The sequence below is a fragment of the Dehalococcoidia bacterium genome (assembly GCA_041653995.1).
In the GTDB taxonomy this organism is placed as follows: domain Bacteria; phylum Chloroflexota; class Dehalococcoidia; order GIF9; family UBA5629; genus CAIMUM01.
On record JBAZEK010000001.1, the window covers coordinates 403701 to 634386 of the forward strand.

The window sequence follows — 230686 nt, forward strand, 5'->3', positions numbered from 1 at the left end:
TTAATGGGCGACCAGCTGAAGCGGATGGGGGGAAGACAGTTGCTGCACACACCATCTACGGGCGTCAACAATGTGGGACCTAAATACTCGGACGTGACCATGAACCCCGGCCGTACCGAGAAAAAGAGAGTTGGTGACCAGGGGCTATGTATCGGGGTGCCCTGCCAAGATCTTGCTCCGCGAACCCTCCAGTAGTAGGATCGCCCTACCTCCAACTGACCTGGCGCAATCCAGCATGACGGATCTTCCTGGTCGGCCGAGGTGACGATCCAGGAGCCCGTAACGTCATCGACCGGGGTCATCTGCAGTTGCTGGGTGAGAGGCAATGTAAAATTGACGTCCTTGGCTATAAGTAAATCGTAACTATAGATGTCCCTGAGAGGACGCCATTTGAAATCGATCTGCTGAGACCGTCCGGTCGCGGGATCGGCGCCGATCAGGCTGCCGGGAGCCGGTGAAGTGGGCCATGGTCCCAGCTTGGCTACCGAATCAATGAACTGCCATAGGCACCCCCGTCTGGTTGTAAAATTGTACGGCGTATCATCGATGGCCCAAAGGGTGTTATTGGCGTTGGAAGAGATGTGGAGTGATGTGGGCTCACGTGTGAATTCTACCTGATTGGGACTTCCGGGTTGTGGTAGTCCGTCTATAAGCTGGTCCCATTCAGGTGCCGGGGGTACCTCGATTCTGGCCTCCAGAGTCCGGTCAGCTCCGCTGCTGTTGATGGGCGGAACGATATCCGTGTTCCATGCGCCGTAAAGAACGCTGTTAAGCATGCAAAGACCGTAGAAGCCTCTGTCAGGAGGATCGAGAGGATCCCAGCTAGTGCTGGAATCCATTGTCCAGCGGTAGATGATCCCCTCGGTATTAGTTATGACATCGTTGATGCCGACATAGAGATTCTTGTGTCTCTCGAAGAAATCGTCCGTTATTAGGTGAACGTTGCCCTGCTCCGGCAATTCTTTAAGCACGCTAAACCTGGGTATCATAGCCGAGAAATCAATCCATGCTACAGAGGTATCGGTATTCCCCTCGGTGCCGACAAAAACGAATTCTTTATCGCCGTTTTTATTGACAGGATTGCAGATTGTATGTGCAGGCGCCACCAATCCAGTATCGATTTTTTTCACGGTCTGCCATGCTGTACCGCTCAGTGCAATCTTACGTACATAGTAGTCGGCTAGAATGTACATCGTGGAATCGTTACGTAACGAGACGTCTTTAACAGGGGTTGCGGCCAGCACGTTCATCCATATATCCCCAGTATTGGCGGAATAGGTGATATTCTCCGTGCCCAGGTCGGCAAAGACCACAACTTGACTGATTGCTGATGATTCCGGATCTGGGGGAGCGAGACGCAGTATGGTGCCGTTATTGCTAGACGGGAGAGTGAAGATACGTTCCCAATAACGGCCCAGAGGATCGCTCGTGCTGCGCCATATACTATCGATATCGGGCACAACTCCGGAGGTGTTCAGTGATGCGAGGTAGAGCGTGTTGTGCCCTGCAACATTTGAACCTTCTTGTATCTCCACCGCAGCCACATCGGATAATTGGTTGAGCACTGTATTAATAATACCAATCTGATTCCAGGCGAATCCGTAATCCTTGCTGTACTGGAAGGCTGATTCGTCTGAAGGAGACTTGAATAGTCTGGAGAAAGGCCATTGGCCCGGCAGCAATCCGGTTCCGCCCGCCGTTGAATTCTCTGAACTGGTGCCGCAGAAGGCCGTACTGCCATCCGAATTCCATTTCAGCAGCGCGTTGGCACGCCCGGTCCCGCCGCCTCCTGTGGCGGATTTAAGGGTATCGGATTTCAGCCATGTCACACATCCCGCGCAGGTTGCCTGCGGATTAGAACTCTGCCATACATTGGCCAGCGCCCTGGCGCTGGAGGCGGTGGCTTCGCCCGCCAGAAGAATACCGGTCGCGTTGGTGCCTGTGTAGGATATGGATGATATGCGCTGCCCCGCCACAGGCTGGATAGGTGGCGTGATAGTGAACCTGGTGGGGGTCGGGCTGATATAAAACACAGCCGAAGCAACAGAAGTGTCGAACACATTGACAAAGCATCCGCGCAGGCTTAAATCGGTACCAATATAGTCAGAAGGCAATTCGATTCCGGTTCTTATGATGGAGGCCGCTGTGTATGCGCCAAGCATGACTGGGTAGCCTGCGTATCCTGCCGTACCGTCCCATTGCGTGGTGTTGACTATCGTGTCATGTTTGCCCAGGTGCAGATCTGCTCCCGCGGCCGTGAATGAAACGACTGACATGGTCTGGTCGGGATTATAGCCGGGGGAGAATCTTACGGAAGTTACCGCTGTCCATGTACCTGGATCTTGAGCCAACCACGCACCGGAAAAGGTCGTGCCGTACGGCCTGGTCAGCAGCCTGCCCTGTCCGGGCGGTGTTGTGCTGCGGGTACCGATGGCGATATCCCTTAACTGATCGGACGAATCGTATCTGGCTATATCCAGACAGCTGATATACTCGTTTGGATTGAGAGTAAGGCCGGTATTGTACCAGTTGGAGCCACCATCGTTGGAGTAGTAGGCCATGCGGGGTCCGCCGGCCGGTGCCACAGATCCGTCCGTAACGGCAATGATGAATTTTTCATCATCTGGCGCAACAGCTATATCCCATACGGGAAACAAAGCACCTGCATTAGCAAGGTTGGTTCCCATATTAGGGAGCCAGGTATATCCAGCATCGATGGACTTGAATAACCCGATATTGGGGGAACTATTGTCGGTGCTTACCGCATAGAACGTACGATTGTCCGGACCGATTGCCAGGGCATCGATGCCGCACGTGCGAATGACCATGCCGTTGAAACCGTCAGCCGGTGTATCCACCACGCTCCAGGACAGCGTCCTTTGCGTGGCGGCGCTGCTTTGGCTAAAAGGAACGAACAGGATGGTCATTGCCAGGATAAAGATAACCAGAAAATACGGGTATGACCGGCGTACAATTCTCATTAAATATCTATTACCCGTAGTCCGTTACCTAGTGCTGTGCTGCAAGCAGGAGTAAAGCAGATTTATCTGAAATCTACCATAAACAGCATTCTATTTGCAAAATGGCAATTCGCATGTTAGATTAAGCTGAAGGGCATATAAGGTTGACCGGCCGGTCGAAGCTGAATAGTATGCACAACAGGCGCGTTGATCTATTTTGACAACGGTCTATTTATACATACAATTTAGGAGGGTCTACTTTCCGGAGGCGGAAATGTAGGCCTGGAAAGACTATTTAATTGATGAATACGACGGACCCAATATAATATTCAAATGTATTTGAGGTACTCATAGAAATGAATCCGGAAAATCCAAAAGCTAAAGGTGGCGCCCAGGGTGGGGCTGCCCAGCCGGGAATCGCCAAGCTGAACGTCCAGTATGCAGCGCCCATGCCGCAAGCTCTGGGATTGATCCCGGAAGATGTGGCGAAAAGATACAAAGTGCTTCCGCTGGCGCTGGAAAACAATACTCTGCGAATTTTCATGGCCAATCCCGGCGATGTACTGACAGTTGAAAATCTGTCTATTTATACCAGGAGGCGCATAGAGCCGGTCGCCGCCTCGGAAGCTGATATCAAGGAGGGGATCGAGTACAATTATCGTGCTCTTAAGGAGGCTTCTAAACTGGTTGGCGGTCCCGGCTCGATTACTGCGCCGGAAAGCACACCGCCTCCACGTACTACGGGTGTAAATAAAACTCCGGCTGCTCCTAAATCTGCCGGTCAGGCACAGGTCAGCGGTGTTGCCCCGCTCCCCCAGTATGACGACAGGGTGCTTCCTCCCGAGATAACCAGCGATTCACCCATCGCGCATCAGCTCGATAAAATGCTGGATGACGCCATCAGGGCGAGAGCCTCGGATATACACATCGAGCCGGATGAGAATAAGCTGCGCGTCCGCTTCAGAATAGACGGCATATTGCACGAGGTGGCCTCTTTGCCGCTGACAGTACACAATGGTCTTATCTCTCGTATCAAGATACTGTCAGACATGAATATCGCTGATCACAGGCGACCGCAGGACGGCCAGTTCTCCTTCGATTCAGACAACAAATATATTGACGTGCGCGTGGCGACTGTCAACACGGTTAATGGCGAAATGGCTGTATTACGTCTGCTGGATAAATCGGTGGCAGCGCTGGCCTTGCCTCAGGTAGGTTTCCTGCGGGAGAGCCAGGAGATGTTTGAGCAGATGCTGATGATGCCCTATGGTATGGTGCTTATCAGCGGTCCCACAGGAGCAGGCAAGACGACCACTCTCTATGCCGCAGTTAATTCACTGGACCAGGTGGGCAAGAACATAATTACCGTGGAGGACCCGGTAGAATACCGATTTTCAAATATCAACCAGATACAGGTAAATATCAAAGCGGGCCTGACATTTGCCAGCGGGCTGCGTGCTATCGTAAGGCTCGATCCCGATGTTATCCTGGTGGGCGAAATTCGCGACAGCGAGACTGCCCTGATAGCCGTACAATCAGCGCTGACCGGCCACCTTGTGTTGTCTTCGGTTCACGCCAACGATACGGTGGGAGCAGTCTTTCGACTGATCGACCTGGGAGTTGAACCCTTCCTGATCAGTTCAGCGCTTATTGGCATTTTAGCGCAACGCATGGTGCGGCGTGTTTGCCCGCATTGTGCTCGCAAGGTGACGGCGCCGCTGGTTGAGCAGATAGCCTATGAAAAAGAGATGGGCGAGGCCAGGTCGGAGTTCATGTATGGAGAAGGCTGTAAAGTGTGCGTTTACACCGGCTATCTCGGCCGCACCGCCATATTTGAGATACTGACGATATCGGATAATATCCGCAGAATGATTGTTGGAGGCTCCGGCAACACCGATATCAGGGCTGCGGCGCTCAGCGAGGGGCTGGTGCCTATCGCGCGCTACGGTATGATGCAGGCCAAGGCCGGCATTACAACCCCCTACGAAGTACTGCGGAATGCTTATACTATCTCCTGAACGTTCGTTTTCTTCGATGCAGGGCCTTTTCTTCTGATATACCTGAAACGGTGTAGGACAATAGTACTGGTATTGTTTTGACCAAGTGCCTATTTACAATTTATTCTTCTCGTGTATCATAATAGAGGTATAGTATCTTCTGAATAGCAAATGTATTACGAATATATAGGTTATACGGCTGACAGGCGGGTGGTCAAAGGCAAGATTGACGCTGCCGGGGAGAAAGAGGCGGGGGATAGATTGGCGTCCAATGGCTACCAGATACTGAGCCTAAAGGCGTCTGGTGGTGCTGCGATCACGGGGATGCCGGCACTGTTTGAGAGGAGAGCAAAACCAGAGGAGATAATAATGTTCTCGAGACAGCTTGCTCTTCTGCTTGAATCGGGTGTGGGCATTGTGCAAGGCCTCGACCTGCTGAAAGTACAGACCACCAACAAAGCATTTGCCGGTATGCTGGATACCATAATATCCGACCTGCGAGCGGGCAGCCCCCTTTCCGTTGCGCTGGATAAGCAGCCCAGGGCGTTTAACAAGATGTATTGCAAGATGATCGCAGTCGGTGAACAAACAGGCCAGCTGGAGAGCGTTCTACGCAACCTGGCCAGCTACGCCGAGCAGTCCACGGCCGCCATGCGCAAGATAAGGCAAGCCATGACCTATCCCATCATAGTGATAATACTGGCTATTTGCGTGGGTTTCCTTGCGGTAACGTTTATCCTTCCTCCTATAATGGACATGTTTAAATCCCTGGGCGGCAAGCTTCCTCTTATAACCCAGATACTGATTTCTTTTGTTGGATTTATGGGGAACTATGGTATCTTTGTAATGCTGGCAGTAGTTGCGCTCAGCAGCATAGTATATATGTATACCAGGACACCGGACGGTACTTTACAGAAGGACAGATTTTTACTGTACCTGCCTGTCCTGGGCAGGCTGAACCTTATCAATACGCTGGCGCGTATCTGCCGCAGCATAACCATTCTTTTCCGGTCAGGTCTGCCTCTGCCGGAGATACTTAAACTCACAGCCGAGTCCAGCGGAAACAAGGTTATCTACAATGCATTGATGGAAGTTGAGAAGGACATCATTAAGGGGGAGGGGTTGGCTTCAGCTATGAGCAGACATCCCGAGTTCCTGCCGTTAATGGTGGAAATGACACGTGTTGGTGAGGAGACGGGAAACCTGGATAATACACTTACCATTGTTGCTGACAGTTTTGAAATAGAAGCAACAGATAAACTTCAAACAATTCTGGGCATGATTGAGCCGGCTATGACCATAATTATTGGTTTGGGTGTGGCGTTCCTGGCATTGTCCATTTTCATCCCTATCTATTCAAGCATGAGCCTGATTGGGAGGTGATTTGGATGGTCAGCCTCCGCGGCGTACAGAAGGGCGTATCTTTAACAGAGGTATTGATTGCGCTATTCATTCTTTCTGTTGTCGGGGCAGTGATAGTTGCCGGCGTCTTCGTTGCGGTTAAAGGTAATGATGTCTCGCGTACGCACATAGTGGCGGAAGGGCTGGCCAGATATGAGCTCGAATACTTGAAGGATGTGTGCACGGAAAACTGGACGGTTGCTCCATGGGCCTACACCCTACCCGGGCCACCGGCCCCACCCTGGGATAATTCGCATATTGTTTTGCCCTCCGGCTACGAAGGATTTTCCGTCACTGTATCTGCAGAGCCTTTGACCGGCGCTCCTTATTTCAGCGATAACCGGACTCAGAAAGTAACCGCTGCCGTATTTTATGCAGGCAAATCGGTGCTCTCTATCGAGCAGTATCTTGTACAGCAATGAGCAGGGGAAACGAATAGATGAACACGTTTATCAACAGGAATAGAGGGCAGCCCGGTTTCACATTGATGGAATTGCTTGTTACCATAGCCATTCTGGGCGTGATTTCAGGTACCATGGCGCTGACCTTCAGCCTGGCAACCAATATTACACGGACTGATTCTGCCCAGAGCATCGTGCTCAGCCAGGCCCATCTGGGGGCGGCATGGATTACCAGGGATGTTCAAAGTGCGGCAATTGTCACACCGGTCAACTCGCCGACCAGATTACTGAGCTTGCAGCGTTTCATCTGGAATGGGGCGGCTTTCGAAAGCGGTGCACAAATTCACTACGACATTGCATCGAACGGTAACATGACCAGAACTCTGAGCGACAGCCGGGGTACCAGCGTTTTACAGGTTGCGCAGTATATCAGCTATCCTGATCCTGATACGTATTTTGTGAAAGGTCCATCAACCGTCTCCGAGAATAATACATACTTATTGAAATTGAATGCATCCTATGGGGGCAGCAGTTTCAAAGCACGATACAAAATCGCACAGAAGGTGACGCAATGATAATACCCTGTCCATTAGCGCTGCGGCTGTAGGGCTATTGATATGTATAAAGTAATAAAAGAGATCAAGTGTATTTGCAGTGATCAGTCGGGCATGGCGCTGCCGATGGCCCTGATATTGCTGGTTCTGGCATCCATCGTAATTGTACCCGGCCTCTGGGCGTTGCAGTCCTTTCTGGTCATCAATCAGGACAGCGAGACCGATACTATGGGATACTATGCGGCCGATGCCGGTATCTCAGATGTCATCTGGCGTTTTAACCAGAGGATGAGCCCGCCTTTTCCCTACACGCTGTCCTATAAAGTCAATGGCATGGACGTGACTCTGAGCGAGGTTAAACAACGTGTAGTTGCTGGACCGGCAACTATATATTCGATTCAATCAACAGCCAGCCAAGGGCAGAGAGCGATCTACAGCATCTTCGCTGAAGTCAATGTGAATACGAGTGTCTCGCCCTTCGATTATGCCATAGCCACCACGGGGGGCGATATCAATATTTATAATCCGGCCAGAGTAACGTCGACACCGCCGGGTCACGGTGACATATTCGCCACGGGTAATATTAATTTAACAGGGGGATGCGGAAGCGTTGACGGTATAACGACCGCAACAGGTTCGATCAGTCCTTCAGGCTGTACCGACAGCTATCCCAATGTCACTCCCATCACCTTTGCAGTGCTGGATACATCCTGGTATCTTAGCGAAGCGGATAAAGGCGGCCCCGCGGCGCCTGTAGGGGAGATTAAGAAGCAAACGAATTATCACCTGGGTCCGAAGCATATCATCGGCGACCTGAATATAACTACCAACTCGTCTATTATTCTGGACGGCGTGGTCTGGGTGGATGGGAGCATATATATTAAAAGCAGCAGCGTAACCTGTTCAGGCAATGGTTATCTGGTTGCCAGCGGCCCGGGCCATAACATCACCGTAGAGGTCGGTTCTGAGCTGGATAGGACTATTAACCTGCTGTGTCTGGATGGAGATGTCACCGTGACTCAAAGCGCTGAGATCGGGTCCATTTACGCCCCAAACGGTGATATTACAATGTTGAATAACGGGACGGTTTTCGGCAGTCTGATAGGAAGATCGGTAACCGTAGCGAATAACCGCACGATAAATTTCCAGGTCAGCATAGGCACTCCTTTGCCCGGCATAATTGCCAGCGGAACCGGCGCGATGCTGAGTAAATATAGCCAGTAGGTTCATCTGTCATCAGTGTGGCATCCGTAATTCAACAGTTGAAGCCGTGTATTCAGCAGTCAGCAATATTACCAACCCCCGGCGTGTCTTGAGTTAATAATTCTATTGTTGATCCACTGTTCTTAATCCGGAGCCGCCCGGCTGCCGGATATTGTTTCACTGTAACTCCTGCAATACGTCACTTTGCTGGAGAAGCTTCAACTCCTCTGTTATACTATGATGTAGAAGCTGATTGTAGCGAATGTCTTACAGGAATGTTGGAGATTTGAGATGATACATGCTACTGCGCGCAGTATTCGAGAAACGGATAGAAAAGTTTACAAATTGATATGATATTGAAGCGTTTTCTGGGCGGTCAGCGGGGAGTGTCGCTGATCGAAGTTTTAATTGCGCTGTTTATTCTTTCGCTTGTCGGGCTGGCTATTATCGGAGGGGCATATATTAATGTACGGAGCGCCGAAGTATCCCGTGAAAACATAAGGGCGGAAGGATTGGCTAAATACGAACTGGAGTATGTGCAATCGGTCGCGGCCAGCAACTGGAACGGGATAGTAAGCCAGATCAGTCCTTACACCATACCTTCCGGCCAGGGTCCGTTGTGGGATGTCACGCATGATGGAAGCGACCTGCCGGCCGAATACATCGGTTACTCAGTTACAATTACCATCAACCCCATACCGGGATACGATAGTAATATTCGTGAAGTTAAAGCGGAAGTGTATCACAGGGGAAATAAAGAGGCCAGCATAGACACCTATGTGGTGAATAATCAATAGACTTTTCACATGATGTTTAAGCGAGTATTCGACATTTCAAGCGGCGCAAACCGGGGATTTACCCTGATTGAGGTTCTTGTCATGATAGCCATTCTGGGCGCGATAACAGGCATCATGGCGATGACATTTGGCATGGTTACGCGTACGATAGCAACTAATACCGCTGAGAATCTGATGATGAGCCAGGTAAACCAGGCAGCTAACTGGATAGCCAAGGATGTAGAAAGCTCCAGCAGTGTATCCACCGATGACGGGACGGTTCTATGCTCGATGCAACGTTATGTCTGGGATGGGAACGAAATATCGGGAAGCACAACTGTAGAATATATTGTGATAGGAGGGATACTGCTTCGTCGCGTGGATGGTGGAGCGGGGCAAACTGTTGCTCAATTCATCGCCTATCCGGATGCCGACACAACATTTGTTCAGGCTCCGTCGGCGCCATTCCAGAGTAATACCTATGTTTTAAAGCTGAAGTCGGTATATAAAAACGGCGAATATAAACAGGAATTCAAGATGAGGCAGAGAGCGCCATGATCTGCGGGTACCTGAATGATTAAAGCAATCGTTGTGTGGTTTGGTAAAGGGCAAACCGGCATGGCATTGCCGATGGCGCTGGTGTTGCTGGTCGCTGCATCGGTGATCGTGGTACCGAGTCTCTGGGCTGTGCAATCTCTTCTGACAATTAACAGGAACGTAAGTCAAGATACACAGGCATACTATGCGGCCGAAGCCGGCGTGGCGGACCTTATCTGGAAATACAAGTACAGCACTACCCCTACGGCTCCTTATACTTTGCATGATATTAATGGAATTGATGTTGAGGTGATACCGGTTAAGACCAGCGGCCAGGATTATTACTGGATATCGAGAGCTGAAGCCGGCCCGGTCAGTAATGCTGAGGTATATTTACACATCCGGCAAACGGGCTCACAGGGCAACAATATCTTCGAGCATGCGGTGGCCAGCCTGGATGGCGATATCGTAATGAGCGGCGGCACTGTGGTCAAATCCGATGACGTGGTGCTCATTGACAACTGTGACAGCACCTGGTCAAGGAAAGCATCTTCCACACATATAGCATGTTCCACGGTCACATCCAATCCATATGTCGAGACCAATGTATACTGGGACACATCTCCCAGAAGCTCAAAGCTGGATATCAAAGCTGCTGCCGTTGTTGAGGCCCTGGCATATCGTAATACAACCTCAACCGATATAAGCAATTATAAATATGTTTCAGTATGGCTTTATTCGACCAAGGCGTTGAATGCCGGTGATATCAGATTCATGATAGCCACGGCCAATGCTCTGGGCGGGACAGTGGAATACATGAATATTCCCGGCCTGCCGGCTAATACCGGCACCAGGGTACTGATGAACATTGCCAATCCGTCTTCGTTTACCACTGTCAAATCGATAGGCGTTTACCAGGCTGTGGATAAGAGCGCCTTTATTCTGTATGTGGATAATGTGATTGCCACCAACGATATCTCAGATGGAAATATATATTCCAATAGCGGTGTAAACCTTCAACCAAGCGCCACGGTCTACGGTGACGCTTCCGCCAACGGCTCCATTATCGTTAATACCAGTGGAGGCGCCAAAATATATGGTACCCAGAATCCAGGCGCTCCTTTGTGGACTCCTCAACTCATCGATATAAACAAATATAAAAACGAAGCGAATATCAAGGGTGGCACAGTCTATCCGACGCTCAGTACAGCCTGGGATACGTCTGATCTGGGGCAGATAACGGTGAACGGAAATGCCAGCATTAACTGGTCGTCATACAATATTACGATGGGACCGGCATGGATTGGAGGTAACCTGAACATAAGTACCAATACTATAACGATGGGACCAACTTATGTTGTCGGCGACATGAGTATAAGCGGCAGCTCAAACGTAACCTTGCAGGGAACTGTATATGTGGAAGGAAATCTTTCGATTTCAGGCGGCGCCGTTGTGCAGGGGCCATATACCATTGTGGCAAAACAGATCACGGTCAGCGGTAATTCGGATGTTCATATTGACAAAGGCAGCGTCCCGTTTATGATAGCCTATGATGGGGATTTTATTATCTCGGGCAGTTCACATATTGCGGCCGTAGTATACGCGCCTAATGGAACAGCCAACGTCAGTGGAGGAACACCCAGTGACTTTGGCTATAATATCTACGGGGCTGTTGTCGCCCAGAATGTGATCATGTCAGGCAGCACCACTGTAAAATACATGACCGGACTTGAGACGCTGCCATGGCCGCCGGGTTGGGGTCTGGGTGGGGGACCCGCAGGTGGTGGAGGAACTACGGTGACCACGATATTGGGATATGACCACCGTTGACGGTGGCTTTGGGTTTACTATACAGGTTTAATGTATAATAGGAATAAATAACTCAAGAATAAAAGATAGTGGCATCGCCAGTAGAAGCACCTAAAGCACCCAATCCAAATATATTGCAACGTCTGCCGCGCCTCAGTACATCCGTCTGGATGATACTTATCCTTGCCCTGTTTTTAATTGTCATCGTGCCCATGGTCACCGATTATATCGAACAGATATCCCAACAGGCTGCCATCCAAACACAATTAGACCAGGTGCAGGCTCAGCTTGATGTATTTGAATCAAGAATGACCTCTCAGAGTATTGCCGCAGGCGAGTCAGCGAAATTAAAAGCGGAAGTTGAAGCTGCTGAGCTGCAGTATAAGAAAGTCGAGGATAATCCCGAGGTATCAAAAATAATCATGGACCTGGCATGGGACAACGATATCACTATCGTTGATATGAATGTCTCTCAGTCGCTCAACAAGATACTGGGCACGGATTACCCTGTGCTGAGTTACTCTCTTAGCCTGTCCGGCCAGGTGGCCAATTTTCAGAATTTTCTTATAGCAGTCGGTAAGAGAATACCTTTATGCCAGTTTACCAGTGTTACTATCAGGCCGGCCCAGGTACATGGAGAGTTAGACAGCGCTTCGATAAATCTTCAGGTTTATTGTAACAACTGAGCTTAACCATAATAACATTGCATGATCACTATTAATATTGAAGACAGCCTGGTAAAAATCACCCTGGTGAAGGGTAAACGGGTGGTGTTTGCCTCGGAAGCGCCGCTACAGGCCGGGTGGGTGCAGGGTGGTATAGTGTTTGAAAAGGCGCACGTAAGTCAGGTGATCAGCATGGTTTTAGCGCAGAACAATATCCGTGATAAGGATGTTGTGGCCAGCGTAAGCGGAATGCAGTCGATTTATCGCGTTGTATACGTGCCTAAACTCAGCCGTGCGCTGCTGGCAGAGGCTGTCAAGAAGGAAATGGCTAGGGCAATTCCTGTGCCGCTTACTTCTCTTTATACATGCTGGGCTGATGTGAAAATATCTGATAGCGAAATAGCCCTCTGTCTGCTGGGTATTCCCTTCGAAAATGTTAATTCGGTCATGGAGACGGTTAGACTTTGTGGCCTGCGGCCGCGATACCTGGAATTGCGACCGCTGGCGGTATCGAGAGTGATTGATGAAAAGGCTGCCGTGGTGGTTAATGTACGCCCGAATACATTTGACATCACAATTATGAATAACGGTATACCGGAGATGATTCGCAGCCTTCCTTTCACAGGCGCGGCTGCTATGAGCGAGGGTGATAAGGTCAGGATGGTTAAGGAAGAGGTCGATAAAACCGTTAATTTCTATAACTCAGGACATCCGGAAAGCCCTTTAAGTACTCAAACATATTGCATTGTTAGCGGTATTTTACGCGAAACGTTGTCTATGATAATGGGATATCCTGTCAAGGCTGCTCCTCCTCTGCTGACCTATCCTCCGGGACATGATAGCAACGATTACATTGTCAACAGCGGGCTGGCATTGCGTACTATCAATAAGCTAACCAGAGTTGATATCAACGTTATACCGAGCGCGGCGCCTGCTGTGGTTAAAGCTGAAGGAGCAGGTGTTAACAGAACGCCGTTGATTGTGCTGGGCATCTGTGCGGTACTGGCTCTGGGCATGTGGCTGATGAGCGGGATGTCTGAAAAACGAACGGCTGATATGCAAATGCTTTTAAATACGAAAAGCTCCCAGTTGAACGCTATGCAAAAGCAGTATCGTGATTTAACGGAGCAGACCACCAGGACCCGGGATACCTATCAACAGATATTGAACAGGCTCAACGCTCCTATTAAATACCTGGGCGACCGAAGGGCAGTGATAAATCGAGATCTGGGTAAGGTCTTTGCTGTTCTGCCTGCTACGATATATCTCACCAGTGTCATTGACGATGGGAATTTGATACGGATACAGGGATCTGCCCCCAGTGAAGAGATCGTGCTCAATTATGTCAGCGCCCTGAGAAACTCCGGTTTGTTCAAGCTCGTAATGATAAGCTCGATTGGCACATCTTCCTATACTGAAGTATTGTTTACTATTCAGTTGACCGTGAGTCAATAAGCAGGATTTATTGAATAATGCGAATCGATGATTTATTGAAGCTGGCAGGTGAAAGCAGAGCCTCGGATCTCCATCTGATCGCCGGCGTTCCGCCCCTCTTTCGCATAGATGGCGAGTTAAGACCTGCCGAAGGCCTGCCCGTTATGGGACGCGAAGACATAGATGATTTATTTAATCAGGTCGCACCTGCCCGGCAACGTGACATCTTTTCCAGTGAGCTCGAAGTTGATTTTGCGTATTCATTGCAGGACGGCGGCAGAGGTAGATGCAATGCCTGCTGGCAGCAGGGATCCATCAGCCTCGCCATTCGTATGCTGCCTCAACGCATACCCACCGTGGACGATCTCGGCCTGCCGGACATCTGCAAGGAGCTGATCAGCCGGCCCCGGGGCCTGATACTGGTAACCGGGCCCACCGGATCGGGTAAGAGCACCAGCATTGCAGCCATGCTCAATCACCTGAACAATACGATGAAAAGATATATTGTGACGATCGAGGATCCGGTTGAATATGTGCACCCTAATATAAAGTGTGCTTTTTCTCAGAGAGAGTTAGAGCAGGATACGCACTCATTTGTCAATGCGCTCAAGTATGTTCTCAGGCAGGATCCTGATGTCATACTGGTAGGAGAAATGCGAGATCTGGAAACGGCCTCAGCCGTATTGACTGTGGCGGAAACCGGTCACCTTGTGCTCTCAACCGGGCACGCACCCAGTGCAGCGCAATCTGTGGAAAGGATTGTGGATCTTTTTCCGCCGCACGAAAGGCCGATGGCGCAGGCACGGCTGGCTTCAACGTTGATCGCGGTATTCAGTCAGGTGCTAGTGCCGCGTATAAGTGGCGGTCGGGTGGCAGCGGTAGAGATCATGCTGGCCAACGCAGCAGTTAAGAATTTGATACGTGAGGGCAAACCATTCCTTATTCCAAACACCATACGGACCAGCTCAAATGTCGGCATGAAAACGCTGGATGACGCACTGGTGGATTTGTACCGGAAAGGAATCATTACCAGAGAGTATGTATTCGCCTTCTGCCAGGACGCGGAAGATGTCAACAAATTGATGAGATCGGCAAATATTTAAACAGGGCATAAAAAAAGGGGTGTGAAAGCGCTTTCACACCCCTTTTGCTGCAAAAGGTGGTGGTATCTACGGGCAGACTTGGCTGGTTATCGCACCCGTGCTCTGGTCGACTGTGTAAGTGCACTTAGGCGCGCTCAGCAGGTAAGCTGAAACACTGCTGGTCGTGGATCCCGCGGTGATGGGGCTGGCCGGTGGTGTGCCGCTATTATCGTACATATAAGCAGCTATGGCAGTCTGAATATTTGCCTGGTCGGTGGCGTTGGCCTGAGATTCGCCCTCGCCCATGAATTTGGTGACATTGAGCACGACTACCGCTGCTAATGTGCCCAATATAGCGATGACAACCAGCAATTCGATGAGGGTGAAACCTTTATTACCGTATTTGAAAAACTTTTTCATATTTATATCCTCCTATTTTGTAATGCGCCCGGACCGACCCAACCGGACTTTTTTTGTTTATGCATTATTTATACATTAACGCAATCGCAAGGTCAATAGCGTTATCGTAATCCTCCCTTAGTACTTAAGTACCCTTCTTGCATATTCCATTAAGTATGTTATATCTTAGCAAAGATGATGTACGTGACAAAAGTCATAAAGTCAGTGGCCTGAATGCGCACCGATAATGGTCCGGCTGATACTACACAGCCCGGTAAGTTGGATATTGCATTGGAGGTTACATGGCTGTTGTTGATATTTCTGCTACCGCTTTACTACAATCCGTTTGGGTATCAGGTGTTTTACTTCGCCAAGGCATTACTGCTGCAATTCGGCGTATGCCTGTTATCAGGTCTGTTCCTGGCTCGCTGGTTTATTTCGCACAGAGACCGGACACAAACCGGTTTATTATCCGCAGTCAGGCAGATGCCGCTGCAGGTCGCTGTGATCTTATTTGGATTATGCTGGATTGTTTCGACGGCATTTTCTATCATGCCCGAGTCCAGTTTATGGGGTAGCCTGGCGAGGAAAAATGGTCTGGTTTCTTTAGTCGCGTGGATCGTATTATTTTTCATATTAGCCCTGTCAATACGGCGACGTGTGCAGCTGTTGAGAGTGCTTGCAGCAGTGGCAGCTTCGGCGGGTGCGGTGTCCCTGTTCGGTATACTGGAGTTCGCTGACCCCTGGCTGCTGTCATGGCTCTCCAGAAATGGACGCATATCATCAACTGATGGTAATCCCCTATCATTGAGCTGCTTCATCGCTATCAGTATCCCTGTTACCCTGGCACTGATCACAATAGTCGTGCAAAGCACGGGTTCAAGTAAGTTAAAAGCATTAAAGACAACAGGATTGATACTGTCGCTGATATTGCAGGTGATATGCCTGTTTCTTGCGCAGTATTCCATTACCATACTGCTTTTTATACCGGGTATTTTCATATATATCCTGGTCGCAGGCATTTATTTTAAGAAAAAGGCCATTCTAACCTTAAGTATTATTGTGCTGCTGGCTCTATTCTTGACTGCCACCGTTATTGTCGGGCAGACAGTGCTGCAGGAGATGGATGGTAAACCCGTGGGATCTTACACACATGATACATATTTAGCCGGGCAAACCGGACTGCCAACACTGTCTTTAAGGGTTAAGCAGTGGGAGTGCGCCACACGAATAATTATAGATTCGCCCGAAGTACCCTTTTATCAAGACGATCTGCATTTATTAAGAAGGTGGACGGGTTATGGCCCCGAGACTTTCGTAATAGTGTCTCAGACTCGTTATCCTCGCGATATGAAAAGCACTGATACGCATAACTCCGTTTTGCTGGGCCAACCGGAAAACCATTATCTATATCTCGCGGTGACCGTGGGTGTGCTGGGGCTGGCCTTTTTTCTGACTATTGTGATTATTTTCTTTTATGTGGCGTTGCGTTTTTTGGTTCGGACATCCAAAAAGGACATGATTTATACGGCGGCTGCTTTCATAGCGGGCATGGCTCAATACTGCATTTACATAATATTCAATCCGACAGCCATATTACCGGAGTTTTTCTTCTGGCTGATTTTAGCTTTAATGGTTGCCCAGGTTCGTATTGACGGTTGCTCTGAATATATTCATGCTGAAGTAGCATCATGTGTATCAAAAGGAGAAGGGTTGTCTGAAAAAATAAAACAGGGGAAAATCAGAAATATACCGGCAGTGCTTGTTATAATCATGTTTATCGGTATCGGAATTGGACTGACTCTTAGCCCTATGGTTGCAGATATGAAATTGAATAGTGCGCTCGTCACGTGGGCAGACGATTCAAACAAGACCATGACGGCTCTGGCTGAGGCGGCAAAGCTGGAACCGGGTGAAGCCGTATACTACGGACATATCGGCGCGTATGCATTCAGAAAGGCAATTGCTTCAAATGATGTCGAAGAAAGATCCAAACTCATGGCTTTGAGTATTGCAGCTTATGAAGCTGCCGGGCAGCGAGAACCATATCTGGCTTACTGGAGCTATGCTACGGGTGATATTTATTCATACTGGGCAGCACACTCGAATTCTGATTTGTGGAGTGATGCGTTTAATTATTATCAGAGGGCGGACGCATTACTGCCTGAAAACGCCGTGATTTTGAATAAATGGTCGCTGGCTCTTATGCTAAGCGGAAACGACGCAGAGGCAGAGCGTATGCTTATGCGATCACGGGAAGCAGATGTCGATTGGGTGCAAACAATATATTATATGGGTGTACTCGATATTTATAATCACTGCTATTGCCCTGCGGCTAACTGCTACCTGTATCCAGTAAAAACTGATTATAAAAATTTTCAGTATTACCTGGACTTCTGTCGACACCTGGCGTTGTTCGGAGGTATCGATAAGGTAGTGGAAGGATTGCAGGTATATTCAAACTGTCATCCGGACGACTGGGTCGGGCAGACGTTACTGGGAGTTGCTGAAGCTTACAGCGGTAGTCTATCAAGAGCAGTGGATTCTTTGCGACGGGCTGCCGATAGTATTCCACCAGAGGATGTTGTCGTCCTTGAGGATGTACTTATCAATATTGGCAAAGAGCAGCATAGCTTCCAGCCGTATGTAAAGGAAATAATTGATGTTCTGGCCGCTGGTCAACCATCCGATAAACGTTAGCATAGGCGAAAGTTAAATTGGAAATAGTTATTTCATTAATTATTTTTCTGTTTGGCATCAGCATTGGAAGTTTTCTAAATGTAGTTGCAGACAGGGTTCCTGCCAGCCAGTCCATTTTAAGCCCGCCATCGCACTGTTCAAAATGTAATCATATATTAAAACCTGTGGATCTCTTTCCTGTATTGAGTTACCTGATATTGAAGGGGAAATGTCGCTATTGCAGACAGTCAATCCCGATACGTTCGTTGCTGGTCGAGTTATTCAGCGGTCTATTCTTTGTATATGCATTCACCATGTATGGCATATCCTGGCAGGCGTTGCAGACAGCTGTCCTGGGATCATTTCTTGTAATACTTTTTATAACAGACATGGAACAGGAAATGCTACCGCATGTCGTCGTTTACCCAGGTATTGCAGTGGCTCTCGGCTTTGCAGCGCTCAAGCCTATTACGGGTACCACACCGGGTATAGTAAGCGCATTGGCCGGACTTGCCACGGGATTTGGAGCCTTTTTCCTGATCTGGGCTGTGCCTAAATTATTCAAGAAAAAACTGATAGGCTTTGGTGATGCAGGTATGGCAGGATTGATTGGTGCGTCAGTTGGTTACCCCGTGATATTAGTAGCCCTATACATTGCCATTCTGGCGGGAGGATTGACTGCTGCCCTGCTGGTGGCGTTCAAGATGAAAAAGCTCAACCAACCCATGCGGTTCGGCGTGTTTTTAGCCATGGGAGGTATCATTTCACTCTTCTGCGGACAGGACATCGCAGATGCTTTGATGCAACTACATATGCTGTAGAATGGGTAAAATTAACATGGTAAAAAAAATTTTAAAAATTTATTAACTACGTTCAAGCAGGGTATTGACATGTATGCGGTTATGTGCTAATTTTATTAACGTCCCAAGTAATCAAAGTTGGAACGGGGAGGCAGAGGCCCTAACACATGGTAAGCGAAGGCTGGCCGGTGAGAGGGGGTGGATGAGGAACCGGGATAACGAGGTTACTTGGGGCGTTTTATTTTTTGCTATTCCAGTATTGCGATAGAGGGCAGGTTGCGGTATTTGCCGCCCATATCTAAACCATATCCAACTACGAACTCGTCCGGAACTTCGAAACCTACGTAATCCAGGTGTACATCTATCAACCGGCGAACCCGTTTATCCAGGAGGGTACAGACCTTCAGGCTGGCCGGTTTTCGGGCGGACAGGCTGTTGAGCACATAATTCAGGGTCATACCCGTATCCACGATATCCTCCACCATCAGAACATGCCTGTTCTCGATATCAGTGTCCAGGTCCTTCAATATTCTTACGGAAAGGTCGGCCTTATCGGCCGGTGTGGATATAGCCATGAAGTCCAGGGTTACCGGGATGGACATATTGAGCATGAGATCGGACATAAAACAGACAACACCCTTCAGGATGCCGATGAGGACAAGTTCCTCTCCCTGATAATCCTTTGATATTTGCTTGGCCAGCAATTTGACCCGGCGCTGAATCTGGGTTTTATTGAACAGATAGCGCTGTACGCCCTTCATTTTATTTTCGCCCAATGGAATGAACCCATGTCTGGCAAACAATTTTAAATAGTCACCCTTATTGAGCAGCTTGATGCTGATATCGGGATAAAGCTCCTTCAAGTGGCGTACCTTGCGGTTCTTCTCCGTTATAAGGCTCTGCTTGGAGGTGGTGAGTTCGATATATAAATCGATTTCAGGCAGGTAGAAATCGGGGGTGAACATCTCGGTGATCCGGTTGTCCTGAGATGAAAGAGGGAAAGAACGCGGTTCGTATAACCACTCCACCTGATAAAAATCCAACAGCCGTGCGAATTCCTCTTCACTGGGATGCCCGAAATTAATGGGCCTGATGGGTGAAAGAGGGAGGTCGGAAAAACTAGTCAGTCTTTTCTGCCGCTCGATATTGGACTGGTGGCGGTTGTTGAGGTCCTGAGCAAGCTCGATTTTCTCCAGTGTCAGGGCGACTAAATTGGCCACAGTTGAGATGAAATCCTTCTCGTTTGGTTTGAAGCGCCGTTTCTCCCGTGTGTATATCCTTATTTCACCAATCACCTCGCCGCGCTGGACTATGGGCGCTCCCAGGAGAGATTTTATCTGCTCACGGGCGGCCTGCTCCGGGTATTGAGTTCGCCTATCAGTAAAAATATCATCTACGGCAACGATCTTGCCATCGAGTATATCGGGGTAGCTTTTACGGGCATTGATGGCGCCCTTACGCAGGTAGAGGTCGCTTAATCCCCAGGCGCCTATTATATCGAGGTATTCCCTGCGCGGATTAAGCAGCATAATTGCACAGCCGGATGCATGTAGCCCCTTGGCAGCGCTGGCAGCAATGGTGCTGATCAGCTTTTTAAGGGGCAATGTGTCGTTGGCAACCTTCGCTATCTGTTTATAAGCAAGGGAATAGCGGTTCTCAGTGGTATCCATACATCACCCACCTCACGAGTCCTGTCAGGTTATATCATCCGCATTTAGTATAGCCGCAACTTGGGCAGATATGGCAACCTTCCTGGTACACTAACTGGCTGCTGCAATCCGGGCACTGGCCGATATAATTGGCCTGCTGGCTCATTTCATAATTCGATGTACTATCATCCTCTTTTTTTACATATTTCTCAAGTACGCTGCCGATCGCATCCGCGCAGGACAGGATGGCGCGGCCGTTCTCCCAGGATACAGAGGGGCATCTGATAGTCCTAAGCTGCTTGATCACCGAGCCCACCTCTATGCCCGATCGTAATATCAGTGATATCAACCTGCTGGTAGCCTCAAGCTGAGCGGAGGCACAGCCGCCGGCTTTTCCCAGGCTGGAGAACACCTCGCAGATCCCTTTATCATCGAAGTTGACGGTTACATAAATATAGCCGCAACCGGTCGTAACACGCTCGGTAATGCCCCTGGTGATCTTTGGCCTTTGCCGGGGCGCCGGCCTGGCCTCGCCTTCCGCTTCCTTAGGTTTGGCGCTGTCCTTCTGGCCTGTATTGAGGACCTGACTGTCCCGGCTTCTATCCCTGTAGATGGTTATGCCTTTGAGGCCGGATTTGTAGGCGGATATATATACTTTCTGGACATCCTCAACGGTAGCCTCAAATGGAAGATTGACCGTTTTGGAGACGGCGCTGTCCGTGTATTTCTGGAAAGCCGCTTGAATCTTAACGTGCCATTCGGGTGAAATTTCATGAGAAGTAACAAATACTTCTTTCGCCCAGCCTGGAACTTCCTTCACATCATACAGGCTGCCGCCCTCAGCCAGTTTTTTCATCAGTTCGGGCGAATAAAATCCCTCTTTTCTGGCAACATCTTCAAAATAGGGATTGATCTCTATGAGCTTCTGGTTGTCCAGTATATGCCGGAAGTAGCTGAGTGCGAAAAGTGGCTCAATACCGCTGGAGCATCCGGCAATGATGCTGAGTGTACCTGTAGGGGCTATTGTGGTCCTGTTTGCGTTCCTGACCGCTGGACCGCCCTTGCTGTCGTAGGTGCTTCCTTTAAAGGCGGGGAAGACGCCGCGTGATGTCCCCAGCGAGACAGACTCGACCGTGGCCTCCTCGGAGATAAAACGCATGATCGTCTCCGCTATCTCCAGAGCTTTATCCGAATTATAGGGGACACGTAGCTGAATCAGCATATCGGCGAAGCCCATAACGCCCAGGCCGATTTTACGGGTTCTGCGTGTCATGTCAGATATCTGGGGTAGTGGATACTGGTTGACCTCTATCACATCGTCCAGGAAACGCACGGCCAGTTTAATTGTCTCCCGCAGCTTGTTGTAATCGATTTCATATTTGCCGTTTGCTCTGCGCAGCATGTGGGACAGGTTGATGGAGCCCAGGTTACACGACTCATATGGGAGCAGGGGTTGCTCACCGCAGGGATTGGTGCTCTCTATCTTGCCCAGGTTGGGTGTTGAGTTAAAATCGTTGATTCTATCGATATAAATGATGCCGGGATCCCCGGTCTTCCAGGCCATATCCACTATCTTGGTAAAGACCTGCCGTGCATTCAGCCTCCCTTCCACCGCACCGGTATTAGGGTTGATCAGGCTATAGTCCCCATCGTCTTCTACTGACTGCATGAAATTATCAGTTACCGCCACGGAGATATTGAAGTTGGTGAAGGCTTTAGGATCCTCCTTGGAGGTGATGAACTCCAGTATGTCAGGATGGTCCACGTTGAGGATACCCATATTTGCGCCCCGTCTCATGCCGCCCTGTTTGATCACATCTGTGGCGGTATCGAAAGCGCGCATGAATGATACGGGCCCACTGGCTACACCTCCGGTGGATCCTACTCGATCCTGTTTGGGCCTGAGGCGGGAGAAGGAGAACCCCGTGCCTCCCCCGCTTTTATGAATCAGAGCCGTATATTTGACGGCGTCAAAGATTGATTCCATGGAATCTTCGATGGGAAGGACAAAGCAGGCGGACAGCTGCCCCAACTCACGGCCGGCATTCATGAGGGTAGGTGAATTGGGTAGAAAATCCAGTGAAGTCATCAGGCGATAAAACTTATCTTCCCATTCGCCTACATCGATATTTATGTCGAACACCAGTTCAGCCGAAGCTATGTGTTGGCTAACCCTTCTGAAAAGATCCTCGGCTTTCTCAGAGGGATTGCCCTGGCTGTCTTTTTGCAGATATCGTTTCTCCAGCACCACCATGGCATTCTCTGATAGTTTCAGTTCAGCGGGGGTGAACCTGTTGGCGCGTGCGGGCCGCACCGGTGTAGCGGCACTGGCCTGAGCAGGTGGTTCCGCAGCTTGTTTCTCGGCCGGCGGCCTGGCGCTGGCCTTCTCGGCCAGCAATTCGTTCACTATAGTGACGATGCGTTCCTTTTGTGGCAGTGGTGGTACAATGGGCGCAACCAGATGTTCCATGCCCGGCAGGGCAGGTTCGATCCTTTTGGACGTAGTCTGTTCATCCATAGACATTCTTTTCTCCAACCTCGAAATTACTTGTTCTGTCAGATCCTCGAGCTCAGACCTATCGGTGATGCCCATGGTCTGGGTATAGGTAAAAACCGTCCTGGCCACAAAATTCCTGACGGAATCCGGAAGCTGATTCCTGATCTGTTTATTTACCATTACGCTGTTTCAGCCTCGATCGCCGCCGCTGCCTGGACAGATCATCTTTGTTAATGAGAGGCAGCTGGCCGTCCAGTGGAGCGCCAAGCTTGCTCTCAATAAGTGTGTCCACTGCCTGCTTGAGAGTCGTGATATCTGAGAACTCGTAGTAAACGCTGGCGAAGCGAATGTAAGCTATGTGATCCAGCTCAGATAACTTGGTGATAGCAATCTTTCCTATGAGGGAACTGGGTATCTCCGTCCTGCCAAGGCTGTAAAGCTCCGCCTCAATCGTCTCCACCAGCTTCTCGATAGTACCGGTGGGCATGGGACGTTTCTCGCAGGCTTTGCGCATCCCTGAAAAAAGCTTCTCACGGTCGAACTCCTCGCGGCGGCCGTCCTTTTTTATTACATACAGGCTTCTATTCTGCAGTCTTTCGTAGGTAGTAAAACGGGACTGGCAAACGATGCATTCGCGCCGCCGCCTGATTTCATCCCCCAGACTCCTGGAGTCTATTACCTTGGATTCCGGCTCACCGCAAGAAGGGCACTTCATCTATCAACACTATAACATGTGGTTGTAATGGATACTAACACAACATATAGTAAGAGTCAATGGTTTAGGAGACATAAATAGAACAGGGCGGAGAATTTTCTCCGCCCTGTTCAAATGGCCTTATGGTTCTTTTATAAAGGTCAGCGCTGCATCCTGTTGATGCCTGCCGGTTGGGGGGCAGCCGCCTGCGCATTGGGATAACGCGAGCCTCTCCTCAGGAATGAAGGTACATCAAGGCTGTCTTCGGTTGCTCCTCTCAGCAGTCTGCGCAATTCGACCTCGGTGGGTACGCCTGAACCATATTGCGCGGTAAAGCCTGTTGCTATGATAGTGATCTGGACATCGTCCTCCATCTGGGGATTGAAGACGACACCGAAAATGATGTTGGCATCGGGATCGACTGACTGTGCAATAACGTCCGCCGCTTCGTTGCACTCGAAGAGGGTGAGGTTGCTGCCGCCGGTGACGTTGAAGAGCACGCCCTTGGCGCCGCTGATGGATACATCGAGCATCGGACTTGCCAGGGCGTTCTTAGCGGCCTCTACGGCCCTGTTTGTGCCCTTGCCATGTCCGACCGACATCCAGGCGGGACCGGAGTTCTTCATGATGGCTCGTATATCTGCAAAGTCCAGATTGATCAGGCCGGGTACGGTCACCACTTCGGCGATGGCCTGCACGCCAAGGCGCAGCACATCGTCTGCCAGTCTGAAAGCGTTGTCCACGGTGGTCTTGTTGTCGCAGAGTTCGATTATACGATCGTTGGGTATAATGACCAGCGTGTCAACCTTGTCGCACAGCTGAAGGATGCCTTCCTCGGCTACCTTCATGCGTCGTCCGCCTTCGAATGAGAAAGGCTTGGTGACGATGGCAATTGTTAGTGCGCCTGAAGACCTGGCTGTTTCAGCTACCACAGGTATGCTGCCGGTGCCGGTGCCACCACCCATACCTGCTGTGATGAATACCATGTCAGCGCCCGCCACCACTTCCTGGATGGCCTGGCGGCTTTCCTCGGCTGATTTGCGTCCGACGTTATGGTCGCCGCCGGCGCCGAGGCCGCGGGTCAGTTTTTCGCCAAGCTGGACGCGGACAGGTACTTCAGCCAGCGCGAGGGCCTGGGCATCGGTGTTCATGCAAATGAATTCCACGCCCTTGATGCCTTCGCGGACCATGCGGGTGATGGCATTGGATCCGCCGCCCCCGCAGCCAATGGCCTTTATCTTGGCCGGTGCGGTCGAGAACATTGATTTTGACATTCTTTAATTAACCTCCTGCAATTTACCTAAATTTTATTTATGCGCCGAAGAATTTCTTGAGCATACCCATGACGTTGTTCACCGAGCCTGCCTGTTTGGGCTTCGCTTCCCAGGTAGGTTTGCCGCCAGTCTTAATAGCCCAGAGCAGCAAACCTACGCCGGTGGCGTTGGCCGGGTCATGCAGCACATCGGTGATACCGTAGACACCCATTGGTTCGCCGATCCTGGTGGGGATGCGTATGGTAGCGCGGGCCAGAGCTTCAAGTCCGTTCATCTTGGATCCGCCGCCGGTCATTACCAGGCCTGCAGGAGCAAGGGAGGCGTAGCTGGTGTCTGGCATCTCCAACAGTATCAACCTGAGCAGCTCTTCCATGCGGTCCCTCAAAATATTGCTGAGGTCCTTGTAGGAAACGCTGTGTCCGTCTTCCACCGTCAGAGTGGACCCCTCATCTTTGGAGCCGGTCTCGGGGTAAACGTTGCCGTACTTCTTCTTCATCGCTTCTGCGATCTCGAAGGGCAGCCCCAGGCCGATAGAGAGGTCGCTGGTGAACTGGTAACCTGCCACCGGGATAATGGACGTGTGATAGATGCTGCCGTCCTTGAATACAGCGATGTCCGTTGTACCGCCTCCGATATCGGCCATAATAACGCCGATCTCTTTCTCTTCGGGGGTGAGAACGGACTCACCGCTGGCCAGCGGCTCGAGCACCAGGTCATCGATCTCGACTCCCACGCTGCGCACGCATTTAACCAAATTCTGTACGGATGCTGTAGACGCGGTTATTATGTGCGTTTCAACATCCAGACGGAATCCATGCATGCCTACGGGGTTCTTGATCTTCTCCTGGGTATCCAGGCTATAGCCGCGGGGTATCTGGTGCAGGATCTTTCTGTCGTCCGGTATGTTCATGTTCTTGGCCGCAGACAGCACGCGTGACAGATCGTCCGACCTAACCAACCTGTCGGTGCGCGGTATGGCAACCACACCGTGGCTGTTGACCGAGCTGATGTGCCGGCCTGTGACGCCGATGTACGCCGATTCGATCTTGACACCGCTGGCCTGTTCAGCGCGTTTGACCGACTCGGCTACGGAGTCCCTGGCCTCCTCGACATTGACCACCATGCCTTTGTGAAGGCCGTGGGATGGTACCTGTCCGACACCGAGCACCTGTAGAGCACCCCCTGAATCAAGGGTAGCAACAATGGTGCAGATCTTGGTTGTACCCACATCGATGCCGGTAATAAGTTTTTTGGTCATTAATCCGAGCCTCCTTTGATTTAATGTGTTTTTAATATTCGAATAGTTACTACATGAAGTAGAGGATGGCGATTGCTATTATCAGGCTGATGAAAACGACGCCATCGAAGACCATACCCCCGAAGATGGTTAAAAGCTTCCGGTCGTTGTTCAGGATGGAATTGAGTCTTTTAGCTCCTATCATTTTCTTTGCCTCCTGTATTTTTTATAGCTTAACCGCCACGCGGAGTTTTGCGCTCCGACTACGCGGGTTTCTTTCGATCTCCTCATCGCCGGGATAAACGGGATGTTTGCTGACAAGTGCCAGAGATGGTTTATGCTGGCAGCGGCATTGGGGTACGGTGGGTGGACAGATGCAGCCCCTGGTCTCACGCAGCATAAAGTTTTTAACAATACGGTCTTCAAGGGAGTGGTAGCTGATGACGGCCAGCCTGCCACCTCTTTCCAGGCAGGTAAGGCTCTGGTCCAGTGCGGTAGTCAGGTGGTCGAGTTCCCTGTTGACCGCTATACGCAAAGCCTGGAAGGTTCTGGTGGCTGGATGTATCTTGCTCAAGCGGTCACCTATTGCTTCGGAGACCGTTGCGGCAAGGTCTGCCGTATCTGAGATCGGCCGATGGTCGACGATGTTTTTAGCAATTCTGTTTGCCAGGGGTTCTTCGCCGTAGATGAGTATAAGCTGGGCCAGCTTGGCTTCGGGGAGCTTATTGACGATATCTGCTGCGGTAAGCTGCTCATCAGGATTGAACCTCATATCCAGGGGTCCATTTAGCTGGAAGCTGAAGCCGCGCTCCGCGCTGGCGAGTTGAAGCGATGATAGCCCGAGGTCGAAGAGTATGCCGCTGGCAGCGAAAAAGCCGGTCTCACGGCAAATGTTCTCAAGATTGTAGAAGTTGTCGTTGATGATAATGGAGCTTTCAAAGAAATCGTAGAGGTTATGTTGAGCCAGGTTGATCGCTTCGGGATCGGCGTCTATGCCGAGTAACTGGCCTCCGGGCTGGCATCCGGACAGGATGGCGAGGGAATGTCCTCCGCCTCCCAGGGTACAGTCTATATATCGCCTGCCCGGCCTGACATCCAGCGCTTCCACAACCTCATCCGCGAGAACCGGTGTATGAACCCTGTTAGCTAATGCGATGCTCATTTCCTTTCCTCCAGGATCTCCATCAACTGGCGTGCATCGTCAGAGGACGGGCGTTCTTTTTGCCACTGGCCAGGGTTCCAGATCTCGAAGCAATTGTTGGTGCCCAGTATTACAGCTGCGTCCGATATCGAGCACCTTTCCCGCAGAGAAGAGGGCAGGGCTATCCTTCCCTGGTTATCGATATTAACCTCATTGGCGTTGCTGAAAATGAAGCGGTTGATCCTTCTTTCCTTATCGGAAACGAGGAAACTGGCCGGGGCCTGATTTGCAGTCATCTTGTTCCAGTCAGCCCGGGTGTAGGCGGTGATGCAATTATCCGCCACCAAAGTTAGAACCAGGCCGTCTTCGATCTCTCTGCGAAACCTGGGGGGCAGAGGAAGACGTCCCTTGTTATCAACCTTGTATTCGTATTCGCCAACAAACATTACTTTTTTACCTGCAAACCCGGTTATACCAGGAGAGCTGCCCTCTCGACTTCTCCTTCAAGATTTCTAATAGCGCTCCAGTCCAGCGTGGCCAGTTCCTGTACGTAGTCGCTCAGCACGTGTTCGGGATTCAACGAGTAGTGAGCTATACCGCTGGAGCAATACCTTTCCTCCACCATCCCCTTTTCAATCAGCTCTCTCAGCATCTCGCGAAGATGGTGGTGTGTGATGTCAAGCACGTGCGCAATGCAGTCAAGGTTAAACTTTGCCTGTGGATGTCTGCCCCAGAAAAGCAACAAGCGCAGGCGATGTCCCGTAAAATCGTTTTCCCTTAAAAAAGAGATCAGATCGTGGTCCGTCATGTTCACACACTGACTATTCATTACCATGTCGTTTCCCCTTTTTTACCACTTTTTACCACTATGTCCCATTATTGACACTTTTATCCCCACTTGTCAATAGCTTTTTAGGGAAAAGTTTTTAAAAAAGGTAGGAATATGCAGGCCGGCTATCGGGTCACTCAGGTAAAACACACAAATTGTGGCAAAAGGCAGCAGGGTCACACAATATATAGTTTATTAGATCATGTGTTCTATTATTCGCACCGGATGTTCAGCTTGTCCGCAGGTTTGGTAGTACGAATGAGTTATGGTAGAATTACGTGCCTTTTCAGGCTATAGTACTTGAGGATTAATGTTGAGAATCGATATATTAACGCTGTTCCCCGAAGCCTTTTCAGGTTATCTGGCGCACAGCATTATCGGCCGTGCCCTGGAAAGTCAGCTTGTCGACATACGCCTGCATAATATCAGATCTTTCACCCATGACAGGCACCATACAGTGGATGACTATTGTTATGGGGGCGGCGCCGGCATGGTGATGAAGCCGGATCCCCTGTTTGAAGCCGTGGAACGGCTTCGCAATGATATAGGTGAAGGCGAATATCCTGTTATACTGCTCACGCCCCAGGGCAAGCTGTTTACACAGGAGATGGCGGGCAGGTATGCCGCATACAACAATATAATAATGGTATGCGGGCACTATGAGGGGGTGGATGAGAGAGTAGCCGAGCACCTCGTCACTGAGGAGATCAGTATAGGGGATTACCTGCTGAGCGGGGGTGAACCCGCTGCCATGGTTGTAACCGATTGCCTGGTCAGGTTATTGCCGGGGGCCATTGGATCAGAAATGTCCCTGGTGGAAGAATCACATGTAGACGGATTGCTGGAGTATCCGCAGTACACGAGGCCACCTGACTTCCGGGGATGGAAGGTGCCTGATGTCCTTCTTTCGGGGAATCATAAGGAGATCGCTGACTGGAGGAGAAGACAGAGCATCCTTCGGACGGCTCACAGGCGTCCTGACCTCTTGGGCAAAGCGAAATTGACAGATATCGAGATGAATCTGGTAAAATCAGCAGATTTGAATAATAATTAATAGTCTTAAATAAAGGAAAGGAATCGATCATGGATATCAATACCATAGGAAAGAATAAGGTCAAGCCGGGGCTGCCCAAGCTGTCTCCCGGCGATAACGTTCGCGTGAGCTTCAAAGTCAAGGAGGCCAGCCGCGAGAGGCTGCAGACATTCCCGGGGCTGATTATTAAAGTTACCAGGCACAATTCCGGAGGTAATTTTACAGTCCGCAGGGTGACATCGGGTATAGGTGTTGAACATACATTTCCACTGGCTTCTCCACTGCTGGACAAGATCGAAGTCGTGCGCCATGGAAAAGTCAGGCGCAGCAAGCTGTACTACATCAGACGGCTGAGCACCAAGGAAGCCAGGCTCAAGGAAAGGCGTGAAAGGATCTCGGAGGCGACCTCGCCGACCCCGGTTGAAGATATGTTGACTGCCCCCGTGCCTGAGGCTCCCGCAAGCGAAGCCGAATAAGCTGGATGCGATTTGCTGAGGTAGCCGTCGGCGCAGCCGGCGGCCACCGACATACGTTCACCTATTCCATTCCTCCAACGCTTCGAATAGAGCCCGGCTGTGCGGTGCTCGTGCCGTTCGGACCGAGAGTTGTACGCGGCATAGTTATCGGGCTTTCGGAAACATCCACAGTTACCGAGACACGTGATATTATCAGCTGCAGCTCACCCCTTCCGCTGATCAGCTCCGAACGTATCAGCCTGGCATCCTGGATTGCCGACTACTACGTAGCTCCCGTGTTCAGCGCCCTTGCTCTCATGCTGCCTCCTGGATTCAACAGCAAAAGGCAGGTAAATCCCAAGCATCAAAGATTCCTTATATTAGATGTCGCAGGTGAAGAGCTGTCCCCAATTTTGGAGAAACTGAAAAGAGCACGGGCTATTAAACAGGCAGGCGTTTTAGAGATGTTGCACGCTGCAGGCGGCAAAATGCAGTCCGTCCTGGCTCTGAAAAAAGTCGGGGGTGGTCGAGAGGTGATAACGGCTTTGCAATCGAGACGGTTGATACGAGAGGTCAGTGAGGAAGTGTTTCGTGATCCTATAACCAGGACCGATCATCCGCTCGAATTTCCTCTGCAGTTTACCGATGGCCAGCAGACGGCCTGGAATCCCATCAGGGACAGTATACAGGCGGACGGTGGTAAGGCTGCAACAGCCGTATTTCTGTTGCATGGTGTGACCGGAAGCGGCAAGACCGAACTTTATCTTCAGGCCCTGGCCGACGTGGTTAAATTGGGAAGGAAAGGCATATGTCTGGTACCGGAGATATCTTTGACACCCCAGGTGATCGACCGTTTCTTTGCCAGGTTCCCGGGCAGGGTTGCCGTGATGCATAGCGCACTCACGGCAGGCGAATTGTACGATGAATGGCATCGCATTGCCCGCGGCGATTTCGATATAGTTATCGGACCGCGCAGTGCCATATTCGCTCCTCAGCCGAACCTGGGCCTTATCATTGTGGATGAGGAGCACGAGTGGGCTTATAAACAGTCCGAGAAGTCGCCGCGTTATCATGCCCGTGAAGTGGCTATCCAGTTGGCACGCCTGACCGACTCGGTGCTGATAATGGGCAGCGCCACACCTGATGTGGAGACCTATTATCGCGCTACACGATCAGAATTTGAACTTGTTGAGTTGTCGGAGAGGATAACGCCTCTGGGCATATCACCACTACCTGAGGTGGACATAGTAGACATGAGGCATGAGCTTAAAAGCGGCAACCATGGCATTTTCAGCCGCGCCCTGCAAGCAGCTATGACAGAATCCCTTAACCGTCATGAGCAGATCATTCTATTTATTAATCGTAGAGGCCGGGCCACTTTCATTGCATGCCGGGATTGCGGATATGTTATGAACTGCAGGCGCTGTTCGGGCGCTCTGACCTACCATTACGCGGAGAAACGCCTCATTTGCCACCGCTGCCGGCGATCGTATCCTGTCCCACGCAAATGTCCCCGGTGCTCCGGTAGGGAGATCAAGTATTTTGGAATCGGCACCGAATCTGTGGAGGCGGAATGCCGCAAGCTTTTCCCCGGCGCCGGTGTAATTCGTTTTGATAGCGATGCTGTCACGGGTACGGCAGCTTTTCAGGAGGTAGTAAACTCCTTCCGTAGCCGGAGTATCGATATTTTGGTTGGGACGCAGATGCTGGCTAAAGGGCTGGACTTTCCCGGCGTTTCATTGGTCGGAATCGTGAGCGCGGACACAAATCTGAATTTGCCCGACTTCAGGTCAGGGGAGAGGACCTTTCAACTGCTCTGCCAGGTAGAAGGCCGGGCTGGCCGTGGTATCTTCAGGGGTAGAGCTATAGTTCAGACCTATAACCCGGACTACTATGCAGTGAAGTTCGCAGCAAGGCATGATTATGCCGGTTTTTATAACAGTGAAATCCGCTACAGACGAGAATTCGGTTATCCGCCCTTTAACAGCATAGCAAGGATGGTTTTCAGCCACTCCAACGAAAGCAAATGCTTTAAAGAAGCGGAGCGCAGGGCCGGTTTATTAAGCCAGACGATAGCTGAAAAAGGGCTGACCGGAATCAAAATAATCGGGCCGGCCCCGGCTTACGTAATGAAACTCCGGGGCAAATTCCAGGTGCAAATCATTTTATTGGGACATGAACTGCATGATCTGTTGCGGGACGTCGATTTACCGGAGGGCTGGATTTTGGACGTTGACCCTGTGGGTATGCTTTAATTATTTATCATGGCAGTGCTTAAGATTCGCACTAATCCCGACCCTGTTTTACGGAAAAAAGCCGTGAAGGTCACCAGCATAGATGATTCGGTACGCAAGCTTATCGATAACATGATCGAGACATTGCGGAAATCATCCGGAGTTGGCCTGGCCGCAAATCAGGTGGGTGTACCATTGCGTATCGTGGTCATACAGGTCCCGGAAGAAGAATTACTTGTATTGATTAATCCTGAGATTGTCGAGACCACAGGGTCGCGCACGGTTGTTGAAGGATGCCTGAGTATACCGGGATACCAGGCTGAGATATGCAGGGCAGAGGCCGTTAAGGTTAAAGCGAAGGGGCGCAGTGGCAAACTGATACGCAGAAAGGCCTCCGACCTTTTAGCGCAAGCCATACAACACGAGGTGGATCACCTGAACGGTGTGCTGTATATCGATTATCTCGACGATATGAGCCAGCTGGTGAAAATCGCTTCCGAATCTGACTGAAGGAATCGCCGGATTTGTATCAGCCGGTCCAATCCATTTCAACTACGAATTTGCCGGTCCAGTTCTCCATCGACACCGGGTAGAAACCCGGAGTATCCTTGACGATCTGGAATTCCACATCCTGCGTCTTGCCGGGCGCTAACGTCACGTCGTGTTGCGCTTCGGCTATACCCTTTATCCGCAGGATGAGCGGGTGGCTGCCAGTTATTTCTCCCGTATTGGTGACCGATGCAGTAATTATGACGGGTTGCCCCTGACGCACGCGTTCTGGCGAGATGGAGAAATTGCTCACGGTGAATGAGGGAGGTGTCAGGGGGATAACCGTGAAGAATCCTCCCAATCCGTCGATATCGGCATAGTAATCGCCCGGCGCGTCCTTGACTACAACGAAGCCGGCTGTCTGGCCGGCTCCCGGTGTTAAAGTCATATCGGTGATGTTCTCAACCACTCCGCCGATACGCAGTACAACGCTATATTTCCCCATCTGGGCTCCATTATTGGAAACTATTATGCTGACATTCACAGGCTCGCCGACTTTTACATGGTTTGGTGTGATGGTGAGGTTACTCACTGTGAACTTGGGCATGCCCATTTGCTGGAAGGGCGCTGCCTGCTGAGCCCCGTGCTGCATGGGAGGATACATACCATGAGGACCCATGGCCGGCATAGGGGATTGTCCTGTCGTGTGCGGTGTCTGCGGCATGCCCGGTCCGGGCTGAGATGGCATATGTGGCACAGGTGGGGCAGGTGGTTGCGACCCGAAAGGCATACCTGGCTGCCCGAGCGGAGCCCCGGAAATCGGAGGAGGCATACCATGTCCCGGTTGTTGAGGCATACCGGGCGGCATTCCGTGGCCCGGCTGTGGTGGCATGCCCGGTGGCATACCCTGCGCCAGCGGTTGCCCCGTAAACTGTTGTCCGGGCTGCTGCATATGTGGTGCTTGCGGGAATTGTGGCCCCTGCGGGAATTGCGGTGCCTGAGGGAATTGCGGTCCCTGCATGGAAGGAGCATGCATTCCCTGTGGGGATGAGGGTCCCATGCCCGGCTGCGCTTGAGGGGGCAATTGTTGCTGCATCCCTGGTTGAGACTGGAATGGGGATTGCATTCCCATTGCCGGGAGCGGTTGTCCCGGCTGCTGGCCACCGGGTGGCATGCCCGGCGCGGACATATCAAAGGGTGCTCCTGGTTGGCCTTGTCCCTGCATACCCATTTGCATACCTTCGGGCATACCTTGCATACCCGGCATACCCGGCCTCTGCATCTGGCCGGGGAACGGGAATGCCTCGGGACCACCGGGCTGGCCTGCCTTGCCTTTGCCTTTCACCGGTTTCTGGCCGGGAGCTGCCTGGGCACCTGCCTTGCCTTTGCGGGACGGTTTGAGTACTACCATTACGATCAGCAGAATTATCACACCCAAAACGATGCCGAAAAATGCCCAGAGGTACCACGGGAACATATCTAAAAATGATCCTGCCTTAACCGTAAAGAAACCCTGCTGGTTTCCCACTGTTACGTCATTATTGCCGGCAGTCTGGGCGGTGACGGTAAATACGATATCCTCGCTTTCGGCGGGCCCCAGTGATAGCTGTTTGGCGCTGCCTACCGCAGTACCGTTTATCTTGACTGTCAGAGGATAGGTTATATCGAAGGGACTGTCGTTGGTTGCCTTGACTTTTATGGTGACTATTTTGCCCTGTTCGACCTCGGCTGGCGAGATAAAAGGAACCCCTTTGGTCAAAGTCAGGCCTTCGGGAAGGTCCGAAGCATCATCCGCCACTACGGATGGTGTGGTAGCTCCGGAGGGACCGGTGTGCACCGCGCTATTGATGCTAACACCCATATCTGTAAACGAATGACTGTACGCGCTCACGCTATATGGCAGGAAAACAGCCGATAATATCAGCAGGGCTATCGGTAACGATATTAGCATCCTTCTCATCAATATATAGCCTCCAATAGATTTACCATATACAATCTGATAATACTCTACTCTAAAATCAAGTGTAAATCAATACTAATTAGTTGCCGCCTCTGTTTTCAATCAAATCCAGGCGATCCTCGTCCATTCCAAAGTAATGGGCTATTTCATGTTTAACCGTCCTGATAATCTCACGCTTGATTTCGGCTGTCGACCTGCATTGAGCTTCCAGAGGCTTTTGAAAGACGGTTATCCTGTCGGGCAGCACCAGATTATAGCTCTGATCGCGATGTGTAATTGGGGTTCCTTCATATAAACCGAGAAGTTCATGCCTGTCTCTGAGGCCAACGTTTCTCAGTTGCTCTTTGCTCGGCCAGTCCTCGACAAAGATCTCTACGTTATCTAACAGCCCCCTGAATTCCTCAGGCAGGCCCGATACAGCCTCGGCAACCAGTTCTTCGAATGTCTCTCGCTGCATATCTTTATGTTTCCCTGATTCATGATATCAATTTTTCATAGAGACGGCACTAAACACTCTGGGAGATGGTTCAAATGTTAACGGATGTCGTGTAAGTCGCAGCTAAAGCTGTGTCCCTATATTATATTGACGATCGAAGGCATAGGGGCTAAAATTCTGTCTATTATGAAAGCTGCGAGCCGCTATAATCCACAAGAAATCGAGAAGAAATGGCAGGATAGATGGGACCGCGACCGTTTATATGAAGTAAAAGAGAATGATCCGAGGCCCAAGTTTTATGCTCTGACCATGTTCCCCTATACATCGGGTGATTTGCATATCGGTCACTGGTATGCCATGGCTCCTTCCGATGTGTATGCAAGATGCAAGATGATGCAGGGATTCAATGTTATGCATCCCATGGGCTTTGATGCCTTCGGCCTTCCGGCGGAGAACAAAGCTATAGCTACCGGCATTAACCCGGCCGACTGGACCATGAAAAACGTCGAGAATATGCGGCGCCAGCTACGTACTATCGGGGCTATCTATGATTGGAACCGGGAGGTCATAACCTGCCAGCCTGAGTATTACAAATGGACTCAGTGGTTTTTCCTCAAGCTTTACGAAGCGGGACTGGCCTATCGTGGAAAGGCGGCTGTGAACTGGTGCCCGCGCTGCCAGACCGTGCTGGCCAATGAACAGGTAGTGGGGGATGGATTGTGCTGGCGTTGCGAGAGTGTTGTGGAAAAGAAACAGCTCGAACAGTGGTTTTTCCGCATCACTAAATATGCCGATGAGCTACTTGATTTCAAAGGCATTGACTGGCCGGAAAGAATACGTATCATGCAGACCAACTGGATCGGTAAGAGTTACGGCGCCGATATATCGTTCGGGCTCGACCAGCCAGGCGTCAAGGATAAAGAGATAAGGGTTTTTACCACTCGACCGGATACTATTTTCGGCGTGACTTTCTTCGTTATTGCCCCGGAGCATCCACTGGTGCCGGCGCTGACCACACCCGATAGAAAGGAAGAGGTTGAGGCTTATGTGCGCAAGGCGCAGCGGCAGACCGAGTTTGAAAGGACGGCGGCTGAGACTGAAAAGACTGGAGTCTTTCTGGGCACCCACGTAATCAACCGGGTAAATGGGGAGAAAGTTCCAATCTGGATAGCTGATTATGTACTTCCTCAGTATGGCACGGGCGCAGTAATGGGCGTACCGGCGCATGATCAGAGGGACTTCGATTTCGCCAAGAAATACGGCATTCCTATCAGGACCGTGGTGTCGCCGCCGGACTGGGACGGCGGCGACCTGCTTGCAGCTCACGTAGAAGGCGGACGCATGGTTAATTCAGGGCAGTTTAACGGTCTGACCGATCAGGAAATGATCGACGCAATATGTGATTTTCTCGAGGAAAAGGGGTGGGGAGGTAAGACCATCACATACCGTCTGCGAGATTGGTTGATATCTCGCCAGAGATACTGGGGCGCACCCATACCCATGGTATATTGCAGTAAATGCGGTCTCACACCCGTGCCCGAGAAGGACCTGCCGGTGCTATTGCCGCCGGATGTGGAGTTCAAACCCACGGGAGAATCACCTCTCAAATACTGCGAGTCGTTCGTCAATACCAGGTGTCCAAAATGCGGTTCACCTGCCAGGCGTGAGACTGATACCATGGACACGTTCATGTGCTCATCATGGTATTTCCTGCGTTACACAAGCCCGGGCTGCGATGCATATCCTTTCGATAAAGACAAGCTTAAATACTGGATGCCGGTGGACCTGTATACGGGAGGCGCTGAGCATGCCACCATGCACCTGCTGTACTCAAGGTTTTTTGTGAAGGCCATCAGGGACATGGGGATCGTCGATTTTGATGAGCCTTTCATCCGGCTTTTCAACCAGGGTATTATAGGCAGCCAGGGCGAGAAAATGAGTAAATCAAAGGGCAATGTAGTAACCCCCGATGACTACGTCTCTCAAATGGGGGCCGATGCAGTCCGTGTTTACCTCATGTTCGTGGGACCCTGGGAGCAGGGCGGAGATTGGAACGACAATGGCATTGTGGGTATGGGAAGATGGTTGAACCGTGTATGGAGCCTGGTAACAACCGATTACCAGGAGAAGAGTGTCGATTCTGAATCCTCAAAAGAGTGCCTGCGGATTATGCATAAGACGGTTAAAAAGGCCACGGGCGATATCGAGCGATTCCGTTTCAACACCATGCTGGCGGCGCTGATGGAATACACCAATACGTTGAGCAAGGTATTGGAAGCAGGCAGCATCCCCGCGGCAGAATGGAAGTTGGCGATAAAGACGTTGTTGATACTGATGGCGCCTTCCACTCCACATATGTGTGAGGAGCTGTGGGTAGCATTAGGGTATCCCTACAGCATTCATAAACAGACGTGGCCGGCCTGGGATAAAGAACTGGCAGCCGACGAGGAGGTCACCCTGGTGGTCCAGATCAATGGAAAGCTCAGAGATAAACTCACTGTGCCGGTCGACATCGGCGAGGAAGAGGCAGTCAAGCTGGCCTTTGCCCAGGAACGCATCAAGGCTTATACGGCAGGCAAGAGTATAGCCAAAAAGATATACGTGCCGGGTAAATTGCTTAATATCGTGCTTAAATAGCAGGCAGGACGGACACACTGATTCTATTTAGCTTAAAGGGGTGAAACAATGCTGGAACCGTTGTTGACTGATAAACAAAAAGCGTTAAGGGAGGAAGTGCGGAGGTTCGTGAAATCCGTTCCCAAGCAACTATTGCAGGATATGGACGCCGACAAGGTACGCTATCCGCGGGAATACGTGGTCAATCTGGCAAAAAACAACCTGCTTGGCCTACGGTTTAATCCTGCCTACGGCGGTAGGGGATTAAATTGGGTGGACGAGGTCATTGCGCTCGAAGAGATAGGTGTATTGGGAATGTCGCTCGGCTGCCTTTTCTCACTGGTCAGCATCGTGGGAGAGGCGCTGGATGTATTCGGCAGTGATGAGCAAAAAAAGAAATACCTGGAGCCGTTGCTGAAGGGCAAGATTTTCTGCGCGGAGGCATTAACCGAGCCCAGAGGGGGCTCCGACTTCTTCGGGGCGACGACCACTGCCGTACAAAAAGGCGACTATTACATTTTAAATGGACAGAAACGGTTCGTGGTGGGGGCGGATGGGGCGGATATTTTCCTGGTTTATGCCAGGACCGAGGGAGCGCCGGGAAAGTCTATCAGCGCCTTCATTGTGGAGAGAGACATGGGTGTAGATGCCAAGTATATCTACGGCCTGCTGGGAACGCGGGGCGGAGGTGCAGGACGTCTTGTCTTTAAGGATACCAGGGTTCCCAAGGAGAATCTGGTGCTTGGTTTAAACAGGGGCGCCGATGTATTCAATCAGATGATGATACCTGAGAGGATGACCTCAGCAGCCGGCGCTGTGGGCCTGGCCAGGGCCGCACTGGAGCTGGCAACCAGGTACAGCGACAAGCGTAAGGCATTCGGGCGCAAGATACGTGAGTTTGAGGGAGTGAGTTTCAGAATAGCAGACAGCGTTATCAAGCTGGATGCCGCCGGCATGCTGGTTTATGGAGCATCAGCGGCTGTTGATACTATGGGCAGCACCGGTTATACGCGACGCCTGGTATCGGAGGCCAAACGCTTCGCTACGGAGTCCTCATGGGAGATAATCAATAATGCTATGCAGGTTGTGGGTGGTATCGGGTACACTAATGTATATCCCATCGAAAAGATGTTGAGGGATGCCCGGCTATCGATAATCTGGACCGGCACAAGTGAGATAATGAATCTCATAATTCAGCATGAGTATTACAGGGAGACTCTGAAGCTTGCAGTCAGCGTGCGTGATATTGAGGATGACGCCCAGGAAGCTCATGCAGTCGACGAGAAAATATACGAATAGCCCGGTGTGCTGAAGCGGGATAGGATGGCCGGTATTGCAGGAAACTATTGAACGTCGCATCAGGGTAGTGCGTGGCCATATTGAGGAAGCGTGCCGCAAAAGCCGGCGGGATATTACAGAGATAAAACTTATTGCGGTTACCAAAAATTTCGCATCGGGGGCGGTCCGTGCAGGGTTTGATTGCGGATTAAGGAATTTCGGGGAGAACCGGGTTCAGGAAGCTCTGGCCAAATACGCTGAACTGGAGGATATAAGAAGGCAGATAACACTGCATTTCATCGGCCATCTTCAAAGTAATAAGGTCGGTGATGTCCTGCATACGGTAGACATAATACACAGCGTTGATACATTACGTCTGGCCAAGATACTCGACAAGAAAACAGCCAGGCCGGTCAACATTCTTTTAGAGGTCAACCTGACGGGTGAGCAGACAAAATACGGGTTCTCCAGAGAGCAGCTTAAGCTGGCGGTCGATTCGATTTCGGCCTTGTCTCATGTGAATGTGCTGGGGCTAATGACGATTGCGCCGGTTTGCAGTGACGCAGAGGAGGTCCGTCCGTTGTTCGCAGAAATGAAAAGACTTAACTCGGCCTATGGATTCAAGGAACTGTCGATGGGCATGACGGACGATTTTATAGTGGCTGTGGAAGAGGGGGCTACCATGATAAGGATTGGACGTGCCGTATTCGGTGAAAGGAGCTGAATCATGAAGGTTGCTGTCATAGGTGGAGGCATCATGGGTGGAACGCTGGTCAAGTGCATATTGCGCGCCCGGCTGGCGTCAAAGGGCGATATCGTTGTTAGCGATGTCTCCCATGATCGGCGGGAGCTGATGAAAAAGAGGTATGGTGTAGCAGTGACTGATAATAACGCTGAAGCTGTAAATGGGGTTGATGCAGTTATTATGGCTGTTAAGCCGCAGGAACTGGCCGGGGTATTGAGCCGGCTATCGGGACACCTGGCATCGCAGCTTGTCATATCGATTGCAGCCGGCATCAGCCTGGAAACAATATCACAGATTTCGAAGCAAAGTGCGGTGGTACGCGCCATGCCCAATACGCCGGCCCAGGTCGGTAAAGGTATGACAGTCTGGACATCATCCGGCGAGCTGTCGTCGGAGAAACATGACATGGCCAGGCTGATACTGGCTTCGATGGGAGAAGAGATGTTTCTTAAGGATGAGAAATATCTGGACATGGCTACGGCCGTCAGCGGCAGCGGCCCGGCTTATGTGTTCCTTTTTATGGAAGCACTCATTGATGCAGGAGTTCACATAGGCTTGACCAGGGATGTGGCGCAGAAGCTTGTAATCGAGACAGTCGCCGGTTCCGCCGAGGCGATGAAAAAAATGTGCAGGCATCCTGCCGAGTTAAGAAACATGGTTACCTCGCCGGGGGGCACGACCGCCGAGGCTTTGCTACGCCTTGAAAGCGGGGGCATGCGTTCGCTTGTGATAAGCGCGGTCATAGACGCGTATGATAAAGCGCAGAGACTGGAAACAAAGAAGGCGGGATAGATTATTCAGCCGGGCCGCCTAACCGGCCACAGGCTTTCGACAGTACAGGACCGTGCTTTTGGGAAAGACGCGGTTCAGGCCGTTTTCCAGCCATTTTGTATAGCGGTGGCCATTGTAGATATCCCAGACCAGGAATTTGTAGTACTGCGAAGGCACGAACGCTTTCTCATTCTTGAGCCCGAACAATCCTTTAGACCACCAGTAAATAGAATGCAGCGCATGTTTGTATCTTACTGCGAAGATATTTAGGCCGTATTTCTTGAGTAGTTCCATGATCTCTGACTGCTTATATATCCTGATGTGTCCGCCGGGTGCATTGTGATAGTCATCCGATATCTTCCAGCAGACGGATTCAGCGAAATGCGATGGGACGCTGACCGCCAGGATACCGCCGGGCTTAAGCACGCGATAGAATTCCGATACTGCGACGAAATCATCAGGCACATGCTCTAGCACCTCTGAGCAGACTACTTTGTCAAACAGGCCGTCCTCGAAAGGCAGCCGGGTCACGCTGCCGGAGACGAGGTGCCAGATACCCACTGTCTCTTTCGCCTTGTCCATCTCGTGGAGCATAGTCCAGGCATGCTTGAGGCTGGCGGCATCAAGGTCGAACGCTACAGAGCGGCCTTTGTTAACTTTACACACCTGCCAGATGTGACGTCCGTGGCCACAGCCGGCATCGAGTATGTTTTCATTGCCATTGATCTCGAGGAGATCAAGGTCTATGGTCAGCATATATAAAGGTTATTCCGAGTTATTAGAATTCAATCTTACTGTGGTGTCTTGCCGGGATGAAGTGCCTTCCACTTTTCCAGCAACTGGTCCTTCGACTCTTTATGGGCGGGATCGGGCACGCAACAGTCGACAGGGCATACTTCGGAGCACTTGGGTTTGTCGAACCAGCCGATGCACTCGGTGCATTTGGCGGGATCGATAATATAAATGGTCTCGCCCTCTTTAATAGCCTCGTTCTTGCACTCCGCCTCACACGCACCGCAACTGATACAGTCATCGGTTATCTTGTAAGCCATCCTTTCGGCACCTCCAATAGTGTATTAATAATGATATAAAAAAATTCCTTCAATATGCTACCAGATTTCGCTTTGATTGAATACCTCAGGACAGCAGCTTCTTCTTCAGGGCGGCGCTGACGTGCGCGGGCATCATATCGTCAAGGTTGCCGCCAAGATTGATTATCTCCTTTAACAAGCTTGAGCTGAGAAACTGGTAACGAAGATTTGCCATAAAGCATACAAGCTCGATATCTGGCGCCAGCTTCTTGTTCATCAGCGCCATCTCAAATTCGCGCTCGAAATCCGAGCTGGCTCTCAGGCCCCTGACCAGCACCTGTGCTCCCGCTTTCCGGGCAAACTCCACCGTTATACCCGAGTAGGACGTCACCTGTACGTTCTTAAAGTCAACCACCGCTTTGCGGGCCAGGTCCACCCTTTCCTCGGCGTTAAAGAGCAGCGATTTTAAAGGTATGTCATATACACCGATTATCAACTTCTCGAATATGGACGACGCCCTCTTCACGATATCGAGGTGACCGTTGGTTATGGGATCAAAGCTGCCCGGGTAGAACGCTGTAGTCAAGATGTGGCCTCCTTCTGGTATATTGAAATACAGGTATCACCATACCTTTTCTCTTTAATCTTCAACATGTCATCATACCTTGCTTCGAGAGCCGAGCGTGCCGCGTGAGACGTAGTAACCAGCGTTTCGCTCGATACCAGCCTGGATTTGCTTAACTGGGTCAGTAGATCACCCAGGCAGGTGTCGGCGTAGGGCGGGTCTAAAAACACCAGGTCGTATCCTGTTTCCAGGAAACTAATAGCTTTCATCACCGGGCAACAGTATACATGAGCCCTGTCAATAAATCCCGTTTTTGTTAGGTTCTGCTTTATGACCTGGCAGCACCTGTTGTTCTGATCGACAAAATCGACCCATCCCATCCCACGGCTCAGCGCTTCGAGACCCAGCGCACCACTGCCCGAGAAAAGATCAAGTCCTCTCTCCCATCCCGTTGACATAGCAGTCAGCATGGAAAAAATGGCCTCACGTACCTTATCGGTGGTCGGCCTGACCAACAGGCCGGGAAGGGTTTTAATAATCTGGCCCCTGGCGGAGCCTCCAGTAATACGCATTTTGGCTGATGTTAAACGGCCGCGACCGATGAAATAATGGTAATCCGAGGCCTAATTATAATACTGTACATCGTACGTAAGTCAAACTCGGCAGGCAACGGTTTACCGAACTTTGACATCGTTTTATGAATTGTAATATACTATCCAACGGTTTTTGAGAGGAGAACTTCACAAAGTGCTGGAACAGTACGGCTACGTCGGAATTCTACTCATAGTCGCCATTCTATTCACCATTACTATCCCTATGCTTCCGATGTTGTTGAAGAGGATAGGCCTCATCCCCAGCAAGAATAACCCTACCAAGATTCAGCAATATGAATGCGGTATGCAGACGGTAGGCAAGACGCGGGTACAGTATAACTTCCGATACTATTTCTTTGCAGTGCTATTCGTGCTATTCGATATGCTGACCATTTTCCTCTATCCGTGGGCGGTTAATGTCAAAGATCTTGGAGCTGGCGGGCTTGTTGCGGTGGGTATAATACTGATTTTGCTGACAGTCGGATATATATATGCCTGGCGCAAAGGGGCCCTGCAGTGGAAATAATAAGACCTGATGTATCCACTCCTCAGGAAGCCGACCTGGCAGATGGCAAGCTCATCAACTCCTTCGTGGAAACCTGCACCAGCCAGTATCCGGATCCGGATAAATGGCTGGACGAGGAGATCCGTCGTAATGTACTGCTGACCACCGTGGATGCTGCAGTCGCATGGGCAAGGCAACGCTCCATCTTCCCCTTAATTTTCGGAACGGCTTGCTGCGCATTTGAGATGATTGCGGCATCCGGTCCCCGCTTCGATCTATCCCGTTTCGGCATGGACATTATCCGCTTTTCGCCGCGCCAGGCAGATGTGATGCTCATAACAGGTACGATAACCTGGAAAATGGCTACAGCAGCCAGAATGATCTACGACCAGATGCCCGAACCCAAGTGGGTCATCGCAGTCGGCGCCTGCGCTATCAGCGGAGGCACCTTCAGGGAATCCTACAGTGTTGTCCCGGGCGTCAACCACATCATGCCCGTTGATGTATATGTGCCTGGCTGCCCGCCCAGACCGGAAGCCATGATCCATGGCATCAACAGGCTGCATGCCAAGATAGTCAAAGGGACTATAGACAATCCCAATTTGGCATTGAAGTAAGAGACAGGTAGTAGTATTACATGACAGTCGCCGTTAATACTGAAGAAACCGGTAAAAAGATAGAGGAAGCGATTCCGGGTTCCGTTGTTTCCAGCGATAAGGGATCGCTCACCGTCGACAGCAAAGCACTGGCACAGGTGTCTGAGTTCCTCAAGAATTCACCGGGATTGGAGTTTGATTACCTGACTGTTCTGACTGCTGTGGACTACCTCAACTATTTCGAGGTAATTTACCGGCTGGTCTCCCTGAGAAATAACCAGAGTCTGATCTTGAAGACATGTGCCTATGGCAGGGAGAATCCTACAGTCCCATCGGTCACCGGTACATGGCGCGCGGCTTATTACCAGGAACGCGAGGTATTCGACTTATTGGGCATCAAGTTCGAGGGGCATCCCGACCTGAGAAGGCTTCTTCTCTGGGAGGGCTTCAACGGACATCCTCTGCGGAGGGATTACCTGTAAAATGCCTATCAAGACAGAGCAATTCTATCTGAATGTCGGCCCTCAGCATCCGTCCACGCACGGTGTTTTCCGTTTAAGGTTGTCTTTGGATGGCGAAGTGGTCACCGATGTCGAGCCCATAATTGGTTACCTGCACCGAGGAATAGAGAAGCTGGCCGAAAGCCGCACTTATACTCAGATTATTCCATTGACCGACAGGCTGGATTACCTGGCCTCGATGACGGACAACGTAGCTTACTGCCTGGCCGTGGAAAAATTGGCTGGAATCAAGGTCCCGGAGCGTGCCGAGTATATCAGGGTGATTTTCTCCGAGCTGATGCGCATCTCCAGCCATATGATGGCCGTCGGCTTCTATATGAACGACTGCGGCGCCTTCTTCACTCCCGTGCTTTACATGTGGCGTGAAAGAGAGAAGATCATAGACCTTTTCGATATGGTCTGCGGACAAAGGCTGCTGTATAACTATATGCGGGTAGGCGGAGTCAGCCAGGATATCCCGGACGAATTCCTTCCTGCGATTAAGAAGTTTGTGGCGGAAATGCCGCGATATATCGGGGAATACAATCAGCTGATCAAGCAGAATGAGATATTCTTAGCCCGCAGCAAGGGAGTGGGCATATTACCTAAGGAGACTGCCGTCAATATCGGCGCCAGCGGCCCGGTTCTGCGCGCCAGCGGCGTTAAATGGGACATCCGCAAGATGGACCCCTATTCTATCTATGACAGGTTTGATTTTGAAGTGCCGACCGGCGACGTCGGTGATTGCTATGACAGGTACTGGGTACGCATACAGGAGATGACTCAGAGCCTGCGTATCATCGAACAGGCAATCAGTCAGATGCCGGCGAAAGGGCCGGTATGCGCGGATGTGCCCCAGTTTTTCAGGCCTCCGCCGGGTGAAACATACGGTTATATTGAAGCTCCCAAAGGCAATCTGGGTTTCTATATAGTAAGCGATGGATCGATAGCGCCGTACAGGCTGCATATTTATCCTCCTACATTGATTAACATTACAGCGCTGAAAGATATGATGATCGGGTGGAAAGTGGCCGATTTAATCATTATTTTCGGCAGCATGGATGTCGTTCTGGGAGAAATAGACCGCTGATGACACTGCTCGATCAGTTTCAACTAATACTTAAAACTGCCGGCTGGCCGGACTGGGCGGTTTACCTCACGCCGGCTATCGTGGGCGTACTTATCATAATTGTTTTTGTGCTCACCGTCGTCATCGTATTCATCTGGTGGGAACGACGACTGATAAGCCGGTTCCAGATCAGGCTGGGCCCCAACCGCTGCGGTCCCGAAGGTATTCTTCAACCGATCGCTACTGCCGTCAAGATCCTTCTCAAAGAGGATATTGTGCCGGAGAAAGCAGATAAGCTGATACATTTTATTGCGCCCATCACTGTATTCGTACCTATACTGCTGATTTTTGCGGTTGTGCCGTTTGGGGATGGCGCTATCCTGGTAGACCTGAACGTGGGCATCATCTATGTCATCGCTATCAGCTCGATATCGGTGATCGGCATTTTCATGGCCGCCTGGGGATCGGGTAACAAGTACTCCTATATATCCGGCATGCGCAGCATCGCCCAGATGGTTAGCTATGAGATACCGGTCGTGTTATCCATCGTCGGTATCGCCCTGGTGACAGGCTCTTTCTCAATGCTCAAGATTGTTGAGGCGCAGAGCATACCGTTTATATTGTTACAGCCGCTGGGATTCCTTATCTTCTTCCTCGGTTCCCTGGCGGAAATGAACAGGTCACCCTTCGACTTGTTGGAAGCTGATTCCGAGATAGTCGCAGGCTACCATATCGAGTATTCAGGCATGAAATTTGCCATGTTCTATTTAGGTGAATACGGCGTGGCGCTGGCATACTCGGGCATCATCACCACACTTTTCCTCAGCGGTTGGCAGGGCCCGCTGCTGCCGCCGGTCCTGTGGTTTATTATCAAGGTCATGCTGGTATTCAGCGCGATCATCTGGATGCGAGCCACTCTACCCAGGCTGAGGGTCGACCAGTTGATGTCGTTTGCCTGGAAGTTCCTTCTGCCCATGGCGGTCATCAATCTGGTGATGGTTGCCATAGAGGTGCTGGTATTGCCGGCGGGATTGCAATGGGTGATGGTTATACTGAACTTCGGACTGGCCGCTGTCCTCATCCTGCTCTGGTCCAAGCTATTTACCCTAGGAGGTGGCAGGGTTGAAGTTTGAGCGCTACGGCATCGGCATAGTTAAAGGGATGGCGTTAACCCTGAAGCACCTCTTCAGGGCGCCTATCACCGTTCAGTACCCTGATGAGAAACTGAGTATATCGCGCAGGACACGTGGAAATGAGCTGGTCTGGTTTCCGGAAAAATGTACCGGGTGCGGAACTTGTACCAAAGCCTGCCTGCAGGGCAATATCATACTGGTAACTCACCGGGGCGAGGAAAGTAAATTCATCGTTGATAAGTTCGAGCTCGATTCAGGCCGCTGCATATTCTGCGGGCTATGTGTGGAATCGTGTCCTTACAATGCGCTGGCCATGGGTCTGAACTATGAATGCGCCAAGTACAGTCGCAAAGACCTGGTCTTGAGCAAAGAGAAGCTGTCTGTCTCGAATGATCACCAGCCAAGCGCATATTTCAGGCCGCAGTTCGATGACCAGCTACCCGAGCAGAGCCTGCTGCTCTATAACCGCGAAAAGGGCGGTCAGAAACTGAATTTCCTGCCTTTGAGCAAACGAAAGAGGGGTTCCGGTGCTTGAGATAGTATTCGCCCTCCTGACAATTATAGCGGTGGCATCGGCCGTAGCCGTGATCATGGTGCGCGATGTCTTTCGTGCTGCTCTGTGCCTTATACTGCTTTTCATGACAGTTGCAGGCGTTTACCTGCTGCTGCACGCGGATTTCCTGGCCATTGTACAGATACTTGTATATGTGGGGGCCATCTCTATTCTTATTATCGTTGCCGTCATGCTCACCAGGGACGCCAGGCAGGGGCCGCCACTGGGCAACCTGAAATACCCGGCAGCTATCGTGACGATACTGCTTCTGGGAGTTGTCGCTTTCGGGATTATCAATACTGCGTTCGTCATGCCGGACATCGCACCCCTTCAGGAGACCATCAAGCCTCTTGGGAAGGCGCTCTTCGGGGATAGCGGTTACCTTCTGACCATGGAAATTGCGGTCGTGATGCTGTTGTCAGCAATACTCGGAGCAATCGCGGTGATCAGGGAGAAATGATGTTTAGCGCAGGATTGGACCAGTACCTGATTCTATCGGCCGTGCTCTTCTGTATAGGTCTCTTCGGAGTCATCACGCAGCGGAACGTGATTAAGGTCATTATGTGTGTGGAAATCATGCTGAACGCCGTGAATATTGCTTTAATAGCCTTCTCGCAATATATCACGCCGGTGACGTTGACCGGTCAGATTTTCGCCATCTTTGTCATGGTGGTAGCGGCTGCGGAAGTAGCTGTGGGGATCGCCATCATTTTCACTGTTTACAGGAACCGCGAAAGCGTGGATATCGAAAATTTCAATATCTTAAAATGGTAATGATATGTGGGTTCAAGTTAAAAGCGCACCAAATCTGATGATAGCCGAGATGTGGAAGGAATTCTTCGAAGGTGAAGGCATCCCCACCAGGCTGTTGCCCGATTCCGATAAGCTGGAGATCAGCGAGTCGGTCCCGTACAGGGTATACGTATCAAAGGAGCGGGTACATGTCGTCGAGGAGGTCTTAAGGAAACTATAATGCCGACACAGGTTCCCTGGCTTATTTTCTTAATACCGTTTATATCTTTCCTGTTGATCGGGCTGGTGCTCAGGCCGTTCCTGAACAAGAAGCCGTTAATAGGAGGATATGTCACCATCGGGGCAGTCGGTATATCTTTTGCTCTGTCGCTGTGGTTGCTTAGTGCGGTTATTGCTGCGCCGGGACATGTGCTGCCCGTGGACGATATCGAGTGGGCCCTGATTGGAAGTCTGAGCATACATATCGGCGTCCTGGTGGATTCTCTGACCGCAGTAATGGTAATAGTGGTCACCTTTGTCAGCCTGATGGTGCAGATTTACTCTCAGGGCTATATGAAGGGTGACGCCGGATACCTCAGATATTATGCTTTCATGTCCCTTTTCACCGCCTGCATGCTGGGCCTGGTACTGGCCGACAACATACTATTTATGTTTGTGTTCTGGGAAGGTGTCGGTCTGGGATCGTATTTGTTGATCGGATTCTGGTTCCATAAACCATCAGCGGCCAATGCTGCCAAGAAAGCGTTTATCGTAACCCGGTTGGGAGATTTCGGCTTCCTGGCTGCCATCCTGGTTCTTTATGCACAGACCGGCACATTTGATACCGAGACGCTGTACAAGATCGTCGCGACCGGTGCGCTGGCCGGGACCACGCTGACCTGGGTGGCTATAGGCATTTTCTCCGGCGCAGCGGGTAAATCTGCCCAGTTCCCCTTGCATGTCTGGCTGCCCGATGCTATGGAGGGCCCCACTCCGGTGAGCGCCCTCATACATGCCGCTACCATGGTAGCAGCCGGTGTATTCCTGGTTGCCCGCTTTTACCCCATGTTTGAGCAGTCACAGGAGGCCATGCTGGTGGTAGCTGTCATCGGGGCTTTTACAGCGATATTCGCCGCCAGTATCGGCCTGGTCATGAACGATATTAAGCGCGTACTGGCGTATTCCACTATCAGCCAGCTCGGCTTTATGATGGTGGGCCTGGGTGTTGGCAGTGTAGCTATAGGCATCTTCCACCTTTTCACGCATGCCTTCTTCAAGGCGCTGCTGTTCCTGGGGTCCGGTAGCGTAAACCACGGCACCGGCACCTTCGACATGAGGCTGATGGGCGGGCTGCGCAAGGCCATGCCCTGGACTTATATTACCTTCGTTATAGGCGCCCTCAGTCTGGCAGGAATCTGGCCGCTGGCCGGTTTCTGGAGCAAAGATGAGATCGTGCTTGCGGTTTTCGAAAAGCAGCCGATACTGTTCGTCCTGATAATCATAACCGTTTTCATGACGGCTTTTTATATGTTCAGGGCGATATTCATGACCTTCCATGGCGAGTACAGGGGTGGAGCCCAACCTGAGCATGGCGGACACGGCGACGCGCATTCCCACGGGCCTCATGAGTCTCCCATGGTCATGGTTATTCCGCTGGTCATACTGGCTATCCTGGCCGTCTGTGCCGGCTGGTTTAACGTCACGGGACTTTTCAACCAGTTTATGGGCGAAGGTGAAGGACACGGGGTTGGTTTTATTGAGGGTTTCTTTGGAACGCTCGCCCATCCGCTGCCGTTGATATCGCTGGTTATTGCATTACTCGGCATTTTGCTGGCCTATGCTATGTACTGCGCCAAATGGATCTCACCTGAAAAGATCGGGAATGCGTTTAAACCTATTTACATAATGTTGTCGCGCAAATACTGGATGGACGAGCTCTACGAAAACGTTATCGTAAAGACTATTTTATATAACGGCATCTTCAAATGGATGGCTATGTTTGATACGAGCGTAGTTGACGGTACGGTGAACGGAGCCGCGCAGGGCACTGCCGCTGCGGGAGGAATGCTCCGTAAATTACAGACCGGACAGACGCAGTTGTATGTAATATCAATTGCCATCGGCGCTATTGCCATAGTCGCCTGTTTATATTTATTCAGCTGAGGTAAATGGCTTTGAATCTGAATTTGTTGAGCTGGATCGTCTTTCTGCCGGTAATCGGCTTGATCGTCATTGCCCTTATACCCAGGCCCGGTCAGAAAACGGTCAAGTGGATTGCCCTGGCTGCGGCCATGGCCTCATTTATATTGTCTATTGCAGTCTTCATCATGTTCGACAGGTCCGAGTCCGCCATCGGGCAGATGCAGTTCGTCGAGAAAGTATCCTGGATACCGGCCATCAATTCGTTCTACCATCTGGGCGTGGACGGCCTGAGCCTGCCCCTGGTCATACTCATGACCTTCCTGGGTGTGGTATCGGTACTCGTTTCCTGGAAAATACAGCTTAATCCAAAGCAGTATTTCATCTGGATACTGTTGCTGGAGACAAGCATACTGGGCGTCTTCTGCTCGCTGGACCTTATCCTCTTCTTCCTATTCTGGGAGCTGGAATTGATTCCGATGTTCTTCCTTATATCCATCTGGGGAAGCGGGCGCAAGGAATACGCCGCATACAAGTATCTTATCTATACGCTGGTTGGAAGCGCATTCATGCTGGCGGGCATACTGTGTGTATATTTCATTACACATACCTTTGATATGACGGCCCTGGCCGGCATTCAGATCGCTTCATCTTTCATACCGCTGACGGCGCTGTTCTTCCTGTTGATCGTTGGATTCGCCATCAAACTGCCGGTTTTCCCGCTGCATACATGGCTGCCGGATGCTCACACCAATGCACCGACAGCGGCCAGCGTCATCCTGGCCGGCGCTTTGCTTAAAATGGGCGGTTACGGAATGATTCGCTTATGCGTCAGCATGCTGCCGCAGGTAGCGGTACAGTACGCCCCCTTCATGCTCACGCTGGCTGTCATAGGCGTGATCTATGGGGCGGCTGTCACCATCAGGCAGACCGATCTCAAGAGGCTCATTGCCTACAGCAGCGTCAGCCATATGGGCTACGTGCTGCTGGGCATCTTTGCGCTCGACCAGGTCAGCCTGGTAGGCGCCAGCTTTCAAATGTTCAGCCACGGGGTAATCACCGGTCTGCTCTTCGCCATGGTGGGATTGGTTTACGATAAGACACACACCCGGGATCTCAATAACCTGAGCGGTCTGGCCCGCCAGATGCCGGTAATAGTGGTTGTTTTCAGTATCGCCGGTCTGGCTTCACTGGGGCTCCCCGGCACCGTCGGGTTCGCAGCCGAGTTTATAACGTTCGCCGGAAGCTTCGCCAGCACTGCAGTCGCCGGCATGCCGGTATTTACACTGATAGCGGTGCTGGGCATCGTAGTTACGTCCGGTTATATCCTCTGGATGCTGCAAAGGGTTTTCTACGGTTACCCTCTGGATAAATATAACGGTGTGGGTGATGCCGACGCAGTCGAGATGGTAAGCACATTCTCGTTTGTGGCGGTTATCATGGCAGTGGGTATCTACCCCGCCGTGCTGACCAATGTAATTAGTATGGGGATAGCACCTATTGCCAAGCTGATAGGTATGTAAATATATAGCCTTGCGGACGGTTAAGACAGATGATAATGGATCAGATTAAATATATAGCGCCGGAGTTAAGCCTGCTGTGCTTTGCTCTGATTATCATCATGGTTGACCTTTTCATCTCTAATAAGAAGGCGCTTGCCATCCTCGCAGTCGCCGGGGCGCTGGTATCGGCTTTCTTTGTGCTGATGCTGTGGAACGGGCAGGCCGCGGAAGCCTTCTATCGCACTATTGCGATCGATCAGTTCGGCCTCTTTTTCAAGCTGCTGATACTGGCGGCAACGGCGCTGGTGATACTGGCATCGAATGGATACGTCGCCAAGTTTGAAAGGTTTCAGGGCGAGTTCTACGCCTTACTCATGCTTTCTGCCGTCGGCCTGATGTTGCTCGTCTCGGCAATAAACCTTATTACTATCTTTGTTGCGCTGGAGTTGAGCAGCATCTCTCTCTACGTGCTTGTCAGCTTCCTTAAGGACAAGAAATCCAGTGAAGCGGGTTTGAAATACCTCATCCTCGGATCGGTAGCCTCCGCCATACTGCTTTACGGCATGGCACTGGTATTCGGCATGACCGGCAATACCTGCCTTACCTGCATCGCCGATTATATCAAAGGTATGCCGGGCACAAGCCTGCTGCAGACACCGGCCCTGCTGGTGGGCCTTATCCTGATCATAACAGGATTCGGCTTCAAGATAGCCAGCGTGCCTTTCCAGATGTGGGTGCCCGATGTATACGAGGGCGCGCCGACCCCAATCACCGCTTACCTTTCTGTGGCCAGCAAAGCGGCTGGATTCGCGGTTATATCGCGCATCCTTTTGACAGCTTTCGGGGTACCTGAATGGCTGCATAACGATTGGGCCATGATCATCGCAGTGCTGGCCGCCGTTACCATGACGGTAGGCAATATAACCGCGCTGCTCCAGACCAATATAAAGAGAATGCTGGGGTATTCCAGCATTGCACAGGCCGGGTACCTCATGGTGGGTCTGGCTGCCATGGGTATGGGATCGCAGGTGGACGGCAACGTGCGCAGCGGACTGTTATTCTTCTTGCTCAGCTATACGTTGACCAACCTGGGCGCCTTCATTGCTATCATCGCCATCTCCAATAAGATCAACAGCGATCAAATCGATGACTTTACAGGCATGGGCAAACGCGCCCCCCTGCTGGCCGTCGCCCTTACGATTTGTATGGTGTCTCTCACCGGACTCCCGCCCACCGCCGGTCTGATAGCCAAGATCTACATATTCAGCGGCGCCGTCGACCAGGGCCTGCTGTGGCTGGTCATCATCGCGGTGATCAACAGCTGCATCTCCGCCTTCTACTATTTCAAGGTGGTTAAAGTCATGTGGATGGGCGAACCGGCCTCTGCGGATAAGGTGACGTCATCCTGGCCCGAGTGGCTGGCTATCGCGCTGTGCTGCATTTCCGTAGTTGTCATCGGCGTGCTCCCCGGAGCCTTCATCGCTCTGACACAGAGTGCCTCTGCGCTGTTTGGAATTTAACCGGCGCCGACCTGTTAGTCACTGCGTGATCGTTGCATGCCATTGTACGTACCATAGCGTTTAATATCAGCACTGCCACAGTATGTACATGTGATTACTTTAATATTTATACACATTTTAACTCCACCTTTTCCCTTTACAGCTAAACGTAAACTATCTGTATATAGTTATAGATAACTGTTTTAACGATGGGCTGTAGTGATATACTACAAAGAGCGTTACGTGATTGTGAATGGTGAGATACAGGGTAGGTTACTAAGGAACTAAGATGGACGAAATATCAGTTGCTGATCTGATCAATATGTTATTAGACGAAGACCAAGGTGCTTATCAAGTACATGTTGATATTATTAAATCAATTTTTGAAAAGGAATATGAATCTATTGTTAGTCTGTTCACCGTAATATCTGGAATTGGATCAGGAATAGTAATCGCCCTATTAACATCTCCGTTCTTTACAAGTCAATATTTAATGGAAATATTAATATGTTGGATATTACCGATAGTTCTCATTATATTTATTCCAGCACTAATAAGAATTTATTATATGTTGCAGGAGTCGAAGCGTAAATACCTAAAGATATTTCGTACCTATAATTATCTTAAACTGCTTTTGCGTTAACGAGATCATACGATGACTACAGGCGATTTAATAGGCACACTAATTTTAATAATCTCAGTAGTATTTATTGTGATTTCAGCCATACCTATTGCTAGATACATATATTTTAAGTGCACATATGAAAAAAGAAAGAATAAAATTTCAAGAATGGTCATAACTACACAATTCGAAATTTCAGAAATGATCGAGAAGTACGGCAGAGAAGACTCTACAAAATTGCGTTATGTTTTAAGTAATTTTGCCAAAATACCAGCAACTTACATCCTTGAGAATCAAGCTCTCCAAAAAATAGTGCAGAGCTTATTAATTGGATTAAAGAAGCTGAAGGTAGCATGTATTGAATTTGAACTTTATGATTACATACCTGTTTCTGATCCTGATCAACCAGAAATCAAATATATGATACAACTTCTTAAGCCCCCTGCTAAAACTGTTGTTGCTGAAAAAATTGAGTCACACAAGTTAAGTGATCAGCAAATCGAGGAAAGCAAACATAGGTCACAGAAAAGACTTGATGAGGATACACGGAACGTTGGGTATCAGCGTGGTGAGTTGAAGGAAAATGAGGATGGCTCTTGGTCAATTGCTTGGGGTGGTAAATACCCCCTGTAACTAATATTTATCGGCCAGTTTCTGTAAAGCCGATAAGACTGCTAAAAAATCTCTGTACTTCTGTGTGGAATAGGTATATACGGTAGTGTTCACATTGGGTATCTTATCTCCGAGCACCTTCTCAATCTCTGAGGCTGGAATACCCCAACTAAGGAGTGTCTGAAACGAGGTCTCGCCTGTTACAATATGCTTGTTGGTCGATGATGTTTCTTCATGGACATTAATACTGAAAATATGGCTTATATCTTTACCTTGATAAGCATTGTATTCATCTTGTTTCAGATGTTGGAAAGTTATAGATTTTTCTTTCAATACGTTTATTTCGGGTTGATTCCACTGTACCGTTGTAGTATCTCTAAAACTCCCTTTTTCATATAAATCAACCACGTAATTTTTACCTGGAACTACATTACTGGTTGGTTTTAGTTCCACATATAAACAGTATGCTGCCGGATAACATATGCTACTCGCATACATACGGCTAACAGTTGCGATTTGAGGAGAAAATGGTAGTTTTGGTTGCTGAACTTTAGCAACTGAATCTTGAAATAAATCCGTGGTTTTGCTTTTTATGTCTGCACTGATGTTATCACAGGCAACCAGCAGTAATATGGCTATAAATATAAAAAATAATGCAACAGGATTAATCACATTAGTAGTGTTTCTCATTACAGATACCTCCACCGCCTTTGTAGGATTAAGTCTATCATAGTAACAATTATCATATCAATTGATTGTAAGCGTCCCTTCAGCTTTGCTTCCACAAAAGGGCGGTTAAGCGGCTACTGTTAAAAGCTTTGCCTGTAGCATTGGCTCCATAATCATCGAAAGATACAATTATTCTAGGCCTTGTTCAATGATTTGTTGCTCATACAATTTCCCTTCTTAGATACTTTTCAAGAAACGACAATATCCGCTTCTGAAATATCTTTTTACATAATCTTGTTGCACATGGATCTTTGGTCGACACTTCAATAGAAGTCCAATATGTTTCTGAACTGTAGGCTATGTTTTTCTTATAATTGGAGAGGTTGATATAATTCTTATAAGATTTTGGAGGTGGATTATGCCTGTGGAAAGAAGGTGGTACGCATTTACCCGTGAAAATGTTGAAAAACTGCCTAAAAATAAAATAGGGGCATACATATTGGCTGATAACAATAAAGCAATGCTCCGTACTGGCAGCAGTGGCAGCTGGAATGTAGGAATTAGGGGCAGATTAATATCGCATATCATTCATAAAACCTGTCCTACGGCTAAGTACTTTAAGTTTGCATATGCCGATTCTGCCAAGGAAGCACGTGATATGGAAACAGATGCATTCAATAAATATTTACGTAAAAATCCTAAAATGCTAGTACATAACAAACGCATCCCTCGTAAGAAAGACGACTTTTTGCAGCTGCCGTAGAGCTTATTTATTAATACGGATCACCTTTCTGTTCTTACAAAAAGGGGCTGTGCCTGCATCACGTGCTGCCTGCAAAAAGTAACTTGTCCATTATCCATTCCGCTGGCCTTTCGCACATGTGGCCGTTGCCGAGTTACATTTGACGAGTTTGCATCTTTGCATCCCTGTTTTATTAATTTGGTGGCTTAAAGCAGCCTATAAACAATAAGCTGACGTTATTACTCTGTCATATTTGACACTGCCGGAAGCTTCTGATAGTCTGCTACTCTGTGAAAAGAATAGGCATTTTATATCATCCCAAGGTTGAGAAATCCGAACGTTTCGCCCGCGATATAGCAGAATTCCTCAAATCTAAAGGCATGCAATGCTGGATACACTCATCCTGGGACGAGGGTGAAGCCGGGAAAGCGCTGGCAGGATCCGACCTTGTTATCAGCGTCGGGGGCGACGGCACCATACTGCGCGCTGCACGAATAATCTATCCGCAGGAAATACCCATACTGGGCGTAAATTTCGGCAATCTGGGATTTATGACCGAGCTGGAGGCAGGCGAAGCACGGGATAAGCTGATTGAGATCATCGGCGGTGCGGGCTGGATCGAGCAGAGAACAGTTCTGAAAGCTGTAGTCAAATCCTCAGGGAATACCTATCATGCCCTCAACGATGTGGTGATTGGGCGGGGCAGGTTCCTGCGCCTGATAAACGTCGAAGTGGCTATTGATGGAGAGGTGTTCACTACCTATCGTGCCGATGCCGTTATTATCTCCACCGCCACCGGCAGCACGAGCTACTCTCTGGCTGCCAACGGGCCCATCCTATACCCGGACTCGAGAGATATGCTTATTAAAGCTGTTTGCCCGCATCTAAGCATGGATAAGGCTATAGTGCTGGCGCCCTCAACTAAAATATCGCTGAAGGCCTTTACCAATCATGAAGCGATGATAAGCGTGGACGGCCAGGTAGAGGAGCAATTGAAAAGCGGTGATGAAGTCGAAGTATGCCTGGCCGAGCAGACCTCGCGGTTTCTACGCCTGAGGCCGAGAGGTAGCTTTTACAGGACACTCGTATCTAAATTGAAAGGAAAATCATTATGAAAGTTGAAAAAGCGACAATAGGCGATGTAAAGAAGATGCACGAGCTGGTCAATAAATTCGCCGGCAAGGGCGAAATGCTGCCGCGTGCCCTCAGTGAGATGTACGAAAATCTGCGGGACTTCTTTGTCATACGCGACAGCAACGGCAATGTTGTGGCCTGCGTTGCCCTGCATATCAGTTGGGCCGACCTGGCTGAAGTGAAGGCGCTGGCCGTACATGAGAACAAGCATAAGAAAGGTATGGGGGCGGCGCTCATCAAGTCCTGTGTGCAGGAAGCCCGGTCGCTGGGCATCCCGAAGATTTTTTGCTTGACCTACAAGCCCGGTTTTTTCCAGAAGCAGGGCTTTAAAATGGTAGAAAAGATGGATCTGCCGAGAAAAATCTGGGCCGAATGCTACAGCTGCCCCAAGTTTCCCGACTGCGACGAGGTGGCGCTTGTGCTGGACGTAGCGGTGGACTGATGAGCAAGGAGAAGTTGCTCTCGTCCAAAACGATTTTCGAGGGCCGGGCGGTTAAGCTGATCCAGAGCACAGTCGAGAAAAGTAAAGGCGAAGTCGTTGTCCGTGAGATCGTTGAGCACAGGGACGCCATCGCTGCCGTGGTGCCTGATGGACGTGGCAACGTGTTAATGGTGTGCCAGTTCAGGGTGCCTACAGGTAAAGACCTGCTGGAGATCCCCGCCGGCGTGGTGGAGGACGGAGAGAGCCCGGAAGAGTGTGTCAGGCGCGAACTGCAGGAGGAGATAGGCTGCGTTCCGCGCAAAATTATTAGGCTGGGAGGATTCTACCCGGCGCCCGGTTATTGTACCGAATATATCCATGTTTTCCTGGCCGCAGAACTGAAGAAGAGCCGGCTGGTGGCCGAGGACACCGACGAGATCGAGGTTGTGAAAGTGCCTGTTGCCAGAATAGTCGGCATGATAGACAAAGGCGAAATCTGCGATGCCAAGAGCATTGCCGGCCTTCTGCTATATTTATCGATGGCGCAGGCCGACTAGATTCTTCTGTGCGCGGCCCGGCCGCTGTCGTAAAGGTCCCCGCCATAGATGTCGTTTATCACGACGGCAGGGAAGTCCTCGACCGCCAGACGGTATACGGCCTCTGCTCCCAGCTCAGGGTAAGCTACTGGTTTTATTCTTTTAATTGAGCGAGAAAGCAGGGCACCGGCGCCACCGATGGCAGCCAGGTAAATAGCCCGGCTTTTCAGCATCTTTTTTTTCACTACTTCAGACCTTCTGCCCTTGCCTATCATGCACTTCAATCCATGCTCGAGCAACAGCGGAGTGTATTTATCCATACGGCTGCTGGTGGTCGGGCCTGCCGAGCCGACGATACGGCCGGGACGGGCAGGTGTAGGTCCCGTGTAATAAATGGTCTGACCGTCCAGGTCAAATGGCAGATCCTTTCCGGCGGTTAAGGTCTCGGCCATTATTCTGTGCGATGCATCTCGCGCGGTAAGCATAATGCCTGATAATAGCACTCTGTCACCGCATTTCAATGACCTGATATCCTTATCCGAGACGGGCAGCGTTATGCGTTTTATTCGCATATCTAAAGCACCGCTTCCCTGTGCCGCGAGCACCAGCACTGCATATTAACCGCCACTGGCATGCTGGCTATATGGGAAGGGAAAACCTCGATATGCACGGCCAGGGCTGTTACGCTGCCGCCGTATCCCATCGGCCCGATGCCCAGCATATTTACATCCGCCAGAATTCGCTGCTCCAGTTTCTTTATCTCCGGATCCGCGTTATGCGAACCTGTTCTGCGCAACAGAGCTTTCTTGCCCAGCAGCATAGTATGCTCGGTAGTTCCGCCTATGCCGATACCGAGTATGAGAGGGGGACAAGCGTTGCTGCCGCATTCATCAACCAGGCGGACCACATATTCTATTATGCCTGCATGACCCAGGCAGGGCGGCATAACCGTTAGCCTGGAGCAGTTCTCCGCGCCGCCCCCCTTGGGCAGAACGCAAATTCGCAGATTGTCGCCGGGCACGATCTCGGTATGTATCACGGCCGGAGTGTTGTCACCTGTATTCTTCCTGGCTGAGAAGGGCCTGTGCACCATTGATTTGCGCAGATAGCCCTTATCATATCCCTTTTTTACCCCTTGATTGATCGCTGCAGTTAGGTCGCCGCGGGTAATATGGACGTCCTGCCCGATCTCCAGGAAAACCACCGCCGTGCCCGTATCCTGACAGACAGGCAGAAGGTGATCCTCCGCCACATCTATATTCTCCAGGATGGATTTAATGGTCTCCCTGCCGAGAGGCGACTTTTCCGATCTGGCTGCGCGCTTCAATGAAGCAATAACGTCAGGGGGTAGATGGATGCAGGCGTCCTGGAAGAGTGATGCGATGGTCTCGGTAATGGCGCGGCACTGGATTATTCGCATAACAATATTAGAAAGGGGCCGGACAATATATCTCCGTGCTGATTATATTACTTTTTAAGCTTTTCTATCACTGCTTCCGCGACCTGGGACGTGCCTGCGCTGGGCTCGTTGCGATCCCTGCGCAGGTCGTAGGTAACGTTCTTTCCCTCGGCAATCACGGCGCTGATGGCGGCTTCCATCCTGTCGGCTGCAGAAGTTTCATCCAGGTATCTCAACATAAGCACGGCCGAGAGCATCTGCGCCATCGGGCTGACCTTGTTCAGTCCGGTATATTTTGGGGCGCTTCCATGAGTGGGCTCGAATATGGCCAGCCCATCGCCAATATTGGCGCCGGGAGCCAGACCAAGGCCGCCCACCAGTCCGGCGCACAGGTCCGAGATAATATCGCCGTAGAGGTTGGGAAGTACCAGCGTATCGAACCGCTGAGGATTGCGCACCAGCTGCATGCACAGCGCATCGACCAGAACCTCTTCATATTCTATCTCAGGATAGCCTTTTGCCACCTCTCTGGCTGTGGAGAGAAATAGTCCGTCGGTATATTTAAGTATATTGGCTTTGGTTACGGCAGATACCTTCTTGCGCCCGTATTTGCGGGCATAATCGAAGGCGTATTTAACGATGCGTCGAGACCCCTGCTCTGAGATGGTCTTTATACTGAATCCCGAATTTCTGTCCAGGCTGCCCTTGAAGCTTTGCATTATCAGATCATAAAGCTGTGAGGCTTCAGCAGTTCCCCTGGCGAACTCGATACCTATATAGAGGTCCTCCGTATTTTCCCTGACTATAACCAGGTCCACGTTCCGATACAATGTGGTTATGACACCGGGATAGCTCTTGCAGGGCCTGAGGCAGGCGTACAGGTCGAGCTGCTTGCGCAGGGCGACATTAACGCTGCGGAACCCCTTGCCGATGGGAGTGGTCACAGGTCCTTTCAAGGCGACTTTGTTTTTCCTGATGGATTCGAGAGTTGCCTCGGGCAGGGGTATGCCGTACTTCTCAACCGCGGCCTCGCCGACGGTATGTATCTCCCAGTCGAATTTGATGCCCGTAGCTTCCAGCACACTGACAGTGGCCCTGGTGATCTCAGGACCGATGCCGTCTCCCGGTATCAACGTTACGCGGTAAGTCATTTTACATATCCTCTATAGCGGTACTTATTTAGAGTTTAAGGTCGCCGTGTTTATTGATGTAGGGGATCAACCCGCCTTCGTTCAAGATACTCAACATGGCGGCCGGTATCCTGGTGAAGCTGTAACTTTCGTTCTTTGTGATATTGCGAATGATACCCTCGTCCAGGCTGATCTCGAGGTTATCGCCGTCGGCGATCTTATCGGTCGGGCATATCAATGCGGGCACGCCCTGGTTGATGGCGTTCCTGAAGAAGATACGTGCAAATGATTTAGCCAGAATAGCGCTCACACCTGCCATTTTTATCACCAGCGGTGCGTGTTCACGACTCGACCCGAGGCCGAAATTGGACCCGGCCACGATGAAATCACCGGGCTTGACGCGCTTGACGAAGTCGGGGTTGGCGTCTTCCATAGCATGCTTGGCCAACTCGGGCAGGTTGCTGCGCAGGTGAGCGTATTTACCGGCGATGATCAGGTCGGTGGATATAGCGTCGCCGAATTTAAACGCCCTGCCTTTGAGAATGGTCGCTCCCATTACGGCACCTCTCGTGGGTCGGTTATTCTGCCGGTCAGGGCCGACGTCGCGGCCGTAGCGGTGCTCGCCAGGTATATGAGCCCTTCGGGATTGCCCATACGGCCTTTGAAGTTGCGGTTGGCTGTGGAGAGGCAGATCTCTTTATCTCCCAACGCGCCCTGGTGCAGTCCCAGGCAGCCGGCGCACCCCGGAGGAAGTATGATGCCGCCGGACTCAACGATCGTTTGGAGATAACCGGCGTTGATAGACTCGGTATATATTTTTCGTGAGGCAGGGCAGACGATCAGCCTGACTCCTGCGTGTATCTTTTTATTTTTAAGTAACGAGGCTGCTTCAGCCATATCCTCCAGCCGTCCGTTGGTGCAGGTGCCGATGAACACCTGATCCACCTTGATATCTACCAGAGACCTGGCTATAGCCGTGTTATCTACTGTGTGCGGCCTGGCGACCATCGGCTCCAGACTATTAGCATCCACCTGGATGGTACGCTCGTAAACTGCATCGGAGTCTGCTGCTATGGGAGAGTATTCCTTTTCCCTGCCCTGTTTCTTCAGGTACTCCCGCGTGATACGGTCGGAAGGGAAGAGTCCGACCTTGGCCCCGGCTTCGATGGCCATATTCGAGATCGTCAGCCTTTGCCACATGGGCATAGAGTCCACTGTATTTCCGGTGAATTCCAGGGCCTTGTAGGTCGCGCCGTCCGCTCCGATCAATCCGATCAGGTACAGGATCAGGTCCTTGGCGCCTACGCCTTTGGAGAATTTCCCCGTCACCTCAATGCGGATCGTCTCGGGCACCCTGAACCAGGTCTTGCCCAGCGACATGGCCACCGCCACATCGCTCGATCCCATCCCGGTTGCGAAGGCGCCCATGGCGCCGGCGGTCACCGTGTGCGAATCGGCGCCAACGATAACGTCGCCCGGCCTGGCCAGCTTCTCGGCCACGATCTGGTGGCAGACGCCGCAGCCGGCATCGAATAGGAGACAACCCGTCTCGGCCGCGAATTCTCTGATAAAGATATGGTCGTTCGAAAGCTGCCGGCTGGGGCTGGGGCTGGCGTGGTCGATGAAAAGGGCTGTTCTTGCAGGTGAGGCCAGCGTCTGCTTCTTGCCCGATTTGAACTGCCTTATGGTGAGCGGACCTGTCGTGTCCTGCACGAATACCAGGTCCACAGCAGAGATGACTATATCACCTGCTCGCGCATCGCTGCCCGATTTGTTGCTTAATATCTTCTCACTGATTGTTTTGCCCATGTAAATGAACCCCGGAGTAACACGTTATGAAGATTGTCAGAGTGAACATTTTAACATAGTTTCCCCGCATTTGAGTAAAGACGCCGCACAGCGCCTGCGGGCAAATGATAAAATACATCTGTATGTATTAAGTGACCGGATGCACGTGAAGGTATTTCCGGCCTGTTTGTTCTATGGATGGTTGGAGAAAAGTCAGTATGGATTCATCGGCGATAACACGTTGCGGGAACAACCTGTTCAGGTGGGGTCAGCGCACCTACATCATGGGCATTATCAACCTGTCTCCCGATTCGTTTTCGGGTGATGGGTTTCAATCGCTGGACTCGGCCCGGCAGAGGGCGCTGCAGATGGTGGAGGAAGGCGCTGACATCATCGACGTCGGCGGGGAGTCTACCAGGCCGGATGCCGGCCCTGTATCTGCTGACGAGGAGATCAGGCGCGTCATACCTTTTATCAGCCGTATCGCGGGAAGCATTGGTGTACCTATCAGTGTCGATACCTACAAGTATGAAGTTGCAGTGCAGGCGTTGAATGCGGGGGCCTGCATGATTAACGATATCTCCGGCTCCAGCGTGGATTCCGGTATAGTCAGGCTGGCAGCTGAAAAACAGGTGCCTGTTGTATTGACCGGCAACCAAAGGGGTAAAAAGGTCACCGATATCCTCGAAGCAGTGATATCCCAGCTGAAGGATCTCATCGGTCGCTCAATTGACTGCGGTGTCAGGCCGGAAAATATAATAGTCGATCCGGGTGTAGGATTCGGCAAGACCGTGGAACAGAACCTGGAGATAGTCAGAAGACTGGATGAAATAAAGGCACTGGGATACCCGGTACTGCTGGGAACCTCCCGCAAGTCCTTCATTGCTGCGACCGTAGGCTCATCACAGGAGGAACGTTTCATGGGCACGGCTGCCTCGCTGGCTATTGGCATTACCCGGGGCGCCGACATAGTGAGGGTGCATGATGTCGGGCAGATGAAGCTGATCTGTCGCATGAGCGATGCCATCGTGGGAAGGGACACAGGAAAATGACCCTGGCATATATCGGCCTGGGTTCCAATCTTGGTGACAGGGAGGCCAATTTAAATACGGCTCTCAACATGCTCGCGCACAAAGTCCGTGTGATGGCTGTCTCCCCCATTTTTTTAACTGAACCAGAGAGATTCAAAGATCAACCCGATTTCCTGAACAGCGTGGCCTGTGTCGATACGGATTGCACTCCGGTAGAGTTATTGAGGATTATAAACGGGATAGAGGCGCAGATGGGAAGGGAGCGGCCATATTCCGGCGCGCCGCGCGTCATCGACATGGACCTGCTTTTTTTCGGAAAGGCTATAATTAGTCAGCCGGGTCTCGATGTGCCGCATCCTCGGCTGCACCTGCGGTCTTTCGTACTGGTGCCTATGGCGGAGATCGACCCCGATTTTGTTCATCCTACTTTACATAAAAGTGTGAAGGAACTGCTGTCGGAATTGAAGCCCGGTTACAGGATAGAGAAATGGGACAGTACTAAGGGGAGAGATAAGGACTGAATATGTATACCATCTCGGTTGAAAAGAACTTCGATGCCGCCCATTTTCTGCGCGGTTATTCAGGAAAGTGCGAAAAGCTGCACGGTCACAGGTACCGGGTGATTGTGCGATTGATCTGCCACAAGCTGAACGAAGTGGGACTGGCCTATGATTTCACTGCTTTGAAGAGGCAGGTAGCGGAAGTAACGGACAAATACGATCACCAGTGTCTAAACGATATCGAACCATTCGACCGGATCAATCCTTCAGCGGAGAATATAGCGTCTACCATTTATAATGACCTCAAGCCTGATTTCAGTGGAGATGCGGCTCTTGACGGCGTGGAGGTCTGGGAATCGCCTGAGTCATGCGCTCTTTACCGTCAGGGTTGAAAATTTATGAGCTCATATCAGGTGGCAGCAGGTTGGGGATGCTGTCTTTAATAAGATACGTATGATTACATTTAGCACAGAAAAGAGAGCCTGAAGTAATCTCGCCATCGTTCTTTTCATCGACCTTGAGGTCGAGTGACCCTTTGCATACCGGGCAGACGATGATCTCCATTATCGATTCTTTCATATTCTCGATCTATATCCTTTGTGACTTGCTTTCAACCGTATCTATTTTAGCACATCCGCAGTGGAAACAGGCTTATCTAAGGTATCAATTAGTCTCTTTATTCTTAAAGAGAGGCGAGATCACCTTGAACTCGGGTATGCCAGCCCTTTGCAATAGCTGGAACACAGCTATTTCGGTGGTGGTAATGACAGCGCCCGCATCCCGCATCAATTTCAAAGCTTTTTTCCAGTCGGTCTTATATCTTGAGCACACCGCATCACTGATAACGTGTACGTAATACCCCTGTGCCACTAGGTCTATCACCGATTGCAGCACGCATACATGCGATTCGATGCCGGCTACAATTATATATTTCCTCTTCAACTTCTTAAAGGTGTCCTGAAAGGTTTGATCACCCCAGCAGCTGAAGCTGAGCTTATCGATCGGCTTGTAATGATCTTTCAGGCTGGACCTGATAGGATCGACGGTGTTGCCCAGCCCCCTGCTGTATTGCTCGGTAACGATTACCGGTACTTTCAGCATTTCACATGACGCTATTATGAGGTTAACGTTGTTTTCGCAATTGCTGTAGACATCCTTCTTCATAGCTACGGCGAGGTTACTCTGGAAATCGATCAGCAGGAAAACCGCATCGGCCGCGTTCATCTTGTATTTGTCCATAGCGGTGAAGACCTCCTCCATAAAGAGAATACCTGTTGATATTACAGAGAGATGGCAGGCGGTGTCAAAATCAACCGTATTTGCCTGCGCCTCTGAAATTAAGATATCATTCGTTAACGGCATTAAAATGATTTGATCCGGATGGGTGAATCGAGGAGAGGCAACTATGACCATTGAGCATGTCGACGGCAAAAATGCGGGTAAGCTCATGCTTTATGCATTGAGCACATGCATCTGGTGCAGGAAAACCAAGCAGCTGTTAACGGATCTGGGCGTTGAGTACGACTATGTCTTCGTTGACCTGCTTCAAGGGCAGGAGAAGGAGCAGACCATCGCCATAGTGGAGAAATGGAATCCCGATTGCTCATTTCCGACGCTGGTGGTCAACGACAGCAAGTGCATCGTCGGGTTCAAGGAGAACGAGATTAAAGAGGCGCTCAAACTGTGAGTACGGATGATACCATCACCCCCGAAGAGATCGAAAATTATTACCTGAGGTGTAAGAAAGATGCAGAGTCGGGCGGGTATCATATAAATCCGGATGCCGACTTTGCCCGCGGCCTGGTCAACGGCCTGCTGGTCAACCAGGCGCGTTATGGCTATCAGTCATGTCCCTGCCGCCTTGCCAGCGGTAATAAGGATGAAGACCTGGATATCATATGTCCCTGCGATTACAGGGATCAGGATGTGGTCGAATACGGGGCCTGCTACTGTGCCCTGTACGTATCTCAAGACGTACTGGATGGTAAGCAGGAATCGAGATCCATACCCGAGAGAAGACCACCACGTTCGCTTCGCCACAAAAATGCAGCTTCAGCTTCACAGGGGCCTTTGCAAGTGCCTCTGCCAGTCTGGCGCTGTAAAGTTTGCGGATATCTCTGTGCCCGCGACGGTCCTCCCGAGATATGTCCGATCTGTAAAGCTAAAAAAGAAAGGTTCGAACGGTTCCTGTAGTTACGAAATTTTAGTCTACCTGGCCTGTTTCAACGCATAGTAGATTCCGATCAGTGCGATGCCGGCCAGCAGAAGAGCGCCTCCGTATATCATCACACAACAGTTGAAATCCTGCACCAATCGCAGCAGCCAATCCCGGATCAGCGGCGGCAGATTGAACTGTGATATCAGTGACTTGCCCATGCTGCCGGCGGGCAGGATGATGATGAATTGAAGCGCACCGCTGACGGCGGAGATCAGCCCCAGTTCGCCTGACATTAATCGCGGTTTGCGTGCTATCAAAACAATTGCTATGAGCAATAGGATTATCAACAGCAGCAGTGGTACAAAGATGGCCATGAGTATAATAACAAAGGACTTGAGCGCAGCCAACTGCTCAAGCATATCGAACAGGCTGTTTATCTGCCCGGTGTCAATATTTTTTGTAATCGATTCTGCGTTGACGCCCAGCATCTGAAATACAGGGCTGAGTGCTGGTAGGTCCATTAACGCCTGGATATGGGCTGCCAGATTATTAAATATCGGCTTTTGCGCAGCTATCGTATCCAGCAGTTTACCTTTTTTCAGACTATCGAGTATATATGCATATGTATTCCGCACACAGGTCCGCATTACATCTTTTATCTGCGGCTCAAAGTTGATAACGGCAAGCTCCGCGGATTTGCCCAGCACAGGATTCTTGGGAGCTACATTTTCTTTGAGCCAGATGTTTGCGAGGGCCGGGACATCGATGTCGTTCACATAGGAAGCGACACAATCGGGATTGAAGGCGGTTTGCTGCAGCGACATTATTGGCCCGAACAAAACAAGAATAACGAATAGCAGTATCCCCAGGATGATCAACAGTATTTTTTTCCCGGATGAGACCTCGGGCGCATTACTGAAGTAGCCGATAAACCCTGTCTTCATTTCACTACCCCCTTTTTTCGACTATGGAAAACCGATCGGGACGTATCGTGTGACAATTGTATCATCGCGATGATATGTTGCCAAAGAGGAGTGTTGATAAGGTTCGCTGCTTGCGATAAGATAGTACGGCTGTAATAACGAAAATACCCGGTGTTTCACAGCGGCCGTTCTGGCCAATCGCTCCCGCCATGAATGATCTGACAAAGAAATATGAACTGCACAGGCTTGCCTGGCTGCAAAGACAGGGCTCCGTCTATTTCCCTTTCTGGGATATGGTCTTTAAGTACCCCCCGCTGGCCTGCTTTAACTCACTGGTGAAGCTGAAGGCAAGGTTATTCAATACCTGCATCATACATACCATAGGGGACAGCCATGTCAAGCCCTTCATCTATCGCTGTCCCTTTCTGGTGCATCATATATCACAGGCCACGGCACATAACCTGATAAAGGAGGGAAGCTTCACCAGGTCGTCGGAGTACCTGGCGCTGTTTCTCCAAAGGGTGAATAAGCAACGGGACGTCGTCTTTCTGGTTTTCGGGGAGATCGATGCCAGGGTCCATATTTATTTACAGTACGGCAAGAGCGGCAAAACCATCAGTATCGATACATTGATCGACAACACCGTCGCCAGGTATTGCGCGGCCATACAGCGTATAAAGGACGACGGTTACGCCGTCTGTATACACGGCATTCCGCCGGCAGCCAGCAAGGAGTTCATCACCGCCCTGCCCTTTGCGGGCAACGCCAGGGAGCGTAGCGAGATATCCAGGATATTCAACGAGAAACTCAGGTCCTTCTGTGAGAGCATCGATGTGCCGTACGTGGATATCCAATCGATCGCATCGGATCGCAAAGGCTTTATCAAGAAGTATTATCTGGCAGATGAGGTACACTGCAACAGCAGGATAGTGCCATTCACCCGTAAAACGATTGCAACATCTTTCAGTGGAATAAAAAAGATAGGTTAAAGTATTACAGCGGACTTAGAAGATAAGGCCGGCCCCGCTTGGCGGGGCCGGCTTTTTTCTGTTAGCTCTCTATTCCGGCTATCCTCTTGGCCATGTTCTTACAGGCTTCGATATCGTATTGCGTGGTGATGGCGATCTGTTCCATAACGGGTGACCCGCCTCCATGGAAACCGCCTACCTGCGCTATGCCGCCGGTGGCCGAGCAGAGCATATCTCCCACATGCATCCAGAGCTTGATGGCGTCATCGACTTTTATGTCCGGATTGCGCATGGTGTATTTCTCCAGCAGCTCCCTGGTCTCGGGATTGAGGAAATCTCCCTCGTGCGGGAAGGTGGCCGGGATTCCGCCTGCCACGTCACAGAGTATCTCCGCCTCGCGGTAGACCGCCTCACCGGTCAGGCAGCGTCCTACATTGGCGTATATCGAGTTGGGGATGAAGCTTCCCGGGCCGTAGGGCATGAAGCCCATACCCGGTATATAGACCTCCGGTCGGCCCAACTCCGAGGCAGTGAATCCAGCCGCGTATCCGAGTTCGGACACCATGATCAGCTCTGCCAGCTTCTCCCGGACATGTCCGGCCTTGGCAATACCGTTATACTCAGCGGCCAGTGCCACTGTCCCCAGCATCAGGTCTCCGATGGCGGGCTTGCAGCCCGAGTAGCTGTGGCGATGGAAGAGGGCGAAAAGCAGCGCGCCCACAGCACCGTGAATGGTCTCGCCCGCCACGAATACTCTCTCCCATGGTATAAATGCCTTGTCGAAGATAGTATAAGAGTCGGTAGCACCCTGCATAACTCCCTTTTTGTAATGCTTGCGCTCCCTGAGGTTGTGGATGGTTACGACCTGCTTGATGCCCTCCCAGTCGGCGGGTATGGCAAAGGCCACCGCCCAGTCCTTCTCTTCGGGCAGCAGAGAGCGTGTGGGCACGACAACGATCTCGTCGGCAGTCGAAGCCTCGGAGTTATGTACCTTGCAGCCGCTCACTACGATGCCGTCGCTCTTGCGCTCCACGATATGCAGGTACAAGTCCGGGTCCTGCTGCTGGCTGGGCCTCTTCATTCGGTCGCCCTTGACGTCTGTTTGTGCGCAGCAACCGACCAGGTCTTTGGTCTGGAAGCTCTCCAGCCATTTAAGGAAATTCTTATGGTACTCGGTCGCGCCTTTGTTATGCTTGTCGGCCTCAAATGATATGGCATTACATGCATTGGTGCCATCGATACCCATGCAGCGCTGTATGCAGCCGCCTACCTGCTGGCAGAGGGCGCGGGTCATGTCCTGCTTCTTGTGCAGGTCCTCCTTGCTCTGGTGGACGTGGGTAAAGCGGTTGATGGTGTTGCCCGTTATGTGGCTCTTGGCAAGGACAAGGTCCTGAAACCTGGGATCCTGGGCGAAATCGTAGGTCGACCCGATAATGTTGATAGTGTTCATCTGCAACTCATCGGTGCGGTCGATCAGATGGCCGTCGAAATACACATTGCGGCGCATCTTGCCAAGCCTGTCGATGAACTGCTTCTTGGTACTGAGGGTTTTCGTTCCTGGTTTGCTGCCTGTCGTCATGATTCCTCCTATTTGTTAATTAATTATTTCTGCAGTTTTTGATTTTTCGAGCTGTGTGAGCACCAGTTTAACCTGTTCTCTGGTATAACTCTCAAGAGTATAATAGTTTTTCAGGTACCATCCGCGGTTGGCCCAGGCGTTGGCCATGGCCACGATATTATGCGCTACCAGCCTGGCATCGTCGGTGGAAAACTCACCCAGCTCGATTCCGCGCTGTATCAGGTTTTCAAAATACTCCACAACCATGGACTCGGCCTCGTAGATTATGCGCCTTTCACTCACTGTCAATGAAAGCATGATGTGGTTGACGAAGTTGTGGAAGTCGCGATATGTCTCAACAATATCCAGGTAAACTTCTATGGACTTTGTTAGCTGCAAAGAGGGCCTTTCGTTCTGCATCCTTTCGTCAAAACGTCCCAGCGCCTGGCCGGTGAGGTCGGAGGCAAAATTAATAATCAAATACAGGATATCCTGCTTTGACCCGATGTAGTGATAAAGGCCGCCGGTGCTCATCCCCAATGCCGTCGCCAGCTCGCGGGTACTGATGTTGTTATAACCCCTTCTGGCGATCAGCTCGGTGGCCACCTTGACGATATGGCTGCGCCTTTGCTTCACCAGCTCAGTGTCATGGCTGAATGTACGTACCTTCCTCATACCACAGACCGAACGCTCTGTCGTTATGAATATATTTTATCATAATATGGCTACTAATGGAAGCGGGAATAATGTCGGAATGTGATGTATAATTGTCTGGATATTCCGATAAGCCTGTTGGGGCAGTGGACTGGTGTGCAGAGGAGATATGAGCGCAGCACGCTATGATAATACCGCAGACCTGCGGTTTAAAAGGATGACCGGAGGATCGATCATATGAAGGGTAAGATGGATATTCTGAATTACATCGGGGGCAAATGGCTGCCGTCCAAGTCAGCCGATATGCAGGACGTAATAAATCCGGCTACCGGAGAAGTACTGGGACAGGTACGTCTCTCCACCGCTGAAGAGGTTAAGAACACAGTGGATGCGGCTGCCGGGGCTTTGCCTTCCTGGCGCAGAACTCCGGCAACGGAGCGTGTGCAGCACCTCTTCAAGTTGAAGAATCTGCTGGAAGATCATTTTGAGGACCTCTCGCGTATGATAACTATGGAGTGCGGTAAAACTCTGGAAGAGGCGAGAGGTGAAACACGCCGCTTGATTGAGAACGTCGAATCGGCCTGCGGCATTCCTCAGTTGATGCAGGGTTACAACTCGGAAGATATAGCGCGGGGGATCGACGAGAGCATGATCAGACAGCCTGTGGGCGTGTGCGCGGTGATCGCCCCGTTTAATTTTCCCGGCATGGTGCCCTTCTGGTTTTTACCATACGCGGTTGCCTGCGGCAATACTTATGTAGTCAAGCCGTCTGAGAAGGTGCCCTGTACTTTGCAAAAGATATTCGGCCTGATAGAGCAGGCCGGATTCCCACCGGGTGTGCTCAATCTCGTTAATGGGGCCAAGGAAGTGGTGGATGGTCTGCTGGATAATCCAGCCGTCCGTGCTGTGAGTTTTGTGGGCTCAACGCCCGTTGCCCAATATGTATACAGCCGCGCCACGGCCGCCGGCAAGAGGGCACAGTGCCAGGGTGGCGCCAAGAACCCCCTGGTTATCATGCCCGATGCAGATATAGATATGGCGGCGCGCATAACGGCCGATAGTGCATTCGGATGTGCCGGCCAGCGCTGTCTGGCTGGATCGCTGGTTATAACTGTGGGAGAGGCGAAAGGCCCTTTCACAAAGGCGATTGCAGAGGCGGCCGAGATGAGGGTGGTCGGGTACGGCCTGGATGAAAAGGTGCAGATGGGGCCGGTGATTACGCAGCAGAGCAAGGCCAGGATCGAACACTTTATCGGGCAGGGCGAAAAAGAAGGTGCGCGCGTGCTAACCGACGGCAGGGGAACGGTTATCAAAGGCTATGAGCACGGCAGCTTTGTGCGTCCCACGGTTCTTGACGGCCTGCCGCCCAAAGGCGAGGTGGCCACTACCGAGATATTCGGACCGGTGCTGGGATTGATACACGTTGAGAGCCTCGACCAGGCGATAGAGCTTGTCAACGACAGCCGCTACGGGAATATGGCATGTATATTTACAGGCAGCGGCGCAGCGGCCCGGAAATTCCGCTACGAGGCCGAGGTCGGCAATATGGGCATCAATATCGGCATAGCAGCGCCCATGGCCTTTTTCCCGTTCAGCGGGTGGAAGGACAGTTTCTTTGGCGATCTGCATGGACAGAGCCTGGATGCCCTGGAATTTTTCACACAGAAAAAGGTTGTTGCCGAACGCTGGCCGAAGGAATGGACGCGCAAATTTTAACATTTTGAATTCCATTGAGGAGATACCGTAAAGCGTGATTTATGATCAGATAGGCGCGGCGCGACAGGAGCGTGTGGCCGCTATAGTCAAACATGGCAGCCTGGACGCCACACTTGCCGGCCCCGGCTACCCGCGCCGTCATGACCTGACTCTGTCCGAGGCGGTCGTGCTGGGGCTGTTAAGGCAGGACGTGCGCACGTATTTCGCTGTGTTCGGCCACGGCAGCACGGACGTCGCCGAGGTGCTGCGCGTATATCAACATGCCGGACTGGTCAGGGTGCTCAACGTCCGTAACGAGATCGAGGCGTCGCACGCTGCGGCAGCACTGCGCTGGGCCACCGGAAAAAAAGCTGCGGTCATAACATCCATCGGCCCCGGCGCTCTTCAAGCCATGGCCGCCTCGCTCGTTCCGTCATCCGACGGCCTTGGGGTCTGGTACCTGTTCGGTGATGAGACAACCGAGGACGAAGGCTTCAACATGCAACAGATACCCAAGTACGAGCAGGGCCTTTTCCTGCGGCTATGTTCCACCATGGGCCATGCCTATACCCTGCATACACCGCTGGCGGTTTCCACCGCGCTCAGGCGTGGTCAGGCCGTTGTCGATCATCCTTATCGCGCAGGCCCGTTCTTTTTACTGCTGCCCATGAACACACAGGCTGCAATGCTCAGGCAGTTCGTGCTCAACGAGCTGCCCCAGAAGATATCCATCACGATAGGAGCCGCAGAAGGAGACTTCTCGTCCGCTGCACAAAGGTTAAGGGAAGCAAAGCGCGTGGTTGTACGCGCTGGAGGGGGCGCACGCGGCGCCGGGGGGGAAGTCGGCGAACTTCTGGAGCTTTGCGACGCCGTAGCTGTGGTTTCTCCCCTCGCCAGCGGTGTGGTACCTTACAATAATCCCCGCAATATGACCGTGGGAGGCTCCAAGGGCACATTATGCGGCAACTATGCGATGGAGAACGCTGACCTGCTGCTGGCCGTCGGGACGCGCTTCGTGTGCCAGTCGGACTGCTCGCGCACCGCTTATTTGCGCGTAAAACAGGTCATTAATATCAACGCTGATATAGAGGCTGCCGTCAACTACAACAGCGACGAGCAATCCGGCGGCTCCCTCGCCCTGATCGGCGATATACGCCTAACGCTGCAAAGGTTGTTAAAGGAGCTGCGTAATGGCCCGCCGAAAACGAAGGGCGAACCGTCGGAGTGGTTGAGCTTCTGCAGCGCCAGGCGTGTCGAATGGGATAAATTCAAGCAGGAGCGCTATCAACATCCGCTGCTTTACGACAACGTCTGGAAGAGAGAGGTGCTTACGCAGCCGGCCGTTATCAAAACGGCGGACGACTGGGCAAGAAACAAGAAAGACGTTATCAAGTTTTTCGATGCCGGCGACGTACAGGCCAACGGCTTCCAGATCGTTGAAGACGAGGAGCCCGGACTTACTCTGACGGATACGGGCGCCAGCTATATGGGGTTCGCCGTATCCGCCCTGCTTTCCACTGCTGCGGCAGACAAGAAATTTTTCGGCCTTGCTTTTTCGGGTGACGGCTCTTTTACCATGAACCCGCAGATACTGATCGACGGAGTCCAGCATGGCGCGCGCGGCTGTATCCTGCTACTGGACAACCGCAGGATGGCGGCCATCACCGGCTTGCAGGTCGCGCAATACGGCCATGAGTTCGCCACCAGCGATTCGGTCGAAGTGGACTACCTGAAATGGGCGTCGTCTGTTAAAGGTGTCCGCGCGATTGATGGAGGTTCTTCACCGGATGGACTGCGGGCCGCTCTGGACAAAGCGTATGCCTATGACGGGTTATCTCTGATACACGTGCCCGTTTACTTCGGTGATGATGAGCTGGGCGGTATGGGTGTTTACGGCCGATGGAATGTGGGGAACTGGTGTGAAGGCACGCAGGCACTGCGGCATGATATCGGATTGTAAAGACATAGATATACGATGAAAAACTTCGATAGCAAGTTGATCGCCGATCTGAAAGCGCAGGCCAATTACCTGCGCCGGCAGAGCCTGACTATGATCTACCGCCGTCAGGCCGGCCATCCCGGCGGTTGCCTCTCGGCGGCCGATATAGTGGCCGCGCTTTATTTCAAGGTGCTTCGTATCGATCCCAAAAGGCCGGACTGGGAAGACAGGGACCGCTTTATCCTCAGCAAAGGGCATGCCTCGGCTCTTTTATACTCCGCCCTAGCGCGCCGCGGTTATTTTGCAGAATCCGAGCTCGAGCACTGGGGTGAGCTGGCATGCCAGCTGCAGGGGCATCCCGATCGTCTGAAGACGCCCGGTGTGGATATGACCAGCGGTATCCTCGGGCATGGCATCGCCATAGGCCTTGGCCTATCGCTGGCAGCCCGCCTGCAGAAAAGGGACTATCACACCTATGTGCTGATGGGCGACGGCGAATGCCAGGGAGGCATCGTCTGGGAAGGCGCAAACGCCTGCGCCAAGTTCAATCCGGGCAATCTGACTGCTATCGTGGATTATAACGACGTACAGCTCGACGGGGCCGTGCACGACATCATGCCCATGGAGCCTTTCGCCGATAAGTGGCGCTCCTTCCGCTGGGAAGTCATATCCATCGACGGCCACGATATGGGACAGATATTGAGTGCGCTTGAAGATGCCGCAAGCATGACTCGCGGGCCGGTAGTCATCATAGCCCGAACGGTCAAGGGCAAGGGTGTATCTTTTATGGAGAACAAAGCGCAATGGCACGGGATACCGCCCGACAAGGAGCAATACGCGGCAGCCATGGCTGAGCTGTCCCGGGAGGGCAGTTAACGATGGCGAACCTGGCCATGAGAGAGGCCTACGGGCGCGCGCTGGCGGATTACGGAGCGGTTAATCCAAAAGTAGTGGCGCTGGATGTCGATACTGCTTCCTCTACATTGTCGAATTTCTTCGAAAAACGCTTCCCTGACCGCTTCTTCAACTTCGGAATTGCCGAACCCTGTATGATAGATGCCGCTGTTGGGCTGGCCCTGGCCGGCATGGTTCCCTTCGCCAACGCATTCGCGGCGCTGGCGGCACTGCGCGCTCTGGAACAGGTGCGCACCTGCGTTTGTTACGCCAGGACCAATGTCAAGATCGCCTCCAGCTACGCAGGGGTATCCGACTTCAAGGATGGTCCCACGCACCACGCCATCAGCGATATAGCGATCATGCGGTCCTTGCCTGAGATAACGGTCATTGTCCCGGCTGATGGCAATGAGGCCGCCGCTTTCGTGCCCCTGATAGCGGAATTCGACGGTCCTGTATACTTCAGGCTTAACCGTGCCGCCACCCTGCCCGTATCCAGCCCGGGGGAGGCGCTATCCATCGGAAAAGGCATAGTGCGCAGGCAGGGGAATGACTTAACGATTGTGGCATGCGGCTCGATGACGGGCCGCAGCATGCAGGCGGCTGATGCGCTGGCCTCCAAAGGGCTACAGGCACGCGTTATCGAGATGCATACGGTCAAGCCGCTCGACACGGAATTGATACTGAAGGCAGCGGAGGATACGGGCGCCGTTGTAACGGCCGAAGAGCACACTGTGATCGGCGGCCTCGGCTCGGCTGTGGCCGAAGCTCTGGCTGCTGTCCGGCCCGTCCCTCTGTCCATGGTGGGGATACACGATACGTTCGCCCGCACGGGACCGGACCCGGAATCGATCATGGACGCCTGCGGTATGGGCGTGTCCGACATAGTAAATTCGGCGATGTCACTGATCGACAGGAAAAAGGCATGAGGTGAAGGGGAGATGCGTATAGCAGTAATAAATGAGACGAGCGCGGCGGACCGGAATGCGGATATATTGGCTGCACTGGATGGGATGGGTCATGATGTAATCAACGCCGGTATGAAGAAGAGTGGTGAGAAGCCCGAACTTTCCTATATACACACGGGACTTATGGCCGCTGTGCTTCTCAACGCCGGGACGGTGGATTTTGTGGTAGGCGGGTGTGGGACCGGGCAGGGTTTCCTCAACTCCGTTATGCAGTATCCTGGTGTCACCTGCGGACACATACTCACACCTTTAGACGCCTGGTTGTTCACGCAGATAAACGGCGGCAACTGCATTTCGCTTATGCTCAACCAGGGATATGGCTGGGCAGGCGAGGCCAATCTAAAATTCATATTTGAGAAGCTGTTTTGCATTGAGCCGGGCGCCGGATATCCGCACCACAGGCGGAAACCTCAACGGGAGTCAAGAGAGCTGCTGGGCAGGCTTAACCGGATTACCCATCATAAAATGACGGAGATACTTGCGAAGTTACCCGACGAAGTCGTTTCGCCGGTCGCAGCCTATCCGGGCCTGATAAAAACCATGGAATCATGTAGAGGCAGCGACACAGTGATACTGAGTTCATTGAAAGACAGAATAAAGGGCTGAGGGCCCCTGGGGAGGAGAATATGAAACCGATCGGTGTTGCTATCGTAGGGTGCGGGCGTATCTCAGACCTGCATCAGTTAGGTTACCAGGGGATATCGGACGCCCGTATTGTTGCTGTTTGTGACCTGAACGGGGAAACAGCCGAGAAACAGGCCGGGAAGTGGGGTGTGAAAAAGTTTTGTACCGAATATGGTCAGGTGCTGGCAGATCCGGATGTGGACCTGGTTGAGCTTCTCCTGCCTCACCATCTTCATGCGGATATGACGGTGGAGGCCTGCCGCGCGGGCAAGCACGTAAGCGTACAGAAACCCATGGCTACCTGCGTATCCGAGGCCGACCGCATGATCGAGGCGGCCAGGAAAGCCGGCGTGGTACTCCGTATATACGAGACGTTCGTCTTCTATCCACCTGCGGTTATGGCAAAAAAGCTGTTGATGGCAGGAGAGATCGGTGAGCCGCAGATGCTGCGAATGCATGTGAGCACGGGAATTATGGATTGTGGTTGGGAGATTCCCATGGACGCCTGGATATGGCGCTTCAACGAAGAACAGTGCGGAGGAGGCCCCATGGTATTCGACCATGGATATCACCTGTACTCGCTGGCGCACTATCTGATGGGCCCTGTTGAGAGGGTCAAGGCCTGGATCGATCGCACGGAAGTAATGTCCGGCGTGTATCTGGATGCGCCTGCCGTCATGATGTTCCAGTTCAAGTCGCCAAGGCGCTATGGAGTCTTCGATGTGGAGCATACACCCAATACGCAGATTTCGTCAGACTATTATGTTGACGACGACAGGATTGAAATAATCGGCGATAAAGGGATGATCTTTATTAACCGTTACACGGCCAGGACAGTGGACCTGCCCGAAGTTATGATCTTTAAGGACGGCAAAACTACACCGGTGCCGGTGGATCGGGTGGACTGGTCGTGCGGCTTTATCGATTGCACCAGGCACCTGATCGATGTGTTGAGAGAGGGGGGAGAACCTGTGCTGGACGGCCCAACGGGCAAATCGGTGCTCCAGTTCGCCCTGGCAGCCCTGAAATCTGCCAGAACCGGCCAGGAGGTCAGGCCGGACGAAATAACAGGGTGACAGATGTCATAGACTGTTCCGGCTGAGGATGCGATATTTTACATTGTTACCCTGGCAATGCTTGTAGAGGAAGAGACTGAATGAAGAAGCAATACGGCTTGTTCTGGATAGCGCTGATACTGGTAGTGGTATCGGTTGGAACGTACCTCGGGCATTACCTTATTTTTCATGATGAGCACCACATATTCATATTCTTAATGGGTGATCTGGCTTTTTTGCCGCTGGAGGTCTTGCTCGTCGGCATCGTGGTTGAGAGGATACTTAGCCGCCGTGAAACGGAGGAGAAGATCAGAAAATTGAACATGGTCATCAGCGCCTTCTTTTCCGAGGTGGGAAATCCTCTTGCTTGCATGTTGCTGAACGCCACTCCGCAAAGAGATCAGATTATCGAGAACCTTGACGTGAAGGCGAAGTGGAAAGATCCGGATTTTAAAAAGGCCCGTCAATTCGTAGAGAAGAACACCTCGGTGGGCTTTGAGGGTATGGATATAGCGGGACTTATGGATTTCCTGCGCAGCAAGAGGTCCTTCATGCTTACACTCATCGAGAATCCCAATGTGCTAGAGCACGAGAGTTTTTCAGACCTGCTGCTTTCCGAGTTTCATCTTACCGAGGAGCTTGATTCCAGACCTTCCCTGGTCAATCTGACAACAAAAGACGCCGCGCATATAAACGAAGATATAAAGCGTGTATACAGGCATTTGATAATCCACTGGCTGAATTACATGCAGCACTTGAAGTCAAACTATCCCTACCTTTACTCCCATTACCTGCGCATACATCCCTTCCAGTCGCACCCGTCCGCCGTGGTCGAATAGGCTTCCGTCAAGCCGGATTATATGCAGTAGCTTAACTGAGCGCATTGCATGAACAACGTATTCCGAATTGCCTTGACTCTTCAATAAATATGTTGATAGTCTTGTAAATAAATGGGCACACAGTCGCTGTCAGCTAATCGCCTGCAGATCGACGTTAATTATTACGCCCTGGTTTAGTTCTATTAGATGGAGGTTGCCATGTGGAAAGATACTAAAGATTATATAAGAACAATGCCGGCCGCTAGGAAGTTCATGTGGTTCGCCGCTGTGGCGGCCGGGACTGTACTGATGCTTGCCTTCCTTATCTGGGCCTTTAGGCAGCATGGGACAATAGGTCTCTTTGAGGTTAATGGCGTCTTCCGAATCGCGTTCATCGTATTGATATGCTTTACCATTGCGTTGCCGTTTTTGGCCGTTCTGGATGTCTGCCTCGCTTCACGCAAGTCGGCGGGAAAGATACGGCTGCCCTCCTTTTACATCTGGATAATAGCAGTCATCGCCATTGTCCTCCCCTCAGTCTTGATGGGATGGCTGATACCGCAGGCTTCGCAGCGCGCGGGTGACAAGGCGGTGCAATTGCTGACGGCGGACGGCTCCGGTAAAAACGGGATTCCCAATCTGGCAGTAACCTTCTGGACCCTCAATCCCACGCAAAACACGTTGAAGTGGGGAAAAGGTAATAGCATCAATATCGAAAAAGAGGATACCCCCTCGCAGCAGCATGCAATTATGCTTCGTGATCTCCAGCCGGCCAGCAGCTACCAGTACAGCCTGAATGATGCTGCACCGGTTAACTTTGTCACGATGCCTGGGAAAGGGCAGCCCCTTCATTTCGCCGTGGGCAGCGATGCTCATTTCGGCGCAGGCACCGCCCGAAACGACCTGACGAGCAAGATGCTGCAGCAGATCGCCGACCCCGAGCATGACTATCGGATGTTCTTCTTCCTCGGTGATCTGGTTGAGCATGGCTTTAACGATGCCCAATGGGAGACGGCTATCGATGCGTTCTCGGCAACCACCTCTAAAATACCCACGCGGATTGTTGTGGGCAACCATGATACGCTCTTCGGAGGCCTGAATTTATACCGGGAATATATGTACCCTCAGCCAATGGAGTTGCAGACCGGGTCACGACTCTGGCAGCGCATCGATGCAGACGATATCCATTTTCTGCTCCTCGATCTCGAATGGGGGACTGAGAGCTATACACCGGAGCAGGCGGCCTGGCTGGAGGGACAGCTTTCAACCATACCGGCTGAAGATTGGTGCATTGTAATGAGCCATTGTTTCTACTATTCTTCCGGCGGTGTATGGGATATGTGGACCTGGTATGATGACAAGAGTATGATCGAAAAGCTGACGCCCTTATTCGAAAAATATGATGTCGATCTTGTCTTCAGCGGACATAACCACCTGCTCGAAGTGTTGCAGAAAAACAATGTTACATATGTTATTTGCGGCGCCTTCGGCGGTTTGCCCGACCCCGAGAGGTCGTATATCTCTCCGGCCAGCATCTGGTATAAGGGAAATCAGCAGGCTTTTGTGGATGTAACCATAGCGCAGGACGAGGCAGTTTTAAAGTTTCGCGATCCAGATAATATTGACTTGAAGTCATTTGCAGTACCTCGCTGAAGAGATTGTCGTTCAATAGTTCGGATGTGTGCTGCTGTGGATCATCATGGCAGGGCCCGTCCGATTGATTTCACGTATTATGGACTTTATAATGAATAACTGTCCGTAATTCACACCGATGAGGAGTACACCTCAGAAGTCAACCGGTGAATAAAGGGAGGTTTGAAGAATATTACTATGGGCTGGAAGGTAGATAGCAAACAACCGATCGATGAAGGTTTAAAGCAGTGTATGCTGGAGAAGGTTGAAGGTGGAACATTTGGATTAAAAGACCTGAAAGATTTCTTAACGCTTTTTACACAGGTTGCCAACAGCTGCGACGAAACCAAAGACGAAGTGAGGGGATTCAACCGCAAGTTCCAATTCAGGCTATTGAATTATCCCGCTTTTTGGTTGAGCATCCAGGGGGGAAGCTTCGAGATGGGCGAGGGGGATATTGAGGCTCCCGATATAATCCTGGAGATGGACGCTGTGCTGGGCGCCGGCGTTTTTACGGGCCAGGTTGATGCCACCGTGGCATATATGAATGGTGACTTGAAGGTGGACGGGAGCCTGCCCGATGCGATCAAGTTTCGCACTCTGGTCGATCTGATACGGGAGGATCTGGACATGGAGCCCGGGCAGGCGCCTGCACCAGGAGGCGGCACTGCCGAAGCATCTCAAAATAAAACAGCCTCCCAGCGCAAGTCGGGCAAGGATACCAAGGGCAAATACGTTAAGTTCGGCATCATCGGAGCGGGATCGGTCTGGGATTTCCACAGGTCGGCCTGTGAGGATTCACCCAATCTTAAGTTTGTGGCGGTATATGATAAGAACCAGAAGCATGCGGAAAAAGTGGCAAGAAGGTACAGGGCCAATAAGATGCAGGCTTTCAGCGACCTTGACAAATTCCTTGAAAGTGACATCGATGCAGTGCTGATTATGGTGCCTCACATCCATCATGCCGACCTCGTAGCGCGGGCAGCCGCTGCAGGCAAGCATATTCTATGCGAAAAGCCTATGGCCACAACGACTGAAGATTGCGACCGCATGATTAAGGCGGCAAAAGATGCTGGAGTAAAATTTATGATCGCCGAAAACCATCGCTTTTTGCCGGCGCATCAGTATATTCACGATGCCATTAAACAGGGGCTTATCGGTGATGTCCATCTGGTGCGAGCCTACGAGGGGGTCAGCGAGATAGAGGGCATGACCCAACCTAATTCCTGGAAAGGAGACCCGATTAAATCGGGTGGAGGGTCCTTCATGGATATGGGGGCGCATAAGTTCGCCACCCTGGAATGGATCCTTGACGATCAGGTGGAATCCGTATACGTGACGCTTTCCAAACAGGCTACCAATTTGCCCGAGAAAGCGGAGGATAATGCCATGGCATTGGTCCGCTTTCGCAATGGTGTCATGGGTGAAGTGGTTGTGAGCTTCACACAGATTACGCCTGCTTTCAACAGCCTGGAGATATACGGTAGCAAAGGCACAATACTTGAAAATCACATGTGGGATAAGGCAGTGCGTATCTACTCCAGCCATGAGGCTATGGGGGAGAATAAAAACCAGTGGTACGAGCCCGATATCGAGCACGGCCCATTCCCTTCGTATTACAACATATCCATGCGCTACGAGGATGAATATTTCGCGCAATGCATATTGGAGAACAGAGAGCCGGAATTTGCTCCTGAACATGCCAAGAGCGCGATTACCGCGGTGCTGATGGGATATCTGTCTGCCCAGACCGGAAAAGCCGTTACCCGCGCGGACCTGGCAGCAGTCGAGAAGTCCGTCGGAACGGAAAGCATTTTACATAAACTTGCAGAGCATATCCCTATTAATAAGAACTTGCCGGAGGTGAAACGGGTGAAAGCGGTTGGTTTCAACAAGAAAAGGATGGAGCAGATACTCAATAAGCATGACCTGGAACTGATGATTGTAACTTCGCCCGTCAACGTTTTCTACACCAGCGGTATGCCCGTTCTGCATGCCAGCCCCAATCCCATTCTGTTTGCACTGAGCAACCAGTATCCCAACGTCGTAGTGGTCAATCGCGACGGCGGTTCTGCGCTGTTCAACTGGGACCTCTTTCAAAGCGTGGACAAGTTCTCATGGATAGCCGATCACAAGGGTACCATCGGGCAGAAAGAGACCGCCCGCGCCATCATGTCCAAGATCAAGAAATGGGGATTGGAAGGAAAACGGATAGGGGTCGAATCATACGCTCCCAAGTACCTGCTTGATCTCCTGGCCCAGAAGAATCCCGCAGCCGAGGTAGTGACGGCGGATGATGTTCTGCTTGAGATGCGTCTAATTAAAAGTGATGAAGAGATCAAACTGATCGAAAAGGCGACGCAGATTACGGAGAAGGCTGTCGCCGCCTGTATCAAGGCGACCAGAGAGGGTATGACCGATAACGATTTCCTGCTGTTGGCGAGGAAGACCATCATCGAGGAAGGCGCCGAGGCCTGGGACCATCTGACGCACAGCATAGGTGAATCGGATCCCGAGGCGCCTGGCATAGGCACAGTCGTGAGAAGAGGTGATATCTGCCGCTTCGATTTCGGAGCGGCCTATAAGGGATACGTCTCCGACGTAAACCGTCATGCCGTCATCGGTCCGGTACCTGAAGAAGCTAAAGAGATTATAGATCGTCTGATCGTGCTGCAGGAGTATTACGAGAAAAACGCCAAACCGGGTGTCAATATCAAGCATTTGAACGCGGAAGCCGACGCTTTCTATAAAAAGTTGAAGCCCGAGGGATTGACCATGGCGATTGGGCACAGCATAGGGCTGGAGTGCGAGGAGCAGCACCTTTTCGGACCACTGCAGGTGCTGGACAGGCCGTTTGAGAAGAACATGGTGTTTGAGATCGAGGCCTGGGAGTCCTTCGGCAAGATCTTGATCGGTGTGGAGGACTGCTACGTGGTTACCGACACGGGCCTTCGCAAGATAACAACCCTGGATAAACAGATTATTAGTTTGTAGATGCTAGACTCGGCATAAGGAGAATATTATGGACCCGCTTATCATAGTTGCCACGCCGAATACCTGCTGGCTCAAGCCCTCGGTGGACTATCCCCGGACCCCGCAGGCCATAGCGCGGGAGGCCAAACGTTGCCTTGAAAAGGGCGCCTCCGTGCTGCATACGCACGCCGAAGGCCGATGGACCGATGTCATCCGCGCCGTACGTGCTTCCTGCGATATCATCATCCAGAGCGGCATGTCCAGCCTCGAGATAAAGGATCGCCTTGATTGCTTCAGCCAGAAGTCAGATATGCTTTCCATAATACTCAACCACCATGACGAGGCCTTCGCCGAGGTCGACTGCCTCAAGCTGCATTCCAAGCAGGAGCTGGAGAAATATGCCAGGCTATGCAAAAAACATCATGTCGCCCCAGAGTTCGAAGTGTGGCATGCGGGATCCATCTGGAACCTGAACTATCTGATCAATAAGAAGCTGCTGACTACTCCCTATATCACCACGCTCTTTTTCGGCTGGCCGGGTGGTACCTGGTCGCCTCCCACCGTCGAGGAGTATCTCTATCGGCGCAGGCTGTTGCCCCCGGGCTGCGCAGTTGTAGTGAGTATCATGCATCAGGACCAGATGAAGATATTAACGGCCGCCATTCAGGAAGGAGATCATGTACGTGTGGGCACCGAGGATTATTGTTATACGAGGTCGGGGAAATTAGCCAGGACGCACGAACTGGTTGAAGAAATAGCCTTGATCTCACGGTCGCTGGGAAGGCCTGTCGCTAATGTGAAGCAGGCGCGCAGTATATTGGGGCTCAACAGGAGATAAAACGATGAGTAAAACGAAAAAAAAGGTCGCGGTTGTGACAGGCGCTGCCAACGGGATAGGCGAAGCTGTAGCGCGGCTGTTCTCCCATAAAGGCTACACTGTCATTATGCTGGATATATCCGATCGAGGTAAACAGGTCAGTGATGAGATCAAAGCCGGTGGCGGTGATTGCATTTTCTGGAAATGCGACGTGGCCAGCGAGAAAGACGTTGCCGCCTCCGTGAAAAAGATAGTCAAGATGTACGGCCGCATAGATGTGCTCAACAACAATGCCGGCATCGTGCTGGTGCGTCCCCTGGACCAGATCCGCTGGGAGGAATACCAGCGTGTCGTGGACGTCAACCTGGGGGGCATCTTCCTCTTCTGCAAACACGTGATACCGGTCATGAAGAAGCAAAAGAGCGGCTCTATCGTGAATATGGGCTCGGTCTCAGGCCATGTAGGGCAGATCGACCACTCGCTTTACGGCGCCACCAAAGGGGCTATAATTGCGCTCACCAGGGCGCTGGCCTGGGAGCTGGCCCCCTGGAATATAAGGGTCAACTCCGTAAGCCCCGGCTCTGTGGACACGCCCATGCTGAGGAGCGATATCAAGATAGAATCGGCCAAAACAGGTAAGCCCTACAAAGAGGTCAAGAAGCTGAGGGAGGGCGAGCAGGCTTTTAAACGCTGGGCAGATCCTTCAGAGATCGCCGAAGCCATATATTTCCTGGCCGGCGACGCAGCATCGTTTATAACCGGATCGGACCTGCTTGTCGACTGCGGCTGGGTGGCGAAATGAAGCAACGGTTCCTGGTCACGGGAGCTAGCGGATGCATTGGCGCATGGACGGTGCGTAACCTGGTAAGGGAGGGAGTCTACACCTGCGCCCTGGTCAGGTCCGGTTCACTGCATCGTCTGAAGCTGATAATGAGCGAAAAAGAGCTGTCCGCTGTCGAATTCGTGGGTGGCGATATCACCGATCTGGAGGCTATTGAGATCATACTGAAGGGGTATAAAATCACACACATCATCCACCTGGCAGCCATGCAGTTCCCCTTTTGCAAGGCTGATCCGTCGCTGGGCGCCGCAGTGAACGTTGGCGGAACCGTTAATGTTTTCGAGGCGGCCGTCCATTGCGGTATCCGTAACCTGGTTTATGCCAGCAGCACGGCTGTATATGGCCCGGCCGACGAATATCCCGATGGGCCGCTGCTTCACGATGCCCCGCTCCGCCCGCGGTCGCACTATGGAGTCTACAAGCAAGCCAACGAAGGGACGGCGCGCGTTTACTGGATGGACAATGGCATTTCCAGTATCGGAATCCGCCCCTATGTAGTCTACGGACCCGGCAGAGACCAGGGGATGACGTCGACTCCCACCAAAGCCATGCTGGCGGCGGCGGCGGGCAAACCGTACCGTATTTCATACGGCGGGCGCTTCGGGTTTCAGTATGCCGATGACACGGCCAGGGCATATATAGATGCGGCACGTGTCGGTTTCAAAGGCTCCGAAGTGTTCAACCTTGGTGGGGAAACGGTCGGGATGCAGGCTGTAACAGCTGCCATAGAGGCGGCCGAGCCTTCGTCAAAGGGCAGTATTACGTACGATGACATACCGTTGCCCTTTCCTGCCGAGATCGACAATGCACCCCTTGTGAAGGTGCTGGGCGCCCTGCACGTCACTCCGCTGGGCGAAGGTGTGGCTGAGTCTATCAGGATATTCAAGCAGGCCTTTGCACAGGGAAAAATTAGTCCCGAACAGGGATAACTTTGAAAGACACCGTGCCCGGCACGGAGCGATTTGACATAAAGCGCATCGCTTGCGATTGGCTATAGTTGTTGGCATCCTCAATCGTATCCCATTCATAATAACCGGCAGAATCGTCGTTGGCTGGATTATACAGCCAGAGTTTGGAACGAAAACCTGGAAGCCCGAGTATCAGGCACATCGGCAATAAAGAAAATATCATGTTTTGTCGGAGCGACATATTGGCTACGTGAAATCTCGGGATAAAGACTGCCCCGGGTCTTTCCGGCTGGCCTTTGCGACGATCGACGATAGCCTCGCGGAAAATGATCCACTTCTCGGTACCTATTTCAAATTCCTTGCCCACTCTATTACGGGGGAAATGCAAACGCCCGGTTAATGCATTTCCAACTGTCTTCAGCAACGAAAGGGCAAAATTGTATTTATGCATATGTTTTTTTACCGAATGAAGTAAAGTGTTCCACCAAGCGAACCACAAGGTGCGAAGCTGATTACAGGGCAGCTTCCGCCGAGTCTTTCTGCGAAATGGCAGCCTGTGCGGCGACCAGCTTGGCGATAGGCACCCTGAACGGGCTGCAGCTCACGTAATCCACGTTAATGGCGTGGAAGAATTTGATAGAAGTCGGCTCGCCCGCCTGCTCTCCGCAGACCCCGATGGGAATGTCCTTTTTCTCGCGGCGCGCCCAGAAAATGGCGGTCTCCATCAGGCGTCCCACGCCCTTGATATCGATGATCTCAAAAGGATTATCTTCCAGTATGCCGATTTCCAGATAGGTGGAGAGAAACTTCTTCTCTGCATCCTCACGGCTGAACGAGTATACTGCCTGTGTGAGGTCGTTGGTGCCGAAGGAGAGGAAGTCCGCCACCTGGGCCAGCGTCCCCGCCCTCATGCAGGCGCGGACGGTCTCCATCATTGTGCCCACCTTTAGTGTGGAGCCCTCGGTGCAGCTTTCCTTGATCATAATCAGCTCTTGCGAAGTGATAACCTGCGGGATCATTATCGATACGTCGGCCGGTACCTCCTTCTTGGCCGCCTCCACGGCCTGGACCTGCATTCTGTATATCTCGGGATTGGTCACCGCCACGCGCACGCCCCTGTGTCCCAGCATGGGGTTAATCTCCTTGAGCTCCGCTATGCGTTGTTTGGTCCTGGTGTCCGTGGTCTCCGTTTCGGAAGGCAGGAACTCGTGGAGCGGCAGATCGAGCAGCCTGATGATAATTGGTAGGCCTTTAAGTTCCTTGAAGAGGGCGAGGAAGTCCTCTTTCTGTAGTTTGCTCAGGTGTTGCAGGGCTTTGGATTTTTGGGCGGGTGTGTCGGCCAGGATGTATTCCCTGATGGCGGAGAGCCGCTCGGGACCGTTGAACTGCCTCTCCGTGCGGCAGAGCCCGATGCCTTCAGCGCCCAGTTTGATGGCCTGCGCCACCATGTCCGGGGTATCTGCATTGGCCCTGACTCCCAGCCGCTTGGCGCCGTCCAGCCAGGTAAGGAGCTCACTGAACTCCTTGATCATTACACCTTCCTCAAGGGGAACCGTGCCGATATAAACTGCACCCGCTGTGCCGTCAATAGTTATGGTATCTCCCTGGCGAACGATCTTCCCTTTACAGGTAAAGGTCTTCTTTTTGGGATCTATTTCGATATCTTCCGCGCCGCAGACGCAGGGCTTGCCCATCGCCCTGGTAACGATGGCGGCATGGGAAGTCAGCCCGCCTCTGGAGGTTAGCACGCCATCGGCTGCGGCTATGCCCTGTATATCATCAGGGCTGGTTTCCGGTCTCGCCAGGATGGAAGGGATACTCTTCTTTGACAGCAGCAAAGCATCATCCACTGTAAACACCACGCGCCCGATTACGGCGCCGGGAGCCGCCGCCAGGCCGCTGGTCAGGGGCTCATGCCGCTGATCCGGCTTAATATGCTTGTGCAGCAATGCCCGCAGATCGTCTGCCTTGATACGTAAAATGGCTTCTTCTACGGTTATCAGATCCTCGTGCACCATGTCCACGGCCACTTTCACCGCCGCCTGACCGCTTCTTTTTCCTGAGCGCGTTTGCAGGATATAGAGCTTCTCCGATTCGATGGTGAACTCGACATCCTGCATATCGCGGAAATGAGATTCCAGCAGGGCGACCTTCTGCTCCAGCTCCTTATACATTTTAGGCAGGATGGATTTGAGTTCGGACACGGGTACGGGGGTTGTGGAGCCGGACACAATGGCCTCGCCCTGCGCGCGCTGGATGTACTCGCCGAATAGCCCGTGCTCCCCCGTGCTGGGATTGCGGCTGAAGACTACGCCCGTTCCGGATTTGGCATCCTTGTTGCCGAAGACCATGGCCTGCACGATGGCTGCAGTGCCGATGTCGGAGGGGATATCATTCAGGCGGCGGTATTCGATGGCGCGGATGTTGTCCCAGGATTCGAAAATGCGCCGGATAGCCGCCCTCATCTCGGACATGCCGCTGATATTGAGGACTGTATCCATCATACCGGGCATGGAGACCGGGGCTGAAGAACGGACGGAGACCTGCAGACCCTTGCCGAGCTTGGCGCCGACCTCTTTCTCCAGCGCAGTCACGGACTGGGCTATCTCTTTCTCCGACAGGCGGCCCGTTTTCTTGTACTCGTTGTAGCCCTGGACGGAAACCACGAAACCGGGCGGTACGGGAAGCCCGATCCTGGTCATGGTTACCAGGTTGGCGCCCTTATTACCTAAAAGGGTTTTATCCTCGCATTTATCGTGAAAAGAATAGATGTATCCCATGGTTATCCACCTCCGCTAACGATAATTATATATCATAATGGAGGGGGTGCTTTATTGAAGTGAAAGTTGCGAAAGTAGATTATCTTCCGGATATGACCAGGTCTTTGTCCGGCGTTCGCTGCTCGTCTTCGCCGTAGAGCATCTGATAGACATCCGCCAGGTCTTTTCGCTGTTTATCGATCTCTTCCCGCTTCAAGCCGAATTCTTCCGGGGCCAGGTAAACAAGCAATTTGCTGTCGAGCCTGGGATTGGTGGGGTCGTGCGCTTCCCAGTCGGCGTTATGTATCCGTTCTACAATTTTTTTCCTGGATAGCACGAGAGGCACAAGCTCCAGTTCCTCCATCGTAACCCTCCCGTCGCTGGTATTCAGTTTCGTAGGCACCGGGAATATGTGGTTCACGAAATTGCCGTTCACATCGGGTATCATGCCGTAACCGAATTTGTTGTAAAGCCGGGCCAGGCCGGGAACTGCGTATGCAAACGCGTAATCGATAGGTTTTACGCCGCCTACCTGGGTCTTGGTAAGCTCTGTGGCGTTTTTCCAGATAAGCAGGCTGATCGGATCATATGTAGTATCCACGTTCTTCCTGTTGGCAAGCCTGAAAAATCTGCCGAACTCCGCAATCTTATCCACTGGAATACCCGATTTTTCTATGTAATGGGTGATATTGAAGCCGGTTTTGCTCTGGAGTTTCACGTCGGGGTATTTGTTTTCCATGGGCAATCCGATCACATCCTGATAGGGGACTATTCGAATACCGCAGAAGATCTCACCCTTTTCGTTCACTGCGATCAGATGAAGAGATATCGGGTCGAAGACATCGTAGACCATCTTTCTCTTAACATCCAAATATATACCGCTGTCGGCAATATAGCGGTCCTCCTTGGCATACAGTTTAAACCTCGCCCGGTATATCGCATCCGCCGCGCTGCCGCCGCCGTCGGTCACATAGAATTTGACGGGCCCAACCTCGTCCACCTTCATAAAAATGCTGTTTTCCTGCTTCATATTAACTGTCCGCTTTGATAGTTCACGTACAATTTAACGTTTAAACGATAATCGCTCCAATACTACTTCCGAATACGATAATATCGGTTGGACAGTCAGGTGTCAATGAATTATGTTCCTGCGCATGCGAACGGTTGATTAAAACTGTACCGTCGGGTAGCCGGTGAAAAACGGGGTAAAAAGACGTTGTAAAAGTGTTTTGAACCGCCTATAATCACACGGGATGTAGGCGGGAATTGTACCCGTGGCCGGTTGCTTCGGTCACGCGATGCTTGGGATATTAATATATTTGTAAGGAGAGAGGCTGATGAACAGAATGATGAAATCCATTTACAAAACGACAGGCATTGCTCTTGCGTTAATATTGTCAGCGGCGCTGGTTCTAACCGCCTGCGCGCCGGCCGCGCCTGTTACACCGGCCGCTGAGCCCCTCAAGGAAATAGTCAGCGAACCGCTTTCGATCACCATTCTGCACGTCGGCGATACGCACTCTTACGTGATGCCGCACGATGTGATGCTCAGGTTAAACGGCAGGGATACGCTGGTTTCGCTGGGTGGTTTCGGCCTGCTGGCTTCGGCCGTGGATAACATACGCCAGGGGGAAAAGAACGTTATGCTGTTTCATTCCGGCGATGCAACCGAGGGTACCATCTGGATGCCCAAATTCGAGGGCCTGGCGGACTTCTCAGCCATAAACGCGTTGAACTTCGATGCAGTAGTGCTGGGTAACCACGAGTTTGCCCTGGGCACGCAATTGTCGAAAACAATGCTGGGTACCCTCAAACTGCCCGTTCTCGCCGCCAATATGGACCTGACACAGGAGCCGGCGATGGCAGCGGGAGTTAAACCGTATGTCATCCTGGAAAAGGGCGGCCAGAAAATCGGCGTCATCGGATTGATCACGCCTGACACACCAGGCATCGCGAGGCCGGGCAATACGGTCAAATTCCTTGCGCCCGAGGACATAACCCGCAAATATGTATCCGAGCTCAACGCTATGGGAATCAACAAAATCGTCATACTCTCCCATCTCGGCTATGAACCTGACCTCAAGCTTGCCGCCGCTGTTCCCGGCATAGACATCATAGTGGGCGGGCATTCGCACACTTTCATGGGCGGGCCGGAGTTTGTCGAGTTGGGACTCAATCCGGTAACATCTTATCCTACGGTAGTTGCCGGGCCCGACGGGGACAAAGTCCTCATCGTCCATGCCTGGGAATCCAACCAGCTGCTGGGACAGGTCAAGCTGGATTTCGACGACCATGGCAGGATCAGTGCATATAGAGGTCGGCCGTTCATCTATGCTTCAGATAGTCTCAAGCTGGCGGATGCCAACGGCTGGAATCCTGTGGCCAAGGACTCGCCCCAGTATGCGGATATTGTGACGGCCGTAGACAAGAATCCGGGCATTAAAATCTATGCGAGCAATCCGGAGATGGATAAAGTGCTGAAACCGTATGCCGACCAGGTGGCGGCTGATCTGAACGTGGTTGTGGGAACTGCTGAAGAGGACCTGATCAGGGGTCATGATATCGGGCCGGGACCCATCATCGCCGATGCATTTTTATGGAGCGCTCAGAAGGTTGATCCGACTGTTAATCTTGCCCTGTTCGACACGTATGATGTCGATTACGATATCTTCAAAGGCCCTATACTGGCCAGCGATATCAACATGGTGCTTGATTTACGGCATAACCTGTCGGCAATAACGCTTAAAGGTAGCCTGCTAAAGATGATGCTGGAGATGGGCCTTGACTCACATATTAAAGTGAAGATGCCTCCGCCCTGTTTCGAGCTCTCAGGTTTTAAAATGACTATTGACATGAACCGCAAAAGCGGTGAGCGTATCACGAATATCCAGGTGAAAAACGAGGCAGGAGAATACGTCCCCATGAACATGGACGCCGATTATACGCTGGTTACCACCGATTTTCTGCTTGAGAAAGGTATAGCCCCGCTGGTCAACAAGATCAGCTGGATGGGTGCGATGGGGGAGACCCTGATAAAAAGCTTCCTGAAATACAGGGACCTCAATATTAAAGACGTTGATGCCCTGACAGATTACATCAAATATCAGAAGACTATTAAGAATCCCACTGAGCTGAGGACGATGCTGATACCGGCTGGTTCCTGAATAAAAGTGTGAGATTATATACAGGAGTTATATTTATAGAAAGATTCCACAGATTATAATCGCCGCTGTCTTGAATGGCGGCGGTTAAATCGATCTACCGTTTATTCTCACGTTCCAGCAAGTATTCTTTGGCCAGGTCTATATAGATTTGCTTGCCCATGGCCCAGTGTTCCCTGTCCTGGTCAGTTATCTTTCTCAATTCCCTGGCCGGATTGCCCCCTACTAGAACATTCGCCGGTACTATCTGCTTAGCTTTTATCAGTGTAGCTTCAGCGATAATGGAGTTTTCGCCGATTTCAGAGTTAATACTCAGAATTGCCCCCATTCCGATTGAAGCGTAGTCGCCGATGGATTTGCAGTGTATGATTGCTCCATGCCCGATGGTGACCTTTTGCCCGATCGTACAGGTACTGAACGGAAAGGCGTGTATTATCACACCATCCTCAACAGCGGTGCCCGAGTGTATTATTATGCTGCCGTAATCTCCCCGTATTATGGCGCCAGGACCGATGAAGCAGTTATCACCTATCTTGACATCGCCAATTACGGTAGCCTCATCGCTGATGTAGGTGTCCTTGCCGGGTAAGGGTTTTTTATCTCTAAAGGAGTATATCAAGTGTTTGCCCCCAATCAGGATTTAAAACGAGCTATTATAGCACTTCATCGAGATCAGCACTCGATACCGTCGCGGGCGCCGACGCCTTGCTGGTAATAATGCTTGATCTCCAGCATTTCTGTCACGAGATCAGCAGCATCTATGAGTTCTTGAGGCGCGTACCTGCCGGTCAATACTACCTCAATATTGTCCGGTTTGTCTCTGATAACATTCAGCATTTCATCGAGCGAAACAAGATGAAAATGGTGTGCTGTGATTATCTCGTCGAGAACCACTATATCGTAGCCACCCTTCGTCATAGCCAGCCATGCTTTTGCCAGCCCTTCCCGGGCCATGCGGACATCCTCTGCATCCGGAGGATCCTTGACGTGCATAAATCCTTTTTTGCCGTATTGCTCAATGGTGATGTACGGTTTCACCAGTCTGGCTGCCTCAAGTTCACCATCCTGCTGGCCTTTCATGAACTGGCCGATATATGTTTTTAAACCATGTCCCATGGCCCTGAAAGCCAGCCCTAAGGCAGCAGTGGTTTTGCCTTTGCAGTTTCCGGTATAAACCTGGACATATCCTTTACCCAGGGGATGCATTCCATCAGACAACATAGCTGATATTATCCGAAAATCTATTCAAAGGCGGTGGTTATCTGCAGGTGATTAAGAAGTGGTAGGCCGTATAGGAATCGAACCTATGACCCACTGATTAAAAGTCAGTTGCTCTACCAACTGAGCTAACGGCCCATGAAACGTTAAAAAGTTTAACATATTCCTTGACGGATACCAAAGTGCTATCCACGCTGCAGCCGCTGTCCGGAGTAGCATCGCAGGGCCATCATTTATTCCTACGGCTGTTATATCTCTCTCTGCACCTGCCGCATCTATGCAACAATTCTTTAAGTGATCTTGAATCATCGATGGGATGGGATGCGCCTCTATATCCTGAGAGAGGGCTGTTATGATGGAAACCCCTCGATGTCATCTCCTCTGCCAGCTTATTATGCCGCTTAACAAGAGAAGAGGGGTCGAAGAGATTTTTATTAATGTAACCGGTAAGCGTCTTACGCTTATCGAGGCAACCGGCAAACATGTGGCATTCGACGTGTTCTCCCAGGAGGTGCCTGTCGCACATGTATTGTGGGTTAACCATCCACATTCTCATAGCAATTTAGCAGTCCGTAAAAAGTGGATAAATAAAGGATACACCGATCAGAGCAGGTCAGGAAAAAATGGAGCGGGTGAAGGGATTCGAACCCTCGACGTCTTGCTTGGGAAGCAAGCACTCTACCGCTGAGTTACACCCGCATGAGCAGGTTTTATCTTAGTTTTATTGCCGCAGAACTGTCAAGTTGTTCAAATCCTGCGTGGTGCTAAGCTTTGCGTGCTGCCACCAGTAAAATACCCGGTCCACCATGAACTCCCAGCGAGGCTCCAAGCTGGTTCACGATGATTTTATCGGCCGGCAGCGCGCTGCTTAGATCCGCTTTCAGTTGTTCTGCTACTGCCCAGGATGCGCTGTGTACGATAGCAACTTCGGAAAGGGGAAGGTTCTCCCTGACAAAGTTCGCGAGCCTCTCCACTCCTTTGCGGTACAGCCTGACCGCGCCTACCAGGTGCACCTCTCCATTGCGGAAGGTCAATAAAGGTTTAATATTCAATATACTGGCTATTTTGCCGACCGATTTGTTGATGCGTCCTCCGGCGATGGTGTACTTAAGCGTATCGAAGATACCCAGCATCTTAATATCCGATATAGCTTTTCGTGCCTCATCCACAACATCTTTCAGGGTACCTCCTGCTGCAGCAATACGCGCTGCAGCTATTGCCGCCAGCCCCAATCCCATGGAATTGAGTTGCGAATCGATTACAGTCACCGGTATATGGTCCGCCACCGATTTAGCGGCCTGTAGCGACGCGTTAAAAGTACCGCTTAACTTGGCTGATACATGTATGGATAATATGCCGTCACAGCGCTTTGACAGCTTCATATATGTATTCTCAAAGTCAGGTTGAGTGGGCTGCGAAGTAGTAGGCAGGACATCAGTTGAGACCAGCCGCTGGAAGAACTCATCAGGCATCATGTCAATTCCATCGCGGTAGGTCTGTCCTTGCCAAAGGATATAAATAGGTATCACCTCGATTCCAAGATCCTGTGCCAGCGCCACCGGTATATCGGATGTGCTGTCCGTTACAACTCCTACCAACCCAATCACCTCCAGTTTATTTTTGAGGGAACCAGGCAGCCCATATGAACGCATCCATTATGCCGGTCTGAACAAAGAATGCAGCTGCCCCGGCCACAGCCATCCAATAGGACCAGGCCGGTTCACGAATATTGCTGCTGAGCAGGGCTGCCAGAAGGGCAAGCGAAGCTAATCCAACTACAAACAGAACAATGCGCACACCCCACCAGGTTAAAGGGTTCGGCTTGTCCAGCCAGAGGAAAGTGAGAGGCATCCAGATCGCCGAAGGCAACAGTATACCGATGAATATGATGTTGATCAGCTCAAAACCATAGCTGTTGGCAAAGAGCAGTTTCTTAGCATCCAGGTGAAACAGGATGAAATAAGCAAAGAGCAGATAGCCGATGGCGGCCAGCGGCATGGTGACAAGATTGATCTTTTGAACCAGTTTGGGTACACCGCCCCACAGCTCAAGCCCTTTACCTGGATGCTGTATCAGTCCGACGGCATAGCTGCCCAGCACTGCGATTCCACCCAGGACGTTAATGACCAGGAAGATGATCTTTGATACATCCATTGACCCACCTCACACGCAGTTAAAATTAGTAAACTCTATGACCTAAGGTTATTGTATTCGAAATCAGGTCACCTGCAAAATGGTGGCAGGCAGTCGGAACTCCCGCTTTTCAGGGTCAGCCGGAATGAGGCGGGTATCTTTCGGCGTCCCGTTAAGATTCAAAGTCCATTGACACGGGCCAAAAATCTTGATAGTCTGAATGACTGACAATCAGTCATAACCGAGATGGCCAGAAAAGCAGTGCCGGGCAGGCAGGGTGAAATACTCGCTGCCGCGCGTGAATTATTCCGCCAGCAGGGTTATGCTCGCACGAGCATGTCCCAGATAGCGGCGCGGTCGGGGGTCGCGCACGGCACGGTTTATCTTTATTACAATTCCAAGCTGGCTGTGGCAGACGCTCTGGTGGAGGATTATATCACCGGTATATCGGATATTTTACAGAAGTCGCTGTCAGGCTCACTGGGACCCCAGCAGATCAGGACGGTTGTGCATCAGGTGCTCGCGCATGCTTCACGGAATGCAGATGTGGTGCGTTTGCTGGACATCCGGGCCAACCTCGGCATGGAGAATACCAGACCTTATGCTGATAAGAAAGTGCAGAGAATACTGCGCTCCGCCATTGCGACCGGCATCAAGAGAGGCCGGATCAGGGAATACGATACACTGGCGGCTGCGGAACTAGTCGGCGGACTGATCGAGTGGATAACCCGCATCTGCTTCATGTGGTTGAAATGCCCTACGGCCCGTTTTGAGGAAACGGCAATCCAGATGCTGGAGCACGCACTGATTAAACGCTGACCTCCATTTCCCGTGAATCCCGAGCTTGAATGCGCCCTCTCTTTAGATATACAATCAGCCCAATATATTGAGCGGGAGCGAACAATGACGCCCTCATCACTGGACTTCCTTTTCAGGCCGCGGGCCATCGCGCTGGCCGGCGTATCGGCGGATGCCTCTAAACCCGGGCCGGCGCAGTGGTATCTGATGAGCCTGATAAAGTTCGGATACCCCGGAAAGATCTACCCGCTCCACCCCGCGGGCGGTGAGATAGACGGGCTGAAGGTTTACAAAAATTTAGCAGGGATACCGGGCGAGGTCGACTATTTAGTGTCCGCCGTCTCCGCCCGTCATACTCCCCAGCTGATACGCGACTGCGCCGCCAAGGGAGTTAAAGCGGCACACCTTTTCACATCGGGTTACAGCGAGATCGAGGACTCTGCCGGCAGACGTTTGGAGGAGGAGGTTCTGCAGATAGCCAGTGAGGGCGGTGTAAGGCTGATCGGCCCCAACTGCATGGGCATATATTGTCCCTCAGCCGGGCTGACTTTTGCCGGTGAGTATGCCGACCAGGCCGGATTTCCTACGCGCTCGGGAACGCTCGGCCTAATCTCACAGAGTGGTGGCAACTGCATCTATTGCATACGAGAGGCCTCGGAACGGGGACTGTTTTTCAGTAAGGCCATAAGCTACGGCAACGCCGCCGATTTAAACGAGTGCGACTTTCTCGAATATCTGGCGGAAGATCCGGAGACCGCAATAATCGCCATGTACATTGAAGGCATCAAGGACGGACAGCGTTTCAAACAGGCGCTGAGACGGGCAGTCAAGTCCAAGCCTGTTATCATCTACAAGGCTGGCAATACCGAGACAGGCGCCAGGGCCTGCGCCTCGCATACCAGCGCTATCGCCGGATCGTCCGCCGTCTGGCAGGCACTTTTCAACCAGCTTGGCGTAATTCAGGTTGCCGGGATGTCGGAATTAGTTGACATAAGTGTCACACTGGCGTTCATGAAGACTCCAGCCGGTAGAAACGCGGTCGTGGCCGGCTCGGGTGGGGGAGTGGGGGTCCAGGCCGCCGACGATATCACCGCAGCCGGACTGCACCTGCCGTTTCTGCATGTCGATTTAAGGCGAACGTTGCACGGCATCTACGGCACTGAGGCCGGCAGCATGTTCAGGAACCCGCTGGATATACCGCCCCTGGGATGCGTCGACCACCACGTCAGGGCCATTCAAGCCGTGGCGGATTCGAAGGATGTCGACATCATCATAATGCAGTTCCCGCTCGACTTGTGGGCCCTATCGCGCAGGTCGGTGCTGATGGGACGTTTTATCGAGGTGGTGACCGCGCTCAAGGAATCTATTTCCAAGCCTTTGGCCGTGGTGTTGCATAACTCGATCACCGTGCAGGCGCGGAGACTGGAAGAGGATGTACGGGCACGCTTCGCGGCGCTGGAAATGCCTGTATATCCTTCGATCTCAAGTGCCGCCCATGCCATCGACCGCTATATTAGATACAATAGAAGACACTGCCGATAACCGAATTTTGTATATCGGGGGTATGGTTACATGAAGAGGTGGATTCGCGGAATCCTGATCGCTGCCGCATCATTGCTGGCTATATGGATGATACTGGAAATCGGGCTGCGGATCTATGTTGAGATGCCTTTAAAGACCGGTTTCTACGGCTCTATCAAACGTGAGGACGCATCGTACCTGCAGCAGCAGGCCGGCATCAAGGTAAACCAGGGAACTGGTTGGATACACATGGGCTGGATCGCCGATCCCGAGAGTGAGACTTACCGTATAGAAAAGGGCGAAGGAGATAAATGGGAAGTGCTGGGTACCGTCCGGTTCGGATCATACCTGTCGCGCAGCGGCAGCGGTATATATCGTGTCTGGGCCGTGCCGTCCGCAGAAGGGATACCGCGGCTGCTGGGTGAAGTATATGCAGAGGAACAGGACGCAGCAGAGTCCGCCGTCTACAAGCCGTCTATCTCGGGATCCTGGCAGGTACTCTTCAAGCCGCAGGTCCACGGCTATTACATAAATGACCACGCAGTGTACAGCGATATAAACGGCGGATGGAGGCTGGCGGGCATCACACATAAAAGCGACGGGAATTACAACGAGGAGAAGTACTTCGCGACGGGGCGCAGCCACGATTTTCCTCCCGCAGGCGGAATGACGGAGGATGGTCCGGTGGCCGATTTCGGCGAGCTGGCATGGGCGCCCCACGTAATAGCGGAAAACGCGACCTACTACATGTTCTGGTCTCCACATAAGCTTTATCGTATGGTTTCCACGGACGGCATCAATTGGGGGCAGCGGGGAACCGTGCTGGATGCGCCCTATCACAAGTTTTTCCGTGACGCCATGGTGCTTAAAGTAGCCGATGGCCAGTGGCTGCTGTATACGACCGCCAGGGACCGGTTTTTCTCACAGGTGGATGTTTATCAGTCTTTCGACCTGCGACACTGGCAGTATATCGATACCGCTTTGCGATCCGCCTGCGGCAGCGAGCGTAACTCTCCCTTCGCCTCCACTGAATCCCCCTTCGTGATGCAGTACCGCGGCCGCTATTACCTCTCACTCACCTATAACAATGATACTTTTTTCTGGAACGGCCTGCTGCTGCCTCTCAAGATATGGCCGGACAGGCCGTCCTACAATGATACGCTGATTTTCCAGTCGGATAACCCCTACGATTTCGGCGTCTATGCCGGAACGGGCAACTCTCCTTCAATGGTTGCCAGGCTGGAGACACACGGACCCGAGTATATCTATCTGCCTGATAAGGACCGCTGGTATATCACCACCGCCGGCTGGCCATGGGTCTCCTCACTGACCGCCGGCGAGGCAGCCATAGCGCCTCTCGAATGGATACCGGTGGAATCGTCAAATCCTGTTGAATAACGCATATCGGAGGTAAAGATGCCGAAACTGAGCAGTCCTGCGGACGTACTGGCCTACGCGAAGGCCAATAACTGGCTGGCTTTGAGCTCTTCAGAGGGCAATGTTTTGACTATATTTCTGACTCCTGCAGGGAATATGGTCGAGATTTACTTTGAAAAAAATAAAATGACACTCAAGGCGCTGACCATCTTCGTTGGCAAATAGCTTATTAGCTATAGGGCGAGCTTTTCTTTAAGCTGATCGATGGGCTTGGGATAGTGGCCGCGGCCACGGTACCTCTTCGTATAAATAGCCCTGTTGGGGCAGTGGTTGAAACAGCTCCAGCATCCGTAGCATTTCCCCATATCGAAGACGGGCTTGGGATCAAGTATTATAGCCTTATACGGGCACAGCTTCTCACAGGTATGGCATTCCTTGCACAGCTCGGCGTCCACATATTTGATGCCCATGTCGTCCCTGGACCTTGTGCGGGAGAAAGTAGGCAGGACGCTGTACAGCCAGCCTACCGGTATTTTGCCTTGGCTCACTTCCTGCTTGAGGCTGATCCGTTTGCAGACTGCCCCCAAATCGTCGACAAATGTTTTAAATGCTTTCAGCTCCCTTTCGTTGGGCGCCTGCTCGTTGCCGTGGCCCCCCGCCACCATGGGCGGGTAGCTTTCAGGAGTATGCAGTGAATGCCCCGCCACTACCTTGAAGCCCCTTGCGCCCACCCAGTCCGCCAGCACCTTAAGCGTCTTGCCGTTGATGAAGCCGTATGTGTTGAACACGAAGGCAGGCATGTCCTGCTGCACCGGAAACTTCTCCAGGTACGTCTTTACCAGCTGGGGCGGCGCCAGGAAATCGGTGAAGACTGCGAATCCCAATATCGCGCAGTCCCGCAGGTCCGGTATGCGGCCTCCCACCATGTTGAACAGCTCGAAGTCAATGCTGTCTATGTTCGCGGCTATATAGCGGCAGGCCAGCCTGGTATTGCCCGATCCGGAATAGTATAAGATCAGGCCTCTCGGTTTCTTGTCCGTCATGGTGCTGTCAGTCATCTCTCCTGCCTTGTTTTTAGCCTCAATTATAGCTTTTTGTTTCGGACGCAATGCGACTCAGCCTGTCTTCTCCAGTATATGCACGCACATGGCAGCCTCCTCGACACCGATATTGCCGCCGCCGTTTTCGGCCAGCCCGATGCGCGCATTTTCAACCTGCCGCAGTCCCGCATGTCCGCGCAGCTGCAGCACCAGTTCATGTATCTGGGCCAGTCCCGACGCTCCTATGGGGTGGCCGCGGCATTCCAGCCCGCCACTGGTGTTGATGGGCTTGCTGCCGCCCAATACGGTCGCCCCGGATTCTGCAAAGGGACCGCCCTCACCCATGGGACAGAAGCCCATGGCCTCCGCCTGGTGCAGCTCTCCCCAGGCTGTGGCGTCGTGAAGCTCCGCCAGGCTGATATCGGCCGGACCCACGCCCGCTATATCGTAAGCTTGATCGGAGAGCCGCTCGCCGATGTCCTCCCCGTCCATGGACCTGTCGCTTCCCTGGCCGAGCACTGAGGCGAGTATCCTGACCGGACGCGCATCCGCCAGCTTCTTGAGGTATCTCTCAGAGCATACTACAGCAGCGGCTGCGCCGTCTCCCACCGGCGAGCACATGGCCCTGGTCAAAGGATAGGCCACGACCTTGTCGGCCAGCACTTCATCCACCGTCATCTTCTGCTGATACTGCGCCAGCGGGTTGAGGGAGCCGTGCAGATGGTTCTTGGAACAGATGACGGCGAGCTGGCGTTGCGTCGAGCCGAACTTGTTCATATGCCACCTGGCGCCCATGGCGTAGGCGTCCATGAAGATGCTCCTGCCCTCGCCGGGGGCGGATTGATCTTCGGGCATCTCTACCTTTATCACATCGTTCAGGCCGGTGATCATGTTGATATGTTTCTCGAAGTTCTCCACGTCCATGCAAGATGCGTAAGCGGAGAGCGACAGGGCCTTATCGGGATTGCTGATCTTTTCTGACCCCAGCGCCAGCGCCACGTCGTACATTCCGGCATAGATGCCGGTAGCGGCCAGGTGCAGTGCCGTTGACCCTCCCGCACATGCGTTTTCCACGTTCGTCACCGGTATCTTATCGATGCCCATGCCGCGCATGACGACCTGGCCGCGTATGGAATGCTGGTTGGCGAACATCCCCCAGAAGGAATTGGAGAAGAAAACAGCCTGCAGGTCTTCCTTGACCAGGGCCGCGTCCTGAAGAGTCAGGAGAGTGGCCTGCTCTGCCATGGTGCGCACGCTCTGGTCGGGATATTTGCCGAAACGTATCATGCCGACGCCGATAATATAAACACCTTTCATGGCTGTAGACCTCCCCGGGATTTACGTTGACAGCGCCCTGAAATCCACTGTTCCCGCCTGTCACCGGTCTCACACAGACATGGATATCAGGACGTTTTGAGCATATTACAACAATCAGCAGGCCGTTTACAAGAAGGTTGCGTTAATCTGTTGAAAGACGCGCACGAGCAGTACTGTTCCGATTATCAGCAGCATGGCCCAGGTGGCGGCCTTGAAGGCCTTCGACTTCATTTTAATGAAGCTGCCGACCAATACTCCGGCGATGAATCCCGGCAGCACCAGCGCAGCCAGCTCCAGCGTGAGGACGCCAGCCTGGCCGCCGGCCCACATGCTGATAAGCAATGCCAGGTTCAGTATCAGCCAGAGCACGGACAGGGTGGAGCGGAACTGGGCCGGATCATCGATCGCCCTTCCGGCGTAGTAGACGATGGGCGGCCCGCCTGAGGCGAACAAGCCCTGAAACAGCCCGCCCACGAAAATGACCGGCGCAGCAATCCAGCGATTGAGCGGGGCACGCGGGGCGGCGTTGCTGCGGAACAGAGCGATAAGCTCGAGCGTTGACGTGACTATAATGAACAGCCCCAGCAACGTGACCAGCAGAGTCTCGCTGGCATGGTCCCTCAGCAGTATGCCGGCGGCCAGGCCTATGGCTGCCATGGGAAGTATGCCGGCCAGTATCAATTTCCAGCGTATGTGCCTGTGCCAGCGTATGATCAGCCAGATGCTCTGCAGCGAGGCGATGGTCACAAGCGCCGGCAGCAGCGTTTCAATCGGAAAGAGGAAAATTCCCAGCGACAGGGCGATGATGGTCGAGCCGAATCCCAGGTAGGTCTCCACGGAGTGGGCCAGTACCAGGATCAGCGCCAGTATCGTGATATCGGTCCAGGCAAAGGGTATAGACACGATTATTTGACGCGGTACATGTCGTTGAAATACTGCGTGGTCATCTCCTTGGCCTGCACCCGGTCGGGCAGGGAGCCGATCATGCCGTAGACCGCGGCCTCGCCGGAGATGTCCTCCTGCTTCAAGAGGGAGACCTCTTTGGCCGCATCCGCGAAGTCTTTGAGGAAGGGCTCGACTATCTTCAGGTGCATGGGAGATACGGTGAAGTGCAGGGTGGGCGGCATGTGCTGGCTGTCGATATTCCATCCGCGCACCTTCATGGCATCGCCCAGGGCGAAGACATTGAGGGTATCGCTGCCCACGGCGAAAGTGGTGGCAGGCGGATCACCGATGATGCGCAAGCCGGGGATACGTTTGATGCCATCCATCAGCAGCCGAGTGGCCTCCATGGCGTCCTTTGCCAAACGCATATAGCCTTCCCTGCCCAGGAACCTCATCACCGACCAGGCGGCGGCCAGGGGACCGCCGGACCGCGCTCCGGAGATGGCCGGTGTGGCGTAGACGCCCCCGTTCCAATCAGTATAGACGAAGAGCTGGTATTTCCTGAGGTCCGCGTTCCTGTAGGTGATGGTGGAAGCGCCCTTGGACACGTAGCCGTATTTGTGTATGTCGGCGGACATGGACGTCACGCCCGGCACGCGGAAATCAAAGGGAGGGATGGGGAAGCCCAGCTTCTCCAGAAAGGGGAGAATGAATCCTCCCACGCAGGAATCCACGTGAAACCAGACGTTTTTTTTAGCTGCGATAGCGGCCATTTTCTCGATGGGGTCGATAACTCCATGGGGATACGAGAATGCGGATCCCATGGCGAAGATGGTATTGGAGTTAAAAGCATTCTCATAGGCATCCATATCCACAATCGAGGATTCACTGGTGGGCACAATAACCGTTTTGATATCGAGGTAATAGGCGGCCTTATTGAAGGCGGGATGCGCCGAGCGCGGCATGATCAGCTCGGGTTTTCTAATTTCAGGTCTCCTTTCCCTGGCGTAATCCCTGGCCGCCTTGACCGCCATGATGATGCTCTCCGTGCCGCCGGAGGTTATGTTTCCTGCAGCATCCGGGCCGCCGTGGAGCAGGTCGGCAGTCATGGCGATTACCTCTGTTTCCATGCGCAGCAGGCTGGGGAATGCGAAGGGGCTGAGACCGTTCTCGAAGACGAATGTGCTGATGGCCGTCTCCACCACCTTGCTGACATCATCCGAGGCCCTGAAGACCATGCTGAAAGCGCGCGCCCCCTTCCAGTCCATGTCGTTGGATTTAAGAGTAGTCAATTCTTCCTTGATCTTGTCGATAGGTATGCCTTTTTGCGGAAATTCCATTGCAGCTTAACCTCCCAAAACATAGTAGCTGTACGGGACGGATAATTCAAGGCAGAGATGCAGCGCAGCCGGGATCAGCCGTTAAATTCGGCAGAGGGATTGGACGAACGGGAAACCCTGGACGCGGGCACGGAGGCCATGGTGTGCATAGCCCTGGCGACCAGCTTCCTGTTCTTGCCGTTAATCGAGTACACCTCGGCCTCCGTGAAAAGGATGTTTTTCCCCGGCTTGGTCACAAATCCGTGGCATTCCAGGTATTCCCCGTCAGCGGGTTGAAAGTAATTGATCTTGTATTCGATGGTCAGGATGCGCCGGCTGTCGGGCACAAGGGAGAAGCTGGCATATCCCGCCGTGTGGTCGGCCATGGTGGCGATCAGTCCGGCATGCGCAAAGCCGTCCTGCTGGAAGTGCCGCTTCTGCAGCTTGAGCCTGGTGACAAAGTCGCCCGGCTTAAGCGACAGAGGGACCAGTCCCAGGTACTTTGTAAAGCCCTGCACGGCGTCCTTTTTCAGGTATTCAAGCCTGGCCCTGTCTATTTTCATACAGCCTCCGCTGATTTAAAATCAGGTATAAGTATAACTCATAGCAGGTATAAAATTAACTGCGATCACAGCAGAGCACGGCATGAGGTGTCTATCTTATGCTATAGTTGTCGGGAACAGGCGCGGGGGAGAGCCGTGAGCGAAGTCGTAGATATTACACCGAACCTGAAATTACTGTACCCACATATTCCCATACCTGCCTATAACAGGTTTATCGGCAGTTACCTGGTGATGGGAGACAGGAGCGCCCTCATCGATCCCGGACCTTCGTGTGCCAGGCCCGGCCTGCTCTCGGCCATAGCTAAATCCGGCGCGCGGCCCGAAGATATACAGTATATTATCCTCACACATATCCACGTGGACCATGCCGGCGGCACGGGGGGGATAATCCCGGATTTTCCCAACGCCACGGTGCTGGCTCACAGACGTGCCCGTCCGCACCTCGCGGATCCATCTACGCTGTGGAACGCCAGCCTTAAGATACTGGGGGACCTGGCCGTGAAATACGGCCCGATGGAGCCGGTTCCCGAAAACCGGATAGCCGAGGCAGCCGATGGTATGCGCATCGACCTGGGCGGCGGGACCGCACTAAAAGTGTATCTGACTCCGGGCCATGCGGTGCACCATTTAAGCCTCTTCGACGACGCCACGCATATACTGATCGCGGGTGAGGCGGCGGGAGTATGCGTCAACGGCGTCATCAGGCCGGCCACACCGCCTCCCTTCAAGCTGGAGGAGACAGTGTCCTCCATAGACAGGCTGATTGCGCTTGAACCGCAGAGGATATGTTACGGGCACTTCGGCTGCTATGATAACGGGATAGAACGGCTTAAGCACTACAGGGAGACACTATTTCTCTGGCACGGAGTCATAAAATCCGAGATCGAGAAGGGGACCGGCCTTGAGGCCATGTTGACGGTGCTAAAGGCGCACGACAGGAACCTGGATTACCTTGACAGCCTGAATAAAGACGAGCATGCGCGCGAGCTGGTCCTGCTCAATAACAGCATTTCAGGTATGGCGGGGACCGCCGGCCGGGCATAGCTTCACAGGCTATACGATGATCTGCCCTTCCCTGATCGATGCGGCGTCCTTATCGATGAGATCGATAATGGGGCCGTTCAACACCTTTTTCATCTCACCCACGATGCCCCTGCTTTTATTCAGGCCTGCGGCGAAGGCCATAACTTTGTCCATCAGCTCCTCATTGCTGAAGGCCGCTGAGACTACATGGCTTGATACGCATTCCAGGCCGGTCAGACGCCGTCCGGTCAGGATCAGTTCTTTAATGACGTGGGCGGGGAATACGCTACGCAGCAGTTCACGGGTGCCGGGCAGTATCGGATACTGGAGGTCTATCACAGGGATACAGAAGAAACCCCTGTCCGACCGCATGAAGCGGAAATCGAAGCAGCATGAGAAAACCGCCCCGCCGCCGAAAGTGTGGCCGTTGAGGGCGGCGATGGTTATGAGCGGGTAGGTGAGCAGCCGCCTGCGCAGTTGAAGGTCCATGACCAGGAATTGTTTGACCTCGGCCCTGTTGCCTTTCTCCAGGCTGGCCCGTATCCAGTCGATATCGAAGCCGTTGGTCCAGATATGTGAATGCCCGGATTTTACCACTACCGTGAGGGCCTCGCTTTCTTTCTCAATCGCATCCAGCGTTTCCATCAGCGATTTGACCATGCCGATATTCAGCTTGTTATCCGCTTCGTCCATGGTCACCATCGCGACTTTGTCATTCATTTCCAGGTCGATTTTAGCCATGTTAATATATCTCCTGTCCTGTAATATTTAGCTGCCTTGATGAGAGCGCATAGTTAAGCTTCGGCCGGCCTTTCTTAAAATATAAGGAACTCCTTCTGCGTACCGAAGACCTTGCGCAGCACGTCGCATATCTCTCCCACGCTGGCGTAAGCCTCGACGCACTCGAGAATGGACGGCATCACGTTGTCCCGTCCGCGGGCAACCTCTGATAGGCCGTTCAATGCCCGGCTGCAGCGTTCGTTATCTCTCTTTTGCCTGACACTCTGCAGCCGTTTTTTCTGAAGCGCCTCTTTTTCCGGATCGATCCTGGTCAGTCCCGATATTTTAGCCGTCGAGGCGATGAACTTGTTGACCCCCACCACTACAGCGCTGCCGTCATCCACGGCTTTCTGCTGCCTGTAGGAGTTCTCCTGTATCTCCCGCTGCTGATATCCCTGCTCGATGGCCTTCACCGCGCCCCCCAGCTTATCGATTTTATCGATATAACCGGAAGCCTTACGTTCCAGCGCGTCGGTAAGGGACTCCACATAGTAGGAGCCGCCCAGAGGATCGACCACATCGCCCACGGAGCTTTCGTGCGCCAGCAGTTGCTGTGTGCGCAGAGCGATGGTCACCGCCTCCTCCGAAGGCGTGGCGTAGGCCTCGTCGAACGAGTTGGTATGGAGCGACTGTGTGCCGCCAAGTACGGCGGCCAGCGCCTGAATAGCCACTCTGACGATGTTGTTGTACGGCTGCTGTGCGGTGAGCGTGCAGCCGGCGGTCTGGGTGTGAAAACGCAGCATCATGGAGCGCGAGTCCCTGGCCTTGAATCGTTCCTTCATTATGCGCGCCCACAACCGCCGCGCCGCTCTGAATTTGGCGACCTCCTCAAACAGGTCGTTGTGGCTGTCGAAGAAGAAGGATATTCGTCCGGCGAATTTATCGGTATCCAGTCCTGCCTGAATGGCGGCCTCAACATAGGCCATGCCGTTGGCCAGGGTGAAGGCCACCTCCTGCGCGGCGGTGGACCCTGCTTCCCGTATATGGTATCCGCTGACGCTGATGGTGTTCCAGCGAGGCAAGTTGCTGTTGCAGTAGGCGAAGATATCGGTTATCAGGCGCATAGACGGTGCGGGCGGGAAGATATATGTGCCCCTGGCGATATACTCCTTGAGCACGTCGTTTTGTATCGTACCTTCCAGCGCGGACATATCCACGCCCTGCCTGCGCGCCAGCGCCGCATACATGCACAGCAGGATGGGGGCGGTAGAATTAATGGTCATGGAGGTGCTGACCTTGTTCAGCGGTATATCGCGAAACAACGTCTCCATGTCCTCCAGCGTATCGATGGCCACACCGACCTTGCCGACCTCTCCTGTTGCCAGCGGATGATCGGAGTCATAACCGATCTGGGTGGGCAGGTCGAAAGCTATGCTGAGGCCGGTCTGTCCCTGCTCCAGCAGATAACGGTACCTTTTGTTCGATTCTTCAGCCGAGGCGAATCCCGCATACTGGCGCATCGTCCACAGCCTGCTGCGGTACATCGCGGGCTGAATTCCGCGGGTGAAGGGGTACTCACCCGGGTAGCCCAGCGACGACTGGTAGTCGAAATCGGAAAGGTCTTCCGGCGTGTAAAGCGGATCGATATCTATGCCCGAGCTGTTCTCGAATCTCTCCCGTCTGCCGGGGAAACTTCCCAGCGCTTTGGCCAGCGCCGTATCCTGCCATTCCTTTTTGCTGTTATTCACATCTCATTTCCTGATTAATTTAACGGTGCTGTTATTATACACGCCTGTAATTGTTCCTGTAGATTATATATGTACTTTCCCTGCCATGCAGAGAGTCCTGATATTTAGACAAACATGTAATATAATGTCTTGGGAGTTTAAGATGCGCAAGAAGAATTACGTTGTCCGTCGAAAGCGCGCAATGGCCCTGAGGAAAAAGCTATTTGAAACTGCGGCTGTCCTGTTTGATAAAAAAGGCTACGATAATGTCAGCATTGACGAGATATGCAGCCAGGTAGGGGTTACCAAGGGTGCTTTTTACGGGCATTTCAAGTCCAAGGACCAGATCGTTCTGGAACAGATGGCGGCCAGCGATAAAGGCTACAGCACACATCTGCTCGACAGGGTAGCTCATGTCAAGCCGGGCCTGGATAGGCTGTTGGAGTATATCCGGGCGGTGATGGAATACCAGGAAGGCTTTACCAAGAAATTGGTCAGAATGAGCTACGTAATCAGGATATCGAATACGAATACCGCGCACATACTGATCCCCAACAAAAGGGAGCTGTACTATGTGCTGGAAAAGCTGATTGACGAAGGACAGCAATGCGGCGAGATCCGGGACGACCTCACACCGGCACAGATTGCCGAAATACTCTTGTACAGCATACGGGGCACGGTGTTCAGCTGGTGTCTCCCGGGTAATCGATTTGACATAAAGAAAAAGGGCGACATGTTGGCCGGAATACTGGGGCAGGGATTAGAGAAAGAGTGACCAGTTAGACGGGGCGTAGAATCAGGTCTTTTTCTTTCGACTGCGCTTTGTCATCGAGCTTGCAGTAGGTGCTTTTGGTTCCGCACTTCGATATATCCCTGTAACAGCCACCGGCGCGGTGCCCATAGGCAAATCCTTCCATCTCGTTGCAAACTATGCAGGATTCATAGAATCTGCATATTTTCCAATATTCGCATTTGCCTTTCATGATGCACCCTCCTGTGCACGATTTAATATCGATGACTCTGATTTTATTCTATCCCACTTATTTGACTAATGCAATGTACCTCTGGAATCATGTAAATTATTAACGCTGTATCTATAATAATTAGCGCCGGAACATGGAATATCTGTATTATATCGATGAATTATTATGAAAATATTAGTGATACTCGGTCATCCGGATGAACAGAGCTTCAACCATGCCGTTGCAGAGACGGTCGTTACCACTTTACGGACATCCGGCCATCAGATCGTTTTCCATGACCTGTACAGGGAGGAGTTTCCTCCCGTGCTGCCTTCTGATGAGATCCCTCAGCCGGCGTACCTGTCGCCGCTGATATCCGGGCACGTCAACGATCTCGTTTCAGCCGACGGCATCATTGTGGTGCATCCCAACTGGTGGGGACAGCCCCCCGCCATTTTGAAGGGCTGGATCGACAGGGTCATTCGTCCGGGCGCGGCTTACGAGTTCAACGAGGGGGACAGTGGTGAGGGTGTGCCCAACGGTTTGCTCAAGGCCGGGACGGCTATCGTGTTTACGACATCAAATACGCCGGAGTCCAGGGAACAGGCGGTCTTCGGCGATCCGCTGGAGACGATCTGGAGGAATTGCGTTTTCGGCCTTTGCGGCGTGGACAACTACTATCGGAAGAACTTCGGAGTGATCGCCACCAGCACGCCAACGCAAAGAAAAGAATGGCTTGAGGAAGTCCGGGACATCACGAATAAATATTTCCCCAAATAGCTCAATAATAGCCACTGTGTATCTTTGCTATGTTGCCGTCATCAGCAAATAAACCAGCGGGATCGTCGCAAGGCTCAGCACATACATCGTGATAGTCAGCGCTGAAGCGAGACCTCCGTTGCATCCGTATCTTGCGGCGATCACCGCCGCCACCGCGCCCGCCGGCATGGACGCTTCGATTACCAGTACCTGTTCCTCAATCTGCGGCAGTCCGAACAGGTGCGCTCCCGCCAGGGCTATTAGTGGTTCGGCGATCAGGTTGATGCAGAAAAGGGCCGCAATGGGGGGCAGAAGCTGTCTGACCGGTATTTTCTGCAGCATCAGGCCGATGGCGAAGGCTGCAAATACCTCAAGGGTGCTTGCGATGATATCCAGCAGGGTGTCCAGGGTTCTCAGCGCCGTATCGTTCCAGGGTAAGTTGAGAAATGAACAGGCGATGCCCAGCACCAGCGCTATGAAAATGGGGGATAGGAAGAACTCGCGTATTGAAGCCAGTACGCTTTTGGTATCGGCGTGTTCCTGGCCGAAATACATGGCGACGGGTATAGCCAGCAGGAAAAGCGGAACCCCCGCGCCAAGCTCACTGATGACCAGCGCGTCCTGCATCGCCTCACAGTTGTTGGGAAAGACCTGCGTGATCAGGGCGTAGCCGAGAGTGGATGAGCTGCCCCAGCCGGATACAAGCACGAATGCACCCAGCGATTTTCGGTCCATTTTCAATATCTTGCCGGCAGCGAAACCGAGGGAGCAGGCTATTAAGATGGTGATGAACATAATCAGCGCGGGCAGCAGCTTCTCGACTTCAAAAGAGCGTCTGGCCAGGTTGATAAATATCAGCGCTGGCAGGGAGAAGTCCGTTACGAGACGAGAGAAGAGAGATTGATGTTGGGTGGTTAGTATGGAACGGTTTCTCAGCAGTAGTGTGAGCAGAACCAGCGCAACCAGGATGAAAAGAGACCCGAGCAATGTATAGAAGTAGTTCATCGGATTTTAAACAGGTATTCCCTGCTCCAGCAGGAGGCGGTCTAAGACGCCGCGCGGCTCTCCACGGAGCAGCATTCTGCCGTCTTTTAAGAGGAAGGTCTGGGTGCATCCGCCGCCGGAAGGACGCAGTTCCAGTGATGAGGATGGTGCGGAAAATTGCTTCATTTTCCCCGCTGCCTGCTGCCTGAATTTCTTAAAAGGCCGCCTTATATTACCCTGTGCAATCGTCCTTATCAACAGGGACAGCCCGATACCGGTTTAAATGATAAAATGTCCGACGGTAAATATGAACATGATATATGTGTCGGGAACAATCCGAAGAGGTAAGCGGGAATTCAGATATGGTCAAAAAACACATCGATACGGATGCGGTCGATCCGTCCAAAGTGCCTTACAGGACGCTGAGCAGCGGGGCCAGATACCGATACCCTTCTCGATCAAGAGGAAGAACTATCTTTCCAATCTTAAGGCCGTTACCGAGGATCCGTTCTCAGATGAGGATATGAAACTGATCTCGGGAATCGACCGGGACTGCAGGCTGATCAAGGGTCGAGTGTTTCTCTGGCCCGGCGCAAAAGACTGGGAAGATCTGTGGGACATTGAAGGAGGACAAGGTCAATGATGCTCAACACTTTAATCGAATAATTTTGGAACGGAGTATATAAGAGCAAATGGAATGATTAAACGATTCGGCAGGCTGATAACAGCCTTCAAATCCGCAATCAATACTTTGGCTTACCCTAAATATTTGCATGTGCGGCTTTGCTGTTGTATGCTTCCTTCGATAAATTTACCGGGATAGACTATTTTTATCAACCGCTACTGGGACTGCTTGCAGCTACTTGAAATCAAATAGTAATGGACAATACTATTGAAGGAGTAGAACATGCCCAAGCAATATAACCACGATGAGGTCCTTTCACTATGTGCCCGTTTAGAAAAAACCTATACTCCGGCGGTAGCGGATACACTCGATGATATGGGATTTATGAACCAGTCATTGGAATCGGGCTTTACCCCGATTATCCCCAATGCGGTCGTGGCCGGGCCAGCTTATACAATTGAAGAAGCCAAGACCAAAAAATCAACCAGGCTCACTGAGTATGATCCCAGCTTTGTGGCACAGGCCTTAAGTACCGTTTTCGGGAGTATGCAGAAAGGACAAATTATTGCCGTTACTGCCAATGGATTCCGGGGCGCCGGGGCTTTCGGTGAGCTGATGGCCACCACTTCCAGATACGTGGGTGGAGTTAAGGCCGCTGTGGTGGACGGTCCAATCCGCGATATAAGCCGCATTCTGGAAATTGAGTTTCCCGTGTGGGCCAGGGGAAATATACCTACCGATTCGATAGGCCGCGTTGATTTAATCGGTGTTGGTAGCCCGATTTTCTGTGGTGGCGTGCGTATCAACCCGGGTGATATTATCTTTGCAGACCGGGACGGCGTGGTTGTCATCCCCCAGCCTGACGTTGATCTTGAAGAGGTAGTTATCAAAGCCGAGGAAGTGGTTGCCTCAGAGCGCAAATCGAGATTAGAGATCAGGGGTGGCATGTCATTGCCGGATGTTTATAAAAAATATGGTAAGTTGTGAAGAAGATGGATGATAAAGAGCGCAAAAGCAAGAGCCTTCTAAAGAACACCGACCGCCTGGCAACCGCAATGGTCCGCGCAGAGATGATTAAAGCCTGCGGCGTTCCTCTTAAAGATCTGGAGGGTAGGCCGCTGATAGGTATAGTCAATTCCTGGAATGAGTTGCTTCCCGGACATCTTCATCTGCGTGAGGTTGCCCGGTTTGTAAAAGATGGCGTATTGATGGCGGGCGGCGTTCCCTTAGAATTCAACACTGTTGCGCCGTGCGACGGCTACTCCAACGGCCTCGATGGGATGAAGTACGTGCTCCCCATGAGGGACATCATTGCAGATGCCATAGAGACCATGACTCTCGCCCATTGCTTCGACGGGCTGGTGTTTTTATCGACCTGCGATAAGATAGTTCCCGGGCAGCTGATAGCAGCGGCGCGCCTCAACCTACCCGCCATATTCGTTACCGGAGGTCCTATGCTTCCCTTCAACGAATTTGCCCCCAGGGGCACCCCGCCCATCATGTCTATGTTAAGCTGTCCCGGACCAGGCGCATGCAGTGGCATGGGAACAGCCAACTCCATGCAGTTCATCGTGGAGGCGATGGGAATGTCACTGCCCAACAGCGCAGTCACACATGCCGTACACAACCAAAAATACCTTATGGCAAAGGAGAGCGGAAGACGCATCGTATCCCTGGTCGATGAGTCGCTGGCGCCCCGCGATATTTTGACACCGGACGCGTTTCATAACGCGCTGGTCACAACGGCAGCGGCAGGTTGCTCCACTAACGTGACCATACATCTTCTGGCGCTGGCGTATGAGCTTGGCATTCCCCTGGACCTCTCGGACTTCGACCGCATATCGAATCAAGTCCCGCACATACTCGGTGTATATCCATCGGGGCCGTTTTTCCTCCTCGATGTATACAGGGCCGGCGGCCTGCCGGCCTTGCTGAATAAATTGAAAAGCCATCTGAAAAATGACGCAATGACGGTCACAGGTAAAACGCTTGAAGAAAACAACGCTCCCTTCAGCTGTTTAGATGACGACGTGATACGCGACCTCGATAATCCCTATCATCAGCAGGGAGGCATAGCTGTCTTAAAGGGCAATCTGGCGCCGACCGGCGCAGTCGTTAAAAGCTCGGGTGTCCCTGATAATATGCTGGTTTTCTCCGGGCCAGCTCGGGTGTTCGACAGCGAAGAGAAAGCCATTGACGCCGCTATGAACAAGGAGTACAGGGAGGGTGATATCATAGTGATCCGGTATGAAGGTCCAAAAGGCGGACCCGGCATGAGAGAGTTGCTGACAGTGACCGAGTTACTCTTTCAGTTGAACCTTTCTGACAAAGTCTCCCTGGTTACAGACGGGCGTTTCTCAGGTTTCAGCCGAGGGCCGGCTATCGGCCATGTTACCCCGGAGGCTTACAACGGTGGCCCCCTGGCACTGATCAGTGACGGGGACATAATAAAAATAGATATACCCGGGCGTAAACTGGATGTGAAGCTATCGGCCGTCGAGATGGAAAAAAGGCGTGCGGCCTGGAAACGGCCGGCGCGGACACTCACAGGGCATCTGAGGAAGTATGCGGCGATGGTCTCTGAAGCCGATACGGGCTGTGTGGTAATACCTGCCGAGAACTGAGTCAATTTCCTTAAAAAAGCGGCGCAAACTCTCACAGGGTAATCACACTTCATCTAATGCTGAGGTAAGAGGTAGATGTACTGAATGGAAAACAATGAAGTCGCGACCGGACAAACGGTGACCAACGGCCAAAGGAACTATGTATTCATTCTTCTGTTCATATTGATGCTATGCGACCAGGCGGACAGAATGGTGATCTCCTCGCTTTTCCCCTACATCCAGAAGGACTGGGGCATTTCCGATTTTGAGTGCGGCATGCTGATCTCGATGTTTTACTGGGCCGCTGTTATCTGCGTTTTACCTGCCTCGATTTTGGTCGACCGCTGGAGCCGTAAAAAAAGCATAGGTATTCTCTCGATTATCTGGAGCTTAGCTTCATTTGCCGGCGCCTTCACGCTCAATTTCAGGCAATTGCTCACCACCAGGACGATTATCGGAGTTGGTGAAGCCGGCTATGGTCCGGCGGGGGCTGCCATGCTTTCCTGGCTTTATCCCATTGAAAAGCGAGCGCGAATCTTCGGTATTTGGAATGCAGCACAGCCGCTGGGCATGGCGATTGGTGTGGCGCTGGGTGGTATCATAGCTGTAAACTTGGGATGGCGGCACGCATTCGGTATAGTCGCAATACCTGGCTTGATAGCGGCCATCCTTTTCTTCTTTGCCAAGGACTATAAGTCGGTGCCTCTGATGAAAACGGTTGCCGGTTCCGGCGCCGAAGGGGCTTCCAAGTTTAAGATGAAGGCAATGGACGTGGCCAAAGAATTCCTGGGCACGCCGACGCTGATACTCACATATCTGGGATTTGCAGGCGTGATCTTTGTAGTCACTGCGATATCCACCTGGCTTCCCAGCTATTTTCACCGTATAGGCGGCATGCCGCAGGACCAGGCTGGCCTGAAGGCCAGCCTGGTCCTCGTACTATCTATGGTGGGTTTCTTTATAGGTGGATTCCTTTCGGACAGCTGGGTCAAGAAAAAGCTTAACTCCCGCCCGCTATTTGCTGCTATAACTACACTTATTTCGGCATTGCTTGTTTTCGTTGCATTCTCCTTAACAGGTGATGCGCAGTACGCAGTACTCATTGTAATGGGTGTATTGATTACCACCTTTGCGCCGGCCGGTCTGGCCGTGGTACAGGAAGTAGTGCATCCCGGTCTGCGGGGCATGTCCTACGCCCTCGCAGTGCTGTGTATGAATCTGCTGGGTGGTTCATTGGGTCCCATCGTGGTAGGTTCAATTTCAGACGCTTCCAATCTTCAAACCGCCATGCTGACGCTTCCCATTTTCCTTGTTGTTGCAGCGGGACTATTCTTTACCGCATCCTTTTTCTATATGAGTGATTTCAACAAGGTCGAAAAAGTCACACTTGAAGTGGATGCCTGAGATGATATTTCTTAAATTTGCCGACGTTCGTTTTAACATCTGACATCAGTAATAGAGTAAAACAAAGTATGAAGATACTTATAACCGGGAGTTCGGGCTATTTGGGCGGGAACATGGCCAGGGCCGCACTCGAGAGAGGGCACTCCGTGGTAGGGTTGGATATCAAAGCCTCGGGGATAGCCCATGCTTCTTTCAAAGAGGTTACCGGGGATATCACGGACCTGCGTGTTGTAAAGCAGGCCTCAGCCGGATGCGATGCCGTATTTCACCTGGCGGCTGCTTTGGCGCAGTTCGAGCGGGACGAAAAGCGCATGCACGAGGTAAACGTGCGTGGGACAGAGAATGCTCTTTTAGCTTCATCTGAAAACCACGTCCGCAAGTTTGTGTATGCGTCTTCAGTCGAGGTATATGGAATTGATGTCCCTGTTCCCTGCACCGAAGATGCGCCGATTGCGCCGATCTGCCAGTACGGCAGGGACAAGGTTCAAAGTGAGCAACTATGCCGGGAATACGCAGCAAAGGGTCTGGACATTACCATCTTCCGTCCGCCCACTATCAACGGAGCGGGGCAAAACGAGCCCTTCCTGGTAGCACAGATGGAGAGTATATCTCATGGCAAGGCCACGCTGCTGCCGGGCGGTGGCAAAACAAGGCTGCAGATGGTTGATGTGGATGATGTTTCGAGTGCGTTTTTCCTGGCCCTGGAAACGCCGAAATCGAGCGGTATGGCAATGAACCTGGGAAGCGATAACGTCCCCACTTTGCGAGCCATGGCTGAAGCTCTCTATAAACATGCCGGGAAGCCACCCAAATTCATAATCATCCATGCTTCCGTGGCGCGGGCGATAGTTGCAGTTTTAGCTGCACTGCATATCTCTCCGATAGAGCCGCAGCACCTGGAAATAGCGCTACGCGACTATGTCTTCGACAGTTCACTGGCTAAAGAAGCTTTAGGCTGGCAGCCGGTCAAAGATGATATTCAGTCCTCCATTGCTGCCTATGATTATCACCTAAATAGAGTATCTAAATCCTGACCGCTGCAGATGTGTATTTCGAGGAGGTTGTAATTTATGTCTGGAGATAAAGTAAAAGCCGCCGTAATGACCGAGTTTGGTAAAATCGAAGTTCAGCGCTTCCCCAAGCCCGGGGTTAATAAAGACAGCGCCCTGGTTAAAATGAAAATGTGCGGCATCTGCGGCACGGATAAACACCTGTTTCACGGCCTGCCTCCTGCGCCGCTTTTTGTAAAACGTCCGCTGATACTCGGCCATGAGAATCTCGGCATCATCGAAGAGATAGGTGACGAGGCTAAGAGGAAAATGGCTGTACAGGGCGGAGAGATCAAGGTAGGTGACCGTGTAACCTGGTATGCCGGGATCCCCTGCGGCGAATGCTGGTATTGCCGTTTCTTGCCGTCCAATCACGCAGCCACGCTTTGTCCCAATGCCAAAGGCTATGGGCAGAACATATGCGCAGCGGACCCTCCCCATCTTTTCGGGGGTTATGCCGAGTATTGTTACCTGCTGCCCGGAGTATGGGTGTATAAGATTCCGGATAGTATGCCGGACAAGGTGGCGGTGCTTACCGATATTTTCGCCGCCACTATCGGTGTGCGTAAGGGCATGATGCCTTACCCGGTGCTCAAGGAAGGATTCGGCCCCGGGGATACCGTAGTCATTCTGGGGTCAGGCCCCATAGGCATGGCCGCTGGAATTACGGCCAGCCTGGCGGGCGCTTACCGCGTCATCCTGGTAGGCGGTATTAAGGAAAGGCTTAAACTCGCTGGGGAATTGGGAGTCTTCGACCATATCGTTGATATTGAGGAAATGCCCAATGCAGATGAGCGTGCGTTTTATGTCCTATCGCTGACTCCCGGCGAGGTTGGTCCCGATATGGTGGTGGACTGCACAGGCTCTCCCGATGCGGTCCCACAGGGTCTCAGTATGCTGCGCCGCGGCGGCACATTTGTTGAACTCGGTAATTTCCTGGATACCGGCACTACAACGATAAATCCGTTTATGCACCTGTGTTTTAAAGACGTGATACTGGTAGGGCAGTGGTCCTGCCCTCCGCAATCATTCGACAATGCTCTCAAATTGATGGAACTCGCCATGAAACGCGGCATACCTCTGGAAAAAATAGTTACTCACAGCTACAAAATAGAGCAGGCCGGTGAAGCATTGCTATCGAATGTATATATGAAAGGCATTATAACCCCGTGAGGTGAAAGGTATGGATGTCAGTTTGATTGGGCAGAGCACTTTGCTCATCAATATGTCAGGCGTACTTATGATGACCGACCCCTGGTGGGGACAGTGGGAGAATATCAGGGCCGTGCCCATGGCACTTGATCCGGAAAAGATTGAAAGACTGGACTTAATGCTCGTATCGCATAACCACATAGACCATTGGTCTAACCCTGCCATCGCGCTGGCCGGCAAGTTAGGCTGTCAGGTGGTGGGTTCTAAGAAAGCCATAGAGCGGGCGCGCAAGAAGGGATTGGCAAAGCTGGCTGCGCTTGCCCCGGGTGATAAGTTTACTTTCAGGGAAGTCACGATATTGGCGGTTCCGGCTGTGCACCCCTTTGCCCCGGATGCCATAGGTTTTGTTGTGTCGGGCGAAAAGACCTTTTATTTCTCCGGCGACTCACGATACAGGCTGTCTGTAAAGGAAGGGCTCAAAGGCATATCCATAGATGTCGCATTCTTGCAGGTGGCCGCATCCAACTATCCATTTGTAGGCAGGGATGGCATGGATTTGGCCGAAGCCGCCTTGTTTGTACAGGAAATTAAACCCGGGGTTGTTGTACCTATGCATTACCAGGTCAAGGGCAAGGTCCTTGACCTGGACACGCTCAGGGCCTGGCAAATACCCGCTAAACTGGTAGTGCTGGAACCGGGGACGACAAGCGTAATTTAAACGCGGCCATGTTTGAATGATTCACTGCTTGAGGAGGCGCAATGGTAAATAAGGGCATTCAGGCTGAATCCACGGCACAGGTACAGGAACCTCCGCGCGGCTGGCGCAGGCTGATTGCACTTGGTCCCGGCATCGTATGGGCTGCCAGTTCAGTCGGTGTAGCCGAGGTGGTCTTCGCCACACGTGCGGGAGCCATCTTCGGCATGGTGCTGCTATGGTCGCCGATAGTGTCGCTCTTCATGAAGTATTTCATCACCGAATTGATGGGCCGTTACACGGTGGCATCGGGTGAAAATGTAGTCAGCGCCTTTTCCAGGATTGAGGTAAAGATAGGCACGTTTAAAATATTGCCTAAAGGCTGGATACTCTGGCTGTTCTGGATACTTTTTATATTTAGCATTGCCGGCATGGGCGGGATCGCTTTAGCTGTGGGCAGCGCACTTTTTGCGCTGGTGCCTGGCATTTCCTATGTGGTGTGGTCGATTATTGCACTGCTGGTAGTAGGGATCATACTGCTCATCGGTAGCTATAAGGCGCTGGAAGGGGCATCCAGAATACTCATCGCTGTCATGGTTATTTTCGTGATATACGCAATTGCAGAGACGGCTCCACCGTTTAAGAGCGTGTTAGCAGGGTTGGTCCCCAGTGTACCTCCCGAATCTCTGCGCGAACTTATCCCGCTCCTTGGATGGGCTGGCGCGGGTGCCATTGGGACGGTTTGGTTTTCCCTGTGGACGCAGGCCAGCGGCAGGGGCATGGCAGGCAAGAGCTTCATACCCGGCCCGGCGGATAGAGGTCGTATAAAAGAATGGATCAAAATCAACAGGACTGACCTGATTGTCAATACGGTCATAGCGGGGATATTAACAAGTGGTTTTTTGATTGCGGGTGCGCTTATTCTCAACCCGCTACACCTGGTGCCCGAGGGGGAGGGCATGGGCAGCGCCCTGGCCAAAATAGCTGGGCAGGACTTCGGCAGGACCGGGGAAGTGATATTTTTATTAGGCGTGCTTGGAACCTTGTTTGGCACGTTACTGGCTGATATAGACGGCCTGTGCCGTGTAGCGACGGGCGCACTGGGGCTACGCAAAGGCAAAGGAGAAATTAGTAAAAAACCTTACAGGATATTTCTTTTATTCTACCTGGTCTTTGCAGGGGTATTTGCACTACTAATCCAGGCACCGGTCTTCATGCTGCAGATAACTGCGGGGGTTGATACTATCCTGCTCCCGGTGATTGCGGTTCTGGGCATCTACGTGTGCACTAAATTTCTGCCCAAAGAATTCCGACCTGGCCGATTCGCAGTGATTATGACTTATATAGCAGCTGCATTCTTCATCTTCTTCATCATACTTTTGGTCTCCGCCATGGCAAGCGGGGTTAAATTTTCGATGTAGCAATGAATAGACAAAACACATCCGGGCTGCAACAGATACCGTGGGGCAAATCAAGTAGTCTGGATTTCGAGTTACCCACGGGTTGGAACCTGCTCGGAACGTACAAACCATCGGAGTTTGTACCCCTGGCTGATATACAAGCAACGCTGGAGACTATTCTATCTGCGCCGGAGGGGTGTGTTCCTCTCAAAGGACTTGCGCAGGGGAAAAGGAAAGTTGCGATAGTAGTCGATGACATCTCCAGACCCACCCCAGCCTATCTACTGCTTGGCAAAATCCTCGATCATCTGGTACAAGGGGGCGTGAACCTGAAAGCCGTTACCATTGTGACTGCCCCTGGGCTTCACCGGGAGATGTCTCTTGAAGACATGGAACGGAAAGCCGGCAAATATGTATTGGAGCAGGTCGGCTGGGAGAACCACGATTGCCGCAACATAGATCAGCTTAGCTTCCTGGGCAAGACGGACAGGGGCACTCCCGTGTTTATAAATAAAACGGTGGCTGAGGCGGATCTGCGTATACTTGTGGGCACGATTGAACCTCATCCGCATGCCGGCTTCGGAGGTGGATTTAAGAACATTCTTCCCGGTGTTGCCGGTGTAGATACCATAGCAGCTAACCATGCGATCTGCGCCAGTTCCAAATATTTCTTCATGTTGGGTTCCGATCCGGCCAATAATCCCATGCGCCTTGACATGGAACAGGCGGGGTCGATGCTTAAGGGCGATACTTTCATTGTCAATACCGTGTTAAATGCACAGATGCAGATTATTGGGCTGGTAGCGGGGGACCCGATAAAGGCCCACCGCCGGGGAGTAAAGCTGGCAGCGAAAGTATTTGGGGTGAGGATACCGGCCCAGGCGGACGTGGTAATCACTGACTCATTCCCGATGGATATAGACTTGAGGCAGGGTGTGAAGGCCGTTGCTAACGTGCTTTACGCGGCCAAGCCGGGCGGCGTCATCCTCGCCGCCCTTAAATGCGAAGAGGGACTGGGTAATATGCGCGTTCCGCAACTCAAGCTTTCTGGGCTGCCCGCTTTTATCTGGAAGCCGATCATCTGGCTGTTGGGCATCCTTATGACGAAAATGTCTCCTCCGGGTACATCACCCGAGGAACGTTTCTCTACTTATTTTATGTTGAAAGCCCTGCTGCGCAATAAAATATTGGTTTATTCCCCATCTGTGGCGAGCCAGGCAGAAGGGCTTCTGCCCGGGATAGAAGTTTTCCGCGATTTTCCAGAAGCGTTAAGAGCTGCGGCTAAAGCCTTCCCAAAGGGCGATGTCGTGATATTTCCTCACGGTGGAGCTATATATCCGGAAATAGCAGACTAGCTGCATCTAAAACGAGTGGCGAGATCATGGTTTTCGCTTTGATGGCGTCCCTGGGGGGATTCGAACCCACGACCCGCTGCTTAGAAGGCATAGCGATATAGCTAAAATGGTCAACAAAATGACCATTTCACAGATTGCAGCGTTGACCAATTTCGATAAATCCTATATTTCAAAGGTCATTACAGGTGAAAAACCTGCATCCGTAAAATTCCTTGAATCATTAAGCAAGTTATTGCCTGAAATACACGAACCTGATTACTTAAAGCTATTCCTGCAATCACGGCAAGCAATGGGTGTTAGTCCTAAAACGCTGTGCTATTATCAGGAACGGCTATCTAAATTCATACGGAACGTAAATTATCTCAGGGCAACATCGGCTGTTGTACAGAAATATCTAAATACCGTACCTGCCAATGCTAACGGTCTTGCCACCCGGCATGCAAGTTACAGGACAATCAAAACATTCTACCGCTGGCTGAAGTCAGAGTACGGCCTTAACAACCCAGTAGAGGGCATACAGGCCCCGATCCTGGGAAAACCGATGATGCCGACCCTGGACGAAACACAGGTGAAGCAATTGATTGAATCAGTGGATTGCGTGAGGGATAAGGCCATCATTGCGCTGTTTGTGGAAAGTGGCCTCAGGTTGTCTGAATTGGCCAATATACAACCCGACGATATCAACTGGCCGGGCCGGTGTATCAAGGTACTGGGAAAAGGCCGCAAAGTGGCACATGCACCGTTTGGTGATTTATCTAATCAATATCTAATTAAATGGTTAGCAGAATACAAGCCTGACGGTAATGTATGGGGATTGAACGCTTGGGGTATTACGTCTATGCTGCGGCGACTGGAAGCACAAACAGGTATAACCTGTAATCCGCATACATTCCGTCGTACTTTTGCGGTGCTGTTAAGGAAAGCTGGCATTGATACCATGACCATCAAAGAATTGGGCCGTTGGGAAAGCCTGGAGATGGTACAGCGATATACACGGTCATTTAGCTTTCAGGATAGTATGAAGTTTTATAGGTCAACGCTTACCTAAATTATTCTATCCAGTAGCAGGGGTGCAGACCACACTCTTAGTATATGCCGTCGACTCTAATACACAAATTGAAGCACACGGGATTTCCATATTGATCGTAAAGACGTATGTAAGGAGTGTATCTTTTACCATTTCCAGATATAAACGAATTAGTAGGTATATCCTCACATTTTGCAAGTTTCTCATAAGCTACTGCGAAATAGCTATACATATCCCCTGTTTTATTATAAGTGTCGCTTAGTGCCAACACGTCAATAGTAAAATCGCCATCCACGGTCACATTGTCAACCGCAATATCTCTCCATACTGCGTTTGGTAATAGAGACGAAGTATTAGTGTTTCTAAAGTCGCTCCATTTATAGTACTTGGACCATATGATCTCTGATTTACCATTCAATATATTTACAGCAAGATACTTCTTATTGTAATCATCAACTAATCCCGTGGTATAGTTGGCAACACCAGCGATTTTAATGTTGTTAATAGTGAACGGCGTTTTATCTGGATGAAAAGTTGTGGCAAGACCCCATGCCGGCTTATTCAATTCCACTTTCTCATCGACTGTGTCCCGATACGAAGTTGTATCTATTTGAAGATACTTATACCCGCTTGACCCATAAGTATCTTTAATGATACAGACCGCACCTTCCTTGTTTGGTAGTATGATCAATGGAGTTTCAACCCACGTTCCAGCAATTCCCCAATTTGGAGCACTAGCCGTAGCGTAACTATGCCAGACGGCTACTTGATTACTTAGGTTTTCCTCGGTATTTAAATAGTCATAGCGCAAATTAACTGGGATGCCCTGTAGCAGAGTGCCTTGATTAGCTGCAGTATCTTCAACAATTTGATTCGTTTTATTATCACTTGGAGGTGCTGTCGAAACCGGAACCTGGGTGCTTTTGTTATCAACTATAATTGGTGTTTGTTGTCGGCCGGTTAGTGTATTATCCGGCCGTGCACATCCCGCTATAAAGGATAACAATATCATGATGACTACTACTTGTTTCATCATAACCTCCACCGCATAAGAATGCCCCATTATACACCTACGCATAACGTCTTGGAATATATGCCTATGCCAGGATAGTATGAGGTTTTACAGGTCGCCAATAGCTACATAGCAAATATCACATGAATTGTTGTTTTTTAATTGCGTAGTACTTAATCAATGTATTAATAGACTGTTGAGATTTGCGCACGCTTTTATCGACGTCATTAAATCCGGATTGTAATTCTTGGGTAAAGTCAACATAAGGTGCTTGTTGCTGCTGAGTATAATCTGCACATTGCTGAATTAAGTTGATTACGAGTGGCGCTTGTTCAGCTAATTTTATTCTAAGATTGTTGGTTGCAGCTGTAGTAAGTAATCTTTGTTGGTCTCTTAATGACGGCAGAAAGTAATACCGTACATCATTAAGTAATCTTTTTCCTTTTTCATCCAACAAATCAGGCCAATTATTACTGTCTTCAAAATATGCCAGTTTTTCAGTGCACTGATTTAAAGCCTCTGCTCGTCTGGAGTCATATTCTTGCTGCTCCATACAGTAGCGGCCATCAAAAGAAAATATCATGCTAGGATTATGTATGAATGTTAGCTTCCACATGTTTACAGCATTTCCCACATCTCCAACTGCAATTCGCCATTTCTGTAGGAAACTAAGTATGCTACTCCTATCAATACTTTTGTTATCGACAGAATTTAGCATTTTGTTTTGATCTTGTCGGGATCGGTTTTTTAATTTCCGGACGAGAATAACTATTCCCCACACTATTAACCCTATAATAAAAGTAATTACGAACACTTCAATTGTGTTTAGTAATACAAAACCCCAATCTTGATAATTGCTTTTTGACATTGCGATAAGATTCATAGCAAGTTGCCCAGCTGTGATAATAGCGCAAACAATCAATACATTTCTTAGCCCCAGTCTCATCACTGCCTCCCCCTAGTGTATTAGGTATCTGTTTCGCTTTTACATGAGATTAATGCTTATTTCGTTGTTATGTATTATATCGAGAAGCAAAGCGTTCAGAATAACTTTGATACCCGGAAATGAAAGACTTTTTCTTGCATTAACCCCACATCCTCGGTTTTTATGTAGATATAACGGCGTAATTATACATTTAAGAAACGGACACATCAAAGAGAATATCGTATGTCTCTGCGTTATATTGCGATATTTACGTCCTTTCATGATATCGTCATTGTAAATTTATAGATATAAGGTCGAAGCTATAAAGACCAAATCCTGGCGGAAATCTTAAAAACCCTATTCCTATGTATGTATAGTGGCTTGTGGAATTGCTTAAGAAATTTAGACGGCACTTGTATTAGATTCCTACCGCCTCGGTCTGTTTGATGATGTTTGTTGTTACTGCATGTACCGTCCCGGATTATATTAAACATAAAAAGGCACCTATAAGGAAGATAGAATTTCCAGTTTTTCATACCGTACAAAAGGGAAATATTGGCAGTTATTGCATGCTATTAAAAAGGGATTTATTGGTATTTATTCCGCCCCCATAAAAAACGAATCCTGTACCCACTAGCTAAATTTACATAAGATCATAAAACGCTGTCAGGTTTTAGCTTCAGTCTAAAAAGTAATTTTATATTTGACAGGATATAACTTGATACAGTAACATTTATGTAAGATGTGGGAGTTGTGACCAGCTATTAAGGCTGGTTTTTTATTTGGTGAATTTGTACAACTTATACGCTTAACTAAGTAGGCTATCTGTGAAATAAGCCGTTCACTTGCTGTGAGCGGCTTTTTTATTTCCCAAAATACACTGAACGGAGGTATACACATGTCTAAAATCAAACAAATCAGGATGGCAAAGGGCATTAATCAGCGACAACTGGCACAGGATGCTGGAGTATGTCAAAGCCTACTCAGTGCAGTAGAAAACGGAAGGATGCGCCTGTGGCCATCAATGGCGGAAAAATTAGCAGGGGTGTTGAAGGTCACTGTAGCCGACCTTACAATCACCGATCAAGGGGGTGATAGCAGCAAGAATTAAATACATAACCATCTATTCTACAGGGGGTACTGTTTAGACAGTATCCCCTTTTTTATTTCCAGCCAAAAACAAAATAAACGGAGATATAAAAGACCCCGTCTGTGGCTGGCAGCACGGGGTCTTTTGTTGAAACGATGATATTAACTGAGAATTATTTTATCACTAAGCCAACTTTTATCAAAAGAAACAATCGTAAAATCCTGGGTCTGTATCCGGTCGAAAAGCTAGCCAGAAAAATGACCAAATCAAAACATATACTGCAACGGCCACCTGGCCTAACGATAGATGCAGAAACGTACGACTTGCACCTGTCAGACAAAGCTGACTGGACAATAATCTTTGAGATTGATGATGGGAGTCATTACTGGATCACGGTGCCGGAATTCAATCTACATAAGCAGTGGATTAACCGTGGCCAGGGGTCGCAATACGTAATCCAATTCAAATACCTGCATAGGGATGATGTTGGGAAGGATGCCATCATATCAGGCATCCCGGAGTCTATGAAAGCGATCCAACCCCAAAACCTTCAATTAAGTATGTTTGGAGGTGAAACATGCCCAATAATCTAATACCTAGCGAAAACCAATCTAATACGGAGAAACCTTATTACTGGAATTATGAAATACAGGATGGCGGAGATGATACTTACATAGCGAAAATACGTGTCGGAGATGATCACTACGTAAGGTTCACCTTTTCCAACCTGCACCAGGATAGGGCAGATACCAGGGCACACATGCTGGCAGAAAATGTAAAGTACGAAATCCCAGCAATAATCGCCCAATCAAACATAAATTTAACCAATCAAAGGAAGGAACCTATTACCAACTCATTAAAGAACGCTTCCTTTGTCTTTGGCCAGATAGAAAAATCTACACTAGAAGGTCTCGCGGAAGAAATTACAAGTCAGGTGGTAAATCGTTTCCGGTATGGCGATCCCAGCATAACTCTGAGAAGTACGGATGAAATAAAAGTCCCTGAATGGCTTGTCAAACCGTTGATATGGAAAAACAAGATAAACACATTCTACGGGAGGGAAGCCAGCCTTAAAGGATACTTGGTGACCCTGCTTGCCCTGATAATTGGGACCGGATGGGACGATAATCCCTTTGGTTTCAAAGTATCACAACAGAAGGTGCTGTACGTGGATTGGGAAGATGACGAGGTTGAGGCCAGTACCCGTCAACAGGAAATTGCCAGGGGTATGGGATTGCAGTCAGAAATCGAATATCTGCACTGTACCAGGTCACTGGAAGTGGAATTACCAAGGATCCTGAAAACTATTAGGGAAAAGGGCATAACCGTAGTTGTAATAGACAGCCTTTCTATGGGTAACCCCGGCGATCCCAACGGTGGCGAAATCGCACAAAGAGGATTCGCGGCGCTACGCAAGCTAGGCTGTACGGCTATTGTTATTGCGCATACCAGCAAGACAAACAATAACGAGGAAAAAACCGTACTGGGAAGCGTACTGAATATGGCGTTTACTCGAAATGCCTGGTATGTCGACAAACAGCAGGAAAGCAATAGCAATACAGCGGAAGTGACAATCTCGCATAGCAAGGCAAACCGCGGCGGAATCCGCCTTCCTTTCAGGTTCAAGTTCGCGTTCACTATTCAGGAAATACGCGCAGACGGCAACGAGATATGGAATCTGAACGTAACGCCAATGGATGTTGCCAACAGCAAGCTGGCAAGGGATAAGATACTCGATACCTTGAAGCAATGCGATGACACGAACGTTGGTATCTCGCAAAAGCTTGTCGGCGCCGGATACCAAATAAGTCCTGAAACAGTAAAAGCAAGATTACATGAGATGAAATTGGTTGGCGATGTTGTGCCAGTAGGCCAGAGCGGTAAGAAAACAGTCTGGGCCTTGGCCACAAGGCAAATGGCAAACATAAAACAATAGCAACTGTACGACAGTACGGTTACATCCGTACAGCAGTACAGACAACCGTACGTACAGGGGGTATTATAGATACCCCCCTGTACGGTACGGTTTTACGACTTACAGTTAAAGAATTGAGGGATGAGATAATAATTACGATGAAAACGAATATAAATAGCATTACCAAATTACCCTGCCAGCATAACTGCCAGGCACCGCTATGCCCGCTTGATTGCCATGATAATGCTGTCTGGTACCCGGATGATGATATCTGCCATTCCAAGGCTATCACCAAACCCGCCTGGGTCGGTGCCCAGCGCAAGATACAGCGCCTTTACCAGAAGGGATTGGTGGATGACAGTGAATGTTTTACCCGGCCTATGCTGGAAGGCATAAAGCGGATCGGCAAGGGATTACACGGCATGAAGCCGGAAAAACTGCATAGGGATAGCACCGGATAGGCTGCTTAGAGTAGGTCTATTTTGCGAAAAAAGGCCTTCTTAAGCCTTACTGTAGCACCCTGAACGCAAAACATGACAGGTTGTACAGACGGCAAAAAGTAAGCTTTATTCTAAGGCTTTTGGGCAGTGTATATTGATATGCGCCTTTCTACACAGTCCATCCTGTCCATCAGCCTCTCAAAAATGGTTAGCAATTTCTCACTTATTAGATACGATTCTTGGGTGTTATTTACCACGGTTAAAGATGACTCTTTCACCGATGCCATTGCCTTGTCAAAGACCCATTCCTTAAATTCAAATCAAGTGTAAATAGCGACATATATCACTTGACCCCGCATAAGGCCCTATGGTAACTGTAAAGCCGGTATACCTGTGCTTGACATTATAATTGCATGCGTGTATTATAGATACAAATGGATAATATCTACAGCACAAAGGAAGCGGCAGCCAGGCTTAAACTATCTGAAGCGCATGTCAGGCGTTTGCTGGAAGATGGCATTATAGCCGGTAAGAAGTTAGGGCGTGACTGGGTCGTGCTTAGCCTGGAATATAAGCGAAGACGGAGGCCGAAGGGGTACCGGAAACAGGCGTTGACCAAATTGACCGAAAATAATAGATAGGGGGTGTAGCTAAAGTGTTGACCAAACTTCGAATTTCAAAGAAAAACATCAGGAAACTTCGGGATAAGTCGTCAAACGTAGATTACGATGGCGTCCCTGGGGGGATTCGAACCCACGACCCGCTGCTTAGAAGGCAGCCGCTCTGTCCGCTGAGCTACAGGGACGTATATGGAGTTTAACACAGGGTAACGAGCGGTATCAATTACGGTTGGAAGGGGAAGTCAGGGTTTTGGTGTATCAGCGACAGCAGGCTTGGTAGGCTCCGGCTTTGATGACTCCGGCTCTTTGGTCGCTGTAACTTCTTTAGTGGTCTCGGGAACCTTGGCCGGCAACTGCGCTTCCGAGGGCTTCCTGCTGTCAGTGACATAAAAGCCCGATCCTTTGAAGATAATGGGAACGGGCACAAAGCGACGCTTGGCCTCGCCCTTGCACTTGGGGCAGGCCGCCACGCTGTCGTCATTGAATCCCTGCCTGAGCTCAAAACTGGTGTTGCACTTTGAGCAGCAGTATTGATATATCGGCATGGGTCCCTCCGGGAACTCTATCTAATCTTAAAATTAGCACTCGCATTATCCGAGTGCTAATTACATATTGTAATTGCCTTTGTCATTACAGTCAAGTATACATTTTACCATTGTGCCGATAGTATAATTATGATAAGCTATTTCGATTTTGCCACGGCAGGGCAGTAGTTTGAAGAAGTTGAGCATTAAATGGCCAAACCTTGAAGGCAGGCTTGAAGGTGAGTTAGAGAGGCGCTACCGGCTGTATACACTGCGTGATGACCGCCGGCAGGCCGCGATAGGGATAGCGCTGCTGGCATTAGTTGTCGTACTGACCATCCCCAATGATTTCGTCTTTCCCATGGAGCCTGCCCATTTTATATTGCTCATGACTTCGCGTGCCATCTTTATTTTATACAGTATCGCTTTGATTGTTTTTCTGCGTCGAAATAGCAACCCGGCAACCTATGACAGCAGCATTTTTATCTGGGGTCTATTTGGAGTTGCCATAAATCTTCTCATTATCTTCAGCCGGCCTGCTATTTATACGGGCCACGCGATGGCAGCTGTGGTAATCCTGATTATAATCTACCTGGGTGCGCCGTTCAGACTTCTATATCGCGTCATACTTGCGCTGCTATTCACCGGTGGCTGCCTGGCATATCTGGTGGTGAACGCGCCTCAATTGACCCAGCCCTGGATCAGGGTGGAAGTTTTATCCCTGGTGTTTGTAAATGTCGTCGGATTAATCATCTCACACCATCTGTACTCCTACCGGAGAAAACAGTTCGTCACCCAGATGGCCGAAACGAAGGCAAAGGAGGAGCTCCGGCTCGCGGCATCGCGTGACAGTATGACCGGCATACTCAATCACAGGACTTTTTTCGAGCAGGGTGAGAGGGAGTTGAAGAGATTCGCGCGGTACGGAAAGGTTTTCTCGCTGATCGAGATAGACATCGATGATTTCAAGGGCATCAACGATAGCCATGGACATGTCGAGGGCGACAACGTGCTGCTCAAGCTGGTGGAACTGGTGGCTTCGCATGTCCGCCAGTCGGACGTATTCGGCCGGACGGGCGGCGACGAGTTCTGCATCCTGCTGATAGAAACGAATAAATCCGACGCGATGGATATCGCGGAGCGAATCCGTGCCACCTGTTGCGATTGCAGGTTGAGCACTGCTACTGGCACACCGATACATTTCACCGTGAGCGTGGGTCTGGTGGAATCATCAAAAGAAGATGCAGGTATCGGCCAGATGTATTCGCGGGCGGACGCCGCAATGTACAGGGCCAAAAGGGACGGGCACAATAGAGTCTGCGCAGGTTAAGGTATACATAATAATAACTGTCGCTACAACCTGATCATCTCGTTCATCGCCATCATCCTTACCTCGGTATCCGGACAGGTCTCATAGACTTTCATCACGAACGGCCTGATGTCCACGGCCGAGGAAATGGGCGGGTAAAAATCATCCTGGTGATGCGGTATGACCAGGCGCGGCTTTAAAACACGCACATATTCCAAAGCGATGTCGCAGATCCGCGTGTTTCCCTGCAGTGGCACGAGCAGCAGGTCCAACGGTCTCGCCGACAGGCGTTTCAGTTCGTCAGCGGTCGAGCCCGCGCTGCCGAAATGGTGGATGATGTAACCGTTGATAGTGAAACGCCAGCTTAATACCTGGCCCAGTGGATAACTGCTCGAAATGCCGGTTTTGGATATACGACAGTAGCCGGACGGACCGATGCGCCAAAGCGTACGCACAACAAGCGGGATATCGAATTTAACATGCCGGCTGAAAAAAGCCTCCGCCCGGTAGGCTCCAAAATCGATAGAAAATCCATCGGAAGCCATGGCATGGATTCGATCCCTGTCGGCGCCGTCCCTGATCAACGTGGAGGCTGCCGTCTCAGAGCAGAATGCCTGCGATTTCCCCGCAGCCATGATGGCGGGGACTTCACTGACGTGGTCGAAGTGGCCGTGTGTTATGAATATTTGACTGGCATCCGAGATATCCTCAGGTCTCAACGTTTGCACCGGCCTGGCAAGCGCGTTGCGGGCCAGGTAAGGATCGATCAGAAAGGAAACCTCATCGGTCTCGATCTTGAAGCCGGAAGTGCCAAGCCACTGGAGTCTCATGTTTTCCACCTCAATAAAAAATACTGCACTGTAGGGGCGTTGCTTTAGCTGCGCCCGAGAACGGGCGGCCCTGAAGGCCCATCCCTACATCTTATCATCTACATATTAGCATCTTCACTGCTACGACAGGCTGTGCTATACTATGAAACTGCCCGGAAGGCAATATTGCATCAACCGGGAATCTCATCAGGGGCTCGTAGCTCAGGGGTAGAGCGGTCGGCTCATAACCGATTGGTCGCAGGTTCGAAACCTGCCGAGCCCACCATTTTTTTATCCACCTTTAAGATAGCCGAACGCGGATTTGGCCGCCACTGCGCCGTCGCCTACGGCGGCAGCCACCTGGCGAGCGGAGTTCCTGCGGATATCGCCCACGGCATAGAGACCGGGGACCGGCGTGCGCATCAACTCATCAGTGGGAATGTTACCCACCTCATCGAGATCGATTATTCCGCGGAAGGGGTCGCTGTTGGGGATCAGCCCGATGGCCACGAAGACTCCCGAGACCTCAAGCTTTGATGTGACTCCGGTTTTTACATCTTTCAATACAAGGTTGCTCAATTTTTCCTCACCTTCTAATTGAACAACAATGCTGTTCCATACAAACTCGATTTTCGCAACAGCCATGGCAGCTTTCTGAACCACCTGACTGGCACGGAGCTGGTCCCGCCTGTGGATAACGTAAACGCGCCTTGCATGCTGGCTCAGCTCAAGGGCATCCGATACGGCCGTATCGCCGCCGCCGACCACAGCCACGTCCTTGTCCCTGAAAAGGAACCCGTCGCAGGTGGCGCAGTAGGATATTCCACGGCCCGTTAACCTCTCCTCATCCTCAAGGCCCATCTTGCGATAGTTGGAACCGGAGGCTATGACCACCACACCGGACAGGAGGTCGCCGTCGTCAGTGACGGTTTTAAATAGTTTTTCTTCTCGCTTGAGCCCGCTTACCTCGGCTGTTGTGAAATTCAGGCCGAACTTGGCGGCCTGTTCCTGCATCAACTGACCCAGATCCATGCCCGAAATGCCGTTGGGAAACCCGGGGTAGTTCTCAACGCGGCCGGCATTGACGATCTGCCCTCCGGGCAGACCGCGCTCCACCAGCAGCGTATTGAGCCCGTACCTGGATAGATAAAGTCCGGCGGTCAAACCGGCGGGACCTCCACCGATGACAACGGCTTCGTACTCTTTCATCATACCCTCCCTGGCAGTCAAGTGATTGACATAATGTATTTACTTGCGGCTGTGGTACTTACGATAGACTTCCTTGAGGTGCTTGTTGGTGACATGGGTATAAACCTGGGTGGTGCGGATGCTCTCATGGCCCAGCATCTCCTGGACCGACCTCAGATCAGCGCCCTGGATAAGCAAGTCGGTGGCAAAGGAATGCCTCAACGTGTGCGGATGCGCATCGAAGGGCAGCCCGGCTTTCTTCGAGTACTTTTTAACGATCCGTTCCACCGACCTGGGTGTCAGGCGCATCTTTTCACCCTGCTTGATCTCAGACCTGTCACGGCTGTAACGTATGAAAAGGGGACGGTAATCGTCCTTGCGCGCCGCCAGGTAACGCTTCAGCCATGATGCGGCGGTATCCGATATAAAGACCAGCCTGGTCTTGTTTCCTTTGCCCTTGATACTGAACTCCTGCGTATCCAGATTTATCTGGTCGCGGTTCAATTTCGTGAGCTCGGAGACGCGCAGACCGGTGCTGAAAAACAGCTCGAGTATGACCTTGTCCCTCAACCCGATTTCGTCGGATATCTGCGGGCTGTTGAGCAGCCGGGCCAATTGGTCCGCAGTGAGAAACTCTATGACCCGAGATTCCGTTTTGGGCAGGTCGATTTTATCGGGGTTGAGAACGGGGAGGTCGCGGCGGGTACCGAGATAGCGTAAAAATGAGCGCAATGCGATGACATGGTAGGTCTGTGTTGCTTTCTTAAGGTGGTCGCCGTTTTTATCAATGTAATTGGCAAGGTAAAGACGGTACCTCCCGGTAAGGTCAACATCGATATTTGAGGGCGCTAGGGGAATAGAGTTTTCCTCAATCCAGCTGAGAAAACGGGTGAGGTAATGGCGGTAGTTGCGCACCGTCAAAACCGACAGCGACTTTTCAACGACAAGGTATTCGAGAAAATCATCGGCCAAACGGCGCAGGTCAGATCCACCTGAAACTCCCATGACCTAATTATAGTAGATACAGTCTATGTCGTAAAAGGTACAGTGTGCGACATGGCAACCGGCTGAAAACACGGCAAGGGGGTCTCAATCGATACCGAGCTCTCGGATGACCTCCTGGCTTTGTTTTCCCAGCCCGCTGATCTCGAACTCCACCTTATCGCCCGGCTTGAGCCAGCAATCTTCGCCCCAGGATTTGGCATTTCCCGGCGGCGACCCGAGCAGAACGACGTCCCCCGGGTAAAGCGTGAAAAATTTAGAAAGGTAAATGATTATGCCCGCCGGGCTATGTATATAGTCGCTGGTGTTAAAATCCTGCCGGACTGCCCCGTTTACCGTTAAAACCGCATGCAGACGGCACGGGTCCTCAACCTCATCCGCTGTCACTAAAAACGGCCCCAGGGGTGCAAAATTATCGAAACTCTTGCCCTTTGTGTATTGTTTATCATGGGTCTCGAACTGCCAGTAGCGCTCCGACAGGTCCTGGCCGCACATGTATCCCAAGATGTGGCCCTCTGCCTGTCCGGCAGTGAGATACTTGCCCTTTTTTCCGATGACCAGCGTCAGCTCCCCTTCCCAGTCCAATTTACGAATATATCGGTTATGTAAAATCGAATCGTTGGGACCGCACACCGAGCTGTTGGCCTTTAGAAATACAACCGGCTCGGATTCCTCCGTAAGCTTATGTCCCATCTGCATGGCGTGCAGCCTGGAATTCCATCCTATGCAGATAACCTTGCCGGTGACCATCAGTGGCGGGCCCAGGCGCTCGCCTGCCGGCACCTGCGGCAGTCCGCCGTGGTCCAGATTTCTGACCCGCTCAAGCAACGCCTCGTCGCCGAGGGTCGACCTGTCCCAATCGCATACAACGCCTGAAAGGTCGCGCAGCACGCCCGAAACGTCCACAATTCCAGGCCTCTCCTTTTCCAGCGGACCGAATCGAAAGAGCTTAATGCTCCTGCCCTCCCTCACCGACCTGATCTGCGATAAATTCCCCCATCATCGCAATCAGATTAGTTAAATTCCAGCCTTTCAGAGCTGATACCGCCATGGTGGATTCCGGCGCAGATTGAACTTCAAAATATATATTCTGAGCCTCTTCGAGACTCTCAACCATCCGGTCCATCTTGTTGATGACCGTGATCCGCGGCTTCTCATCCAGCTTCAGCTTATGTAAAATGGTCTCCACGGTATGGCTCTGATTGACCGCCTCAACGCTGGTTATATCAACAACGTGCAGCAGCAGGTCTGCCTCGTCCAGCTCCTCCAGCGTGGCATGGAATGCGGCAACGATGAGGGGCGGCAGCTTATGTATGAAACCGACAGTATCCGTCAATAAAATATTGCGTCCGTCCGGCAGCCTGAGCCTCCTGGTAACAGGGTCCAGTGTGGAGAAAAGCTTGTTCTCGGTCACCACACCGGCCTGGCAGATGGCGTTGAGCAAGGTGCTTTTGCCGGCATTGGTGTAACCCACCAACGCCACCAGCGGTGTGTTGGACTTCTTCCTCTGCCTGCGGTAAAGCTCGCGGTGGCGTCTAACGGCCTCAATTTGCTTATCTATGCTGCTGATGCGTTTCCTGATCAGCCTGCGGTCCGTCTCGATCTGCGATTCGCCCGGACCCCTGGTGCCGATGCCGCCCCCCAACCTTTCCAGATGGCTCCACTGTCCCTCCAGCCTGGGCAGCAGGTACTGGTGCTGGGCCAACTCGACCTGCAATTTGCCCTCACGCGTCCTGGCACTGGCGGCGAAGATATCCAGTATCAGCGCGGTCCTGTCGATCACCTTGACACCCAGCGCCTCTTCCAGGTTGCGCTGCTGCCTGGGTGCAAGCTCGTCATTGAAGATGACGGTGTCGTAATTCAATTCCTGCTTGAGCCCGATCAGCTCCTGCAATTTGCCCGAGCCGATATAATGTGTGGACGACGGCCTCTCGAGCTTCTGCGTAAGCCTCCCCACCACGTCAGCCCCGGCAGTCCGCGCAAGCTGGTTCAATTCGTCGAGGGAGCTTTCGACGGACCATCCGTCACGTCCCCTGCCCGCCTCGACTCCCACAAGCACAGCACGCTCCCTGCTTTCCTGTGTGCTATAGGTCGTCTTAGGCATGGATGAAGATTACGGGCGGACGGCTATTTCTTGAGCGTTAAAAGCCGCCGCACTCCCTCGTCGAAACGGTCATCGGGCTGCGTGATGGACAACCGTACATAGCCCTCTCCGGTCTTGCCGTAGCCCGTGCCCGGCGTAACCGCCACTGCAATGCTGTCCAACAGCTCGCTTACATACTGCACCGATGTGTAGCCCTGCGGCACCCTGGCCCAGATGTAAAATCCGGCCCTGGGCTTATTGACCTTCAGGCCGATGCGCTCCAGCGCCTCAACGATCTTGTCCCGGCGGGCCTGCAGCTTCATGTTGCGGGCAGGTATATCGCCCTGGTCACCCGTCAGTGCCTCCACAGCGGCAAGCTGAATGGCCTGGGGTATGCCCGAGTCCAGATTGGATTTGAAGCGGAAGAGTGCATCTATCATCCTGCGGTTGCCGACGGCCATGCCAATGCGCCAGCCGGTCATGTTATATGTTTTGGACAGCGAGTGAAACTCTATCCCAACTTCCTTTGCGCCCGGAATTTCCAGGAAGCTGTGGGGACGGTAACCGTCGTAGGCCACCTCGGTATAGGGCGCGTCATGGCAAACGGCTATATCGTTGGTGCGGGCGAACTTCACAACCTTCTCAAAGAAAGCGGGCTCAGCCACGGCGCCGGTGGGATTGTTGGGGTAACAGATCCACATCACCTTCGACTTCTTGAGAACTACGGCCGGTATGGCATCCAGATCGGGCAAAAAGCCGTTGCTTTCCAGCAGGGGCATATAGTGCACTTCAGCGCCGGCCAGCAGCGTGCTGACGGAGTAAACGGGATACCCCGGGTCGGGCACCAGCGCCACGTCGCCGGGGTCCAGAAGGCAGAAGGACATGTGCCCGATGCCCTCCTTGGACCCGATGAGCGGAAGCACCTCGCTGGTGGGCTCCCATTCCAGTGCTACACCGAAGCGCGTCCTGTACCAGCCGGCAATGGCCCTGCACAGCTCGGGCATGCCGAAGGTCTCGGGATAGCGGTGGTTGACCGGGTCCCGGGCCGCCCTGCACAGGCTGCTAATAATGTGCTCGGGCGTGGGTATATCCGGATCGCCGATGGCGAAACTGACGACATCCTCTCCTGCGGCGCGCTTCTCCGCGATCTTCTTGTTGATGGCCACAAAAAGATAGGGAGGGATACGGTCCATGCGCTTCGATAGATTCATATGTTATTCCTTTTTGCGGGCGGGTTTAAAAACGCGCCCCTACGTCTTAGGCTGCCCGCGGCAACGACAGAGTTTTTATAGTATATATCAACCAGGGATCGATGACTATTCGCATTATGTCTGTCGATTTGTACCCAATAGTAGACCTATCCTCTCCTGTCCCTCCGAAACCGGCCAGCCGTTGCGGGCGTTGTAATACATATACCATTTTCCCTCGGACCGGCGGTACCTGACGTCGCAGGCATAGACATGGCTGCTGCGCCATCCCGTCGTAGGTTTGAGTACAGGCTCCTGCAGCAACCGCTCCCACTTTATGCCGTCCTGTGATTTCAGCACGATAATGGCCGACCCGCTCTGTTTTTTGGCTTCATCCCAGTAGATGCCGTTCTCAAATCCCGCCAGCCCGTCATCGCATACTATGGCTTTCAACGATCCGCTGCTGAGGTTGCGCCAGGGGTCGCCTTTATCGACCTCGATAACGGGCTTGATCATCAGCTCATATGGTCCCTCGGGATGTGCCGCAGTGGCCAGCGCAATGGAGTCCGGCTCGTTGAAGCCGCAGTCCGGTATGAGGACCAGCGACGCGCTGTAATAGAGAAAGTACCTGGCATCCCTTTTAACCAGGCAGGGATTGCTGACCGACCTGTTGTCCCCCGACCGGTGCCATTCCAGCAACGGCTTGACCAGCGATTTGGGCGGCGACCATCGCTTCAGGTCGGTGGAGCGCGAAACGGCTATCTCCGAGTACCATTTCCAGCTTTTAACGGCGGACATGATGATGGAAAGCGGACGGTATCTCTCGTAGAAAAGATAGTGGACGCCCGCCTCGTGATAAAGGAAGGGCCGCATACCGTTTGCGATGGCGACGCCGCTGTCCTTCCACTTCACCCCGTCAGGTGAGAGGAAATGGTGTATACCCCAGATGGAATGGGCGAAGAGGTGCCAGCGCCCGTCAGGCGAGTCCTCCGGAAAGGTGAAGGTCGGATCCGCCAGTATCGGCGACAGCAATGGATGGTCTATTATGTAATCCTGCGAATAATCGCTCCACCTGATGGACCTTATGTCTTCCAACTTCATCTCGCGCCCCCTTCATAACTTATTGCAGGCCGCCTGCTAAAAGCTAACCGATTTTTTCCAGCAGCCCGCGCGTTTTCTCAATGATCTTCTCAGTATACTCCCCTTCCGTTTCGAACCAGCTTATTCTATCGTCCGAGGTCCGGAACCACGCGTTCTGGCTGCGCGCAAAGCGGTGCGTCTCGTATTTAATTATCTGCACCGCCTCCTCCAGGCTGATTCTTCCGGACAGGTGGCCGATCATCTGCCGGTAGCCGAGGCTGGACATGGCAGGCAGCCCGCTGTCGTATCCCATCTTCAGCAGTTTCTTAACCTCATTGACAAATCCTGCGGCCACCATATCATCAGTGCGCCTGTCGATCAGGCTGTAGAGACGTTCCCTTTCGGCCGTCAGTCCTATTATCAGAACGGGATAAGGCAGGCCCTTTTTCTCGCGCAGCGAGGACGGCAGCATTCCTGTCTTGCGATGGATCTCCAGCGCGCGCACGATCCTTCTGAGGTTGTGGGGAAGTATCAGGGCTGCGCCCGCAGGGTCCATTTCCTCCAACTCGCGATACAGACTCTCGACCCCCTCCGTCTCAGCCCTGCGCGCCATTTCCTCGCGGTAAACGGGATCGGGCTCTACCGCCGGAATGTTCCAGCCTTCCAGCACCGACCAGATGTACTGGCCGCTGCCGCCGACAAGCACCGGCAGCCCTCCCCTGTCCTGGATATCCGAAATGCAGAGCTGAGCAGAAGCCTGAAAATGAGCCAGGCTGTAAGGCTGATCTGGAAATATTATGTCAAGCATATGATGCGGCACGGTTCCCCTGTCCGCCGCTCCGGGCTTGGCCGTGCCGATGTCCATGTACTTATAGATCTGCCGGCTATCGGCGTTGACTATCTCGCCGCTGAACTGCTTGGCAATGCCGATGCCCAGCCTGCTCTTGCCGACCGCCGTGGGACCCACGATAGCGACCAGGCATTTCATGGCGCCGCTTTGATCGACGCCGCCTGTTTTACGATGCCGGTGAAATCTGCTGCCTTGAGGCTGGCGCCGCCCACCAGGGCGCCGTCGATCTGAGGTTCGCTGATAAACTCGGCTATGTTGGCCGCCGTCACGCTGCCGCCGTACAGGATACGCATCGCTTCAGCTTTTTCCTTGCCCAGCACGCCGGCTACTTCAGAGCGTATCAGTCCTATGGTCTTCCCCGCCTGTCCGCCGGCCGCCGCCCTGCCCGTTCCAATAGCCCAGATGGGCTCGTAGGCAACAACGACCTCTACCCCGGCGGGTATGTCCTTGAGCCCCTCCCTGACCTGCCGGGTGAGCACCTCACCGGTCTTTCCCGCATCGTTCTCCTCCAAAGTCTCACCGATGCAGAAGATGGGTGTAAGGCCCGCCGCCAGAGCGGCTTTCACCTTCTGGTTAACCTGGCTATCTGTTTCGCCGAAAATCTGTCGGCGCTCCGAATGTCCCAGTATCACGTATCGACACAGCGGCCTGAGCATCAGCGACGAGATCTCGCCGGTGAAAGCGCCTTTCTCTTTAAAATACATATTCTGGGCGCCCAGCCCGACGGACGTGCCTGCGATCATTTCGCCTATTTTATAAAGCGAGATGAAGGGTGGACAAAGCACGACGTCGACCGCGGTTTCGTTACTCAGGTCCCCGATCATCGAGGAAACCAGCGCGGCGGCCTCGTCGACCGTGGTGTTCATCTTCCAGTTGCCTGCGATAAATGGTCTGCGCATATCACCTTCTTATTTAGTCTTTTATCCACTTGCGGGCGCAGCTGAAGCAACGCCCCTACACTATTACTCGTCCTGCAAAACCTCCACACCCGGCAACGTTTTGCCCTCCATGAAGCTCATGCTGGCCCCGCCGCCCGTGGAAACGTGCGTCATCTTGAAGCCGAGGCTCATCTCTGTCACGATCTCGGCGGTGGAGCCGCCGCCCACCACGGTGGTTGCGTGCAGGTTGGCCAGCAGCTCCGCCATGGAGCGTGTGCCCCGAGCGAACTGCTCGATCTCATACACGCCCATGGGACCGTTCCAGAAAACCGTCCGGCAGGGTTTGAGCTTCTCCGTGAACAGCTCCCTGGCCTGGGGACCGATATCCACGATGTATTTATCGGCGGGTATCATGGAAACAGGGGCGATGGCATATTTGGCGGTATCGTTGATGGCATCGGCCACAATTACGTCCGGAGGCAGCACCAGCTCGACCTTTCCCACGCCGGCCTTTTCCGTCAGGTCTTTGGCCAGCCCTATCTTATCTTCCTCGACGGCGGACAGTCCAACGCTGTAGCCGTGCGCCTTGAGGAATGTTGCCGCCATCCCGCCTCCGATCAACAATATATCGATCTTGCCCAGCATATTGCTGATCAGCTTGATCTTATCGCTGACCTTGGCCCCGCCCAGCAGCGCGGCGAAGGGGTGCTGCGCGTTTTCCAGCAGGTCGCCCAGCACGCGCAGCTCCTTTTCCAGCAGCAGCCCGGCATAAGCCGGAAGCAGTTTGGCCACGCCGTGAGTGGAGGCGTGCGCGCGATGGGCCGTGCCGAAGGCATCATCCACGTAGATGTCCGCCAGGCAGGCCAGCTCGGCGGAGAATTTGGGGTCGTTACCCTCCTCCTCGGCATGGAAGCGCAGGTTCTCCAGCAGCAGTATGTCGCCACTCTTCAGTTTATCCACCGCTTTCTGTACTTTGGGGCCGATGCAGTCCGACACGGTGTAGATGGGCAGGTTGGTGAGCTGGGAGAGCCGCTCGGCGATAGGGGTCATGCGCAATGATTCCACCACCTTGCCGTCCGGACGGCCCAGGTGCGAACATAAAATAATCTTAGCTTTGTGCCCTATCAGGTACCATATGGTAGGCAGCGATGCTATGATGCGGCTGTCATCCATAATCTCATTGGTTTTGGGATCGAGAGGCACGTTGAAATCCACCCTGACCAGGACCTTTTTGCCGGTAACCTCTACATCTCGTATCGATTTCTTCATAAGGACTATCTCCTTCACACGATATTTGCGGCAAATATAAATGTGTTGACCGCCACCCTCGCCTGAGTATATCCAATAGCAGTTATTTGTTCAAGGATATGGGCCGGCCTGTTTATTTTTAGCACTGTTCATATTAAACTGTTATATGACAACCGTGCACCACGGCAGCAGGCGACCCCTGGTAATCGTGTTGTCAGGCCCGTCCGGCGTCGGCAAGGACGCCACCATCGCTAAAATCAGGGAGATAGGCGCAAAGTTCCATTACGTGGTCACCGCCACCACCAGGGAGAAGCGTCGCAATGAAATCGACGGTGTCCACTATCATTTCTTGAACAAGCGTGACTTCAAGAAAATGATTGCGCAGGACGAGTTCCTGGAATACGCCGAGGTCTACGGCAATTTCTACGGCGTGCCCAAAAAAGAGGTCAGGCAGGCTTTAGAGAGGGAAGAGGATGTGATCATCAAGGTGGATGTGCAGGGCGCGACCACTTTAAAGAAGAAGATACCGGATGCCGTTTTTATCTTCCTGATGACGCCTTCCCCGGATGAACTGGTCGACAGGCTAAAAGCGCGCAACGCCGATTCGGAGACATCAGTCAAAACTCGTATGCTCAAGGTCGGGGAGGAGCTTGAAAGCCTCCTGCTCTTCGACTACTGTGTGGTCAATATCAAGGACGACCTGGACCGCACGGCGGAGGCTGTGGCCGGAATAATCAGAACCGAAAAGCACCGCGTCAAACGCAGGATGATCAAGATTTAGCGCCGGAGCGTCCGATCAATCCCAGTATCTCCCGCTCTTTTTTACGCATTGCCAGGCCTTCCTTTTGCCTTTCGTGATCATAGCCTAGTATATGCAACATGCCGTGCACCAGCAGCAGGCGCAGTTCATCCTCGACCGCAACACGATTCCGCTGCGCCTGCTCCACCGCCGTGGGATAGGAGACCACAAGGATCCCCATGCCTGCCGTACCTCCCGGAGTTACGGGGAATGCAGCGCCATCCGTGCCGGGCTCGTCCAGTGCAAAGGAGAGCACATCGGTGGGCTGGTCGATGCCGCGATATCGGCTGTTCAAAGCCCGTATCCCTGCATCGTTAGTTACCAGACAGTCGATCTCCAGCGGTGCGGACACGTTCTCGGCATCCAGTACAGCCAGTATCGTCTGCCTGATCCAGGCTCGTTTGACGGAACAGCCTTTAATCCGCTTCATGCGGATACTGACCGTGTGCACTATTTTCCGCATGGCGAAATATTAGCAGTTCAGGCCGGGTTATACAATCATGTGCGTATTTGATTTGCTTGAAACCGTGATTGAATCTATGCTATATTGCATGTCGCCGTCGACCTGATTTATTCCTGATGGAGGGATCGCATAGTGGTCTAGTGCGGCCGCCTGCTAAGCGGTTGCCTCGGGAAACCGGGGTCATGGGTTCGAATCCCATTCCCTCCGCCAGCCCTCCGCATTGCAAACCTTACTGATGTACTTCTTGCCATTTATCCGGTGTGTGAGCAGATGAAAGCATATATTTGGACCATCGGCTGCCAGATGAACCGGGCTGAGTCGGCCGCCCTCGGCTCCGACCTTCAGTCTCTGGGATTTGAACCGGTTCGAAACGCACGCGAAGCCGATATCGTAGTGCTCAACACCTGCGTGGTCAGGCAGTCCGCCGAGGATAAAGTCAGGGGTATGCTCGGTTACGTCAGCGGCATCAAGTCCGCCAGGCCGCACATGCATATCGCCGTGACCGGCTGTTTCGTGGAAGAGGACGTCAATGAGCTTAACCGCCTTTTCCCCTTCGTAGACCACTTCTTCGGGCCGGGCCGGCTACTGGATTTTCATGACTGGCTGTGCTCCCTTGGTCTTGAACGGGACTTCGACCTGTTATCAAGGGCCCCGCAGCAGGTGTCACCGGTCAGCGCCTATCTACCCATAATCCAGGGCTGCAACAACTTTTGCTCCTACTGCATCGTGCCCTACCGGCGGGGCAGGGAGAGGAGCCGTCCGGCAGAGGAAATACTGGCCGAGGCGACTGGACTTGTCGAGCGGGGCGCCAGGGAGATCGTCCTGCTGGGGCAAAACGTCAACACCTACGGGCACGACCTGTCGCCGGCAAGCGATCTCAGCGAGCTGCTTTATATGTTGAGCGACCTCGGTGTCCTCCAGCGGATAAGGTTCCTGACCAACCATCCCAAGGACATGAGCGAAAATCTGATACAGGCAATAAAGAATCTGCCGAAGGTATGCCGCCACGTGTGCCTGCCGCTGCAGGCGGGCGATGACGAGGTGCTCAAAAAGATGAACCGCGGCTATACCCGGGACGATTACTTTGCCCTGGTGGCCCGAATCCGTAAGGACGTCCCGGATATGGCGATCAGCACCGATTTGATCGTAGGTTTTCCAGGTGAGACGGAGCAGCAGTTTATCAACAGCTCTGAGGCTATTAAGAGCCTGAGATTCGATACAGTTCACGTCGCCGCCTATTCGCCCCGTCCGGGCACGGCCGCCTGCGCCAAATACCCGGACGACGTGCCGCAGGAGATCAAACTGGACAGGCTGCACGCAATAGAGGAGCTGCAGGCCGGTATCCAGTCGGAGATCAACAGTGGCCTTATCGGCACGACTACAGTTGTGCTGGTCGAAGGGGTGAAGGCAGGGAAATGGTACGGGCGCACCGCCAGCGACCGGCTGGTATTTTTCAAGGACGAGCGCGACGTCAAAGGGCAACTGGTAGAGGTGGAGATACAAACCGCCAGCCCCTGGGCGCTGCAGGGCGTTGCAACACCCGTGAGAAGCTTATAGTTATCGGGATTACTGTTATAATGAAAACGATCGGTATAAGCCTGCCGGAGAGATATGAACTATTATGACTACATTGTTATAGGAAGCGGCATCGCCGGCCTTTACAGTGCGCTGCTGGCCATAGAGAGCGGCAGCGTTTTGATCGTCACCAAGGGCGGTATCGAGGACTGCAACACAAGGCACGCCCAGGGCGGGATAGCCGCCGCCATCGGCCAGAACGACTCGGCCGAGCTTCATTTCAAGGACACTATAGAGGCGGGGGATGGGCTGTGTGATGAGGGTGCGGTGCGCATACTGGCCGACGAGGCGCCCGACCGCATAGCCGACCTGATCGGATTCGGCGTGCCCTTCGATACACAGGAGGGAGAGGTCGCGCTGACGCGCGAGGCGGCGCACTCCAGGTCACGCATTCTTCATGCCGGGGGCGACGCCACGGGCGAGTATATCGAGGTCACGCTCAGCGAGCAGGTGCGCATATCTCCCATCAAGGTGCTGGAATACTGCCTTGCTACCGAGATACTGCTCAGCAACGGACGTGTGAGCGGCGTCAAGACCATTGATTTTCGAAGCGGCATCATCGAGGAATACGCCTGCAAATTCATTATACTGGCCACCGGGGGCGCAGGCAGGCTGTTCAAGTACACGACCAACGGTGACACCGCCACCGGCGACGGCATCGCGCTGGCCTACAACGCGGGCGCCGAGATCGTCGATATGGAGTTCTTCCAGTTCCACCCCACCGCATTGAGGCTGCCCGGCGTGTCTCCATTCCTGATCAGCGAGGCCGTGCGCGGCGAAGGGGGCGTGCTGAGGAATGACGAGGGGCGAGCCTTTATGACGGATTACTCACCCAGCGGAGACCTCGCGCCGCGCGACGTCGTGGCCAGGGGCATACTCTTCGAGATGAGGAAGACCGGCAGCGACAGAGTTTTCCTGGATGTTACGCATCTGCCCGCCACCAAGCTTGCCACGCGTTTCCCTCGCATCTACCGCTTCTGCCTGGACCACGGGCTGGACATCACCAGGACGCCCATACCGGTTGCTCCGGCAGCTCACTATCTGATGGGCGGGGTCCGTGTAAACACCTGGGGCGAGACCAATATACCAGGCCTTTTCGCCGCCGGTGAGACGGCCTGCACAGGCGTGCACGGCGCCAACAGGCTGGCCTCAAATTCCCTGCTGGAGGTATTGATTTTCAGCAAGCGCATAATCGAGCGGTCGGAGCTGGAAGGTCAGGCCAACGGGGGCAAAGCATGGACCGCCGAAACGTATCAGTTACCATCGAGGGAGCCTTACAAGGACGCTCCGGCGCTGGTCCTGGCCAACCTTCAGTCTATGCTGTGGGATAAAGTAGGCATCGTGCGCGATGTCACCGGACTGTACCAGGCGGCCATCACCCTCTCTGCCTGGAACCGCATCCTGCCTGTGCCCACCGACCGCCTCTCTTATGAGTTGAACACGATGGTCACCAACGCCAGATTGATGACCGAAGCGGCGCTGCTGCGCGAGGAAAGCCGCGGGGCACATTACAGGTCGGACTTCCCCACAGCCTCCGAGAAGTGGAGAAAACACATCGTTTTCCGGCAATGATTCTGATTCATACATCACACGGCGCTGATTTTTTCTGTAGATATCATTGACGATGGTTGCGGCCGATGTTAGAATAAGGCGATTTATAATCTTTCAGTCGTAGAGGCCTGATACAAAATGGGAGGGATAGTTTAATGGCCGCGAAGCTTTCAGTCCACCTTGTGATCACACTGCTGGTATTTGCCGCCCTGATAGGATCGGTGTTTGTGCAGCCTGCGCCGGCCAGCGCCGCCACCTGGTACGTGGACAAATTGGGCACCGACGACCCCGCGCATGGCACAGGCCCGGGTGCAGCCGCCTTTCTGACGATCAATTACGCCATCGGCCGGGCAGGCGCCGGTGATACTATACGCATCGGCCTGGGCACATGGGTGGAGCAGGTCGTGATTGACAAATCCCTCTCGTTAATCGGCACAGCCGTTGCACCGACACCCAATGGCACGTTCATCGCAGCTCCAGCTGACGGCGCCAGAACGAATTACACGGCAGGAGACGGCACTGTATTTGATTATGTGATCCTGGCGCACGACACCACCAATGTCACAGTCAGCACCCTCACCGCTTATGCCTTTGGCGCCAGGAATGCCGGCGCTGATCACTACGCAACAATTGTTTTTGACAATGTAATCGGCTCCAGTGGATTCAATTCCGGCTGCGTGACAGGCGCATTTAATAACAATATCGCCGACATCGATATCGCCGTATGGGGCGGTTCGGTTGTCACCGTCCAGGGGTCCCTGATCGTTGATTTCACCCGCTCGGGCGTAGAATGTAACGGCAGCGCTGTCACAGTCTACAACAATGAGCTGAACAATGAGGTTCTTGGCGCAGCGTGTGTTCGTTTGGAGGATACGAATCCTGGCCTGGTGGACACTAATCTGATGTTTTCGGTGGAGAATGGGATAGTTGTTTTAGATAGCCAGAACATTATTATACGTGATAATGATCTCCATGGAACATCAGCCTTTAGGGGTATTCAGTCTCAGGCCTCAGGGCCGGTTGCCATACAGCATAACGTGATTTATGAATTCCAAACCGGCATATGTGATACAGGGAGTACAACCAACGGATCTATCGACAGCAATGAGATATACGATTGTGCCGATGGTATTGCTCTGAACAGTGCAACGTCCCTCTGGACGTCGTTGAATGATAACCTGATCTATGATAATGGCCGGGGTCTATACCACGCCTGTCCGCTGGAAGATGTATCGGGCAATATTTTCTACCATAATACGACTGGCATCGAAGCTGAAAATGACCTGGCGGCACATTGCAACGCCATAGTCGGAAATACGACAGCCGGTCTGGTCCTCTTAGCCGACGGGACATTCAATGTAATCGATAATTACTGGGGAGCCAACAGTGGCCCGAACGTGGACGGCGCAGGCCCGGGCACGGGCGACCCGATTGATACCAACGGGCATACTGCACTGGACTTCAATCCATGGGCCGCTATGAACCTGACGGCTACTCCTGCTATAATCGTGGCCGATGGCGTATCTCTTTCCACCCTCGACCTGGACTGCACACGCAACTCCAATGGAATTGTCATGGGTTGCAATATACCGGACGGACTCCAGGTAGACTTCGCAACCACAGCCGGCACGTTGACCAGCTTGTTCGCGCTGACATCCGGAGGGCATGCTGTTACAACACTTCGATCATCAACCACAGCCAGCGTCGCCACGGTCAGGTCGGTCTTTCAGGTGCTGCCGACACTTACCATATCTACAGCCATGGTAACCTTTACAGCCACCCCTGTTCCACCTCCCATGCAACAGGGTATCAACGTCGGGCCCGGTTCACACGGCGCGTCCCTGACATCTATCACATCGCCAAGCGCTTTAAATCCACCTAACCTACAGGTCACGTCAGCAAAGGTATCAGCTTCGTCTATAGCAGCGGGCAGCCCGGTAACGGTCAGCGCCGATGTCACCAATACGGGAGGTGCAAGCGGCGCAGCCGCCGTTAAGGTTTATCTCAACGGCGAGGTCGCCGGCTTACAGGGAGTAAAGGTGGCCGGCGGCAGCACGGAGCCTGTGACGTTCACCCTGACGCCGTCCCAGCCGGGAGAATACAGCGTACGCGTGAACAACGTTCGGGCCGGCACACTCAACGTGACCGGCGGGAATAACAACGATATTATATTTGCCGTCGCATTTGCGGCGTTCGTGTTAATACTGCTGGTATTGCTGGTCGTGTATCTGCGCCAGCGCGGAACGGCTGCATAGAAAAAAATCGCTGTTAATACAAGAGACACGATATATACAGGGCGGGCCTTAGGGCCCGTCCTGCTGCTTTATTGCCCTGTCCAACGATATTTGACATCCCCTGTCCCCATTGTATACACTGAATAAAAGAACAAATGTACGATAATGGATTAAATTTATGAGAAAAGCAGGGCCGAGTGAAAAACGTGAAAAGATCATCGAGTTCATTCGGGATTTTTACGACGAGCGTGGCTATACGCCCACGGTAAGGGACATTCAAAAAGGCTGCGGGCTCAGCTCCACCGCCGTTGTGCAGTATCATCTCAAGTTGCTGGAAAGCGAGCACCAGATCGAGAGGGATTCCCACGTTTTCAGGAGCATCCAGCTTCCTGACCGCAGGAGCACCATACGCGTCCCCGTCCTGGGCGTTATCGCAGCCGGCACTCCCCTGCCCGTGATGAGCGCGGACACCTGGCACCAGGAGGCGGTGGATACGCTGGAGCTGTCCGGAGAGATCACACGGGAGAAAGAGGTTTTTGCTTTGAGGGTGAAAGGAACCTCTATGATCGATGCCCTAATCGACGACGGAGATATCGTTTTAATGGAGCCAGTTAAGAATGTCGAGAACGGAGACATGGTGGCAGCCTGGCTGAGAAAGGAAGCGGAGGTCACGCTCAAGCGTTACTTCAGGGAGGAAGACCGCGTCCGTCTGCAGCCGGCCAATTCGCAGATGGAGCCGATCTACACCGACCCGGCCAATGTGGATATACAGGGCAGGGTGGTGGCGGTCATCAGAACAATATAACCCGCGCAAACATCATCGACACGGTTGATAAAGAGAGGAGGTTACGATGAGCGACCCTTATACCGAGTTTGCCGGCAAATACGCCTACCAGGGATCGGAGAGGTTCAGGAAGGTGCTTCAGGTACTGATGGACGAAGACGAGGTCAAGATCGCCAATATGCTTCCCGCTACGGCAGATGAGATATCAGGAAAGACAGGCAAACCGGTTGAGAAAGTAAACGAGATATTGGCCGGACTTTTTAAGAAGGGCGTTATTTTCGAATCATCCAAAGGCTACCGCCCGGCGCGCGATATTTTCCAGCTGCACGACGCCACCGGCAGCGATATGAGGTCGGACCAGCTGTGGGGCAGGGACCTGCTGGACGCCTGGTGGGATTTCTCCGAGAACGAGCTGTATAAGGATGTCGCCAAATGGGTGAAGGATTTCATTAATCCCGTCTCCAGGGTCATACCGGCGCGTGCGGCTGTCGCGGAGCCCGGCAAGCTCATGCCGAATGAGGACATAGAGGGGATTATCGACAGGACAGCCAGGATCGCCGTGGTCAAGTGCCCCTGCCGTCGCATGGCGCAGAAATGCGACAGGCCCGGCGAGGTCTGCCTGCAGCTAAACAAGGGCGCGGAATACACTATAAAGCGCGGCTCCGGCCGCGAGGTGAGCAAAGAAGAGGCCAAACAGATACTGCGCACCGCTGCGGAGGGTGGCCTGGTCCACAGCGTGACCAATACCCCGGAGATGGGACATTTTATCTGCAACTGCTGTCCAGATTGCTGTATCTTCATGATGCCGTGGCTGACCTACGGCGGAGTGGAAAAGGGCATAGCCAGGAGCCGCTTCGAGGCCAGGGTGGACGTAGAGTCTTGCAGCGGATGCCAGGACTGTGTGGAGCAGTGTCCTTTCGGCGCAATCGAGATGATAAAGGTCGCCGGGCACAAGAAGATGAAGGCCGCTGTCAATCCCGATAAATGTTTCGGATGCGGCGTATGTGCCGTTCAGTGCATAACTGATTCAATCAAGCTTTACGAGGTGCGTGAGCCCATCAAGGCCTGAAGGGTTTAATTACCGCAATATAAAAAGGATGGACGGGCTGGGCCCGTCCATCCTTTGTTTTATGTAAAGTCTCTACCAGGAAGAGCGATGATAGGAGGGGAATATCTGCTTTTCGTAGTCCTTTCCAGTGATGGCGTCCGCGCAGAGGGCTCCTGACAGCGCTGCTCCGTCAACGCCTCCGCCCCACTCCTTCTTGCCGTACTGGTCGCCGACGAAATACAGGCCTTCGACCCAGGGGCACTGATTATCAGGGCGGTCCTGTCCGATGGGACGCCAGTGGCCGTAGGCCTCGGAGCCGGCGGTCCAGATACGGAAAATAACGTCCTTCTCCCATCCCGGGAAATTGTCGGTCATGAAACGTTCAGCCTCGGCGATGCAGGCGCTGACCTTGGCCTTGTCGCGCATCTCCCAGTCCAGCAGGGGGATGGAGAAAAGGAGGCTGCTCATCTCGATAGGAGCGTGATTTACCCACCAGGTGAAAGAGGCCATAACGAAATCGAGGCCCTCCAGGCCTTTCTTGTTCGTAACGCCTGAAAGGAAGATAAAGCTCCTGGGATCAATGCCCTTCTCGCGGGCAAAATCGCGCCTGGAATAGAAGAAACCGGTCAGCAGGCCGGGCACATAGTATTTCTCCTTCACTTCCTTGACGAAATCGGTGGGGAAATTGCCCTCCGGTATCACACTGAAGGCCTGCTTGGGCGGTATGTTGCAAACGACCAGGCCGGCATCGATGGTCTCCGTTCCATTTTTCGTCTTGACTTTTACACCTTTGACTTTCTTATTCTCGATCACAATCTCCTGTACAGGAGCGTCTGTCCAGATCTCTCCTCCGGCCGCCCTGATCACGTTGCCTAGCTGCAGAGCGATATCCAGTGTGCCTATGCCGGCATCGATCTGTCCCACTGACCCTGTGACCAGATCCATCTGGATATCCTTGGCTATGGACTGATATTTCAGGTAGTCGCGCAGGTGCATATCGTCGGGATTGGCCATAGCCGTTTGAGAACCGGCCAGGTTACGGATGAACAGCCAGTTCTCCTCGTTGCAGTCCCTTTCCCTGAGGAAATCTCCCAGGGAGCCCTTCATCTGCTCGATCTGGTCAAATGTCAGCATGGCCATCTCGCGCAGCAGCTTCCGGGCCGACTTGCCGCCGTCGCTCATCCACTCGTAGGGTTTACCGTGCTCGACCTGGTACCACCTGGTCTGGTCCTTGTTGTCGATAACGACGAACCCCTTGTTGGTCTTCATATAAATAGGCTTGCCCAGGAATTTGCACAGGTAGGTGATTCGACCGCGGTCGCCCCAGAATAACCCGTGGCCGCCATCGTTGATGCAATGGTTGAACAAGCCCTGTTTTACCACCGACTCGAAGGATGGCGTATCATGAGTGATCCAGGTGCCCGTGCTGGCCAACGCCTTCTGCAAGTCCTTGTAGGAATACTCTTTACCCATGATCCAGAGCTTGTTGTCTTTCCCGTAGAAGCTGAGTATGCGCCCGCCGTAAAAAGACTCCTTCTCCAGCACAAGGACTTTTTTACCTTCTTTTGACGCCAGGATAGCAGCCGTGGCCAGACCTCCCACCCCCGATCCAACTACGATTACATCAAAGTTCTTTGAAACCATTTACAGTTAAACCTCCTTAAATAATCTTTGAGAGGCGGCAGCTGCTACAGGTTGGCGCCGCCGTCGATAATAAGCGTGGATCCTGTCATGAAGCTGGAAGCGTCCGAGGCCAGGTAAAGCGCCGTCCGGGATATCTCCTCAGGCTGGCCTATTTTGCCCAGCGGCATCTGCTTCAAATAGTCGGCCATCAGCTTTTCATTGCTCCAAAGCGCCTCGCTGAACTTGGTCTTAACGATGCCGGGGGCAATGCAGTTCACGCGGATTCCATGGCTGCCCAGCTCCGCAGCCAGGCACTTGGTCATCATAATAATAGCCGCCTTGCTGATGCAGTAGGGACCCAGCCCGGGAGTGACGAAGATACCTCCCACCGACGCAACGTTGACGATCGCGCCTCCGCTGCCCTGCTCTACCATCATCCTGGCCGCCGCCTGGCTGAGGAAATAGTAGCCCTTGATATTAGCGTTCATGATCAGGTCGAAGGGCGCTTCCTCCATGTGAAGGACATCCGCCATAACAGGATTAGCTACAGCATTGTTGACCAGGACGTCAAGACGTCCGAACTCTTCCTTGACCCTGGCCATCAGGTTTTTCAGGTCCTCAATTTTAGCGTTGTGCGCGCTTATCGCCAGGCTGCGGACCCCTTTTTGCTTGATCTCTTCCGCCACCTTTTCCAGGTCCGGAAGCTTGCGACTGCTGACGATAACGTCGGCTCCCGCGTCGGCGAACTGCAGCGCGATGGACCTGCCGATGCCGCGGCTGCCCCCTGTTATCAAGGCGACCTTACCCTTTAAGGACAGGTATGAAACATCCATTGATAATCCTCCAATATATTATTTGATTCCTGCCATATCGTCGGCTATCTTCTTGCAGCGCCTCAGCTCCTCACGGGCCTCGGCCAGTATCATCATCCTCTGGGACATAAGCGAGCCCTCGCCGTGCAGGACCATGACCTCGAACTCTGAGGCGAGCTGCCGGCGTATGAGGTCGAACATACGCAGGCGGGCCTCGGCCGAGGTGCCCGACTTTCCACTCAGGTATTTCTCCATATAGGGCTGGATCTCGGGATTCTGCCAGTCGAGGTAGGTGGGCTTTGTTATCAGCGCCCCACCCGAGATATCCTGTATCAGCTTGGCTAGCCCATGATATTTATCCGCAAAATGATACTTGGCGATATTGGTGGTCACGGGATTGGGAACCGGCATACCGCCGTGCATGACGAAATCCAGGCAGGCCGCGCGCGTCAGGGATTTGAGTGTCTGCAGGTACATAGCCGCCTCCGTCAGCTTCTCCCTGATATGAGGGACATTTTCCACGCCGTTGTACTCAGCGATGGCATAAGCCATCCCTACGAAAATTTCCGAGATGGGTATGCGGTAGGCGCAGCCCGTCCGTCGGTGCAGCAGGCCGAAATTGTGTGCTATTAGAAAAGCCTGCTTCCATTCGCCGCACATGAAAACACGTTCCCATGGCACGAAAACATCATCGAAGATTATTAACTGGTCGGTATGCATGCGCCAGGGGCGGTCCACCGGAAATTCCATCGAGCTGATGCCCGCCTTTATGGGTCGGCAGATCTGCTTTAAACCCTTGGCGTTGCAGGGCACAGCGAAGGCCACAGCGTAGTCCTGGTCGGCCTCGGTCATAGCCCTGCCGGGTATTACAAAGATCTCATTGGAATAGGCGGAGCCCGTGATGTGCATCTTGGCGCCCCTGACCACGATGCCCTTGGCGTTCTTCTCCACCACCCGCGGGTAAAAATCGGGGTGAACCTGCTTGGGATCCGAGGGGCGCATCAACCGGTCGCCCTTGGCATCGGTGACCGCGGAGACGATGGCCACGTCCTCTTTCATCAGATACTGGCGGAAGTTATGTACCCGGTCGATATATTCCTTATTTCCAGTCAAATTGGCGAAGATCTGAATGGCGTTGATGGCGTCGGCACCTATGTCCTTGGCAAGCGGGATATAACCGTCTGCATAGGTGGAGGTGGCTATTATCAGCTCGGTGGCCTTCACCAAATCCTCTCCATTCTGCGGGATATGGTAGTACCTGCTGACCTCCTGTTTGAGCTCAGGATCGTAGACATTGGCCAGGTCCTTGAACTGTGGCAGTTCGGCGCATTCATAGTCCAGCGCCATGGTATCGACGCATACCTTGAGCGCGGGATGAGTGGTGACGTCCTTTACCTTTTCTCCATACATGTAGACTTCCCTGCCATCCCTCAGGCTTTCTTTGAATTGTTCAGGTGTTCTTAAAGCCATAATATCCTCCGTACATACTATTGTTGTTGTGTCATAACCTGACCAGACAGTTTATATATGCTGCGGATTATCTCCATAGAGTCCGCTACCATGTCTTCAATAATCTCTCCGGCAGCAAGGGTGGTGCTGATAATACCGCATGCCTGACCTGCTGACACCACAGCCCCCGCCGATTTCTGCCAGTATTTCCTCTGAATTTCTGCAGAAAGTGCTTTAAGCACTTCCACCGGTGCTCCTGCCCGATTACGTTGCTCCCAATCATCGAGTATTTTTTCACGTATAAGCCGGCAGGGAAAGCCCGTGAGTGCGGCAGAGACCATGGTGTCATCCTCAGTTGCCGCGATGATCTTATGCTTTTCCACCGCTGTGGCGGTTGCTTCCTTCGTGGCATAAAAACGGGTCCCCATTTGCACACCACAGGCTCCCAGGGCCAGCGCCGCAACAAATCCACGGGCATCTGCGATGCCTCCTGCCGCAACAACGGGTAACCTGACAGCATTAACCACCGCCGGAATCAAAGGCATCGTAGCTACCCTTCCCACATGCCCTCCAGCCTCGCAGCCGGATGCAATAATTATGTCAACACCCTGCCCTTCACATACCCTGGCTCTTTCGACATTACCCACCACCGCCATAATTTGAATATTATTGCTTTTCAGATAATCAATCACGGGGAGTTTAGTGTCTATACGGCCAAGGGTCACCACGTTGACGCCATTTTCAATCACGGTCCTAGCCCTACTCATAGCGAACTCAGCTGCGCCAGCCTGAATATTGACACCAAACGGCATATGGCATAGCCTGCGGGTTTCATCTATGTCTTCGACCAGCTGCTTAGTGCTGATTCCTGCAGAGGAAAGCACCCCCAAACCGCCCGCATTTGAAACTGCAGCCACCAATCCGGGACCACCGGCATGCATGATGGCACCCTGGATGATCGGATACCTGATCCCAAGCAAATCGCAAAGTGCAGTGTGAAAGGGCATGCTTTGTTTCGTTGGCATAATCGACGTTTGACAGCGCGGCCTATTTATAGCCCCAGCGCTTTGGCTATCATATTTTTCTGTATCTGCCTGGTTCCACCCCCGATAAGTAGGATATAAGAATCGCGCAAATACCTCTGCACGTCGTATTCATACATCAGGCTATAGCCGCCGAAGACCTGCATGGCCCTGTGCGCCATGTTGGTCCAGCACTCTGTGGCGACCAGCTTGGCCATACATGACTCTTTGTAGCATGGCTTATTGGCGTCGCGCAACCAGGCAAGCTGGTAAACGCACAGCCGTGCCAGATGAAGATCCACAGCCATCTCGGCCAGCATGTGACTGATAGCCTGGAATTTGCCGATGGGCTGGCCAAAGGCGTTCCTTTCCTTGGCGTACTGCAGGGAATCGTCGAAGGCTGCCTGCGCATAGCCAAGGGAATTGGCGGCCACCTCCAGGTGCTCGGTCTCGAGCGTGCTGATCAGCAGCTGCCAGCCACTGTTGACTGCCTCGGGTCCGCCCAGGACGTGCGTCTTGGGCACCTTAACGTTGTCGTAGACCACCTCGCAGGTCGTATCGGTGAACCCACCCATTTTCTTGATCGGCTTCGCATGGTAACCTTTGCTCTTGGTATCAACAATAAAAAGGGATAGCCCCTTATGTTTGGGCGCCTCCCTGTCGGTCCGGGCCAGTGTAATGGTGTAATCGGCCTTGTCGGCCAGGGTAATGAACATTTTCGTTCCGTTGAGCACATAATGGTCGCCCTGCTCAACGGCCATGGTGCGGGCAGCCGCGGCATCCGATCCCGAGTCCGGCTCTGTGATGCCATAGGCAAAAAGCAACTCGCCCCGGCACAATCTGGGCAGGTAATACTTCTTCTGCTCCTCAGTACCGCAGTGCAGTATCATGTCTGTCCCGTACATGATGACCGCATTGAAATACGAGGCCAACCCCCAGAAGCCGGAGCGCGCCAGCTCTTCGACCACTATGGTGTAGTCCACGATACTGCCTCCGGTTCCGCCATATTCTGCAGGAGTAATAATGCCCATGACGCCCATATGCTTCAGTTTCTCGAAAACCTCCAGGGGGAATGTATGCTCCTCGTCCCACTTCCTTACCAATTGCCTGGGGCATTCCTTCTCTACGAATTCCCGCACGGTCGCCCTCAACATTTCCTGCTGTTCTGAAAACTGAAAATCCACGGCTAAGCCTCCTGACGAATCCGGTAAAATCCGGTTCTAATGGACAGAACCCATTGGTATAACTACTCAGTACATCCGCCGCAAATTTATATCACACGTTTGACATATATGTCAAAAACGCTGTAGTTGGCGATATGCAAGCTTTGACAAATGCTGCTGTTTAACCTAAAATTCGAACTCAATTCAGGAGCGTAATATACACTGAGCACACCGGCAAGATTCAAGATATGCAGGTAATACTTATATGGCAATCGACGCTGACAAATCGTATCAACTGAGACTAAAAGCGCGGCGTGATTTCAAGAAAAGGATTCTGGAAGCGGCCTCTGACCTGATTCGCGAGCGTGGTTATGCCAACGTAACGCTGGATCAGATAGCTGAACGGCTGCATATCAGTAAAGTAAGCATTTATCACCACTGGGCCAGCAAGCAGGAGATCATATTCGACCTGCACCGCATAGCGTATAAAATAGTCATCGAGAGTCTGGAAAGAATCGTTCGCGATGAAGACAGTCCGGATTCCAAACTGAAGCGGGCGATCGAGAACCATGTTGCGCAGACGGTGGTAACCGGTGTAGGACCGATGCTGCCTCAGCAGGACTGGCTGGTAACCAGCAGGCATAAAAAGGAGATAGTTAAGCTAAGAGACACCTATGAGGATATGTTATGCCGGATTATTGAGGAAGGGATCAGAAAGCATATCTTCAGGAAAGTGAATGCCAAAATGCTGGCATATACCATTATTGGGGCCGCCAATTATACCTGGGTCTGGTACTCCCCCCGGGGCGCTCTGACGACGAAAGAGATCGCAGCACACATGTCTGATTTCATCCTGACCGGCATTATTTTTGCAACGCCTGTGAAAAGAAGAAAGCAAACCATTCTTTCCAATACCCTTGGGTAACCGTTTTCCTCCCAGGTATGAAGTGTCTTCCAAGTGCTGATTTTAGTACCGGTCCCGTATCGAGTATCTTTACAACAGCCTTAAGCACGTTTTAAAATATACTGCCAGGTATAACTGGCCAGTTCACAATATTATTGCATTTACACCAAACGTAAAATAGTGCTGTCAATACGTAGTGATTGCGTACTAAAGGAGGGTTTTTTTATGAGCAACGGTAACGGCAAACAGGTGCCTTTCAAAGAGGGGATGATGAGACTTCCGCAATTACCGGCCGATAAGGGAGACCTTTTAGGGAGCAGGTGCAAGAGATGCGGGGAGAAGTTTTTCATCAAACGAGAGATATGCGAGAACTGCCAGGGTCGGGACCTGGAGGAGATAACCCTCGGTAACAGGGGAAAACTCTACGCCTTTTCCGTGATGTACTACCCTGCACCTCCTCCCTATAAACCACCCGATCCATTTGTGCCCTACGGGCTGGGCTGGATCGAGCTGCCGGGCGGTACGGTGCTTTATTCTCTGCTCACGGAAAACGATCCTAGAAAGCTTAAGGTCGGCATGGAAATGGAACTGGCCTTTGAAAAATTTGGGCAGGATAAAGACGGTAATGATGTGATGATCTGCAAGTTTAAACCGGCGGGGGCTAATTAAAGTGGTTATTTCTTTGCTGCCAAACAAACTTGAGCTTAAGGAGGCAATATGAGCAACGTGGTAATCGCCGGTGTGGGGATGCATCCTTTTGGCAGGTATCCTGATAAGGAGCCTGATGACATTGCTATCGAGGCTATCCTAAAGGCGCTGGAAGACGCCAACATAACATATCGAGATATCGAGTTCGTGCTGGCCGGGAAAGTCGCTTTTAAGAAAGCGGGCACCGGCATCGACCTGATGATGAAAGTCGGTATGACCGGTGTGCCGATATACCAGATTAACGCCATGTGCGCGACGGGCGGCGCCATGCTGAAGCTGGCCAGGGACGCCATCAACAGCGGCTCCTGCGAAGTTGTACTGGTTTATGGATTCGATAAGTTCAAGGGAATGTTCGATGAACTGGGTGACCCCTGGCAGAATGTGCTGGGCATGAAGGCCAGCCCTGCAGCCTTTGCTACTGTGGCACAGAAATATATGAATGATTACGGCGCTACAGAAGAGGATTTCGCCAGGGTGGCGGTCAAGGCACATAAAAACGGTGCAAACAACCCCTACGCGCTCTTCAGAAACATAATAACCATAGAGGACGTGCTCAAATCTCCCATGGTTGCCTATCCGCTGCATCTGTATAATTTCTGCACACCGGATGATGGCGCCGCGGCGGCCATCGTTTGCAGCAAGAAGGCAGCTAAAAAATTCAACATCCGCAAGCCAATAACCATCGCTGCTACCGTTATGCAGACGGCACAATACCCTCCATCCGTGGTTGAGCCCAGCAATACCTACAGTGTTAACCTCAACAAAAAGGGCATCTCGGTGACCGAGCTTGCCGCTAAAAAAGCATATGAGATGGCGGGCCTCGGTCCGAAGGACATTGATGTGTGCGAGGTCCAGGATACCGAATCAGCGCATGAGCTGGTCCATATCGAGCAACTCGGTCTCTGCAAACAGGGAGAGGCCTATAAACTATTACGGGAAGGTGTTTGGGATATTACGGGCCGCCTACCGGTTAATCCCAGCGGAGGGATACAGTGCAAGGGCGAACCGCCGGGCGCCTCCGGCCTGGGGCAGGTATGCGAGATCGTATGGCAGATGAGGAAACAGGCCGGACCCAGGCAGATATCCCGGGACCCCAAAGTCGGCCTGTGCCAGGTATTCGGCTGGAATCATGTGGCCGCCGTGACAATACTGAAAAAATAGACCGGGCTGGAATATACAAAGAGGGGGGCGGCTGCCCCCCTCTTTCTTTACTTAAATCGGGCGAGGTTATTTCTTAGAACGCGCCACCGAGCGGGCCATACGGTCCAGTTTGAAAATAGTGGTGAACTCCATGTTCTTGCTGATCCACAGTCTTTTCATAATGATGGAATCGGTGATGGCGCCGCGGTAAGCCAAGCCGTCCGCCAGTACCTTAGGATCTTTGGCCACCACAACGAAATCGGGTTTGGTCAGTTTCTTCTCTTCCACCCTGATATCGCCATTATTGATGATGATGGCGAACTCACCGCCGGTGGTTTTAACCTTGATATCACGCTTCCATCCGGCGATGTCCTTGCGGGCGCGCTCGGTCTGGTTCATCATCTTGATCACGGACTTGATCTCTTTAAGCGCCTTATCATAGGCGGTTTTATCCGCTGCGGTGGGTTTTTTCAGGGTCGGTTCAACCGCACCCTCCCAGTTGATCTGAGATGCAAGCAGGCCCTTTCTGGCGACCTGGGCCCTGGTCAGCTCTTTGGTGGGAACGCAGAAGATATCGCTGATCTCACCGTTGCGCTCGTCCCTGAAAACGACCTTGACCTCGGTCCCCTTCTTGATGATACCGGGCGCAAGTATGCCGGTGGTGGTATAAACATTCACGCTGAGCGCGGTATCCGCACCCTGCAGCACCACGCGACCCCTGCCATAAGGCGCCATCTTGAGAAAGAGCGAGTTGGCGAAATAGGTGATGGGTGGGGTGCTGAGCATCTTGCCCACCTGCCCCACCTCTACGATCTTGGTGGGGGCAAAATTGCAATCCGGGCAATGCGTCTGGAAGGGAGGGCACCTGACCAGGCCGCATTTAGTGCATTTGCAGCCCAGAATTTTCTTATCGTCCCTGATGCCGAGGAAGAACTGCGAAAACTCGCCCTTGCTCCTCTGATAAAAGGTGTACATGGCGTCATTGACAATTAAATATTTTTGCTTGTCGATGGTCAGAACGTGCGAGCCTTTGTCCGGTATATACTCCGGAGCAATAACTTTCTCTTTTATCTTTGCCATTTCAATTATCTCCTTCCTCGCTTAATCATGTTCCAGGATGCAGACAGCCGTGTACTGGGCGATGGTGCTGCCCGTCCCGTGCACGAGCGCGGTCTTTTTCTTGCGCTTTATCAGCTCATTGCGCGCCGACCATGCAGACATGACGTTGCTTGCGCCCACGGCATGGCCGCAGTAAATCAGGCCGCCGCAGGGATTAACCAGATATTCTCCGCCCGGAAGCATCAGGCCGTCGTCGATGAGCGCATCGGCATTACCGCGCGGAACCAGATCGAACTCCGACATGGTGATCTCGAGCTGGTGTACGAAGGCATCGTGCAGCTCGACAATATCAATGGCCTTAAGGGGATTCTTGATGCCCGCCATTTTATATGCCCGATGCGAAGCAAGGTAGTCGGACATGATGCGCGGCATGACCTTCTGTTTTTTACCTGCGAAGGAGTGCTCATTGGCCTCACCCACGCCTGTTATCCAGATTACCGGCTTGCCCGTGTTCCTGGAGATCGCTTTGGCGGTGTCTTCCTCTGCCAGAATCAGGGCGGCAGCGCCTTCGGTATATACACAGATCTCCAGTTCTTTGAAGGGATAGACTATTAATCGTGAATTCATGACCTCCTCAGGCGTAACCTGGTCATGCTGGCGTTGGGCGTACTTGTTGTTTTTGGCGTACTGACTGAGCACGGACGATATCTTGGCCGTCACCTTGGGTTTAAGGTCTTTGGGGTGCTCATCCATATAGGCCAGCACAACCTCGGCATAGCTGTCCGCCGCCGTCCATCCGAGCTGCTGCTCGAAGAAGCTGTCGCCCGACCAGCCGATGGTCTTGATCACCTCGGGAGTGGCGGACATGGAGAGGAAATCGAAACAATCGGTGCATTTCTCCACACCCAGAACAAGGGCGGTCTTGAACCTGCCGGCCGCGAGATAGGCGTGCGCCGCTGAGATGGTATAGGCGCCTGTGGCGCCGCCCGTGCTGACGCGCATGCCGAATTTGTCCTGCATGCCGATAATACCCTGCAGCGGATGCTCGGGGATGCAGGTCCGTTCGAAGATATCATTATAGATAGCATAGAAAACGGCATCGACATCCTTAATAGGAATCTTGGCATCCTTAACCACCTCTCTGGTGGCCATCTGTGCAAGCTCGTAATAGGTCTTCTCGTTCCATTTGGCTTTGAAGGGGGTAACAGCCGCACCTACAATGCCAACCCTTTTGGACATGGTACTACCTCCTTATATATAAAGAATCGACATATTCTATATGAGTTTGATTGATTATTCAATTGAAAACGCCGGCCAACTTCTTCTCAATGCCCTCCGCCTCTTTTACCATCCTCTCGATCACCTCTTTGACCGTGGGCTCGTCCTTGACCAGGCCGGTGCACTGCCCTACCGGCAGCACACCCCTCTTAAGGTCGCCCTCTTCCGTAGCGCGCTGGAAGTTCTTGGAGGCGTTTGCCAGGAAGGCAAGCTGTCTGGCGTTCTTCCAGCCGGAGAGCGCCGCGCCTATCATGAGCTTGTAGAACGGCAGGTTGATCATCTTCGCGATGTCCTGTCCATTGACAAATGCAGCGGGCAGGTCAAGCCCTCTCTGCTCTACCCGTTTGGCGGTATCGGTCTTGAGCACACGGCAATACAGTCCATCGAAACGCTTCGAGTACAAAGTGTCGGTGACATCCTTGGTACGGGACAGGTCTTTGTAGTTCTGGTGCAGTGGGCTTTCCCTGGTCGTCATGAATCTTGTACCCATGGCCACCCCTTCCGCGCCCAGTGCCAGCGCAGCCGCCAAACCGCGGCCGTCCGCGATTCCACCGGCGGCGACGACCGGTATGGTGAGGACATTAACCAGGCTGGGAATAAGGCAGAAAGTGGTCACGAATTCGCCGTGGGCTGCGGCTTCGTTGCCCGTGGCGATAACGGCGTCGCATCCATATTCCTCGGCCCGCTTGGCATGACGGGAGCTTACCACGGTGGCAATGACCTTGCCGCCGTATTTATGCGCCTCCTTTACCAGCCAGTCTCCCTTGCCCAGGGCGAAATTGATCACCGGCACCTGCTCCTCCAGCAGAACCTTTGCGGATTCCGCAGCACCAGGGAACATCAGGGCCGAATTGGCCCCGAAGGGCTTGTCCGTAAGCTTGCGGATCTTCTTAACGGCCTCACGCACCGCATCTTTGTCCAGGGGGCCTGTGGCGAGTATGCCCATACCTCCAGCGTTGGAAACGGCGGCCACCATCTCGGGAGTACTGATCCAGCTCATACCTGACAGAAAGATAGGGTACTGGATCCCCAACATCTCCGTAATTCTTGTTTTCATGGTGCTCCTCCTGATAGTTAATTAATCTGTATATTGTAACAATCTCTTACTTTTTAAGCAGGCTGCTAATCCCGCCGAGCATGAACGATATGGATCTCTGAGCTATAGTATCGATATCCTCCGGTGGATTCTGCCACAGGAAGTAGTAGCAGGCTATTCTTTCGTATATCCCAAGTATGCATACACCAACCATCTCGGGGATTAAGTCGTCAACGGGATCTATCCCCTGTTCCCTGCTTGCTTGAAGAAACGCCTCCTTGATATCATCCGTAAGCTTGAAGAACAGTTGCCTCCTCTGTTCTTCCACTTCCACGCTTTGGCCGACAGATTCCCTGAAAAAAATTGCGATCCACTCCGGGTGACTCCCGCAAAAATTTTTTAAGAAGGCAAACGAGATATTCTTAAATCTGTCAAAGGAAAATCCGGTCCTTTTAAACTCATCGGCGAGCAGTTTCCTCAATTGATGCCCAATTTCCTGCATCAATATGATGAGCAAATCTTCCTTGTTCTTAAAATAGAAATATACGGCGCCCGTGGAAACCTCGGCCAGATCAGCTATCTCCTCAATGCTTGTCTGATGGTACCCCTTTTGCGCAAACAGAGTCTCGGCAGCCTTGAGAATGGTATTATACTTTTGTTCCTTTTCTCTCAGTCGCCGCAATGCACTGCGTGAAGGTATAGTTACTTGATCGCTTGATTGTGCCATAGACAGCCCCGTTACTTTAAAAACCCTCAATCCGCGAAACGATCTCAAGCATGACCTCATCCGCGCCGCCGCCGATGGACATGACCCGGACATCCCGGAAATAGCGCGAGATGAGCGTCTCGTTCATTAACCCCATCCCTCCGAACATCTGCAGGCACCCGGTGGCAACTTCAGATATCAGCTGCCCTGCCAGCAGTTTGCCCATGGAAACTTCCCGCGTAGCGTCCCGGTCTTCCATCTTCAACCGGACGATGTGGTAGGTCAGTTGTCTCAGGGCTTCATTCCTGGTAATCCAGTCCGCCAGTCTGTGCCTCAAGACCTGCTTGGTGATGAGGGGTTTACCGAACACTATGCGCTGGCGAATATAGTCCACCGTCAGGGCGATCATATCCTGTACGGCCGAACAGGTCCCGGGCAATACGGCGAACCTCTCATGCTGGAACTGCTTCATCTGGATGATGAAACCCTCCCTGTCGTCGCCGATCAGGTTTTCCGCAGGCACTTTAACATCATCGAAAAAGAGCTCTGCCGTATCACTGCTCCACAGCCCGATTTTATCCAGTTTCTTGCTGACCTGAAAACCTTTGAGATTGGTAGGGACCACGAAGAGCCCGAATTGATGATACCCTTCTCCCTCATCAGTTCTGGCAAGCAGGGTGAGGAAATCAGCCTGCACACCGTTGGTGATGAAGGTCTTCGATCCGTTCAGGAGATAGTAGTCGCCTTTCTTCACCGCTTTGCTCTTCATGGCCCGGACATCGGAGCCTGCATCCGGCTCGGTCACGGCAATGGCGCAGACCATGTCACCGGCGATGGCAGGCCTGAGGTAGGTCTCCTTGAGGTACTCGCTCCCAGTGGCTGCGATTGCCGGTGTGGCCATGTTCGTCTGGACTGCGATAGCCGTGGAAACACCCATGCCCTTGATATGCCCGATCTCTTCCAGCATGACCGTCTCAAACCAGTAATCCAGTCCCCCTCCCCCATATTTAGGATCGTAGCGAATGCCCAGGAAACCCAGGTCGCCCATCTTCTTGAAAAGCTCGTGAAGGGGTGCTGTCGTCTTTTCCCACTCATTCATGTGGGGATTGATCTCCTTATCGACAAACTTCTTTATCGATGCCCTGAAAGCATCATGCGTCTCGTTGAAATACATGGATCATTCTCCTTATCCAGACGGTATTTGGTGTGCTGAATTTATCTGAGCGCCTTTTTATCCACTTTACCCACAGCGGTAAGAGGTAACGCCTCCATAAATACAATCATTTTGGGGACCTTGTAGGGCGCCAGGTCTTCCTTGCAATACTCGAGTATGTCCTTTTTAACTTGTTCCTGATCTTTGGCCTGCGCATATTTGGTGAGCTGGATAACCGCTTTCACGATCTGGCTGTCGGGACGGTCCGGGTTGACTATCCCCACGATCGCGCACGACTCGACTGCCGGATGCGCGCTGAGCACTTCCTCCACTTCGCGTGAGAACACTTTATATCCGCCTACGATCAGCATGTCCTTTGTCCTGTCTGCAATATAGAAGTACCCGTCCTCATCCATCCTCGCCACATCGCCGGTATAGAGCCATTTAGCGCCCTGGAATTCTCTCAGGGTATTGTCCGTCTCTTCCGGCTTGTTGTGATACCCTTTCATCACCTGGGGTCCGAGAACGATGATCTCGCCGACTTCACCCAGGGCGACCTCTTTCTTTCCGGTTTCAACATCGACCAGCTTGACATGGGTGCTCTGGAGAGGTACTCCAACCGAGAGTATCTTCTTCTTCCCCTTTAAAGGATTCATCGTGATGATCGGGCTGGCCTCGGTCATTCCGTAGAGCTCAACCACCTTGCCCTGGCCCACGATAGCTTCGAGGGCGTTGATGGCCTCCTTGGAAAACGGCGATGCGCCGGAAATGCAGGCCTTACAGGAAGAGAAATCGATCTTGGAAAATGCCGGGTCGTCTATCAGCATCTGGTAGAGAGACGGGACCATGAGCATCATCATCGGAGGGTGCTCCGAGATCTCTTTACATATATTCTTGGTGTTCCTGGGATCCGGGATCAGGCACTGGGTGAAGGCCAGCGACATGGAGACCATGCCGAAATAGAGTCCCGCCATGTGGAAGAAGGGGAAGCCCGAGCAGACGGTGCCGCCGTTCATTTGGAGATCGAGCCACTGTTTTCCCTGTGTGAGATTGGAAACCATATTCCGATGGGTGAGGACCGCGCCCTTGGGAGTGCCCGTAGTGCCGCCGGTATACTGTATCAGGCAGGTATCATCGAGCTTGACGGACGGCCTGGGAATATCGGGCAGACTATTCGCGATAAGATCTTTGAAAGACACTACCTCTTTTCCCGCGATCGGCTCCACTTTTCCGGAGGGAATCTTCTTCAATAATTTGCCCAGGATGGCCTTGACCGGGGGGAGATAGTCCGCGATGTTAGTTGTTATGATGCAGGTTACTTTGGGTATATCGTTTTTTATCTTCTGCACGCGGTTTTCATAGATCGCATCCAGCGTTACCAGCACTTTGGCGCCTGCATCATTCAATTGGTAGGCCATCTCCTTGGGAGTGAGAAGGGGAGAGACGCCTGTGACCACGCACCCTGCACGCAGGGCCCCCGCCAGGGCGATGAGATACTGAGGAAGGTTGGGGAGATTGATTCCCACCACATCACCCGGGTTGCATCCCTGTTTGCGGAGATATGACGCAAACCTCATCGAGAGCCGGTCAAGCTCTTTATATGTGAATTTAACCCCGAGAAAATGGAAGGCCACCACCTCCGGCCGGAATTTCAGTCCCCTCTCCAGCATATCCACGTATGTCTCATCCACTGCTTTTATCTCCGCGCTTAACGGCGGATCGTACCACTTGCCCCAGGGTTTTTCATCGTATACTGTCATCTAACAACCTCCTTTCCTGCCGGGCGGCTTCTTGCCCTCCGGCAATATTTTATCCGCGATGAGTGTAAACAATCATGGAACAATAGACTGCGGCGCCTCGATAATCCTGGCGCGCAGGTACTCGCCCAGTGTCTTGGCCTGGGGGTCGCTTCTCAACGAAGCGGCTACACCCTCGCCCAGGACGCCCCTGATGTAGAAGTTGACTGCGAGAAGATTGGGAAACTCGTAACGTTCTATCTCATATTCGCTCATATCCCTGAGCAGCTCTTTCAGTTTTTTAACGGTGAGGAAATCCCTGAGAAAGGCATATGCTTCAGGCGTTTTTCCCCAGACACCGAGATTTGCATTGCCGCCCTTGTCCCCAGAACGGGTCGCATAGATACGGCCGAAGGGTATCTTCACCTTCTTACCCGTCGGCACAGGCGCTACCACTTCTTTCTGCACTGGAAGAGGCTTCGCCGCAGCGCCGGACGGAGTAAAACCGACAGAAAATTCGTCGCCGTTGATCATAATTTTCTGGGTGACCTGGCTCTGTGGAATGAGCGCCGGCCAGTGGATAATCGCCATAGTCCCTTTGGCAGGGGGGGCCGTTAAGGTGAAGCCCGGGACGTTTGCCAGCGCGAGCGCGATGACTGCCGAAGAAAACCGGTCGACCTTCTTCTGGTCGCGGTCCATGACGGATATCCGCAGATAGGCAAAGGCCTCTTCATTTATCTCGGGATTGTCCCTGTTAGACCGGGCGAGCTGCACATCTTCGAGGGCGTACTGCCCTCTGCCACCCAGGCTGTCGAAGACTGCATCCTCGACTATTTTGGCTTTCTTTTCGATGTCCAGACCGGTCAGTACAACGGTCGTGGAATTCCTGTACCCGCCCAGGCAATTGATGCACACCTTGGTGGTGTCCGGGGGCGGCGAGCCCAGCACATCGGATATGCGGACGCGGTCGGGCCCCTGCTGGGACATCTTGATGGTATCGAAGCGGGCCGAAACATCGGGAGTTAAATAGCTGGGGTCCTTGACCTCATACAGGAGCTGCGCCTTCACGGTGTCAACGGAAACGAGACCTCCCGTGCCCGGGTGCTTGGTGATGATCGAAGAACCGTCATCAAATATCTCGGCTATGGGATAACCCACCTTGAGGAATGACGGCACCTCGTCGAAGAAGGAATAGTTCCCGCCCGTGGCCTGGGCCGCGCACTCAACGATGTGCCCTGCCACCGCTGAGCCGGCGAGCTTGTCCCAGTCATCGCGCTTCCACCCGAACCACCAGGCCGCAGGACCCATAACCAGCGAAGCGTCGGCGACGCGGCCGCTGACCACGATATCGGCGCCTCTTTCAAGGGCCTCGGCGATACCCCAGCCTCCGAGATAGGCATTCGCGGTGATGGGGACCAGGCCCCCGTCTTTGAGTGAGATACCTTTATCAAGGTGAACGAGGGACTCACCTGCCTGCTGGAGTTCACCGATCCGCGCCATCAGATCATCACCCTCGATACAAGCGATCTTAGGATGGAGGCCCAGCTTCTCCGCTATCTTGCGGAGCTCCACTGCCAGCCCGCGGGGATTCAATCCGCCGGCGTTCGACACGACCTTGATCTTTTTATCCAGGCATTCTCCCATAATCTCTTCCATCTGTTTGAGGAAGGTGGGAGTATATCCAGCCTCGGGGTTCTTCATTTTCAGACGGAAGAGCAGAGCCATGGTCAGCTCCGCCAGGTAATCGCCTGTAAGGACATCGATGGGCCCCCCGCGCACCATCTCCGCTGCGGCGGACAGCCGGTCACCGAAAAAACCGCTGCAGTTGGCAATAATGATCCTGTCCTTACCCTTTCTATTTTCAGAGCTCATGGCAGTTCTCCTTCCTTCACGTGTATATATTTGTTATAGGTGGGATTAACACTATTTTCCCGTGAATTTGGGCGGACGCTTCTCGATAAAGGCGGTAATCCCCTCTTTGGCGTCCTCCGTGCCGGCGATGTCCTTGATCCTCTCCGCCAGATATTGCAGAGCCTCCTTCAACGGCATATTGGCTGCGGCGTAGAAAGCCTGTTTTCCCATCTTCATGCCGATAGGGCTCTTGGATGTGAGGATCTCGAGCACTTTTTTTACCTCCGCATCCAGTTCCGCCGCGGGGACCACCCTGGTGATCAGCCCCATGGCCAGCGCCTCCTGCGCGGTCATCCTTTCTCCCAACAATATCATCTCCATGGCCTTTTTCTGAAGCACGTTGCGGAAGATGAGAGCGCCGATCATCATGGGCCACAGGCCGACGTTCACCTCCGGTGTGCCGAATTTGGAATCGTCGCTGGCGATGACGATATCGCAGGCCAGCATGAATCCCATGCCGCCCGCCAGGCAGAATCCCTTGATGCGGGCAACGGTAGGCTTGGGGAAGCTGACGATGCGGTTGAGCAGGTCCGCATAGCTGGCGAAAATATCCAATCCGCCCGTATTGACTCCGGCGCTGAGCTGCGCCCCGGTGCAGAAGGCCTTATCGCCCGCGCCGGTGACCAGCAGCGCATGAACATTAATGTCCTTTTCCGCTTCATCCAGATATTGATGAAACAGAGCCAGGGCTTCCGGCGTGATAGCGTTTCTCTGCTGCTCCCTGTTGATAGTGATATATCCCACGCCGTCTTCGACACGATAAAGCAGATGTTTGTCGTCCATTTATTCCCTCCTTGTATAATGAAACTGTGATTACGTGCAGGGCTGTGATTATTCCCGTGGTAAGGCCGCTGCGTCCCTATCTATATCAATCAGAATCTGGCCGGGCATCACCTTGTCTCCCTCGGCCACATTGATCTTTTTCACCCTCCCGTCAGCCGGAGCAACCAGTGTTGACTCCATTTTCATCGAAGATACGACGATCACACTGTCGCCCTTTTTCACCTCATCCCCCTCTGAGACAAGTATTCTGACCACCACGGCGGGCATGGGCGGAGTGACCTCCTGCGGCATGACCTGGTCCCTCTTCTTTCCCCTGGAACGGTTTTCGACGGCATCGGCGTCAGCGATGTAATAGGGTGTACCCCTGATCACCACCATCTTTGAATTCCCGTCTCCTGCAATGAACACATTCAGCGGACGGCCGTCTATGGTAAGATGCTGGTGGTATTCGGAGACCATAGTGTACTCGATTTCGAACGTGCGGCCGGCATGGGAAAGGACCATACTGCCATCCTTCTTTTTTTCGGCCTGCAGTGCGATGACTTCCTCGTCAATTTTAAGCCTGTAGTCCATCTCTAAATCTCAATCTCAATCTTAATCTCAGTCTTAATCTGAATCTTAATCTCAATCTGAATATTCACCGCCCCCATGCCCCCAGCGTCTGCCAGGGCGACAGTTCGGTGCTTTCCATTCCCACCGCAGGTTTAGGCTTTACGGTACGGGTCAGCTCGTCGATGATGAATGCAGCGCAGGCGGCATCGGCCTCGCGGCGGTCGGGCTTCCACCCGCAGAAATAGGTATCGATAAAATCGGTGTATGTATCCCCTTTGGCGAAGGCTTCGGACTTAAGCACATCGATGAGGAAAGGCACGGGAGTCTTCACTCCCAGGATGACGTAGTTTTCCAATGCCTGTATCATGCGCTTAATAGCCTGGCCCCTGTCTTCGGCATAGACGATTAATTTGGACAGGATCGGGTCGTACTCCACCGGCACCTGAAATCCCGAGTAAATGCCGCAGTCGTTGCGTATGCCGGGCCCCGACGGCTCCTCCATGCAGATGATCCTGCCGGGGGATGGATAGAATCCCTTCTCAGGATCCTCCGCATAGATGCGGCATTCGATGGAATGTCCCCGGCTGCGCACGTCTTTCTGTGTGATGGGCAAAGGATTGCCGTCGGCCACTTCAAGCTGGATACGCACGATGTCCAGGCTCGTGATCATTTCGGTGACGGGATGTTCCACCTGAAGGCGTGTGTTGACCTCCAGGAAATAGAAATTTCCCTGCTGGTCAACCAGAAATTCGACCGTTCCGGCGTTTACGTATCCTGAAGCCTTTGCCACGGTTACGGCGGCTTTACCCATACGCTCCCTCAGTTCGGGCGTCATGATCGTCGAAGGCGTCTCTTCGATGATCTTCTGATGGCGCCTCTGGATTGAGCATTCACGTTCGAAGAGGTGGATAACGTTGCCCCGGCTGTCGGCGATGATCTGGAACTCCACATGCCTTGGCCGGGAAAGGTACTTCTCCAGGTAGATGGAGCCGTCCCCGAAGGCTCTCTTTGCCTCGCTGGTCGCTGAAGCGCATGCCTCCTGAAAATCTTTGGGCGATGTTACTACTCGCATCCCCTTGCCGCCGCCCCCGGCAGCCGCTTTGATAAGCACGGGATAACCGATCTTCTCAGCATCGCCGGCGAGTACACGGGTGTCCGATTCAGGCTTGTTCATGCCGGGTATGACGGGGACGCCGCTCCCCATGACGGTGCGTCGTGCAACCGTTTTATCCCCCAGTTCACGTATGACTTTGGAGGGAGGGCCGATGAAGACTATGCCCTCACTTTCGCAACGCTCGGCGAAGAGAGGGTTTTCAGCCAGAAAGCCGTAGCCGGGATGGATAGCCTCGGCCCCGGTCTGTCTGGCTGCGGAGATGACCTTATCTATATTCAAATAGCTTTCCGAGGGGTCCGAACCACCCAGGAAAACGGCTTGATCGGCCTTTAAAACATGAATAGCCTTTCGGTCCGCCTCCGAATACACCGCCACCGTGGCTATACCCATCTCATGGCAGGTGTACATGACGCGGCGGGCGATCTCGCCGCGGTTTGCCACCAGAACTTTTCGGAAAATAGCTGAAATCCTCCCTGGAATAAGCTGATCACATACGGAATATGCCATATCCGAATACATCATCCGGTATGGGCGCATTTAGAGAGGCCGAGATAGCCAGCCCCAGAACATCCCGCGTATCCACGGGATCGACGATGCCGTCGTCCCACAGTTGCGAGGTACTGTACAGCGCGTTGCTCTCTTTTTTTGTTGCCTCGATGATAGGTTTGCAGATATCGTCCGCCTCCTCCGGGGTCAGGGGAGGTTTACCCTCCCTGGCCAGCTGGTCGTTGCGAAGCGTCACCAGCACGCCGGAGGCCTGTTCCCCGCCCATAACTGCAATTTCGGCGTTGGGATACATCCAGAGGAAACGTGGCTCATAGGCACGTCCGCACATGGCATAATTGCCGGCCCCGAAGGAGGCGCCGACGATGACAGTGAACTTGGGCACTGTGCAGTTGGCCGTGGCAGTAACCATTTTATGTCCGTTCTTGGCTACACCGGTGCGCTCGTACTCCCTGCCGATCATGAATCCACTGATATTTTGCAGGTAGATCAGGGGGATCTTACGCCGGTCGCAGATCTGGATGAACTGCGCCCCTTTGTTGGCGCTGTCGGGGAAAAGCACTCCGTTGTTGCCCAGAATGCCGACCGGGTAGCCGTGTATGTAGGCCCAGCCGCAGATGAGCGTAGGGCCGTAAAGTTCCTTGAATTCCAGGAACTCGCTACCGTCCACGATGCGGGCGATCAGCTCGCGCACGTCGTAGGGCAGTTTGAATTCCCTGCTGATGATGCCGTAAATCTCCTTCGGGTCGTAGACGGGCGGTTTGGGCTCATGCATGGGCAGGCGTGTCTTCTCACGGGCGGGCATGCACTCCATGATGTTGCGCAAGATCTCGATGGCATGGGCGTCATCTTCGGCGAAGTAGTCCGAAACACCGGATTCACGGCAGTGCAGGTCCGCGCCACCGAGCTGTTCGGCGGTCACCTCCTCGCCTGTGGCAGCCTTGACCAGCGGGGGACCGCCCAGGAAGATGGCCCCTATGCCTTTAACATGAATAACCTCGTCCGACATGGCGGGGATATAGGCGCCTCCCGCCGTGCAAAGCCCCATAACCGCCGTGATCTGGGGGACCCCCATCTTTGAGAGCATCGCCTGGTTATAGAAGACCCTGCCGCCATCGTCTATGTCGGGGAAAACCTCGGACTGCATCGGCAGGTATCCACCGGCTGAATCGACCAGTGTAATGAGGGGAAGTCGGTTCTGCATGGCGATGGTCTGCATGCGAATGGCCTTCTTCATGGTCAGGGGATAGGTGGAACCGCCCTTGATAGTCGCGTCATTGCCTGTGATTACAACTTCCTTGCCGCTGACGATGCCTATACCGGATACCAATCCTCCACCATGTATAATGCCGTCATACATCCCGCGCGCCGTCAGTGGAGCTATCTCGAGAAATGGGGTGTTTTTGTCAAGCAGGCGCTCCAGCTTCTCGCGCATGGGCATTTTACCCTGCGCAGCCAGTCTATCTCTGGACTTCTGGGAACGGTCGTCCCGAGCCTTCCTCAACTCCTCCTTGACTTCCGCGACCCGCGCCACCATGGAGTCATAGTTCCGCCGGTACTCATCCGAAGAGGTGTCGATCTTCGTTTCGATCACGTCCATGCCCGTTCAACCTCGCTGTGAAAAGAATCAATCAGATCAATACAGATGAATTGCAACATTGAATCCGATTCAAAATAATAACAGCGTTCATGTTACATGTCAAGCACTCTGCTAGTTAGTGAGTAATAAGGATAGGATCATTGATGTTCTGGTCGGGGTGAGTGGATTTGAACCACCGACCTCATGGTCCCAAACCATGCGCGCTACCACTGCGCTACACCCCGCAGGACAAAAGTATAGATTGGGGAAAATATGGAGTCAAGCAATAGGCCGAACCGGCCGGGCGATTACCGGCAGTTTGGACAGAGGTCAAAGAATCCGGGCTCGAGCTTCCACTTTTTGCGGATGTATTCCAGTTGGGCTTCGGGCGCCCACTCGATACCGCACTTCTCGCACTTCTTCAGCTTGAACGCCACCTTCCAGTTGTAGATATGGCGGACACCGTTCTTCTCCTCCATCTTCACCGCGCCGGTGGGGCAAACGTAGTAACAGGAGCCGCAGCCGATACATGCCTTGGCTTTCTCGAGGAAGGGCGGCTTGGGTTCCTTGGTGACGCCGCGATTGACCAGGCTGATGGCGCTTACGCCCACCACCTGCTCGCAGGCCCGGACGCACAGACCGCAGACGATGCAGTCGTGCTTCTCCCAGTATTCCTCGCGGAAAGAGGGTTTATCCAGCCCGTATTCGGCAGCCAGCTCTTTGATTACCTTGTTCTCGCTGCATCTGGCCAGCAGCAGGTCCAGCAGCATCTTGCGGTTGCGCACGATGCGAGGTGAATCGGTCTGAACCTGTAGTCCCTCCTCCACCGGATAGAGGCATGATGTCACGATACGCGTCCTGTTGCCGCGCGTGACCTCAACGATGCACAACCTGCACGCACCGAAGGGCTCGATGGCCTCGTGATCGCACAGCGTGGGTATCCTGATACCGTGATCGCGGGCAACCTTCAGCACCATGCTGCCCTTTTCGGCAGTATACTTATTGCCGTTGATGGTCAGGTTTACCAGCTCACTCAATGCTCACAGCTCCCATCTTGCAGATATCATAACAGGTGCGGCATTTGATGCATTTGGATTGGTCCAGCACAACCGGCTTCTGCTTGCCCATAAAGGTGATGGCCTGAGTGGGGCAGGTCTTTACGCATCTGGCGCAACCCGGACATTTCTCATCGATAATGCTGAATTTTATCAGTTCCTTACATATTCCGGCCGGGCACTTTTTGTCCTTTATATGCGCCTCGTACTCATCCTTGAAATACTGGATGGTGGTGAGCACCGGGTTGGGGGCGGAGCTGCCCAGCGCGCACAGGGCGCTGTCCTTAAGGTGGGCTGAGAGCTCGGTTAAAAGATCCAGGTCACTCATCTCTCCCTTGCCCTCGGTTATATCGGTCAGTATCTGGCGCATCCGCTTGACGCCCTCACGGCACGGCACGCATTTCCCGCAGGACTCCTCCTCAAGGAAGGTGAGGAAGTAGCGGGCCGTGTCGACCATGCAGTTTTCCTCGTCCATTACGATCATGCCGCCCGAGCCCATCATCGAGCCGGCCTTCAACAGCGAGTCGAAGTCCACGGGCGCATCAAGCAGTTTCTCAGGAAGACAGCCGCCCGAGGGGCCGCCCGTTTGCACGGCCTTGAATTTCTTGCCGCCGCGTATGCCGCCGCCGATGTCGAAGATGATGTCCCGCAGCTTGATGCCCATGGGGACTTCCACCAGGCCGGTATTGTTCACCTTCCCGGTCAGAGAGAATATCTTGGTGCCGCTGTTGCCGGAAGCGCCGATTTTGCTGAACCATGCGGCGCCGTTGCTAATAATCAGCGGTATGTTGGCCCATGTCTCAACGTTGTTCAGGCAGCTCGGCCTGTCCCATAGCCCTCTTTCCACGGTATGTATGTATTTGGCCCTGGGCTCACCGGTCTTGCCCTCAAGCGATGCCATCAGCGCGGTCGATTCTCCGCAGACGAAAGCGCCTCCACCCCTGTTGACCCTGACGCTGAAATCGAATCCCGATCCCAGTATATTTTTACCGACCAGGCCGAGATTCTCAGCCTGTTCGATAGCCAGTGTAATATTCTTGAGCGCCAGGGGATATTCATTGCGCACGTAGATATAGCCCTGGTGAGAGCCGATGGCGAAGGCGCCAATCAACAGCCCCTCCAGCACGCTGTGGGGATTGCCGGTCAGAAGACCCTCGTTGGCATAGGCCCCGGGATCTCCCTCGTCGGCATTGACAATAACGTATTTAATATCGCCGTGGGCCTTGCGGCAGGTCTCCCACTTGGTTCCCGTGGAGAAACCACCGCCGCCGCGGCCTCTCAAACCGGAATCCTTGACCATCTGTATGATGGCGTCGGGTTGCAGTTCGAATAAAGCTTTAGACAGGGCTGAATATCCGCCAATGGCGATATAGTCTTCGATACTGGTGGGATCGATCCTGGTATTATTGCCCAGTACGATGCGCTGCTGATCGGTATAAAACGGAATATCGTTCTGCCGTGCTACGGATTTTACATCTGTATCCTGTTTGAACAGCAGCCGCTCGATGGGCGGCTTTTTCCGAATGGAGTTATCCAGTATCTCCGGCACATCGGAGACCTGGATCCTCTGGTAGAACACATTGCCAGGCTCGACGATGGCGATGGGACCCCGCTCGCAGAAGCCATGGCAGCCGGTGATCTTGAATTCAATCTTATCCGCCAGGTTGCGTTTCTCTATCTCCGCTTTAAAGGCCTCCTCCACAGGATTGCTGCCGTACGGTCTGCAGGCCGTGCCGTTGCAGAGTGAGATGCGGCACTTGTCCGTGTCCCTCTCCTCTGCCAGCTTCTTCTGTAAAGCAGCCAGCGCTTTGGCGGTCTTTAACTTACTTGCCATCAATATTACGCTTTAAATTTATTCAACATGGGCTCGACCTTGTCATTGGTCATATGCCCGAAGAACTCATCATCGATCTTGACCACAGGGCCGGTGGCGCAGCAACCCATGCAGTTCACAGTTTCCAGGGTAAATCCGCGGTCCTTAGTGGTCTGGCCGCGTTTGATATCCAGCTGGCGTTCAATGGATTCCAGTATCAGGTCGGCGCCGCGCACATGGCAGGCCGTGCCCTGGCAAACGTTGCAGATGTGTTTGCCCCTTTCCTCTAGGCTGAAAGCCCTGAAGAAAGTCGCCATGCTGTAGACATGGCTCTGCGGTATGTCCAGCTTTTTGCTCAGCTTATCCAGCACCGTGCGGGGCAGGTAGTTGTACTCCGCCTGGAGGTCCTGCAGTATGGATACCAGCTGGCTGCTGTCGCCGCCGTATTTCTTGATAATCGCCGTTATTTGATCTTTCATTTTATCTTCTTCAGACCTGCAAGCTGCCGGACCTTGTTGTACTCCTCGATTACCCTGACCTGTATTTCGGCGATACTCTCTTTGGTCAGGTGGCGGTAGCGGCCCTGCACTTTCAGGTAGTCTTCTACCGGCCTGAGTTTGGGCAGGTCGATATTCAACTTGTACTGGCCGTTCTCGATCTCGTACATAGGGAAGATGCCCGTCTCAACCGCCAGCCGGCCGACTTTAATGGTCTGTCTGGAGGGACAGCGCCAGCCGGTGGGACAGACGGAAAGGATATGGATGTAGGACGGCCCCTTGATCTTAACCGCCTTTTCAACCTTGGACATTATGTCAAATGGATAGCTTGAGCAGGAAGTTGCCACATAGGGTATGTTATGGGCCGCGGCTATGGCGGGCATATTCTTCTTCCAGGTATGCTGTCCCATGCTCTTCTTGCCCGCCGGCGCGGTTGTGGTTGAGGCGCCGAAGGGAGTCTCGCTGGAGCGCTGTATGCCGGTATTCATATAGGCTTCGTTGTCATAGCAGACATAGAGGAAATCATGTCCCCTTTCAAGAGCGCCCGAGAGCGATTGCAGGCCGATATCCGCCGTCCCACCGTCGCCCCCCATGGCCACGACCTTAACTTCCTTGGTATACCCGTGCTTGCGCTTGAGTGCCTTAAGGCCGGATTCGATACCCGAGGCCACGGCCGAGGCATTCTCAAAGAGGGTATGGATCCAGGGGACCTCCCACGCTGACTCAGGCAACGGCGACGAGATGATCTCCATACAGCCTGTGGCATTGGAGATAATGGTGTTGCGACCCAGCGCTTTGCACACGTAACGCACGGCCAGCACTTCACCACACCCCGAGCAGGCCCGGTGACCGGAGGCGATATACTCACCTCTGGTGACCAGTTTGGGGACATAAATGCTGAGAGTTTCCACTATTCTCTCACTCCGTACATGTACGTTTCATCCGCGCGCCTGCTTTTTATACGTTCCAATCCTATCTCGAATATCTTTTCAAAATCCGCAGGAGAAACATCGCGTCCCCCCAGGCCGCCGACTATGCTGGCGATCCTAGGCCTTTTCTCAACCGAATAGAGGGTATCCCTGATCTCTGAACAGATGGGCGCCGGACCTCCCAGCGATATGGCTCGATCGAAGACGATAACGTTACTTGCTCCCGACAGGGCCTCAACCATTTCATCGTGGGGGAAAGGACGCCACAGGCGGACCCTGACCAGTCCGACCTTCTTGCCTTCACTCTGCATCTTATCGATGGTGTCCATGGCGTTTTCGCTATAGCCGCCCGCCAGCACCAGCAGGGTATCAGCTTTGTCCGCCTTATACTGCTCGATCGGCTTATAATACCGCCCGGTAAGGTCGCCGTACTTTTTCCACGCTTCCAGTATCACCTTCTTTGATTCACGCACCGCCGTGTCCAGCGCCTTTCTGGTCTCCGTATACATATTGGGTGCAGCGAAGCAACCCAGTGTCACGGGATTATCGGGGTCAAGCACGTATTTATGTTTATAGGGAGGCAGGAATTCATCTACGGTCTTACGGTCCAGCATCTCGACGGACTCGATCACATGGGAGACGTGGAAGCCGTCGACATTTATCATGGTGGGCAACAGGACATCCGGGTGCTCTGCGATATAGAAGCCGCATATGACCTGGTCGAAGGCCTGCTGGCCGTTTTCCACAAAGATCTGTATCCAGCCACCGTCCCTGGTAACCATGGCATCCGACTGATCGCCCCACACGTTCAGCGGGCCGGAGAGGGCGCGGTTGGCCACCGCCATGACAATGGGAAGGCGCATCGAGGCCGCCACCAGCAGCACTTCGTGCATGAGGATCAGGCCCTGTCCGGCGGTTGCGGTGAATGTCCTGGCGCCCACAGCGCTGGAGCCCAGGCAGGCACTCATGGCGGAGTGTTCCGACTCCACCGGTATATATTCGGCATCCAGATCACCGTTGGCCACCATCTCGGCCAGGCCTTCTACGATGTGAGTTTGTGGGGTTATGGGATATGCGGCAATCACATCGGTGTTGGCCAGTTTAACAGCCTCGGCGATGGCCAGAGATGCTTCGATACCGATGCGTTTCGATGCCATGATTATGATCCCTCAACCATTTTAATCGCCTTCGTCCAGCATTCCTGTGCGCAGATGCCGCAGCCCTTGCAGAAAAAGGGATTGGAGCGGAAATAGCCGTCGCTCTGCTCGCTGATACAGGCCTCGGGGCAATAAATCGAACATATGCCGCATTGGATGCAGACGGCATCATTCCACTCGGGATGCTCCGATTTCCAATCTCCGGTGCAGAATCGCTTGGTGTTTCCCACATCTGTGACAGCGCATCCCACCAGCAGTTCGTTCCATCTGGGCAATTTCTCGGCCTGGAAGCTTTTTTGCTTTTTAGGACCGGTGGTCGTTATCTTATCCTGTGCCGTCTCTTTGAAAGCACGATTGCAGGCTTCAAAGTTGGACTTGGAGCGCGCGCCGAACTTCTCGGCCAGCGGCTCAGTCAACGATTCCATGTTAATGATGCCGGTAGCCCTGATGAGGGCGCCCAGCATGGTGGTATTGACTATATTCACTCCCAGCAGTTCCCTGGCAATGGCTGATGCGTTTACCACCGCCAGCTTCCAGTCACCGCTGAACTCCTGCTTGAGGTCGTCCACGCTGCGTGTGCTGTTTACGATCAGCGCCCCGCCCGGTTTCAATCCGTCCACCACATTTATGAGGGTTACCAGCCCGGGATCGAGCACGATCACGATATCCGGCTTCACCACACCGGAACGGATGCGAATGGGAGTGTCCTGGCTGATGCGGTTAAAGGCCAGCACGGGCGCCCCACGCCTCTCAGGACCGAAGCTGGGAAAGGCCTGGGCATATTTTCCCTCGCGCATTGCGGCCAGCGCCGTCAGTTCAGCGGATGTGACCGCTCCCTGGCCGCCGCGGCCATGCCAGCGAATTTCGATAGTTGTACCCTTTTCCATATCTAAGCTTTAATAGACTCGGGTTCGATGCGCCCCTGGAGGGACTTGAACCCTCGCACCCGGCTCCGGAGGCCGGTGCTCTATCCCCTGAGCTACAGGGGCACAGAAGTCATTTATTCAGACATCTTGCATTTCCGGATGAACGATAGGTTGTTAAGTATATCAAGTTTATTTTTTATTTGGCAAATCAAGCGCCGGCCAGGTTGAAAAACTGAGGCAGCAGTATAAGAAAGTAGATGACCATGATGACCAGTCCGATAGGAATGCCGATGATGGCCCATCCTTTCATACTTATTTTAAGTCGGCCGGCGGCCACGATATTGGGTATATTGCCGGGTATCAGCATGCCGCCCGCAACCAGCAGACCCATTGTGATGGCCGTGATCTGCGACAGGGCCATGGTGGGGCCGATCTCCACGGCTGTCAGGGTTGCGTTATCCAGCACAGCCGAAATCATGTTAATCCAGTAAAGGGCGGCTGCGGGCACGTGCACCACATACCAGACGATGATTGGCTTCATACCCTCGCCCAGCAGTATCAACGCGGCCACAAAGAAATATACCCTGACGGCGCGTAGGATAACGGTCTTGAGCGTCTCGGAGTATTCCGTCTTCTGTTTCAGGTTGCGGACATCCATGTGCCGGCCGACATAGAAAGCCCCGAACAATGATATGGCGACAACACCGGGTATAACGTAAACGCCGAATGTCTGCAGGCAAAAGAGAAAATCGGCATAATAAGGGGGTCCCGACAGTTTCGAGACCAGTATGGTGGAGAGAGGCTCACCCACGGGTGTAAGGACTGCGCCCAGCCCCATGGCGAAGCATGCAACCACAGCAAATTTGACTTTCTCCTTCTTCTCCAGCGGTATGGCCGCGATAATCTCCGAGAGCAACACGGCGGTAACTATTATGGAGACCACGCTGCTCAGGAGTCCGCAGACCAGTATCATGAGGAAAGCGAACCATCTCCATCCCAGCCTTGAGGCAATGGACAGAACTCCCCCGCAGAACGACTTATTGAAGAAATGGATCAGCAGCCCAAACACCAGCACAACCTGAAAGATGCCGATGGGCACCTTGCTGATCATCACCGGGGCCTCGATCGCCTCGATGACCAGCTCCATGCTCCACAGACCGGAGATGGATACCGCGCAAATGCCCATTATCAGGAAGAAAAGCTCGAGGTTTTCTTCAACTTTTTTCACTACAAAGGGCAGCATCAGAACGGCCAGGATTATCAGGGACAGGCCAATGGTTATGGCTACCACCGGCTGCTCCGGCACCTGGGCAGTAAAAAAGTTGGCGTTCATGCTTGTATCAAAATACTAAGCCCGCCGGGCGAAAGATGTCATATCAATAAGCCTTAGAGACGAACTATCAGGAGTCTATCTCACAAGTCACGGTTTTTATCAGCAGTACGGGTATTTCCGTGGCGCGCAGAATTTTTTCAGCCACACTACCCCAGAACATCCTCGATATCCCGGAGCGCCCATGTGTGGCCATGATGATCAGGTCTATATCATTGTTTACAGCGTACCTGGTAAGCCTGTCAGCCGCCCTGCCGCTCAATATCACGGTATCGGACTTGACGCCCGCCTTGGTAAGCCGGGCGGATACCTGGTCAAGATATTTATTAGCTTCCTTTTTACCTTCGGAATCGATTTTCTTGATTTCATCATCGCTTATCGCAATCTGTCCCCTGGTGGGGATCTCCAGAGGCTCAATTACAGTGACCAATTCCACTTTAGCGGATGATTTCCTGGCAATCGCTTCAATATGAGGTATAACGCATTCAGCGATGTGTGATCCGTCCAGCGGTACCATTATTTTCTTGTACATATACATACCTCCTCAGCGGCAGTAAGCCCTGAACACCATACCGATCTGACATGATATCATCTGGAAACGACCTATTTCAATCATATAGCCCGGCTATCATCCGTCCCGTCTATTCAGACAGCACATTAGCGTTCCTGATTTTTTTCTGGCATAGCGGTGATGATATAATAGACACGCAGCGGAGAGGTGACCGAGTGGCTGATGGTGCCGCTCTCGAAAAGCGGTGGGCGAGAGCCTCGTGGGTTCGAATCCCACCCTCTCCGCCATGTTTTTTATCAGGAGAGGTGCTGGAGTGGACTAACAGGCGCGCCTGGAAAGCGCGTGTAGCTTCAGGGCTACCATGGGTTCGAATCCCATCCTCTCCGCCACTTTGGAAATGCCTCTGTTGTCTTGTTCACTCAAATGATACAAGTATTAAACAAAATAAAGATAAATACCTCGCCTGAATTATTTTTTGATTTATTAAAGGATTTTGACAGATATTATGTATTAATGTCCCCTAAAAATCATTTGAGCTGCAAATTTTTAACACTGCCACCAAGAGAAATAGGTACAGTAACTTGTTCTGAAGAAATTCTTTTTGGAAAACATCAAAAAGCAAGATATAGAATAACCAAAATAACCAAAGATGAACTTGTTATGACGGCTCTTTTCCCACTATCCTTAATTGGCGGAAAGCTTACTTTTAAGCTGGACATTCATCAGAATTACTTCATACTTAACGAAATCATAGAAGTGGGATTTAATTATTTATTAATCGGGAATTTAATGGATATTTTGTTGAACATGTATTTCAGAGACAAATATACTGAATTAAATGCTCATTCCCAGGAAGGGTTGTCAAATATTAAAGATATTATTGAAAACAAATTATATGATACTAATAGCGGCTGAGAAGTATGGGGTCTAATTTGAAGGTAGGGCTGGCGCTGGGTAGCGGCGCGGCGTTGGGACTGGCGCATATAGGTGTTATCAAGGCTCTGCGCGAGGCCGATATCCCCATCGATATGATCGCAGGGACCAGCATGGGCGCGCTGGTCGGCGCCTGCTATGCAGCAGACGGACAAATAGGGGACGTTGAGGAGCTGGCCCTCTCCACCAACCTGCGCAAGATCACACATCTGCTGGACCCCAAGTTCACCTTCATTCGCGTGGGCTTCCTTTCCGGCAACAGGGTCGAGAACTTTCTGAAACACATCATCGGGGACCGCGACATCAGCGATTGCAGGATCCCATTCGCTGCCGTCGCCGCCGATATTCAGTCGGCCAGGCAGGTCATACTTACCCGGGGTTCGTTGCTCAAAGCTGTGCGCGCCAGCATCTCCATTCCCGTGGTTTTCGTGCCGGTGAACTACGGCGGGCGCTTTTTGGTGGATGGCGGTACGCTAAATCCCGTGCCGGCGGACGTGGTCAAATCTATGGGCGCCACTTTCATCATAGCGGTAAACGTCCTGAATAATCCCAGGGAACGCATCCACCTGGGATTGACCGGCAACAAGCAATCGACCAGGGCGCCGAGCATCATGAATACAATGCTACAATCCTTCTATCTCATGGAATACGAGATGGTGCGAGCCAGCATATTGAAGGCCGATATCATGATAGAGCCCGACGTCAGAAATATCGAGGTCTACGAGTTCCACCGCGGCCAGGAGGCCATAACGGCGGGATATGAAGCAGCCAGGGCCGTCATACCCGAGATCAACAGGATGCTCAACAGCGAAGCGCCTGCTTAGTCCTACCGCAAGTATTCCAACCCTTTCTTCTCATCCACCGTCAAGCGCGCTGTTATCCGAGGGTATGTTATTGCATTACAGACGCTTGTGTTAAAATACCTCAATTTATATGCCTGAATACAGCGAAACCAAATACTGGATCGGATTCACCAGGGTGCCCGGCATCGGCAGGGTGAGGATCGCCCTGCTCAGGAGCCATTTCGGGACCCTCGAGAAGGCCTGGGCTGCGCCCGGACCTGAGCTGCTTAAAGCCGGGCTTGACGCCGTCGCTGCGGACAACCTTGTTGCCAGCCGACCCAGCATAGACCTGGATAAGGACCTGGCGCTTATCGATAAGTACCGCATTAAAGTCATCACTTTTGAATCGCCGGATTACCCGGCGCTGCTCAAGGAAACGCACGACTATCCGGCTGTATTATACGTTCGTGGCTCTCTGAATGCCGCGGACGCTAACAGCGTTGCCGTGGTGGGCACGAGAAAGGCTACGTCCTACGGCAGGCAGGTAACCGAGGATATCGTGGGCAACCTCGCTCTCAACGGCATAACCATCATCAGTGGCCTGGCCAGGGGCATAGACACTATCGCGCACAGGGCGGCGCTGGAATCGAACGGACGGACCATCGCGGTGTTCGCCTGCGGCCTGGATATCGTCTACCCGCCGGAAAACCTCAAACTGGCAAAAGATATACTTGAGAACGGTGCGCTGATCAGCGAACATCCTCTGGGAACGAAGCCCAAGCCGGAAAATTTCCCACGGCGCAACAGGATACTGAGCGGCCTGAGCCTCGGTGTTCTGGTGGTGGAATCCGGCGAAAAGGGCGGGGCGCTGATAACAGCCGGATTTGCGGTCGATCAAAACAGGGAGGTCTTCGCCGTGCCGGGCAGCATACTATCCGGCATGAGCCGCGGCCCCAACAGGCTGATCCAGGATGGCGCCAAGCTGGTCAGGGGCCACCTCGATATATTGGAAGAGCTGCGCCTCCCGGTTGTTTCCCGCCAGATAGAAATCAATGACGCCCTTACCCCCGGCGGGAACGAATCGATTATAATAAAATACATTTCCGACGAGCCGGCCCACGTCGACGAGATATGCCGGGCCAGCGGACTGGATACACCTACGGTTGTAAGCTGCCTGGCCATCATGGAGATGAACGGCCTGGTCAGGCCAACAGGCGGTATGACCTATGCTTTGAACAGCAGGTTGAAGTACTAATGACTGTATTATCGAGAAGAATATGACTGTAAAACTTGTAATAGTTGAATCACCGGCCAAGGCCAGAACACTGGGCAAAATACTGGGCAAGAGCTATGTTATACGGGCGTCTATGGGACATGTCCGGGACCTCCCGTCCGACAGGCTGGGAATATCAATAGACGGCGACTTCGAGCCCGAGTACAAGAATATCCCCGAAAGAAAGTCGGTGCTCAAGGAGATCAGGGAGCTGGCCAATAGCGCTTCGTCCGTATATCTGGCTACAGACCCGGACCGTGAGGGGGAAGCCATATCGTGGCACCTGATTAAAGCCGCCAACCTTCAGAAGGATAATATACCCCTCAGGCGCGTGACCTTCCATGAGATCACACAGGAAGCTGTCGAGGAGGCTTTTAAAAATCCGCGTCCCATCGATATGAAGATGGTCGACGCTCAGCAGGCCAGGCGCATTCTCGACCGTCTGGTCGGATACAAGCTGAGCCCGCTGCTCTGGAAGAAAGTCCTCAAGGGGCTTTCGGCCGGACGCGTGCAATCCGTCGCAGTCAGGCTGATCGTAGACCGCGAAAAAGAGATACTGCAATTTGTCCCGGTCGAGTACTGGACGATTGAAGCCGAGCTTGTGCAGCGGACAAAAAAGGGCGTAAATTTCAGGGCTTCACTGGTCGGACTTTCAGGCAATGGAAAACTGGATATACCCGATACCGACCACTGCGAAAGCGTCATATTGAATCTGCGCCGGTCCGAGTACTCGGTTAAGTCAGTACAGAAGAAGGAGGTCGCGCGCCAATCCGCACCGCCTTTTATTACCAGCACCATGCAACAGGAGGCCTGGCGTAAGCTGCACTATACAGCAAAAAAGACCATGGTCATCGCCCAGCAGCTTTACGAGGGATTGCCCATCGGCGAGGAAGGCGATACCGGCCTGATAACCTATATGAGGACCGACTCAACCCAAATGGCGGCTTCCGCCGTTGAGGAAATACGTTCCTACATTGCGGCCAATTTCTCCAAACAGCACCTGCCCGCGGCACCCAGGCAGTTCACCAAGAAAGTTAAAATGGCGCAGGAAGCGCACGAAGCCATACGTCCGACCAGGGCACAACGCGAGCCGGCGGCAATCAAGAAATTCCTCAATAAGGACCAGTTCCAACTTTACGAATTGATCTGGAAAAGGGCCGTAGCCAGCCAGATGTCCGCAGCGCTTTTCGATACATTGACCGTCGACATCGAAGCTGAATGCGCCAAAATCAAGACGATATATCTTCTGCGCACCAGAGCTTCCTCTCTGCGTTTTCCTGGTTTCATGGCGCTGTACATTGAAGGCCGTGATGAGGAGAAGGATGAGTTCGACGACTTCAAGTCCGCTGCCATCCCGCAGTTGAAGGAAGGAGAACCACTCAACCTGATCGACCTATTCCCCGAGCAGTTCTTCACCCAGCCACCCCCGCGCTATACCGAGGCTACGCTGATCAAAGCGCTGGAACAGAAGGGCATAGGCAGGCCCAGCACATACGCTCCGATTATCTCCACCATCCTGGACAGAGAATATGTATACAAGGACGCTGGTAAACTGCGGCCTGAGGAGATCGGCGTTATTGTCAACGACCTGCTGGTTAGCAATTTCCCCAACATCATCGATTTCAATTTTACGGCCAGGATGGAGACGGACCTGGACGAGATCGCCAAGGGCACAATGAACCGCCAATCTGTGATAAAGTCGTTTTATACCCCCTTCGAGACAGATCTGGCCAGGGCGCAGGAGAAACTGCAGAAGGTGGTGATCAAGTCGGAGGAAAAGTGCCCCGAATGCGGCAAGGACATGGTCCTGAAATCGAGCCGCTTCGGCAAATTCTGGGCCTGCTCGGATTTCCCCAACTGCACGGGCAAGAAAAACGTGGCGGTCAACCGCGGCCCTGCTCCCGAGCCGTCGGACGAGAAATGTCCCAACTGCGGCGAGGCTATGGTCATACGCACCGGACGCTACGGCAAATTCCTGGCCTGCAGCAAATACCCTGAGTGTAAGACGACCAAAAAGATCTTCGGCCAGGGAAAAACCTATCATGCCCGTAAAAAGAAGGCCTGATATTATGACCACCGTCTTGAATCGTCTTTATTGATATCGGGAGCAGCAGCTTGAACCGACTGTCTTCATTGCGCGACACCTTCGCCACACACGATATAGACGGCGCGCTCATCGGCTCCGCCAGCAACAGGCGCTACCTTTCAGGATTTGTCGGAAGCGCGGGCTGGCTGGTCATATCAAATCAAAGGGCCTGCCTGGCAGTTGATTTCCGCTATGTGGAACAGGCCCGACGACAGGCGCCCGATCTCGAGATACTGTATATAAAAGGAGATATCGGCAACTGGCTGGACGGCCTTGTGGTCGGTATGGGTATCGGCAAGCTGGGCGTTGAATCCGACCACCTCCCGCTTACCACCTACCATTCCATCTGCAGGGCTGCCCAATCAGCCAAAGACAATTTCCAGGTCATACCTGTCAAAGGCATGATTGAAAAGCTGCGTGCTGTCAAGGATGTTGAAGAGCTCTTAAATATTAAAAAGGCCTGCGCAATTGCGGACAGGTCCCTGGAGAAGATAGTCCCGAACATTAAGTCCGGTTTAACTGAGAAACAGCTGGCCTGGCAGATCGAAAGTTGCATCCGGCAGGAAGGGAGCGAACCGCTGCCTTTCGAGATAATCGTGGCCTCGGGGCCAAACTCAGCGCTGCCACATGCCAGGCCGACGAACAGGCCCATTGAGGAAGGTGAACCCATAACTATTGATTTTGGGGCCAGGTGTAACGGCTATTGCTGCGATATAACACGCACCTATGTACTCGGAAAGATGGATGAGCAGTTCAATAAAGTCTACAATACGGTGCTGGGCACACAGACAACCGCTATTGCTCTGATCAAAGACGGCATGAGCGCCGGCGCTGCAGATAAGCTGGTCCGTGATATGATTGACCAGGCCGGATATGCGGAGTGCTTCGGGCATGGCCTTGGTCATGGCATCGGTCTGGATGCCCACGAATGGCCGCGCCTGGGACCGATCGCCGATGATATACTGTTGGAGAAAATGGTTTTTACTGTAGAGCCCGGGATCTACCTGCCCGGATGGGGCGGAGTCAGGATAGAAGATACCGTCACTATCGACGGAGGTAAAGCGCTGGCCCTTACCACCGCAGGTAAAAAGTCCCGTTTGAACGGAGGATTAACATCATGATCGACGCCGGCGAACTTAAAAAGGGCATTACCATCGTGCTGGACGGGCAGCTTTATCAGGTGCTGGACTATCAGCACATCAAGATGGGCAGGGGCTCAGCTCAGATCAGGATACGGCTGAGAGACGTCAAGGCAGGACATATAGTTGAAAAATCTTTTCAGGCCAGCGAGAAATTCGCCAAGGCCTTTCTGGAAAGGCGGCAGGTCCAATTTCTTTACAACGACGGAAACCTCTATCACTTCATGGACAACCAGAACTACGAGCAGATGGCCGTGGACAAAGGGTTGATGGGCGACACCACCAACTACCTCAAAGAGAATATGAACATGGAATTGCTCATGCATAAGGGAGTCCCCATCGGTGTGGAACTGCCTATCTCGGTGGAGTTGAAGATCGCCGAGACAGGCCCCGGCTTCAAAGGGAATACGGCCAGCGCCGGAGGAAAGCCCGCACAACTCGAGACCGGCATCACCATCCAGGTGCCTTTCTTCATCAATACCGGCGATACCATCAGGGTCGATACCAGGACCGGCCAGTATCTGGAGAGGGTCTGATCTGGTGATCAGGGCAGACCTGCATGTCCATACAAGGCATTCGATTGACTCCTACATGTCATATGAGCAGCTGATCGAAGCCTGTCAATCCAAAGGTATAAACTGCATCGGCGTGGCCGACCACGGCACCACGCTGGGGGCCCGGGAGATGAGCAAGATGGCCCCGATCAAGATCATTATCTGCGAAGAAGTGCGCACCCCTTACGGCGAGATCATGGGCATGTTCCTGCATGAAGATATACCGGACAAGATACCCGTGGACGAGGCTGTAAAGCGTATTCGCGATCAGGGCGGGCTGATCTGCATACCCCATCCATACGACATGGTCAGGCCCTCCGCCTTCCGCAAAACGAAGGTTCTGGAGAAGCTGGCGGACAGCGTGGACATTATCGAAGTATACAATTCACGCAGCCTTTTCCCCGGCACAGAAAAAAGGGCGCTCAGCCTGGCCCGGCGTCACGGCACACTGATTAGCGCAGGGTCCGATGCCCACAGTCCATCTGAATTAGGCTACGCCATCGTCGAAATGCAGGATTTCAACAGCCCGCAGGAGTTTTTGGCTTCCCTTAAGGACGCCACCATACACAGCAGGAAGTCTAGCCCGCTGATCCACTTCCTCAGCGTAACCGCACGAGTGGACAAAAATATTAACAAATAGTCGGAAACATGTTGAAAATCGGGTGGTTTTCTACGGCGCGGGGTGACAGCTCTAAAAAACTGCTGGATACCGTTGTCTCCGCAATCCTCAACGGCGGCCTGGACGCCCGCATCGAGTTCGTTTTTTGCAGCCGCGAGGCCGGCGAATCCGAGAAAACAGATGTTTTCCTGTCCCAGGTCAAGCAATACTCCATCCCGCTGGTGACCTCCTCGGTAAAAAAATTCGCGGGCAACGTGCGGCAGCAAGTAGGTGTAAGGGAGAAGGAACTACCGTGGTGGCGGCTGGAGTACGACCGGCAGGTTATGGCCAGGCTGGTGGATTTCAGAGTCGACATATGCCTGCTGGCGGGCTATATGCTGATCGTGGGTCACGAGATGTGCAGCAAATTCAACATGATCAATCTGCATCCTGCACTACCTACAGGTCCCAAGGGAACCTGGCAGGAGGTCATCTGGCAGCTGATAAAGGAGCGGGCCACAGAGTCGGGTGTTATGATTCACCTGGTCACACCTGAACTGGATAGGGGCCCGGTGATCTCGTTCTGCCGATATCCCATCAGGGGTGACCGTTTCGATGCTCTCTGGAATCTCGTAGGGGAGAGATCGGTGGAGGAGATCAAGAAATGCGAGGGCGAGGACAACGCTCTATTTAAATTGATACGGCAGAGCGGTTTTATCAGGGAAATCCCGCTTATCATCCATACGCTGCGTTCGTTCAGCCAGGGTAAAATAAGTATAGACAGCCGTAAAAAGCTGCTGGACAGCAGCGGACAGCCCCTATCGGGCTGTGAGCTTACCGCCGAGATAGACAGAGAGATATCCCGGTAATTACTTTTTGTCTTTCTTGGCTGCGGCAGAGAGGACGTCGTCGATCAGGCCGTATTCCACCGCCTGCTTGGTATCGAAATAGATGTCCCTGTCGGTATCCTGGCGAATCTTTTCCAGTGACTGGCCGGTGTGGTCGGAAAGTATCTTGGCCACCAGTTCATCCAGTCTCTCGAACTCTTTAGCGGCGATTTTGATATCGGTTATCTGTCCCTGTGTCCCGGCCCGGCCCTGATGCATGTGGATGGTGGAATTAGGAAGGGCATACCTCTTGCCCTTGGCGCCGGCGCACAGGAGAACCGTGCCCATGCTGTAAGCCGAACCCACGCAGATGGTGGAGACATCCGGCTGGATCAACTGCATGGTATCGTAAATAGCCAGCCCTGCGGTGACGACTCCACCCGGTGAGTGGATATAGAGGCTGATGTCTTTCTCGGGATCCTCCCTGGCCAGATAAAGCAGCTGTGCGACGATAACATTCGCTACCTGGTCGTCAACCTGCGTGCCAAGGAAAATGATCCTCTCCTTAAGCAGCAGAGAATAAATGTCCATAAAGCGCTCACCTCTGGCGCTGCTCTCAACTACTGTTGGTATTATGTTAAGTGGTGACCTTTCCATCAGTTACCTCCGTATTTATATTATTATCCTGTCCCGTGACCAGTTTGGTCAGGAAATCCATAGCCTTGTTGATGACCATCATATCCCTGAGCGATTCATGCGGCCTCGGCTGGTTAAAGAGGGCCTTCACATCATCCGCCCTGCTGGGATCTTCAGCGGCCATCTTCTCGATCGACTCGTTAACTTCTTCATCGCTGATCGTTATGCCCTCGAGCTCGGCGATCTTGCTGGTGATAAGGTAGGCTTTGACGCGATCGGATGCGGCCGGCTTGAGGTCCTCCTGGTGCTGTTCGAGCGTCTTTTTGGCGTTTATCAGGTAATTCTCCAATCCCTTTACGCCGTCAGGGAAATTCCTGGCCTCCTCATTAATTATATGATCCACCTCCCTCTCTACCAGCACGGGAGGAAAATCAATGGTGCTCTGCTCGATCAGCGCGGTGATCAGTTTATGCTCAAACTCTTTCTTCAGGCTGTCATCGGCGCGCGCCTTCAGACCCTGTTTTATCTTCTCCCTCAGGTCGGCCAAATTCTCGCTGCCGGCGTTCTTGGCAAACTCGTCGTTGATCTCGGGAAGGCTTTTCTCTTTAACTTCCCTGACTTTGACGCTGAATGAATACCTTTTCCCTGCGATCTCCTTGATTTCGTAGTCATCGGAGAAGTCTATATCAAACGATTTCTCTTCATCCTTGCTCATGCCCTCGATCTTTTCGGCGAAGCCGGGCACCGGATACTTGGAACCCTGGCTGACCTCATATGCGGCATCTTTGCGCGAAAGGATGGTCTCCTCGCCGCGTTTGCCTTCGATATCGATAGTGACTATATCGCCGAAACTGACAACCCTTTCTGCGGGTACCAGGGTGCCGAACTGCATCTGCAGCTGTTCGATAACCTGGTTGATATCGTCCTCGCCAATCTCCTTTTTACCCATCTCCATCTTGATATCGCGGTAGTTGCCGGGCGTGACATCGGGTTTGGTCGGAACGATTGCCTTGAATATGATGGGGTCGAGCTGTACCAGCTCTATCTTGGGCTGGTCGATGGCCAGTATGGACTCATTTTTCAGAGCTTCCTCGTATGCCTCGGGCACCAGGTGTTCCAGCGCTTCCTGCATAATCGCCTGCTTGCCGATGTGCTGCTCGACCAGCGAGACGGGCGCCTTGCCCTTCCTGAAGCCGGGCAGCACAACTCTCCTGGCCAGGTGCTCGAGGGCGATGCCCATATATCTCTCTGTCTCAGATCCCTCCATCTCGACGTTTAAAGCGATCTGGCAGTTCTCTATTTTTTCTGATGTAGTCTTCATATTAACCTTTCACCTTGAGTTATTATAACATTGCAAAAATGGTCTTCAAAAAGATATAGGTCAAACCTGCGGCTCGACTATTTTCAGGTTCAACTCCTTGAGCTGTTCTTCCGATATTGCTGACGGGGCATCCGTCATCAGGTCCACGGCGGCCTGGTTTTTGGGAAATGCGATGACGTCACGGATGCTCTTGCTGTGCGTCAGCATCATAACGAAGCGGTCGATGCCGGGTGCGACACCGCCGTGCGGCGGCGCGCCATACTCCAGCGCCTCCAGGAAACTGCCGAACTGGGCCTCGATCTCCTCTTTCTTGTACCCGAGGACATGGAAAATCTTTTCCTGCAGGGCGCGGTTGTGTATCCTGATGCTTCCACTGGAAAGCTCGTACCCGTTGCAGACGATGTCATAGTGGCGGGCGCGCACCTTAGCGGGATCGGTGTCCAGCAGGGGTATATCCTCGTCGAAGGGCGCCGTGAAGGGGTGATGCATGGAGTCCCACACCTTCCTCTCACTGTTCCAATCGAAGAGCGGGAAATCCGTGATAAAAACAAAGGCCATCAGGTTTGGATCGCACATGTCCAGCCGCCTGCCCATCTCGCGCCTTAGCTCGTCCAACACCTTATTCACCATAGCGGGCTCTCCCGCCGCTATCAGCACCAGGTCTCCCGGACGGGCTGTGAAACTGCCCAGTATCCGCCTGATCTGATCGATATCCAGGTGTTTTGTGGCTATTGACTTGACACAATCAAAGCTGACGTTTTCAACGGACTCTCCGGAGCCGCCAGGCAGCCAGGCCAAAGTGATCAATCCCCCAGCGCCGCATGATTTGGCCAGTTCCGTCAGTTCGTCTATCTGTTTATGTGTATAGCCGGCGCAGCCTGGCAGGCATATTCCCCTTACCCTGCCACCGCCATGAAGAGCCGACTTGAAAACGACGAACGGGCTGGACGCCACTATGTCCGAGATATCCTTTAGCTCGAGCCCGAAACGAATATCGGGTTTATCGGTGCCGTACCGGTCGAGCACTTCGGCATATGACATCCTGGGGAATGGCTTAACCAGGCGTATCTCCGGCGTCAATGATTCTATTAGCCCGGTGAACATATCCTCCAGCAATACGAGGATATCTTCCTCATCGACAAAGCTCATCTCGAGATCGAGCTGGGTGAACTCGGGCTGCCTGTCGGCACGCGTATCCTCATCGCGGAAGCAGCGCGCTACCTGATAGTATCTCTCGATACCCGCCACCATAAGCAGTTGTTTCAACTGCTGTGGTGATTGAGGCAGGGCGTAGAACTTGCCGGCGTGGATGCGGCTGGGCACCACGTAATCCCTGGCGCCTTCCGGCGTGCTCTTAATCATGATGGGGGTCTCAACTTCCACAAAATCCCTTGCATCGAGGAAGTCCCGCATGTACTTGATAACACGGTGCCGGAGGAGCAGGTTGTCGCGCATGCCCGCCCGCCTCAAATGCAGGTAGCGATACCTCAGCAGAAGTGCTTCGTCCACATCCACCTCTTCATTTATGTAAAACGGAGGTGTTTTGGACGTATTGAGTATCTTCAGCCCGCTGGCTATGACCTCGATCGCACCGGTAGGCAGCTTGAGGTTCTCCGCCCCCTTCAGCCTGGGTTCCACCTTTCCTGTTACCTGGATTACATACTCGTTGCGCAGCCCGTTTGCCATAGCATGGATATCAGGCGCCAATTCCGGATTGAAGACCGCCTGGGTAATGCCGTCACGATCGCGCAGATCAATAAAGATCAGTCCCCCGTGGTCCCTGCGTCTGTGCACCCAGCCAGCCAGAGTCACCTGTTCCCCGACATTGGCGGCGCGTAACTGTCCGCAATTATGAGTTTTAAGCAAAATGTCCTCCCGGAGGTAAAATTATATCTTAATACGTTTATGCTGCACAAAGTCCGGAGCCGGACGGATAGGCCTGCACAGGTGGGATAGAGCAGCAGGATAATAATCAGCCTGCGCTGTTAAGAGGTTTGTATTTTTCGCGTAATCCGGGTTTCTCGATTTTGCCGGTGGGATTCCTGGGGACTTTGCCGAAGATCACTTTCCTGGGCACCTTGTGCCTGGCCAGATTGTCCATGCAGTACTTGATGATCTCCTCTTTATTGACGTTTGCGCCCGGCTTGCGGTCCACGATGGCAATTGCGATCTCACCCAACCTCTGATCGGGAATCCCTATGACGGCTACGTCGTTCACCGAATCCAGGTTATGGATAGCGTCCTCAACTTCAACCGGGAAGATGTTTTCACCGCCCGTGATGATAACGTCCTTTTTCCTGTCGACCAGGAAGATGAACCCGTCTTTGTCCATATTGGCCATGTCACCCGTGTGGAGCCAGCCGTCGCACAGCGCCTCGGCCGTCTTCTCGGGATTCTTATAGTACTCCTTCATCACACCCTCGCCCCTCACAAGCAGTTCACCTATCTTCCCTGCCCCCTGCATTTCGCCGTTTTCAGCGACGATTTTGGTCTCCCAGTTAAATCCCGCTTTGCCAATGGCCCCAACCTTATGGACGTTTTCCACACCAAGGTGCACGCATCCCGGTCCGCTGGCCTCGCTCAAACCGTAATTCGTATCGTATTGCATGCCCGGAAAAGCCGCCATCCAGCGTTTGATCAGCGAAGGGGGCACGGGCTGCGCCCCGATGTGCATCAGACGCCAGCAGCTCAAGTCGTAATCCTCTTTTTTAATCCGGCCGTCTTCCAGTGCCACCAGTATGTCATGGGCCCAGGGTACCAGCAGCCAGACGATTGTTCCCCGTTCCCTGCTAACGGTTTCCAGTATATTGTGAGGATTGACCTCTCCCAGCAGGGTTGCCCTGCCCCCGGTTATCAGGCTGCCGAACCAATGCATCTTCGATCCGGTGTGATACAGCGGTGGAATGAGCACGAAATTGTCCGATTTCTCCTGCCGGTGGTGGGCATATTCGGTCACAGCGGCGCACCTCAGGTTATCGTGTGTCAGAAGTATGGGCTTGGGGGTGCCCGTTGTGCCCGATGTAAAATACAGGCTGCAGGCATCGTCACGGCTTATGTCGACGTGCGGACATGAGGTGGGACGCCGGTTAATCCAGCTTTGATACGCAGCCATATATCCCGGCATTCTCTCACCGAAGGCAAGTATACCCTCCACCTCGCTGAACTGTTTCTTAACAGTGTCGACTCTCTCGATAAACTCCTCGCCTATAATCATGTATCTTGCCCCGGATATCTCCGTGCAATAGAGAAAATCACCGGCGGTAAACCTGAAATTGAGCGGTACAACCCACGCCCCGCTTCTTAATATGCCGAAATAGACAATTAACCAGTCGATTGAATTCATCATCCACATGATGACGCGGTCACTCCTCTTAACACCCATCTCGATCAGGGCGTTGGCAACGCGATTGGCCTCTTCATCCATCTGTCTCCACGTCATCTCCCGACGATAATTCAGGCTGGGCTTGAGCTCGACCAGCGCACAGTCGTCCGGGTACATCCTGGCATTCCGGGACAGCATCTCGGGTATGGTAACCATCAACTCATCACCTCACAATAACACAGGCAGCGCACTTAATATGTTGCCAGACCGGGCAGGAATGTTGCAATCTGTGGAAAAGTCAGCAGGATGACCGCAGCAACGGCCAGAGCGGCCAGAAAAGGCAATATACCCTTGAAAATAGTCTCGAGCGGCACATCGGGGGCGATACCCTTGATGACATATACGTTCAAGCCCACAGGTGGCGTAATCACGCCTATCTCGGTCACCAGCACTATGATTACCCCGAACCAGATGGGATCGAAACCCAACGCCAGCACCACGGGGTAGAAGATGGGTATGGTGAGTGTGATGAGGGCCAGCGAATCCATGAAACACCCGCCCAGCATATAGATAATGACAATTACACCCATGATGGCTACGGGAGGCAGCGGCAGAGCGCTGACCCAATCGGTGAGCATCATGGGTATGGTGGTTATGGCGATGAAATGTCCGAAAACGGTGGCCCCGGCCACGATGATCATGACGAAGCAGGTGACGCGCACGGTATCTTTAAGGGCATTGACAAAGCCCGCCCAGGTAAGCGTCCTGGTTATTAATCCGATGAGTATAGCCCCGCCTACGCCTGCCGCGCCCGCCTGGGTCGGGCTGAACCAGCCGAAGAAAAGTCCCAGTATCACGAAGCAGAAGAGGAAGAGCATCTCTATGATGCCGGTCAGTGCCTCCATCTTCTCCTTGAAAGTGGACGCCTCGCCGGCGGGCGCCAGCTTCGGATTGCGCATGCAGATGATAGCTACCGTGACCATCAGCAGCGCGGCGATCAGCAGGCCGGGCAGCACGCCGGCCATAAAAAGCTTACCGATGGACTGCTCAGTGAGTATGCCGTAGACAATAAAGATGGTGCTGGGCGGTATCATGATGCCCAGAGTGCCCGCTGCAGCTACAATCCCGGTGGCCATTGAACTTTTATAGTTGTAGCGTTTCATCTCAGGGATGCAGACCTTGCCCATGGCGGCGGCAGTGGCGCTGGTCGAACCGTTGATGGCGGCGAAACCGGCGCAGCCGATAACCGTGGCCAGGGCCAGCCCGCCGGGGAATTTGCTGAAGAGAACATAACCTGCATCGTAAAGACGCCGGCTCATGCCAGACTCGGAGGCTATACAGCCCATCAGTGTGAACATGGGTATGACAGTCAATGAATACGATGAAAAAATATCGAAAAAATCGCGGGCAAGGAGGTTCATGCCCGCTGCAGGTGTAACAACTATACTGAATCCGATGAGGCCGACAAAGGCCATGGCGAATCCCACCGGCATACGCAGCAGGAAGATGATAATCAGGACGACCACGCCGACTATACCGAGTGTTATGTTGTCCATACTATTTCATGTTCCTCAGCATTTTGATCATCTGCATGATGAGCACCAGCACAACTGCCAGGCTGCATAATCCCAATGCCCAGATAAACGGGTAATAAGGTATCCGCAACGTCATAGAGACTTCTCCGCTGGACTGCAGAGACAGGCCATAGGTGTAACTTTGCCAGGCCAGTATGACGAAAAGGCAGATACCCAGACAGTGCACGAAAGCTGCGATGACCTTCTGTGCTGTGCGCGGCAATTTCCTTACCAGCATCTCGACCTCGATATGCCCGTGGGTGACCTGGGTCTGTGCGATGGCAAACGCTATCGCCGCGACACTGAGCAGGCTGACCAGCTCGATGCCGCCCGGGAGGGGAACCTTGAAAAATTTATTCCCGCAGATGTCGACGAGGACCAGCGTGACCATCAGAGCCAGGCTGGCGCAGGCCACCCAGTTAAGCCATCCCGCGATGCCGGTTACTGCCTTCTCGAACTTGTTGAACATCTAAATCTACATCAGTATGGGTGGCAGGCATGATTCTGCACTGCCACCCGTACGATTCGTTGTTGGTGATGGTTACGTTATTTTGCGAACTCGGAGCTGACGAAGTCTATGCATTCCTGGTCGGTGGGGGTTTTGCCCGCCCAGTACTCGGCCCTCTCCATCAGGTATTTCTCATACTGATCGGCAGGCAGGCCTTTGGCGTCCCTTTCCGTAATATATTTATCCTTGAGCGACTGCGTGGCCGTTACCCATTTAGCCACCTCATCAGAGGACAGCTGGATAACTTCACGGCCTTCGAAGGTCTTGAAGAACTGCAGTCCGGAGATGTCATACCAGGTCCAGGTCTTGGCATGCTTCTCGATCCATTCGTTGCTGACGTCCGTGAACACCTTCTGGATATCCGGTGGAAGGCTGTCCCACTTGGCCTTGTTGATGACTACAAACATATTGGCGGTGCTGCCCACTTCGGGGCACTCCGTGACGTATTTCACGATCTCGGCCTGCTTCCATCCCTCTAAGGTCTCGCGGGGGGTGTAGCTGCCGTCGATGGTACCCTTGGACATAAGCTCGTAGGCTTCGTTCTGGGCCGCGCCATATCCCTTGCCACCCAGCGCCTCGATGATGCTGGCGCCGACGCCGGTCGACCTGATCACCATGCCCTTCAGGTCCTCGATCTGCCTGACAGGCTTCTTGACCGAGAAAATAACGCTGGGGCCATGGGCATGGAAGTAGAGCACGTGAACGTCGTCGAACTCCTTCGGTTTGAACTCGTTATAGAAATCGTTGGCCACCCTGGTGGATACATAGCCGTTGAGATAACCATGTGGCAATTCCACCATCTCGGCGGCAGGAAAGCGTCCCATGGTGTATGAGACAACCGACATCCCCATATCCGAGAGGCCGTTGACAACACCGTCATATACCTGCGGCGCCTTGGTCAGGGTGCCGCCCGTGAATACCGTGATCTTGACCCTGCCGTTGGTGCGCGCGTTGACTTCATCGGCAAATTTTTGGGCCAGGATGGAGTTCTTGTGCACGGGAGGGAAGAAAACGCTGTAGGTGAATTCATATGTCGTGTTATCCGTGACCACCGCTGCGGTCGATGTATTCTCCGAAGGCGCCGCGGGCGCCGGGCCACACGATGCTGCCAGAGCTATGACCAGCAGCGATGCCACTAATGCCTGAATAAACGCCGTCCTTTTCATAGATATACCTCCACTAAGATTAATAATACGGGGACACAACTGTGTTTAAGGGATCTGCAGGGTTTGGATTCGTGACTCCAGCGCCGCCGGGAAGATCCGGCGGCTTGTCCAGAGCCACTATCGGTAGATATATTTGTTAGCGTGCATGTAAATTTATATTTATTCACTGCCTGCCACGACGGCAGGTCTCGAACAGTATATTATATTACTATGAATAGCTGCAAATCTGTCAAGTCCGGGGTCGACGGGCGGTCAATGCCTGGTTCTCTGTGTACTTGATTACGTCCATAAAAGCGTTAAGTGATAAAATGGGTGTGCCCTGATATCAGTATATGAAATCTCCTGTATTAGGCAGGCAACCGCTTAATTATTTACTTGGAGGTAGTTATGGCCATATATTTGATGCTCTCAACCCTGACCGGTGACGGCAGAAAGGCAATCGAGGAATACCCTGAAAAACTGAAGGAATTAAATAAGGAAGTCGAATATATGGGCGTAAAAATACTGGCCCAGTACGCTCTGCTGGGGCAGTATGATTTTGTGCATATTATCGATGCGCCCAACAATGAAAAGGCGGCCGAACTGGCCATCCATCTCTCTGCAGGAGGCCTTCAGAGCCTGACGCTGGCAGCGATACCCCTGGATAAGCTGATCGAGACGCTGAAAAAGAAGCCTCCGGTGTTCTGATCCCGCCGCACAGGATTGAACTTATCCGCCTGCTGCTATTATAATTAGGCTTCAAATTTAAATTTATCCGCATACGCTATGAGCAAGAGCCGTAAACTACTATCGGGCAACGAGGCTATCGCACTGGGCGCCTACCACGCCGGGGTGAGGGTGGCCACAGCTTATCCGGGGACGCCCAGTACGGAGATCCTCGAGAACATGGCGGCGTTCAAGGACCTTTATGCCGAGTGGTCCACCAACGAGAAGGTCGCCATGGAGGTGGGTTTGGGCGCCTCCTATGCCGGAGTGAGGACGCTGGTCTCCATGAAACACGTGGGATTGAATGTGGCGGCCGATCCCTTCATGGCCGCGGCGACGACGGGCGTGCATGGCGGCCTGGTAGTGGTTTCCGCAGATGATCCCGGCATACACAGCTCCCAGGGTGAACAAGACAACCGGCACTTTGCCCGGCTGGGAAGGGTGCCCATGATCGAGCCCGCCGACAGCCAGGAAGCATACGATTTCATGGCCGCAGCATATGAAATCAGCGAGAAATACGATACCCCTGTTCTTTTCAGGATAACTACCAGGGTTGCGCATTCCAAATCAGTGGTCGAGGTGGATATGGGCGCTCTGAGGGTGGAGAGGAATAAGTTTTTTCACCACCACGTGGAGAAGTATGTGATGCTCCCCGGACACGCGCGTCTGAGGGTGCCGTATATGCACAGCCGCATGGAAGATCTCACCGAGCTGGCCGAGGTAACCCCGCTCAACATTATTATCGAGGGAGATAGCCGCACGGGCATCGTGTCGAGCGGCGTTAGCTATGAATATGCCAGGGAAGTCTTCCCCGGCGCTTCATTCCTAAAGCTCGGATTGATTTACCCTCTACCTACCAAACTGATTAAACGCTTCGCCGGAAAAGTTAACAAACTGTTCGTCGTCGAAGAGCTGGACCCCTTCCTGGAAGAAAACATCAAGGCAATGGGCATCAAGGTCGAAGGAAAACAACATATAGCGCGACATGGTGAGCTGAACACCGGCGCCGTACGCTATGCGGCCGTCAAGGCGGAGATCATTCCCCCTGCTGAGGCAGTTGAAGCGGCCGCCGCCGGCAACCTGCCGGGACGACCACCTCTGCTCTGCGCCGGCTGCCCGCATGCCGGCGCTTTTTTTGTGCTCAGCACGATCGGAAAGAGATCAAAGGTGCTCGATGCCAGAGGCAGGTCTGAGAAGGAATCCGGCCTGGTCATCACCGGCGATATCGGCTGCTACACCCTTGCCACCTATCCCCCGCTGCGTGCCATGGACACCACGGCCTGCATGGGGGCGAGCATAGGACAGGCCATCGGCCTGGTCAAGGCTGGAGTCAGCAGCAAAGTGGCCGCGGTTATCGGCGACTCAACCTTCATGCACTCTGGCATCACCGGCATCATAGACGCCGTATATAACGATGCCAGAATCACCGTGATCATACTCGACAACGGCACAACAGCCATGACCGGCCACCAGGACCATCCCGGCTCGGGCAGGTCGGCACAGGGCATATCCACGCAGAAGGTCGATATCGCCAGGATTGTCGAGGGCGCCGGAGTAAAGAATTTACAGGTCGTTAATTCTTTCGATATCAAATCGGTGAGGGCCGCTATCAGGTCGGCACTTGACAGCGAGCAGCTGTCCGTGGTCATTGTCCGGGGCCAGTGCGCGGTCACCAACAAGGTTCGCAAGAACAAGCGCCTTGTCGATCAGGATGTATGCAACGACTGCGGTGTATGCCTGATGATCGGCTGCCCGGCCATCCAGAAAAGGGACGGCAGGATTTACATCGAGGCCGGTACCTGCATGGGAGACGCCTGCGGCATCTGCCAGCAGATCTGTCCGAAAAAGGCCATAGATACGGAGGTTAAGGCGGCATAATGAAGAGCCAGGGCAAACAGGACGTGCTGATGGTGGGGGTGGGCGGCCAGGGCATCATACTCGCCAGCGATATACTTGGCGATGTCGCACTGGACATCGGCATGGATGTCAAGAAGACCGACACACTGGGCATGGCGCAGCGGGGAGGGAGTGTGACCAGCCATTTGCGCATCGGGCAAAAAGTCTGGTCGCCCCTGATAAATACCTGCGAAGCCGATATACTTTTGGCTTTCGAGAAGCTCGAGGCAGCCAGGTGGGTCAGTTACCTGAGGCCGGGCGGCACCGTGATCATCAACAACCTGGCCATTCCCCCGCTCTCAATATCTCTCGGCACGCAGGTATATCCGGAGGACGAGGCAATACTGGGATCATTCCGCCGTGTAACGAAAGCCGTATATCTTATCAGCGGCACGGAACAGGCGGCGGCCATGGGCGACGTCCGAACATTGAATATCTTTATGCTGGGATACTTATCCCGCTTTCTGCCTCTGAAAATCACAGATGAGCAGTGGCAGAAGGGCATGGCACGGCATTTGCCGGCCAAAATACTGGATTTAAATAAACGCGCTTTCGAAGCAGGAAAGGGGGCAGCAGCCGGTGTCAATATCGGATAACGTACGCACGCGCATGGCAGCTGGGTCCTGGGTGCGGCGCATGTTCGAGGAAGCTGCCGTCCTGAAGAAGAAGCACGGCGAGCACAATGTATTCGACCTTTCGCTGGGCAATCCTATCATCGAGCCCCCCGCCGAATTCAAACATGTCCTGAGGAAGCTGAGCGAGAATCCCATGGCCGGAATGCACCGCTATATGGAGAACGCCGGCTACGAAGAGACCAGGAGATCGGTGGCTAAACAGGTTTCCCATGAGAACAACATGGAGGTCGCCTTCCAGGATATCATCATGACCGTGGGCGCAGCCGGTGCCATCAACGTTATACTCAAAACGCTGCTGAACCCGGGCGATGAAGTGATTGTATTCGCACCCTTTTTCATGGAATATGATAATTACATCGACAACCATGGAGGGGTAACGGTCGTCCTTCCCTGCGATGATAAATTCCTCCCCGATCTCGATCAACTCGAGCGCAAGATTAATGCCAGAACCAGGGCAGTCATCATCAACTCGCCCAACAATCCCACAGGTGTGGTTTACAGCGAGGCGTTCGTTAGAAAATTGGGCCGTGTGCTGGAGCACAGGGAGAAGGCGCTGAAAACCGCCTTATACCTGATCAGCGACGAGGCCTACAGCAGCCTGATGTATGACGGCCTCAAGTACGTGCCCATCCTGCAGACATACCACAGGAGCATGATAGCCACGTCGCACTCCAAGGACCTGGCCCTGCCGGGCGAGAGGATCGGCTATATTGCCGTGCATCCGGACATGGAGAACAAGGAGGAGATCGTCAGCGGATTGATTTTCTGCAATCGCATACTCGGATTCGTCAACGCCCCCGCCCTGATGCAGAACATCGTCAGGCACCTGCAGCACGTGACCGTGTCAATACCGGAATACCAGGAGAAGCGCGATTTTCTGTATAATAACCTGACCGGTATGGGTTATAAGGTGGTAAAACCGCAGGGGGCTTTTTACATGTTTCCCAGAACACCCATAGAAAATGATGTGGAATTCGTTCATGAGTTGCAGAAAATGAATGTTATGACAGTACCGGGCAGAGGCTTCGGCAGCCCCGGCTTTTTCAGGATATCTTACTGCGTCAATCACAGCACTCTCGAAGGCGCCCTCGACGGCTTTAAGAAAGCTGCCGGGATGTTTAGACTCTTTTGATCCGGGCGGTCCCCGTCGACAGACCACCGCCCCTTTAAGCTCCCATGATCGACACATATACAATTCCACAACTTATCGAAGCCAACCACAGGAGGTGGAGCGGTCAGACTGCCATGTGCGTAAAAAGACGCGGCATATGGCAGCGCTACAGCTGGACCGAATATTATAACCGGGTCAAATACTTCTCTCTCGGCCTGGTAAGCCTCGGTTTAAAAAAAGGCGACGTTGTCTGCATCATTGGCGACAACGAGCCAGAGTGGTTCTGGGGAGAGTTCGCAGTACAGGCGGCAGGAGGCGTAGCCACCGGCGCTTTCGTGGACTCCATTCCCTCCGAGTTGAAATATATCGCCAACCACTCCGGCGCCAGGTTCGCGCTGGTCAATGACCAGGAGCAGACCGACAAGTTCCTGGAGATGTGCGACGAGCTCCCTGCACTTCAGAAGATCATCTACTGGGATCCCAAGGGGCTGGGAAATTACGACGATCCCCGACTGCTCAGCTTCGACGCTGTGATGAAGATGGGCGCTGCCTACGAGGAGGCCGCTTCCGGTTTATTTGAACAGAACGTATCGGAGGGACGGCCGGACGATACAGCTTTTATCTATTACACATCCGGCACCACCGGTTTGCCCAAAGGGGCCGTACTGACCCACCGGGCGCTGGTCAACACGGCGCGCGGATTTGTCAGCGTCTATCCACTGGACGGCAACGACGACCTCGTATCCAATTTTCCGGCCGCCTGGGTAGGCGACAGCTACTTCGCAACAATCCCCCATTTGCTGACCGGGGCAAGACTTAATTTCGCCGAGGAGCCGGACACTATCGCCGAGGACACGCGCGAGGTCGGCCCCGATTTCGCCATATACGGACCAAGGCAATGGGAGAGCCTTGTCAGCGAGATACAGGTCAAGATAACCGATGCGCATCCGCTCAAGCGGTTCTTCTACCACCTGCTGATGCCGGTGGGATATAAGATGGCCGAGTTTAAATTCGACGATGCGAAACCCGGATTATTCTGGAGCACTCTCTACCGCTTGGCCCATTTGATGCTGCTAAGGCCGCTTAAAGACCGCCTGGGGCTGAGCAATGTCAGGTTCGCTGTAACCGGCAGCTCGGTGCTCAGCCTCGATACCTTCAAGCTAATCCATGCCCTGGGTATCGAGCTAAGGCAGACCTACGCCAGCACGGAGGCCGGCTTCATCTCCTCGCATACCAGGGGTGATATCGATTTTCAGAGCGTGGGACGTCCGGCACTGGGGGTCGAGGTCAGGGTATCCGGCGAGGGTGAACTGCTGGTCAGGAGCGATTGTACTTTCACATCCTACCTGGGCGAGCCGGAAAAGACATCCCTGATAAAAAAGGACGGATGGGTACACACCGGCGATGCGGTGAATATAAGCGATAAAGGCCACCTGATATTCCTGGACAGGCTGGAGCATATGGGCAGCCTGGTCAGCGGCGCCAGATACGCCCCGCAATATATCGAGGGCAGGCTGCGCTTCAGCCCTTATATCAAGGACGCGATGGTGATCGGCGGAAAGGACAAATCTTTTGTGGCAACCATGATCAATATCGACTTCGCCATGGTGGGCAAATGGGCCGAGCGCAACGGCATAACCTATACAACTTTCGTCGATCTTTCTCAGAAGCAGGAGGTGGCTGACCTGGTCAGGAAGGACCTGCTGAGGGTCAACAGCTACCTGCCCGAGCTTTCCAGGGTAAGAAGGTATATGCTGTTGCACAAGGAGTTCGACCCCGACGAATCTGAGCTGACCAGGACGCGCAAGCTCAGGCGCGAGTTCATGGAGATGCGCTATAAACCTGTCATAGATGCCATTTACGGCGGTGAAGAATCGCTCAAGGTCGACGCCTCGGTAACCTACCGGGACGGAAGGAAGGGCAACGTATCCACTTTAATAAGGATTTGGGATATCTGATATGGAACAATTGCTGCAGTACACCCTGACCGGCCTGGCGGTGGGCATGATCTACGCGCTCATCGCCCTGGGTTTCGCGCTCATCTGGAAATCGAGCCGCGTTGCCAACCTGGCGCTGGGTCAACTTGTGCTCATTTCGTCCTGGTTTGCTTACAGCACACTGGTGGACTTCGAACTGCCTATATGGGCCGGCATGCTGCTTACCATATTATTTGCCATATTTCTGGGCTGGATGATCGAACGGTTCACGCTGCGCCCGATGATAGGTCAGCCGATACTCTCCCTCATCGCGGTCACTCTGGGCATCGGCTACTTCCTGGAGGGCGTCGTGACCATGGCGTGGCCGATCAGTATCGCCAGGCTGCCGGCCCTCTTCCCGCAGGAGCCTGTCAGCATCGGCACCGCGGTGATCTCGCAGGAATACCTGTGGGCGGCGGGTATCTCGATTGTCCTGTTCATCCTGCTCTCCCTGTTTTTCAAGTTCCACAAGATGGGCATCGCCATGCGGGCCAGCGCGGACGACCAGCTGGCCGTGCAGGCATGCGCCGTGCCGATCACCAGCATCTTCTCCATGTCATGGATCTTTGCCTGCGTGGTGGCGGCGATAGGCGGGATACTGATATCGAGCATAGGCGGCATAACCAACGCCCTGGTCGAGACCGGTTTTAAGTCCTTCTCGGTGGTGATACTGGGAGGTCTCGACTCGTTTATAGGCTGCATGGTGGCCGGACCCATCATCGGGCTGTGTGAAAACGTGGGCGCCGGCTATCTGACGCCGCTGCTGGGGCCCGGCATTAAGGAGCTGATACCGTTCGTAATAATCATTATCGTCATGCTGATCAGGCCCTACGGCCTCTTCGGCGAAGAACGGATTGAGAGGATATAGTCGATGAATCTGCCCTGCGGTATACGCAATTATTCGTATGGCACGGATACTGCCATCATACGCACCAAGACGCAGTGGGTGCTGTTTATCCTCTTCCTGGTAACGCTGTCCACCATGCCGTTCTACCTTCCGAGGTCCGGCCTGGAGGTGATGAACTTGATGGGCATCACCGTCGTCTCTATAGTCGGCCTGAATATCCTGATGGGCTACTGCGGGCAGCTCTCCATCGGGCATGCGGGTTTTATGGCGGTGGGGGCTTACACCACGGCGATATTGAGCAACAGCCTGGGGCTTCCCTTCCTGGCATCATTGATCCTCTCCGGCCTCTCGGCCGGCCTGGTCGGCCTGCTGTTCGGCATGCCGTCGCTGAGGGTTAAAGGATTCTACCTGGCCATAACCACCATTGCCGCGCAGTTCATCATTATATGGATACTCAACCACTGGACCGACGTGACTCGCGGGGCGATGGGAATGAGCGTCCCCATAGCTGAGATCGGTCCACTCAAGCTTGACAACGAGACCGACCAGTTCTATCTAATCATGTCGATAGCAGCGCTGAGCGTATTCTTCGCCACCAACCTGGCCAGGGGCCGCATTGGCAGGGCCTTCATTGCCGTGAGGGACAACGATTTGGCGGCGGAGGTGATGGGCATAAACGTCTTCGCCTACAAGCTGCTGGCCTTCTTCTTGGGATGCTTCTTCGCCGGGATCGCTGGATCGCTATATGCCCAGTATCGCGGCAACATCACGCCGGAGGATTTCACCTTCGTACAATCCATACTGTATATAGGCATACTGATCATCGGCGGCCTGGGCACCGCCATTGGACCGATACTGGGAGTGGTCTTTATCAGGCTGTTGGAGCAGCTTGTGCTGTTTTTGTCGCCCATGATCGAGCAGACCTTCAGCGGACTGCCCACCGGCTTTGCAACCGGTCTGAGCCCGCTGATATTCGGGCTGGTTATGATTATTTTCCTCATCTTCGAACCGCACGGACTGGCGCACCGCTGGCAATTATTCAAGGCCTCATACAGGCTGTGGCCGTTCTCTTATTGATGTTTTAATTAAGAAATAACGTACTATAACTCAATAATTAATAAAGGAGGTTAATGTGAGAAGAAGTACAATAACAATCCCAATGGCCGTGCTGCTACTTGTGGCTCTGGCCGTCTCCGTCCTGCCCGGCTGCACCGCAACACCCGCTGCCCCTGAAGGTGCGAAGACAATCAAACTGGGCCTCAGCGTCCCTTTTACCGGCGCGGCCGCCGAGAAAGGGGCCCCCATCGGCCAGGGCCAGCTCGATGCATTTAAGTACATCAACGAAGAGCTTGGTGGTGTCGAGGGGTACAAGATAGAGCCGGTGTGGTATGACACCAACTATGATGCAGCCAAGGCCACCACCATCGTCAAAAAGCTGATGGATGATGGCTGCGCGTTCTTTACTGTGGTTTCATCCAAGGATATGAACGCCTCCAAGGAAGCTGCCAACAGGGTCGGCTTCCCCGGAATGGTATGCTTCAGCTCCCCGTCGTTGACACATCCACCCCAGCATATCTACGCACAGCTTCCCGACTACGGCGATGACTGGGCCGCCTTTGCCAGGTACTACCTTCAGAGCATCTGGAAGGGAGAGGGCAAGCCCAAGATGGCCCTTATGCTGTTGAACAACTCGACAGGCTACGGTGTGAGAGACGCCGCCCGGGCGGCTGCCGAGGATCTGGGTATTGAGATCGTGGCGATCGAGGAACATACTGCAACCACGATATCCGAGACAGATGCTCTGACCAGGATCAAGGATAAGAATCCGGATGTGATCTTTATTTCCAGTACACCGGCGCCGACCGCGGTCATTCTGAAAAATGCCCACGACCTCAAGATGATACCGGGGATTACCGTTGGATGCGCGCACGCCAGCTTCACCAAAGCACTTATCGATCTGGCCGGCAAAGATGCGACACAGAATGTATACGGCGTATATCCCACAGTGAATTGGGGAGATAACGTGCCCGGCATGGCCAAAATGATGGAGTACTGCGATAAAAGGCACCCTGAGTATGCCGGAAACAACGACTATCTCATCGGCTGGGCTTCCAGCCTGATCAACGCCGAGATACTGCGCCAGGCCATTAAGGTATCGGGTGGCGATGCCCTGGCCAAGGGCGACGCCGCGGCCTGGGAACTGGCGGAGAAGAACGGTTTTATGAACGTCAAGAATTATGACGTGGAAGGATTGCACGGCCCGGTTGATTTCTCCAATCCGGTGGACAAACGCGGCTCCAAATCCGTAAAGATATTCCAGATTCACGACGGCCAGATGATTTCCCAGACAGGGTGGGTGGACGCTCCCAACATCCTTTATGAGAACTTCGACTGGTTCGGTAAATAAATAGATCGGCTTCAGCAATGTTGAAATTGAATAACATTGAGGTGTCCTACCTCAATGTGGTTAAGGTGCTGCATGGCATCTCCATCTCAGTGGATGACGGCCTGGTGGTTGCCCTGCTCGGCGCCAACGGCGCAGGCAAGACGACGACGCTCAAAGCCATATCGGGTTTGCTGAGGGTCGAAGAGGGCGAGATCACCGACGGCACAATCGAATGGGACGGCGTCAGGATCGATCGCAAGAACGCTGTCGATATAGGCAGGCTCGGCATCGTGCAGGCGCTGGAAGGCCGGCGCGTCTTCGAACATCTTAGCGCCGAGGAGAACCTGCTGGTGGGCGCCTTTTCGCGCTCCAGCGCGCAGAAGGTTAGGGCAGACTTAAAAATGGTCTACGGTTATTTTCCGCGGCTGGAGGAACTGAAAAGGAACACCGCCGGATATCTCTCCGGAGGCGAACAGCAGATGCTGGTAATCGGACGTGCCATGATGGCCGCTCCCAAGCTGATGATGCTGGACGAGCCCTCCCTTGGGCTGGCCCCCATGATTGTCGAGCAGATATACGACATCATCCGCAAATTCAATAAGGAGCGCAGCACCTCGATATTGCTGGTCGAACAGAACGTGAGGGTGGCCCTCAATACGGCACACTACGGCTATGTCATGGAAAACGGGCGCGTTGTGCTGGACGGCTCCGCAGACTACCTGAAGGGACGGGAAGATGTGAAGGAGTTTTACATCGGCATCTCGGCTTCAGGTGAAAAAAAGAGCTACAAGGAGATCAAGCATTATAAACGCCGTAAAAGATGGCTTTAGCCACAACGGATTAATGCACTTTTAATACTATCCCTCGCCGAGATAGGCAGCGATGACCTTCTGGTCCTGAGCTATCTCGGCGGGGGTGCCGTCAGCGATCTTGCGTCCGAAATCCAGCACCACAATGCGGTCTGCGATATCCATTACAACTCCCATATCGTGCTCGATCAGGACAATCGAGTCTACTCCGTCGCGCAGAACCGGTGTGGCCGGGTAAGTATCGCCCTGTCCCTCGAATATATCGTAGATAAAGCGTGCGATATCCTCTTTCTCTTCGAGGTTCATGCCAGCCATCGGCTCATCCAGCAGGATCAAGCGTGGCTCCAGAGCCAGCGCCCTGCCCAGTTCCACTCTTTTCCTCAAACCATAGGGTAGAGAGCCTACGATCGACTTGCGTATATGTTCGATCTCCAGGAAGTCTATGATATCCTCCACGGTCTTTCTGTGCTCGATCTCCTCATGGTGGGCCGGCCCGAAATAAAGGAGGCTGCTGAAAATGTTCTGCTTCATAAGCACATGCCGGGCTGCCATGATGTTGTCCAGAGTGCTCAGCCCGGAATACAGTTCGATATTCTGGAAGGTGCGGGCGATGCCCATCTTGGCGATGTGGTCCGATTTAATGCCGTTTATCTTTTTTCCTTTATATCTTATCTCGCCTTTCTGTGGCTTATAGAAACCGTTGATGCAGTTGAGCAGGCAGGTCTTGCCCGCGCCATTGGGGCCGATGATGGCCAGAATCTCGTTCTTGCGGATATCGAGGCTGACATCGGTGAGCGCCCTGACTCCGCCGAACCATAGAGAGAGGTTCTTAATGCTGAGTATGGTTTCTTTTTCGGTCATAATTCGATTAGACGAGCCCGGTGATAGATTGTCGCATCGAGCCTGTATGTTACCACTAAAAGCTCACAGATTAAAAGTGTCACAGTGTTATGTGTTAATCACACATCGCACAGGCGTTGTCTGTATGCACCTATTGATTACGGATAATAATGGTATCAATTCAATTTATATCCACTCTTTTCGAAAGCCTCTTTCATTACGGGATTCCTGTCTAAAAAAGCCTTAATTATTTCTGCAGATACACGATTGAGAGGACAGGAAAAATTAACGCACCTGCAACAAAAGTGAGACTGCAAAATATAGAAAAACTGCATGCCCGCTAATAGAGTACCTGCCGTTATGCCTATAACTCCAAGCAACATGAAGAGATTGATTGACGATGAAGAAGCTGTTACTAACCATATACCATAAGAGGTCATTATAACCGGGAAAATTGACAGGAAAGTAAATAGCGATACAAGTATAGCTTTTTCAAGCGTGTTCATCGGCTCCGGTCGATAGCGCCAGAGTTTATATGTATTTGAATATGCCCAACAATTCAATAACTTGCCATCGTTTGTCCAGTAAGGACAATGCGAACATAGGACGCGAGTTTCAAGGCCCAGCCCAAAAAATGACAGTGCAACGATCACGTATATTATTAAGGCCCACCAGGATCCGGCCAGTAATCCCATATAGACAAGGCTAAACAGCGCCATGATCGCTAAGGGTATTTGATTTAGTGTAAAAAACCAGAAATCACGTTTGCTATACCTGCAGCCTAAAGAATTGTTCAGTCCACATTCTCCGCTCTGGGCCTCGTCCCTGAAAGTGCATGCAATTTCTTTATCATTCACAGCTTCAGCCCTCCAAAAAAAGAGATGATTTCCTTTCATACCATGTCGGAATTCCATACATAGTTTATCAATCTGCCTATCGAATGCTGTTGCCGTCTTCCACTGAGCAGCGCATGCACAGCTTAGAGTTTAAAAGATAGAATAAGAATACCCTAGAAACATACTGTTATCCAATAACTCAAACTGAAAGAAATCCGCATTGACAAAATGAGCTATGCGGCGTAGAATGTAAGTGAATGATTACTTACTTTGAGGTGGTTGTATTATGTTATTGAGTTATCTGACCGGTAAAAAGGTACTGGATTCAAGAGGTGATTTAATTGGCAAAGTCACAGACATTGAGATAAATCTGATGAGCGGTACTATTAAAACCCTCCTCGTCAGATCCGGATTGTCACGCCCCGTTCCTGTTAAGTTGGAAGATGTCATAGTTGCCGGAGACAGGATTATCATCGGGAAGTTGAAATCGGATATTAAAAAAGTTGAAACATTTTCCTTTCTAGGCATTAAAAGAAGATTGCTCTTCAACTGGTAAATTCATTTATAAATTTCGGCTTCGTAAAACGTGTTTCGGATATATATTGCTGCTGCAAAATAGAATTATGAACAACACAAATGCTGCACTCCTCAATGGCCTGACACTTTAACGGCCAGTCTTAACTGATGCTAAATATCTCGACACTTATAAACGAATATATTAGAACCGACATCGAGCTGTTTTCCCTGATTACGGCTGTGGCTGCCGGCCTGTTTGTATTTTTTATCGGTTTATACCTGCTCAGAATACTTGCTCGCAGATTTGTAGCAGTTGACCAGTATGAACAATTCAAGCGCCATCCGATGACCTGGTTGATACCACTGATGATAGGGCTTGTCGTTCTGATTATTGTTGCCGATGCTCTGATACAAAAAAAGGCTTTCGATATAGGCAGTTTATGGCAGGCGGCCATTTTTTGGAGCACGCAGTATGGTATTACGATTCTGCTGATTCTTCTTGCCTCTTTCGTTGTTAGTCGCATTCTATATTTTATTATTCCTCCCTCTATAAATAACTTTGTGAAAACACGCCGCAAAGGCAAACACGAAAAAGAGGAAATACGCAAGAGATCTCAGATGCTGAGTAAATTTCTGATCAATATCGGGTATGTGACTATCTTCGCAGTATCGATATTCATGATTCTATCGGAGCTGGGTATTGATATTGGCCCCATGCTGGCTGCCGCCGGCGTAGTTGGCATCGCCGTAGGATTAGGAAGCCAAAAACTTATCGGAGATTTAATTAACGGGACGTTTATAATGCTGGAAGACTACTACAGTATAGGTGACGTGGTTCAGGTCGCAGGACTATCGGGTCAGGTGGAGGAAGTGAGCATCAGGAGTACCATCTTACGTGACCTTGATGGCGTTGTACATATAATTCCAAATGGAGAGGTTAAAATTGCCAGTAATTTTACGCGTAACTGGTCTCGTGTAAATATAAATATACCTGTCTCCTATAATGAAAACCTGGATAAGGTTATCTCAGTACTTAATAAAGTTGGGATGCAGCTATCACAAGATAATCACTATGGTAATATGATCATTACACCCCCTCAAGTGCTCAGGGTGGATAACTTCGGAGATTCTGCCATCGAAATAAAGATGCTTGGCGAGACCAAGCCTGTCAAACAATGGGATGTTGCAGGAGAACTGAGAAAACGCATTAAGGAAGCCTTTGATGCTGAAAATATCGAGATCCCGTGGCCGCATACAAAGGTATATTTCGGTAATACTCTGAATAAAAAAAGCGAAGTGCCCTTTCACAATCATATCACTTAAACAAACATGGCACTGCTATTTTTAAAAGATGACACCGCCTGCACAAAAAGCAAACCGGGCAGATATACGCCCCAATTTTTACAGTTTTCAGCAAATCCCCTGTAATAGACCTACCGTCTTTGCGTCTTACCATCAAGATTGATATAGGAGATGGAACGTGTTAAATTTAGTACCCGTCACCCATATTCAATAATGATATGACGGAATATATACCCTGTCTTATCCAACAGGCCTGTTCCGTCATGATTGGATCTGAACAGCTATCGCCATGAAAAAGACTTTGCGTAGAATTTGCTTGCGCCTTGTCCGGCACATATTAGGCGCATATCGTATACTCCGCAATATATTTTTCCGATTCGTCGGATTACTTGATATTGGATATTTACGCAAATGGCTCACACTTGGAATTTTAATAGGTCTCGTGGCCGGTTTTGCATCAATTCTTTTCTATCTGGCGATACAATGGTCATCACAACTTTTATTGGGATATTGCGCGGGATATACGGCGCCCGTGCCAGGGGGAGAAGGAGAAACCATTGTAACGGCAATCAGCAGATTATGGGTCATACCGCTGGTTACCACACTGGGCGGCCTCGCCAGTGGTCTCTTAGTATTCAAATTCGCTCCTGAGGCCGAGGGGCACGGCACGGACGCAGCAATCAACGCTTTTCACAATCAGAACGCCCATATTCGCGCCCGTGTTCCCGGCATCAAGATGATCGCCTCCGCAATCACCATTGGATCAGGTGGCAGCGCAGGAAGAGAAGGTCCTATAGCCCTGATAAGCGCCGGATTCGGATCTATATTGGGCGATTCACTCAGACTCAACGACCGGGATCGCAGAATAGCACTTACCGTCGGTATCGGAGCAGGTATCGGCGCAATCTTTAAAGCACCCCTCGGCGGAGCATTACTGGGTACCGAGGTGCTCTATAGGCGCGACTTTGAAATCGACGCTATTTTCCCTTCATTCATAGCATCGATCACTGGTTATGTTATCTTTGCATCCTTCAATGGCTGGGCTCCCATCTTCAGTATACCTGCGGGTCTTGAATTTAACAGCCCTCTTCAATTAGTAGGCTATATGTTATTGGGACTTATATGCGGAATGGTTGGCATGCTCTACGGACGCACATTCTATAAAATAAGAGATTTTTTCAGGGATTTAAAAGTCCCCAATTATCTGAAACCAGCCATTGGCGGATTGGCCGTAGGGTTAATTGGTATGTTCTTACCCCAGGTACTTGGCCAGGGATACGGATGGGTGCAACTGGGAATAAACGGCGACTTTATGGCCCTTCCCGTGTATTTAATGGTTGGTGTACTGCTCGGGAAAATAGTAGCCACAGGATTGTCAATAGGCTCCGGAGGAAGTGGTGGTGTATTTGCGCCTGGACTGGTGATCGGCGGTATGTTAGGTGGAATAGTGTGGTGGCTCCTCAAAGATTTAACGTTGATAGTCCCGCCTCAGCCCGATGCATTTGTTATCGTGGGAATGATGGCATTGTTCGGAGGTATCGCTAAAGCACCATTGGCGATCATGATAATGGTCAGTGAAATGACCAACAGTTACGTTTTACTTGCTCCCTGTATGATCGCCGTCGTCCTTGCTTATTTTTCATCAGGGAATAGCTATATATATGAGAACCAGGTAACCAACAGGGCCGCATCACCGGCACATAAATTTGAATACTCGGTCCCGTTGCTAACACGGTTATCGGTCAAAGAGGCAATGCATCCCATTGAAGCAACTGTTGGTGTTGACACAAACCTCAAAGAAGTTGCGATTCTAATGAAGAACAACCGGTTGGACGCTTTACCGGTGATTTATAAAGGCTCTATCATCGGCATCGTCGCAAACCTGGATATTGTCCAGGTATCGAAAACGGACAGGGTCTCTAAGTTCGCCAAGGATGTTATGAGCACAGATTTGATAGTCTGTAACTCGAACGAACAGCTTGACGTTGCTCTCGAACGTATGAGTCGTAATAATATCAGCCATCTTCCGGTAATGAATGAGAACAATTCCTCTGAACTAATAGGAATGCTTTGTATAGAAGATATAATCAGGACATATCGTAACCATGCCAAGGCTTTAGACAATATCAATCGCTAAGGAGAGCGTTCCTTTCTCGGATTTACTATGGGAACGTTTTCTTATTCGTTAGAGCCGCTGCCTTCTGCTCGATGCGCCTGTCCTCATCAGTGGTTTTATAGGATTTTAGGAATCTCCGTTTAAACTCCGGGAATGTGTCTTCCCCAATAGTCTGCCTGCACTGCTCGATCAGCTTTTGCATGAAATGAAGGTTGTGTATCGTGGCCAGCCTGTAGGCCAGCAGCTCCTCGCACTTGAAGAGGTGATGCAGGTAGGCTGCTGAGTAATTTCGGCATGTAAAACACTGGCAGTCCTTTTCAACAGGCCCCATATCCTCCCTGTGAACAGAACGCCTGATGTTCACTCTGCCTTTTCGTGTATACAGAGCGCCGTTGCGCGCCACCCTGGTGGGCAGAGCGCTGTCGAAGATATCGATGCCCCGTGAGATACCCTCAACGATATCCTCCGGCGAGCCCACGCCCATCAGGTAACGGGGCCTGTTCGGCGGCATATACGGGACGGTGGCTTCTACGATCTCCCACATCAACGCCTTGGGCTCGCCCAGGCTCAGGCCGCCGATGGCATAGCCGGGAAAATCCAGAGCGGTGATCTGCTCAACCGATTCCTTTCGCAGGTCCGGGTAGGTGCCGCCCTGTATTATGCCGAAAAGGTGCTGCCCGGTATCGCGATGGGCGCTGCGGCAGCGTTCGGCCCATTCAGCCGTGGATGCCGCAGCCTTGCTTAACTCCTTCCTGCCGGCGGTGCTCCCAGGACACACGTCCAGAGCCATGATGATATCCGCCCCAAGTTTCTCCTGCATGGACATTGAGGATTCCGGTGTAATGCTGTGCTGGCTGCCGTCCACATGCGAGCGGAATACGACTCCATCGCCGGAAATCTTGCGTAACGTGGACAGGCTGAATATCTGGTACCCGCCGCTGTCGGTCAGTATGGGGCCTTGCCAGTTCATGAACCTGTGTAACCCTCCCGCCTCCTCGATAACCTTTATGCCGGGCCTTAAATACAGGTGGTAGGCATTGCAGAGAATCATCTTTATGCCGAGTTTTTTTATATCGGCGATGTCCAGGCTCTTAACCGTAGCCTGACTGCCCACCGGAAGGAAGATCGGTGTGTTGACCGGCCCGTGCAAGGTGGCAAGCCTGCCGGATCTGGCGCCGCCTGCCTTGCATTTAGCCGAGATTTTGAAAATCCGCCCCGACATTTTGTCCGCCGACACTACTTATCCTTCTCCCAGTAGCTGACAAACTTAGAAAGCGCATGCACCGCCTCCCTAATGCTGCAGAATGTGGGGACCTTCGAGGCAGTCAGACGGGACCGCTGCTGCATAATTGTACGCCACCGGATATCTTCAAGATCATCATATCCAGGTCTGGCTGCACTTAATACGGCCACAACAGGCTTGGCCCGGCGCCGGAACATCTCAATAATGCTGTCGACTTCCATCTGTACCACGATGACCCACCAATCATCTCTCATGGGATTATCATCGGAAACCTGCATGATAATGCAATCGAAGTCCGGACTCTCCACAAAGAGGTGGTGCACTGCACCCGCCTTGGCCGCATCGTCGCCCCAGATGGAGAAATCGATCGGGTTGCTCAACCAGTCCCAGATGGCCGGCAAGATCGGTTTCAATTGATCCCTCATCGAAGGTGAAAGCGGCGGCACCGACAACCCAGCTTCCTCAGCCAGGTCGGCGGCCAGCACGCCTTTGCCTCCACCTCCACCAATAATCCCCAGCCTGCGTCCCCGGACCGGCTGCAATCCCGAAAACAGGACGAGCAGGTCTGTCATCTCATCCAGGTCACGCACCTGTATGACGCCGAACTGATTAAAAGCGGTCTTCCATATGCTGCTTGAACCGGCGATGGCCGCGGTGTGTGAGCTTACCGCGCGGGTTCCTGCTTTACCCCTGCCTCCTTTTATAGCTATAACCGGCTTTTTCTGCGCAGCCCTCCTGATGGAGTCGATGAACTTTTTGCCGTCTTTTATTCCCTCGAAATAGGCGGCTATTATCTCCGTTTTCGGATCGTCCGCCAGGTAATCAATGATATCGCTCTCATCGATCATAATGGCATTGCCGTAGCTCACAGCCTTGCTGAAGCGGATACCCCGCAGCGCGGCGGTCTGGATCATCAGCGTCGCCGCTCCGCCGCTCTGAAAGACCACTCCCACGTTGCCGGGCTCGGACGGCAAGCCGTAAGCAAATGACACACCAGCGTCGGGGCTGTAGACCCCCATACAGTTGGGACCGATCAGGTTGATGCCCAGCCGCGTAGCTTTTGTCTGTATTTCCTTCTCGAGCTCAATGGCCTGTGAGCGTCCGGTCTCGCTCAGGCGCGCGGTAAAAAGGTGCATCACTTTTACATTCTTTACGGTGCAATCGTCCAGCAGCGGCAGTACCATGTCCGCCGAGACACAACAAATCACAAAATCCACATCGCCTGGTACATCCGCCAGCCTGGGATAGGCTTTTATATCAAGGACGGACTCTTTATGGGGATTGACCGGATATATCTCTCCTCCGAAACCGTAATCGATGAGGTGCTTGAGATAATGGTAACCGAAAGAAACCGGCTGCTCAGATGCTCCAATTACGGCTACATGCCTGGGATAGAACGCATAGTCCAGCAGACTCCTATGCTTTGCTTCTAAAGGAACCATGAATCGACCACCATTATAAGGAAGATTATCCCCAGATAGGGAAAGGCCGATAATTTATATACCATCCAGGCATTGCGGGAGTTCGGCGCAACAAGCAGGCGAACACTGGCAGATACCATCAGCAGGCTCATCAGCACTGCTACGGACAGGTACAGCCAGTGAAGGAATCCCGACAGGAAGTAGATTAATACCCCGAAGGCCGATAGCGCCAGCGATAGTACGGCCAGCAGAGCAATCACCCTCCTGTCCGGCCAGCTCAACGGAAAATAATGCAGCCCTGCGCCTTCGTAGTCGGAGCGGTTGGCCAGCATCAACGTCCATACGTGCAATGGTGTCCAGACGGCTATCAGGCAGAAAAAAAGCACGGGCATAGCAGTCACAGCCGGAGGTTGGCTGACGGCATACCACCCGATCAGCACGGGCGAGCTGCCGGCGATGATGCCGAAGTAGGTGCAGGAGACGGTCTTGCGCAGTATCCCCGATGCCAGAACGCCGACCAGGCCGATGAAAAAACATACAGGCGAGAGTATCCAGGCCAGTACTAATCCGGCCGCAATCAACACTGCAATCATGGGCAGCACCCTCCAGGGTGGCTTGATCCTACCCGACGGCAGCGCCCTTTTATAGGTGCGGGACATCAGGGCGTCCACATCGCGGTCCAGGTAGTTGGTCAGGCCATTGGCGCCTGCGCTGCCGCAGATTATGGCCACAACGGTCAATATAAAAGTGCCGACAGGGAAATGCCCGCCCATCGCCGCTGCCGCGACCAGGGCGGAACAGGCGCCTATGAAGACCAGCAGGCTGGTTTCTTTGGGCTTGAGAACGTTTAAATAATCGGACAACACGAGATGATTTATACCCCATTAATTATAAGGAAGGAGTTCCCTCCTGAGAAATGCTACCGCTTTGGGAAATATCATCGAGATACGATTGCAGTATGACCGTGGCCGCGGCCGCATCTATAGCATTTTTCAGGCGGGCGCGCTTTTTCCCCGCCTCACGCAGCATCCGGTCGGCTGTGACAGAGGTCAATCGTTCGTCCTGCAGGACGGTCTCAACGTCGGCCTGTTCCTTTATTACGGCAACGAAATCCATGACCTTTCGGGCCTGCTCGCCCACTGTGCCGTCGAGCAGGTAAGGAAGTCCTATCACCAGTGTGACGACATCATATTGCCGTAAAAGTGCTTTTATCTCGAGTACGGCAAACGCATCGTCCTTTCTGTCTATGGTCTTTAAAGGGCTGGCCAGTATCAGCGAGGGGTCGGATACAGCGACGCCTATGCGTTTGTCGCCGACATCCAGGCCCATGATCCTACGCATGGCCGGCCTTGAGCAACTCTTCGACTGCCGCCGGCACAGAGTTAAGTGCTTCGACAATCTTCGAGCTGTCTTTGGCCCCCGCCTGTGCCATATCCGCCTTACCACCTCCGCTGCCACCTGCTATAACCGAGATTTTCTTGATCAGTTTCCCGCAGTGTATACCCTTTGAAACAATATCCGCCGTGGCGGTGGCAACGAAAAACGGCTTGTTGTCGTATATGGAGGCCAGCACGGCCAGGCCGCTGCCCATCCCCTCTTTAAGCATGTCACCCATCTCCATGACAGCGGGTACGGGGGCGGACGTCACTTCAGTATAAACCACGTTGATACCAGCGATTCTTTTTTGGTTCTTCTCAAGCAATTCCGTGATCTCATATTTCAAACGCATGCGCTGTTGCATTTCTTTATCTTTCACGCTGGCTTTAAGTCCAACCTGAATATCTGCCACTTTAGCCGGGACCTCCAGCGGCGATACCTTTAAGCTACCTGCTACCTGGTCGAGGGCGTCCAGCCTCTGGCCGATCATATCCTCAGCTTTTCTGCCGGTCACGGCCTCGATCCTGCGCAGGCCGGTTCCAACGCTGGACTCGCCTGTGATAAGAAAATATCCGATCTCGCCGGTTGCTTTGACATGCGTGCCGCCGCAGAGCTCCGCGCTCAGGGCCGGCCTGCCTATTTTAACCAGCCTGACCGTGTCACCGTACTTCTCCTCAAAAATGGCTGTCGCCCCCTGGCTGATGGCCTGGTCGTAGGAACACACGTCAGTTGAAACAGGCAGGTCCTGCCTGACGATTGAATTGACCAGGGACTGCACTTCTTTCAACTCTTCTTTGCTGATGGAAGACAGGTGCGTGAAATCGAAGCGCAGCCTCTCCGGTGTGACAAGCGAGCCCCTCTGGGCTACATGGCTGCCCAGTACCTTCCTCAACGCGGCCTGCAGTATATGAGTGGCCGTATGGTTCCTGGCGATATCCTTCCTGCGTTCCTCGTCAACCGAGGCCTGCACGAGGTCGCCGACCGAGACGGTCCCTTTCTTAATCCGCCCCGAGAGGGCTATCCCTCCTGCTGAATAGGACAACGAGTTATTGACACGGAAGTCGCCGGAGGGGGAAACGACGCTGCCCGTATCGCCGACCTGTCCTCCCATCTCACCATAGAATGGAGTTTTATCCAGTATAAGGGTGATATCGCTGCCCTCTTTGGCCTTTTCAACATAAGAAGCAGTTTTTTCGTCGATTATCTGCAGGATTTTCGCCTGATGGGCCAGTTTCTCATATCCCACAAACTCAGTGACCTCCAATGTTTGACCGAGCCGCGAAAAGATATCCTGCTCGTCCTTCCCACCCCCGAATTTATGGGTCGACCTGGCCTTCTCGCGCTGCTTCTCCATCTCCGCCTCAAATCCTTCCCTGTCCACGCTGATACCGTGCTCCTGCGCGATCTCCACACTCAACTCGAGGGGGAATCCATAGGTGTCCCAGAACTTGAAAACATCGTCATTCATAAGGCAGGTGCGGTTCTGCGCTTTTGCGTCGGCAATGGCCTTTTCACACAGGTTTATGCCCGCGTCAAGCGTATCGTTGAATCTCTCCTCTTCGTTCCTGATCACATCGAGCACAAGCTTACGGTTCGCCACCAGCTCGGGGTATACCGTTCCCATCTTCTCGATCACCACCTCGGCCATCTCGCCCATGAATGGCTTGTTCAGGCCGAGCTTGCGTCCCATGAAACAGGCGCGCCTGAGTATGCGCCTGAGCACATAGCCCCTGCCCTCATTGGAAGGCAGCAGGCCGTCAGCGATCAGGAACGTTATTCCCCTGCTGTGCTCCGCAATGATCTTGATCATCCGATCAATAGTCTCATCTTTCCCCTCGCGCACGGAAGCAATGCGACATATTTTTTCGAGGAGGGAAGTGAACAGGTCTGTAGAATACACGGAAGGATTGCCGTTGCAGACGGCCACGATACGCTCCAGCCCCATGCCGGTATCGATATTGGGTTTGGGCAGAAGCGTTCTCTTGCCGTCTTTAGTCTGGTTGTACTGCATGAAGACCAGGTTCCATATCTCCGAGAAGCGGCTGCAGCTGCAGGAAGGATCGCATTCAGGCTTGCCGCAGCCGGCATCTTTGCCGAAATCGTAGTGTATCTCGCTGCAGGGGCCGCAGGGACCACTGTCCCCTGCCGGGCCCCAGAAATTCTCTTTCTCGCCCATTCTGATTATTCTATTGACGGGGATACCTATCTGTCTCCAGATGAAATGTGCTTCGTCATCGTCCAGGTAAACGGTTATCCAGAGCTTTTCTGCGGGCAGGCGCAACTTTTTGGTAACAAACTCCCAACTCCACTTAATGGCGTCTTCCTTGAAGTAGTCACCTACGCTGAAGTTGCCCAGCATCTCGAAAAACGTCAGGTGCTTGCTATCGCCGACAGAATCAACGTCAGTGGTCCTGAAGCACTTCTGGCAGGACGTCAGCCGCCGGCCGGGCGGCACGGCCTGTCCCAGGAAGTACGGTTTTACCTGCACCATGCCGGCCGTGGTCAGCAGCAGTGTGGGATCACCGTGGGGTATCAAAGAAGAGCTCGGTATGACCTTATGTTTCTTCTCCACGAAAAAACTCAGGAAGGCTTCGCGTATGTCTTTGCTGTTCACAGGTAAACTCCTCGCAGCATTTTAGTGGAGTAAAAGCACTTAAGTCAATTGGCACGGGCGCACCTGAAGGTACGCCCCTACAAAAGATTATGTAGGGGCAGGTTTTCAAACCCGCCCGCGTCTCTTTTTAACAAGTCCGATAACATGTGTTACAATCATAAAACCGAGGAGACTGATATGCCTGTTTATGAGTACTGGTGCCCCGACTGCAAAACGCGGCAGGAGATATTGCTCCAGCGTTTCAACAGCGATACTCCCCCCTGCCCCAAGTGCGGGGGTAATTCGCTGCAGCGCAGGTTTTCCACGTTCATGATGCAAAAGTCATACAAAGCAGTATATGACGACATACTCGGGGATTCGCAGATGATGCGCGGTATGATGAACAATGATCCCCAGGCGCTGGCCGCATGGAACAACAAGATGAGCGGCGGTGAGCCCGTCGCCCCCGAATACCAGGAGACACTGGAGAGGATGGAGCGCGGTGAGGTGCCTTCGCTTCCGGCGGAGGGCGGGGAAGCCATAGGCTGAATTCAACTTTAAACAGGAGCCGGTGAATGCCGATTTACGAGTATATCTGCCACAATTGTAAAAAGAAGGTGGGCATCTTTATGCGGCTGTCCGCCTTGCAGCAGGATCCCGCCTGCCCAGTCTGCGGTGGGACCGGCCTGCGCAGGATTTTCTCCAGCTTTGCTGTAGTTAAATCGACCGCTCAGGTTCACGAAGAGAGCGGCGAGCCGGGGCCGGGCATGTCGGCTGACTACTATAAAGACCCCCGCAACATCGGCCGCAGCCTGGAAAATCAGTTTAAAAATATGAATATGGAGATACCTTCGGAGATACGGGACAGCATCGACAAGGCGCGGGAGGGCGTGCTCCCCGACTCTTTGCGGGACCTGGATAGTGCAAGCTCGGATTCTGCGTACAGTTGACGCCAACATCAACCGTGTCAGCGAGGGGCTGCGCGTCCTCGAAGACGTATCCAGATTTGTACTTGAGGATGAAGATACCACCCGCCAGCTCAAGTCCATACGCCACCAGATCAACAACCTGGCCCGCGGCCTGGGCATACGCCTGCTGCTAAGCAGGGATTCGGAGGGTGACATCGGGGCCGCCGGCGATCTAATCAAGGAGCACAGCGACCTCAACTCCATCGTCAGAGCCAATGCCAAAAGGGCTCAGGAAGGGTTGCGCGTGCTGGAGGAACTGACCAAACTGCCCGAGTTGAAAGACGCGACCCCCGCCGATGAGATCAGAAAATCGAGATACCTTGTATACACTATAGAGATCAGCCTCATATCGCAGCTGCCCGAACATAAAAAAGAACGCGCCGGAGATTAGGTATTTCTGCCTACCCGCTTCTGGTTGACTTTAGTCGTTCCCGCTGGTACAATCCCACATTTGGTGGGCCCGTGCCTGTCAGGCCTGTGGCCACAACTAAAATTCAAATTAGGAGGTACTATGGTACAAATTCCCCCGATCTTCTGGGTCGTACCTATTGCCGGTATAGTGACGGTGATATTTGCCATCTGGTTGGCGATCAGCGTCATGAGACGGCCGACGGGCACACCGCAGATGAAAGAAATCGGCGACATGATTTTTGAGGGTGCGTGGGCCTTTCTTAAGAGGCAATACGGCACCATCGCCATCTATTCGGTGATAGTAGCTGTCATCATCGGCGTAATCGTAGGCGTTCTGCCGCCGGAGGAAGCTCTACAGAAGGCCGGCTATGATCCCTTTTCGATCGGCTGGCACACCGGCCTCGCTTTCCTGGTCGGCGCAATCTGCTCCGGCATCTCCGGTTTTATCGGCATGTACGTTGCGGTTAAGTCCAACGTACGCTGCGCAGCAGCCGCACAGAAGAACCTGACCGAGGCGGTCAGGGTAGCACTGCACGGCGGCGCCGTATCCGGTTTCCTGATCACAGCACTGAGCCTGATCGGTGTAACAGTGATATTCTTCTCATTCGGCGGAGCCGAAACACCCGCATTGTCACCGCATCTTATCGTCGGCTTCGGCTTCGGGGCCAGCTTCGTGGCCCTATTCGCCCAGCTCGGCGGCGGTATTTATACCAAGGCCGCTGACATGGGCGCCGACCTGGTCGGCAAAGTCGAAGCAGGTATCCCCGAAGACGATCCCCGCAACGCCGCGGTGATCGCAGACCTGGTGGGCGACAATGTCGGCGACTGCGCCGGCCGCGGCGCCGACCTCTTCGAGTCCACGGCCGCCGAAAATATCGGCGCCATGATTCTGGGTGTAGTTGCATATGTCGCCACGGGGAACGTGGCCTGGGTGCTCTTCCCGCTGGTCGTGCGCGGATTCGGCATGTTTGCCAGCATGATCGGCCTTATGATCGTAAAAGCCAAGGAAAACGAGAACGCGATGAATGCCCTCAACCGCGGGTACTACGTAGCTATCGCCCTATCGGTAGTCGGCCTGGCCATCACCGTGTACTTCATGCTCGATAGCTGGTGGCTGTTCGCTGCAGGCGTTGTAGGCATCATCGCCAGCATAGCCATCATTTTCGTGACGCAGTATTACACGGAATCACGCTATAAACCCGTCCAGGATATCGCCAATGCCTCCAAGACCGGCCCCGCCACCAATATCGTGGCCGGCGTGGCAGTTGGCTTCGAAACCACCTTCGCCACCGCCATAGTCATAGGCACATCCCTGATACTGGCCTACGTATTCGGCGAGCTTAGCGGAGTTAAAGGCGGAGGCGCATTCGGCACGGCGGTAGCCACCATGGGCATGCTCATGACCTGCCCCTACGTGCTCTCAATGGATACCTTCGGTCCCATCACTGATAACGCCAACGGCGTTAACGAGATGGCAGGCGCCGGCCCCGAGATCCGCAAGATCACCGACAGGCTGGATGCCGTCGGCAATACGACCAAGGCCCTCACCAAGGGCTACGCCATGGTGTCAGCCGGCCTGGCTGCCTTCCTGCTCTTCCAGGCTTACCTGGACCGGGTATCCTTCCTCAGGTTCGGTGAGACCGGTAGTTTCAACATCGTAAACATAGCCAATATCGAGGTCTTCGTAGGCGGGCTGATTGCGGCCATGCTTGTCTACCTCTTCAGCGCATGGGCCATCAAGTCGGTCGGCAAGACAGCCGGCAGCATCATTGACGCGGTACGCAAACAGTTCCGCGATCATCCCGGCATCATGGCCGGTACCGAAAAGCCGAATTACGGTGAAATCGTTGACATCACCGCCAAAGCCGGGCTCAAAGAGATGATCGCCCCGGCCCTCCTGGTAGTACTTGCGCCGGTGGTTGTCGGCCTGCTCTTCAAGTACCTCCCCGCCATACCATTGGCTGATGGCAAGTTCTACACATGGGACGCCGCACAGGTTGTGGCGGCTCTACTCATGATCGGCACGATCGCAGGCATCATGCTCGCCTCCTTCATGAACAACGGCGGCGGCGCCTGGGACAATGCCAAGAAAATGATCGAAGATGATCAGCTCAAGGATGACAAGGGTAACATCCTGGGCAAGGGCTCGGATGCACACAAGGCAGCCGTAGTCGGCGATACAGTCGGCGATCCTTTCAAGGACACTGCCGGACCTTCACTTCACGTGCTGGTAAAGCTGCTCGCCACTATCACGCTGGTACTCTGCCCGCTCTTCGTCTAATCCACATCAACCAGCTGATAAAAAGGGGCAATCACCTGATAAAGGGATTGCCCCTTTTTTCACGCCCAATAGTTGTCGCCGGGCCGTGACCCGGATAAACGACCGTGTCATCAGGAAGCGTATACAGTTTTGTTTGTATGCTGTGCTCCAGCTGTTCGTAGCTGCAGCCGGGGAAATCCGTCCTGCCGATGCCGGCGTTGAAGAGCGTATCTCCGCTGAAGAGTATGCCGTGGCCGTAAAGGCTGATCTCGTCCGGGCTATGCCCCGGGGTAAACAGCACTTTAAAATGCAGGTCGTCGATGTCCACTTTGTCCCCGTCAGACAGAAAAAGGTCCGGCTCAGGTATTTTGGCTGACCCGCCGGACATGGCCGCAACCAGCTTGATGAAAGCGCCGGGCGAAGATTTATCAGCCCCCGCCCCCACTGCAAATCTGGCGCCCGTGGCGTCCTTAAGGGCTTTGACCGCACCTGTGTGGTCGAAGTGGCTGTGCGTCACAACTATCAGCGACAGGGACAGGTTGTCGGTATTAAGGACTTTCAAAATGGTTTTAGAATCAGCTCCGGGATCGATCAACATGGCCCGCCTGGTGGTGTCCGATGCAACTATATAGCAATTTGTGGCTATGAAACCTACGGTTAAAGCTCTTAATATCATCTTATGTCGACCTGATCTCCTCACGCATAAACCTGACATATGCCAGGGCGAAACAGACGGCCGTCAGCGCCACCAGGCCTACCAGTTGCGGCCAGACCAGCATCAGGCTCTGGCTTAGAGGAAGGGGCGACGGCATCAATCCTGAATACATGCCTATCATCATCATGGTGGGACTGGTGCTGCCCATCACAGGGATGAGTATGGCCTGTATGCTCTCGGCGTAGAGCGTACCCGGCGAGATGCGGCTGATCATCCGGAAGAGGTAGTCGTAGTCAGCCACCTGGGCGACCGTTGAATCCTGGGTGAGGGGGAAAGCTGCGCCGGCGATGAGATTGGCTATAATACCCATGAAAAGGAACAGAAAGATCCAGACCGCAATTGCGGCGAGAGCCGAGGTGGAGGTCTTCTTAAAAAGGACGGAGAATAGCACCGATAAGGACATCCAGAAAGCTCCATACAGGATACTGACTACTATGAAAATGAACAGCCTCAATATCTCCTCCGCCTCCGGCGGCACGCCTATCAGCCTCAGTCCAAGTCCTGCCACTATGGCAACAACGCTGACAATCAGCACGCTTATCACAGTCAGTCCCGACAGAAACTTGCCGTTGATCAGGCTATCGCGGTAAATGGGCTGTGCCAGCACTCGACTGAGGTTGCCCCCGGTCCTCTCGCTGTTGATCGCATCGAAACCCAGGGCGATGCCGATGATGGGAATAAAAATGGACATGAACAGCGGGAAGGAGAAAGGTAAATCGCTGCCCGATACGACAAATAAACTCAAAAAGATGTTACTGGTCGAATCGCCGACAACCGTCCTGATGTTCTGGGCCGCTATGTATATGGTGGCTATGCCGGCCAGGTATACCAGTAAAAACAGAATGATAAACCTTTTACTGTTAAAGCTGTCAGCCAGCTCTTTTCTTAGTATCTCCAGCAATCCGTTCATCTTCAGGAACCTTTAAAATACTGCTTGTAGATTTCTTCCAGCTCGAACTCCTCGACCTTCATATGTAGCCTGAGTCCGGTGGTCTCAAGAACCGCACGCTCGAGCTCTGCGCTGATATCGTCGTCGGCTGCGACGACAGTGCTGTCCGCCACACTATCGATGCTGCGGACACCGGGTATCCTGTTGATCTCATCGCGCACCCGGTCTGCGAGTTGCGCGATAGGCAGGATGATATGGTAATGGCCTTTTCTTAGCGCTTCCCTGCCTAACTTATCCACCGGCCCGGTGGCGATCAGCTGTCCTCTGGAGAAAATACCTACGCCACTGCAAATTTTTTGCAGCTGGTGCAGCAGGTGGGAAGAGATTATAACCGTAACCTTTTGCCGTGCCATGGTCTTAATAAGATCGAGGACCTGGTCCGTGCCCTCTGGATCTATGCCCGAAGTGGGCTCATCTAAGATGGCGATTTTAGGCCTTTTGATCATGACATCGGCGATGCCCAGGCGCTGCTTCATGCCGTGAGAGAATGTTCCTACGGGCTGGTTAGCCCGGTCTCTCAGCCCTACCACTTCGAGCAATTCATCGATCGTGGCCTTCAGGTTGTTGCCTCTAAGTCCGTTGAGGCGGCCTGTATATTCAATGTTTTCCCGGGCCGTCATATCATCATAGAACCCGATTCTTTCCGGCATATAACCGACTATGCTCTTGACCTTGATCGGCTCGCGCAGAGGGTTAAGTCCGTTGACAAGCACCGACCCCGACGTAGGCTCGCAGAAGCCCATCAGCATGAGTATTGTGGTGGTCTTGCCGGCGCCGTTGGGACCGAGCAGGCCGAATACCTCGCCCTCCTCAATACGGAGGTTGAGGTTGTTAACGGCTGTAAACTTGCCGTAGGTCTTGGTTAAACCGCGTGTCTCGACTATCAGGTTATCGCTCATATTTGCCCGTCAGCGACGTCCAAAGCGGATAAATATGATCGCCAGAGCTATAACCACAAGTACGACTATCCCTACACCGACCCATCCCCAAATTGTCGGTGTAAGCACCGTGGTGCGTATCTGCAGGCTGGCGTAAGCGTTCTTCGACTCAGGCTGGGCCTGAACAGTGATGACGTAATCGCCGGCGATGGTCTTTTCAGCCGGCTTCACACTGACCTGCACCTCTTTGGTCTCCTGCGCTTTTAGCAGATCAATCTTCTCAGGCTTGCAGGTAACCGTCCAACCGCTGGGCCTATTTCCGGACGGGCAGCTGACCTCAACCTTCTCAAGGTCCGCCGTACCGTTATTGGCCACGACTATGGTAAAACTGCTCTCCTGACCTGCCGTTGCTTCCGTATTGAGCCGTCCGTCCGGCGTGGTCAGCTTCAGGTCATAGCTTGCGGTTACTATAGCCTTCAGATCGATTGAGGCATTGAGATCGCCGGAGGCTACCTCGAATACGATGGGATATTCGCCAGGCACGGGCACCTTCCAGGCATACGGCCTCACCAGAAGCTTGACGCTCTCAGGGTACCCCCGGCTGCCGTCAAGACGGATAGCGGCGATCTCCTGGCCCTCGCCATAACCCGGTGTTATCGCGTAAGCAAACCCCTCGGGAACGACTGCCTTTAAATCGAAAACCTTTGACCCGCTGCCTCCCGTGTAACTGATATTAATGTTGTATGAGTAAGTCAATCCCACATTGCTGCTCAGCATGGGGTACTGGCACGTCAACTCCAGCTTCTCTGCATTCTGGCCGTTGGCATTGCTCAGGGGAAAAGATGAGCCCGACCCGGAGAAAGCGCCTGCAGCCACAGCGGTCCCCGCATTTATGAACAGCGGCAATATCAGTGCCAGGGTGAACAGAGCTACTATTATTATCCGCATGACTTTCGCAAGCATAATTGAACCTCCATCATCATAAAAACACTCCTTTTGAAACCGGATCATGGCCGCGGGATATGAACCATGGGACAGGAATAATTTAGCCAATATCTCAGCTACTGTCAAATATTAAAACGCTCCGCTGGCTATGGCGAACTGTCTTGATTTATCGACCATCTACAAATATACTTAAAGCACGGTAGACAGGAGTGAGTTGAATACGGAGGTGCAACCGTGGCAGAAGTAGAGATCGGCCTGATCGTGGATTTCTTCGCACGACCTGTAGTGGCGGCGATCGAGCTGACCGGCGAGATCAAGGTGGGCGATAAAATTCACATCAAGGGTCATACGACCGACATGGAGGTAATCGTAGACTCCATGCAAATACATAACCAGAGTGTTCCCGCCGCCAAAGCGGGCGACGCGATTGGGATCAAGGTCTCAGACAAGGTGCGGCACGGCGACAAGGTCTATAAAATCGTTGATTAGCAGTTAAGAGCCGAAGCTCTTGATCAGGTTGGCCATCTCAATTGCGCTGTTAGCGGCCGCGAAGCCCCTGTTGCCTTCCTTGGCGCCGGCCCTCTCTATGGCCTGTTCCAGGTTATCCGCGGTGATGATTCCCTGTATGACCGGCATGCCGCTGTCGAGGCTCAGACGTGAAATCCCGCGGTTGACTTCCGCGGCGACATATTCAAAATGAGGGGTACCACCCCTTATCACGCACCCAAGGCAGATTATGGCGTTGTATTTGCCCGTCTCGCTCATTTTCTTGGCTGCCAGAGGTATCTCCATGCTGCCGGGTGTCCAGGCGATATCGATATCCTGCTCGTTGACGCCGTGCCTCAGCAGCGAATCACGGGCACCTTCCAGCAGCCTTCCGGTAATTATCTCGTTAAAGCGCGATATGACGATACCAAATTTAAGGCCCTTGCCTGACAGCATACCCTGGTAATTCTTAGACATCTAAGTCCTCCTCGATTATTTCCCCTGCATTAATCTTCGATGGTTAACAGGTGCTCCAACTTCTCCTGCTTGGTTTTCAGATAAGTCTTGTTGTACTCGGTAGGCTGAGATATGAGACGGATGCTCTCGACCACCTTCAGACCATAACTCTCCAGCCCGATAATCTTCTTGGGATTATTCGTCAGCAGTCGTATATCGTGCAGGCCCAGGTCCGCCAGAATCTGGGCGCCGATGCCGTAATCCCTTAAATCGGCGTCGAAGCCCAGGGCGATATTGGCTTCTACCGTATCCAATCCTTTATCCTGCAACTCGTAGGCTCTTAGCTTATTATGCAGGCCTATACCGCGGCCCTCCTGTCTCATATAAAGGAAAACGCCCCGGCCCTCCTCGGAGATCATGTTCATGGCCATGCGGACCTGCTCTCCGCAGTCGCAGCGCAGGCTGCCGAAAACATCGCCCGTTACACATTCGCTGTGAACACGCACCAGAACGGGTTTACCGTCGGCCACATCCCCCAGCACCAGCGCAACATGCTCATCAGTATCCACGGTGCTCTTGTAGGCCATGATGGTGAAATCGCCGTATTTAGTGGGGAACCTGGCCTCGGCCACCTTTTGTACGAGCCTCTCGTACTTCCTCCGGTAGGTTATCAGATCGGCGATGCTGACGATCTTGATGCCGTACTTTTCCGCCAGTTTTTCAAGTTGAGGCAGCCTCGCCATCGATCCGTCCTCATTGAGTATCTCACAGATCACTCCAGCCGGATAAAGCCCTGCCATTCTGGCCAGGTCGACGACCGCCTCAGTGTGCCCAGCACGTACCAGCACGCCACCCTCTCTGGCCCTGAGGGGGAATATATGGCCCGGCCTGGCGATATCTTCCGCCCTCGTCTTGGCATCCAATACCGCCTTGACCGTTGCCGACCTGTCGAAGGCCGAGATGCCGCTGGTGGTCTTATTCTTGGCCTCGATCGACACCGTAAATGCCGTAGTGAATTTAGAGGTATTCTCCTGCACCATGGGTGGAATCTGCAGTTCATCCAGCCGCTTGCCTATGATGGGCATGCAGACCAGCCCGCGGGCATGAGTGACCATGAAATTGATCAACTGTGGAGTGACTTTCTCCGCCGCAATGGCAAGGTCGCCTTCGTTTTCACGGTTTTCATCGTCGACGATGATGATGAATTTGCCGGCAGAGATGTCTTTAATAATCTCAGGTATAGGTGATAACGCCATTGAGTTTACCTCGCTTTCAGATAATCATACTGGTCCAATAAGCTGATTATACCCTCTTGCTTGCCGGGATGGTAAAATTTCTCGATATATTTAGCAATTATGTCAACTTCCAGGTTGACCTTGTTGCCCTGCTTCAAAGTCCCCAGGTTGGTCTTCTGCCTCGAGTAAGACACCAGTGACACGGAAAACTGCGAGGCGCTGCATTCAATAACCGTCAGGCTGACGCCGTTCACAGCGATGAAACACTTTTTCACCAGGTATTTCAATATCTCTTCGGGCGCATTGACACCCAGAATAACGGCCTCACCCTCGGGAACGAGGGATGTTACTTTGCCCACAGCGTCCACATGTCCCTGCACAAAATGCCCGCCGAAACGGCCCTGGGCCGACAGCGCGCGTTCCAGATTGACCTGATCGCCCACATGCAGATCCCCGATATTGGTCAGCTTTCTGGTCTCCGGCATGATCTCGACAGTGAACGCTGATTTCGCGATATCGATCACCGTCAGGCAGGCCCCGTTGACGGAGATGCTGTCTCCCAAAGAGGTACCGGCCAGCACATCACGGGCCTGTACCGACAGGCTTTTTGCACTCAGTTTTTGAACAGAGCCGGTTTCTTCAATAATCCCTGTAAACATTGTTCTCAGGTATACCCGCTGATCAGAAGCTCGTTATCGAATTTTACGATTCTTATGTCCTTTAGTTGCAGCGCGTTCTTGACCTTGTCAACGCCCTGGCCGCTGACAGCGGTTTTGGCCTCCTCACCACCTATTATAATCGGCGCGATAAAAGCCAGCACCTTATCTACCATATGATGGTCAAACGCGTAGCCCAGCAGACTGCTCCCACCCTCTATCATAACCGTTGTGATATGCCTCTGCCCCAGCGCTTTGAGAAGCTCGTCGATATCGATCAAGCCTTTGTCCGACTTGAGCACCAGATACTCGGTGCCTTCCCGTTTCTTTTTCAATATCTCTTTATCGAATTGCCCCTCAGCCAGCGCCACCAGCGTTTTCCCCGGCTCCGAGAACACCCTGGCCGTGGCCGGGACGCGACCCCTGCCGTCCACTATCACCCGCAATGGCTGCAGTTTGGCGCGTCCGCACCTGCCGCTGTACCCGCGTGCGGTCAACTGAGGATCATCGGCGATTATAGTTTGGGCGCCGACCATGATAGCATCGACGCTGTGCCGCTGGCCGTGGGCATAATTGCGCGCTTCCTCGCTGGTTATCCATTTGGAGTCGCCCGTCCTGGTGGCTATCTTGCCATCCATACTCATGGCAAACTTGGCAATAACGAACGGGACTCCCGTTTTAATATACTTGAAATAGCCTTCGTTGATCTCCCTGGCTTTCTGTTCATACTCCCCGATTTTCGTTATTATGCCCGCCGCCTTAAGGCACGCGATACCTTTGCCTGAAACCAGCGGATTAGGATCGGTCACCGCGATATTGACCTCTGAGATTCCTGCACTGATAATGGCATCGGTGCAGGGTGGGGTTTTGCCGTGATGGCAGCACGGCTCAAGAGTCACGTACATCGTTGCGCCGCGGGCCATCTCGCCGGCCTGGTTAAGCGCCATAATCTCTGCATGCTCCATCCCCGGCTGCTGCGTATGACCCAGGCCGACCACCAGCCCATCCCTTTCAATCACGGCTCCAACAGCCGGGTTCGGGCTTGTGTAACCCAGCGCCAGCTCGGCAAGGGAAAGGGCGTAAGCCATAAAATCAAGGGGCCGATTGAGCATATCCGTTACTACATCCTGTATTTAAAACCGGCAAATTAATCAGAGGTGATCAGGCCTGTTTTTGAAAGCGGGCAATCGATGCAGGTTCAAATACCGGTCAATTTTAACATCACCACATTCCCTTAGCAAAAATAATCGGCTTCCCTATGCGCACATAAGGAAGCCGATTACACTCAAGTCAAGCTTAGTTAATTTCGTAGACCATGGTGATGGTCACCTGGAATTCCAGTTCTCCGGCACTGATGGGCGTTGGAGCTGCGGCTGCCGAATCCATAGCGGCGTACTTCATGGCATAATTCCCGACCATGGGCGGCATATAGCTGGTATCCTCGGACACGTACAGCACCCTGCCCAACCTGGTACCCGATGCCTGTGCAATCTGTTTAGCTTTCTCCATCGCGTACTGGACCGCCTTCTCGCGGGCTATCTTATAGTAAGGGGTGGGGTCGTCAACCGTAAATGTTATACCATTGATCCTTATAAGATCGCCCCCCGCCACAACTGCTTTATCTATGATGGACCCGGCCTTGTCGATATCCCTGATCTTACAGGAAACCGAATTCGTCACCCTGTAACCGATAACTACGTAAGTGTCCTGATTATCGTCCCAGCGGGTGACCTGCTGGATGTTATACTGGCTTGTCTGGATGTCTTTATCGGCGATACCGCTGTCCTTGAGCACCTGCATCACGCCGCTCATACTCTCAATTGCCTCTTTCTGCGCCTGTGCCACGGTCTTCTGCTGTGATTCGACGCCGAGCGTCAGGACCACCACATCGGGCGTCCCGGTCGTTTTTCCCAGGCCGTTTACCCACAGGCCGACGTTTTGTTGGCTTACGATGATCCCACCCGAACCGATAGTCGTCCCGGATGCGGGAACGCCACCCTGGTATACGACCGCCGGGCTGGGGGCGCACCCCACTACGGATAACGTGACCAGCATGATTGCCGCCAGAATGATCGCTGTTCTCCTCATTATATTGAATACCTCCTGAATAATAATTTGCTGTATATGCGACTGTTATACAGAATCACATACAAAACGAAATACGCGTGTTAAAGGTTTATCCAATTAGCACAAACATAGCTTATAGCATATAATTATCCAAATCAAATGCCGGGAACACATAATTGAAGGTACTGAGAGAGTTCATTTTCACCCTGCTGATCGCAGCCATCATCTTCCTCGCCCTGCAAATCTCCATCAAGAGCTTCGAGGTTTTCAATGTCTCGATGCTTCCCACCTTCCGAGAAGGGGACCTGATCATTGTTAACAAGCTGAGCTATGCCTTCGGCAATCAGCCGCGACAGGGAGATGAAATAGTCTTCTATGAACCCGGCAATATATCAAAACCCGCATTCGACCCATTTTTTTCCCAGCAACCTTCGTGTTTTATTAAAAGGGTGATAGCCGTGCCCGGCGACGATGTTGAGATCAGGGACAGGGCGGTCTTCGTAAACGGAAAAAAACTCGTGGAGCCTTATATCAGGGAGTCGCCTAACTACTATATGCCTTCGCGTTACATACCGGCGGGACAGTATTTCGTTCTGGGCGATAACCGCAATCACAGCAACGATTCACACACCGGCTGGCTGGTGCCCGCCGGCGATATCATCGGCAAGGTCTGGTTCCGCTACTGGACGGCTGATTATCCCAATATCCGGCTGGTAATGATACCGGTATTCATACTGATAGTGGGCACGCTGATCGTGGTTATGATCGCGGACGCCTCGCGCAGCAACCGCTCCTGATATGGAACCGGCTAATCAGTTCTGCTCTGCAGTTATCGTGGCTGTAACCACATAGTCCGGATTGGTTCTGTCAGGCACAACCGCCTTGAAGCCGATTTTATAAAGAGGATAAAGTATCTCGGGTGTCGGATCAACATCGGCCTCTATATCTCTGGTTCCGGTCTGCCCTGCGACAGTGATTTTTATCCATACTTCAATATCTTTAGCACGGATGGGAACCTCTCCCGAATTAACCACGTTTCCACTGATAACTTTTCGGTGAATCCTGGGCTCGGGCTCCTCCTCCTTCATGCTATAATCCGCTACGCTTACAGCAGCCACACCATGTGTCAGGCCGATATCGAAATTGTCTTCAACTGAGATCGACTCGTTATAGGAAGGATCGACCGACCTTACCTTGAAATAATACCTCTGTTTCGTTTTAAGGTCGGTAAGCTCGACGACGTGCTGTTTGACCATGGCCTTCTTTTCGTCCGTGACGTATATCTTACTGTCATCGGTCCTCCAGATGACCTGGCTGGTGGAAGGCTCGTTGGTGCTCCATTTTATTGCGACCGCGTTGTATGAGATGTTATCCACGGTGATATAGCTGATGACAGGAGCCGTGATATCGGGGATAATCAGCTCCTCTACCTCGGCGGTTGTGGTGTTATCGACAACCGCCGGGAGCGCCGGATTATCCATCATGTTCATAAGGTAGTAGATACCCGCTCCGGCCAGGAGTACGACCACGAGCAGGGCTATCAGAGGCCATATCCAGGATCTTTTCGGCGCATCTTTTACATCTTCGTGCGCCTGCCTGGCTTCATGGCTCTGCACGGTATGCGCCGGAGTCCACGAAAGAAGCTGCCCGCACTTGCGGCAGGCCTTCTCTCCCACAGCTACGGGCGAGCGGCAGTACGGGCAATAATATTGCTGCATTATTTACATCTTACTAAATATAAGAAATTTTTGCCTGCACGCAGATGAAAATCGAGTGTAATGGAATTGACAGGATATCGGCCCAAAGGCTACAATATCGTTCGCGCCGAGGTAGCTCAGTCGGTAGAGCAGTAGACTGAAAATCTACGTGTCCCCAGTTCAATTCTGGGCCTCGGCACCACCTACAGACCGGCCGGGCCGAAGTGGCGGAATGGTAGACGCGGCAGTCTCAAAAACTGTTGAGGGGCAACTCTCGTGTCGGTTCGAGTCCGACCTTCGGCACCAGATCTCTCCACAATAACATATTTTTGAAATAAAAATTGCCGCCACCCTTTTACGGGTGGCGGCAATTTATTTGTCCGATATATGTTCCGATAAATTAGAAAGCGAAGAGCGTTCCGGCATAAACCACGAGGGTGATCAGCAGGACTCCGTCCAGCAGCATACCGGTGAACAGTGCGAGCAGTTTCCCGTCTTTGTTGATCAGTTCAGCCATTTTACTCCTTGTCATCTCTCAGCTCCTGCGCTTTATTTTTCAGTTTGATACTTATAAAACGCAGTCCCGGGCCGGGAG

Annotated in this window: 219 protein-coding genes, 11 tRNA genes and 1 pseudogene (1 of these 231 running past the window's edge); 118 read left to right on the forward strand and 113 right to left on the reverse strand. The window is 52.5% G+C overall.

What is annotated here, in order from left to right:
• Positions 1–2981, reverse strand: the 5' portion of a protein-coding gene (locus WC359_01935) for a hypothetical protein (protein ID MFA5399190.1). It extends 355 nt beyond the left edge of the window; only the first 2981 of its 3336 coding nucleotides appear in the window; its start codon is at positions 2979–2981; the stop codon falls past the left edge of the window.
• A 335-nt stretch (positions 2982–3316) separates the two neighbouring features.
• Here WC359_01935 and WC359_01940 point away from each other — a divergent pair, with 335 nt between their 5' ends.
• The 11 genes from WC359_01940 to WC359_01990 all read left to right on the forward strand — a co-directional run bounded on the left by WC359_01940 (position 3317) and on the right by WC359_01990 (position 14840).
• Positions 3317–4978: a GspE/PulE family protein gene (locus WC359_01940; GenBank protein MFA5399191.1), complete on the forward strand. Its 1662-nt coding sequence runs from the start codon at positions 3317–3319 to the stop codon at positions 4976–4978.
• A gap of 150 nt (positions 4979–5128) precedes the next feature.
• Complete coding sequence (locus tag WC359_01945; protein ID MFA5399192.1) at positions 5129–6340, forward strand: type II secretion system F family protein; 1212 nt, start codon at positions 5129–5131, stop codon at positions 6338–6340.
• 5 nt (positions 6341–6345) lie between these two features.
• Entirely contained in the window at positions 6346–6780 is a 435-nt protein-coding gene (locus tag WC359_01950) for a prepilin-type N-terminal cleavage/methylation domain-containing protein (GenBank protein MFA5399193.1), read from the forward strand.
• Positions 6781–6797: 17 nt separating this feature from the next.
• On the forward strand, positions 6798–7334 hold the full coding sequence (locus WC359_01955) for a type II secretion system protein (protein MFA5399194.1): 537 nt from the start codon (positions 6798–6800) through the stop codon (positions 7332–7334).
• A gap of 42 nt (positions 7335–7376) precedes the next feature.
• Positions 7377–8537 carry a hypothetical protein gene (locus WC359_01960; GenBank protein ID MFA5399195.1) on the forward strand — a complete coding sequence of 387 codons (1161 nt, stop codon included), beginning with the start codon at positions 7377–7379 and terminating at the stop codon, positions 8535–8537.
• 329 nt (positions 8538–8866) lie between these two features.
• Entirely contained in the window at positions 8867–9313 is a 447-nt protein-coding gene (locus WC359_01965; protein MFA5399196.1) for a prepilin-type N-terminal cleavage/methylation domain-containing protein, read from the forward strand.
• 12 nt (positions 9314–9325) lie between these two features.
• Positions 9326–9850: a type II secretion system protein gene (locus tag WC359_01970; GenBank protein ID MFA5399197.1), complete on the forward strand. Its 525-nt coding sequence runs from the start codon at positions 9326–9328 to the stop codon at positions 9848–9850.
• 15 nt (positions 9851–9865) lie between these two features.
• The gene (locus WC359_01975) at positions 9866–11659 is read left to right on the forward strand and encodes a pilus assembly PilX N-terminal domain-containing protein (protein ID MFA5399198.1); all 1794 of its coding nucleotides are present in this window, start codon (positions 9866–9868) and stop codon (positions 11657–11659) included.
• 68 nt (positions 11660–11727) lie between these two features.
• Positions 11728–12324, forward strand: a complete 597-nt coding sequence (locus WC359_01980; GenBank protein MFA5399199.1) for a hypothetical protein — start codon at positions 11728–11730, stop codon at positions 12322–12324.
• A 21-nt stretch (positions 12325–12345) separates the two neighbouring features.
• Entirely contained in the window at positions 12346–13758 is a 1413-nt protein-coding gene (locus WC359_01985; GenBank protein ID MFA5399200.1) for a PilN domain-containing protein, read from the forward strand.
• 17 nt (positions 13759–13775) lie between these two features.
• Positions 13776–14840, forward strand: coding sequence for a type IV pilus twitching motility protein PilT (locus tag WC359_01990; GenBank protein ID MFA5399201.1), 1065 nt, complete (start codon positions 13776–13778; stop codon positions 14838–14840).
• Positions 14841–14906: 66 nt separating this feature from the next.
• On the opposite strand, the gene WC359_01995 is transcribed toward WC359_01990, so the two are convergent.
• Positions 14907–15239: a type II secretion system protein gene (locus tag WC359_01995; protein MFA5399202.1), complete on the reverse strand. Its 333-nt coding sequence runs from the start codon at positions 15237–15239 to the stop codon at positions 14907–14909.
• 213 nt (positions 15240–15452) lie between these two features.
• Between WC359_01995 and WC359_02000 the strand changes: the two genes are divergently transcribed.
• Both WC359_02000 and WC359_02005 read left to right on the forward strand, forming a co-directional pair.
• The gene (locus tag WC359_02000; protein ID MFA5399203.1) at positions 15453–17918 is read left to right on the forward strand and encodes an O-antigen ligase family protein; all 2466 of its coding nucleotides are present in this window, start codon (positions 15453–15455) and stop codon (positions 17916–17918) included.
• 17 nt (positions 17919–17935) lie between these two features.
• A complete protein-coding gene (locus tag WC359_02005; GenBank protein MFA5399204.1) occupies positions 17936–18718 on the forward strand; it encodes a prepilin peptidase in 783 nt (260 codons plus the stop codon).
• Between the two features lie 227 nt (positions 18719–18945).
• On the opposite strand, the gene hpt is transcribed toward WC359_02005, so the two are convergent.
• The 9 genes from hpt to WC359_02050 all read right to left on the reverse strand — a co-directional run bounded on the left by hpt (position 18946) and on the right by WC359_02050 (position 28024).
• Positions 18946–20367, reverse strand: a complete 1422-nt coding sequence (gene hpt, locus WC359_02010; protein MFA5399205.1) for a hypoxanthine phosphoribosyltransferase — start codon at positions 20365–20367, stop codon at positions 18946–18948.
• 34 nt (positions 20368–20401) lie between these two features.
• A complete protein-coding gene (locus tag WC359_02015; protein ID MFA5399206.1) occupies positions 20402–22621 on the reverse strand; it encodes a vitamin B12-dependent ribonucleotide reductase in 2220 nt (739 codons plus the stop codon).
• A 391-nt stretch (positions 22622–23012) separates the two neighbouring features.
• Positions 23013–23558 (reverse strand): transcriptional regulator NrdR, encoded by a 546-nt coding sequence (gene nrdR / locus WC359_02020; GenBank protein ID MFA5399207.1) that lies wholly within the window; start codon positions 23556–23558, stop codon positions 23013–23015.
• Positions 23559–23698: 140 nt separating this feature from the next.
• Positions 23699–24811: a cell division protein FtsZ gene (gene ftsZ / locus WC359_02025; GenBank protein MFA5399208.1), complete on the reverse strand. Its 1113-nt coding sequence runs from the start codon at positions 24809–24811 to the stop codon at positions 23699–23701.
• 37 nt (positions 24812–24848) lie between these two features.
• Positions 24849–26069, reverse strand: coding sequence for a cell division protein FtsA (gene ftsA, locus WC359_02030; GenBank protein MFA5399209.1), 1221 nt, complete (start codon positions 26067–26069; stop codon positions 24849–24851).
• Positions 26070–26118: 49 nt separating this feature from the next.
• Positions 26119–26253: a hypothetical protein gene (locus WC359_02035; protein MFA5399210.1), complete on the reverse strand. Its 135-nt coding sequence runs from the start codon at positions 26251–26253 to the stop codon at positions 26119–26121.
• A gap of 21 nt (positions 26254–26274) precedes the next feature.
• Positions 26275–27210 carry a 16S rRNA (cytosine(1402)-N(4))-methyltransferase RsmH gene (gene rsmH, locus WC359_02040; GenBank protein ID MFA5399211.1) on the reverse strand — a complete coding sequence of 312 codons (936 nt, stop codon included), beginning with the start codon at positions 27208–27210 and terminating at the stop codon, positions 26275–26277.
• The gene (gene mraZ / locus WC359_02045) at positions 27207–27635 is read right to left on the reverse strand and encodes a division/cell wall cluster transcriptional repressor MraZ (protein ID MFA5399212.1); all 429 of its coding nucleotides are present in this window, start codon (positions 27633–27635) and stop codon (positions 27207–27209) included. The genes rsmH and mraZ overlap by 4 nt, the downstream gene beginning before the upstream one ends.
• 23 nt (positions 27636–27658) lie before the next feature.
• Positions 27659–28024, reverse strand: a complete 366-nt coding sequence (locus tag WC359_02050; GenBank protein ID MFA5399213.1) for a hypothetical protein — start codon at positions 28022–28024, stop codon at positions 27659–27661.
• A 307-nt stretch (positions 28025–28331) separates the two neighbouring features.
• On the opposite strand from WC359_02050, the gene trmD reads away from it, so the two are divergent.
• The 4 genes and pseudogenes from trmD to def all read left to right on the forward strand — a co-directional run bounded on the left by trmD (position 28332) and on the right by def (position 32250).
• Complete coding sequence (gene trmD, locus WC359_02055; protein MFA5399214.1) at positions 28332–29072, forward strand: tRNA (guanosine(37)-N1)-methyltransferase TrmD; 741 nt, start codon at positions 28332–28334, stop codon at positions 29070–29072.
• 29 nt (positions 29073–29101) lie between these two features.
• A pseudogene (rplS, locus tag WC359_02060) lies at positions 29102–29437 on the forward strand (50S ribosomal protein L19).
• 95 nt (positions 29438–29532) lie between these two features.
• Complete coding sequence (gene priA / locus WC359_02065; protein ID MFA5399215.1) at positions 29533–31761, forward strand: primosomal protein N'; 2229 nt, start codon at positions 29533–29535, stop codon at positions 31759–31761.
• A gap of 9 nt (positions 31762–31770) precedes the next feature.
• Positions 31771–32250, forward strand: a complete 480-nt coding sequence (gene def / locus WC359_02070; protein MFA5399216.1) for a peptide deformylase — start codon at positions 31771–31773, stop codon at positions 32248–32250.
• Between the two features lie 19 nt (positions 32251–32269).
• Here def and WC359_02075 read toward each other — a convergent pair whose 3' ends face one another.
• Positions 32270–34189, reverse strand: a complete 1920-nt coding sequence (locus WC359_02075; GenBank protein MFA5399217.1) for a hypothetical protein — start codon at positions 34187–34189, stop codon at positions 32270–32272.
• Positions 34190–34268: 79 nt separating this feature from the next.
• Positions 34269–34646 (reverse strand): metallopeptidase family protein, encoded by a 378-nt coding sequence (locus WC359_02080; protein MFA5399218.1) that lies wholly within the window; start codon positions 34644–34646, stop codon positions 34269–34271.
• Positions 34647–34811: 165 nt separating this feature from the next.
• Between WC359_02080 and leuS the strand changes: the two genes are divergently transcribed.
• Genes leuS through proC form a run of 4 tightly spaced genes read left to right on the forward strand, consistent with a single transcriptional unit; the run spans position 34812 to position 40056 of the window.
• Entirely contained in the window at positions 34812–37262 is a 2451-nt protein-coding gene (leuS, locus tag WC359_02085) for a leucine--tRNA ligase (protein MFA5399219.1), read from the forward strand.
• A 48-nt stretch (positions 37263–37310) separates the two neighbouring features.
• Positions 37311–38540: an acyl-CoA dehydrogenase family protein gene (locus WC359_02090; protein MFA5399220.1), complete on the forward strand. Its 1230-nt coding sequence runs from the start codon at positions 37311–37313 to the stop codon at positions 38538–38540.
• Positions 38541–38574: 34 nt separating this feature from the next.
• A complete protein-coding gene (locus WC359_02095; protein MFA5399221.1) occupies positions 38575–39243 on the forward strand; it encodes a YggS family pyridoxal phosphate-dependent enzyme in 669 nt (222 codons plus the stop codon).
• A gap of 3 nt (positions 39244–39246) precedes the next feature.
• On the forward strand, positions 39247–40056 hold the full coding sequence (gene proC / locus WC359_02100; protein ID MFA5399222.1) for a pyrroline-5-carboxylate reductase: 810 nt from the start codon (positions 39247–39249) through the stop codon (positions 40054–40056).
• An 18-nt stretch (positions 40057–40074) separates the two neighbouring features.
• Here the strand turns inward: proC and WC359_02105 are convergent, their stop codons facing one another.
• The 4 genes from WC359_02105 to rsmD form a co-directional block, all read right to left on the reverse strand.
• Positions 40075–40791 carry a class I SAM-dependent methyltransferase gene (locus tag WC359_02105; protein ID MFA5399223.1) on the reverse strand — a complete coding sequence of 239 codons (717 nt, stop codon included), beginning with the start codon at positions 40789–40791 and terminating at the stop codon, positions 40075–40077.
• A gap of 35 nt (positions 40792–40826) precedes the next feature.
• Positions 40827–41087 carry a YfhL family 4Fe-4S dicluster ferredoxin gene (locus WC359_02110; protein MFA5399224.1) on the reverse strand — a complete coding sequence of 87 codons (261 nt, stop codon included), beginning with the start codon at positions 41085–41087 and terminating at the stop codon, positions 40827–40829.
• An 85-nt stretch (positions 41088–41172) separates the two neighbouring features.
• Entirely contained in the window at positions 41173–41652 is a 480-nt protein-coding gene (gene coaD, locus WC359_02115) for a pantetheine-phosphate adenylyltransferase (GenBank protein MFA5399225.1), read from the reverse strand.
• Positions 41649–42203, reverse strand: coding sequence for a 16S rRNA (guanine(966)-N(2))-methyltransferase RsmD (gene rsmD / locus WC359_02120; GenBank protein MFA5399226.1), 555 nt, complete (start codon positions 42201–42203; stop codon positions 41649–41651). Before rsmD ends, coaD begins: the two co-directional genes overlap by 4 nt.
• Before the next feature lie 175 nt (positions 42204–42378).
• On the opposite strand from rsmD, the gene ndhC reads away from it, so the two are divergent.
• The 13 genes from ndhC (at position 42379) to WC359_02185 (ending at position 53707) form a co-directional block, all read left to right on the forward strand.
• Positions 42379–42750, forward strand: coding sequence for an NADH-quinone oxidoreductase subunit A (ndhC, locus tag WC359_02125; GenBank protein MFA5399227.1), 372 nt, complete (start codon positions 42379–42381; stop codon positions 42748–42750).
• Between the two features lie 53 nt (positions 42751–42803).
• Positions 42804–43346: an NADH-quinone oxidoreductase subunit B family protein gene (locus WC359_02130; GenBank protein MFA5399228.1), complete on the forward strand. Its 543-nt coding sequence runs from the start codon at positions 42804–42806 to the stop codon at positions 43344–43346.
• Between the two features lie 20 nt (positions 43347–43366).
• Positions 43367–43807 carry an NADH-quinone oxidoreductase subunit C gene (locus tag WC359_02135; protein MFA5399229.1) on the forward strand — a complete coding sequence of 147 codons (441 nt, stop codon included), beginning with the start codon at positions 43367–43369 and terminating at the stop codon, positions 43805–43807.
• Position 43808: 1 nt separating this feature from the next.
• Positions 43809–44915 carry an NADH-quinone oxidoreductase subunit D gene (locus WC359_02140; GenBank protein MFA5399230.1) on the forward strand — a complete coding sequence of 369 codons (1107 nt, stop codon included), beginning with the start codon at positions 43809–43811 and terminating at the stop codon, positions 44913–44915.
• Positions 44915–46027, forward strand: coding sequence for an NADH-quinone oxidoreductase subunit NuoH (gene nuoH / locus WC359_02145; protein ID MFA5399231.1), 1113 nt, complete (start codon positions 44915–44917; stop codon positions 46025–46027). The genes WC359_02140 and nuoH overlap by 1 nt, the downstream gene beginning before the upstream one ends.
• Positions 46017–46562, forward strand: a complete 546-nt coding sequence (locus WC359_02150) for an NADH-quinone oxidoreductase subunit I (GenBank protein MFA5399232.1) — start codon at positions 46017–46019, stop codon at positions 46560–46562. The genes nuoH and WC359_02150 overlap by 11 nt, the downstream gene beginning before the upstream one ends.
• Positions 46555–47040, forward strand: coding sequence for an NADH-quinone oxidoreductase subunit J (locus tag WC359_02155; protein MFA5399233.1), 486 nt, complete (start codon positions 46555–46557; stop codon positions 47038–47040). Before WC359_02150 ends, WC359_02155 begins: the two co-directional genes overlap by 8 nt.
• The gene (gene nuoK / locus WC359_02160; GenBank protein ID MFA5399234.1) at positions 47037–47354 is read left to right on the forward strand and encodes an NADH-quinone oxidoreductase subunit NuoK; all 318 of its coding nucleotides are present in this window, start codon (positions 47037–47039) and stop codon (positions 47352–47354) included. Before WC359_02155 ends, nuoK begins: the two co-directional genes overlap by 4 nt.
• Before the next feature lie 4 nt (positions 47355–47358).
• Entirely contained in the window at positions 47359–47553 is a 195-nt protein-coding gene (locus WC359_02165; protein ID MFA5399235.1) for a hypothetical protein, read from the forward strand.
• Positions 47553–49475: an NADH-quinone oxidoreductase subunit L gene (gene nuoL / locus WC359_02170; GenBank protein ID MFA5399236.1), complete on the forward strand. Its 1923-nt coding sequence runs from the start codon at positions 47553–47555 to the stop codon at positions 49473–49475. The genes WC359_02165 and nuoL overlap by 1 nt, the downstream gene beginning before the upstream one ends.
• A 5-nt stretch (positions 49476–49480) precedes the next feature.
• On the forward strand, positions 49481–50974 hold the full coding sequence (locus WC359_02175) for an NADH-quinone oxidoreductase subunit M (protein ID MFA5399237.1): 1494 nt from the start codon (positions 49481–49483) through the stop codon (positions 50972–50974).
• Positions 50975–51009: 35 nt separating this feature from the next.
• Positions 51010–52473, forward strand: a complete 1464-nt coding sequence (locus WC359_02180; protein ID MFA5399238.1) for an NADH-quinone oxidoreductase subunit N — start codon at positions 51010–51012, stop codon at positions 52471–52473.
• Positions 52474–53107: 634 nt separating this feature from the next.
• Positions 53108–53707, forward strand: a complete 600-nt coding sequence (locus tag WC359_02185) for a hypothetical protein (GenBank protein MFA5399239.1) — start codon at positions 53108–53110, stop codon at positions 53705–53707.
• Here WC359_02185 and WC359_02190 read toward each other — a convergent pair whose 3' ends face one another.
• Positions 53708–54376, reverse strand: coding sequence for a hypothetical protein (locus tag WC359_02190; protein ID MFA5399240.1), 669 nt, complete (start codon positions 54374–54376; stop codon positions 53708–53710).
• Positions 54377–54773: 397 nt separating this feature from the next.
• Here WC359_02190 and WC359_02195 point away from each other — a divergent pair, with 397 nt between their 5' ends.
• The 4 genes from WC359_02195 (at position 54774) to WC359_02210 (ending at position 57209) form a co-directional block, all read left to right on the forward strand.
• A complete protein-coding gene (locus WC359_02195) occupies positions 54774–55118 on the forward strand; it encodes a hypothetical protein (GenBank protein MFA5399241.1) in 345 nt (114 codons plus the stop codon).
• Positions 55119–55387: 269 nt separating this feature from the next.
• Positions 55388–56212, forward strand: coding sequence for an NAD(+)/NADH kinase (locus tag WC359_02200; protein ID MFA5399242.1), 825 nt, complete (start codon positions 55388–55390; stop codon positions 56210–56212).
• Entirely contained in the window at positions 56209–56673 is a 465-nt protein-coding gene (locus tag WC359_02205) for an N-acetyltransferase (GenBank protein ID MFA5399243.1), read from the forward strand. Before WC359_02200 ends, WC359_02205 begins: the two co-directional genes overlap by 4 nt.
• Positions 56673–57209, forward strand: coding sequence for an NUDIX hydrolase (locus WC359_02210; GenBank protein MFA5399244.1), 537 nt, complete (start codon positions 56673–56675; stop codon positions 57207–57209). The genes WC359_02205 and WC359_02210 overlap by 1 nt, the downstream gene beginning before the upstream one ends.
• Here the strand turns inward: WC359_02210 and WC359_02215 are convergent.
• The 5 genes from WC359_02215 to WC359_02235 are packed head-to-tail and all read right to left on the reverse strand — an operon-like array spanning position 57206 to position 61526.
• Entirely contained in the window at positions 57206–57760 is a 555-nt protein-coding gene (locus WC359_02215; protein MFA5399245.1) for a FumA C-terminus/TtdB family hydratase beta subunit, read from the reverse strand. The genes WC359_02210 and WC359_02215 overlap by 4 nt on opposite strands.
• Positions 57761–57762: 2 nt before the next feature.
• The gene (locus tag WC359_02220; GenBank protein ID MFA5399246.1) at positions 57763–58608 is read right to left on the reverse strand and encodes a fumarate hydratase; all 846 of its coding nucleotides are present in this window, start codon (positions 58606–58608) and stop codon (positions 57763–57765) included.
• A 47-nt stretch (positions 58609–58655) separates the two neighbouring features.
• Positions 58656–59738 (reverse strand): isocitrate/isopropylmalate dehydrogenase family protein, encoded by a 1083-nt coding sequence (locus tag WC359_02225; protein ID MFA5399247.1) that lies wholly within the window; start codon positions 59736–59738, stop codon positions 58656–58658.
• Between the two features lie 28 nt (positions 59739–59766).
• Positions 59767–60261, reverse strand: coding sequence for a 3-isopropylmalate dehydratase small subunit (locus WC359_02230; GenBank protein ID MFA5399248.1), 495 nt, complete (start codon positions 60259–60261; stop codon positions 59767–59769).
• An 11-nt stretch (positions 60262–60272) separates the two neighbouring features.
• The gene (locus tag WC359_02235) at positions 60273–61526 is read right to left on the reverse strand and encodes a 3-isopropylmalate dehydratase large subunit (protein MFA5399249.1); all 1254 of its coding nucleotides are present in this window, start codon (positions 61524–61526) and stop codon (positions 60273–60275) included.
• A gap of 197 nt (positions 61527–61723) precedes the next feature.
• Between WC359_02235 and folP the strand changes: the two genes are divergently transcribed.
• Genes folP through queD form a run of 3 tightly spaced genes read left to right on the forward strand, consistent with a single transcriptional unit; the run spans position 61724 to position 63428 of the window.
• Entirely contained in the window at positions 61724–62557 is an 834-nt protein-coding gene (folP, locus tag WC359_02240) for a dihydropteroate synthase (GenBank protein MFA5399250.1), read from the forward strand.
• Positions 62554–63057, forward strand: coding sequence for a 2-amino-4-hydroxy-6-hydroxymethyldihydropteridine diphosphokinase (gene folK, locus WC359_02245; GenBank protein MFA5399251.1), 504 nt, complete (start codon positions 62554–62556; stop codon positions 63055–63057). Before folP ends, folK begins: the two co-directional genes overlap by 4 nt.
• Before the next feature lie 2 nt (positions 63058–63059).
• Positions 63060–63428: a 6-carboxytetrahydropterin synthase QueD gene (queD, locus tag WC359_02250; protein ID MFA5399252.1), complete on the forward strand. Its 369-nt coding sequence runs from the start codon at positions 63060–63062 to the stop codon at positions 63426–63428.
• A gap of 4 nt (positions 63429–63432) precedes the next feature.
• Here queD and WC359_02255 read toward each other — a convergent pair whose 3' ends face one another.
• Positions 63433–63615 (reverse strand): methytransferase partner Trm112, encoded by a 183-nt coding sequence (locus tag WC359_02255; GenBank protein MFA5399253.1) that lies wholly within the window; start codon positions 63613–63615, stop codon positions 63433–63435.
• Positions 63616–63699: 84 nt separating this feature from the next.
• Positions 63700–64275, reverse strand: coding sequence for a hydrolase (locus WC359_02260; GenBank protein ID MFA5399254.1), 576 nt, complete (start codon positions 64273–64275; stop codon positions 63700–63702).
• 166 nt (positions 64276–64441) lie between these two features.
• Between WC359_02260 and WC359_02265 the strand changes: the two genes are divergently transcribed.
• On the forward strand, positions 64442–64723 hold the full coding sequence (locus tag WC359_02265) for a glutaredoxin family protein (protein MFA5399255.1): 282 nt from the start codon (positions 64442–64444) through the stop codon (positions 64721–64723).
• The gene (locus WC359_02270; GenBank protein ID MFA5399256.1) at positions 64720–65229 is read left to right on the forward strand and encodes a ferredoxin-thioredoxin reductase catalytic domain-containing protein; all 510 of its coding nucleotides are present in this window, start codon (positions 64720–64722) and stop codon (positions 65227–65229) included. The genes WC359_02265 and WC359_02270 overlap by 4 nt, the downstream gene beginning before the upstream one ends.
• A 15-nt stretch (positions 65230–65244) precedes the next feature.
• On the opposite strand, the gene WC359_02275 is transcribed toward WC359_02270, so the two are convergent.
• Positions 65245–66138: a hypothetical protein gene (locus WC359_02275; protein MFA5399257.1), complete on the reverse strand. Its 894-nt coding sequence runs from the start codon at positions 66136–66138 to the stop codon at positions 65245–65247.
• 188 nt (positions 66139–66326) lie between these two features.
• Between WC359_02275 and WC359_02280 the strand changes: the two genes are divergently transcribed.
• Complete coding sequence (locus WC359_02280; protein MFA5399258.1) at positions 66327–67106, forward strand: SGNH/GDSL hydrolase family protein; 780 nt, start codon at positions 66327–66329, stop codon at positions 67104–67106.
• Positions 67107–67167: 61 nt separating this feature from the next.
• Here the strand turns inward: WC359_02280 and WC359_02285 are convergent, their stop codons facing one another.
• Positions 67168–68664 (reverse strand): 4-hydroxyphenylacetate 3-hydroxylase N-terminal domain-containing protein, encoded by a 1497-nt coding sequence (locus tag WC359_02285; GenBank protein ID MFA5399259.1) that lies wholly within the window; start codon positions 68662–68664, stop codon positions 67168–67170.
• 15 nt (positions 68665–68679) lie between these two features.
• On the reverse strand, positions 68680–69318 hold the full coding sequence (locus WC359_02290; protein MFA5399260.1) for a TetR/AcrR family transcriptional regulator: 639 nt from the start codon (positions 69316–69318) through the stop codon (positions 68680–68682).
• Positions 69319–69534: 216 nt separating this feature from the next.
• Here WC359_02290 and WC359_02295 point away from each other — a divergent pair, with 216 nt between their 5' ends.
• From WC359_02295 to WC359_02350, 12 genes are all read left to right on the forward strand, one after another.
• Positions 69535–71013 (forward strand): CoA-acylating methylmalonate-semialdehyde dehydrogenase, encoded by a 1479-nt coding sequence (locus tag WC359_02295; protein MFA5399261.1) that lies wholly within the window; start codon positions 69535–69537, stop codon positions 71011–71013.
• A 34-nt stretch (positions 71014–71047) separates the two neighbouring features.
• Positions 71048–72952: a thiamine pyrophosphate-dependent enzyme gene (locus WC359_02300; GenBank protein MFA5399262.1), complete on the forward strand. Its 1905-nt coding sequence runs from the start codon at positions 71048–71050 to the stop codon at positions 72950–72952.
• Between the two features lie 15 nt (positions 72953–72967).
• The gene (locus WC359_02305; protein ID MFA5399263.1) at positions 72968–73807 is read left to right on the forward strand and encodes a transketolase; all 840 of its coding nucleotides are present in this window, start codon (positions 72968–72970) and stop codon (positions 73805–73807) included.
• A 2-nt stretch (positions 73808–73809) separates the two neighbouring features.
• On the forward strand, positions 73810–74754 hold the full coding sequence (locus WC359_02310; GenBank protein ID MFA5399264.1) for a transketolase C-terminal domain-containing protein: 945 nt from the start codon (positions 73810–73812) through the stop codon (positions 74752–74754).
• A gap of 12 nt (positions 74755–74766) precedes the next feature.
• Positions 74767–75399, forward strand: a complete 633-nt coding sequence (locus tag WC359_02315; protein ID MFA5399265.1) for an RpiB/LacA/LacB family sugar-phosphate isomerase — start codon at positions 74767–74769, stop codon at positions 75397–75399.
• Between the two features lie 20 nt (positions 75400–75419).
• Positions 75420–76493 (forward strand): Gfo/Idh/MocA family oxidoreductase, encoded by a 1074-nt coding sequence (locus tag WC359_02320; protein ID MFA5399266.1) that lies wholly within the window; start codon positions 75420–75422, stop codon positions 76491–76493.
• 80 nt (positions 76494–76573) lie between these two features.
• A complete protein-coding gene (locus WC359_02325) occupies positions 76574–77311 on the forward strand; it encodes a hypothetical protein (GenBank protein ID MFA5399267.1) in 738 nt (245 codons plus the stop codon).
• A 198-nt stretch (positions 77312–77509) separates the two neighbouring features.
• The gene (locus WC359_02330; protein MFA5399268.1) at positions 77510–78943 is read left to right on the forward strand and encodes a metallophosphoesterase; all 1434 of its coding nucleotides are present in this window, start codon (positions 77510–77512) and stop codon (positions 78941–78943) included.
• A 162-nt stretch (positions 78944–79105) separates the two neighbouring features.
• Positions 79106–81916, forward strand: a complete 2811-nt coding sequence (locus WC359_02335) for a Gfo/Idh/MocA family oxidoreductase (GenBank protein ID MFA5399269.1) — start codon at positions 79106–79108, stop codon at positions 81914–81916.
• Positions 81917–81944: 28 nt separating this feature from the next.
• Positions 81945–82733, forward strand: coding sequence for a 3-keto-5-aminohexanoate cleavage protein (locus WC359_02340; protein MFA5399270.1), 789 nt, complete (start codon positions 81945–81947; stop codon positions 82731–82733).
• Positions 82734–82737: 4 nt separating this feature from the next.
• A complete protein-coding gene (locus tag WC359_02345) occupies positions 82738–83514 on the forward strand; it encodes an SDR family oxidoreductase (GenBank protein ID MFA5399271.1) in 777 nt (258 codons plus the stop codon).
• Complete coding sequence (locus tag WC359_02350; GenBank protein MFA5399272.1) at positions 83511–84482, forward strand: NAD-dependent epimerase/dehydratase family protein; 972 nt, start codon at positions 83511–83513, stop codon at positions 84480–84482. The genes WC359_02345 and WC359_02350 overlap by 4 nt, the downstream gene beginning before the upstream one ends.
• On the opposite strand, the gene WC359_02355 is transcribed toward WC359_02350, so the two are convergent.
• The 3 genes from WC359_02355 to WC359_02365 all read right to left on the reverse strand — a co-directional run bounded on the left by WC359_02355 (position 84463) and on the right by WC359_02365 (position 88250).
• Positions 84463–84912: a hypothetical protein gene (locus WC359_02355; protein ID MFA5399273.1), complete on the reverse strand. Its 450-nt coding sequence runs from the start codon at positions 84910–84912 to the stop codon at positions 84463–84465. The two genes, WC359_02350 and WC359_02355, sit on opposite strands and share 20 nt — an antisense overlap.
• A 61-nt stretch (positions 84913–84973) precedes the next feature.
• Positions 84974–87241: a pyruvate, phosphate dikinase gene (gene ppdK / locus WC359_02360; GenBank protein ID MFA5399274.1), complete on the reverse strand. Its 2268-nt coding sequence runs from the start codon at positions 87239–87241 to the stop codon at positions 84974–84976.
• Positions 87242–87320: 79 nt separating this feature from the next.
• Positions 87321–88250: a hypothetical protein gene (locus tag WC359_02365; GenBank protein MFA5399275.1), complete on the reverse strand. Its 930-nt coding sequence runs from the start codon at positions 88248–88250 to the stop codon at positions 87321–87323.
• Positions 88251–88557: 307 nt separating this feature from the next.
• On the opposite strand from WC359_02365, the gene WC359_02370 reads away from it, so the two are divergent.
• Positions 88558–90384 (forward strand): bifunctional metallophosphatase/5'-nucleotidase, encoded by a 1827-nt coding sequence (locus tag WC359_02370; protein ID MFA5399276.1) that lies wholly within the window; start codon positions 88558–88560, stop codon positions 90382–90384.
• A gap of 94 nt (positions 90385–90478) precedes the next feature.
• Here WC359_02370 and WC359_02375 read toward each other — a convergent pair whose 3' ends face one another.
• The 6 genes from WC359_02375 to WC359_02400 form a co-directional block, all read right to left on the reverse strand.
• Positions 90479–91000, reverse strand: coding sequence for a gamma carbonic anhydrase family protein (locus WC359_02375; GenBank protein MFA5399277.1), 522 nt, complete (start codon positions 90998–91000; stop codon positions 90479–90481).
• Between the two features lie 53 nt (positions 91001–91053).
• A complete protein-coding gene (locus WC359_02380) occupies positions 91054–91602 on the reverse strand; it encodes a cob(I)yrinic acid a,c-diamide adenosyltransferase (GenBank protein MFA5399278.1) in 549 nt (182 codons plus the stop codon).
• A gap of 59 nt (positions 91603–91661) precedes the next feature.
• Positions 91662–91737 (reverse strand) — tRNA-Lys (locus tag WC359_02385).
• Positions 91738–92223: 486 nt separating this feature from the next.
• A tRNA-Gly gene (locus WC359_02390) sits at positions 92224–92298 on the reverse strand.
• A gap of 65 nt (positions 92299–92363) precedes the next feature.
• Positions 92364–93197, reverse strand: coding sequence for a DegV family protein (locus WC359_02395; GenBank protein MFA5399279.1), 834 nt, complete (start codon positions 93195–93197; stop codon positions 92364–92366).
• Positions 93198–93213: 16 nt separating this feature from the next.
• Entirely contained in the window at positions 93214–93753 is a 540-nt protein-coding gene (locus tag WC359_02400; GenBank protein MFA5399280.1) for a hypothetical protein, read from the reverse strand.
• Between the two features lie 225 nt (positions 93754–93978).
• Here WC359_02400 and WC359_02405 point away from each other — a divergent pair, with 225 nt between their 5' ends.
• The 4 genes from WC359_02405 (at position 93979) to WC359_02420 (ending at position 97653) form a co-directional block, all read left to right on the forward strand.
• Positions 93979–94551: a TetR/AcrR family transcriptional regulator gene (locus WC359_02405; protein ID MFA5399281.1), complete on the forward strand. Its 573-nt coding sequence runs from the start codon at positions 93979–93981 to the stop codon at positions 94549–94551.
• Positions 94552–94635: 84 nt separating this feature from the next.
• The gene (locus WC359_02410; GenBank protein MFA5399282.1) at positions 94636–96072 is read left to right on the forward strand and encodes a CoA-binding protein; all 1437 of its coding nucleotides are present in this window, start codon (positions 94636–94638) and stop codon (positions 96070–96072) included.
• A gap of 30 nt (positions 96073–96102) precedes the next feature.
• Positions 96103–97449 carry a hypothetical protein gene (locus WC359_02415; protein MFA5399283.1) on the forward strand — a complete coding sequence of 449 codons (1347 nt, stop codon included), beginning with the start codon at positions 96103–96105 and terminating at the stop codon, positions 97447–97449.
• An 18-nt stretch (positions 97450–97467) separates the two neighbouring features.
• Positions 97468–97653 (forward strand): hypothetical protein, encoded by a 186-nt coding sequence (locus WC359_02420; GenBank protein MFA5399284.1) that lies wholly within the window; start codon positions 97468–97470, stop codon positions 97651–97653.
• Positions 97654–97661: 8 nt separating this feature from the next.
• Here WC359_02420 and WC359_02425 read toward each other — a convergent pair whose 3' ends face one another.
• From WC359_02425 to WC359_02445, 5 genes are all read right to left on the reverse strand, one after another.
• Positions 97662–98537: an EFR1 family ferrodoxin gene (locus WC359_02425; protein ID MFA5399285.1), complete on the reverse strand. Its 876-nt coding sequence runs from the start codon at positions 98535–98537 to the stop codon at positions 97662–97664.
• Positions 98538–98543: 6 nt separating this feature from the next.
• The gene (locus WC359_02430) at positions 98544–99785 is read right to left on the reverse strand and encodes a thiolase family protein (GenBank protein ID MFA5399286.1); all 1242 of its coding nucleotides are present in this window, start codon (positions 99783–99785) and stop codon (positions 98544–98546) included.
• Between the two features lie 126 nt (positions 99786–99911).
• Positions 99912–100688 (reverse strand): sulfite exporter TauE/SafE family protein, encoded by a 777-nt coding sequence (locus WC359_02435; GenBank protein ID MFA5399287.1) that lies wholly within the window; start codon positions 100686–100688, stop codon positions 99912–99914.
• Between the two features lie 2 nt (positions 100689–100690).
• A complete protein-coding gene (locus WC359_02440; GenBank protein ID MFA5399288.1) occupies positions 100691–102010 on the reverse strand; it encodes an aspartate aminotransferase family protein in 1320 nt (439 codons plus the stop codon).
• 74 nt (positions 102011–102084) lie between these two features.
• A complete protein-coding gene (locus tag WC359_02445) occupies positions 102085–102552 on the reverse strand; it encodes a PaaI family thioesterase (GenBank protein ID MFA5399289.1) in 468 nt (155 codons plus the stop codon).
• Between the two features lie 135 nt (positions 102553–102687).
• On the opposite strand from WC359_02445, the gene WC359_02450 reads away from it, so the two are divergent.
• A complete protein-coding gene (locus WC359_02450) occupies positions 102688–103596 on the forward strand; it encodes an MBL fold metallo-hydrolase (protein MFA5399290.1) in 909 nt (302 codons plus the stop codon).
• Positions 103597–103605: 9 nt separating this feature from the next.
• On the opposite strand, the gene WC359_02455 is transcribed toward WC359_02450, so the two are convergent.
• On the reverse strand, positions 103606–104316 hold the full coding sequence (locus tag WC359_02455; GenBank protein MFA5399291.1) for an enoyl-CoA hydratase/isomerase family protein: 711 nt from the start codon (positions 104314–104316) through the stop codon (positions 103606–103608).
• A gap of 74 nt (positions 104317–104390) precedes the next feature.
• Entirely contained in the window at positions 104391–106043 is a 1653-nt protein-coding gene (locus WC359_02460; protein MFA5399292.1) for a methylmalonyl-CoA mutase family protein, read from the reverse strand.
• Positions 106044–106185: 142 nt separating this feature from the next.
• Between WC359_02460 and WC359_02465 the strand changes: the two genes are divergently transcribed.
• Positions 106186–106797 (forward strand): TetR/AcrR family transcriptional regulator, encoded by a 612-nt coding sequence (locus tag WC359_02465; protein ID MFA5399293.1) that lies wholly within the window; start codon positions 106186–106188, stop codon positions 106795–106797.
• A 4-nt stretch (positions 106798–106801) separates the two neighbouring features.
• Here WC359_02465 and WC359_02470 read toward each other — a convergent pair whose 3' ends face one another.
• Entirely contained in the window at positions 106802–107005 is a 204-nt protein-coding gene (locus WC359_02470) for a hypothetical protein (protein ID MFA5399294.1), read from the reverse strand.
• Between the two features lie 165 nt (positions 107006–107170).
• On the opposite strand from WC359_02470, the gene WC359_02475 reads away from it, so the two are divergent.
• A complete protein-coding gene (locus tag WC359_02475) occupies positions 107171–107764 on the forward strand; it encodes an NAD(P)H-dependent oxidoreductase (protein ID MFA5399295.1) in 594 nt (197 codons plus the stop codon).
• Positions 107765–107791: 27 nt separating this feature from the next.
• Here WC359_02475 and WC359_02480 read toward each other — a convergent pair whose 3' ends face one another.
• Together WC359_02480 and WC359_02485 are read right to left on the reverse strand one after the other, a co-directional pair.
• Positions 107792–108748 carry an AEC family transporter gene (locus WC359_02480; GenBank protein ID MFA5399296.1) on the reverse strand — a complete coding sequence of 319 codons (957 nt, stop codon included), beginning with the start codon at positions 108746–108748 and terminating at the stop codon, positions 107792–107794.
• A 6-nt stretch (positions 108749–108754) separates the two neighbouring features.
• Complete coding sequence (locus tag WC359_02485; protein MFA5399297.1) at positions 108755–108913, reverse strand: hypothetical protein; 159 nt, start codon at positions 108911–108913, stop codon at positions 108755–108757.
• A 721-nt stretch (positions 108914–109634) separates the two neighbouring features.
• Here WC359_02485 and WC359_02490 point away from each other — a divergent pair.
• The 9 genes from WC359_02490 to WC359_02530 all read left to right on the forward strand — a co-directional run bounded on the left by WC359_02490 (position 109635) and on the right by WC359_02530 (position 120057).
• Positions 109635–110339 (forward strand): RraA family protein, encoded by a 705-nt coding sequence (locus WC359_02490; GenBank protein ID MFA5399298.1) that lies wholly within the window; start codon positions 109635–109637, stop codon positions 110337–110339.
• 5 nt (positions 110340–110344) lie between these two features.
• Entirely contained in the window at positions 110345–111976 is a 1632-nt protein-coding gene (gene ilvD / locus WC359_02495; protein ID MFA5399299.1) for a dihydroxy-acid dehydratase, read from the forward strand.
• Between the two features lie 84 nt (positions 111977–112060).
• Positions 112061–113359 (forward strand): MFS transporter, encoded by a 1299-nt coding sequence (locus WC359_02500; protein ID MFA5399300.1) that lies wholly within the window; start codon positions 112061–112063, stop codon positions 113357–113359.
• 68 nt (positions 113360–113427) lie between these two features.
• Positions 113428–114393 carry an NAD(P)-dependent oxidoreductase gene (locus tag WC359_02505; GenBank protein ID MFA5399301.1) on the forward strand — a complete coding sequence of 322 codons (966 nt, stop codon included), beginning with the start codon at positions 113428–113430 and terminating at the stop codon, positions 114391–114393.
• A gap of 36 nt (positions 114394–114429) precedes the next feature.
• A complete protein-coding gene (locus tag WC359_02510; protein MFA5399302.1) occupies positions 114430–115581 on the forward strand; it encodes an alcohol dehydrogenase catalytic domain-containing protein in 1152 nt (383 codons plus the stop codon).
• 10 nt (positions 115582–115591) lie between these two features.
• Positions 115592–116278: an MBL fold metallo-hydrolase gene (locus WC359_02515; protein MFA5399303.1), complete on the forward strand. Its 687-nt coding sequence runs from the start codon at positions 115592–115594 to the stop codon at positions 116276–116278.
• Between the two features lie 41 nt (positions 116279–116319).
• The gene (locus tag WC359_02520; GenBank protein ID MFA5399304.1) at positions 116320–117675 is read left to right on the forward strand and encodes an Nramp family divalent metal transporter; all 1356 of its coding nucleotides are present in this window, start codon (positions 116320–116322) and stop codon (positions 117673–117675) included.
• Between the two features lie 2 nt (positions 117676–117677).
• Positions 117678–119009 carry a nickel-dependent lactate racemase gene (gene larA, locus WC359_02525; GenBank protein ID MFA5399305.1) on the forward strand — a complete coding sequence of 444 codons (1332 nt, stop codon included), beginning with the start codon at positions 117678–117680 and terminating at the stop codon, positions 119007–119009.
• A 106-nt stretch (positions 119010–119115) separates the two neighbouring features.
• Entirely contained in the window at positions 119116–120057 is a 942-nt protein-coding gene (locus WC359_02530) for a tyrosine-type recombinase/integrase (GenBank protein ID MFA5399306.1), read from the forward strand.
• A gap of 37 nt (positions 120058–120094) precedes the next feature.
• Here WC359_02530 and WC359_02535 read toward each other — a convergent pair whose 3' ends face one another.
• Positions 120095–121069 (reverse strand): hypothetical protein, encoded by a 975-nt coding sequence (locus tag WC359_02535; protein MFA5399307.1) that lies wholly within the window; start codon positions 121067–121069, stop codon positions 120095–120097.
• Between the two features lie 118 nt (positions 121070–121187).
• On the reverse strand, positions 121188–121994 hold the full coding sequence (locus tag WC359_02540) for a hypothetical protein (GenBank protein MFA5399308.1): 807 nt from the start codon (positions 121992–121994) through the stop codon (positions 121188–121190).
• Between the two features lie 877 nt (positions 121995–122871).
• Here WC359_02540 and WC359_02545 point away from each other — a divergent pair.
• From WC359_02545 to WC359_02555, 3 genes are all read left to right on the forward strand, one after another.
• On the forward strand, positions 122872–123084 hold the full coding sequence (locus WC359_02545; GenBank protein ID MFA5399309.1) for a helix-turn-helix transcriptional regulator: 213 nt from the start codon (positions 122872–122874) through the stop codon (positions 123082–123084).
• 556 nt (positions 123085–123640) lie between these two features.
• Positions 123641–124999, forward strand: coding sequence for an AAA family ATPase (locus WC359_02550; GenBank protein MFA5399310.1), 1359 nt, complete (start codon positions 123641–123643; stop codon positions 124997–124999).
• A gap of 137 nt (positions 125000–125136) precedes the next feature.
• On the forward strand, positions 125137–125439 hold the full coding sequence (locus WC359_02555; GenBank protein MFA5399311.1) for a hypothetical protein: 303 nt from the start codon (positions 125137–125139) through the stop codon (positions 125437–125439).
• A gap of 708 nt (positions 125440–126147) precedes the next feature.
• On the opposite strand, the gene WC359_02560 is transcribed toward WC359_02555, so the two are convergent.
• Positions 126148–126223, reverse strand: a tRNA-Arg gene (locus WC359_02560).
• A gap of 57 nt (positions 126224–126280) precedes the next feature.
• A complete protein-coding gene (locus tag WC359_02565) occupies positions 126281–126583 on the reverse strand; it encodes an FmdB family zinc ribbon protein (protein ID MFA5399312.1) in 303 nt (100 codons plus the stop codon).
• Positions 126584–126752: 169 nt separating this feature from the next.
• Here WC359_02565 and WC359_02570 point away from each other — a divergent pair, with 169 nt between their 5' ends.
• The gene (locus tag WC359_02570; protein MFA5399313.1) at positions 126753–127892 is read left to right on the forward strand and encodes a GGDEF domain-containing protein; all 1140 of its coding nucleotides are present in this window, start codon (positions 126753–126755) and stop codon (positions 127890–127892) included.
• A gap of 23 nt (positions 127893–127915) precedes the next feature.
• On the opposite strand, the gene WC359_02575 is transcribed toward WC359_02570, so the two are convergent.
• Entirely contained in the window at positions 127916–128701 is a 786-nt protein-coding gene (locus tag WC359_02575) for an MBL fold metallo-hydrolase (GenBank protein ID MFA5399314.1), read from the reverse strand.
• A 190-nt stretch (positions 128702–128891) separates the two neighbouring features.
• Here WC359_02575 and WC359_02580 point away from each other — a divergent pair.
• A tRNA-Ile gene (locus WC359_02580) sits at positions 128892–128966 on the forward strand.
• 5 nt (positions 128967–128971) lie between these two features.
• Here the strand turns inward: WC359_02580 and trxB are convergent.
• The 9 genes from trxB to WC359_02625 form a co-directional block, all read right to left on the reverse strand.
• Complete coding sequence (trxB, locus tag WC359_02585) at positions 128972–129889, reverse strand: thioredoxin-disulfide reductase (protein MFA5399315.1); 918 nt, start codon at positions 129887–129889, stop codon at positions 128972–128974.
• A gap of 39 nt (positions 129890–129928) precedes the next feature.
• On the reverse strand, positions 129929–130873 hold the full coding sequence (gene xerA, locus WC359_02590; GenBank protein ID MFA5399316.1) for a site-specific tyrosine recombinase/integron integrase: 945 nt from the start codon (positions 130871–130873) through the stop codon (positions 129929–129931).
• 84 nt (positions 130874–130957) lie between these two features.
• The gene (locus WC359_02595) at positions 130958–131842 is read right to left on the reverse strand and encodes a fumarylacetoacetate hydrolase family protein (GenBank protein MFA5399317.1); all 885 of its coding nucleotides are present in this window, start codon (positions 131840–131842) and stop codon (positions 130958–130960) included.
• On the reverse strand, positions 131820–132929 hold the full coding sequence (gene hflX / locus WC359_02600; protein ID MFA5399318.1) for a GTPase HflX: 1110 nt from the start codon (positions 132927–132929) through the stop codon (positions 131820–131822). Before hflX ends, WC359_02595 begins: the two co-directional genes overlap by 23 nt.
• A gap of 68 nt (positions 132930–132997) precedes the next feature.
• Positions 132998–134164: an LL-diaminopimelate aminotransferase gene (locus WC359_02605; protein MFA5399319.1), complete on the reverse strand. Its 1167-nt coding sequence runs from the start codon at positions 134162–134164 to the stop codon at positions 132998–133000.
• 114 nt (positions 134165–134278) lie between these two features.
• The gene (locus tag WC359_02610) at positions 134279–135241 is read right to left on the reverse strand and encodes a family 43 glycosylhydrolase (protein ID MFA5399320.1); all 963 of its coding nucleotides are present in this window, start codon (positions 135239–135241) and stop codon (positions 134279–134281) included.
• Positions 135242–135284: 43 nt separating this feature from the next.
• Positions 135285–136208 carry a tRNA (adenosine(37)-N6)-dimethylallyltransferase MiaA gene (gene miaA / locus WC359_02615; GenBank protein MFA5399321.1) on the reverse strand — a complete coding sequence of 308 codons (924 nt, stop codon included), beginning with the start codon at positions 136206–136208 and terminating at the stop codon, positions 135285–135287.
• Positions 136205–136969, reverse strand: a complete 765-nt coding sequence (gene tpiA, locus WC359_02620) for a triose-phosphate isomerase (protein ID MFA5399322.1) — start codon at positions 136967–136969, stop codon at positions 136205–136207. Before tpiA ends, miaA begins: the two co-directional genes overlap by 4 nt.
• Before the next feature lie 63 nt (positions 136970–137032).
• Entirely contained in the window at positions 137033–138217 is a 1185-nt protein-coding gene (locus WC359_02625) for a phosphoglycerate kinase (GenBank protein ID MFA5399323.1), read from the reverse strand.
• A gap of 145 nt (positions 138218–138362) precedes the next feature.
• On the opposite strand from WC359_02625, the gene WC359_02630 reads away from it, so the two are divergent.
• The gene (locus tag WC359_02630) at positions 138363–138977 is read left to right on the forward strand and encodes a guanylate kinase (GenBank protein MFA5399324.1); all 615 of its coding nucleotides are present in this window, start codon (positions 138363–138365) and stop codon (positions 138975–138977) included.
• Here the strand turns inward: WC359_02630 and ybeY are convergent.
• A complete protein-coding gene (gene ybeY, locus WC359_02635) occupies positions 138967–139425 on the reverse strand; it encodes an rRNA maturation RNase YbeY (protein ID MFA5399325.1) in 459 nt (152 codons plus the stop codon). The genes WC359_02630 and ybeY overlap by 11 nt on opposite strands.
• Before the next feature lie 151 nt (positions 139426–139576).
• On the opposite strand from ybeY, the gene WC359_02640 reads away from it, so the two are divergent.
• The 6 genes from WC359_02640 (at position 139577) to WC359_02665 (ending at position 146671) form a co-directional block, all read left to right on the forward strand.
• Positions 139577–139668 (forward strand) — tRNA-Ser (locus WC359_02640).
• Positions 139669–139728: 60 nt separating this feature from the next.
• Entirely contained in the window at positions 139729–141015 is a 1287-nt protein-coding gene (gene miaB, locus WC359_02645; GenBank protein ID MFA5399326.1) for a tRNA (N6-isopentenyl adenosine(37)-C2)-methylthiotransferase MiaB, read from the forward strand.
• Positions 141016–141069: 54 nt separating this feature from the next.
• Entirely contained in the window at positions 141070–142605 is a 1536-nt protein-coding gene (gene nadB, locus WC359_02650) for an L-aspartate oxidase (protein MFA5399327.1), read from the forward strand.
• Positions 142606–142739: 134 nt separating this feature from the next.
• Complete coding sequence (locus tag WC359_02655; protein MFA5399328.1) at positions 142740–144839, forward strand: right-handed parallel beta-helix repeat-containing protein; 2100 nt, start codon at positions 142740–142742, stop codon at positions 144837–144839.
• 157 nt (positions 144840–144996) lie between these two features.
• Positions 144997–145623: a transcriptional repressor LexA gene (lexA, locus tag WC359_02660; protein ID MFA5399329.1), complete on the forward strand. Its 627-nt coding sequence runs from the start codon at positions 144997–144999 to the stop codon at positions 145621–145623.
• 46 nt (positions 145624–145669) lie between these two features.
• The gene (locus tag WC359_02665; GenBank protein ID MFA5399330.1) at positions 145670–146671 is read left to right on the forward strand and encodes a 4Fe-4S binding protein; all 1002 of its coding nucleotides are present in this window, start codon (positions 145670–145672) and stop codon (positions 146669–146671) included.
• 72 nt (positions 146672–146743) lie between these two features.
• Here the strand turns inward: WC359_02665 and WC359_02670 are convergent, their stop codons facing one another.
• Genes WC359_02670 through WC359_02690 form a run of 5 tightly spaced genes read right to left on the reverse strand, consistent with a single transcriptional unit; the run spans position 146744 to position 152740 of the window.
• The gene (locus WC359_02670) at positions 146744–148294 is read right to left on the reverse strand and encodes an FAD-dependent oxidoreductase (GenBank protein ID MFA5399331.1); all 1551 of its coding nucleotides are present in this window, start codon (positions 148292–148294) and stop codon (positions 146744–146746) included.
• Between the two features lie 44 nt (positions 148295–148338).
• Positions 148339–149106 (reverse strand): glucose 1-dehydrogenase, encoded by a 768-nt coding sequence (locus WC359_02675; GenBank protein MFA5399332.1) that lies wholly within the window; start codon positions 149104–149106, stop codon positions 148339–148341.
• Positions 149107–149124: 18 nt separating this feature from the next.
• Positions 149125–150555, reverse strand: coding sequence for a 4-hydroxyphenylacetate 3-hydroxylase N-terminal domain-containing protein (locus WC359_02680; GenBank protein ID MFA5399333.1), 1431 nt, complete (start codon positions 150553–150555; stop codon positions 149125–149127).
• Positions 150556–150572: 17 nt separating this feature from the next.
• Positions 150573–151559 (reverse strand): nitronate monooxygenase, encoded by a 987-nt coding sequence (locus WC359_02685; protein MFA5399334.1) that lies wholly within the window; start codon positions 151557–151559, stop codon positions 150573–150575.
• A 26-nt stretch (positions 151560–151585) separates the two neighbouring features.
• A complete protein-coding gene (locus tag WC359_02690; protein MFA5399335.1) occupies positions 151586–152740 on the reverse strand; it encodes an acyl-CoA dehydrogenase family protein in 1155 nt (384 codons plus the stop codon).
• Between the two features lie 244 nt (positions 152741–152984).
• Here WC359_02690 and WC359_02695 point away from each other — a divergent pair, with 244 nt between their 5' ends.
• From WC359_02695 to WC359_02705, 3 genes are all read left to right on the forward strand, one after another.
• Positions 152985–153644 (forward strand): TetR/AcrR family transcriptional regulator, encoded by a 660-nt coding sequence (locus WC359_02695; GenBank protein ID MFA5399336.1) that lies wholly within the window; start codon positions 152985–152987, stop codon positions 153642–153644.
• 204 nt (positions 153645–153848) lie between these two features.
• Positions 153849–154292, forward strand: coding sequence for an OB-fold domain-containing protein (locus tag WC359_02700; GenBank protein ID MFA5399337.1), 444 nt, complete (start codon positions 153849–153851; stop codon positions 154290–154292).
• Positions 154293–154340: 48 nt separating this feature from the next.
• On the forward strand, positions 154341–155492 hold the full coding sequence (locus tag WC359_02705; GenBank protein ID MFA5399338.1) for a thiolase family protein: 1152 nt from the start codon (positions 154341–154343) through the stop codon (positions 155490–155492).
• Positions 155493–155558: 66 nt separating this feature from the next.
• Here WC359_02705 and WC359_02710 read toward each other — a convergent pair whose 3' ends face one another.
• The 21 genes from WC359_02710 to WC359_02810 all read right to left on the reverse strand — a co-directional run bounded on the left by WC359_02710 (position 155559) and on the right by WC359_02810 (position 177061).
• On the reverse strand, positions 155559–156551 hold the full coding sequence (locus WC359_02710; GenBank protein ID MFA5399339.1) for a hypothetical protein: 993 nt from the start codon (positions 156549–156551) through the stop codon (positions 155559–155561).
• Positions 156552–156572: 21 nt separating this feature from the next.
• Positions 156573–157769: a thiolase family protein gene (locus tag WC359_02715; protein MFA5399340.1), complete on the reverse strand. Its 1197-nt coding sequence runs from the start codon at positions 157767–157769 to the stop codon at positions 156573–156575.
• 58 nt (positions 157770–157827) lie between these two features.
• A complete protein-coding gene (locus WC359_02720) occupies positions 157828–158865 on the reverse strand; it encodes a nitronate monooxygenase (GenBank protein MFA5399341.1) in 1038 nt (345 codons plus the stop codon).
• A gap of 46 nt (positions 158866–158911) precedes the next feature.
• Positions 158912–159601 (reverse strand): TetR/AcrR family transcriptional regulator, encoded by a 690-nt coding sequence (locus tag WC359_02725; protein MFA5399342.1) that lies wholly within the window; start codon positions 159599–159601, stop codon positions 158912–158914.
• Complete coding sequence (locus WC359_02730; protein MFA5399343.1) at positions 159588–160724, reverse strand: acyl-CoA dehydrogenase family protein; 1137 nt, start codon at positions 160722–160724, stop codon at positions 159588–159590. Before WC359_02730 ends, WC359_02725 begins: the two co-directional genes overlap by 14 nt.
• Before the next feature lie 41 nt (positions 160725–160765).
• A complete protein-coding gene (locus tag WC359_02735) occupies positions 160766–162463 on the reverse strand; it encodes an AMP-binding protein (protein ID MFA5399344.1) in 1698 nt (565 codons plus the stop codon).
• Positions 162464–162535: 72 nt separating this feature from the next.
• Complete coding sequence (locus WC359_02740) at positions 162536–164311, reverse strand: acyclic terpene utilization AtuA family protein (GenBank protein MFA5399345.1); 1776 nt, start codon at positions 164309–164311, stop codon at positions 162536–162538.
• Between the two features lie 51 nt (positions 164312–164362).
• Entirely contained in the window at positions 164363–165133 is a 771-nt protein-coding gene (locus WC359_02745) for an enoyl-CoA hydratase-related protein (protein MFA5399346.1), read from the reverse strand.
• A 48-nt stretch (positions 165134–165181) separates the two neighbouring features.
• The gene (locus tag WC359_02750; GenBank protein MFA5399347.1) at positions 165182–165706 is read right to left on the reverse strand and encodes an acetyl-CoA carboxylase biotin carboxyl carrier protein subunit; all 525 of its coding nucleotides are present in this window, start codon (positions 165704–165706) and stop codon (positions 165182–165184) included.
• 64 nt (positions 165707–165770) lie between these two features.
• On the reverse strand, positions 165771–167306 hold the full coding sequence (locus WC359_02755; protein ID MFA5399348.1) for an acetyl-CoA carboxylase biotin carboxylase subunit: 1536 nt from the start codon (positions 167304–167306) through the stop codon (positions 165771–165773).
• Positions 167287–168903, reverse strand: a complete 1617-nt coding sequence (locus tag WC359_02760) for a carboxyl transferase domain-containing protein (protein ID MFA5399349.1) — start codon at positions 168901–168903, stop codon at positions 167287–167289. The genes WC359_02755 and WC359_02760 overlap by 20 nt, the downstream gene beginning before the upstream one ends.
• A 149-nt stretch (positions 168904–169052) precedes the next feature.
• Positions 169053–169127 (reverse strand) — tRNA-Pro (locus WC359_02765).
• A 63-nt stretch (positions 169128–169190) separates the two neighbouring features.
• Positions 169191–169919 (reverse strand): 2Fe-2S iron-sulfur cluster-binding protein, encoded by a 729-nt coding sequence (locus WC359_02770; protein MFA5399350.1) that lies wholly within the window; start codon positions 169917–169919, stop codon positions 169191–169193.
• On the reverse strand, positions 169912–171771 hold the full coding sequence (locus WC359_02775; GenBank protein ID MFA5399351.1) for an NADH-ubiquinone oxidoreductase-F iron-sulfur binding region domain-containing protein: 1860 nt from the start codon (positions 171769–171771) through the stop codon (positions 169912–169914). The genes WC359_02770 and WC359_02775 overlap by 8 nt, the downstream gene beginning before the upstream one ends.
• 5 nt (positions 171772–171776) lie before the next feature.
• Complete coding sequence (locus WC359_02780) at positions 171777–172229, reverse strand: NAD(P)H-dependent oxidoreductase subunit E (GenBank protein MFA5399352.1); 453 nt, start codon at positions 172227–172229, stop codon at positions 171777–171779.
• Complete coding sequence (gene porB / locus WC359_02785) at positions 172226–173158, reverse strand: pyruvate synthase subunit PorB (protein MFA5399353.1); 933 nt, start codon at positions 173156–173158, stop codon at positions 172226–172228. The genes WC359_02780 and porB overlap by 4 nt, the downstream gene beginning before the upstream one ends.
• Positions 173158–174333 carry a pyruvate ferredoxin oxidoreductase gene (gene porA, locus WC359_02790; protein ID MFA5399354.1) on the reverse strand — a complete coding sequence of 392 codons (1176 nt, stop codon included), beginning with the start codon at positions 174331–174333 and terminating at the stop codon, positions 173158–173160. Before porA ends, porB begins: the two co-directional genes overlap by 1 nt.
• Before the next feature lie 2 nt (positions 174334–174335).
• Positions 174336–175220 (reverse strand): 2-oxoacid:acceptor oxidoreductase family protein, encoded by an 885-nt coding sequence (locus WC359_02795; protein MFA5399355.1) that lies wholly within the window; start codon positions 175218–175220, stop codon positions 174336–174338.
• Between the two features lie 30 nt (positions 175221–175250).
• Positions 175251–175322: transfer RNA gene (locus WC359_02800), tRNA-Arg, on the reverse strand.
• Positions 175323–175407: 85 nt separating this feature from the next.
• Positions 175408–176532: a DUF1646 family protein gene (locus WC359_02805; protein ID MFA5399356.1), complete on the reverse strand. Its 1125-nt coding sequence runs from the start codon at positions 176530–176532 to the stop codon at positions 175408–175410.
• Positions 176533–176599: 67 nt separating this feature from the next.
• Positions 176600–177061 carry a universal stress protein gene (locus WC359_02810; GenBank protein ID MFA5399357.1) on the reverse strand — a complete coding sequence of 154 codons (462 nt, stop codon included), beginning with the start codon at positions 177059–177061 and terminating at the stop codon, positions 176600–176602.
• A gap of 180 nt (positions 177062–177241) precedes the next feature.
• Between WC359_02810 and WC359_02815 the strand changes: the two genes are divergently transcribed.
• The 10 genes from WC359_02815 to WC359_02860 all read left to right on the forward strand — a co-directional run bounded on the left by WC359_02815 (position 177242) and on the right by WC359_02860 (position 185274).
• Positions 177242–177327: transfer RNA gene (locus tag WC359_02815), tRNA-Ser, on the forward strand.
• 12 nt (positions 177328–177339) lie between these two features.
• A tRNA-Ser gene (locus tag WC359_02820) sits at positions 177340–177429 on the forward strand.
• A gap of 34 nt (positions 177430–177463) precedes the next feature.
• Positions 177464–177955 carry a hypothetical protein gene (locus tag WC359_02825; protein MFA5399358.1) on the forward strand — a complete coding sequence of 164 codons (492 nt, stop codon included), beginning with the start codon at positions 177464–177466 and terminating at the stop codon, positions 177953–177955.
• A 5-nt stretch (positions 177956–177960) separates the two neighbouring features.
• Positions 177961–178797: a patatin-like phospholipase family protein gene (locus WC359_02830; GenBank protein ID MFA5399359.1), complete on the forward strand. Its 837-nt coding sequence runs from the start codon at positions 177961–177963 to the stop codon at positions 178795–178797.
• A 109-nt stretch (positions 178798–178906) separates the two neighbouring features.
• The gene (gene dprA / locus WC359_02835) at positions 178907–180010 is read left to right on the forward strand and encodes a DNA-processing protein DprA (GenBank protein MFA5399360.1); all 1104 of its coding nucleotides are present in this window, start codon (positions 178907–178909) and stop codon (positions 180008–180010) included.
• 22 nt (positions 180011–180032) lie between these two features.
• The gene (gene topA, locus WC359_02840; GenBank protein ID MFA5399361.1) at positions 180033–182093 is read left to right on the forward strand and encodes a type I DNA topoisomerase; all 2061 of its coding nucleotides are present in this window, start codon (positions 180033–180035) and stop codon (positions 182091–182093) included.
• Between the two features lie 50 nt (positions 182094–182143).
• The gene (locus tag WC359_02845) at positions 182144–183235 is read left to right on the forward strand and encodes a Xaa-Pro peptidase family protein (GenBank protein MFA5399362.1); all 1092 of its coding nucleotides are present in this window, start codon (positions 182144–182146) and stop codon (positions 183233–183235) included.
• Complete coding sequence (gene efp / locus WC359_02850; GenBank protein MFA5399363.1) at positions 183232–183789, forward strand: elongation factor P; 558 nt, start codon at positions 183232–183234, stop codon at positions 183787–183789. The genes WC359_02845 and efp overlap by 4 nt, the downstream gene beginning before the upstream one ends.
• A gap of 4 nt (positions 183790–183793) precedes the next feature.
• On the forward strand, positions 183794–184447 hold the full coding sequence (locus tag WC359_02855) for a PHP-associated domain-containing protein (GenBank protein ID MFA5399364.1): 654 nt from the start codon (positions 183794–183796) through the stop codon (positions 184445–184447).
• Between the two features lie 8 nt (positions 184448–184455).
• Positions 184456–185274 (forward strand): formyltransferase family protein, encoded by an 819-nt coding sequence (locus WC359_02860; GenBank protein ID MFA5399365.1) that lies wholly within the window; start codon positions 184456–184458, stop codon positions 185272–185274.
• Here the strand turns inward: WC359_02860 and WC359_02865 are convergent, their stop codons facing one another.
• From WC359_02865 to WC359_02895, 7 genes are all read right to left on the reverse strand, one after another.
• A complete protein-coding gene (locus WC359_02865; protein ID MFA5399366.1) occupies positions 185275–185889 on the reverse strand; it encodes an ATP-dependent Clp protease proteolytic subunit in 615 nt (204 codons plus the stop codon).
• Entirely contained in the window at positions 185870–187189 is a 1320-nt protein-coding gene (gene tig / locus WC359_02870; protein MFA5399367.1) for a trigger factor, read from the reverse strand. Before tig ends, WC359_02865 begins: the two co-directional genes overlap by 20 nt.
• Before the next feature lie 60 nt (positions 187190–187249).
• Complete coding sequence (gene aspS / locus WC359_02875) at positions 187250–189055, reverse strand: aspartate--tRNA ligase (protein ID MFA5399368.1); 1806 nt, start codon at positions 189053–189055, stop codon at positions 187250–187252.
• 106 nt (positions 189056–189161) lie between these two features.
• Entirely contained in the window at positions 189162–190727 is a 1566-nt protein-coding gene (locus tag WC359_02880; GenBank protein ID MFA5399369.1) for a class I adenylate-forming enzyme family protein, read from the reverse strand.
• A 35-nt stretch (positions 190728–190762) separates the two neighbouring features.
• Positions 190763–192067 carry a TRAP transporter large permease gene (locus tag WC359_02885; GenBank protein ID MFA5399370.1) on the reverse strand — a complete coding sequence of 435 codons (1305 nt, stop codon included), beginning with the start codon at positions 192065–192067 and terminating at the stop codon, positions 190763–190765.
• 1 nt (position 192068) lies between these two features.
• Positions 192069–192554 carry a TRAP transporter small permease gene (locus WC359_02890; GenBank protein MFA5399371.1) on the reverse strand — a complete coding sequence of 162 codons (486 nt, stop codon included), beginning with the start codon at positions 192552–192554 and terminating at the stop codon, positions 192069–192071.
• A gap of 77 nt (positions 192555–192631) precedes the next feature.
• Positions 192632–193759, reverse strand: a complete 1128-nt coding sequence (locus WC359_02895) for a TRAP transporter substrate-binding protein (protein MFA5399372.1) — start codon at positions 193757–193759, stop codon at positions 192632–192634.
• Between the two features lie 387 nt (positions 193760–194146).
• Here WC359_02895 and WC359_02900 point away from each other — a divergent pair, with 387 nt between their 5' ends.
• The 9 genes from WC359_02900 (at position 194147) to WC359_02940 (ending at position 204145) form a co-directional block, all read left to right on the forward strand.
• Positions 194147–194446 (forward strand): GYD domain-containing protein, encoded by a 300-nt coding sequence (locus WC359_02900; protein ID MFA5399373.1) that lies wholly within the window; start codon positions 194147–194149, stop codon positions 194444–194446.
• A gap of 78 nt (positions 194447–194524) precedes the next feature.
• Positions 194525–196342 (forward strand): indolepyruvate ferredoxin oxidoreductase subunit alpha, encoded by a 1818-nt coding sequence (gene iorA, locus WC359_02905; protein ID MFA5399374.1) that lies wholly within the window; start codon positions 194525–194527, stop codon positions 196340–196342.
• Positions 196342–196956: an indolepyruvate oxidoreductase subunit beta gene (locus tag WC359_02910; GenBank protein ID MFA5399375.1), complete on the forward strand. Its 615-nt coding sequence runs from the start codon at positions 196342–196344 to the stop codon at positions 196954–196956. The genes iorA and WC359_02910 overlap by 1 nt, the downstream gene beginning before the upstream one ends.
• Positions 196940–198127 (forward strand): pyridoxal phosphate-dependent aminotransferase, encoded by a 1188-nt coding sequence (locus tag WC359_02915; GenBank protein MFA5399376.1) that lies wholly within the window; start codon positions 196940–196942, stop codon positions 198125–198127. The genes WC359_02910 and WC359_02915 overlap by 17 nt, the downstream gene beginning before the upstream one ends.
• Positions 198128–198171: 44 nt before the next feature.
• Positions 198172–200064: an AMP-binding protein gene (locus WC359_02920; protein MFA5399377.1), complete on the forward strand. Its 1893-nt coding sequence runs from the start codon at positions 198172–198174 to the stop codon at positions 200062–200064.
• Position 200065: 1 nt separating this feature from the next.
• Positions 200066–200950, forward strand: coding sequence for a branched-chain amino acid ABC transporter permease (locus WC359_02925; protein ID MFA5399378.1), 885 nt, complete (start codon positions 200066–200068; stop codon positions 200948–200950).
• Positions 200951–200953: 3 nt separating this feature from the next.
• Complete coding sequence (locus WC359_02930; protein MFA5399379.1) at positions 200954–202006, forward strand: branched-chain amino acid ABC transporter permease; 1053 nt, start codon at positions 200954–200956, stop codon at positions 202004–202006.
• A gap of 55 nt (positions 202007–202061) precedes the next feature.
• Complete coding sequence (locus WC359_02935; protein ID MFA5399380.1) at positions 202062–203336, forward strand: ABC transporter substrate-binding protein; 1275 nt, start codon at positions 202062–202064, stop codon at positions 203334–203336.
• A 17-nt stretch (positions 203337–203353) separates the two neighbouring features.
• Positions 203354–204145 (forward strand): ABC transporter ATP-binding protein, encoded by a 792-nt coding sequence (locus WC359_02940; protein ID MFA5399381.1) that lies wholly within the window; start codon positions 203354–203356, stop codon positions 204143–204145.
• 27 nt (positions 204146–204172) lie between these two features.
• On the opposite strand, the gene WC359_02945 is transcribed toward WC359_02940, so the two are convergent.
• Together WC359_02945 and WC359_02950 are read right to left on the reverse strand one after the other, a co-directional pair.
• Entirely contained in the window at positions 204173–204985 is an 813-nt protein-coding gene (locus WC359_02945; protein ID MFA5399382.1) for an ABC transporter ATP-binding protein, read from the reverse strand.
• A 155-nt stretch (positions 204986–205140) separates the two neighbouring features.
• Positions 205141–205821, reverse strand: coding sequence for a hypothetical protein (locus tag WC359_02950; GenBank protein ID MFA5399383.1), 681 nt, complete (start codon positions 205819–205821; stop codon positions 205141–205143).
• 265 nt (positions 205822–206086) lie between these two features.
• Here WC359_02950 and WC359_02955 point away from each other — a divergent pair, with 265 nt between their 5' ends.
• The 3 genes from WC359_02955 (at position 206087) to WC359_02965 (ending at position 209755) form a co-directional block, all read left to right on the forward strand.
• Positions 206087–206356, forward strand: coding sequence for a PRC-barrel domain-containing protein (locus tag WC359_02955; protein ID MFA5399384.1), 270 nt, complete (start codon positions 206087–206089; stop codon positions 206354–206356).
• Positions 206357–206484: 128 nt separating this feature from the next.
• Positions 206485–207639 (forward strand): mechanosensitive ion channel family protein, encoded by a 1155-nt coding sequence (locus WC359_02960; GenBank protein MFA5399385.1) that lies wholly within the window; start codon positions 206485–206487, stop codon positions 207637–207639.
• A gap of 511 nt (positions 207640–208150) precedes the next feature.
• Positions 208151–209755 (forward strand): chloride channel protein, encoded by a 1605-nt coding sequence (locus WC359_02965; protein ID MFA5399386.1) that lies wholly within the window; start codon positions 208151–208153, stop codon positions 209753–209755.
• Between the two features lie 25 nt (positions 209756–209780).
• On the opposite strand, the gene tgt is transcribed toward WC359_02965, so the two are convergent.
• From tgt to alaS, 5 genes are read right to left on the reverse strand one after another with little or no spacing between them, the layout of a single operon-like run.
• On the reverse strand, positions 209781–210956 hold the full coding sequence (tgt, locus tag WC359_02970; protein MFA5399387.1) for a tRNA guanosine(34) transglycosylase Tgt: 1176 nt from the start codon (positions 210954–210956) through the stop codon (positions 209781–209783).
• Between the two features lie 14 nt (positions 210957–210970).
• Positions 210971–212419 carry a CoA-binding protein gene (locus WC359_02975; GenBank protein ID MFA5399388.1) on the reverse strand — a complete coding sequence of 483 codons (1449 nt, stop codon included), beginning with the start codon at positions 212417–212419 and terminating at the stop codon, positions 210971–210973.
• Complete coding sequence (locus tag WC359_02980) at positions 212407–213264, reverse strand: UbiA family prenyltransferase (GenBank protein MFA5399389.1); 858 nt, start codon at positions 213262–213264, stop codon at positions 212407–212409. The genes WC359_02975 and WC359_02980 overlap by 13 nt, the downstream gene beginning before the upstream one ends.
• A gap of 22 nt (positions 213265–213286) precedes the next feature.
• The gene (gene ruvX / locus WC359_02985; GenBank protein MFA5399390.1) at positions 213287–213739 is read right to left on the reverse strand and encodes a Holliday junction resolvase RuvX; all 453 of its coding nucleotides are present in this window, start codon (positions 213737–213739) and stop codon (positions 213287–213289) included.
• The gene (alaS, locus tag WC359_02990) at positions 213732–216389 is read right to left on the reverse strand and encodes an alanine--tRNA ligase (GenBank protein MFA5399391.1); all 2658 of its coding nucleotides are present in this window, start codon (positions 216387–216389) and stop codon (positions 213732–213734) included. The genes ruvX and alaS overlap by 8 nt, the downstream gene beginning before the upstream one ends.
• Before the next feature lie 177 nt (positions 216390–216566).
• Between alaS and WC359_02995 the strand changes: the two genes are divergently transcribed.
• The 4 genes from WC359_02995 to WC359_03010 all read left to right on the forward strand — a co-directional run bounded on the left by WC359_02995 (position 216567) and on the right by WC359_03010 (position 220028).
• On the forward strand, positions 216567–216917 hold the full coding sequence (locus WC359_02995; protein ID MFA5399392.1) for a zinc ribbon domain-containing protein: 351 nt from the start codon (positions 216567–216569) through the stop codon (positions 216915–216917).
• A 26-nt stretch (positions 216918–216943) separates the two neighbouring features.
• On the forward strand, positions 216944–217318 hold the full coding sequence (locus WC359_03000) for a zinc ribbon domain-containing protein (protein ID MFA5399393.1): 375 nt from the start codon (positions 216944–216946) through the stop codon (positions 217316–217318).
• A complete protein-coding gene (locus tag WC359_03005) occupies positions 217290–217727 on the forward strand; it encodes a thiamine-phosphate pyrophosphorylase (protein MFA5399394.1) in 438 nt (145 codons plus the stop codon). Before WC359_03000 ends, WC359_03005 begins: the two co-directional genes overlap by 29 nt.
• Before the next feature lie 120 nt (positions 217728–217847).
• The gene (locus WC359_03010; GenBank protein MFA5399395.1) at positions 217848–220028 is read left to right on the forward strand and encodes a sodium-translocating pyrophosphatase; all 2181 of its coding nucleotides are present in this window, start codon (positions 217848–217850) and stop codon (positions 220026–220028) included.
• Positions 220029–220059: 31 nt separating this feature from the next.
• Here WC359_03010 and WC359_03015 read toward each other — a convergent pair whose 3' ends face one another.
• From WC359_03015 to WC359_03030, 4 genes are read right to left on the reverse strand one after another with little or no spacing between them, the layout of a single operon-like run.
• On the reverse strand, positions 220060–220683 hold the full coding sequence (locus WC359_03015) for an MBL fold metallo-hydrolase (protein MFA5399396.1): 624 nt from the start codon (positions 220681–220683) through the stop codon (positions 220060–220062).
• Between the two features lies 1 nt (position 220684).
• Positions 220685–221632 (reverse strand): ABC transporter permease subunit, encoded by a 948-nt coding sequence (locus WC359_03020; GenBank protein ID MFA5399397.1) that lies wholly within the window; start codon positions 221630–221632, stop codon positions 220685–220687.
• A 2-nt stretch (positions 221633–221634) separates the two neighbouring features.
• Positions 221635–222570 carry an ABC transporter ATP-binding protein gene (locus tag WC359_03025; GenBank protein ID MFA5399398.1) on the reverse strand — a complete coding sequence of 312 codons (936 nt, stop codon included), beginning with the start codon at positions 222568–222570 and terminating at the stop codon, positions 221635–221637.
• 9 nt (positions 222571–222579) lie between these two features.
• Entirely contained in the window at positions 222580–223512 is a 933-nt protein-coding gene (locus WC359_03030; GenBank protein MFA5399399.1) for an NEW3 domain-containing protein, read from the reverse strand.
• 216 nt (positions 223513–223728) lie between these two features.
• On the opposite strand from WC359_03030, the gene WC359_03035 reads away from it, so the two are divergent.
• Positions 223729–223983 carry a translation elongation factor-like protein gene (locus WC359_03035; GenBank protein MFA5399400.1) on the forward strand — a complete coding sequence of 85 codons (255 nt, stop codon included), beginning with the start codon at positions 223729–223731 and terminating at the stop codon, positions 223981–223983.
• A gap of 3 nt (positions 223984–223986) precedes the next feature.
• On the opposite strand, the gene ribH is transcribed toward WC359_03035, so the two are convergent.
• The 5 genes from ribH to WC359_03060 form a co-directional block, all read right to left on the reverse strand.
• On the reverse strand, positions 223987–224457 hold the full coding sequence (gene ribH, locus WC359_03040; protein ID MFA5399401.1) for a 6,7-dimethyl-8-ribityllumazine synthase: 471 nt from the start codon (positions 224455–224457) through the stop codon (positions 223987–223989).
• A gap of 29 nt (positions 224458–224486) precedes the next feature.
• Positions 224487–225692, reverse strand: coding sequence for a bifunctional 3,4-dihydroxy-2-butanone-4-phosphate synthase/GTP cyclohydrolase II (locus tag WC359_03045; GenBank protein MFA5399402.1), 1206 nt, complete (start codon positions 225690–225692; stop codon positions 224487–224489).
• A gap of 5 nt (positions 225693–225697) precedes the next feature.
• Positions 225698–226330, reverse strand: a complete 633-nt coding sequence (locus WC359_03050; protein MFA5399403.1) for a riboflavin synthase — start codon at positions 226328–226330, stop codon at positions 225698–225700.
• A 5-nt stretch (positions 226331–226335) separates the two neighbouring features.
• Positions 226336–227439 (reverse strand): bifunctional diaminohydroxyphosphoribosylaminopyrimidine deaminase/5-amino-6-(5-phosphoribosylamino)uracil reductase RibD, encoded by a 1104-nt coding sequence (ribD, locus tag WC359_03055; protein ID MFA5399404.1) that lies wholly within the window; start codon positions 227437–227439, stop codon positions 226336–226338.
• A 184-nt stretch (positions 227440–227623) separates the two neighbouring features.
• Positions 227624–228415, reverse strand: coding sequence for an SIMPL domain-containing protein (locus WC359_03060; GenBank protein ID MFA5399405.1), 792 nt, complete (start codon positions 228413–228415; stop codon positions 227624–227626).
• Between the two features lie 155 nt (positions 228416–228570).
• Between WC359_03060 and lepB the strand changes: the two genes are divergently transcribed.
• Entirely contained in the window at positions 228571–229191 is a 621-nt protein-coding gene (gene lepB / locus WC359_03065; protein ID MFA5399406.1) for a signal peptidase I, read from the forward strand.
• 15 nt (positions 229192–229206) lie between these two features.
• On the opposite strand, the gene WC359_03070 is transcribed toward lepB, so the two are convergent.
• Positions 229207–230112, reverse strand: a complete 906-nt coding sequence (locus tag WC359_03070) for a hypothetical protein (protein ID MFA5399407.1) — start codon at positions 230110–230112, stop codon at positions 229207–229209.
• Positions 230113–230217: 105 nt separating this feature from the next.
• On the opposite strand from WC359_03070, the gene WC359_03075 reads away from it, so the two are divergent.
• Both WC359_03075 and WC359_03080 read left to right on the forward strand, forming a co-directional pair.
• Positions 230218–230293 (forward strand) — tRNA-Phe (locus WC359_03075).
• Between the two features lie 16 nt (positions 230294–230309).
• Positions 230310–230397, forward strand: a tRNA-Leu gene (locus WC359_03080).
• A gap of 94 nt (positions 230398–230491) precedes the next feature.
• Here the strand turns inward: WC359_03080 and WC359_03085 are convergent.
• Positions 230492–230623: a hypothetical protein gene (locus tag WC359_03085; protein MFA5399408.1), complete on the reverse strand. Its 132-nt coding sequence runs from the start codon at positions 230621–230623 to the stop codon at positions 230492–230494.
• Positions 230624–230686: the final 63 nt, after the last annotated feature.

Coding starts and splice junctions, on each gene's coding strand:
- WC359_02415 (MFA5399283.1), top strand. CDS start 96,103: ATGAAGAGGTGGATTCGCGGAATCCTGATCGCTGCCGCATCATTGCTG.
- WC359_02410 (MFA5399282.1), top strand. CDS start 94,636: ATGACGCCCTCATCACTGGACTTCCTTTTCAGGCCGCGGGCCATCGCG.
- WC359_02665 (MFA5399330.1), top strand. CDS start 145,670: ATGAGCGACCCTTATACCGAGTTTGCCGGCAAATACGCCTACCAGGGA.
- WC359_02420 (MFA5399284.1), top strand. CDS start 97,468: ATGCCGAAACTGAGCAGTCCTGCGGACGTACTGGCCTACGCGAAGGCC.
- WC359_02755 (MFA5399348.1), bottom strand. CDS start 167,306: ATGGCATATTCCGTATGTGATCAGCTTATTCCAGGGAGGATTTCAGCT.
- lexA (MFA5399329.1), top strand. CDS start 144,997: ATGAGAAAAGCAGGGCCGAGTGAAAAACGTGAAAAGATCATCGAGTTC.
- WC359_02655 (MFA5399328.1), top strand. CDS start 142,740: ATGGCCGCGAAGCTTTCAGTCCACCTTGTGATCACACTGCTGGTATTT.
- rsmD (MFA5399226.1), bottom strand. CDS start 42,203: ATGCGTATTACTGGAGGCTCCGCCAGGGGCCAGATTATTAAAACCCTT.
- WC359_02220 (MFA5399246.1), bottom strand. CDS start 58,608: ATGCGAATAATCCAGTGCCGCGCCATTACCGAGACCATCGCATCACTC.
- WC359_03010 (MFA5399395.1), top strand. CDS start 217,848: ATGGTACAAATTCCCCCGATCTTCTGGGTCGTACCTATTGCCGGTATA.
- WC359_02625 (MFA5399323.1), bottom strand. CDS start 138,217: ATGAAGAAATCGATACGAGATGTAGAGGTTACCGGCAAAAAGGTCCTG.
- WC359_02680 (MFA5399333.1), bottom strand. CDS start 150,555: ATGGCTTTAAGAACACCTGAACAATTCAAAGAAAGCCTGAGGGATGGC.
- WC359_03050 (MFA5399403.1), bottom strand. CDS start 226,330: ATGTTTACAGGGATTATTGAAGAAACCGGCTCTGTTCAAAAACTGAGT.
- WC359_02760 (MFA5399349.1), bottom strand. CDS start 168,903: ATGGACGTGATCGAAACGAAGATCGACACCTCTTCGGATGAGTACCGG.
- WC359_02050 (MFA5399213.1), bottom strand. CDS start 28,024: ATGGTAATGAATAGTCAGTGTGTGAACATGACGGACCACGATCTGATC.
- ftsZ (MFA5399208.1), bottom strand. CDS start 24,811: ATGTCAAAATCAATGTTCTCGACCGCACCGGCCAAGATAAAGGCCATT.
- mraZ (MFA5399212.1), bottom strand. CDS start 27,635: ATGTTTGTTGGCGAATACGAATACAAGGTTGATAACAAGGGACGTCTT.
- larA (MFA5399305.1), top strand. CDS start 117,678: ATGAATAGACAAAACACATCCGGGCTGCAACAGATACCGTGGGGCAAA.
- ribD (MFA5399404.1), bottom strand. CDS start 227,439: ATGCTCAATCGGCCCCTTGATTTTATGGCTTACGCCCTTTCCCTTGCC.
- WC359_02210 (MFA5399244.1), top strand. CDS start 56,673: ATGAGCAAGGAGAAGTTGCTCTCGTCCAAAACGATTTTCGAGGGCCGG.
- WC359_02805 (MFA5399356.1), bottom strand. CDS start 176,532: ATGAACGCCAACTTTTTTACTGCCCAGGTGCCGGAGCAGCCGGTGGTA.
- WC359_02940 (MFA5399381.1), top strand. CDS start 203,354: ATGTTGAAATTGAATAACATTGAGGTGTCCTACCTCAATGTGGTTAAG.
- WC359_02315 (MFA5399265.1), top strand. CDS start 74,767: ATGCGTATAGCAGTAATAAATGAGACGAGCGCGGCGGACCGGAATGCG.
- WC359_02215 (MFA5399245.1), bottom strand. CDS start 57,760: ATGCGAATAAAACGCATAACGCTGCCCGTCTCGGATAAGGATATCAGG.
- WC359_02290 (MFA5399260.1), bottom strand. CDS start 69,318: ATGAGGAAGGTACGTACATTCAGCCATGACACTGAGCTGGTGAAGCAA.
- WC359_02810 (MFA5399357.1), bottom strand. CDS start 177,061: ATGTACAAGAAAATAATGGTACCGCTGGACGGATCACACATCGCTGAA.
- WC359_03045 (MFA5399402.1), bottom strand. CDS start 225,692: ATGGCGTTATCACCTATACCTGAGATTATTAAAGACATCTCTGCCGGC.
- WC359_02775 (MFA5399351.1), bottom strand. CDS start 171,771: ATGGCAAGTAAGTTAAAGACCGCCAAAGCGCTGGCTGCTTTACAGAAG.
- WC359_02075 (MFA5399217.1), bottom strand. CDS start 34,189: ATGAGAAGGATGCTAATATCGTTACCGATAGCCCTGCTGATATTATCG.
- WC359_02945 (MFA5399382.1), bottom strand. CDS start 204,985: ATGACCGAAAAAGAAACCATACTCAGCATTAAGAACCTCTCTCTATGG.
- WC359_02720 (MFA5399341.1), bottom strand. CDS start 158,865: ATGAAAACAAGAATTACGGAGATGTTGGGGATCCAGTACCCTATCTTT.
- WC359_01985 (MFA5399200.1), top strand. CDS start 12,346: ATGATCACTATTAATATTGAAGACAGCCTGGTAAAAATCACCCTGGTG.
- porA (MFA5399354.1), bottom strand. CDS start 174,333: ATGGCATCGAAACGCATCGGTATCGAAGCATCTCTGGCCATCGCCGAG.
- queD (MFA5399252.1), top strand. CDS start 63,060: ATGTATACCATCTCGGTTGAAAAGAACTTCGATGCCGCCCATTTTCTG.
- nuoK (MFA5399234.1), top strand. CDS start 47,037: ATGATGTTTAGCGCAGGATTGGACCAGTACCTGATTCTATCGGCCGTG.
- trxB (MFA5399315.1), bottom strand. CDS start 129,889: ATGAAAGAGTACGAAGCCGTTGTCATCGGTGGAGGTCCCGCCGGTTTG.
- WC359_02295 (MFA5399261.1), top strand. CDS start 69,535: ATGAAGGGTAAGATGGATATTCTGAATTACATCGGGGGCAAATGGCTG.
- tgt (MFA5399387.1), bottom strand. CDS start 210,956: ATGTCGGGGCGGATTTTCAAAATCTCGGCTAAATGCAAGGCAGGCGGC.
- WC359_02405 (MFA5399281.1), top strand. CDS start 93,979: ATGGCCAGAAAAGCAGTGCCGGGCAGGCAGGGTGAAATACTCGCTGCC.
- ftsA (MFA5399209.1), bottom strand. CDS start 26,069: ATGACCAAAAAACTTATTACCGGCATCGATGTGGGTACAACCAAGATC.
- nuoH (MFA5399231.1), top strand. CDS start 44,915: ATGACACTGCTCGATCAGTTTCAACTAATACTTAAAACTGCCGGCTGG.
- WC359_02555 (MFA5399311.1), top strand. CDS start 125,137: ATGAAAACGAATATAAATAGCATTACCAAATTACCCTGCCAGCATAAC.
- WC359_02035 (MFA5399210.1), bottom strand. CDS start 26,253: ATGATAGGAGCTAAAAGACTCAATTCCATCCTGAACAACGACCGGAAG.
- WC359_02715 (MFA5399340.1), bottom strand. CDS start 157,769: ATGTCCAAAAGGGTTGGCATTGTAGGTGCGGCTGTTACCCCCTTCAAA.
- WC359_01960 (MFA5399195.1), top strand. CDS start 7,377: ATGTATAAAGTAATAAAAGAGATCAAGTGTATTTGCAGTGATCAGTCG.
- WC359_02235 (MFA5399249.1), bottom strand. CDS start 61,526: ATGGGCAAAACAATCAGTGAGAAGATATTAAGCAACAAATCGGGCAGC.
- ppdK (MFA5399274.1), bottom strand. CDS start 87,241: ATGGGATACATCTATTCTTTTCACGATAAATGCGAGGATAAAACCCTT.
- WC359_02960 (MFA5399385.1), top strand. CDS start 206,485: ATGCTAAATATCTCGACACTTATAAACGAATATATTAGAACCGACATC.
- WC359_03030 (MFA5399399.1), bottom strand. CDS start 223,512: ATGCTTGCGAAAGTCATGCGGATAATAATAGTAGCTCTGTTCACCCTG.
- WC359_01970 (MFA5399197.1), top strand. CDS start 9,326: ATGTTTAAGCGAGTATTCGACATTTCAAGCGGCGCAAACCGGGGATTT.
- topA (MFA5399361.1), top strand. CDS start 180,033: ATGACTGTAAAACTTGTAATAGTTGAATCACCGGCCAAGGCCAGAACA.
- WC359_02320 (MFA5399266.1), top strand. CDS start 75,420: ATGAAACCGATCGGTGTTGCTATCGTAGGGTGCGGGCGTATCTCAGAC.
- dprA (MFA5399360.1), top strand. CDS start 178,907: ATGCCTGAATACAGCGAAACCAAATACTGGATCGGATTCACCAGGGTG.
- WC359_02090 (MFA5399220.1), top strand. CDS start 37,311: ATGCTGGAACCGTTGTTGACTGATAAACAAAAAGCGTTAAGGGAGGAA.
- WC359_02955 (MFA5399384.1), top strand. CDS start 206,087: ATGTTATTGAGTTATCTGACCGGTAAAAAGGTACTGGATTCAAGAGGT.
- WC359_02490 (MFA5399298.1), top strand. CDS start 109,635: ATGCCCAAGCAATATAACCACGATGAGGTCCTTTCACTATGTGCCCGT.
- WC359_02630 (MFA5399324.1), top strand. CDS start 138,363: ATGACAACCGTGCACCACGGCAGCAGGCGACCCCTGGTAATCGTGTTG.
- iorA (MFA5399374.1), top strand. CDS start 194,525: ATGAGCAAGAGCCGTAAACTACTATCGGGCAACGAGGCTATCGCACTG.
- WC359_02190 (MFA5399240.1), bottom strand. CDS start 54,376: ATGAGAAACACTACTAATGTGATTAATCCTGTTGCATTATTTTTTATA.
- WC359_02275 (MFA5399257.1), bottom strand. CDS start 66,138: ATGAAGACAGGGTTTATCGGCTACTTCAGTAATGCGCCCGAGGTCTCA.
- tig (MFA5399367.1), bottom strand. CDS start 187,189: ATGAAGACTACATCAGAAAAAATAGAGAACTGCCAGATCGCTTTAAAC.
- WC359_02545 (MFA5399309.1), top strand. CDS start 122,872: ATGTCTAAAATCAAACAAATCAGGATGGCAAAGGGCATTAATCAGCGA.
- WC359_01950 (MFA5399193.1), top strand. CDS start 6,346: ATGGTCAGCCTCCGCGGCGTACAGAAGGGCGTATCTTTAACAGAGGTA.
- WC359_02205 (MFA5399243.1), top strand. CDS start 56,209: ATGAAAGTTGAAAAAGCGACAATAGGCGATGTAAAGAAGATGCACGAG.
- WC359_02670 (MFA5399331.1), bottom strand. CDS start 148,294: ATGGTTTCAAAGAACTTTGATGTAATCGTAGTTGGATCGGGGGTGGGA.
- efp (MFA5399363.1), top strand. CDS start 183,232: ATGATCGACGCCGGCGAACTTAAAAAGGGCATTACCATCGTGCTGGAC.
- WC359_02930 (MFA5399379.1), top strand. CDS start 200,954: ATGAATCTGCCCTGCGGTATACGCAATTATTCGTATGGCACGGATACT.
- WC359_02285 (MFA5399259.1), bottom strand. CDS start 68,664: ATGACGACAGGCAGCAAACCAGGAACGAAAACCCTCAGTACCAAGAAG.
- WC359_02260 (MFA5399254.1), bottom strand. CDS start 64,275: ATGGACAAATACAAGATGAACGCGGCCGATGCGGTTTTCCTGCTGATC.
- def (MFA5399216.1), top strand. CDS start 31,771: ATGGCAGTGCTTAAGATTCGCACTAATCCCGACCCTGTTTTACGGAAA.
- WC359_02175 (MFA5399237.1), top strand. CDS start 49,481: ATGGCTTTGAATCTGAATTTGTTGAGCTGGATCGTCTTTCTGCCGGTA.
- WC359_02975 (MFA5399388.1), bottom strand. CDS start 212,419: ATGGTTCCTTTAGAAGCAAAGCATAGGAGTCTGCTGGACTATGCGTTC.
- nrdR (MFA5399207.1), bottom strand. CDS start 23,558: ATGAAGTGCCCTTCTTGCGGTGAGCCGGAATCCAAGGTAATAGACTCC.
- WC359_03060 (MFA5399405.1), bottom strand. CDS start 228,415: ATGAGGAGAACAGCGATCATTCTGGCGGCAATCATGCTGGTCACGTTA.
- WC359_02345 (MFA5399271.1), top strand. CDS start 82,738: ATGAGTAAAACGAAAAAAAAGGTCGCGGTTGTGACAGGCGCTGCCAAC.
- WC359_01955 (MFA5399194.1), top strand. CDS start 6,798: ATGAACACGTTTATCAACAGGAATAGAGGGCAGCCCGGTTTCACATTG.
- WC359_02350 (MFA5399272.1), top strand. CDS start 83,511: ATGAAGCAACGGTTCCTGGTCACGGGAGCTAGCGGATGCATTGGCGCA.
- WC359_02110 (MFA5399224.1), bottom strand. CDS start 41,087: ATGGCTTACAAGATAACCGATGACTGTATCAGTTGCGGTGCGTGTGAG.
- nadB (MFA5399327.1), top strand. CDS start 141,070: ATGAACTATTATGACTACATTGTTATAGGAAGCGGCATCGCCGGCCTT.
- WC359_02910 (MFA5399375.1), top strand. CDS start 196,342: ATGAAGAGCCAGGGCAAACAGGACGTGCTGATGGTGGGGGTGGGCGGC.
- WC359_02310 (MFA5399264.1), top strand. CDS start 73,810: ATGGCGAACCTGGCCATGAGAGAGGCCTACGGGCGCGCGCTGGCGGAT.
- WC359_03000 (MFA5399393.1), top strand. CDS start 216,944: ATGCCGATTTACGAGTATATCTGCCACAATTGTAAAAAGAAGGTGGGC.
- WC359_02485 (MFA5399297.1), bottom strand. CDS start 108,913: ATGAAGCAATTTTCCGCACCATCCTCATCACTGGAACTGCGTCCTTCC.
- WC359_03020 (MFA5399397.1), bottom strand. CDS start 221,632: ATGAACGGATTGCTGGAGATACTAAGAAAAGAGCTGGCTGACAGCTTT.
- WC359_02140 (MFA5399230.1), top strand. CDS start 43,809: ATGCCTATCAAGACAGAGCAATTCTATCTGAATGTCGGCCCTCAGCAT.
- WC359_02880 (MFA5399369.1), bottom strand. CDS start 190,727: ATGGTTACCATACCCGAGATGCTGTCCCGGAATGCCAGGATGTACCCG.
- tpiA (MFA5399322.1), bottom strand. CDS start 136,969: ATGCGCAGACCATTTATCGCAGGCAACTGGAAGATGAACACCACGGTC.
- WC359_02890 (MFA5399371.1), bottom strand. CDS start 192,554: ATGTTCAACAAGTTCGAGAAGGCAGTAACCGGCATCGCGGGATGGCTT.
- WC359_02795 (MFA5399355.1), bottom strand. CDS start 175,220: ATGGAAAAGGGTACAACTATCGAAATTCGCTGGCATGGCCGCGGCGGC.
- WC359_02920 (MFA5399377.1), top strand. CDS start 198,172: ATGATCGACACATATACAATTCCACAACTTATCGAAGCCAACCACAGG.
- WC359_02355 (MFA5399273.1), bottom strand. CDS start 84,912: ATGCATAAATACAATTTTGCCCTTTCGTTGCTGAAGACAGTTGGAAAT.
- miaB (MFA5399326.1), top strand. CDS start 139,729: ATGAAAGCATATATTTGGACCATCGGCTGCCAGATGAACCGGGCTGAG.
- WC359_02895 (MFA5399372.1), bottom strand. CDS start 193,759: ATGAAAAGGACGGCGTTTATTCAGGCATTAGTGGCATCGCTGCTGGTC.
- WC359_02735 (MFA5399344.1), bottom strand. CDS start 162,463: ATGACAGTATACGATGAAAAACCCTGGGGCAAGTGGTACGATCCGCCG.
- WC359_02740 (MFA5399345.1), bottom strand. CDS start 164,311: ATGAGCTCTGAAAATAGAAAGGGTAAGGACAGGATCATTATTGCCAAC.
- WC359_02705 (MFA5399338.1), top strand. CDS start 154,341: ATGAGCAACGTGGTAATCGCCGGTGTGGGGATGCATCCTTTTGGCAGG.
- WC359_02685 (MFA5399334.1), bottom strand. CDS start 151,559: ATGCCAACGAAACAAAGCATGCCCTTTCACACTGCACTTTGCGATTTG.
- WC359_02430 (MFA5399286.1), bottom strand. CDS start 99,785: ATGAAAGGTGTTTATATTATCGGCGTCGGCATGATACGTTTCGGCAAA.
- WC359_01940 (MFA5399191.1), top strand. CDS start 3,317: ATGAATCCGGAAAATCCAAAAGCTAAAGGTGGCGCCCAGGGTGGGGCT.
- WC359_02825 (MFA5399358.1), top strand. CDS start 177,464: ATGATACAAGTATTAAACAAAATAAAGATAAATACCTCGCCTGAATTA.
- WC359_03025 (MFA5399398.1), bottom strand. CDS start 222,570: ATGAGCGATAACCTGATAGTCGAGACACGCGGTTTAACCAAGACCTAC.
- WC359_02710 (MFA5399339.1), bottom strand. CDS start 156,551: ATGGCAAAGATAAAAGAGAAAGTTATTGCTCCGGAGTATATACCGGAC.
- WC359_02605 (MFA5399319.1), bottom strand. CDS start 134,164: ATGAATCTATCGAAGCGCATGGACCGTATCCCTCCCTATCTTTTTGTG.
- WC359_02830 (MFA5399359.1), top strand. CDS start 177,961: ATGGGGTCTAATTTGAAGGTAGGGCTGGCGCTGGGTAGCGGCGCGGCG.
- WC359_02550 (MFA5399310.1), top strand. CDS start 123,641: ATGCCCAATAATCTAATACCTAGCGAAAACCAATCTAATACGGAGAAA.
- WC359_02535 (MFA5399307.1), bottom strand. CDS start 121,069: ATGAAACAAGTAGTAGTCATCATGATATTGTTATCCTTTATAGCGGGA.
- WC359_02565 (MFA5399312.1), bottom strand. CDS start 126,583: ATGCCGATATATCAATACTGCTGCTCAAAGTGCAACACCAGTTTTGAG.
- WC359_03085 (MFA5399408.1), bottom strand. CDS start 230,623: ATGACAAGGAGTAAAATGGCTGAACTGATCAACAAAGACGGGAAACTG.
- WC359_02455 (MFA5399291.1), bottom strand. CDS start 104,316: ATGGCTAAAATCGACCTGGAAATGAATGACAAAGTCGCGATGGTGACC.
- WC359_02440 (MFA5399288.1), bottom strand. CDS start 102,010: ATGGAATTTCCGCAAAAAGGCATACCTATCGACAAGATCAAGGAAGAA.
- WC359_02105 (MFA5399223.1), bottom strand. CDS start 40,791: ATGCTGACCATAGACCTTGATCTCCTCGAGATCAATGGCAATGAAAAC.
- WC359_02000 (MFA5399203.1), top strand. CDS start 15,453: ATGCGCACCGATAATGGTCCGGCTGATACTACACAGCCCGGTAAGTTG.
- WC359_01965 (MFA5399196.1), top strand. CDS start 8,867: ATGATATTGAAGCGTTTTCTGGGCGGTCAGCGGGGAGTGTCGCTGATC.
- WC359_02865 (MFA5399366.1), bottom strand. CDS start 185,889: ATGGAAAGGTCACCACTTAACATAATACCAACAGTAGTTGAGAGCAGC.
- WC359_02470 (MFA5399294.1), bottom strand. CDS start 107,005: ATGAAAGGCAAATGCGAATATTGGAAAATATGCAGATTCTATGAATCC.
- WC359_02445 (MFA5399289.1), bottom strand. CDS start 102,552: ATGAAAATAGACAGGGCCAGGCTTGAATACCTGAAAAAGGACGCCGTG.
- WC359_02745 (MFA5399346.1), bottom strand. CDS start 165,133: ATGGACGACAAACATCTGCTTTATCGTGTCGAAGACGGCGTGGGATAT.
- WC359_02365 (MFA5399275.1), bottom strand. CDS start 88,250: ATGAAGCAGGAAAACAGCATTTTTATGAAGGTGGACGAGGTTGGGCCC.
- WC359_02165 (MFA5399235.1), top strand. CDS start 47,359: ATGTGGGTTCAAGTTAAAAGCGCACCAAATCTGATGATAGCCGAGATG.
- WC359_02080 (MFA5399218.1), bottom strand. CDS start 34,646: ATGCAGCGAGAGACATTCGAAGAACTGGTTGCCGAGGCTGTATCGGGC.
- WC359_02255 (MFA5399253.1), bottom strand. CDS start 63,615: ATGAAAGAATCGATAATGGAGATCATCGTCTGCCCGGTATGCAAAGGG.
- miaA (MFA5399321.1), bottom strand. CDS start 136,208: ATGAAATGCCTGGTCGCTATCGTGGGTCCCACGGCGGTCGGCAAGAGC.
- WC359_02780 (MFA5399352.1), bottom strand. CDS start 172,229: ATGAAAGATCAAATAACGGCGATTATCAAGAAATACGGCGGCGACAGC.
- WC359_02500 (MFA5399300.1), top strand. CDS start 112,061: ATGGAAAACAATGAAGTCGCGACCGGACAAACGGTGACCAACGGCCAA.
- WC359_02280 (MFA5399258.1), top strand. CDS start 66,327: ATGAATGATCTGACAAAGAAATATGAACTGCACAGGCTTGCCTGGCTG.
- leuS (MFA5399219.1), top strand. CDS start 34,812: ATGAAAGCTGCGAGCCGCTATAATCCACAAGAAATCGAGAAGAAATGG.
- WC359_01945 (MFA5399192.1), top strand. CDS start 5,129: ATGTATTACGAATATATAGGTTATACGGCTGACAGGCGGGTGGTCAAA.
- ilvD (MFA5399299.1), top strand. CDS start 110,345: ATGGATGATAAAGAGCGCAAAAGCAAGAGCCTTCTAAAGAACACCGAC.
- WC359_02575 (MFA5399314.1), bottom strand. CDS start 128,701: ATGAGACTCCAGTGGCTTGGCACTTCCGGCTTCAAGATCGAGACCGAT.
- WC359_02505 (MFA5399301.1), top strand. CDS start 113,428: ATGAAGATACTTATAACCGGGAGTTCGGGCTATTTGGGCGGGAACATG.
- WC359_02180 (MFA5399238.1), top strand. CDS start 51,010: ATGGATCAGATTAAATATATAGCGCCGGAGTTAAGCCTGCTGTGCTTT.
- WC359_02475 (MFA5399295.1), top strand. CDS start 107,171: ATGAAAATATTAGTGATACTCGGTCATCCGGATGAACAGAGCTTCAAC.
- WC359_02925 (MFA5399378.1), top strand. CDS start 200,066: ATGGAACAATTGCTGCAGTACACCCTGACCGGCCTGGCGGTGGGCATG.
- WC359_02995 (MFA5399392.1), top strand. CDS start 216,567: ATGCCTGTTTATGAGTACTGGTGCCCCGACTGCAAAACGCGGCAGGAG.
- WC359_02305 (MFA5399263.1), top strand. CDS start 72,968: ATGAAAAACTTCGATAGCAAGTTGATCGCCGATCTGAAAGCGCAGGCC.
- WC359_02330 (MFA5399268.1), top strand. CDS start 77,510: ATGTGGAAAGATACTAAAGATTATATAAGAACAATGCCGGCCGCTAGG.
- priA (MFA5399215.1), top strand. CDS start 29,533: ATGCGATTTGCTGAGGTAGCCGTCGGCGCAGCCGGCGGCCACCGACAT.
- WC359_02135 (MFA5399229.1), top strand. CDS start 43,367: ATGACAGTCGCCGTTAATACTGAAGAAACCGGTAAAAAGATAGAGGAA.
- hpt (MFA5399205.1), bottom strand. CDS start 20,367: ATGGATACCACTGAGAACCGCTATTCCCTTGCTTATAAACAGATAGCG.
- WC359_02900 (MFA5399373.1), top strand. CDS start 194,147: ATGGCCATATATTTGATGCTCTCAACCCTGACCGGTGACGGCAGAAAG.
- WC359_02340 (MFA5399270.1), top strand. CDS start 81,945: ATGGACCCGCTTATCATAGTTGCCACGCCGAATACCTGCTGGCTCAAG.
- WC359_02185 (MFA5399239.1), top strand. CDS start 53,108: ATGACTACAGGCGATTTAATAGGCACACTAATTTTAATAATCTCAGTA.
- WC359_02860 (MFA5399365.1), top strand. CDS start 184,456: ATGTTGAAAATCGGGTGGTTTTCTACGGCGCGGGGTGACAGCTCTAAA.
- WC359_02675 (MFA5399332.1), bottom strand. CDS start 149,106: ATGGATGTTTCATACCTGTCCTTAAAGGGTAAGGTCGCCTTGATAACA.
- WC359_02380 (MFA5399278.1), bottom strand. CDS start 91,602: ATGTTGTCTGATGGAATGCATCCCCTGGGTAAAGGATATGTCCAGGTT.
- ribH (MFA5399401.1), bottom strand. CDS start 224,457: ATGTCTAAGAATTACCAGGGTATGCTGTCAGGCAAGGGCCTTAAATTT.
- WC359_03015 (MFA5399396.1), bottom strand. CDS start 220,683: ATGATATTAAGAGCTTTAACCGTAGGTTTCATAGCCACAAATTGCTAT.
- xerA (MFA5399316.1), bottom strand. CDS start 130,873: ATGGGAGTTTCAGGTGGATCTGACCTGCGCCGTTTGGCCGATGATTTT.
- nuoL (MFA5399236.1), top strand. CDS start 47,553: ATGCCGACACAGGTTCCCTGGCTTATTTTCTTAATACCGTTTATATCT.
- WC359_02610 (MFA5399320.1), bottom strand. CDS start 135,241: ATGAAGTTGGAAGACATAAGGTCCATCAGGTGGAGCGATTATTCGCAG.
- WC359_02730 (MFA5399343.1), bottom strand. CDS start 160,724: ATGTATTTCAACGAGACGCATGATGCTTTCAGGGCATCGATAAAGAAG.
- WC359_02325 (MFA5399267.1), top strand. CDS start 76,574: ATGAAGAAGCAATACGGCTTGTTCTGGATAGCGCTGATACTGGTAGTG.
- WC359_01990 (MFA5399201.1), top strand. CDS start 13,776: ATGCGAATCGATGATTTATTGAAGCTGGCAGGTGAAAGCAGAGCCTCG.
- ybeY (MFA5399325.1), bottom strand. CDS start 139,425: ATGAAGCGGATTAAAGGCTGTTCCGTCAAACGAGCCTGGATCAGGCAG.
- folP (MFA5399250.1), top strand. CDS start 61,724: ATGGATTCATCGGCGATAACACGTTGCGGGAACAACCTGTTCAGGTGG.
- WC359_02480 (MFA5399296.1), bottom strand. CDS start 108,748: ATGAACTACTTCTATACATTGCTCGGGTCTCTTTTCATCCTGGTTGCG.
- WC359_02465 (MFA5399293.1), top strand. CDS start 106,186: ATGCGCAAGAAGAATTACGTTGTCCGTCGAAAGCGCGCAATGGCCCTG.
- WC359_02195 (MFA5399241.1), top strand. CDS start 54,774: ATGCCTGTGGAAAGAAGGTGGTACGCATTTACCCGTGAAAATGTTGAA.
- WC359_03070 (MFA5399407.1), bottom strand. CDS start 230,112: ATGCAGCAATATTATTGCCCGTACTGCCGCTCGCCCGTAGCTGTGGGA.
- WC359_01995 (MFA5399202.1), bottom strand. CDS start 15,239: ATGAAAAAGTTTTTCAAATACGGTAATAAAGGTTTCACCCTCATCGAA.
- WC359_02700 (MFA5399337.1), top strand. CDS start 153,849: ATGAGCAACGGTAACGGCAAACAGGTGCCTTTCAAAGAGGGGATGATG.
- WC359_02265 (MFA5399255.1), top strand. CDS start 64,442: ATGACCATTGAGCATGTCGACGGCAAAAATGCGGGTAAGCTCATGCTT.
- WC359_02530 (MFA5399306.1), top strand. CDS start 119,116: ATGGTCAACAAAATGACCATTTCACAGATTGCAGCGTTGACCAATTTC.
- ruvX (MFA5399390.1), bottom strand. CDS start 213,739: ATGCGTAGGATCATGGGCCTGGATGTCGGCGACAAACGCATAGGCGTC.
- WC359_01975 (MFA5399198.1), top strand. CDS start 9,866: ATGATTAAAGCAATCGTTGTGTGGTTTGGTAAAGGGCAAACCGGCATG.
- WC359_02515 (MFA5399303.1), top strand. CDS start 115,592: ATGGATGTCAGTTTGATTGGGCAGAGCACTTTGCTCATCAATATGTCA.
- WC359_02400 (MFA5399280.1), bottom strand. CDS start 93,753: ATGGATGTATCAAAGATCATCTTCCTGGTCATTAACGTCCTGGGTGGA.
- WC359_02370 (MFA5399276.1), top strand. CDS start 88,558: ATGAACAGAATGATGAAATCCATTTACAAAACGACAGGCATTGCTCTT.
- WC359_02885 (MFA5399370.1), bottom strand. CDS start 192,067: ATGGACAACATAACACTCGGTATAGTCGGCGTGGTCGTCCTGATTATC.
- WC359_02695 (MFA5399336.1), top strand. CDS start 152,985: ATGGCAATCGACGCTGACAAATCGTATCAACTGAGACTAAAAGCGCGG.
- proC (MFA5399222.1), top strand. CDS start 39,247: ATGAAGGTTGCTGTCATAGGTGGAGGCATCATGGGTGGAACGCTGGTC.
- WC359_02510 (MFA5399302.1), top strand. CDS start 114,430: ATGTCTGGAGATAAAGTAAAAGCCGCCGTAATGACCGAGTTTGGTAAA.
- WC359_02225 (MFA5399247.1), bottom strand. CDS start 59,738: ATGACTTACCGCGTAACGTTGATACCGGGAGACGGCATCGGTCCTGAG.
- WC359_02520 (MFA5399304.1), top strand. CDS start 116,320: ATGGTAAATAAGGGCATTCAGGCTGAATCCACGGCACAGGTACAGGAA.
- WC359_02540 (MFA5399308.1), bottom strand. CDS start 121,994: ATGAGACTGGGGCTAAGAAATGTATTGATTGTTTGCGCTATTATCACA.
- rsmH (MFA5399211.1), bottom strand. CDS start 27,210: ATGAGCATCGCATTAGCTAACAGGGTTCATACACCGGTTCTCGCGGAT.
- folK (MFA5399251.1), top strand. CDS start 62,554: ATGACCCTGGCATATATCGGCCTGGGTTCCAATCTTGGTGACAGGGAG.
- WC359_02750 (MFA5399347.1), bottom strand. CDS start 165,706: ATGGACTACAGGCTTAAAATTGACGAGGAAGTCATCGCACTGCAGGCC.